Source organism: Sulfurimonas sp. NWX367, from assembly GCF_039667065.1.
Taxonomy (GTDB): Bacteria; Campylobacterota; Campylobacteria; order Campylobacterales; family Sulfurimonadaceae; genus Sulfurimonas; species Sulfurimonas hydrogeniphila.
The window spans coordinates 287,785-516,669 of sequence record NZ_JALCZM010000001.1; the positions used below are offsets into that span (position 1 = coordinate 287,785).

Here is a 228,885-nt window from a genome sequence, read left to right on the forward strand (position 1 = left end):
GCACATGCTTTGGGTGTGGCATATAAAGATATGATTATAAACGGGAAGCCGGCAGATACAAAAGAAGAAGCAATTTTCACCAAAACACTTGTCACAGATAAGCCTTTTGTACTGGTAACCTCTGCCACACATATGCCACGGGCTATGCTGCTTTTTCGCTCACTCGGTATGCATCCCATAGCTGCACCGACAAATTATTACAAAAGTGAGTTCAGAGGGTATCTGCAGGTTCCCAAACCTGTTTATTTTTATATTTCAAGTATAGCAATTCATGAGTACTTGGGGATACTCTGGGCAAAAAGGAGTTTTTTCTGAATTGGTATTTTAGTGCCTCAAGAGTGACAAGGAAATAGCAACAGTCGGCACTGAAGTACCGATTCCAAGAGAGTGTGCAGTTCTTCGGAATCCGTGCTTCAGTACGGGCAAGAGTGGCATGAAAGCAAAAAAAAACAGTCGGCACTCAAATTCGGAACCCGTACTTCAGTGCGGGCTTTGCGTCTTTCAAGATAAAAGAACTTATAAAAGTTTTTTCATCAACTCAATATGATAACTCTCCTGATAATTGATAAAATCAAAAAACCTGGCAAGCTCTTCATCTTTGATAGCATCACTTAACTCTTTGCACATAATTTTTGCAGCCTCTTCTTCGGCAATGCCGTCTTTGACAAACTCTTCCAAATCTTTGACGACATAGGTCATAGTGTGCAATTCTCTCGGAAGTGCTAAAATGCCTAATTTCGCCATCATGTTGCCAAATGATTTGAGATGAAAGTGTGACTCGTCAACCAAATCTTGAAAAACATTAAAATGCAGTACGTTTCTGGTTCTTGCCTGCATGTAGGCATAGACTAAGATAAGTTCATACTCTTTGTACGACTCTTCAAACAAAAAGAGTGTCAATGCGTCAATTTGCTCCTGAGAAAGGTTTTTGTCTCCCCATTTACGCTGCATATTAAATGCGGTAACCTCTTGATTGTTTTTCTCATCTTTTAAAATTTGAGAAAGATACTCTAAGAGATAGGCGTCATCCGTTTTGATGCGTTCACCTAAAATGTTTTGTGGATAAAATGGCTGAATCTCTTCTATTTGTTCTTTGAGAGCTGTAATGACTTCAAAAACTGTATTACGCTTATACAAGAGCATATCTCTGTCGTAATTATAATCCTCTCCTTTTTCCAAAGCCTCTTCGCCAAGCCATTTCATATGCCGAAAGGCAATTTGTGAAAAATCATACAAACGGGACTTGATTGTTTCATCGTTTATGGCAAATGAGGCAAAAAGTACAGCAAGCCAGAGTTCATGTTTTTTTTGGTATCTTTTATTCATTTTCTTTATCCTTCTGCACAGGTGCCGTCTCGCAGCTCTCTTTCATTTTAAACAGATGCAGTTCTTCATCTGCGCCGTTCTTTCTGTTTTTAAAATTTTGAAGTGATGCCAAAAAGGCACTAAAAACAATCTCTGCACAGATAAGTTGCTGTGCTGAGAGTTTTCCCAGTTTTTCATGTATTTTTTCGACAGCAGTATTTGCGTAGTCCAAATCATTCTCTTTTATCATCTGCGTAAACATCGATCCGATAACTACGGTATCCTGACATCCGTTCGTTGCAAATTTTACATCTTTTATGATGTTGTCATCAAGTTTTGTATAAAAGATGACATACTCTTTTGTTTTTTCATCCAGAGCCACACCCACTCCGTCGGCATCATCCAGTTTTCCGTAATTTTTCGGATTCATCAGGTGTTCCAGGACTTCAGGATTCAAGCCTTCTGGCATTTTTACATTTTCAAACATTTGTTTTCTCTTTTGAAATATTTATAATTTTTATAAGTGTAGCAAGAAAAGCATAAATTTACTCTTGAAATTCAATTTCTTCCATAACTTTTTCGGTAAAAAGGTAATCGCTCTTTTTGGCAATTTCATGACATTGGATGCAGGATTTGATCTTGCCTTCAAACCAGACATCTGTTCCTGTCTTGTCATAGACTCCGTACCACCAGTCACTGTTTTTTGTATCATACCCTTTATGCATTTTAACCATCACAACAAGACGTGCCAAATAGCTTCGTCTACTGTTTTTTTTATACAAAGGTTTTAAAATTACAGAGCCCTCGGGAAAGAACGACTGTTGTTCGATATACGGTTTTGTCGCAATCTCATTGGTATAAATATCGACTGCCGCATGGTGGTCATGTGAGTGCAGGAGTGCTTTGTTGATTTTATGCAGTTCTCTCCATTTAGGAAAAATAAAATCCTGCGATGCATCATTTTTAGTATACGCCGCAAAAATATTTGCAGTTATGAGCAGAAGGAGCAGGAGTAGATTATTCATCTTCCAAAGGTTCAAAAACATCTTTGGGTTCGCCGCAGTCCGGACATACCCAATCCTCAGGCAAATTTTCGAAGGGTGTGCCTGCAGGTATGCCATTCTCTTCATCACCCGCTTCAGGATCATAAATATAATCACATACGGTACATCTGTATTTTTGCATGAAATATCCTTCATATATAAAAATCAGTTATATCATATCATAAAAAGAGTCAATACAGAATTATGTCCTCTTAACAATGAGTTAATACGAAAGTGTTAGAATTAGCTATATTTTTTACAAGGTCTGGATGAACATGATACAAAAACTGGTTTTAGGTTTTCTTTTGCCTCTTTCGCTGCAAGCGATGAGTCTGCAGGAGACAATAGATGAGGCATTACAGCACAATAACTCTTTGAAAAAAATCTTTTTGGATAAAGAGGTTTCACAAAAAAGCAGGCGTATAAAGCAGGCACAGAACCTTGGTCGATTTGATGCTACCCTCAATTATGACCATTACAACAATGCACGAACACTGGTGCCGTTAACACCAATGCAAATCGTTTCTTCTCCAACAGGTGCCTATGAGATGCCGACAACAAATGATTTGGTCTCTACGGGTATCTCTTACAATGTGACGCTTTTTGACGGATTTGCCAAACAAAACAGCTATAAAATATCGGATTTAGCATATAAAAACAGTCTTTTTAAAATAAAACTTGCAAAAGCAGAGCTCATTTACAATGTAGAAAATATTTATCTCTCTCTTTTATCACTGCAGGAGCAGCTCAAAGCACAAAAAAAGTATATAGAGGCAAAAAAGAGTCTTTACATGTATATACAAAAAGCATATAAGCTTGGAGGAAAATCAAAACTTGACATGCTGGAGGCAAAAAATGCCTATGTGGAAGCAGTGGCAAATAAAAATAAGATAACCTCCAATATAGCAATTTTAAAAGCTTCTCTTTCGCAAATGATTGCCTCGGACAAATTTGACAAAGCAGAAGAGGTCAGTGTCACTTTTGAGGGCTTGCAAGAAGGCGAACCGGACCTTAAAAGCTTAAGCCGATTAAAAATTGCTGCACTAAAAAGCAATATAGCACAAAAAAGAGTCCGTACCGCAGAGGCACTGTACTATCCAAAGGTGGATTTCAGTGCATATTACGGCTACAGTATGGGGCCCAATGCAACGACAAATACTTTTGCTCAGACAGGTGTGACATATTTAAACAAAAATGACTTTAACAGTGAAAATGTATGGCAGATAGGTTTGCACCTGCAGTGGAATCTTTATGATTTCGGAGCAAAAAGTGCAGATGTGGCCAAAGAAAAGATTGCTCTGATGCAGTCAAAAATAGACAAAAGCATAACACGGTTGGAGTTGGAAAAAAATTTAAAAATTGCAAATTCCAAAATAGAAATCGCACAGGCAGACTATACAGCTTTGCAAAGTCAGTATGAACTTTTACAGGAGATAGAAAAAGCCCAGCAGATCAAGTATGAAAACAATGCCCTTTCTCTTGTGGATTTGTTGGATACACAGGCAAAAAAAGAGCTGGTCTATGCCCAAATGACAGAAGCAAAATACGGGTATCAAAAGGCGAAATACTATAAAGAATATCTTTTAGAAAAGGAAGTGAAGTAGATGAAAAAAACTGTATTAATTGTTTTTAGTGTTATTGTAATAGCAGGCGCAGGAATTTTTTTGAAAAAACAAAAAGAACATGTGGCTGCTTTGCCTGCAGCAAAAGAGTATAGTAAAAGTGTAGAGACTACTGTAGCAAAGGAGAAAAATATTTCTCGTACGAGAGAGTTTTTGGCAGAGGTGTTTTCTTTGAAGCAGGCAGATATTGCTTCAAAATTTACAGCAAATATCAAAAAAATATATGTGCATGAAAATGACAAAGTAAAAAAAGGGGAACTTTTGGTGACGCTTGATGATAAGGATATTTTAGCAAATCTTGCATCACTCAAAGCACAGAAAAAAGCATTTATGCTTGATTTAAAAAATGCTCAGGATATTTTGCAAAGAAATAAAAAGCTTTATGCAATCGAAGCTGTTTCCAAAGAGATACTTGATGCTTCGAATGCAAAGTATCAGACAAAACGTTCAGCTGTCAAATCGACGGAGGCAAAAATAACACAAACAAAGGTACAGTTGAATTACCTGAATCTTGTAGCCCCTTTTGACGGTGTTATCGGCTCTAAACTCCTGGATGAAGGGTCCATCGCTCCGGCAGGAAAACCTGTTGTCACGCTCAATACAGAGAAGCAAAAGCTGACTTTTTCTTTTTCCCAAAATCAGATACCAATAGCCAAAGGACAAAAGGTTTACCTGCAAAAAAGCTTGATAGGAAGAGTCAGCAAGGTTTATGATGATGCAAAAAATGCTCTGCTCGTTGCCGAAGTCACACTGCAAAAACGCATAGATTTTGCAAACAAATCTTTTGTTCATATCAACGTTGAAATTGCAAATGCAAAGGGATGCAGTGTTCCTTTAAATGCACTTTTGCATACACAAGAGGGTGTATATGTAATGCAATACAAAGAAGGCAAATTTTCAAAGCTTGCCGTTGACCTGCTTTTGGAAGACAACAGAGCGGCTGTCGTATCTCCATGTCCAAAGTATAGCGTGGCTCTGGGTTCTGAAGCAAAACTTTCTATGCTTCCAGCCTATGGAAAGATAATAATCGACAAGGCGCAGACGCATGAAAAATAGTTTTTCCATAGTGGATTTTTTACTTTCAAGACCCTATTTTATTATTTCATTTTTGGCACTGTTTTTATTTTTGGGCCTTGTCGGGTACAACAAAATAGACAGAAAACTTTTTCCGGATTCCAATTATCCAACTGTAGCAGTGGTAATTGTAGAACCGGGAGAATCAGCGAAAGGTTTGGCGGCAAATGTTTCCATTCCTGTGGAAGAGGAGCTGTATACACTGGACAAAATAAGAAGAGTCTACTCAACAACCATTGATGAAGTGAGTGTGATTTCTGCCGAGTTTGAGTATACAAAAAATATTGACAGTGCTACAAGTGATGTCTCCAATGCGCTTGATAAAATCAGGGCCAAACTGCCTGCATCCATTTTAAATCCCCAGATTATAAAAATAACAGAAGCAACTGCCCCGATAGTGACATATGCAGTCAGTGCAAAAGAGGGAAATGTCTCTTTGGAAGATATCAGGCAAATTGTGCAAACACAGATAAAGCATAAGCTTATTAAAGTACAGGGTGTTGCCAATGTGGATGTATTTGGCGGCTATGAAAAAGAGATAGAGGTTATCGTCGATAAAGAAAAACTTGAGCGCTACAATCTTGATATAGCCCTGGTTGTTGCCAAATTACGGGCAAATGATAATGACTTTGCTATTGGATTTATTACAGGAAAAGACAAAAGATATCTTTTGCGGGCCCAGGGAAAACGTGATACTGTAGCCAATCTGAAAAAAGTCAGTATTACCAAAGAGATACAACTGCAAGATATCGCAAAAGTCTATTTTGGACATTATGACAACAGTGCCGAATACTATGGAAATTCAAAAAATGCTATCGCCATTGCTGTACAGAGAACCGGTAATGCTGATGTAATAAGAACAATCGCACGAGTAGAAAAAGAGATACAAAAACTGCAAAACAAATATAAGAATCTCTCTTTTGTAATTACCGATACGCAAAAAGACACTATAGTGCAAAGTACAAACAATATGTTTGAATCTTTGCGCGATGCCATCATTATGTCGACGCTTGTTGTTTTTTTCTTTTTGGCATCTTTTCGTCAAGTTTTGGTTGTTTTGGTTACCATTCCACTTGTTTATGCTACCACTATAGCCCTTATGTGGATTATGGGTATAGAGTTTAATGTCGTGACGCTTACCGCCATTATATTGGCACTGGGACTTCTTTTGGATGATGCTGTAGTCGTGATGGAAAACATTGAAAGGCATTACAGAGAACTCCATGATGAGATACACAAAGCTGTCTATAACGGAACCAAAGAGATTATGTTTGCAGATTTGAGTGGAACGATCACAACGATGATAGCCCTCTCTCCTATGCTTTTTGTAGGAGGATATCCGCAGACAATTTTCCAACCGCTTGTAGCAACACTGCTTTTGGCACTGGCAGCTTCGTATGTTATATCTATAACGGCTGTGCCTCTGTTGTCACTGAAAATTCTTACCATCAAATCTCCTTTTGTTTTAAAGAGCGAAGCTTTTTTTGAAAAAATCACAGGAGGATTCAGCAGTGCAATCGCCGATTTTTTTGTGCGTGCCGTCTCTTTGGGTGCAAAGAAAAAAAGCATTGCATTGTTGTATGTGGCGGTACTTTTTCTGCTCTTTTTTACAAGTGTCAAAGGTGTTATGCCAACTGTCGGACAGGAACTGATGCCGCCTATGGATACAGGAGGAGTAAGAATCAGCATCACAGTGGATCCGAATCTGCCTATAGAAGCGAGTAAAAAAGTAGTAGAAGAGGCAAACAAAATCATAACAAAACAGGGAGAACTTTTGTATCTCTCAAGTGCCATTGGAAGCGAAGCGGGTGTTATGAGTATAGGAAGCGGCAGTTCTATAGACCACATCAGCATATCGGCAACCTATGTAGACAGATACAAAAGAAAAGAGAGTATCTGGCAGATAGAACGCAAACTGCGTGAAGCACTGAATAAAATAAAAAATGTAAACAGTGTGGATGTTGTAGATTATGGTGCAACAGCGATTGCGAGTCTTCGTGCAAATATTGATGTAACACTCTACAGCGATGATGTGACAAAACTGCAAAAGGCCGGTGACATTGTTGCAGATGCAATGCAACATACAGGCGGGGTCGTCAGTGTTTCAAGAACCTGGCTTGCGAGCAAAAGAGTCTATGAATTCAGTATAGACGAGAAAAAAGCCGCCTATTACGGTTTAAGCAACGAAGAGATAGCCAAACAACTCCAACTCTTTGTACGCGGGGCAAAAGCAGCCTCATTTTATCTGCAAAATAGTGCGGATTTTGGCATAAGAGTATGGGTAGACAAGAAAAAGAGAGAAAGTATTGAAGAAATTAAAGACTATCTTGTTACGACAAAAAGAGGAAAAATACCTTTGCGTGATATGGTAAAGATCACAATGGTGCAGGAGCCGTCTCTGATTACAAGAGAAGGATTGCAATATACTCTGAATGTGTACGGTTTTCGGGAAAAGGCGGCGATTTCTCATATAATGGCAAATTTTGACAAAGCCTTTGCAGGTAAAGTATTGCCCGATGGTGTAACAATGGAGCAGACGGGAGATATAAAACAGTTTAAAAACTCTGCAGGAAGAATGGTAGGGGCCATTGGTTTTGCAGTTATATTGATACTTTTTACCCTCATCGCCATGTTCAATTCTGTAAAAATTTCAATGATGATAGTCTTTTCGATACCGCTTACCATTATAGGGGCTTCGTGGATGATGCTTCTTATGCACTACCATACCTCTATGCCGGCAATGATGGGATTTATCCTCTTGAGTGGTATTATCGTCAACAATGCAATCCTTCTAATCCATTTTGCACTTGAAAAGATGAAAGAAGGATACAGCACTTTTGAAGCAATGGTTGAGAGCATCAAGATACGAACGCGGCCTGTTCTTATGACAGCGTTTGCAACTTCTGCGGGTATGCTGCCTGTCGCGCTTGGATCTGCCATTGGGTTGGAGCGTTTGGCACCGCTTGGAACGGTAGCAATTGGCGGTTTGATTGTAGGTACCTTTTTGACTCTGCTGTTTATACCGCTTGTATTTATCTGGAGCGTGAAACCGAAGGAAGTCTAGTATTTGATTTTTGCAAGATAAAGCCCGTTTGGAGGTGCCGGTTTGATTTTGTACTTTTGGGTGCAGTTGAGCTGTGCTTGTATTGCATCTTTAGTGAGTGTCAAAAGTGCACCGACCATCAGTCTGATCTGGCTGCGCAAAAATCCGTTGGCCTCAAAGTATAAAACAATGTAGTCTTTGTGCTGATAGGCAAAAGCTCTGTATATAATTCTTGTAGTAGATTTTACGTCACTGCCTGTTTTCATAAACTGTCTGAAATCATGCTCTCCGACAAAAAGAGCGATGTTTTGCTGTATCTGTTGCAGGTTTACATCCTCTAAAAAAGTAACAAAATCACTTTCAAAAGGATTTTTCTGTTTTGTTTTAATGATGTAACGGTAGCTTCTTTTTTTTGCACTGTATCGTGCATGAAAATCATCCTTTACATGTATGATTCTTTTTACATGTAAAGCATCACAGAGCATTTTATTGAGAACTTTTTTGAGTTTTTCCATATCATCCCAGTAGGGCGGTAAATCTATATGACAGACCTGCATAGTAGCATGGACGCCTTTGTCAGTTCGCCCGCTTGCCACGACTTTCTGCTCAATTCCCAGTTTTTTCAAAACATTTTCAAGCTCACCAAGGACTGTATCAGATGTCTCTTTTTGTGTTTGAGAACCAAAAAAATGAGTGCCGTTATAGGCTAAATGCAATGCTGCTCTCATGTGAATTAAAACTTATTGACGATAGTTTTTCTATAGATGGCATATGTTATTATCAGCCATGAAAGTGCAACAACAGGAATCGTATAGTATTGAAACATTTTTTCCAAACCTATTGTCATCCCATAAAATAAAACTATGCTTACAAAGAGATATAAATAGACTTTAGACTTCTGATGTCTTACCTGAACTATACCGATGCTTGCGATTAAAAAAAGTGTTATCATCGGAAAGAGACTCAGCAAGGTATCTTTAATGAAGATATGTTTTTTTCTCCCGGCATTCTCTTTTGAGAGCCAGTACTGCAAGGGTTGTTCATAGGTGGTCAAGTCTGCTTTGAGCGTATCGTTGATAAGCATCTCTTGGAAATTTATCTGAGAAAATTTTTCTTTTGAATAACTGTAACCCTCTCCATCCATTAACTGAAGACGTAAAATTCCCGAATCGTTAATAACTTTGGCTTTTTTTGCAGCAATGAGTATCTCTTCTTCCTGTTTTTTGTTAAACAAAAATACCTTGGAAAAGGTACCGTCTTCGTTTTTTGCTCCAATGTATAAAAGCCAGTCCCCAAAACTGTTTCCAAATTCACTAGCTGCAAGATTGAATTTTGCTTCACTCTTTTTATAGGAGAGGAAGTTTTTTGACAAAGTAGTCGTATGGGGTGCAACAACCAGGAAGTTAAATGCCAGCAGCAGACTTAATATGAAAGCAGGTTTGAAAAAGGTTCTGATGATAAAACCCGGTGCAATTCCAAGTGAAAAAATAACGATTATTTCATTGTCATTTGAAAGTTTAAACAAAGAAAGTGTTGCTGCGACAAAAAATGTAATAGGCAGCGTATAAAAAAGAATTTCAGGCAGTATGAAAAGATACAGTTTGCCCATTTCCAAAATAGTCAGTTGAATAACTGCCGTATAGGTAGAGAGTTTAATTAAAAATATTACTGATGCTATGACAAACAACGGCAAAAATATGGACATAAAAAGAGCAGAAAAGTTACTCAGTATATATTTTTTTAATCTCAGCATTAGTAGTTTGCCTCGATGTATCTGAGTATTTGAGAATCATACACATAGACTATGAAAGTTGCAAGTGCCAAAAAAGGCACAAAGGGGACGCGTTGTTCCTCTTTTGATTTGTTAAGAAGCAAGAGCATAACCGGCAAAGCCAAGAGGGCTGAGAGAAAAATGGCAACAAGACCAAGTTTGACTCCTAAAAGTGCGCCCATTGCAGCCGCTACCATAATGTCGCCTTCTCCCATAGCTTCTATAAAAGGTGTCCTGTCATAGTGCCTGTTCCAGGATGTTTTCGTTTTTAGTCCGGCTCTAAATACAGATGATGTTAAGTAATAAGAAAGAGTAAAACGCAGGAGTGTAAAACCACCGGCAAAAAGGAGGGCGTTTTCCAGGTTAAGAACAAAACCTTGAATACTCCATGCGCCGAGTATGGCAAAGAAAATAGCCAAGAGGTTGAGTGAATCGGGTACCATTTTGTATCTGAAATCTATAACCGAAAGCGCTAAAAGCATCAAAAAACTCAAAGCTATGAAAAATGCCGGCAGATTCAGTCCGAATTTATTGGCAAGAATGACAAAAATAAAACCTGAGAGAAGTTCTATAAGCGGGTACTGCACAGAAATATGTGATTTGCAGTAGGCACATTTTCCTGCTAGAAAAATCCATGAAAAAAGCGGAATGTTATGCCAGGGTTTGAGCTTTTCATTGCATGCAGGGCAGTGTGACGCATCAAAAACAACGCTTTCTCCCTTTGGTATGCGAAGAATGACAACATTTAAAAAAGAACCAAAAAGTATACCGAGTATAAAAGCTATGCCAAGTTCCATCATTTTAAACCACCAAATCGTCTTTCAATTTTTGTAAATTTTTGTAGAATTTTTTCTAATTCTTTACATGTAAAGTCCGGCCAGAGCGTATCTGTAAAAAAAAGCTCTGCATATGCCGACTGCCAAAGCAGAAAGTTTGAAAGCCGCTTGTCTCCTCCGGTACGAATGAGTATATCTACGGCTACTTTGCAGTCAAGTGCATTGTTAAGCATCTCCAGTGTGATATTTTCATCCTGTTTTTTTAAAGAATTTATTGCACGAAGAATCTCGTCCTGCGAACCGTAGTTCAGGGCAAGACTCTGCACCAACCCGTCACAATGCGCCGTTTTTTCTTCTACCGTTTGTATGGTTTTTTGCAGTGATTTTGAAAAAGCACGAATGTCACCGATAGCTTCAAATCTGACATTGTTTTGTAAGTAAGAGGGCAATTCGTCTTTGAGATATTTTTCCAAAAGTTTCATTAAAAACTCAACTTCGAGACGTGGTCTTTTCCAGTTTTCCGTTGAAAAGGCATAAAGTGTCAGGCGTTCTATATCTTCATCATTTGAACAATAGGTTGTGATTGCTTTGACGACTTTTGCACCTGCTTCATGCCCTTTGACTCTTTTTTTGCCCTGTTGCTCTGCCCATCGTCCATTTCCGTCCATTATGATGGCTATATGTCTGGCCTTGTTCATCATCTATTCTTGCAGCTCTTTTGCATTTTTGATTATTTCAAAAGATACATGCAGTTTGTCCGCTTTTGGTATGTGCACATTTTTTTGTGGTGTAATAAAGTCTATTTCATTTTCGTCACTGCCAAAGCTTGAGGCATTTTGTAAAACATTGAGACAGACTGCGTCAAGTTTTTTCTCCTGTAACATTTTTTTTGCATTTGTTTCGGCTTTTTCTTTCTCCATTTCTGCTTTAAAACCTATGACTGTAATGCCTTCTTTTTCAATTGTACTTAAAATGTCAATATTTTTTTTCAGACTCAGTTCCCACTTTTCACCCAAATCCTCTTTTTTAAGTTTTGCATTTTGAGGAAATTCAGGAACATAGTCACTCACCGCCGCTGCCATAAAGAGATAGGGCTTTTTTTGGATAAGATGAATATGCTCGTCACGTATGAGTGTCGCTTTTGAAAGCTTGCCTTTTTTTGCAATGCGTATGGAATCGACAAGATACTCAAGCATCTCCTGTGTGTCTTCTACGTCTATTTTATGCATATTGACAGGCAGGTCACGGTCAAATTTTGTGGCGATGAGATTAACATCTGCCCCTTTTAAATAGAGTGCCGTTGCCAAAGCCGATGCCATTTTTCCGCTTGAAAAGTTTGAGATGTAGCGCACTTCATCTATTTTTTCTATCGTGCCTCCGCCGGTTACTATCACCCGTCTGTGTTCCCAAAACTCCTCTTTTAAAAGTTCACGGCAGGTTTGATAAAAAATATCCAAAGGGTCGGCCATAGCGCCGTCTCCGACAGTCTTGCAGGCCAACTCTTTTGTCTGCGTCTCTAAAATAGTATAGTTTGCAATGCCGAGCATCTTCAAATTTGCCTGAGTGATTGGATTTTGGAGCATATTTGTATTTGCCGAGGGTGCCAAAATTTTCATACCGCTAAAAGCAAGCGCGCATTGCAGCAGCATATTGTCTGCAATGGCATTGGCAAGTTTGGCGATGGTGTTTGCCGTTGCAGGAGCAATGACCATGATGTCTGCCCATTGGGTGATTTTAATGTGGTTATGCTCATTTGCCCAGGACTCGTTTGTGTCATCAAGGACCTGATTTGAAGTGAGTGTTTCAAAAGTGAGCGGAGTTATAAATTTTTTTGCACTCTCACTCATAACAATCTTTACCTCTGCTCCGGCTTTAATGAATTCTCTGACGAGTTCGAGTGTTTTGTACACAGCAATAGAACCGGTTACACCAAGGAGAATTTTTTTATCTTTGATTAAATTTGTTGGAATATTCATTCAAAATCTCTTCATTATATTTTCTAGTATTTTATCTAAAAATACTTAGAAATACTAAAGGAACTTAATGATTAAGCTGTTTGGTTGTATACTTTAGTATGCAATACATGTAAAGGAGCTTTCATGAACCATAACGAACAGATGAAAAAGTATTACGAAAGGTGTGATATTGACCTTATCAAGGGGCATTTAAAAGAACTGCTGACTGCGGCAAAGAAAGAGATAAAGCAAATTCAGGTTGAAGAGATTGACTTGGAAAATATGGTTTTGATTGATGTGCGGGAATCTGACGAGTTTGCAAGCGGTGTCATCCCTGCTAAAACTGTTTTTACCATTCCTCGGGGGAAATTGGAATTCGCCGTTGATGACAAACTTGTTGATTTAAGTGATCATCAAATAGTCTGTTATTGTCTCAAAGGGGCTAGAGGTCTGATGGCTGCAAAAACCCTCAAAGATTTGGGTTTTAGCAATGTTGTCAATCTCGAAGGCGGTATTTCAAGTTGGGTAAATGCGCATAAACCGATAAAAAATTATCTCGGATATTTTATTCTTGAGACAAACTAAAGTTTTTTTATAAAAACGACTTTGAGGTAATTACCCTCTTGAAATTTTTCTGCCACGCGAAAATCTTTTGGAAGAGAGTAGCGTTTTAGCACTTTGTATTTTATTTTTACATCTTTGAAAGCTTTATCTATGAATCTGCCAAAAGTCATCATACTGAAATTGGCAGCATTGGTGGAAGCTACGATAATACCGCCTTTATTTGTTATTTGTATGACCTCTTTGAGCAGCTTTACATAGTCTCTGTTAGCGCTGAATGTATGTTTTTTTGAACGTGCAAAACTCGGTGGATCAACGACAACCATATCAAAAAGCAGTTTTTTTCTCACGGCATATTTAAAGTATAAAAAGACATCTTCAACAATGATATTTTGATTTTTCAAATCAATGTTGTTGATGGAAAACTGTTCTTGCGTTTTTGGTAAACTTCGTTTTGCCAGGTCAACGCTTGTCGTGCTTTTTGCACCGCCAAGGGCTGCAAATACTGAAAAAGCGCCCGTGTAGGAAAAAGTATTTAAAACGGTTTTTCCTTTTGCATATTTGTCACGAATGGCTTTTCTGACCTCTCTTTGGTCCAAAAAAACTCCCACCATTGCCCCATCATCCAAATAAACGGCAAAATTTGCCCCGTTTTCCTTTACATGTAAAGGCTGCGGTGCTTTTTGTCCAGATACAAAGTCACTTTTGTCATCGAGATACATGCCTTTTGTATTAAAGCGTTTTTTCTGATAGATTCCTTTAAAGTCGATACTCTGTTTAAAAGCTTCGAGTATACTCTCTTTGAATGTATAAATACCGATGCTGTACCATGTAAAGAGATAATAGCCTTCAAAATAATCAATACTCAAGCCGCCGATGCCATCGCCCTCACCGTTAAAAACCCGAAAGGCAGTTGTTTGCGTGTCGGCAAAGAAATCTTTTCTGTAGGAGAGTGCCTCTTTGATTTTTCTTTTGAAAAATTCGCTGTCTATGGTTTCATCTTCTTTTTGTGAAAGAACCCAGCCATGCCCTTTGTTCTGTAATCCGTAGTAGCCTTTTGCAATGAATCTCTTTTTTTTGTCATACAAGTGAAGCAGACTGCCTTCTTCTTCGAGTTTATGCCAATCTTCAAAATACTCTTTCATAAGCAGAGGATAACCGTTTTGTATCTGCTGTGTAAATTCAGGTTTGAGTATCAGGTCTATTTCATTGTGCATTTTTTTCTCTCAAGTTTGTCATATAGGTTCAGCATATTGGTATAGTCTTTATGCAGCGTTGTTTCTATTAAAAAGTCTGTATTATTGAGAATACCCAAAGATTTTACTACTTTTTCTTTGGAAAACACCTCATATAAAGCTTCTTTGTACTCTTCATAATCAAGTTGCATCTCCTGCATTCGAGCAAGTTCTACTACGAGATGACCGAGTTTGTTTGTCCCGTATTCCAATAACTCCAGTGCCTCGTCATACTCACCCAGGCGCAATAAAATCTGTGCTTTAAATTCAGCCATTGTAAAATTTTTCACAAAGATGACACCGATGTATTTTTCCATATTGAGTGAGTCTTCCAATGATTCAATCTCAAGCATAATTTCCTGCGGGTCATATTTTGTAAAATTGAGTACCATATCACGGATAAGTTTGCCGTTGTTTTTGTTGTTATATATCAAATCCTCTATGGGATAAACTTCTGAAATACCGGGAACAATGATTTGACAGGAGTAAAAATCGAGGTAATCATATTCTCTGATGTAAAATTCTTTCTCCATATCTTGAAGAATCTTTGTAAGATAGTTATATTCATCTTGCGTGGAGTTTCCTTTATACGAAAAAGGAGAATACCCAAAACTCTTTTTGGCACTCAAAAAAGGAAATCCGAGTTTGCCGTTGGAGTCTATAAAGTGTGATTCAAGGTTAAAACTGTCTGAGACAAGACTCATGTCAAAAGTAGGCACTTCAAAACTGTCAAGATTTTCAAGAGAACGTCCCTGCATAAGCTCGGTCATTGTGCGTTCAAGTGAGACTTCAAGAATAGGATGTGCTCCAAAAGAGACAAAAAGTGTAGCATTCTTCGGATCTATCAATGAAATGGCAGTGACGGGAAACTGTCCGCCCAAAGAAGCATCCAACACTTCGACCTTATAGCCGAGTTTTTGCAATGCCTGTACATCTTCATAGACTTTTGGAAAACTTGCAACAACGTCATCAGGAAATTTCGGCAAAGCATAGCCGTTTTTAATGATAGCGATTTTTGCATAGCGCTCAAAAATCTCACTCAGAGCCTGCACCTTTGCTTCCAAAGGGGTGTTTCCCGTCGCCAAACCGTTGCTCACGTAGAGATTGCTTAAAATATTAAGCGGAATGGCAACACGCTCCTGTGTGGATTGTTTGACAAAAGGAAGTGCGACAATTTTGTCTTCATAGTCGCTGTTGAAATCCACCAAATCTTCAGCTGAGAGATTGTTCTCAGGGTTGTACACTGCCATAAGTTCATCGCTGAGATACGCTTCATCAAAAGAAAAAACAACTTCATCAGGATAATATTTTCTCTTTGGCAAATGAAAATCTATAAAAAAGTTGTTTGTCTGCAGACGCTCAATATATTCACCCAAAGCACTTGCCACAGAAGCATCGCTGAGTACACCTTTACCGTTGGAATAAATATGTCCGGGTGCTTCTTTTGAGCTGAGATTCACCGAATAACAGTGAGTGAGGGGATTTTTGTGTTCTTGAAAAACCGTTTCGCATCCGACATCAGACAAAACAGCCTTCATCGAAGATATAGAGCTTTGAAGCGGAGCTTCTTTTGATAAAAAATTCATTAAATATTTTTTCCTGCATTGTTTTTATTGAGTAAAGTTGGCAATCATCATTCCTAATCTTTATTTGTTAGCATTTAAGCACAGTTAGTCTTGTAGTCTAAAAAAAGACTTTCTACTGGTATGTGCAACTGCTTATGTAAATTTCTTATCATCTCAATAGTGAGTTTTCTTTTTTTATTTAAAATTTCAGATACTCTAGATTTACTTCCAACAATAGAAACTAAGTCTTTTTGCTTTAAGCCTTCTTGCTCCATTCTAAACTTAATAGCTTCTATTGGGTCAGGTGCTTCAATTTTATAGTGTTTTTCTTCATAAGCCTCTACTAAAGTTGTTAAGACTTCTAGTTCATCCATCTCTGGTGTATTTGGTTTGGCACTCATTAAATTTTCAATTCTTTGCAGTGCTTCATTATAGTTTTGCTCATTTTTGATTGGTTTAATATTCATCTTATAAATCCTCCATTTTAACTTTATCGTATTGTTTATGTGTTCCAATAAATTTTACAAAAACAATTTTTGCATAATAGTTTATTGAAACTATCAATCTATACTTATTTCCAGCAATATTGAAAACAACTTTTTCATTTCCAATAATACTAGCACTTCGATACATCTCTTTTACTTCATTTGGATTATTCCAATCAAGTTTTAGAACTTCTTTATGCCAAGCTTCTAAAGGATTTTTAGAATCTGTGTATTTTGGCTGCTCGTAAAAATCTTTTAGTTTTTTCTTTGAAATTATTCTCATAGATGGATTGTAACACAGTTCCCGTTTATAGAACTTAAATTATATACAAGATAAAATTTTTAGTGGTTTGTTCGGAGTTCAGCTTCGTTTTGTTATATTTTACACCCTAGATATTTAATTATAGGGGGTGTAATTCGTAATTTTTTGGTGTATCTTTGCTTATTTGATGAGCTTTTTTTGTATCTCATTCTCCATAGTGTGACCACATTCTTAAAACTCTTACTATTTTATCAAGTTCTTTTACTTCATAAACCAACCTGTGCTATGATGGATAGGCTCATTCATACTTCACACAAAATTGAACTTCTCTGATTTGTTATCATTCTTTTAATAGTCAAACATTTCTACTAAAAGTTGAGCTATAATCTTTTGTGTTTTAGTATCTACTCTTCCTAATATTTTAACTATTCTTGACTTATCAATAGTTCTTATTTGATCTAACAATACTAAACCATTTTTAGCTTCAAATTTTATCTTTGGTCTAAATATAAAATCAAAACCTATACTCGTCATAGGTGCTACAATAACCGTTTTTAGCATACTCATTTCATCTGGAGATATAATAATACACGGTCTTGTTTTTTGTATTTCTGAGCCTACTGTTGGATTTAGTTTAACTAAAACTATATCAAATCTTTTAATATTTTTTACCATTCGTAATCTTCTAAATCACTGTCATTGAGCATATCATTTAAAATTGCTTCATCTTGAATATTTTTATTTTTTAATAAAACTTCTTGAATATTTTCTTGCCATTTTTCTCTATTTTTTATTTCTATAGGTTTAATCAACAAACCATCTTTAACAACTTCAAAATCAAGCTGTTTGTTTTCAAGATGTGCTTGAGCAATTATTGGTTTAGGGATTCTTATACCTTGTGAGTTTCCTATTTTTGTAAGCATTGTCATTTAATAACTCCAAATATATTTGATATGTAATTATATTGTAATAACACTGAAATTGTCAAGTCTTAGAGAGTGATTTTATGATAACGGTTGAAGATAACCATAAATTGCCGCTAGGTAATTTATTGGCTACTCTGTTTTGTTATAACTCTTTCTAAATCTATGTTGAAAAAGTCGTTATATTTGCTGTTTTCTTTTGTAAAGACCATTATATTAAACTTACTTCTAGTTATTCCAGCATAAACAATCTCTTCATTATCTTCTTCATCAATAATTAGAAATAATGTAGGAACTTCATATCCCTTAAAACTATGTATAGTAGATAGTTTCATCATGCCATTATTTAAATTAAATCCAATTTTTTTTCTTTTTCTAATATTATCTATTTCTTGTGGAAACTTTTTACTCATTTCTAATGTCTCAAAAGTCGTCAATGTTTTATCTGTATGATTCTTTCGTATATTATAGTCAATATTTTTTAGTAAATCTATATTTGAGCATAAAATCGCTACATCATTTGGATGAATGTCATAATCTCTAATTTCTTGGATTATAGTTGATGCTATTTCATTGATTTTATCGTTTTGATAACTTTTTATTTTGTATATATCTAATGACAATGAAGGTTCATTTTTAGTATCTTCATATGTGTCTATTTCATATTTATCTTTAAAAAATGTTGTTTGAAATCTTTTTGCTAAGTCTAATATTCTACCACCATTTCCTTGATGTCTTATAGACTTATTTAATGCTTCCCATCTACCAAATCCTTGAACTATTTTAGGTTTCTTTTCGCTATCCAATTCTCTTTCATATATATTTTGTTTCTCATCACCAAAGAGTACCATTTCTGAATTTTCTTCTAAAAAATATTTTCTAATTATTTTTATCCATTCTGGTTTATAGTCTTGAATTTCATCTATAAAAATAGATTTGTATTTAGGAATGTCATTTTTATACTGTTCAAAAAGTTTTGCATTTGAATAGTAATTGTCATCTAAAAATATTGATAATTGATTATGTGCTAAGTCTTCAGGTATTTCTATTTCAATACCTATATTATTGAATAATTGAGTTATAAGTTGATGATAGTTTGTAATATAAAAATATTTCCAGCTAAAGTCTTCTCTAACATCACTTATTTTGTCATGAATATAACTTCTTAATGTAATATTATATGTAAGGATTAACACTCTATTCTCATGTCTTTTATACGCATTGACTGCTCTTTTTGCTAATACAACTGTTTTCCCAGATCCTGCAACACCTTTTATTTTTTGGTGTATTGGTTTGCTAATAGATAATTTTTCTTGCTTTTTTGTATAGTCAATTTTTATACCTTGATTAATTGTATGAAAGGGAGGTTGTAAATAGCGTTGAAACTCTTTGTATATATGTTCTGTGAAAATCTTTGAATCAATTGATGGTAAATGTATTTTATTAATATTATCATTCCCTATTGAATGATAATTCAAATCTCTTTCAATTTTCAATTTCTTTCTTTTTTGATAATCTAATTGTTTCTCATATTTATCATAAGAAATAGTTTTATTCTTAAATGATTCATGTAAATCATATTCAATTTTTTTATATTCATTCATGACATTACTAAAAAAATCTGAAAGACTTCGTTTAGTCGCATGATGAAAATATACATATGAATTAATGCGTCCAAAAAATTGTTTATTTTTTAGTTTTGCTTCTAGCATTCCATCAATATGTAAATTAAATAGATTTGTTTTGTATCTAAAAACTTGTTGAAATGGAGATTTTAATAAAGCTCCATTTTCTGTAAGATGCCAGTGGTTATTTTTATCAATATTATATAAGTTTAGATTCCAATCTTTTACTTCAATAATTGCAACCCCAGCATCTTTTTGAACTAAAATAATGTCAGGCATATCACCATTTAAAAAAGGTTGAAAATATATTTCTACACTCTCAGGCAAGTGCTCGAGAAGATAGTTTAATAAGTACCATTCACCATCTGTAGGTGCTACTTTAAGTCTTTTAATATTTTCAATTGTAGGTAATATCTTTGCCATTATCTTCTCTATATATCAATTTTAGATTAAGTTGTTCTGTGGTTATAACGGGGGCGCGGGTGAATGACGGCGACATCTGAAAATTTATTTTCTGATGTTGTTGCTCATTCCTCCCGCTTATTATCTGGCGCTGTGCGACAGATGACTAGCGGGTGTTCAACCCGCGCCCCCGTTATCCGGTCACGCAGTGAGCGGATAACTATTTATCAACAAACAGTATATTCCAAAAACACTTAAATTAACAAATAACATACACTTTATATGATTGTTAATTTTTGATATTTATTGAAAAATATGCCAAAACATTATTTTTTTAGTTGATTTGAAAAAATACAATACCATTATTAAAAATAAAGTATATGTTTTATGCTGTATTTATAAATAACAGCTCATTTTGTATGTTATTTGTCATATATATCGCATAACATGCAAAATGTTACTGAAAGGGATGAGGCAAAGCCTCTTTGTATTTCGCAAGTTTTTCTTCAAATTTCATACTGGCATAGGCTGGGGAGGTTGAGGGGAGCAGGACTTTTTTGATTTTCAGATGTTTGTACTCTTTGTCAAAAATCTGTTGTGCTTTTTTGCCTGTAAACAATATGGTTTTGATGTTTGGATATTCTGCTAAAAGTTTTTCAAAATCATTGACTGTGATATTTTTCAGGTTGGTATCACTGGAATTGTTTGCATCTCTTTGCAGACTTGCAGCACTGTCAAAAAGGGCTATCTTGTGTTTTTTGCACAGGGCAGTTTTATCTTCTTTTGTCTGAACAGGTTCTTTGTAAATCGCAGCCAATATAGGCCAGAACTGATTCCGTGGATGGGCATAGTAAAACCCCTCTTCAAAAGATTTTATACTGGGAAATGAACCGAGTATAAGCACTTTTGAATCAGCAAATATAACAGGTTCAATGGTGTGAAAATGAAGTGACTGCAATGTTTCGTCTAACTGGTGAGATCAGCTGTTATATTTTCCAGTGTATGTTTTTCGGCTTTTTCTTCACAGTTGATACCTTTGTCTTCAAGAGATTTTATTATCATTAAGACATAAGCATCAAAGGGTTTGAGAAGTGAACTGCTTAAACCTGTTCCTGGCTCAATACTCTGGGGAATAATCGCAAGAAGCGTGACTTTTGGTAAAGTTTCTCCTTGCCTCTCAAGCAAATTAAGACACCCGAGTACTCCGGTTTCGTCATCATCTTCATTTGTGCTGAAACTGCGAAAGGTCTCCATAGGGAACTGATACATTGAACCTGGAGCATCCTCAATTCCGATGACATCAAGGACAATTATTTCTTGATATTCCATAAATATATTGAGCAGTTTTTTTCCTTCAACTCCGCCGTGAATAATATCCACCCTGGGTTGAAAAGTGTAGTTGGACTCCAGATATTTACTCGCATATAAAGCGATACCTTCATCTTTGTGTAATGTATTTCCGATACTTAAAATAGCAATTTGTTTTTTATTCATGTGGCATTCTAACAAAATTTTTTACTTACAAAATAAAGAAATTGAAATAAGTGAAGTTTTTTATGCAAATGTCTATTTCTTCCCAAAAAACTTATAATAAAAATCTTTTACAAGGCGCATTTTTGTCCGGCTGAGAACCAGATTACCGCTTTTAATTTTGCCGCTTGTTACTGTCGTTCCTGCTGCTATCATCACGTCATCTTCTATGGTTATTGGGGCTACTAGCTGAGAATCGCTGCCGATGAAGACGTTTTTGCCGATGACTGTTTTGTATTTTTTAACACCGTCATAGTTACATGTAATGGTTCCCGCACCTACGTTTGTGCCTTCGTCTATCTCAGCATCGCCCAAATAACTCAAATGTCCGGCTTTTACCCCTTTGAGGGTTGATTTTTTTACTTCTACAAAATTCCCGATGTGGGTGTTTTCTATGTTTGAAAGCGGTCTTAAATGCGCCATCGGTCCACAGTCGGAGTTTTTCATTATACTCTCTTCTACAACGCTGCCGGCCTTTATATGCGAGTTGATGATTTTGCTTTTTCCGGTAATGCGACAGCCGTTTTCTACGATGCACTCGCCTTCAAAAACAACATCTTCTTCTATATAAATCGTTGCAGGAAGCTGCATCGTCATACCTGCATTCATCCATTTGGTGCGAATTCTGTTTTGCATGATCTCTTCGGCATCTGCGAGGTCTTTTTTGGAATTGACCCCCTTAAACTGTTCTTCATCAACAAGCAGGGGAACAATGCTGGACTCATCCTCATTTGCCATGGCTATGATATCGGTAAGATAGTATTCTTGTTGCGCATTGTCATTGCTTAAATCAGGAATATACCGCTCTAAAATTACTTTTGAAAAGGCATAGACTCCGGCATTGACGGTGGTGACATTTAGCTCTGCATCATCAGCGTCTTTTTGTTCTACGATGTATTCAACATGATTGTTTCGTATAATGACGCGACCGTATCCGTCAGGGTTTTCAAGATCAAAAATACTCATGATGATGTCTGCTTCAAGTTCCAAAAATCCTTTGAGTGCATCGGCTGTAATGAGTGGCATATCTCCGTTAAGAACCAACACCTTGTCATATTTTGGTTCTACCTGCATCATGGCTCCGCCGGTTCCTGGAAAATTTTGAGTGTCTTGCTCGACAAAACGAATGTTTTCAAAATAATTTTGCATTGTTTCAATGACCGCTTCTTTTTGATGGGCAACCACTACGGTAATATCATCAGAAATTTTACGGGACTCTTTTATAATATGGTAGAGCATAGGTTTTCCGCTGATTGAATGTAAAACCTTTGCTTGCGATGATTTCATACGGCTGCCTTTGCCGGCTGCCAAAATTATTATGCTTATTTTCTCATTTTTCATGTCTGCTCTTTATCTGTTTTTTATGTATCAAAACTCAGTTATGTTTTCTTGGAACCGGTACTTCAGTGCCGGCCATTGCAATATTCTTGCCGCTCTCAGCCCGCACTAAAGTACGGGTCCCAAAAAGTTACTTTAAAGTGTAAATATAAATTAATTTTAATTACCGCAGTTTTAATGTGTAATGTTACCATTATTTAATTATAAAGTGTATAATTTCAAACTTATTTATGTTTGCTTACATGTAATAAGATATTTTATACTAAAGAAGATTTTCCCCTTGAAAAAAATTACACAAACACAACTCATCATCTATGTCAGCATATTTTTTATTCTTTTTGACAATTACAGCTTTTTTCACAATGTATTGCAGGTCTATCCGCTGAACTGGCACAATATAGGCTTTTTGATTTCCCTTGCGGTTATTCTAGTCTTTTTTATGATATTTCTACTGAGTCTGGTTTGTTATAAATACACACTCAAACCGATTTTGATTACACTTTTGCTGGTTTCATCGCTGACAAACTATTTTATGAACAGTTATCATGTGGTGATTGATGCAAGTATGATTCGAAATACTCTGCAGACAAATATGCACGAATCACTGGATCTGGTAACGCTTAAACAGGTTTTATACTTTGTCTTTTTAGGTCTTTTGCCTTCTTATTTCGTATATAAGGCAAAAATTGCGTATAGACCTTTTAAGCAGGAATTTTTCGCACGTTTAAAACTTATAGGGCTCTCTTTGGCGGTTATTGTCGCGTCATTCTTTTTGTTTAGCAAATTTTATACATCTTTTGTCAGAGAGCATAAGCCCCTGCGTTATACAATAAATCCGGCATACTGGATGTACTCCATCGGAAAGTATATCAATCTGACATTTAACAGCGGTCCGCTTGTTGTCAAACCGATAGGACTTGATGCCAAAATAGTCAATGACGACAATCGCAAAAAACTTGTTATTATGGTTGTGGGTGAAGCAGCGCGAGCGGATCATTTTAGTCTCAACGGCTATAAAAGAGAGACGAATCCTCTGCTTGCGCAAGATGACATCGTGGATTTTCCGAATTTTTACTCTTGTGGCACTTCTACTGCTGCATCTGTGCCGTGTATGTTTGCGAAATACGGCAAATCAGACTACAGCTACAAAAAAGGCATCAGTACCGAAAATGTGCTGGATGTTTTGAAACATACAAAAGATGTGGCAGTTCTCTGGAGGGATAACAACTCAGACTCCAAAGGCGTAGCACTGCGTGTGCCGTATGAAGATTATAAAATTCCCAAAAACAACACTGTGTGCGCAGACGGAGAGTGCAGAGATGTCGGCATGCTGGTCGGACTTGACAAATTTATACAAAAGAACAAAGGCAAAAATATTTTAATTGTGCTGCATCAGATGGGAAATCACGGTCCTGCCTATTATAAACGTTACCCAAAAGCGTTCGAGAAATTTACGCCTACATGTAAAACAAACCAGTTGGAAAACTGCACACAGCAAGAGATAACAAATGCCTATGACAATGCTATTTTGTATACCGATTATTTTTTAGACAAGACGATAAATTTTTTAAAAAAATATGAGAATAAATACGATACAGCTATGATATATATGAGCGACCACGGAGAGAGTCTGGGCGAGGGCGGTGTCTATCTGCACGGGCTTCCTTACTTTATGGCTCCTGATGCGCAGGTGCATATCGGTGCCTTGATGTGGTTTGGAAAAAATATGGCAAAAAGAGTGGATGAAGATGCCTTGCGAAAACGTAAAGATGAAAAATATACACAAGATGATCTTTTTCATACATTGCTGGGCATATTTGATGTACATACAAAAGAGTATAACAAAAAGCTGGATATTATAAAAGATGAACATTAACCAGCAACTCGTTGTTACTTTTATACTTCTGCTTTTTAGCATCATTTTTTTCGGGATAAGCGATGTAGATTTGCGCCTGCAAGATCAGTTTTTTGATTTTACGACGCATAAATGGGTTCTTTTTTGGGGTGAGCAGCCTTACAAGTTTATATTTTACGACGGTATTAAAAAACTTCTCATTGCCTTTGCTGTGAGTCTGTTGCTTGCACTTATCTTTTTTAGAAAAACAAAACTGGTCAATGACTACAAAAGAGGCATGATTATTGTCATACTTTCTGCTATATTTGTGCCGCTTATTGCAAGTTCTATAAAAGGAGAGACAAATATGCCCTGTCCCAAAGATGAAGTAAGATATGGCGGAGTGTATCCCAGAACGGCAGTCTGGCAAAATTATACTCACGAATTTAAACTGCATCATCACAAAAGCAAATGCTGGCCTGCCGGACATGCAAGCGGCGGATTTGCGCTTTTGAGCCTGATATTTTTATTTCACAAACGGAGAAACAAAATCATTGCCTCTGCAGTTGCTTTGACAATCGGGTGGAGTATGGGGCTGTATAAAATGGTTATCGGCGATCATTTTTTCAGCCATACGGTCATTACAATGATACTTGCATGGCTGATTATATTACTCATCGCAAAGATAGTCAATAAAATTTACTCTTTATAATAATTGTGCTATTATAATGTAATTATAAATTTTTCATAAGGTTTTTGGATGGATTTAGGTACGGTCATTGGTATTGTTTTGATTATGGCTCTTTTGCTCGGGGCCATGACAATGGGTGTTGGTGTCGGTGCATATATCGATATTCCTTCTGTTTTAATTGTTGTCGGCGGTAGTATCGGGGCTTTGATGATCTCCTTTAAACCGGCGCAAATGAAAAAATTTACCAAAGTTTTTATGAAAGCTATCAAACCTGCCGAAGAGGATGTGGGTGAGCTTATCAAAAAACTGGTAGAGTTTGCAACCAAGGCAAGAAAAGACGGTATTTTGGCATTGGAAAGTGATGTCAACAATGAAGAGAATGAGTTCTTGAAAAAAGGGCTCTCCATGGCAATTGACGGCAGTGAGCCTGATACGATTCGTGATTTGCTCGAAATTGATATGGAACAGACAAGTACCCGTCATAAGATTCATGCTTCTATATTTAACCAGTGGGCAGGGCTTGCCGGTGCGATGGGTATGATCGGAACGCTCATCGGACTTGTTGCCATGCTTTTAAATATGGCGGATCCTTCTGCTATCGGTCCATCAATGGCAGTTGCTTTGCTTACAACCATGTACGGTGCAATGATAGGTAACATATTTGGAACACCGATTTACAATATCCTGACTATCAGAAATGATGAAGAGACTATGCTTAAAGAGATGATTCTTGAGGGTATTATGTCTATTCAGTCCGGTGATGCGCCTAGAGTGCTTGAAGCAAAACTGCTTGCCTATCTGGCTCCTGCTGACCGTGTCAGTCAGTTTGAATAACGGACAGCACTGATGGGTAAAAAAAAGTGTCCTGAATGCGAGGAGTGCCTCCCTGCATGGCTCGCGGCGTTTGGAGACTTAATGTCTCTGCTTCTGTGTTTTTTCGTTTTGCTGCTTTCCATGTCAAGTATGGATGCAAAAAAGATTTCAGAAGCGATAGGTTCACTCTCAGGGGCGATGAGTGTCCTTGAGGGCGGTACGCAAACAGAAATTTCAAAAAAAAGAATGCTTGAAGCCACGCCTATAGACTCTCAGGACGAAACGAGTGAAGTGGTCAACAGAGTACAGCAGGCTGCAACTGATGCGAATGAGATGATGGAAAAAACACAGTCTCCTGCGATTACCGTAAAAGAGGCTCAGGACGGTTTTGTTATAAAACTGCCGGCAACACTGTTGTTCAAACCAGGCAGTGCAACGATAGAAAACCAGGACGCTTTGTTGTTTTTGAAGCGGATTACGCTTATTATTCAAGAGTTGCCAAATGATATGCTTGTGGATGTACAGGGACATACTGATGACAGAGATCCCGGACCGAACAGTCCTTATAAGGACAATTGGGAACTCTCAACTGCAAGAGCGTTGGCGGTTTTGCATGAGTTGATTTTAGACGGTGTTGATCCTGCACGTTTGAGTGCAACAGGTTTTGCACAGTATCAGCCCATAGCGACCAATGCAACAGCCACAGGAAGAGAAAAAAACAGAAGAGTTGAATTGCATTTTTATGGGAAAAAAAGTGAAGAAGCGCAAAATATCAACAATTCTATTTTAGATAAAACAGTCGAGAAAAAATGATAAGAGTTCTTTTTTTACTTTTGGCATTGAGTGCTTTGGGTTTTGGGGCAGAATCGCCTGTTGTGCCTACAATGAATCTCAGCCTTTCTGCTCCTGATACACCGCAACAGCTTGTTTCTTCTCTTAATGTACTCGTTGTTCTTACCTTGCTTTTTTTAGCTCCTTCGATGGTCCTTGTAATGACAACATTTACACGATTTGTCATTGTGTTCGGGTTTTTACGTCAGGCACTCGGTACCCAACAGGTTCCTCCGACGCAGCTTCTTGTCATGCTTGCAATGATTTTGACTTTTTTTGTGATGGAACCCATAGGAACAAAAGCCTATGAGCAGGGTATCAAGCCTTACATAGCCAAGGATATAGGGTATGAAGAGGCTTTTACCAAAACTACTCTGCCTTTTAAAAATTTTATGATTAGAAATACCAGAGAAAAAGATCTGGCGCTCTTTTTGCGTATACGAAAAATGGAAAATCCGAAAACTGTGGCAGATGTTCCTCTCTCAATTGTTATTCCTGCCTTTATCATCAGTGAATTAAAAACCGCTTTTGAGATAGGCTTTTTGCTCTTTTTGCCTTTTTTGGTCATAGATATGGTCGTGGCCTCTATTTTGATGTCTATGGGTATGATGATGCTGCCTCCTGTTATGATCTCTCTGCCTTTCAAAATACTTGTTTTTGTATTGATTGACGGCTGGAATTTACTGATAGGCAATTTGATTGCCTCCGTAAAATAAATATTTTCTAAGGATGTAAAATTGGATTGTAAATATTTTGGCGAATGTGGTGCCTGCAGAGTCTATGAAGATGGGTATGAAGTGCAACTCAATGAAAAAGTACAGATAAACAAAGAAAGATTTTCTCCTTACTTTGACGGAGATATTTCTGTGTATAAATCCCTGGATGAACATTATCGTGCACGAAGCGAGTTCAAAATATGGCACTCCGGCGATGAGATATCCTATGCGATGAACCATATTGACAAAAAAGGGGTTGTTCTGATAGAGGAATGCCCCCAGGTCAATGAATATATCGCTGAATTGATGCCAAAACTGCTCTCAGCCATACAAAAACATGAGATAGGCTTTAAGCTTTTCGGTGCAGATTTTTTAAGTGCAAGCTCGGGAGAAATAGTAGTTTCACTATTGTATCACAGGGCTTTGGATGAAGCATGGCAGAAAAAAGCAACAGAAATAGCAGAAGATTTGAATATATATATCATAGGCAGGTCACGCAAACAAAAAGTTGTGATAGGACAGGATTATGTCACAGAGACTTTACATGTAAACAAGGATGTCTATAAGTTTAAACATATTGAAAACAGTTTTACCCAGCCAAATCCGAGAGTAAACGAACAGATGATTGCCTGGGCAAGCGACAGGTTTTCAGATACGAAAAATGATCTGCTTGAGCTTTACTGCGGGGCAGGAAACTTTACTATACCTTTTGCAAAAAAATTCAATAAAGTACTGGCAACAGAAATATCCAAATCCTCCATCAATGCGGCAAAAGAAAATATGGTTTTAAACCAGGTAGAGAACATAGAATTTGTCCGTATGAGTGTTGAGGATTTTGTCGGAGCACTTGACGGCGTAAGAGAGTACAGAAGAATGAAAGATATTGATATCAACAGCTACAATATCAACTCTGTTTTTGTAGATCCTCCACGAAGCGGAATGGGCGAATACTCATGCAAATTTGTCTCAAGGTATGATCATATAGTCTATATTTCATGTAATCCGCTGACTCTCCTGGATGATTTGGAAATATTGTGCCAAACACATCAGGTGACAGACATGGCGCTTTTTGACCAGTTTCCCTACACACATCATGTTGAAATGGGTGTGAAACTTATTAAAAAAGATCTCAAATGAAAAAAATACTGATAATAAGCAGCGGACCGATAGGACAACACTTTATTCAACGGGTCGCAGAGACATATACGAGTGAAAATATATACTATATAGTACAGACAAAAGAGAAAAAATTCAAAGATGCAAGCCCTGCACGGTTTAAATTTTACGAGTTTGATCCTACGAGTTTTTACAAACTGGCAAATTTGCTAAAAATGGAATTTATCCAGGTTGTTATAGCGATGGACAACCAGATCGAAGTGGAAAATACGATTAAAAATATTCGTGTTGTCAAAAAGCAGTTGCGGGTTGTTGTCTTAAATCAGTGGAATATGACCAATGAAGATCCGAATGTTGTACTCATCAATGCAAACGAGATTTTGGCCTCCCGTTTGTTGGATTACCTGCCAAATGTTCCGGTTATAGCACAGAATGTCGGTATAGGCGAGGGCGAAATAATGGAAGTGCTTGTGCCTTTTGGCAGTTCTTTTGTTTATCGGCATATCGGAGTGATTGAGCAGAAGAACTGGCGTATAGTTGCCATATACAGAAACAGAAAGCTCATTATGCCTTCGCGCAGACGCATGATACAGCCGAATGACACTCTTTTGCTTGTTGGTGAGCCGGCAGTTCTGCGTTCTGTATACAAAGCGATCAAGCGTGAACTCGGACAGTTCCCCGAGCCTTTTGGAACAAATATTCTTTTATATATAGATATGAATATTGTAAATCACGCAAATATTCTTGGGCTTGTGCACCATGCAATGTATATACATGAAAAATTCAAGCATGACCTTGTTATAAAAATTGTAAACCCTTCAGATATTGATATTATTGAAAAAATCAAGGATTTAAGAGATCTGGATATTGTTGTCGAGATAGATTATGACAGTATTAATCTGCGATCTGCATTTTTGCATGACGTAAAGTCGTATCATGTCGGACTGGTGATTGTATCAAGAGAAATGTTTGCCGATTATCATGTGAGAAAATGTTTGTATGATGTACATGTACCGGTACTGAAACTCTCAGAAAAATCTTTTTCCAAGGTGAAAGATGTCGCTTTGATACTCTCAGACAACAGAGACCTGGAAAAAATATCTGCTACGATTTTTGATATAGCCGAGCAGCTGAATTTCAATATAGAACTTTATAATTATATCAACGAGCACCAGGATGAAAAAGAACAGGTCATTGAGCATTTTTATAATCTTTCAACGATTTTTTCCAAGTCAATCAAAGTCTTCAAAGAAAATGAAAACCCGATTCGGCTCCTGAAGCACAAAGAAAATTTTATACAGATTATTCCTTTTACAAACAAACTCACAACACGCCATATTTATGCTCTTTTTTCAACTGACAGTGAAAAACTCTATTTTAAACTGGATGATTTTCATCAAATTTTTATACCTGTACAGCTATAAACAGCGTTAATTTATTCCTTTTTTAGCAAAAGTTAAGTATTATCTAGCATATTATAATTTTGGATAGACAATGCAGGTAAACATCCCTTTAAAACAAACAGTTGACAACTCATATGACATTACTATAGATACGATTAAAAAAGTTCATTTTGATAAAAAAGTAGCTATTATTACCAACCCGAAAGTGGCCGGACTTCATCTGGCATACTTCCTTTCAAAAATATCAGCAAAAGAACTTTATATTATTACAGTACCTGACGGAGAAGAGTATAAAAACCAGGATTCTGTTGACTTGATATTGGAGTCTTTGTTTAACCACCGTTTTAACAGAAAATCAATGCTTATTGCTTTTGGAGGCGGCGTTATAGGAGATATGACAGGATATACGGCAAGTATATACCAGCGCGGTATTGATTTTGTGCAGGTACCTACAACACTGCTTTCTCAGGTAGATGCCAGTGTAGGCGGAAAAACAGGTATAAATAACAAGTACGGAAAAAATCTAATAGGTGCTTTTCATCAGCCCAAAGCTGTCTATATTGACCCTCATTTTTTATCGACACTTCCCAAACGGGAATTTGGAGCCGGTGTTGCCGAGATTATCAAAATGGCAGTAACCTTTAACAGAAATTTCTTTGAATTTTTAGAAACAGCAGATCTGCACGATAAAGAAGTTTTGCAAGAAGCCATCAAACAGGCTGTACAGACAAAAGCAGATGTTGTCGCCAAAGACGAAAAAGAGCATGGACTGAGAGCTGCCCTGAATTACGGGCATACATTTGGGCATGTCATTGAAAACGAAACAAAATACAAAACCTATTTGCATGGTGAAGCAGTAGCCATTGGTATGGTGATGGCGAACGAAGTTGCTGTGGCTATGAACCTGATGACGCCACAGGAGGCACAGAGGGTAAAAGAGCTTTTACAAAAGTATGATTTGCCGACTTCTTATACCATCGAAGATGTCAACAGTTTTTATGAAACATTCTTCCTGGATAAAAAAAGTCTGGATGCTTCTGTAACGTTTATCATCCCCGTAGGTATTGGTGGCGTAAAAATTACAGATGAAGTTGATAAAGAGTTGATTCTCAGTGTTCTTCGTACATTTGGAAACAACTGATGCTGTTAAAGTCTTTCATTTTTACTGTTAGTATACTTTTTTCTTCTTTGTTGCAGGCAGATATTTCTGTTGAACAAAATGCCACAGATACAACAAAAGAAGAAGCCCTTGCATTTGAACAGACAAAAGCATATGAACAGCAGATAAACACCATAGAGTCGGATATATCTGATGAAAACATGTGGATGAAAAGTTACTCTTCCTACCTGACATCTATGGATGTGAAGCATAATCTTGATGCCATTAAAAAAAGAATCAGGTATCTTGCAAAACATGCTAAAACAGATGCCGACAAAGATGAACTCATCGCCTTGATATCCAAAGAAAATATTTTGGCTTCACAGATTGAAAAATTAAAAGGCACCAACAGTTCTGCACCGTTTTCAGAACTGATAACGCCGCCAAATATCGACAAAGTACCGGAAATAAACAATCCTTTTGATATTCTTACCGGTCTGTCTATGATAAAAACACTCAATGCTAATCTTGAAGAGTACAAGAAAAAAAGAGAAAGTCTGATAGATTTGATCAGCAAATTAAAACAAGAGAAAAAGATTTATAAAAAAATTCTGCAGCTGCAGCCAAAAAACAAAAAATATGCTCAGATATACAGAAACAAACTTGCACAGCTCGAGATGTTTGAACAGGCACTTGATACTATGAATGTAACAATGAATGTCTATCAAAAACGCCTGGATATTGCAGAGATAAACATCAACAAAGGCATTGAAAAACAGGTTTACAGACTGATAAAAATAGGCATGGCAATACTGTTCGTATTTTTTATATTTTTTCTTTTAAAGCTGGTTGTCAAGAAATATATTACAGACAACGAACGTTTTTATATGGCAAACAAAATCATCACATTTACAAATTTCATCATTATAATTTTGATTCTGTTTTTTAACTATATTGAAAACGCTTCCTACCTTGTGACCATTTTAGGATTTGCTTCAGCAGGTATAGCCATTGCGATGAAAGACTGGTTCATGTCGATGCTGGGCTGGCTTGTTATCGTCTTTGGCGGAAGTATACATGTAGGGGACAGAATCCGTGTAGATATGGGAGGGATGAAATATGTCGGCGATGTTTTAGATATTTCGCTCCTTCGTATGACGATTTTGGAAGATATAACTTTGACATCCATCATGCACAACAGAAGAGCAGGCCGTATTATATTTATACCGAACAACTATATTTTTACCCAGATGATTGCAAACTATACACATAATTCTCTCAAGACGGTTTGGGATGGTGTAAAGATTACGATTACCTTTGACTCCAACCATAAGAAAGCTATGCATATAGTCAAAGAAATTACTAAGAAATTTTCTAAGGGTTATACGGATATTACAAGAAAACAGCTTAACAAACTCAGACAGCATTATAATTTGAAAAACACCAACGTAGAACCAAGAATCTACTCTTTTATAGAGTCAAACGGTATAGACATAGAAGCCTGGTATCTTACCAATGCCTATGCTACTTTAACACTCAGAAGTGTCATTTCAACGGAAATTTTGGATGCATTCAGGGAAGCGGATGATATTACGATAGCGTATCCTACCCAGAAGTTACATGTATCTATGCAGAGTGAATCACCGAGTGCACATAACGGAGAAATAGTCTAATGCAGAGTAAAAAAAATGTCCACGGGGCAAAAAAAGTATATTTTAAAACATTTGGCTGCCGGACAAATCTTTATGATTCTCAGGTTATGATGAGTTCATTAAAAGAGTATGAAATAACCCAAAATGAGGCAGAAGCCGATGTCATCGTTATAAACTCCTGCACGGTTACCAATGGTGCCGATACCCATGTGCGTTCCTATATTTCACAGGTAGAAAAAAACAATGGGGGAGCAAAGCTTTTTCTAACCGGCTGCGGTGCCCATACCAAGGGAGAATCTCTTTTAAAAGAGAACCGTATCCACGGAGTTTTCGGTCAGAGTGAAAAGCAGAAGATAGATGCACTCTTGGCAAAAGAAAAACCCTTTTACGAACCGGGTGATCTGAACCATATAGACGATATGGTTGTGGATGAGTTTGTCGGCAAAAGCAGAGCTTTTATAAAAATACAGGAGGGATGTAATTTTCGCTGTTCTTACTGTATCATTCCTTATGTACGCGGTGATGCCAGAAGCATGGATGAAAATAGAATTTTAGAGCAGGTCGCAAGACTTGCCCTGAACGGTTTCGGTGAATTTATCCTAACCGGTACGAATGTCGGCAGTTACGGGCAGGATACAAAAACATCTTTGGCAAAACTTATGAAAAAAATGTCTCAAATTCGTGGTGTCAGACGCATACGTCTTGGGAGTGTTGAACCTGTTCAGATTACAGATGAATTTAAAGAGATTTTGGATGAGCCGTGGATGGAAAAACATATGCACATTGCTTTGCAACACACCTCGCCAAAAATGTTAAAACTGATGAACAGAAGAAATGTTTACAAGCAGGATAAAGCATTGTTTGAACTCCTGGCAGAAAAGGGATACGCAATAGGCACCGATTTTATAACAGGGCATCCGGGGGAGAGTGAAGATTTATGGCGTGAAGCTATGCAAAATGCAAGAGATTTGCCTTTGACACACATTCATGCTTTTACCTATTCAAAGCGTGATGGCACACCTTCTGCCACTATGAAGCCGGAGGTAAACGGCAAAACAGCAAAAGAGAGACTGCACGAATTGCAAGAGTTGATTCAACAGAAAAATTTTGATTTCAGAAAGGCTTACAGGGGAGAGCTTGAGGTGCTGATAGAGTCTTGTAAAGAAGGATTCTATCACGGGCTTGATCAGCATTTTAATAAAATTGTTGTAGAGTCTCAAGAAGATCTGGTTGGAAACTGGATTACTGTTACCAACTATGAAGTAAAAAAGGACTTCAATTATGCCAGAATCTAAAACAAACAGAATTGCGATTTATGTATCGGCCTTTATTATTATAATACTGATTTTATTTGCTCTGCTTCGGGACAATGCTGATGCCATAACCCTGAAACAGGCCAAAGAACTGTTGCAAAACCATAATGTTGAAAAGGTTGTTGCTACGAAACAATATGTTTACCTAAAAACAAAAAAAGGATATTATAAAATCCCTTTTTCACAGGTAACACCTAATATGTTTGCTGATTATAAAGTTGAAGTTGACAATGAATCAAATATATTGCTTTATCTGTTACTGTTTATACTGGTTTTGGGACTTGGTTCTTTAGCTTTTAGAAAATGGCAAAAAAAATCATTCAGAGAAATTTTTACTGCAAATGAACTCAAAAATGATACAAATCTTTCTTCTTCTGAGGGAAATACTCACATTGAAGCGATAAAAAGTGATGTGAGTTTTGATGATATAGGCGGTATCAGCGATGTTAAAGTGGAACTTGAAGAGATTATAGATTTCATGAAAAATCCAAAGCGATACAAAAGTTTTGGTGCGCGTATGCCAAAAGGAGTGCTTTTAATAGGACCTCCCGGTGTTGGAAAAACGATGATAGCAAAAGCGGTTGCGCATGAAGCGGGTGTGCCTTTTTATTATCAGAGCGGGGCATCATTTGTGCAGATTTATGTCGGTATGGGGGCTAAACGTGTGCATGAACTTTTTGCAGCAGCGAAAAAAAATGCACCTTCTATTATATTTATAGATGAAATCGACGCCGTAGGAAAAAAGAGAGACGGCAACAGAAATGATGAAAGAGAAGCAACTCTGAATCAGCTTTTGACTGAAATGGACGGATTTGAAGGCTCAAGCGGAGTGATTGTTATTGCAGCGACTAACAAAATAGATGTTTTAGACTCGGCACTGCTGCGTGCAGGACGTTTTGACAGACGGATTTTTGTAGAACTTCCGACCAAACGAGAACGTGAAGCGATTTTGATGAAGTATCTGGAAAAAGTACCGCATGAGCTGGATGTCAAGACAATAGCAAATATGACTGTGGGATTTAACGGTGCCGCACTGGCAGCACTTGTGAATGAGGCGGCTTTGTTGGCTTTGAGACAGAATGATTTTCATGTTACTTTGGAACATTTTGAGCAGGTAAAAGACAAAGTGATGTTTGGAAAGAAAAAACTTCAAATGCTCAATGAAAGACAAAAAGCATTCCGGGCAACCTATCAGGCCGGAAAGGTAGTGCTGGCAACCTATTATGATATAGCTTTTGAAAAACTGATGCTTTCAAACGAAAAGCTGACACCTGCTACGGATGAGCCGTTTATAAAACAGGAACTTGAATCTCGGGTGAAAATGCTTTTAGCCGGAATAGCTGCCTGTGACATAAAGTACAATGAGCATGCAAGCAGTGCCAAAGATGATCTGGATGAAGCAAAAAAACTTGTGAAAAAAATGTGTGAAGAGTATGGTATGTGCTCGTCATTACTGCCGGATGAAAAAGAGCAGGAACTCCTGCTTAAAAGGCTTTACGAAGAGAGCCGTGTATTACTTGAATCTCTTTTGAAAGTGCTTGAAAAAATCGAATATGTTCTTTTGGAACGTGAAAGTATTAGTAAAACCGAAGTAAAAGAGTATTTAAATGAAGTTTTTTAGCGGATTTTCTTTAAAAAATGAAAAATACTTTTTTGACCCTTACATGTATAAAAGTGATTTTACCGTAAGCGGTTTCAGTTACGGAGCGATAAAAGCTTTTGAGTTTACATGTAAAGCTTTGGAAGAGGGGAAAAGAGTAGATACTTTACAGCTTTTTTCACCGGCTTTTTTTCAAAGTAAAAATGAAAAGTTTAAGAAACTGCAGCTGATGGCATACAGGAAAAATGAAAACGTCTATTTGCAACAGTTTATAAATGCCTGTTTTTTGCCATATGAGAGAAAAGAAGTAGAACGCAGTGTGACAGTATCCGAAGAGCTGGATGAACTTTTAAACTATGAATGGGATATACAGAAATTATATACACTGGCAGGTAAAGGGGTAACAATTGAAGTCTATTTAGGTGGAAAAGACCAGATAGTTGATACGAAGAGTGCCAAAGAATTTTTTCTGGATGTGGCAACGGTTACATACATAAAAGAGGCAAATCACTTTTTGCAGCTTTCATGAAATTTTACCGTATATAAATGCCTAAAACTCCGAGGGCAAATCCTCCCGTTGGTCTGAGCCTCTACGCTTTAGGCATTTATATACTAGCTCCGTGAAATAAAAGAGTGAATATTGATTATTAAAATAAAAAGGAAAAAAATATGAGTGAAATAAAAATAGGTGTAATAACTGCAAGTGACAGAGCAAGTAAAGGAATTTATGAGGATATAAGCGGAGTGGCTATTCAAGACACGATGAAAGAGTATTTAAAAAGTGAATTTGAAATAGTTTACAGATGTATTCCCGATGAGCAGGATGCGCTTGAAGCAACAATGAAAGAGTTGTGTGATGATGCAGGATGCTGCCTGGTTGTGACAACCGGCGGAACCGGTCCGGCACTTCGTGATGTGACACCCGAAGCGACTGAAAATGTATGTGAGAAGATGATGCCGGGTTTTGGTGAACTGATGCGTCAGGTAAGTTTGCAGTATGTTCCAACAGCTATACTTTCTCGTCAAACAGCAGGAATTAGAGGTAAAAGTTTAATTATTAATTTACCGGGAAAACCAAAATCAATCAGAGAGTGTCTTGATGCGGTTTTTCCTGCCGTTCCCTATTGTATAGATCTTATTGAAGGTCCGTTTATAGAAACAAACGAGGATGTTATAAAGGCATTTAGACCTAAATCAAAGTAAAGAATATATAAATTATTGTTTAATAATAATTATTATGTCGTATAAGTACAAGTAAAAACCTTCCTACTTCTGATACAATGGGTTAAATAAAATCCAATTGGTGATATATGAAGTATGAAGTATTTTTACCAGATATCAAACTCAGCAGCATAATTAAGTGCTATGTTGTTATATATGATTTTACTTTACTCTCTGATATGCTTTTTCTGCCAAATGGCGGGAACTTTATAGTTTTTAACAGAGGTATTACCGGCTACTCACTTCTTAATAATAAAAAATATCAGATTCCGGAAGGTTATTTTGCAAGTATAAAAACGGCTAAATCCCAAAAAAGCATTTTGGACTTAGAAAACATTCCGCAGGTTGAACCTGCTGTTATGATACTCGCTGAACTTTTGCCAATAGGTTTCTATAAGTTATTTAAAAAAGATGCTGCTTCTCTTTATAACCACTATCTTCCTCTTGAAACCACAGTGATCAATAAATACTTTTCCAAACTTTATATGCATAAAAGTATGGAGCAGGATATTTGTTATCTGGATGATGCTTTTTTACAAATGTATAATGACCAAAATAATTCTAGAGAATTTATAGAGGATATTTTGGAGAGAATTGAAGAGTATAATTATGAAGTGACTGTAGAAGAGTTGGCACAGGAGTTTGCCTGCAGCCGGCGTACTATAGAGCGTCAGTTTAAAAAATTCATTGGTCTTTCTCCCAAAAAATTTATTTTTGTCTGTAAGTTTTATCAGATTTTTATGGAATATATTTCTGATGGAAAGAAATTCAATGACACCCAGTACATATATAATGACAATGCACATTTAAACAAAGTCTTTCATAATATAGTCGGCCTGTCTCCCAGTCAGACTTTTGAAGAGATAAATAAAAAACACACACTCAATGTATATCAGTTAAAAGTTTCAGAAGTCTGATCAATGATTAAAAAACAATTTTAATGCCTACAGGACAGTGGTCTGAACCTTCTATATAATCCAAAATAAAAGCATCTTCAAGATTTTCCGCCAAGTCTTCAGATATGAAAAAATAATCAATGCGCCAGCCGACATTTTTTACTCTTGCATTGGAACGGTAGGACCACCAGCTGTATGCGTCTTCTTTGTCCCCATGCACATATCTGAATGTATCTATATATCCATGATCTAAAAATTTGTCTATCCATTCTCTTTCTATTGGGAGAAAACCGGATGTCTTGGCATTTGCTTTCGGATTTTTTAAATCTATTTCACGGTGTGCGGTGTTTACATCTCCACATACAATAATACTTTTTCCCTCATCTTTGAGCTTTTCACAATAGGCTAAAAAATCATCATAAAATTTCATCTTATAGGCAAGACGCTCTTCATCCTTCTGACCGTTTGGAAAATAAACATTAAAAAGAACGATATCTCCATAATGTGTCTCAATGATACGTCCTTCATGCTTTGTATCAATGTCATTACATGGTGAGGTATAATCACTCTTTAGCATACTAAAAGTGGCTGTTCCGCTGTACCCTTTTCGTTCTCCGGAATTAATGACAACTTCTGTGAACTCTTTTTCAAACAGATTGTCTGGAATTTGCTCTTTTTGTGCTTTTATCTCTTGCAGGCATAAAATATCTGTGTTTCTTTCATCTATCCATTTAAGCGCTTCTTTGTTAGCTACAGCACGTATTCCGTTAACATTCCATGATATTATTTCTATTGAATCTGACATATAAGACCTGTACTTTTTTTTCAAAATTATAGCACAAGTCTGAGAGTACAATAGAAAAAAGTTGATGTAAATCAATCTGACAAGAATACTCTAATGTTATAATATTTTTTTATAAAAGTAAAAGGGATTAAAATGTTAATAGAATCAAAAGATGTACAACAGGTATCAAATGCAATGATGAATATTTTGCATGAAGAAGAGATAGAAATAATTAATAATTTTCACGATGCGGTACTTGCCAAAGATATTAAAAAAATAGATGAACTTTTTCAGGTTGTTTTGTTTGATGTTGAGGACCACTTCACAACAGAAGAAGATATGATGGAAGAGAGTAACTTTTATGCAATGCAAATGCATAAGAGCGAACATGACACAATGAGAGGAAAAATAAAAGATTTGTTAGAAGAGTGGAATGAAAACAAAGACCCTCAGGCAATACAGACTTTTTTGGAAGAGGAATTCAAACACTGGATTGTTTTACATGTAGCACGATGGGATTCTGAGACTGCAATGCATATCGGTGATACAATGTAATGTAAATTTCCTAAACCAGGCAGTTTAGGAAATTTTTTTAAACAAAGTCTACTTTTGCCAAGTGATGGTTGAGACCAAGTTCAGCCGGAGTACAACCAAGTGCAAGTCCAACCATTTGCTGCATATGCAGTACAGGAAGTTCTACTTCACGACCGATTGCTTCACTTGCATGTGCAGTCTGCGTATCAAGTTTAAGGTGACAAAGCGGACATGGTGTTACCATCCAGTCGGCATTGCCATCCATCGCACCGGCAATAGCATTTCCTGTTAAAACTGCTGCAGTATGGGGTGCCTGCAATTCAACATGAAAACCACAGCATTTGTTTTTTTCATCATAATCGACAGTCTCCCCGCCACAGGCAATGATTAAGTCATCAAGTGAAGTAGGATTATAAGGGTTTTCAGCAGTTTTATGTGTTTCGTTTTGCAATTCTGAAGGGCGGATATTATGGCAACCGTAAAATGGTGCAATATTAAACTGACTTAGCGGTGTAACAACCATCTCTTTGAGTTTATCAAGTCCAAAATCATCAATAATTGCATATAAAAAGTGTGTAACATCAGAAGTACCTTTATACTCGAGACCTACTTCTGCAAGTTTTTCATTGACTTTTGCTTTGAGCTCTTCGTTGTTGTCAAGTCTGTGCTTTGTCATTGCAGTATTGAGCTGACAGGTATTACAGATAGTAACCATTGTAAGCCCGTGTTTTTCAGCATAGGCAATGTTTCTGGCATTTAAAACCAAAGATAAAAAGTCATCATAGTCTTGAAGATGGGATGCGCCACAACATGAAGCCTCAGTCAGTTCCACAAGTTCTATTCCCAGTTTTTCAGCAACTGCCATAGTTGACATCATTTGTTCAGGAGTACTTTGTTTTGCAGTACATCCTGTAAAAAGTGCGTATTTTAGTTTTTCCATTTATATTTCCTTACATTCTCACATTTATTGAACAAAGTCCAATAAATATTCAATCACTAAAGTTTTTTACTATTAGTAAAAAAGTAGCTTTTAGCTACACTCCTAAAACTTTACAGTTGATGAAGATTTTACAAGTTTTTGAATCTCATCAAGATTTTGGGATTTTGTGATACCCCACGGCGGAACAATTTTACCTTTTGTAAACATTTTAAATGCAACAGGTATATGTTTAACAATTGCCGGACCTTCAGAGTAGAGGACAAGTCCACCCTCATCAAGTACACCGTTTTTCATAATTGACTTTTTAAAGCCGACGGCATGACGAACTGCAACATTGTTTTTGGCAATACCTTCCTGGAAAGCCATTTGGTGCAGTTTTGTAATTTTACCAATAGGATTAATCTCTTTTGGACAGGCTTCGGCACATTCAAAACATTTTACACAGTCCCAGACACCCTGTTTTTCTTCATTGACATCTGCGAGTCTTGATGTTGAGTTGTCCCGTACATCGGCACTGAAGCGATATGCTGCTGCAAAAGCGGCAGGACCGAAGAAATCTTCATTGATTTCAACGGCAGGACAGGCATAATGACAGGCACCGCATTGGATACAAAGATCTGCTTCGTCAAGTTTTTCGGCATCTTCAGGTGATACAAGGTTTTCAGACTCCGGATCTTCATCAATATCTGCAACAAGGTATGGTGTGACAGCAGCGTGTTTTTCCCAGAAGTCACCTTTGTCTATAATCATGTCTTTGACAGCTCTTTTTTTACTCAACGGTTCAATAACAAGCTCATTGCCGAAAAGTTCTACCATATCATTCATGCTCTCTTTACAGGCAAGGGTCGATCTTCCGTTTACTTTTATGGCACAGGTTCCGCAGATACCGTGACGGCAGCTTCTTCTGTATGAAAAACTTCCGTCATGATCCCATTTTATTCTGTTTAGTATATCCAATACAACTTCTTCAGAAGTCACTTCCATATCGTAATTTTCATAATATGGAAGGTAGTCTTCATCAGCATTAAAGCGAAATACTTTGAAGTTTACTTTTTGCGTAGTTATTTTATGTTCTGTACTCATAAGTTATCCTTAGTAATTTCTTTCTTTGAGTTCATGTTTGCCAAGAACAACATCCATATAATCCAATGTAATGTTCCCATTCTCATCCATATATGCCATAGTGTGTTTTAGAAAGTTTTCATCATCACGTTTTTCAAAATCTTCTCTGTAGTGTGCACCGCGACTCTCTTCTCTGGCAATAGCACTCTCTACAATAAACAAAGAGTAGTCAAGCATATGCCCAAACTCCAAAGCTTCCTGCAGTTCGGTGTTAAATACTTTTGATTTGTCTTTTATACGTACATTTTTAAATCTTTTACGAAGTTCTTTTACTGTGTCAATTGCGATTTGCAAAGTCTCTTTGCTTCTAAATGCACCTGCATTTGCAGTCATACACTGTTGCAGCTCTTCTCTTAGGGCAGGCACGCTTTCATTTCCGTTATTATTGAGTAAAAATTCAATTTCTTTGAGTGCTGTCGCCGCATCCTCTTCACTTGCTTTGCGAAGTTCAATAGTATCTACATCCCGTACCATTGTTTTACCGACAAAACGACCAAAGAGAAGGGCTTCAAGCACAGAATTTGCACCCAGGCGGTTTGCACCGTGTACTGATACACAAGAGCATTCACCTGCGGCATAAAAACCTTCTATAAATTCTTCATTGTTTTTACGGGCATGTCCGTCAATGTCTACCGGAATACCACCCATAGAGTAGTGTGCTGTAGCAGAAATCAAGATAGGCTCTTTTATCATATCAAGGCCTAAAAATGTCATCGCAAGTTCACGAAGTTCAGGAAGTTTATTCATAATAAGTTCTTTCCCAAGATGTGTTACGTCAAGATATACAGCATCTTTTCTCGGTCCGACACCACGACCTTCTCTGATCTCATTTAAAATTGCACGCGCAACAACATCACGTGATGCAAGTTCAAGAGCGTTTGGAGCATATTTCTCCATAAATCGTTCGCCTTTGGAGTTATAAAGACGGCCACCCTCACCACGAGCTGCTTCAGAAATTAAAACACCGTTTCCGGAAAGTCCTGATGGGTGAAACTGAACAAATTCCATATCTTCAAGAGGAAGACCGTGACGGGCTACAATTGAGAGTCCGTCACCTGTATTTGCATGGGCATTTGAGTTGATTTTATAGGCACGGGCATACCCGCCTGTTGCAAACATGACAGTTTTTGCATTAAAAACAGCCATTTGCATATCACGAATATTATAGGCAACGACACCTGATACTTTGCCGTCTTTATAGATGATATCAGCTGCATACCATTCATCCCAAAATTTTACACCGACACGATACGCCTGTTCATATACTGTTTGTAAAAGTGTTAACCCTGTTCTGTCTTTTGCAAAACATGCACGAGGTGATGATTGTCCTCCAAAAGGGCGCTGTGCAATTCTGCCGTCAGGTTTTCTGCTAAAAGCAGCACCCATTCTCTCTGCCCATCTGATTGTTTCAGGTGCATTTTTACACATAAATTCTACGGCGTCCTGGTCTGCCAGATAGTCAGATCCTTTTACAGTGTCAAATTCATGAAGTTCAACACTGTCTTCATCACTAAATGCTGCGTTGATTCCACCTTGAGCTGCACCGGAGTGACTTCTCAAAGGATGTACCTTTGTTATAACAGCAACTTTTTTTCCTGCATTTTGCAATTCTCTTGCTGCTGCACATCCTGCAAGGCCTGCACCAACTATAATCGCATCGTAAGTATAAATAGGAATACTCATTAACCCATCCTTCAATAAAGAACTAAAATAATGCTGATTATAGCGTGAATAGTCTTAGGCTAGGTTAAATGCAGTATTTGTTTTTGTGAAGTTTGTGTTTGTTACTATTTGAGACATGTGACTCTTTACATCTCTCTTTGGGCTAAGTCTCTTAGTTGGAAAATTCTATTGTTTCCTGTTGTTTTTGCATATTCTAAAATTTCCTTTGCCTGTTTTATTGCCTCTTCAAGTGAAGTGTTGTTCGGTTTTATGACAAATCCGCCTGTTACAGTTATATGTATAGGACCGTGGCCAGGTGCATTAAATTTGAGTTCAGAAATACTCTCTCGTATTATTTCCATATCTTTGAAAAGCTGTTCTTTTGATGAGCGTGAAAGAACGACTGTAAATTGATTGTAGTCTGTTCTCGCGATGACATCTATGGGTTGCTCATGCAAAGAAACAGTGTAAGCAACTTTACGCAGTATTGCCTGTGTGACTTCCTGGGTAAAGGCCCTGTTGGATTTTGAAAAATTATCCACCTCAAGAACAGTAACAGCTGTAAAGTTGCTGTCTTTGAGTCCTTTTTTTGCTCCATAAGAGTTTACAAGACCTTTGTAGTTGTTTATTTCTGTTACAGGATCAAGCATGCTGGGGTTGTTCTGAACAACAGTTTTTCTGTTCATCCTCAGTGCAATAGCGTCAGCCTCGAGTGAAAAAATTTCATAATCGCTTTTAGTTTTATCAACCTGAAACAGGTACTCAATATCCTGTAAAATGGCCGTCAGCATTTTTCTGTACCAAAATGTTGCAAATAAAATAAGAAAGAAAGTGATAAGTACCAGGATTTTTATAATATCAAATTTTTGCTGATTATAGGTTAGACTTTTAAACAGCATAGTATCTATCTGCTGTATTATTTCATTCAGTGATCTGTCTAATTCTGCTTTTGCTTCTTTTGCAAGTTTTTTATTTTTTGATCCGACATAATATTTATGTGCCGCATTGTTAAATTTGTCAGTTAATACAGAAAGTCTTTGTAAGTCATCAAAATACTCTTTCTCATTTCTCAGTATATATCTGTCTGTAATGTTGTATTTATAAAGCATTTTCAGTTTGTCGATTTCTTGATGCAGCTGTGTGCTTTTTCCGTTAAACTGTATAAGTGCCAGTTCTATATCGTCCGTATCCAAGTGTGTGAGTGTTTGAATAATCTTTTTTTGATTGTTCAAATTATTGACTTTATCAAAAGAGAGTTGTTCTTCAAATGTAAGCAAAACAGCCAAAGACGCCAAAAAGAAGATAAAAAGCAGATAAAATTTTAAGTGTTCAAAAATTCTTTTAATAGAATATTTCATAGTATGTTTTTCCTAATAATGTTATAATGGCGTTATATTCTATATCGGCAGTAATTAATATATGCTTAATAAAAAGAAGTCTTATTGAATTTAGAAAATTATTTTATATCACAATTTAACAGTAAACACATTGGTGACGACGGTGCATTGATTGACAATATTGTCTATTCCAAAGATGCATTTTTTGAAAACGTGCATTTTAAACGCAGCTGGATGAGTTGTTTCCAAATTGCCCAAAAAGCAATGCTTGTAAATATTTCTGATGCGGTTGCAATGAATGCTGTGCCGAAATATGCACTGTTAAGTGTTGCAATGCCAAAGAATATGACAAAAGCAGAAATGAAAGATTTGGCTGACGGATTTAAATCAGTCGCAAAGCAGTACAATATAGAAATTATCGGCGGTGATACAATCAGTAATACAAAGCTTGATATCACTGTAACCGTTATTTCCAAAACAAAAAAGCCACTCTTGCGCACCAGAGTCAGAGAAAATTATCTTTTTGCTTTTACCGGGGAGCTTGGGCGCTCGGCAAAAGATTTGAAAAAACTGCAAAACCTGGGGAAAATCCACAGAAAATCAAAATTTGTTCATATCAGATTAAGAAATGATTTTGTCACCAAAAGTATAAATGTTTTAAAAGCGGGTATGGATATATCGGATGGTTTATGCAGTGATTTGGGTAAAATTGCATCACTGAACAAAACAGGCGTGCAGTTTATAAAAAAAATACCTAAGCATATTGCATGTAGCGGGGAAGAGTATGAAATGCTGATTGCTTTTGATGCAAGGGATCTCAAAAAAATCAAAATGTATGCCAGACAAACCAGAACAAAACTGACAGTTTTTGCAAAAGCTGTAAGAAACAAATATACAAACAGATGTAAAGCACATCATTTTTAAGGAACAGAGAAATATGGACAGATTTTATTCACTTGCACATGCAAGTATTGATTTTCACTTTAAACAGACTCCCCGTGATTTTGTAGTTGAGGAGATACCTTTATATGAATTTTCGGGAGAAGGGGAGCATTTAATACTGCAGGTAAGAAAGAAGAACCTCTCTACAAATGAAATGATAGGACAAATTGCCCGTTATCTGGGTATAAAAAACAAAGAAATAGGCTATGCCGGGCTTAAGGATAAAAATGCGATGACAGTGCAGTATATCTCTTTGCATAAAAAACATGAAGAGGCTTTGGAAAATTTCAATTTTGACGGAATAAAAATTCTTTCAAAAACATACCATAACAACAAGTTGAGAATAGGGCATCTAAAAGGCAATCGTTTTTATATTAAGCTGAAAAAGGTCAATCCTACAAGTGCTGAAAAAATTGATGAAGCATTAAAAAATATAGAAAAATTCGGGTTGCCGAATTTTTTCGGGTATCAAAGATTCGGAAATGACGGAGATAACCATATTCTGGGAGAAAAGTTGGCAAAAGGAGAGGCAAGAGAGCGTAATCCCAGAGTCAAACGTCTCCTTATAAATGCCTATCAGAGTCATCTGTTTAATCTTTGGCTCTCAAGAAGACTTGAGATCAATACGCTTGTGAACAGTTTTAAGGCTGAAGAGATCGAGAGTTTGTTAAACATGCCAAACGAAGAAGTCAAAAAGATGAAAGAGCAGAAGCATCCTTTTAAACTTATCAGCGGTGATGTTATGGAACACTATCCGCACGGAAGACTTTTTGACTTTGAAGGCGCAAAAGAAGATTTAGAAAGATTTAATGCACGCGACATCTCTGTTACAGGACTTTTGTGCGGGAAAAAAGTACGCCATGCCACAGAAATTGCAGGAGACATTGAAAAAGACTATGATGATGAAATCAATGCTGACGGAGCCAGGCGCTATGCCTGGGTCTTTCCAACGGAGATAGAAGGGCGTTTCAACAAACACGAAGCACAGTATGAAATGAACTTCACACTCCCTAAAGGTTCGTATGCCACAGTTTTAATAGAAGAAATTGCCAAAAGGAAAATAAATGAATAAGAGACATATCACATCAGCCGTATCCCAGCTGTTCGGTAAATTTGCAAATAAAGAATTTCCGCACTGGTTTCAAAAAATTGTAAACTATTCCTATGTAAAACTGATGGGACTCGATATGAGTGAATTCCATGACCCGGGTACCTATAAGAGTCTGAACGCGCTCTTTACAAGAAGACTCAAAGAGCCAAGAAAATTTTCTTTGAATGCAGAAGATTTTATTGCACCCTGTGATTCTTTGATTACGGAGTGCGGCAGACTTATTGACGATTATGCTTTACAAATCAAAGGCATGCGCTATAAAACTGATAATTTGCTTGGAAAAAATTTTACACAGGCAGAAAAAGATTATGTGCATAACGGAGAATTTGTAAATTTTTATCTTTCTCCAAAAGACTATCATCGGTATCATATTCCGATGAATCTGCAGGTACTTAAAGCTGTACACATTCCGGGAAAATTTTATCCTGTTAATATCCCTTCGTTGAAAAAACGTTTGAATCTTTTTATAGAAAATGAGAGAGTTGTGCTGCTGTGTAAGACACAAGAAGGAAAATATTTTTACATTATCCTTGTGAGTGCATTGAATGTCGGCGTTATGAAAATAAGTTTTGAGACGCGTATACAGACAAATGCAGATGTACAAGAGGAACAGGTGTATGAGTTTGAAAACCTTTATCTTGACAAAGGTGAAGATTTTGGCTGTTTTGAAATGGGCTCTACCATTGTCATATTGGCCGAAGAAGATATGCTAAAACTTTTAGTCAAAGAAAATGACAAAGTAAAGTTTGGAGATACAATAGCAAAATATAACTCCAAATAATATTTTTTATTTATGTTACAAATATACTCATGTATATCAATGTCTTTTGCTTTTCTTAAATTCTTGATTTAAATCAATCATTTATAATTTTTTCAATGCTATTATAAAAACGTTAGTAAATATGTTGAGAACATTGTAAAGTGTTTAACTACTTTTAAAAATAGTGAGGAGAAAATATGTCACTTTCAAGAAGAGAATTTCTTAAAAGTTCAGCGGCAGCTTCTGCAGCAGCAGCTATTGGTATGACTGTACCAGCAGAACTGAATGCAGCAGCAGCGAAAGCTGAAAATAATTGGAGATGGGACAAGGCAGCTTGTCGTTTCTGTGGTACCGGGTGCGGGATTATGCTTGCAACTACGGGAGATGGTAAAGATAGAAAAATTGTTGCGGTCAAAGGGGATCCTGCTGCGCCGGTTAATCGTGGTCTTAACTGTATTAAAGGTTACTTTAATGCGAAAATCATGTATGGTGCGGACAGACTGACACAGCCGCTTCTTCGTGTAAATGACAAAGGCGAATTTGACAAAAAAGGGAAATTCGCACCGGTTTCATGGAAACGAGCGTATGATGAGATGGAAAAAAACATCAGAAAAGCACTCAAAGAAAAAGGTCCTGAAGGGGTAGCTGTATTTGCTTCTGGACAGTATACAATTATGGAAGGATATGCTGCCCAAAAAATGATGAAAGGCGGATTCAGATCCAATGCGATTGACCCGAATGCCCGTCACTGTATGGCATCTGCTGTTGTCGGTTTTTACCAGACATTCGGTATAGATGAGCCATCAGGTTGTTATGATGATATTGAATTGACAGATACAATCGTAACCTGGGGTTCAAACATGGCGGAAATGCACCCGATTTTATGGTCTCGTGTAACAGACAGAAAACTTTCAGACCCTGAACGTGTAAAAGTGGTCAATATTCAGACCTATACACATCGCACCTGCGATTTGGGTGACTTTAACATTATTTTTAGACCAAACACTGACCTTGCATTATGGAACTATCTTGCTCGTGAGATTGTGTACAACCATCCAGAAGCCATTGACTGGGATTTCATCAAGAAAAACATTATCTTTGCAGCAGGTCCTGTAAATATCGGATACGGTTTCAGACGTGCAGGTGAAAAATCTGTTACTCCGGTAAGACCTGACGGCAGTGCCGGAAAATATGATGCAAAAGAGATGGAAATTTATAATAAAGAGATGAGTAAGGTTGTCTCAGAATTAGAAGGTCCTGCGTTAGAGCCATATGGTTATAAAGCCGGTGATACTATGAAAAACACTGCCGGTACTTTAAAACACTGGGAAATTTCTTTTGAAGAGTATAAAAAATCTTTAGAACCATATACATTGGAGTATACGGCAAAACTTTGTAAAGGTGATCCTGAAGAATCACTTGACAGCTTTAAGAAAAAGTTGCAGGATTTGGCAGCGCTTTACATTGAAAAAGACAGAAAAGTTGTCAGTTTCTGGACAATGGGTATGAATCAACATACACGTGGAACATGGGACAATACACTTTCATACAATGTTCACTTTATGTTAAACAAACAGGCACGTCCTGGCTCTGGAGCATTCTCATTAACTGGACAGCCTTCGGCTTGTGGTACTGCTCGTGAAGTCGGTACGTTTGCACACAGACTGCCTGCAGATATGATGGTAAAAAATCCAAAGCACAGAGCTATTACAGAGAAAGGCTGGCATATTCCTGCAGGAACACTGAATCCTGTCGGAAATCAGCATATTATGAAAATTCACAGAGATATTGAAGACGGTGTTGTAAAATTCGCATGGGTGAATGTGTGTAATGCATATCAAGACAGTGCCAATGCAAAACACTGGATTAAAGCGGCTCGTGAGATGGATAACTTCATCGTAACATCAGACGGGTATCCGGGTATATCTGCAATGGTATCTGATTTGATTTTGCCGTCTGCTATGATTTATGAAAAATGGGGTGCATACGGAAATGCAGAACGCCGTTCACAGCACTGGAGACAACAGGTTCTTCCTGTAGGTGATGCGATGAGTGACACCTGGCAGTGGGTAGAGCTTTCAAAAAGATTTACGGTAGATGATTTGTGGGGGCCTTATACACTGAGAAACGGTAAAAAACTTCCTGATGTAAGAGAAAAAGCCTATGCAATGGGGTATAAACCAGATACGACTATGTATGAAATTCTATATGCAAATGAAAGAGCGAAGAAAAACTATCCGTTGGCATTGGATCAGTTTCCTCAAAAAGGGTATGACAACTCAGAATGTCTTGGTGATGCAAGAAATGTTGTCGGAAGTGACGGTAAAGTTTTCAAAGGCTACGGCTTTATGATTCACCAGTACCTTTGGGAAGAGTATGCATCATTTGGTAGAGGTCACGGGCATGACTTGGCAGACTTTGTTACCTACCATAAAGTTCGTGGTCTTAAATGGCCAGTTGTTAATGGCAAAGAGACTGCATGGAGATTTAATGTAAAATTTGATCCGTATGCGGCAAAACATGCAAAAGAAAACGGAAGAGGCAGTGAATTTGCATTCTACGGTCCACTTGCCAAAGCATTACCACACGGTAATTTAACAGGTGTACAAGACAAAAAGAAAAAACCGTTAACAGACAAAGCAAAAATCTTTGCCCGTCCGTATATGGATCCGCCGGAAATGCCGGATGAAACATATGATTTATGGTTGTGTACAGGACGTGTACTTGAGCACTGGCACTCTGGAACAATGACGATGCGTGTGCCTGAGTTGTACCGTGCTGTTCCTGAAGCGCTTGTCTATATGAATCCTAAAGCCGCTGAGGAAAGAGGACTCAAAGACAATGATTTATGCTGGGTTGAATCTCGTCGTGGTAGAGTAAGAGCTCGTGTTGAGACGCGTGGACGTAACAGACCGCCAAAACCTTTGGTATTTGTTCCGTGGTTTGATGAGCGTGTGTTTATCAATAAAGTAACATTGGATCAAACCTGTCCTATGTCAAAACAGACAGACTTTAAAAAATGTGCTGTAAAAATTTATAAAGCATAGACAATAAAGAATTTACAATGAAAAAAGAAGCACTCAGCGACAGAAGAAAATTTATCTTAAATATGGCCAGAGGTGTTGGCTATGCTGCGATTGGCGGATTTTTATGGAGCGCGTATCTTGATGATGCGAAAGCTTCGCCGCTGATACTGCGTCCGCCTGCGGCTATAAAGGAAGAAGATTTTCTCAAAACCTGTATCAAATGCGGATTATGTGTTGAAGCATGCCCGTATGATACATTGATGCTGGCTAAACCCGGTGATCACAGACCTATAGGGACACCATACTTTATTCCAAGGGATATTCCCTGCTATATGTGTGAAGATATTCCTTGTGTTCCTGTCTGTCCGAGCGGTGCGCTGGATGAGTCGAGTGTAACTGTAAACGGTCATCTTGATATTAATACAGCAGATATGGGATTAGCGGTTATTGATGAAAACAGTTGTATTGCTTTTTGGGGTATTCAGTGTGATGCTTGCTACAGAGCCTGCCCTATTTTGGGTCAAGCGATAACTGTAGAGTATTCTAAAAATGAAAGAACCGGCAAACACGCATTTTTAAAACCTGTGGTGCATGCAGATGCCTGTACAGGCTGCGGAATGTGTGAACATGCCTGTGTGACAGAAAAACCGGCTATCTTTATACTGCCTCGTGAAGTGGCAATGGGGAAAGCCGGCAGTCACTACATCAAAGGCTGGGATAAAAAAGATGAGTCAAGACTAAAAGATGCTCATGCGATTCATACTACAACAAATGTAAGTAAAAGAAAAGCGGTTGACAAGCTTAACAGTGGTTTGGAAGGTTTGTTAGATGAGTAAACTATGGAATAACTATAGATATCTTATTTTAAGAAGATTTACACAAATTGGAATATTAATTCTATTTTTCGGTGCAAATGCCTGGGGATGGAAGATACTTGAAGGAAACCTCAGTTCATCCGAACTATTTGGAATTGTTCCGATGAGTGATCCTTATGCAGTGTTGCAGATGGTGGCAGCAGGTGCCGTTGTCGCAAGTGATTTACTTATAGGAGTGGCAGTTGTTGCACTGTTTTATTTTTTAATAGGCGGAAGAGCGTTCTGTTCTTGGGTTTGTCCTATTAATATGGTGACAGACAGTGCTAATTATTTAAGAAGAGTATTTGATATTGATAGAGCGCAAATAACAAAACAACCAATTACAAGAAATGTAAGATATTGGATTTTGGGTATTAGTTTAATAGTTTCGGCCTTTATGGGTATAGCAGCTTTTGAATTTGTATCGCCAATATCAATGATGCACAGAGGTCTTGTCTTTGGTATGGGCTTTGGCTGGGCAGCTATCGGTATGATATTTCTTTTTGATTTGTTTGTCCTTAAAAATGGTTGGTGTGGTCATATATGTCCACTCGGTGGATTTTATTCACTTTTAGGAAAGTTTAGTTTTATTAGAGTGCATCATCTGGAAGAAAACTGTACACTTTGTATGAAATGTAAAGTAGTTTGTCCTGAAAAACAAGTACTTCATATGATAGGCAAAGAATCACTTCCTGTACTCTCAGGAGAGTGTACAAATTGTGCCAGATGTATAGAAGTATGTGATGATGATGCTTTAAGGTTCTCAATAAGAGATTTTATTCAAAATAAAAAAATGGGAGAGTAAAATGAAAATTTTAACAAAGATTACGATCGGTTTTACAACTGCAGCTTTATTACTCGTTGGATGTAATAACAATGCACAGGTAAAACCTCAGGAAAAAACACAGGTAAAACCTATAATAGATGAAAGTCAGTTAGGATACAGAGGGACAACTGATCTTTTAAAAGAAGATGTTGTTCCGCCTAAAGTAGAATATCATTCGGCTGCACCGGGAACTTCAAAGAAGTTTAAGCGAGCTTATCAGGATGCTCCGCCGATGATTCCACATGATACAACTGGAATGTTGCCGATTACAAAAGACAACAATCAGTGTTTGATGTGTCATATGCCGGATATGGCGCCATCTATGGGTGCTACACCAATTCCTGTTTCACACTTTACAAATTTTAGACCGCATACCTCTGTCAAAGGTGATAAAATTTTGAAAAACGGAAAAGTGGTTAAAAATACTTCTTCTGAAACACAGGCAAATGTATCTATACAAGTTGACAAAGATGAAAAGCATCTGTATGCAGGAAGATTTAACTGTACACAGTGTCATGCTCCTCAAGCAACAAATATGCTGGTTGACCAAAACAGTTTTAGACCTGTTTATACAGATCCAAACGGTGCTTCCAAATCATCTTGGGATCAATCCAAGTGGATGAAAAATATTGATACTGCAAAGTAAATAAACAAATGGAAAGAAGAGAGCTTTTTAGCTTTCTCTCTTCCTCTGTAAAAGAGGCAGCAGAGAAAAATAAAAATGAAACAGTCATTATACGTCCACCGTATTTTAATGATGCTGATGCTTTTGTTACAGAGTGTCAAAACTGTGAAGCGCAGTGCGCTACTTTGTGTCAAGAGCAGATTATTATTATCGGAGAGGACAGAACACCTTACTTGGATTTTAGCAAAAGAGGCTGTACATATTGTGATGAGTGTGCAACAGCCTGTCCCAGTGATGTTCTTCTGGTTGAAAACAAAAGGAAAATTTTTGCTGATATTGTGATAAATCAGGATAAATGTTTGAGTTGGCAGGGTGTTATGTGTTTTTCATGTAAAGACCCCTGTCTGGAAGATGCCATAGATTTTAAGGTAATGTTTATGCCTGAAATCAATGGCAAATGCACAAGTTGCGGTTTTTGTATCAGCAGATGCCCGGCGGATGCTATTGATATTGAGAAGGTAAGTGAATGAAATATCTTGTTTTTCTACTAATGGTCATTTCAGGCATACATGCAAAAGGTTTAATACAGCCGGAGTATATTTATAAGGTTTCATCAGGACTTGTAACAGATGTTTTATATAAGAAACAAAAACTCTATTGTGCTACTGATGACGGAAAAATAGAAATTTTTAATACAAAAAGCAAAAAAAATATACAGGCAATCAAGTTAGACAAAATTAAAGATTTTATGGGAGATGCAATAGATTCTAAAATATTTTCTATTGATCTGATTAATGGCTCTTTGTTGATACTTTCTCAAGATAACGGAGGATACAGCAGAGTTCATATTTACAATTCTTCAGCTTTACATGTAATCATTTCAGGAGATGACAGACTCAACATTATCAAAGCAAAATTTATAGACAAAGAGAATATATTGATTGCATTAATTAGTAATGACATTATCTCTTATAATATTAAATCAAAAAAGAAAAACTGGACAACACAGGCTTCTATGTCCAAGTTTTCCAATTTTGCACTTAATAATGACAAAACATTAGTGGCTATTGCGGATGAAAGTGGAGATGTGCATCTTATTTCCACCAAGGAGGGCAAGCATGTAAAAACACTTCATGGAGACAATGTCGACAATATTTTCAGCATTGATTTTAAAGGTGAAGTGGTTTTAACAGGAGGACAGGACAGACGTGTAGGAGTGTATAATCTGAAAAACGGCGATGCCTACTATAAAATGTCACACTTTTTTGTATATGGAGTAGGACTCAGCCCAAGCGGGAAAACAGCTGCATACAGCAGTGATATAAACAACGATGTAGAACTTTTTGATACAACGACAAGAGAGGTTTTGGGAAAATACAAAGCTGATAAAATGATTGTCAACAGTATCTATTTTATCAACGAAAAAGAGTTTTTTATAAACAGCAGTTCGCCTAGAGTAGGGTATTATAAAATCAAATAAGGAGTAATAGATGATGGAGTTTACACAAAGTGAATTTTTAGTTGAAACTGAAGTTCCCCAAGATGAATTAATAATTTCAAGAACAGATTTATCAGGGAGAATCACCTATGCAAATGAAACATTTTGTGAAATAAGCGGATATTCTCAAAATGAAATCATCGGTAAACCCCACAGTATCGTGAGGCATCCTGATATGCCGGATGCAACATTTGAAGATTTGTGGAATACTATAAAAGCCGGAAAACAGTGGAAAGGCGTAGTAAAAAATCTCAGAAAAGATAGAGGTTTTTACTGGGTTGAGGCTCTTGTTTCGGGTGTCTATAAAAAAGGCGAGCTGGTTGAATACAAATCACTCAGAAGTCCCGTTTCTTATGCAACAAAGTTAAAATATCAAAGATTATATGATAAAATGAGAAGTGAAAAGAACGAAAGAATAAGAAAAATAATTTACAGTTAAATTGTAGTTGCACTAGTGCAATGAGCTTCCTGCTGAAGGAAACATAGCGTTAGCGTAGATGACAGAATTACTTCTGGCATCGTAATAAAAGAATGAAGGAGGTTTCCTTCATTTTATAAAATAAAATTAAGGAAAAGATAATATGAATGTTTCAAGTATAGTGGTACAGACAGTACCGAAGTTTTTAGATGAAGTGGTGCAGAGTTTAAAAGAGTGTGAGGTTTGTGATTATCATTTACATGATGAAAAAGGCCGTATTATCATCACTATAGAAGGTAAAGATGTCAGTGAAGAGCTTGGAAAACTGAAAGTGATAGAGGCTATTCCTCATGTGATTGCGGCTGATATGCAGATGGCATATTCAGAAGATGAACTCGATGCAAATATAAAAGTGATTAATGAATCAGATGCCGTGCCAAATCTACTCAAAGATGAAAATGTTGAGATTGACAGAGTCGTGTACCATGGGGATTTAAAGAAAAAAGATTCTCAGTTGCAAGAGTTTGCAAAAAGCCTGAGTAATCCTGACGGAGTTGAGTAATGGCAGTTATTTTTACAGCTACTATCAAACTGGATGATACCGGAAAATGGTTTATAGAACTTAAAGATGAAGCAGACGGTAGAAGTGAAATTTGCTTTGATATGGATGAGTTTGAAAAAAACATTGAAAAACTCGGTGATGACTATGGTGGATACATTGATGAAGTGAAATGGCAAAAAGATGACAATGTGCCTCCTTTTGTTATGGATGAAATCAGAGTTCTTATGGCAGAACACCGTGCAAAGATAGAAGAAGAGAGAGGGGAACCGATTACACCTGTTGCGCAGGAAAACAAGGAGTAAATCTAAAAACTTGATTTATATCAAGAATTACATAAGTTATATAAGTTATAATTTATGTGAATTTAAAAAAGGAAGAGAAATGAAAAAATTACTACTTTCAATGGCAGCATTGCCATTAGTAATCGGTGGATTAAGTGTAAGTGCAAGTGCAGACGGGATTAATATTTTAGACAATATTAAACTAAAAGGCCAAATTCGTCCTCGTTATGAGAGTGTTGATGACGGAAAAGCAACAACGACAAATGCGAGTGCATATACTGTACGTACAAAATTAACAGCAACAGCGAATCTCCTTGGTGTAGATGGTCTTTCTGCAAGTATTGGTATGATTTCTGTAAATAATTTAGGCTCGCATGAGTACAACTGGAATGGAACATCTTATACAGACGGAACAAAACCATATTCAGTGGTGATGGACCCTCAACAGGCAATGATTTCAAATGCTGAAATTAATTACAGTGTTGATAAAACAACAGTACATGTAGGGCGCAGTCAAATAAATCTTGACAACCAAAGATTTATCGGCACAGTCGGCTGGAGACAGTTCGAACGTTCTTATGATACAGTGTTTGTTGCAAATAATTCTATTAAGAATCTTTCAGTATTAGTTGCGTGGGTTTATGGTTTTCAGGGTGTAATCGCCGGACCGACTGCTGATACGAACAGTGTGCTCGTACATGCTGCATATAAAGTAATGCCGGAACTGAAAGTAACTGCATATGACTATATGATAGCCGGTGCACATGATACTTACGGTATTGCATTGACAGGAAAAGTAAAGACAGGTATGGCAAAACTCAGCTACCGTGCTGAATATGCTTTACAAAAAGATTCTACTATGGAAATCCATAACAGTAACGGAAAAGCAGATGCTTCTTACTATAATTTGGATTTGGGTGCAAATGTAAACGGTATTCTAGCCGGTGTTAATTATGAGTTTTTAAGTGGTACTACCGGAACAGACGGAAAAACAAACTTTAACCCTATGCTGGGAACAAATCATAAATTTAACGGTTGGGCGGATGTCTTTTATGTAGGAAACAGCGGACCACTCGGCGGTTTAAAAGATTTTAATGTCCGTTTAGGCTATACTGCAAAAGGTCTTGGCAAGTTGCTTGCAGTCTATCACACATTTACAGCGGATAAAACGATGGGTGGGCTCGATGACTTAGGTTCTGAGTTTGATGCAGTATATACAAATAAAATTCCTGGAGTAAATAACTTAACAGGTCTTTTAAAGTATGCTGATTATTCAAAAGGTACAGTTGCAGGATATACAAACGACATTCAAAAAATCTGGGTTGGTTTAGACTATAAATTTGCTACAAAATAAAAAGCAAATTTCATATTAACTCTAAGCGTTAAGTTTTTTAGAAACAAGGTTTCAGTCTAGTCTTTATAGGCACAAAGCCCGCACTAAAGTACGGGTTCCGAAAAAACTGATTAGGTTTTTCGGAACCTAGACTTTATTCTAGGCTGATTTGTTTAAAAGTTTATATATTCCTTACATCACACATTAAATCTGAAGTGCATAATATCACCGTCTTGAACAATATACTCTTTTCCTTCCAATCTCATTTTTCCGGCTTCTTTGGCTTTTGCTTCACCGCCGCAGGCTATAAAATCTTCATAGGCAATCACTTCGGCACGTATGAAACCTTTTTCAAAGTCGTTATGGATGGCTGCAGCTGCTTTTGGAGCAGTTGAATTTTTTCTGATTGTCCAGGAACGTACCTCTTTGACTCCTGCTGTAAAGTAGCTCATAAGACCGAGTTTGTCAAAGCCTTTATGTATGATTTGTTCAAGTCCAGATTCTTCTACACCCAAATCTGTTAAAAATTCCTGTGCTTCTTCATCTTCAAGACCTATAAGCTCTTCTTCAACTTTTGCACACAGTTTAATGAGTTCACAATTGTTCTTTTGCGCATGTTCACGAAGCGCTTTTACGTATTCGTTGTCTTCTAGCAATCCGTCTTCGTCTGTATTTGCACCGTACATAATCTCTTTGTCGGTTAAAAAACGCACTTCACGGTTAAGCTGGCGATACTCATCAGAGTCGGCTTTTTCAAAGTTGCGTGCTAAATTCCCTTCACCCAGAAACTCTAAAAGCTCTTCCGCCATTTCTAAAACAGTTTTTGCACTTTTATCAGCTTTTGCCTGCTTTTTAAGTCTCTCGATTCGATTTGCAAGCACTTCAATATCAGCCAAAATCAATTCACCTTCGATGATTTCAACGTCACGCAGAGGATCAATGCTTCCTTCATTATGTACAATATTTTCATCTTCAAAACATCTGACAATCTGTAAAATCACTTCTGTCTCGCGTATGTTTGAAAGAAATTTGTTTCCAAGACCTTCGCCTTTGCTGGCACCTTTTACAAGCCCTGCGATGTCAACAAAATCAATAGTAGAATATTGAATTCTTTCAGGATTGACTATTTTTGCAAGTTCATGCAGTCTTTTGTCAGGAACAGGCACAACAGCCTTGTTTGGCTCTATTGTACAAAATGGGTAGTTGGCTGCCTCCGCGTTTTGTGCCTTTGTTAGTGCATTAAAAGTTGTTGATTTACCGACGTTTGGAAGTCCGACTAAGCCTATTGCTAATCCCATGATAACCCTTTAGAAATATTTTTTGAAATTATATCTAAGTAAATTTAAAATTAAGAGTGGTACAATAGGTTAAAAGTTAAAGGATGAATAAATGAGTGTACTTTTAGAATTTTCAATGTTTCCGACATCTGATAACTGTCGAGATGGCAGTTCCGTATCAAAACAGGTGGCTAAGATAGTAGACGCTATAGATAAAAGCGGCGTAGCATACCAACTCACCCCGATGGGAACAGTTGTAGAAACAAAGACAATGCGTGAGGCTTTAGACATCATTGAACTTGCGTATGAGCAGGTAAGCGGTTGTGACAGAGTCTATTCTTCACTAAAATTTGATATACGTAAAAACACGAAAAACAGACTGACTTCAAAGATTAAGTCCATAGAAACACAACTAAAGAGAGAAGTCCAAAAATAATGGACTTCCAGCTTTAGCCTAATGTTTTTCTGACAATTTTTACAGCTTCTACCATATTTTTCAAAGAGGGCTTCACTTCTTCCCATTTACGTGTTTTAAGTCCACAGTCAGGATTTATCCATAACTGCTCTTTTGGAAGTACCTCTAAGAGAGAATGAATCTGTGTGACAATCTCTTCTACAGATGGAATTCTTGGCGAATGAATATCATAAACACCTGGACCTACTTCCTGTTTATAGCCGACTTTTGCAAAAATTTTCAGCAGTTCATTTCCGCTTCTCGCCGTTTCTATTGAGATAACGTCCGCATCCATAGCTTCTATGGTTGCAATAATGTCATTAAATTCACTGTAGCACATATGTGTATGAATCTGTGTCTCTTGTTTTGCACAGCTTACCGAAAGCTTGAAGTCTCTTACAGCCCAATCTTCATACTCTTGCACTTTTGCTTTTCTCAAAGGATATCCCTCTTTAAATGCAGCTTCGTCAACCTGAATTATTTGTATACCGGCTTTTTGCAAATCATCTACTTCGTCACTGATTCCAAGTGCAATTTGTTTGCTGACTTCACTACGCTCCATATCATCCCGCACAAATGACCAGTTTAAAATCGTGACAGGGCCTGTGAGCATACCTTTCATTATTTTTTTTGTTTTGCTCTGTGCATAGGTGATCCACTCTACTGTCATTGGTTTTGGACGGGATATATCACCATAAATAAAAGGCGGTTTCACACAGCGGCTTCCATAGCTCTGCACCCAGCCGTTTTGGGAAAAGCCATAACCCTGAAGCTGTTCTCCAAAGTATTCAACCATATCATTGCGCTCTGGTTCACCATGGACCAAAATTTCAAGTCCGCACTCTTCTTGGAAAGCTACACAGTCATCTATATATTTTTTCATCTCATTTTCATAGCTTTTTTCATCCAAATTGCCATTTTTATATTCCCGTCTGGCATGTCTTATTTCAGGTGTTTGCGGAAATGAACCGATAGTTGTTGTAGCAAGTGGCAAATATTGCAGTTTTTCTTTTTGAAGTTTTATTCTCTGTTCGTATTTTCCATCACGTTCATATTTGTCAATATTGTTGATTCTCTCTTGTACTTTTTCATCATGAATCAGTTTTGAAGTTCTTCTGGAAATGTTTGCTTCTTGGTTTTCTTTTAAAAACTGAAGCTCATTTGCACCTAATGCTTCTTGAGAGTGAAAAAATATTTTACTGATAAGCGCAATTTCATCAAGTTTTTCGATACCGTAACTTAGCCAATTTTTTATTTCAGGATTCATTTTCTCTTCATATTTCAGGCTAAAGGGTACATGCAGCAAAGAACAGGAAGAAGAAACCAGGATATTATTTTTGTTTACATGTAAAGCGATGCTATTAAGCAGATTGACACTCTTCTCAATATCGTTTTTCCAAATGTTTCTTCCGTCAACTACGCCTGCAATAAGCATTTTGTCAGATTTGGCAATGAGTTCAAGTGAATCAAAGTTTTCTTTGCCATATAAAAAATCAAGTCCAAGAGCCCAAACAGGAGTATGCAAAAGAATTTTTGTTGCTTCGCATGAGTGTTCAAAATATGTTACAACTGCAATTTTTATATTTTTAGAAACATTGGCAAGTTTGTCATAGGTCGGTTTTATAAGGCTCAGCACTGTTGTCTCAAGATCTTTTACAAATATAGGTTCATCAATTTGCAAAGTAACACTCTCATCAAGTTTGGCTATTTCTTGAAGAAGATCTTCATATACAGCCAAAATTTTAGAATACAATTCATAAGTATCACCACCGTCTGCTCTTTTTGAAAGCCCTAAAAATGTCAATGGTCCTATGATGTTAATTTTACATGTAAACCCCTGTTTTTTTGCTTCTTTATATTCTGATATGATTTTATCGGCATTTAATTCGTACTCATCTTCAAGTGATAATTCAGGAACGATGTAGTGGTAGTTTGTATTAAACCATTTTGTCATCTCCATCGCTAGGGCATCTTTGTTGCCTCTTGCCATTGCAAAATAGCGTTCTTCCCCCTGCAGATGTGTAAAGCGCTTTGGCACAGCATTTAATGTGACTGCCATATCAAGCATGTTGTCATAAAAGGAAAAATCATTTGTGCTGATATATTCTATACCTGCATTATTTTGATAGTTCCAGTGTCTTTGCTTCAATGTTTTTGCTACTTTTTCAACTTCACTAAAGCTGCTTTTTTTTGCCCAATAGCTCTCAAGGGCAAATTTCAGTTCTCTTTGTTCTCCGATTCTTGGAAATCCTACTACATACGTATTTTTTGACATAACAATATCCTTTGATTTAAGTCATTTCTGACAATATTTGTATTTGTTTTTATAAAGTTTTTTGATTAAATGATTAGGATATTGAAAGGGGAGGGTGAATACCGCTGCGGCGAAATGCGAAACATACCGTATAAAACGGGCATCTCGGAATATAGTGGTTGAGTAAAACCATCAATTTTGATTTAATGGTAAAGAAGAGATGGCAATGACACGGTTTTGAGCTGTGAAACAATGCTAATGCAGTTGCAAGAAACAGTTCTTTTAGTGACATTCTCTCTCCTTTTTTAAAATATACCGGAATTATAGCATATTTATTTTATACTTTTTAAAAACTCACTCATAAAACGGACACCTGCACCGGTTCCGCCATATACATTGACATCCCAGGGACTCTCAGTATAGGCGCTTCCGGCTATGTCAAAGTGCAGCCATTTGTCTTTGTTTTCTTCTTTGATGAAGTTGTCTAAAAAAAGTCCGGCTGTAATAGCTCCGCCATAAGGCTTGTTTGAAATATTACAGATATCGGCTATTTCACTTTTGAGCTGTTTTTTCAAATACTTGTTAAACGGCAGGGAAGCTGTCAACTCTCCGGCTCTGCCTGAAGCTTTGGAAATGTCATGTCTGAGTCTGTTGGAATGCCCCATAACACCTGTTGTATACTGTCCAAGAGCTACCATACAGGCACCCGTAAGCGTTGCAAAATCAAACAGATAATCTGCTTGAACTTTTTCCTGTGCGTAATCAAGCACATCCGCAAGCACCAGGCGACCCTCTGCATCTGTGTTTCTCACTTCTATCGTATCGCCTTTGCGAGAAGTTAAAACATCATCAGGTTTGTAGGCATTTCCGCCTATCATATTTTCAACGGCACCGACAAAAGCGTGTACTTCAATATTGAGTTTTAATTCACTGACTGCCTTAATGATACCCAGCACTGCACAGGCTCCGGCTTTGTCCATTTTCATTGTTACCATTGAGGTTGCAGGTTTCAGACTGAGTCCGCCACTGTCATAGGTCAGACCCTTTCCGACAAGAGATATAATTTTCTTCGGATTTTTTGGTTTGTATGCCAGGTGAATCAGTTTTGTATCATGACACGAAGCGCGACCGACTGCAAGCATTGCCTCACATCTTTCTTTTTTGAGTTCTTTATGTCCTAAAACAGTGCATTCAAGAGAATTTTCACGTGCCAGTTTCTTTGCCAGTTTTGCAAAAGTAGGCGGATTCAAATCATCAGGAGCAATATTTACTATATCACGCGTATAACAGGTTGCATCAGCAATTATTACAGCTTCTTCAAAAGCATCTTTTAGCTCTGCTATATCTTTACATGTAAGGTAAATATTTTTAAGTTTTTGTTTCTCATTTTTTGTTTTGTATTTGTTAAACTCATATCCGCCAAGGACCAAACCTTCTACAACAGCTTTTATATTGCTTTTTTCTACTGCAATGCTCGCAGATTTATAGTTTGATGTTTTTAAAGATTTTATTGCTGTAGCTGCCGCACTGCGAATATTGTCAGCGCTGCTCTCTTCAATGCCGCACACAAGTATGTTCTTTTCGTACAAAGAGCACAGAGTATCTTGTTTGGCTTTGAAACCTGACTTGTTAAGCAGTTTATAGTATCTGTGTGTGCCCAGATTTTGAGGCATGACGAATTCTACACTCACATTGTTTTTTGCATTATATGCTTTTTCGGTAATTAATTTTATATTCATAGTGTTCCATTTTGTAAATTTATTTTTCTATATCATAGCAAAATATTAGCCAATAAAGAATAAAATATTAATTTTATGATAGTATACACATATGATAAAAAAACAAATTTTAATACTAGAAGTGAATCAGCACAATTTTGATGTTTTAAATTCATTATTAGAGAAACATGAGTTTACATGTAAGGCAGTGCTGAATTTAAATGAATTTAATATTTTGAAAAAAAATATAGATGAATATAATCTTGTTTTGGTAAATACAAGTATTAATTATCTGGACTTAACTCAAACAATATTTGAAAGTAATTTTGACAGTTCTGTGAAAATTCCGACTGTTTTTATAGACAGTGCAGAACTATACAGTAAAGAGAAGCTTGATAAATGTTTCAAAGCCGGTGGATGTGATTATATAAAAAAACCTTTTGCCTCTTTGGAAATAATTGACAGAGTATCCTATCATTGTGAAGTATTTACAAAACTTCAGGAATATAGATTAAGAATGGATAAACTTGCTAATCTTGCAACCGTTGATCAACTTTCAAAATTAACATCAAAAATGCAAATGCAAGTTATTCTAAAATATCAAATAGACTATTATAACCGTTATCAAACAGATACAACTATAGTCTATTTTTCTCTTATTAATATTAATAAAATTATTGGTATGTTTGGTTTGTATCATGGAGAAAAACTTATATCACTTTTTGCAAAAGAATTGAAAAAGTTAATTCGTAAATCAGATGTGTTGGCAAGATGGGAAGGCTCAGATTTTATTCTTATATTGACAAATACCAGTGAAAAATTATCTGAAGTGTTTATTAAAAAAATGAGTGCAGCACTTTCTCGAGCAGAATCAATTGAAAAATCAAATCTTGAAATTGCATTTGGAATTACCAGTTTTATGGAAAATGATGAGATGAAAAATGTGATAGAAAGAGCCAAATATGCTCTTTATGAAGCAAAACAACAAAGATATGGAAAAATCTTTATTGCCTAGTTTCAATTAGTCAAAATGTAAAATATCTTTTGCCTGAATCATATCTTTGTCTCCGCGGCCTGAGAGGTTGACGATGATGAGTTTGTCTTTTATATCAGGCATCTTTTTCAAATAGGCGACTGCATGGGAACTTTCAAATGCCGGAATGATTCCCTCTTTTTGAGAAAGCCATACAAAAGCATCCAGGGCTTCCTGGTCTGTGACATTGTCATATGAAACTGATTTGTTGTCTTTGTGAAAAGCATGTTCAGGTCCAATGCCCGGGTAGTCAAGTCCCGCACTGATTGAATGCGCTTCAAGAACCTGTCCGTCTTCGTCTTGGAGCAGATAGCTCATCTGACCATGCAAAATACCTGGACGCCCTTTTTCCAAAGAACAGCCGTGTTTGTTTGTATCTAAGCCAAGTCCACCGGCTTCAATACCGATACATTGCACCTCTTTGTCATCTAAAAAGTGTTGAAACATACCGATGGCATTGCTGCCTCCTCCTATGCAGGCAAGCACATAATCGGGCAGTCTGTTCTCTTTTTGTAAAATCTGTGCTCTTGCCTCCCAGCCGATAATTGCCTGAAAGTCGCGTACCATCATAGGGTAGGGGTGTGGACCGGCGACTGTTCCTATGATGTAAAAGGTATCTCTTGCATTGGTGACCCAGTGACGGATGGCATCATTCATTGCATCTTTAAGTGTTCTGCTGCCACTCTCAACAGCATTGACCTTTGCACCAAGAAGTTTCATACGAAAAACATTCAGTTCTTGGCGCTCTACATCCTTTGCACCCATAAATATTTCACACTCCAAATCAAGCAGTGCTGCAATGGTTGCTGTTGCCACACCATGCTGTCCCGCACCGGTCTCAGCAATGACTTTTTTATAACCTAAGCGTTTTGCCATCAAACCCTGTGCAATAACATTGTTGACCTTATGAGCACCTGTATGATTTAAGTCTTCACGTTTGAGATAAACCTTTGCACCGATTTCTTTAGAAATATTTTCGGCATAAAAAAGAGGACTCGGGCGCCCTACATAATCTTTTAGATAGTAGTCGACCTCTTTCCAGAACTCTTCATCAAAACGAATAGCTTCATATTCAACTTTGAGTTGAAGAAGTGCCGGCATAAGTGTTTCAGGAACATAGCGACCACCGAAAATTCCAAAATGTCCGTTTTCGTCAGGATCATATTTTGAAGGGCTGGGAATATACATCATTAGTTAACCTCTATCACTGAATATACATCAGTTTTTTCTTGTAGTTTTTTTATGCCGTCAAGGAAGGCAAGTCCTATAATAAAACAACATTCGATACATATGGCACCTGTCTGGTTGACAAGTGTGGCAGCCGCATTTGCTGTACCGCCTGTAGCTATTAAATCATCTATTACGAGGACTCTTGCACCCTTTTCATTTCCAAAAGCATCTATATGAACTTCGATTTCATCCACTCCGTATTCGAGCGCATACTTTTCGCTAATGGTTGTGTAGGGAAGTTTTCCTTTTTTGCGAATAGGCACAAATCCAATTCCGAGCATTTGCGCTAAAGCCGCACCGAATATAAAACCTCTGGCATCAATACCGGCAATATATTCAAGATTATACTCTTTATATCTTTGGTAAAGATGATTCATCAAAACAGCATATGCCTCTTTGTTGTTGAGTAAAGTAGTGATATCTTTGAACACAATCCCCGGTTTTGGAAAATCTTGTATATCTCTGATTGAGTTTTCCAGGATTTTTTTTTCAGTTTTACTTAGTGTTATCATTTTCATCCTTATAAAAGTGCGTCAATACGACTTTCCAGTGCTTTAATCTTTGCATTGAGTCTGTCTACTTCCTGTCTGTGTTTTGCATTTCTTTGTTTTAAAACCTTTAACTCATTTCTGAGTTTTGTCAGTTCTTCGCTTAATATATCGACATTTCCAAGAGCACGCTGGAGTTGAATCTGGTACTTTCGAATTAAAATTTCTGCCTCCTGAAGCGTTAATTTCATTAAGTCATTGCTTCTTTGTTCCTTATTTGTAATGCTTTTGAAATAAAACATTTTTACAAATAAATAGATAGAGACAATAGAGAGTATTGTTAAAAGTGACCATTCTCCAAACATAGCTTTTCCTTGAATGTTATTTGTTAGAGTGTTTCTATTTTTGCTACTCTGGCAATGTGACGGCCACCTTCAAAGCTTCCAGCTATCCATGCATCAATGATAGATTCAGCAACACCTTTTCCGACAATTCTCTCACCAAAACATAAGATATTTGCATCATTGTGTCCGCGTGCTACGGTTGCAGTATAAGCATCATGGCACAGTGCAGCACGAATACCGTGATGCCTGTTGGCTGCCATACTCATACCGATTCCGCTCCCGCAGATTAAAATACCTTGGGAGTTTTCATCTTCCAAAACCGCCGTTGCAACCTTGTGCGCATAATCAGGGTAGTCCACTCTGTCTGCACTATATGGTCCAAAATCAATTACTTCATGTCCTTTGGATTGTAAAAGCTCTACTGTCCAGTTCTTCAGTTCTAAACCTGCATGGTCGGTACCTATATAAAATTTCATTTTCTCTCCTCTAAGATAGTAACAAATGTATAATTGCCTGCACCGGCATAAAAAGTACATATTGATTTAACGGGGTCATTAAAATAATAAGTACAATAACAATCCCGTATCTGTCATATTTGTAATAAAACTCTGCAATAGAATTTATTTTATATTTTAACGCAAGATGCATTAAAAAATGCCCACCGTCAAACTGGGGAATAGGCAGCAGGTTAAATACGCCTAAAACTATATTGATAATAAGCAGTTGGTATATAAATATATAGAAAAATATATAAAACAGAGAGTCGGCAGTTGTCGGTGTACTCATAGCAGTCAGAGTAATTGCTGCGACTGCACCCATAGTGAAATTATAGACAATACCTGCCAAGTCCACCTGCATAGCGGCATTATATCCACCTCTGTTTATGACAGTAAAGGTATTGATCGGAACAGGCTTTGCCCAACCGAACAAAATACCGCCGTCCGAGCCTAACAGCATTGGTAAAAAGTACATAGTAGCAGGCACTATGACAGTTCCGACAAGATCTATGTGTGAAATTGGGTTTACTGTTAAACGCCCTGCATTTTTGGCTGTCATGTCACCGTACATGTAAGCAACCCAGCCATGCATAATTTCGTGTCCGATAATTGCAACAGCAAGTGCTAAAACGGCAGCTGCTATTTTTAATAAATCAAGTGAGTCCATAATATTCTTTGTCTTCTTTTTCTCTTTCTTGTATTGCTTTTTTTAAGTGCTCCGGTTTTTCCAGGTCGGCAGGTGTTTTTCCTATTCTGTCCCATCGAATTTTATAATCTTTGTCAATTGAGAAATAGATAAACCAGGGGGTTCCTTCAATATTTTCATAAGGAACACTTCCCCAGAAACGGCTGTCATTGGAGTGGTCACGATTGTCACCCATCATAAAATAATGATTTTTTTCGACTTTGAGCGGGTTTACATAAAAAATCTGTATCGGAAAACGCCCGTTATTTACGATTTTCGGGTCATGATGAATACCGGGATGTTTTTTCATATAAGGATTTTTTACCCACAGTTTACCGTCAAAAATTGCTATTTCATAATCTTTATAATTCTTTTTAATCCATTCGTCACCTTCTTTAAAGTGTAGAAACAGGTTTTTATCAGCAACAAACAATTCGTCTCCGGGAAGAGCAACACAGCGTTTTACAAAATGCTGTTTAATATTTCCGGGGTATCTGAAAATGACGATATCACCGTGCTTTGGGGTATCTCCATCAACAATTTTCAACTCTTTGCTCCATGGAATAATGGGAATTTCCAAAAACGGAATATAGGGCATAGGAATACCGTACGCAAATTTTTTGGCAAAAAGGTGGTCTCCGATCAGAAGGGAGTCTTTCATGCTGCCGCTTGGAATACGAAAAGCCTGGGCAACAAAAAAGATAGTAAAAAGAACAATGACAACAGTCCCTGTCCAGGAGTTTGACCATTTATATGCTTTATGTAAGATTTTTTTCATTGAATTAATCTTTGTCTTGTGCATTGAGTTTTGCGGCTTTGAGAGTATTGCTCAAAAGCATTGCAATAGTCATCGGTCCGACACCGCCGGGAACAGGTGTGATGTATGAGCATTTTTTACTTACATTTTCAAAATCCACATCACCGACAAGTTTGCCGTTGTCTGCTCTGTTGATCCCTATATCTATGATGATGGCACCGTCTTTTACCATATCTTCTTTGATAAGATTAATAACGCCGACACCGACAAGAATAATATCTGCATTTAATGTATGTTTTTTTAAGTCATCTGTAAATATATGACATACTTCAACAGTAGCATCTGCGTTGAGCAAAAGAGCAGCCATAGGTTTTCCGACAATATTCGAAGCACCGACAACACAACAGTTCTTTCCTTTTACATCAATGTCATACTCTTGTAAAAGTTCCATTACACCAAGTGGTGTGCAGGGTACAAAACCGTCCAGATTTGTGACAAGGCGTCCTACATTGTAGGGATGAAAACCGTCAACATCTTTTGCAGGATCAACAAGTTCAAGAATTTTTGTTGTATCTATTTGCGGAGGCAGAGGAAGCTGCACAAGTATTCCGTCAATATTTGGGTTTTGATTCATCATTTTGATGGTATTTTCTATCGCATCTTGAGAAATGTCTTCTGGCATTTCATGGCTGACTGAGTAAAAACCGACTCTGTCACAGGCTTTTTTCTTCATGCTGACATATGCCTGGCTTGCAGGATCCTGCCCTACAAGTATTACGGCAAGTCCTGGAGTTCTGTCTGTTTGTGCTTTTAATTTGGCAACTTCATCTGCCACATTGTTTTCAATTTTTTTTGCAAGTGCTTTCCCATCAAGAATCTGCATTTAAACCTCTTAAATAAATTTTTTGATATTATACCCTTTTAAAATAATATTAGGCTAATGATGAAACATATCTTTTTTTTAATGATTCCCCTGTTTGTATACGCTTCAAGCACTTTTATAACACCGATGGAATATGCTTCACAACTTTATAAAAACCCAAGAGGCATAGGCTGTCAAAATTGTCACGGAGAGAACGGGGAAGGGAAAGTCATAGCTGACTATATGCATAAAAAAAAGAAAAAAAGTTTTGTCGGCCCAAGAATTAACAACATTGAGTTCGATAGTTTTTATAGAGTTTTAAACCAAAGGAAAAGAGGCATGCCGAGATATTTTTTAACGACAGAAGAAATTCAGGCATTGTATCTGTATCTGCACAAAAACGATAAAAAGAAAAAAGATGTTAAGTAAAATTACACAAGCGTACGAAAACAGGGACTTGGCTGCACTTGATGCTTTGGCTGTGCCAACATTTCGCCACATCAACAAAAAAAACAGTTTTAAATCAGTATTGATGCTTTCTTGTCATAATATTAAACATCTTTCTAAAATAGAAAGTCTTGAAGCAGAGTGCATTATGTTAAATCTGGAAGATGGTGTAAGCAAAGAAGACAAACCTTTTGCTCTCGCTTTGGCAGCTGTTTTTCTCTCTCAACTTAAAAAGAGTGACAAGAAACTGGTTGTTCGGGTGAATGCTTTGGATAAGGGTGGCTATGATGAAATTGCCTATCTTAATCAGTTTATGCCTGATGCTGTCCGTGTACCAAAAATTAAAAACAAAGAAGAAGTAAAAAATGTACTGGCTCTTTTGCATGATGACATAGACTTGCATCTTTCTATAGAAACAGCCCAGGCCTGGCATAATCTTTCTTCTTTGAAAATAAACAAAAGGGTAGGGGTGTTTTATCTTGGAATTTTAGATTTGTTTGCCGATATGGGGCTTTCACAGAGTTTGATTAATCTGCAAAATCCGACTGTGAAATATATGCTTGCACATTTTTTAGTTACAGCCAGAGCTATGAAAGTAAAACCTGTTTCCTTTGTGTTTCAGGAATTTGAAGATTTAAAAACTTTTGAACAATGGTTACTGCTTGAAAAAGAGATGGGATATGATGCAAAAGCCTGTATCTCACCGGGACAGGTGAAACTTGTACATAAAATATTTGTAGATACAGAAGAAGAGCTAAAAAGGGCAAAAATCATTGTGAAACTCTTTGAGATGCATCGTGATGAGGGTATTACCGGTTTTGTAGATGAAGAGTATGGGTTTATTGATGAGCCGATATATAAAGGTGCCTTGAAACTGTTGGCCGCACAAACAGCTTAAGTGCCTGGCTTAATATCCTGCTAGATTATAAAATACATTGTATCGTATCAGCGTTGTCTCTTTTGGTCTTGGGTATCTGCTGTAGGCATACTCTATAGTCTCTTTGGTTGTATCATCAAGAATATAGTAGCCACTCTTGGAAATAAAGCGAAAACCTGTCATATCTCCGTTTGGATGCAGGTAGAATTCTATTACATTACTTCTGTTTACATGTAAACCCCGTGGGATATTGACTCTTGCAACACGATTAAGGACCTGTTGGGTAATTCTACGCATAATCTCCTGATTATCTAAAATATACTGCTGTTGTCCTGGTGTAAGTTTGCCAAATTCATCGCCGTAGAGTTTTTTGATATTTTGAGAAATATTACTGTTGTTGTGTGTGGCTTTTTTCCTGACACTTTTTGTTTCCTGGGCAGATTTGTCTTCATAAAGCCAGGAGAGTTTTTTTGGCTTTTCCTCTGGCTTTTTTATTTTTTTTGGTTGGGCTTTTTTTTCTAAAGGAATATAGGATTTTTTTGTCGGAAGAGGTTTGACCTTTGGCTGTTTCACTGTTTTTTTGATGATTTTTTTTGTTTTTTTCGGCTTGTTTAATTTTGGTTTTCTGGGTGTTTTCTTTGGTTCATATTTTACAGTTTTTTGTTTTACTATTTTTTTAAGCTGGGAACCTTTTGGCATTGGCGGAACAATGGGCGAAGGTTTGGGCTTTTGTTTTGTTATTCCTGATTTTTTATGCTTCTTTGGCATCTCTTTGAGAGATATTTTAATTCTTTTTTCTTTGGGAACTGCTTTTTTTTCTGTATCCGGTGTAAAAGTCCACACTATCCACAAAAGCAAAAACAGAAGCAGATGTATCAGTAAAGCAACGAAAAAGGCAAAAGAAGATCTGTTCAAAAATAATCCATTATTTAATTTGTGAGATTATATCAAATCAATATTAATAGTGTTGCTGTCGTTTAGCAATACTTAGATATAATTATAAAAAAATAGAGATACAAGGTTGCAAATGAATACAGAGGCATCACAAAAAGCATTTGAAGAGGCACAGCGTTTAATCCCGGGTGGGGTTGATTCACCGGTAAGAGCATTTAAGAGTGTGGGTACAACACCTCTGTTTATCACTGAGGGCAAAGGCGCCTACTTGAAAGATGTAGACGGGAATGAGTATATTGATTATGTCCAAAGTTGGGGACCTTTACTTTTTGGACATCGTGATGAAGCTATAGAAGCTGCTGTTATTGATGCTGTAAAGCATGGTTTGAGCTTTGGCGCACCGACATTGGCAGAGACAGAACTTGCAAAGCTTGTTGTCGGCTTTTTTGACTCAATTGACAAAGTACGTTTTGTAAGCAGTGGAACAGAAGCTGTTATGAGTGCTATTCGTTTGGCACGCGGCTTTACAGGGCGTGATGATATTGTGAAGTTTACAGGATGCTATCACGGACACAGTGATGCTCTTTTGGTCGAAGCGGGAAGCGGTGCGGCGACTTTTGGGAATCCTTCAAGTCCCGGTGTTCCGGCTGATTTTACAAAGCATACCCTTTTGGCGGAATACAACAATATAGAGAGTGTCAAAAAATGTTTTGCGGACTCCGACAATATTGCCTGTGTGATTATAGAACCAATTGCAGGCAATATGGGACTTGTCCCGGCTGACAAAGAGTTTTTGCATGCACTCAGAAAGCTTTGTGACGAACACGGTACTCTGCTTTTGTTTGATGAAGTGATGAGCGGATTTCGCGCAAGTGTTCACGGTGCCGAGTCCATAACAGGGGTAAAACCTGACATAGTAACACTCGGAAAGGTGATAGGCGGCGGTATGCCGGTCGGTGCCTTTGGTGCGCGCGCAGAGATAATGGCAATGCTCTCACCTGAAGGTCCTGTGTACCAGGCCGGAACTTTAAGCGGCAATCCTGTGGCAATGGCAGCAGGATATACTGCTCTGATGAAACTCAAAAACAATGCAAGAGTGATTGATGTTTTAAACGAAAGAGCCAAAAGACTGGTTGAAGGGATGCAAAGGGCCGCTGCAAAGTACAATATACCTATGCAGATAGATACAAGAGGTTCAATGTTCGGTTTTTTCTTTAATGACAAACCTGTAAAAAACTTTAGTGATGCAGCAAAGAGTGATGCAGAACTTTTTGCAAAGTTTCATACCGGCATGCTTGAGCGCGGACACTACTTTGCCTGTTCTTTGTATGAAACAGGATTTATTTCCACGGCAATTACCGATGAAATGATAGAAAATACAATACAGGCGAGTGCCGAAGTATTTAAGGAAATAACAAATGTCTGATGACACGCAGGACAAGGTGAATAGCGAAGCCAGAGAGAATGCCCCGGGGCAACGCAAACCAAGAATAAAGCCTATTGTAGAGGCAGCAGACAGTCTCTCTTTGGGTATCTCCATGGTTGTGGCGGTACTGTTGGGTGTCGGTATTGGCTGGCTGTTAAAAAGATGGACAGGTATCGAGTGGCTTTTTTGGGTAGGTGTTTTCATTGGAGTTGCAGCAGCAATATTAAATATCTACAAAGCATATTCAAAACAATACAAAGAATTTGAAAAACTGGCAAAAGAAGACAGATATGCGATAAAAAAACAGCTTGAAGATGATGAGGATGAGGATTACGGTGAAAAAAACTATTAGTATTTTTTTTGTGGTACAGATTCTGATTTTTATCACATATTTTTATTCTCAAAAAATATTTCTCAATATCGAAATTGCATTCTTAAGTGCTTTTTTGATTATACTCGGTTCCTCTTTTTCTTATAGAAAAATGGTGCAGAACAAGGTTGATACTAAAGAATATGAAGACGAAAAAGATCTGCTTGACACAATAGATGATCCGCATGGACTTTACGAAGACGACAGTATAAATAATACTCCGGCAGAAGAGCTTGATTTAAAGCAGATTGTCAAAGAAGAAAAAGCAAAAATAAAGACTTTAAGTCTGAAAAATGCAAAACATGGCTTCAGAGGAAGTGTTTCCATTATACGAATCATACCCTATATACTGCTTATATTAGGATTTATAGCTTTGAAGAACAATGAAGTACTGGAGTTGGCATATTACCTTCCGTCTCTTTTGATCGGAATTGTAACCGGTGCTTTGGTCTCTAAAGAAGTTTTAGCTTAAGGGCAAAGATCAGTGTGTTATGATTGGAAGATGTATGGATATTGATTTTTTAGTAATTTCTACATAAAAATCATATTTATCAGCGAGCATTTTGATGTCTGGCAACATTTCACTGTCAATGTTGTCCGCTATAACGGAGATAGAAAAAAGACCATATTTTTTATCATGAAACTTGATATATTCTCCAACAATATAGGAAATTTTTGTTTCAATAACTCTGCTTTTTTGAGATGCTTTGTATATAAAATTTAATAATTTGATTAAATTGTTGGCATTGACAACAACATCAGGAATAGTCGGGTCATAGTTTTTAATAAAATTTATTTCGGAACTGATGGAATTTGAAGCAATGCACAAATCCGTAATCGTAAATATATTTGTGAGTTCACCGTCAGGTTTTTTTGTATTTATTTTGTAGGTTGGTGCCTGGTAGAGTTTGATACCTATACACTCTTCGTCTTCATAGCCGACCGTAATGGCAAAAAATTTATATCTGCCGTATTCCAGTTCCAAAAAGGTTGTTTTGAAGCCAAAGGTTATGTTGGCATAGGTTTGGGCAAGATTAAAAAGTTCACTGGGCTGGACAGATCCCAGTAGAAACTGAGCTTCTGTATTGAGAGAAATTATTTTTCCATTAGAACGGAATAAAATAAATGGATTATAATCGTTTTCTATCCATTTTTGTTCCAATGTCATATTCATCATTATTCTTCGATATAGTTTTTGAGTTTTCGTCCAACTTTAGGATGTTTGAGTTTTTTGATGGCACTTGATTCAATTTGACGAACACGCTCACGGGTTACACTGAGTTCTTTCCCAATCTCTTCGAGTGTTCTGTCACTCTCATCATCCATAATTCCGAAACGGAGTTTGATAACGGCTTTTTCTCTTTCGTTTAACTGCTCAAGAACCTGTTCAATCTGAATTCTCAAGTCATCTTTTAAAATTGCATCAGAAGGAGAAAGAGATGTTTTATCTTCTATAAAGTCTCCAAAACGGCCGTCATCCTCGCTGCCGATAGGAGCTTCAAGAGAGATAGGCTCTTTGGTGATTTTGATGACATTTTTGACTTTTTCAACTGATAAGCCGACTTCCTGTGCAATTGTATCAACATCCGGCTCTTTTCCGTTTTCCTGCAGGTGTTTACGCATAATTTTATTGATACGGTTAATCGTTTCAATCATATGAATAGGGATACGGATTGTTCTGGCTTGATCGGCAATAGCACGGGAAATAGCCTGACGAATCCACCATGTTGCGTAGGTTGAAAATTTGTATCCTTTTTGATATTCAAATTTGTCAACTGCTTTCATAAGACCGATATTTCCTTCCTGGATAAGGTCGAGGAAAGGCAAACCGCGATTGGTATAGCGCTTGGCAATGGAAACTACAAGACGCAGGTTTGATTTTGCCATTTTTGTTTTGGAAATTTCCGAGATATTTTTACCGCGTTTGATCTGCTCTAAAATATCAGCAAGTTTTTCCGGTTCCATATCAAAGCTGTTTTTTGAAGCCTCTTTTGTCTGTACCAGTTTTTTAATTTCCATATAGGTTGAAACCATTGTCGCCTCAGGCACCATATTGGCAATATCTTCTTTTGTCAGATCCTGAATCTTTTCCACTAAAATTTTATGATTTGCTTTTAATGTGGCATTAAAAAGAGGCAGTTTGTACTCTAAACGTTTCAACTCTTTATCGTACCCTTCATCACTTTTGAGTGTTGTTTCCATTGCTTTTACCAATTCATTTATCAGCTTTGAAGTAGGTCCGAGGTCAAGAAGTTTTTCTTTGAGTACAGATTTTTTATATGTTACAGTCAAGTAGTAATGCACAATTTCTTCTGTAAGTTCTCCGTCAAGATTTTCAGGTGCTTTTTCTGTGGCTTTTACCCAGTCTTTTTTCGCTTTTTCCAAAGCTTTGAAACTTGTAGATACTTTTTCAACTCTGCTTTTGTCTTTTACAGACAATGTTTTTTCTGCAGAGTCATCATCTGTATCATCATCTCCGTCATCTTTTTCGTCTTCAAAACTTTTAAAGAGTTCTTTGACGCGTCTTTCACGGTTAATAAGAGGTTCTTTGTAGTCTAGAATGAAATCTATCAAATAGGGAACAGAACATATGGCATCTATAATGATGCTTTCTCCGGCTTCTATTTTTTTAGAAATTTCAATCTCCTCTTCTTTTGTCAGAAGTGGAATTTGTCCCATTTCCCGAAGATACATACGAACAGGAGAATCTGAGCGGGACCATTCAAGAAGTTCATGCTCTTTTAAAATATCAAATTTGTCTGTCTCATTGTCTTCGAGCATTTTTCGCTGGGCGCTTCTGCGTGCTTCTGCTTCCTGGTCATTTAGTTTTTTAGCATGTTCGCTGGATGTATAAATACATTTTTTGTGTTTTTGGAGAAGTTTATAAATATTTTTTGCCTGAGCAGCTGTAGGCTGTTTGTCAAAAAATTCGATTAAAGATTCATAAGTGACACAATCTTTGGACTTGTGCTCTTCAAAAAAGGTCTCTAAAGCTTTGTTGAGTTCTTTTGCTGTCATATGGGAGGGTGCTCCAATTGAGTTAAGGTTTTTAAAAGGTGGATTATACCGAAATATTCTTAACAGATGCTTTTTTCTGAATAAAATTTTGTTGGAACGGACATTGCTTATTACATGTAAATCAATACAGGGGCAATAAATGCAAACAGGCTATTACAGTTCTGCTGCCGGGATGGTAACGCAGTTTAACAGACTTGATACCATTGCAAATAATTTGGCAAATGTGAATACAAACGGTTTTAAAGAAGATCAGCTTATTGTCGGTGATTTTATGCGGCTGTATAAAGAGGCCAGAGATGAGCTTCCAAATAGTGACAATTCCAAAGAGGGTGCGGCATTTCTCAACAGAACAATGACACGGGCACCGCAGATAGTAGACTCTTATACTGACTATTCTGTTGGAAATATGCAAAAAAGTTCAAATTCTTTGGATTTTGCACTTTCTCGAGAGGGATTGTTTTTTGCAGTAAAAACCCCCGAGGGCATACGCCTTACCCGTGACGGTGCTTTTACCCTCAATGATGAAGGAAAGCTCATTACCAAACAGGGGTATGAGGTACTTCCAAGTGATTATCAGAAGTCAAAAGAGGGAATCAGTTTTGGGACAATGGACAGTGTTATAGAAGTAGATAAAAATGGGCAGATTTTTACCAATGTTCCAAACAGCCTCTCTCTGGTGGAAAATAAAAAATTATTTATTGCCCAGCCTGAAAATATCAAAGATCTTATCAAAGAGGGAGACAATCTTTATAAACTTCCAAATACAGACTCTTTAACAAGTATTGAACAAAGTGGTGCAGTCAGACAGGGTTTTGTGGAAAAAAGCAATGTAAATGCAGTAAAAATGATGACACAGCTCATAGAAACAAACAGACTCGTAGGAATGTACCAAAAGGTAATGGACGCGCAAATGAATGACATGAACAGAGACGCAATAGAAAAACTTGCGAAAAAAGCATAGCATGACTTTTTTAAGAGCAACCAGTTGCGTGGGTTTCCTGCTGAAGGAAGCCCAGTGTTAACGCAGCTAAAAGGATTACTTCTTTTGGCGTACTGAAAGGGACAAACGGTTCCCTTCATTTTATAAAATAAAATTAAGGATAGAACAAAATGATGCAATCACTCTATACAGCTTCAACAGGAATGTTGGGGATGCAGACACAAATTGATACGACGGCCAATAATATTGCCAATGTAAACACTATTGGGTTTAAGAAATCCCGTGCAGAATTTGCTGACTTGATGTATCATGTGATGGAATATGCAGGAACATCAACCAGTGATACAACTAAAAGTCCTACCGGAATTGAGGTTGGTTTAGGTGTCCGTCCGACGGCAATAAATAAAATATTCTCCGAAGGATCTTTAAAGCAGACAGATAACAATCTGGATCTGGCTATTACGGGCAGAGGTTTTTTTAAAATGGAACTGCCTGACGGGACACAGGTTTACTCTAAAAACGGTTCTTTCAAAATAGATCAAAACGGAACGATTGTCAACAGTGACGGATACACACTGGTACCACAGATTGTAATTCCGCCTGATGCGACAAATATCAATATCGGTACCGACGGAACAGTGACAGTGATTCAGCCCGGACAGACGCAGGCAACACAGATAGGACAGATTCAAACAACAAATTTTATAAATCCGGCCGGTTTGCATGCCATGGGTGACAATCTCTATCTTGAAACAGACAGTTCGGGACAACCGGTTGAAGGGATTCCCGGTATTGATGGGCTCGGGACACTGAGACAGGGGTTTGTGGAACTCAGTAATGTTGAACTGGTAGTTGAACTGACAGATTTGATTACCGGTCAACGTGCCTATGATGCAAATTCAAAAATCATTACCACCAGTGACGAAATGCTTCAAACTACAAACAATCTCAAGCGATAACATAGCTGTGCAACTGCATTGATATTTATTAATATTAATGCAGTTCTTTTGTAAAATTATTTTTTAATTAACTTCATATAACATTTTAGATATAATCGCAAAATTATTTAGTAAAAACAATAGGATTTTAGATGCAAAAAGCAAACATAAATGGAAAAGTTTGGAAATTTGGAAAAGATATAGATACCGATTTGATTATTGCTGCAAGATATTTAAATACTTCAGTACCAGAAGAACTGGCAAAACATGTAATGGAAGATGCTGATCCTGAATTTGTAAATAAAATGTCTCCCGGGGATGTTATCGTCGCAGGCGAAAATTTTGGATGCGGAAGTTCTCGTGAACATGCACCGATTGCATTAAAAGCTGCCGGTGTTGCTGCCATCATTGCACCTACATTTGCCAGGATTTTTTACAGAAATGCATTTAATATGGGGCTGCCTATATTTGAACTTAAAGAAGCAGATGAGATTCAGGAGGGTGATGCAATCAGTATTGATATGAATGCAGGCACAATCACAAACCAAAGTACAGATAAAACATATAAGTTTACTCCGATCCCTGCTTTTATGCAGGAGCTGATAGATGCAGGCGGTTTAATGAACTTTGCAAAAAATGAAGTAGAAGGAAAAAAATAGATGAAATCATACAAAATAGCACTGATAAAAGGTGATGGAATTGGTCCTGAAATTATTGACGAGGCTGTAAAAGTTTTGGATGCAGTTGCATCATACAGCGGGTTTATTCTGAAATATGAAGATTTATTAATGGGCGGATGTGCGTATGACATTACAGGTGATCCGCTTCCTCAAGAGACAATTTCCGGAGCATTGAATTCCGATGCTGTTCTTTTTGGTGCTATCGGCGGTGAAAAATGGGACACTCTTCCACGTGAAAAGCGTCCTGAAAGCGGTCTTTTGCGTTTTAGAAAAGAGCTTGGTGTGTATGCCAATTTGCGTCCGGCAGTTGTATATGATGAACTCGTTAATGCTTCTTCATTAAAGCCGGAAGTTGTCCGGGGTGTTGACTTAATGGTGGTTCGCGAACTTATCGGCGGTATTTATTTTGGTGAGCCAAAAGGACGCGATGCAACCAAAGGCTGGAACACTATGGTGTATACACGCGATGAAATCGTGCGTATTGCCCATCAGGCATTTAAAATTGCAATGACTCGCAGCAAACGTGTATGCTCGATTGACAAAGCAAATGTTTTGGATGTTTCGCAGTTATGGAGAGAGACGGTCGAAGAAGTGGCAAAAGAGTATCCGGAAGTAGAACTTTCCCATATGTATGTGGACAATGCCGCTATGCAGCTTATCCGCGATCCAAAACAGTTTGATGTAATGCTTACAGGAAATATATTTGGTGACATATTAAGTGATGAGGCAAGTATGCTCTCGGGTTCCATAGGACTGCTGCCATCCGCTTCCATCGGTGCTAAAATCGGTGTATATGAACCTATTCACGGTTCAGCCCCTGATATTGCAGGGCAGGGGATTGCAAATCCTATAGCAACTATTTCTTCTGCATCAATGATGCTTCGATATGCACTTAATGAAGAAGAGGCTGCCAACAAAATTGACAATGCCATCAAAAAAACATTAAGCGAAGGCTACAGAACAGGCGACTTGGCTCAGTTTGATGCAAAAGAAGTCTGCTCAACAAGTGAAATGGGCTCAATTATTGCAAACTACATAGAAAAGTAGGCTGATTTCATATGCAGACTCTGACTTTGGCAAATATTTATGAACTGCAAGGTTTAAAAGAAGAGGCATTGGAAATTTATAAGGAAGTCTTAAAAAAAGACCCAAATAACAGTGATGCCAAAATTGCTATACGAAGACTCTCCGGTATGAGAAAAAAGTTTTTACATGTAAATGTTCAAATGAAAGAGTATTTTTTAAAGATGGATTCCGAAGTTGAGTTCAAAGAGTTTGAAAGGTGGTTATTAAAAGCATGGAACTAAAAGATGTCATATTGTCAACACTGGCTGAAATGGAAGATGAACTGCCGCAAGAGAGTGTAAAAGAAGTGCAACAGGAAACTTTTGCTGAGGAAACCGAAGAACGCCCGCAGCAAAAAGATGATGCGCATACATCCATGGAAAGTGAATTAATTTATTTGAACTCCATAAGAGAGAGGCTTTTGGTCCTTTTTGAAGGTTTTCAAGCGCCAAATAATGCAAATATTGAAGCCAAAGTAGACATGACACTTAACTTTTTAGAATATACTTTGGCAACAATAGACGCCCGTGTTGAAAAGCTGGAAAAAGGAAATCTGTAGATGAGTCAATATAGAGTTTTAATAGATGCAAATGATGAAAAAGGACTTGTACATAAAGTTTCAAGTATATTTTACAGTTATGATCTGAATATTCTGTCCAACAGTGAGTTTGTTGATAGGGAAAGCAACAAGTTTTTTATGCGTAGTGTTGTTGACGGGAATGTTGATAATACAGAACTGCTTAAAGCTTTACACGAAGTATTGCCTGAACACTCCGGCATAAAAATTGTAAAACCTGAGAAAAAAAACATCATAATAATGGCAACAAAAGAGATTCATGCACTTGGCGATATTCTGATCCGTCATGAAGCGGGTGAACTTGAGGCAAATATTGTAGCGGTTATTTCCAATTATGATAATTTGGAATCATTTGTAAAAAAGTTTGATATTCCTTATATCACGATTTCTCATCAGGGATTGGAGCGTCAGGAACATGAAAGTAAAATTATTGAGGCTATTCAAAGTTACAAAGAAGTTGATTTTATAGTTCTGGCAAAATATATGCGAATCCTGACACCAAGATTTGTTGAAACATTTGAAAATAAAATCATAAATATACACCATTCGTTTTTACCGGCATTCATAGGTGCAAATCCTTATAAACAAGCCTACGACAGAGGGGTGAAAATCATTGGAGCGACAGCACACTTTGTAAACAACAATCTTGACGAAGGGCCTATTATCGCACAGGAGACAATCCATGTAACACATGCCTACAGCTGGAAAGATATGCAGCGTGCCGGCAGAGATGTTGAAAAAGTAGTTCTTTCCAAAGCATTGAAACTGGCTCTCGAAGACAGAATTTTTACCTATGCAAACAGAACGGTAATTTTTTAATGGCATTCAACATAGTATTGGTACATCCGCAAATACCAAACAATACCGGAGCGATAGGCAGACTCTGTGTCAATGCAGGGGCTTCGCTGCACTTAATTAAACCTATAGGTTTTGATATAGATGAAAAAGCTGTTCGTCGGGCAGGTCTTGATTATTGGAATAAGCTTGATTTGAAAGTGTGGGAAAGTATTGATGAATTCTTTACATGTAACGATATAACTGATAATGCCTATTTTGCTACAACAAAAACGGACAAACCCTATTTTGATGCCAAATTCAAAGAAGGTGATTATATCTTTTTTGGCAGTGAGACAAAAGGAATACCGGAAGATCTGTTAAACAAATATAAAGCACAAAATATAACTATTCCTATGACAAAAGACGGGCGCAGTCTTAATCTTGCTATCAGCACGGGAATAATTCTTTATGATGCAATCCGTCAAAATTATTCTACCTTTACCGAGGAGTAAGCAATGAACAGTTTGGTTGATACGGTTATGACACTCTTGTTTGTCTTATTTATGGTTTTTATATTTGCCGGCTATCACAAAACAAAATCGCAAGAACGTGAAAAAGACAAAGATCTCAAATCCTAAAATAATTTTTCTGCCCATTTTTCTAAATGATTTTCAAACTTTTCAAACAAACTCTCTGCATTTTTTATAAGTAATGACATTTTTCATCCTTTATATAAATATGTACTAATAGTACAACAATTCAAAAAAAATATAAAAAATATTTCAAATTGCCAAATATTTTTTGACATTCTTTGATTTTTAGACTATACTGTTGCAAATCAATATAAAAAGGGTTCAAAATGAATAGTTTCTTGGATATAGTGGAAGAGATTAAAAGCATTATCTCTGATGAAGTTGCTCCGAAAAAAGTTTTTGACAAAGATGTTGCTGCGGTATTGGGTATTTCGCAGATGAATTTTGCAACAATGAAAAGACGTAACAAAATTCCATTTAACGAATTACTGGATTTTTGTGCCAAAAGAAGTATCTCTATAAACTGGCTTTTGTATGGACAGTCTCCTGAAAGTTTGGTTGAAGCAACAAATAAATTCTATATGGTCAAATACTTTTCCGACATCAATGCCAGTGCAGGAGGAGGAAGTGACATAGAGTCTGAAGAGATAGAAGAGCTTGAAATTCCTGAGCAGTTTGTATTTATGCTCGGTGGAGAAAAAGAGCTGCAAAATATAGAAGCTATTAATGTTTCGGGTGACTCAATGGAGCCTACTTTTAGTTATAATGATATTGTATTTATTAACAGAAGCAAGACAGATATCAATCGCGGCGGTATTTTTACCATAAGAACCGAAGCAGGACTTTTTATAAAACGTGTACAAAAGAGAATTGACGGAAAACTTGATATAATCTCTGACAATTCTGTCTATAGTACACAAACACTTGATGCAAATCAGGTTGAAGTTGTTGGCAGGGTTGTCAGCAGATTTGGTGATGTAGATTAAAGGATTTTTTTGAAGTATCTGTATTTATCTTTAGCGCTTGTCCTGATAAGTGGATGTTCGCAGACAACCTCACAGACTGCTTCTCATAAGAAGTTGCCAAAAGCAGAATATATCAAAGGTTTGAGCGGAATTTCCCAAGATGTTTCAGAGTATGCACATGCCATAAACAAGGGCTATATTTCGTCATTAGAAAAATTTGCCACAATGTATTTTCAGCCGTGGAATATTGACAGCATGGATATTCCGTTAGAAAATGCGATGTGGGCATATAAATTATTTGATGCAACAAACAGTTATGGGGAAAATTTACAGCCACTTGATGATAGTTTTTTTAAACAAATAAAAAATAATTCTAATTTTGAAGCCTATTCCAGTGTAAACAAACAGGCAATTACCCTGAGAAAGGTGAGTATCAGAGCTTTTCCTACCACCAGGCCGGTTTTGAGAGACCCGAATAAAGCAGGCGAGGGCTTTCCTTTTGACTACATGCAAAACTCTACCGTTGCCGCGAATAAGCCGCTTTTTGTTTCACACTATTCAAAAGACAGAGAGTGGGTATTTGTCAAGTCCAGCTTTGCTTACGGATGGGTACACGCACGAGACATTGTCTATATGGACAGGAAATGTGCAGAAATGTGGCAAAAGGCACAACAGGTATTTGTTTTACAGGACAATGTTCCTTTGTATACACCCAAAAAAGATTTTTTATTTAAATCCACTCTGGGAACAATGTTTCCAATCATCAGCCAAAATCAAAAAGAGTTTCACATTTTAACTATAGCAGCATACATGTTGAAAGAACCCTATTGTGTAAACACTTCAGTCAATAGGAAAATCGGACATAAGGGAATACTGAAATTTAATGCAAAAAACATCAATCTTGTAATGGGCGAACTCTTACATGTAAACTACGGATGGGGTGGCATATACAATCAGAGAGATTGTTCTTCTACGCTAAGAGATTTTTTTGCACCGTTTGGTATCTGGTTGCCAAGAAATTCTTATCAGCAAAGCAGAGTAGGCAAAGTCATATCTTTAGAAAATATCTCTGATGAGAAAAAAATAAAAATGATTCAACGATACGGAGTCCCTTTTGAAACTCTGTTGTACAGAAAAGGGCATATAGCTTTGTATGTTGGAACGAAAAACAACAAGATAGTTGTTTTTCAAAATCTCTGGGGCATAAAAACACTAAGGCATGGCGTTGAGGGAAGATATATCATTGGTAAAACAGTTTTTAGCACTCTTCAACTGGGAAGCAACTTGTCTGATTTTGATGAGAGTGCCTCTTTTTTAAAAAATCTCAAAAGTATGAATATTGTGACCCGTTAATTATGTTTTTATATCCAAAAGTGTTCCCATCATCTCATTTTGGGTTTTAATGACATTGACATTCACTGCTACACTCTCTTGGGCAATAATTTCATCAGGAATCTCTTTTGCCAAATCCGTTTGACTCTTTTTTGAACCGTTGTTGTCTGCTTCTCTTATGTTTACATGTAAAGAATTAGACTGAGTGGATATTTTTGCATCTTTTGGGACAAATCCTTCTGTATTGACATTTGCAATATTATTTGCAGTGACATTCAGGACATTTGTATTTGCCTGAATGGATGCAATATTATTTGAAATACTCATAAACGCCTCCTCATATGTTCTAATTATAGCATAAAGTTTTAGCGCATAGGAATACTGCCCTGGGGATTGTTTTGATTCATATTTTGACTCTGCATACTATTTGACATAGAAGTTGTTAAGTTGTTTGTTGACATATTACGGGAAGCTTCGCCTTGGTTGGAAGCCAGATTCATAGCATATTGAGATAACTGCAGGGTTGCAGTGTAGTTTTTGGATTGAATTTCTTGTGTTTGTACAATTCTGTCTGCCATTACACCAATTTTGTCTGCCATTTCACCAATTCTATCTGCCATAGTGCCAATATCATCGGAAAGTCTGAGTATTGTTTTTGACATTGTCTGTATAGTATTATTGTAGCTCTCATTTGTATTGTCAGCCTGATGTGCTGCAAGATAAGCTGTTGTTTTTGCCAATACTGTTATTTGTGTACTTAACTGTTCTACATCATCCAAGGCATTGAGTGCATCTTTTGTTGATTGAAATTCTTTTGTGCTGTTGTTTAGAAATGTTTCAAGTTTTGATTCAAAATTTACAACTTCTTTGGCATAAGCCTGTAAAGCTTCATCACTTTTTAGCAGAGTATCTGTTTTGTTCTTAAATGTGTCATGTATGTCATACGCATCTTCAATCGCGCTGTTTAAAAACTGTGTCGTATTGATATTGTCATTTCCAAAAAGCAGGGCAGTAGTGATAAGTGACAGGCTGATAATAGTTTTTTTCATGATTTCCCCTTTTGTTGATATCTGCAGTATTGTAAAAAAAATCTGTTAGCAGAGTGTAAGCAGCTAAGTGCCAAAATATAATAAATATTGAAGAACAGTTCTTCAATATTTATCTAAACCTAGTGCAGGTCAGCGTTGAGTTTAATTTCTCGAGTAGATCGTGATGCAGTGATTTCTCCGGTTAGAGAGTTTTGTCTGAAGTGAAGTCCATTGAAAAAAGAGAGTTGTTTTGCTTTGAAAATTTCCCCTTCAATAGCTATGCCTTTGTTTACTTCTCTGATTTTTTCAAGTTCAGTTGGGTAAATACCTACTTTTGTTCCTTCAAGAATTGCCAAACCGGCATCTATAATACAGCCATCCCCCAAAGGAATACCACAAACAGAGTTGGCTCCCAAAAGACAGTTTTTGCCGATACTGATTGGGTTTCCGTCAGTACCGCTTAGTACACCAAGAATTGAAGCACCGCCTCCGACATCAGAACCGTCACCAACAATCGCAGAAGAAGAAATACGACCTTCAACCATGCTTACACCGGTTGTTCCTGCATTAAAGTTGATGTATGAAGCCCCCGGCATTACAGTTGTCCCGGCTGCAAGCTGTGCACCGAAACGTACTTTGGAAGTGTCAAGTATACGTGTATTGTCTGCAGGAATAATGTGCTGTAAAAATCTTGGAAATTTGTCTACAAAATCAATATGCGGATACTCATTTGCAAGTTTGAGTTCAATTTCAAACTCTCGTAAATAATCAAGTTCTATCGGTTGTCCGTTAGACCATGCAACATTCGGCAATGCACCGAAGGCACCGTTAAGATTGATTTCGCGAAGTCCTACTTTTGCAAGAGAAATTGCATACAGTTTTAGATAGGTTGCTTCTACACTTTCGCAAGGCGCATCTTCAAATATAAAGCATACTTTGAATTCGCCTTCAAGACTTCCGTTGTTTACTATTTGAGAATAGAGTGCTGAAACTACTTGAATGTTTTTGTGTGCATCACCGTGTGCTTCGTCAGAATAAGGGGTAAAAGCATTGAGACAATCTTTTAAAAACTGTAAATTTATGTCACATACGACTTCATTTTGTGTAAAATCTACTGTAATTCCCTGATCTGCAAGTGCCTGGATGAAAATCGCGGCACTGCCAAAATTTTCATCCCAGTTGATTACCGGGTAGGTCGCCTGAAGAGACTTGTTGACATTTAACTGTCCCAAGTCTACTCGTGCTATACCAAAAGCCAAAGGATCTTTGTATCCGGTTGTGTTTGTTTTAATATTGTTTACCAATGCTTTAAATGCATCTGCTGTTTGAATAACGTCCATTGAATTCTCACTTAATTAATTTGATTTGCAATTATACTTAAAAACTACTAACGAAGTTTAGTATATAATTTAAATAATAAAATAAAAAGAGAATATTTTGAACACTTGGCTTGAACTACTAAAAAACGATGATTATCTTGGTATAAAAAAACATATAAAAAATGGCGGGAAACTTTCCCAAAAGAATGAGGCGGGAGAGTCTGTACTTGCCTGTGCATTACGTGCACAGTGCTCAGATGAGACAATAATGCTGCTCATAAACAACGGGGCAGACATTTTTGACTGCGATGATGAAGGTGTCAGTATTTTTGATATGGCAATTACCTATGATAAAATTGAAATAGTCAAACATCTGATAGAGCAGGGTAAAAAAGTAAATGAAACGACAAGAAAAAGCGGTTTTACCGCATTGATGGGTGCAGCATGTTACGGAAGAGTTGAAATTGCCAAACTTCTTTTAAAACATGGTGCCGACAAAAATGTACGGGACTTAAAAGGTTTCAGTGCCGTAGATTTTGCCAGAAAAATGAATAAAAAGAGCATACTCGAACTTTTTGACTATGATGAAACTGCGCCTAAAAATACCGGATATGCAAGGTAGTTTATTCAAAAAACTTCTTTTGTTTTGTGTTGTCGAGAGGTTTCCTTTTCTCTTTGGCAAGCCATTCCTGAAGCAAAGATTCAACAACTTTGCTCAGGCTCATTTTGTAGCGACTGCGTGAGTATTTCATCGCTTCATCCCATGTGTTTTTGTCAATTAACAAACTTCTTGTCACTTCGTCTTTTGGTTTCAAGGGTATCCTTGTTATGATGCTTGCAGAAGTTCTATAAAACTTCTGTAGCTGTCAACGATTTTTTGGTTTTTTGTATTTTGTATATAAAATTCTATGGCTTTTTTGCCGAGTCTGGGAATTTCATTTTTAACAGCCCAGCTGCTGACGGTGCCTTCGGGTACTTCAAGGACTTCGGCGAGTTGTTTTTGTGTGATTTGAAGCTCTTTGCAAATATCTTTGACAACATTTGATTTGTCTTTTTTGATTTTTTTGTTTGCAGGTTTTAATCTTTTTTGTTTTGGTTTTTTTTGCTGTATCTCAGTAACTGTAGTACAATTCGTATCCATCCAGGCAAGAACATTTGAAGCTTCTAAAACCCAGTCGCGGGAATTAAGCTGTTTGACAACATCTTCACAAAACTCTTTTGCATACATCTGTGCTGTTTCTTTATTGCTGAGTTGGTAGAGTATTGCAAAAGCAAGCTGCAAGGCACCTTTTGAGGTGTTTCCCCAGTCAAAACCGTTCTTGGCGTATTGGTATATATCGGTACGACTCGGGAGGTTCAGTTCTTTATATGTTACAAATTTATTGCCCAGTAAAGTCTTATGCCCTTTGAAGACATGGTTATTCATTATTAATGCCATAGTTTTATTTTCTCTTATATGTTAAAAGTGCAATGCTGTTCCTCTTTTTCTTTAAACTCATTTTTATGAGGTGTTAAGATAAACAACATATATAAGAGATAAAAGCAATAAAAGTACCAATAATCAAACTAACATGATAAAATTCTTTGATTTATAATTTTTTAAATGGTATATGTTTGCGTGAAAGTTCCTCTTGAAACATATCAAAATATTTTTTTACTTCTTCATTGTTTTCTCCGCTTAAAGAGAGTTCCACATTCGGTTTGTTCTGTATAAAAATTGGCAGGGAAGAAAGCTCAATGTTTTTTGGGAGTTTTTGCATAACATCAATGAGTGTATTTTCACTTGTTTCTGCCAGCAGTGTATATCTGTATTTTTTCCTTGCCTGTGAAAAATATTTTTTTATTATTTTACTGCTCATTGGATGGGACATCGAGGGGAAACCCGGCATAAAAAAGAACCTCCTGTCTAAAGCAAAACCGGACATATTGTTTACCGGATTTGGCAGAAGTTCTGCATTTGGCGGTATCTCCGCCATGTGTATACGATGGGGATATGCCTCGTCACCAAATTTTTTGATAATGTCTTGTTTGAATTTTTCATGTGTTACGGGCTTGGAATTTCTGAAAACTTCCGCGGCCACCTCCCGTGTCAAATCATCGGGAGTCGAACCGATGCCGCCAAAAGAGAACATCACTGCTTCTTTGTCGTCGAGTATCATTTTATAGGTGCGTTTCATCAGTCCGACATCGTCTTTGATGACAAAAGAGGCACAAAGTTCATGTCCGTATTTTGCAAGTTCATTCTTTAAAAAATCAAAATGCCTGTCAACGCGTCTTCCGTTAAGAATTTCTGTTCCAATAATAACTGCATAAAAGTTCATAGCATTACTTTTTTACATAATTATAGTATTATTTCATAAACAATTCATAAGGACAGAAAATGTCACATATAGAAAAATTAGAAGAACTGCTGACGAAAAGTGTTATTCCCGATATTACAGAAAGACTCGATGAGATTTTTGAAGAGATAGCCGGAAACAAAGAGGCAACACAGGATGCCAAAGAGGAAATAGAAGAACTCCGTGAATTCAAATCTGACCTCGAAGATGTTATAGAAGACATTAAAAACGGTGATATGGAAGAAGAAGAGGCAAAAGAGCTTGTAGCGGACATATTGGCTGCTCAAGAGTGTGAAGATGAAGAAGATTTTGGATTTAAAGAAGAGGAGGAAAATAAATGAGAATAATTCTTTTAGGCGCTCCGGGTGCAGGAAAAGGGACACAGGCGCAGTTTTTAACCAAGAAGTACAATATCCCGCAGATTTCTACAGGCGATATGCTTCGTGCCGCAATCAAAGCGGGAACTGAGATGGGAAAAATGGCAAAAGCGGCTATGGATGCGGGACAGCTCGTGACAGATGAGATTATTATAGGACTTGTCAAGGACAGAATTGCACAGGATGACTGTAAAAACGGCTATCTTTTAGACGGGTTTCCTCGTACACTGCCTCAAGCAGATGCAGTAACGAATGCAGGAATTGCGATTGATGCTGTGATAGAGATAGATGTACCGGATGAAGAGATAGTCAAACGTATGTCAGGAAGACGCGCGCATCTGGCAAGTGGGAGAACCTATCATGTTGTTTACAATCCGCCAAAAGTAGAAGGCAAGGATGATGAAACGGGTGAAGATTTGGTACAGCGTGATGATGACAAAGAAGAAGTGGTACAGGACAGACTGAAAGTCTACCATGAGCAGACAGAACCGCTCATAGACTACTACAAAGAACAGGCTGAAAAAAATCCGAATATCAAATATATCAGAGTTGACGGCACTGCTGATATTGCAGATGTTGAAAAAGCGATTGTTTCACAACTCGGTGAATAACCGTCTGCTATGATTCGGGTCGGTAGACCCGGATATTTTCACAGCCTTTGGCATCCCGCAAGTACTGTGCATGCAATTGGCTCATAATGCCTTTGTCACAGTACAGAAGATACTCTTTGTCCTGTGGAAGCTTGTCAAACTCTGTTTTTAGTTTGTGAAAAGGTATCTTGAGCGTGTTACATGTAAGCGCAATACACTCTTCTTCCGGACGAATATCTATCACCGTAAAATCACCGTTTTTCAAAGTATGAACAACTTCAACAGGTGCCAGATTTGTAATGTCATCTATTATTTCATCAATACTTAAATATTGTGCATTTTGCACTGCTGCATCAAGTATATCATAGTTAAATTTTTCTGCCACTTTTTCCATACGCTTGAAAGAACCGTGCGTAATTGGATTTTGAGAAATAACACCACAGTATTCGGGCATACTTTCAGCAAAATGGCGTGTGCCGATTTCATTGGCCATGTTCATAATTTCGGGCTTGTTCATTGTTGCGAGAGGACGCAAAATAAGCTTGTTCGTTACCTGGTCTATGAGCGCAAGGTTACGAAGTGTCTGACTTGATACCTGCGCAACACTCTCACCGGTCACAAGGGCATCAATCTCCATAGCATCGGCTACCTGTTCGGATGCTCTAAGCATTAAACGTTTGAGCATAACACCCATGTACGTCGGCGGTGTTGCTCTGAAAATTTCTGTAAGCACATCATCAAAGGCAACGGAGACAAATTTGACCTTGTGAGAAGATCCGAATTTGTTCCAAAGATAGAGGGCAACCTGTTTCACACCTATTTCATGCGCCATACCGCCAAGATTGAAGAAAATAAAATGTGTTTTTATGCCCCGTTTCATTGTCAGATACGAAGCCACGGTAGAGTCAAAACCACCGGACATCAAAGAGAGAATATCGCCCTGTGTGCCAATAGGAAATCCGCTGAGTCCTTTGTACTTTGTGGTAATGAGATTGAGCTGATTTTGGATGAGTTCCATTTGTATAATCACATCGGGATGTTTTAAAGAAACACTTTTTGCATTTGAGTTTGCCAAAAGATGCCCGCCTACTGTTCTTTCTATATCTATGGAACTGAAAGTATGTTTTCCGGTTCGCTTTACTCTGACAACAAATGTCTTGTCATCCAAAGAATCGGCAACAAGTTCGCATACTTTTGTTTTGATTTTCTCAATAGTATCCATGTCGTCAAACTGCAGCACTTCAAGAATCTGCTCAATGCCGGGAGTATCCAAAAGTTTTTGTCTTACCTCGGGCAAAACATCTTCGGGGGTTAAAACTTCCATTTTGTCAGAGAATTTTTTGACTTCGATTTTTGTGTCTATACGCTGTAAAATTGTGAGCAGGTTGTTGTAGAGCTGACCGACCATCTGGCGTTTTGCAGAGGGTCCTTTGATCATAATTTCGGGGAAAAGTTTTAAAATGAATTTTTGCACCGTTGAGGCCTTTAGATTTTTGATTGAATAAAGCTTTCCATTTCGTGAACTATCTCTTCAATACTTCGCTCACCGGAAATGACTTTTAAAATGCCTTTTTGCGTATAAAAATCTTTAATCTGCCCTAAAGGTTCCATATAGATTTTCATACGGTTGTTAAAGACTTCGTTGTTATCATCTTCACCTCTGGCGCGTCCAAGCACTCTTTGCCTGGCTGTCTCCTCGCTTACCTCTACCTCAATAACACTGGAAAGTTCAATATCTTTATGCTTTTGCAGGTAGGTATCAAGTGCAAGCATCTGCTCTACACTTCTTGGATAGCCGTCGATGATAATAATGTCAGTCGGAGAAGATTTTATAGCATTGATGATTGTCTCTATAACGATATTTATAGGAACAATTTCGCCTTTTGAGATATATCTGTGTATCTCTTTGCCCCGTTCACTCCCGCTGGCAACTTCGGCTCGCAGCATATCACCGGTAGAGTAGTGTGTGATATCAGGGTTGTGTTGTGCTATGAGTTCAGCATCTGTAGTTTTACCGGAGCCTGGAGCTCCGATAATAAGAAAGAGTTTTTTTGTATGCGACATAATATTATGCCTTTGTTTGTTCACGCAGGCGTATATGTAAGTCACGCAGTTGTGCATTGTCAACAGGACTTGGTGCTTTAGTTAACAAACAGGACGCTTTTTGTGTTTTAGGGAATGCAATAACATCACGAATGCTTGTTTTTTTCGTTAAAAGCATAATGAGTCTGTCAAATCCTAAAGCAAAACCACCGTGTGGAGGTGCACCGAATTTAAGAGCATCAAGCAGGAAACCGAATTTTTCCTGCGCCTCTTCTTCTTCGATTCCAAGCAGTTTAAAGACCTCTTCCTGTATCTCTTCTTTGTGTATACGAATAGATCCGCCACCAAGTTCTGTACCGTTTAAAACGATGTCATAAGCGATAGACTCTATCTCTTCTACATCATCTTTGTCTGTGTCTTTTGGCATGGTAAACGGATGGTGCAGCGCTTTTACGCGACCGTCTTCAACTTCAAACATTGGAAAATCGACAACCCATACAAATTCAAAAGCATTTTCGTCTATCAGATTCATTTTTTCATGCTCGGCAATGAAATTTCTGAATCTTCCCATGTAATCCCATACCGTTTTTTTGTCACCTGCACCAAAGAAAACAACATCACCGACTTCAAGTTCGGTTCTTTCAATGATAAGCGCTATGTCTGCTTCAGAGAAAAACTTGGTCAGAGGACCTTTAAGCCCGTCTTCTTTCATCTGGAAATATCCAAGACCATGCGCGCCAAACTTACGTACATACTCTTCAAAAGATTTCATTTCACGTTTTGAAAATATCAGATCAGCACCTGGAACTTTGAGCGCTTTAATACGGTTAACATGCGGTTTTTTTGCAATATTTGTAAATATTTCATTATCACATCGTTCAAAAATGTCAATGACATCTACCATTTTAAGGTCATAACGTAAATCCGGTTTGTCAGAGCCGTATAATTCCATAGCGTCTTTATATGTAATACGGTTAAAAGGAGGCTTGATTTCAACACCACAGGCATCAAACATTGCTACAAGCAGATCTTCGGCTATTTTCATAACATCTTCTTGATTACAAAAACTCATCTCAACATCTATCTGCGTAAATTCAGGCTGACGGTCTGCCCGCAAGTCTTCATCACGGAAACATTTTGCGATTTGAAAGTATCTGTCAAATCCGCCAACCATCAAGAGCTGTTTGAAAAGCTGTGGTGACTGTGGCAGGGCATAAAACTCACCATTGTGCACACGAGACGGTACCAAATAGTCTCTGGCGCCTTCGGGAGTCGATTTTGTCAAAATCGGTGTTTCAACTTCCAAAAATCCGTTTTTATCCAAAATATTTCTTGCCGCAATCGCTGCTTTTGAACGCAGGCGAAAAACTTCATACATATCAGGATCACGAAGTTCCAGGTAACGATATTTCAATCTTGTCTCTTCACCGACATTTTTATCGCCAATGACAAAAGGAGTAGGAGCAGATTTGTTTTCTATAATCAGTTCTTTTACAATAATTTCAATAGCGCCGGTTTTCAAACGGGGATTTGTCAAACCTTCTCCGCGAAGACGAACGGTTCCTTTGACTATTAAAACATATTCATCACGGACATTGTTTGCAACTTTATGCGCTTCTTTAGAGTCTTCAGGGTCACATGTAAGCTGAATAAGTCCTGTTTTATCACGCAAATCTATGAAAATAATTCCACCATGGTCACGATAATTATTCGCCCAGCCGGTAAGAACGACATCTTCTCCAACATTTGTTTCATTTAAATCTGTACAGTAATGAGTTCTCAAAATATAGAGTCCTATATAAATAATTTTCGCGATTATACCTAAATATAGTATAATTAACAAAATTATTACACAAATGAGCAATTTTGAAAACAAATACAATTAAAAAAGTCGGTGTTGTTTTACGACCGTCCACTCCTGAACTCAAAGAGAGCTATTTTAAGCTTGAAAAAATTTTTAACAAACATAACATAGAAGTAATTATAGACAGTATCAGCGGGGGCATGATAGGTGTAATGGGGATGGAATTTGAATATCTGTGTGAAAACTCCGATATTCTTGTAACGCTTGGAGGAGACGGAACACTTATATCGACTGTCAGACGCTCTTTTCGGTATGATGTGCCGATATTTGGCATTTATGCCGGTTCTCTCGGATTTTTGGCGGATATCAACCTCAACGAATTAGAAGAGTTTGTTGCCAATCTGGTTGCAGGCAACTACAGAGTGGATGAAAGATCTATTTTGGAAGCCCAGTTTATACAAAACAACAAAGAAGTTGTCCTTTATGCTTTTAATGACATTGTTATCACACGGGCTTCCGTTTCAAATATGATACATGTAGAGACCCTGGTTGATTCAAAAGCATTCAATACCTATTATGGTGACGGTGTGATAGTGGCTACTCCGACAGGCTCAACCGCATACAATCTTTCAGCAGGAGGTCCCGTTTTGTTTCCTCTGACAAATGTTTTTGCCCTGACTCCAATATGTCCGCATTCTTTGACACAAAGACCTGTGGTCTTACCGGGGAAATTCTCCATAGAGATGAAAACACCAAAAGACAAAGCATTGCTTATCATAGACGGACAGGACAAGCATGAACTCGAAATAGGGCAGAGCATACATATAAAACTGGCCAAAAAAAGAGTCAAGCTCATTCACAGAGACGAATTCAACTATTTTGATGTTTTAAAAGAAAAGCTGCATTGGGGTGACTAGTCTATATTGATACTCGATGAACTGTCAGAATTCTTTTTAATCATTCTTTTTATCTGTTCTGCTGTATAGCTCTTTTGATGAGGATTTTCATTGAGCAGATCAAATCTTATTTGTATGGTAAGTTTGCCGAGTGCTTCTCCCAACTGTTGGTCATCGTTGCTGAGTGTTCCGTCTTTGGAAAGTATGGAAATGACTTTGAGAAAGTTATTGTATTCGTTCAAAACGGCAGGTGAGGCAAAAATAGCAAGTCTGTGTGTCACAAATCGCAGTTTTGTTATCTCTTTGTCCGTCAGAAGAGACTGTTCTGACATGCTCTCCATCAAGTCCAAAAGTCTTTCGTAGGTTGCCGCTTTTAAATCAAGAAATTTGATATTCTGTTCTTTTTCTATTTCAACTTCTGTCTGCTTGTTCAGCAGGAGCGCGGTGATAAAAACTGTTGCAATAGTACCAAGAATGATGAGGACAATCTCCTGAGTAAAAGGAGTGCTGTCTGTCACTTTATATGCATAACGCAGATAGGCATAGCCGGCAATCAGCGTTATAAATGTCAGAAGAAGATAGAGAAGTTTTTTTGTATAATTGTTCATATAAGAATCTGCCTTTAAAAATAATACGCTAATTTTATCTAAATCAAATAAAGATATAATAAGAGCATGAAAACATTGACACACTATTTACTTGCTGTATTTCTTTTGCAAAGCTCTCTTTTGGCACACCAAAACCATGCTGTTGTTTTGCAGTACCATCGGTTTGATGAAAACAGATACCCCTCTACGAGTATATCTATGGAACTATTTACACAACAGATGCAATACCTGGCAGACAACAACTATACTGTCTGGCCGTTTTCTAAAACAGTAAAATATTTAATTGAAAAAAAAGAACTTCCGGATAAAACGGTTTCAATTACTATAGATGACGGATATCGCAGTGTGTATACAAAAGCCTATCCTTTGCTTAAAAAATACAAATTTCCTTTTACTGTATTTGTCAATTCTGTTCCTGTTGTGCATGAGTCTGTTCATTATTTGACCTGGGATGAAATGCGTGAGATGGGAAAATACGGTGCAGAGTATGCAAACCACACCTATTCCCATCAGTTTTTAGTGCGCGATGGCATAAAAGATCCAAAAAACTATAAAAAACATGTTACAAAAGAGATACAGATGTGTGAAGCAAAAATAGAAAAAGAACTGGGCAAGAAAGTCTGTACTGACCCTAAAATACTGGCGTATCCTTTTGGCGAATATGACAAACAACTGATGGAATTTGTCAAAAGTTTAGGCTATATCGGCGTAGCGCAAAACTCTGGTCCGATTTCAGACAAAAGCAACTTTATGGCTTTGACACGGTTTCCAATGTCGGGAGGTTTTGGAGAGATGAAGCAGTTTGCAGTGAAAATAAATACGCTTCCTTTGCCTTTAGAAGCTGTTTCAAGTGAGGAAACGCTGGTGACACAGGCGAACAATCCCCCTGTATTAACCTTAACACTGCAAAAGCCTTTAAAAGACTTACAGTGTTTTACCGCTGAGGGGGAAAAACTACACATGCAGTGGCTTGATGAAAAAACTGTGAAAGTACAATCAAAAGAACCCTTGCTCTATCCGCGAAACCATTATACGTGTACCGCCCATGCAAAAGGAGATGCCTGGTACTGGTACAGTCATTTGTGGGTTGTTTTGAAGTAAAACTACTTTGTAAATGCGGCACTCATATAACCGACTACCTGTGACTTGTCTCCGCTTGCATCTGCACTGGTTCTGTAATCAAGCAGTGTCGGTTTCAGACCGTTTTGTATTGCTGCTATCAGCATCGCTTCTACGCCTATAATCCCGCAGGCTTCACAGCCCTGATGTAACTCAGCAGGATTGAGATTGGCTACGGCATCAAGGCAAACGGTATCAAGAGTTTTTGCTTTTTCAATGTCATAATAATGGCTCAGATCCGTACTGATGACAACAACAGTATCTTCATCCTCTAACAAATATTCAATAACTTTTGCCAAATTGGACGGATTTTCATTTCCATAGACAAGTTCCACAACAGAAGCTTCCGGCAGATAGTTTTTTACAAAGGGCATCTGTACTTCTGTTGAGTGTTCTGCATGGGCGTCCGGCTGAAAATGTAAGCCGAATTTCTCTATCAATTCATTTGCAAGTTTTTTATCTATAGGCAGGTTTCCAAGCGGTGTTTCATAACTGTCATATTCCGCAACACTTGTACCGTTTAAATAGACACGGTGACTCGGTCCAATCACCACCACACGTTTTGCATGAGAATTTTTTAGTAATCTAAAGGCGATATTTGCCGTAAATGCAGAATAAACATAGCCTGCATGCGGCACAATAACAGCTCTTGGCTTTAATTCAAGGACTGACTCGTCTTTTATGGACTCATCTATTATTTTATTGTAATGAGTGAACATTTTTTGTATCTCTTTTTTGCTTGCGGGATAGAACTGCCCGGCAACTGCATCTTTTCTTATACTCATTTCCATACTCCTTCTATAACTCGTCCGCATTTTGGACAATGTCCCTCAATGAGAGAATTTTTTGTGACTGCATAGCCTGTTCTGTCTATAAGCAAAGTCCCGCAATCCGGACAGTAGGTATCGCCGTGGACGGGAACATTTCCCATATAAACATACAATAAACCTGCTTTTTTTGCTATATCACTGGCACGCTGCAGGGTTTGCAGTTTTGTATATTCGTGATCCTGCATTTTGTAATCAGGATGAAAGGCACTCAAATGCCAGGGCACATGTACGCCGAGCTCATTGGCTATAAATGATGCCATTGCTTCTAAATCTTCATCACTGTCATTATCGCCTTCTATTAAAAGTGTCGTCACTTCCACCCAGATACCTTCTTTGACCATACCTTTGAGTGTCTCTTTGACCGCTTCAAGTCCGCCTTTTAATACTTTTTTGTAATAGGCATCGTCCCAGCTTTTAAGGTCTACATTGGCAGCATCAAGCCACGAGGCCATATCTTTGACAACTTCCGGGGTTTCAAATCCGTTTGTGACAAAAATATTTTTCAGTCCTTTTTGCCTTGCAATGACGCCGATATCTTTGGCATACGGGTAAAATATAGTCGGTTCATTGTAGGTGTAGGCAATGGAAGAAGCACCGTTCTCCAAAGCCAGATCAACCATCTTTTCGGGAGAAATATAGACGCTTTCATCGACTGTATGCTCTTGTGAAATCTGCCAGTTCTGGCAGAACGGGCATTTGAAATTACAGCCGACTGTCCCAAAAGAGAGGGCTGTAGTCCCCGGTAAGAGATGGTAGAGCGGTTTTTTCTCGACAGGATCAACATTCAGTGCACTCGGATGCCCGTAAACAAGTGTTTTAAGTGCTCCGTTTTCATTTTTATTGACACCGCACACACCCACCTGCCCCTCTTTCATTTGGCAATAGTGTTGGCATAATATACATTTAATTTTTTCTTTTTCCGGTATTGTTTCATAATAATTCATATTAGTCTCCTTGAGTTAATCTTCTTTATACAGGAAGACTCAACTAAGGGATATCTTAGCAAAATTATTATAAAAAGTCAAATATTTTTTTCTTAAGAATATTTGAACTATTTTTGAGTATGCATTTCAACTTCTTTGGGTCAAAGTCGCAGTGGTATAATAGTTGTAAAAGGAAAAAATATGTTAAAAAACAAGAAATCTTCGATAAAAGGTGCCTTTTTCGGTGCACTGGCGGGCGATGCTTTGTGTCTGGGTTCGCATTATGAGTATGACGCACAGAAAATCTACAAAGCATACGGAAATAAATCGATAGAAAAATTTATGAGTCCGGGTGAAATGATGGGCGGACAGACACATGGAATAGGGTGGGGAGAACGTAATTATCACCCCGGAAAAAAAGCAGGCGGAACTACTGACTATGGCGATTACAATATAGTCATTTTAGAACATCTGGCAGCTACGGCTAATCCGCCAAGAGAATTTGATGTCGCTTCATTACTGCCACACTGGATGAATCGTTTGGAAAACGGATGGGGCTCATGGATTTGTACGATGACAAAAGAGACCTATGCGCAGGTGAAACAAGGTGTGCCTGTTGAGCGTTTGGGTGGAGGCTCCAACGCCACAGCCATCCGTCATGTAGCAGCCCATGCCTATTATGACAATGAAGAAACACTTGCCCGTGTTGCACGCCAGGCTATGTTTACACATCGTCATCCCGAAGCACTTGAGGGAGGTGAATTTTTTGCCAGAGTTACATATCGTGTCATTAACGGTTCAACTCCGCGTGATGCCATTGAAACAGTGGCAGTACAGATGGGCGGCTTTATAGAAAACAAGGTGGCGCAGGCCATAGTAAAACACAAAGAAGCAACAGATGAAAACAGCGAACTCTCAAAAGAGAAGTTCTGTGATGATCTGGCACTGACATCTATGGCAAAACTCTGGGATGTGGGAAGAAGTGAGCCTATTAAAGTAGGAAAAGCATCTCCCACACAGGGAACTTTACCGGGTTCGGTCTATTTTATACTTAAATATGCTGAAAACAAGAACGGACTTAACGAGGCTCTGGCTGCGAATGCTATGGTTGGCGGAGACAACGCTTCACGGGCAATTGCCATAGGCATGGTACTTGGTGCATACTTTGGCGTAGATGCAATTAATTCTCAATGGAGGGAAACTCTTGATCAATGGGAATATTGTGAAAAACTTTTAGAGACACTGCCTCTTTTAAAAGAGGTATAAAATTCAGTTATATTATGAATTTTGCTATACTTTCGCTTAAAAATTCCAGAAAAAGGATGAGTAATAGAACCTCAGAGCGAAATTACCAGAAAAAACCTTACAGTTATGATGACTTTGTTTTATGAAAAAGCCATAGAAGATACAATACTGGGACCTTATTTTATCCATGAACTCGGAGATGATATGCAAAGTGAAGAGTGGGTTGAGCATATTGATCTTTTGGCTGATTTTTGGTTGGCCAAGATGCTTGGTCAAAAAACCTATAAAGGAAACTTCATAGGTGCACATATTAAACTTCCCCAAATCAGCAGAGAAAGTTTTGACAGATGGTTGGAACTTTTCTCTTTAAGTGTTGATGAAGTCTATGTGTCTGAGATTGCCGAAGTTTTTAAGAAAAAAGGAACTCTGTTTTCGCAACAGTTTATAAATAATAAACTCAAGATTTAGAATCTATGATGAACATGAAAGTCCGATGTTCTTGTACTCTTCGGGTGTTTCCTGTGTAAAATGCTCAAATTCAGGTAATTCATCATAAGGTTTTCTTGCAATGTGCAAAAGTGTCTGTACCATTGAAAAATCACCTTTTTGGGCAAGGAGTATCGCCTCTTGCAGCATATAGTTTTTTAAAACATATTTTGGGTTGGCTTTGAGCATTGCTATATCATAAAGCTGTAAAAATCACTGTCGAGTAAAAGGTAGGGTGTTTGTAAAATCATATCATTAAGTTTCATAGAATAATATTACATGCAGAGGGCTAAAAAGAGGGCAGTACTCAGGATTTACTTTCTTATTTTTTGTACCAGCTAAGGAAAAGAATTATATAATATTTCCTTAAAAGAAGAAGGAAATAAATTTTGACAGATGAAAAAACTGCTATATACTTTAAAGTGACACCTGCGCAAAAAGAGACGATAGATTTAAGAGCACAGGAGAATGGTTTTGATGATGTTCGGGCATATTTAAAAGTTGTAGCGCTCAGAGCACAGACTTTCAGTATCTCGGATGCAGGCTTGTCTACAGAAGAGCCTGCAGTTGAACTTGGATTCAGTGTAAATAAACTGCAAAAAGAGATACTTGAGGAAAAAGCGCAAGAAAGCGGGGCAAAAGAGCTTGCGCAATATTTAATTTATGTTGCCCTGCACGGAGTAGTGACATCAGTTATCGAAATACGCTCAACCGGAAAGCTTGATTCGATGCTTGAGCGTATTATGGCAAGTAAAAGGAGATAAAAATATGCTGATTAAACCGCATGAGGTACAACAGGTAAGCAATGAAGTGATTAATATGCTTCATGACGAGGAAATTGAGATTATTAACAGTTTTTATGATGCAGTCGTGGCAAAAGATATAGAAAAAATTGATGAGCTTTTTAAAGTTGTTTTGTTTGATGTTGAAGACCATTTTCAGACAGAAGAAGAGATGATGAAACAAAATAATTATACCAATTACCAAGTTCACAAGAATGACCATGATACAATGAGAGAAAAGATTGCAAAGTTTTTTGAAAGATGGCTTGTTTTGAAAAGCCCCCTTGAACTGCAGGATTTTTTAGAAACTGATTTCAAAAAGTGGCTGGTTTTACATGTATCCAAATGGGATTCGGAGATGGCCTTGCATTTGGGACATGCAATGTAGTCTTATTTTTTCAGAGATAGACCTATAATTGTATCGAGCTCATCCTCATAAATAATCTCTTTTTCAAGAAGAAGAGATGCGAGCTTTTCGATAACATTCCAGTGTTCATCAATAAAGTTTTTAATATTTTCCTCACCCTCATTCATCCATCTTTCAAGTGCTTTGTCGATTTTTGTATGGTAGTGCTCTGTATCTTTACTGACACCGCTTCCTTTTTGTGCATCCATAATTCCGTTGATATTAATGTAGCCGACTTCTTTGTCCATTCCATAATGTGCTATTGCTTTATAGGCATCATGTGTAGCCTGTTGCAAATCATTTAACGCACCGGAATTCATTCCGTCACTGCTGCCAAAACGCTTAATCTGTGAAGTCCTGCCTGCCAGGGAGACCAATATTCTGTTTTTAAAATCTTTTACGGTCATATTGTCCTGAATTTCATTATAATCATGAGAAATAAAATGCTCATTGTTGTCCCGAGGCGTCAAGCTTATATGTTCTATATGGATATGAGGCATCAGTATCCTGGATGCAACAGCGCGTCCTGCTTCATAAATAGCTGTCTCTTCAAATATCTGTTCCGCAGAGAGATAGGTCTGTTTTTCGCCATACTTAATAGCATTGATTTGTTCAACCAAAATTTCCTGTGTTATAGCAGGCAAGCCATGTCTTAAGCAGTAAAATGAGGCTTCTTTGCTTAACAATTCAAGTTGTGAACCGGTGAATCCTGCAGTGTGCATAAGCAGTCTGCTCATATCAAAAGAACCGCTTGAAGGTTTGTTTTGTATGATTTTATTTAAAAAATACTCTCTGGCATCTTTGTCAAGATTGTTTACTTCGATATGAATTTCAATACGACCGGGTCTGATGATTGCACTGTCAATGTTTTCTTTATAGTTGGTTGCCGCTATAACAAAAATATTTTCACCTTTTGTATCAGAAAAACCATCTATTTCGGAGAGAAGCTTGTTTATTGGAACCTCTTTTCCGTTTTCTCCGCCGCGTTTGCCAATGGTATCTATTTCATCTATAAAGACAATAGCAGGTGCATACTCTTTTGCTTTGCTGAAAACCTGTTTTGTTTTTACAGGGTCAAGAAGTTCAAGCCCGGTTATAGCAATAAAAGGCAACTCGGCTTCTTTGGCAAAAGCTTTTGCCAGCATTGTCTTCCCTGTTCCCGGCGGTCCGTAAAGAAGCATACCTTTTGGCGGTGCAACATCAAAACTCTCTAAAAGCCTGGGCTCTTTAAAAAAGTTAATGACCTCCTGCAGTCTCTGTTTTGCTTTATAATGTCCTGCTATATCATCAAAAGAGACATTCGGTATGTCAAAAACCAATCCGTCTTCACTGAAGTCTTTGATCTTTGTCACCTGTTTAAATCTAATATTAAAAATCTTATAGCTTATAACGCCCCGCTTGCTGGTAATGCTGTCTTCTACATCAAGTGTAATGTTTTTTCTGAAAAGTTCTTTTACCAGTGTTTCATCTTCTATAAGAGGATTGACTGTTTCGTTGAGATAATTGAGGGAACTTTTTGAGAGGGAGACTTTAATTTTAACAAACTCACCGGTTTGTATGCCTGAGTCCATTATGTATGCGGTAATTCTGTCAAAAAAAGTGGTGCTGACTTTGTCTTTTATACGTCTTGCATCCAGTTCCGGAGCAAAGTTCAGTATTTGTATTTTTAAAAAATCATCGAAGTTCTCTTCAACTGAAAATTCAATGTTGTATTTTTCTTTGAATCCGTCTTTATATTGTAAAAATACTTTTTTTGCAATATTCGCATAGGCATCGTAGTTCAGTTTGTTAAAAAGACAGATATTCGCCTGCGAAAACCTGGAAACCAGTTCCGGCAAAATTGCTTCCTGCCAGCCACCGCTTCTGCTGTCCCTTTTTCTTTCACGTCTAATGGCTTCAAGAATCATAGATTCAGCCTGAATATAATCCTGTTTTACAAGGTCTTTAAAACGGTTGTCAAGATAAAGCTCTTTTCCGAGACTGGTAGTGATGATAAAAATTGCCTGTGTAAAATCAACCATATAGTTGGCGTTTTCTTCATTGTATATAATGTCTGGATCTTCACTGCAGGGAGCATCTGTAACCTTGTCCCATCCACAGCCGTCACGTAACTGGCCGCCTTCAAATATACCCAGAAGATTACTCTGAATTATGTTGTCACATTTTTCAAAAGCATCAAGCACTATAATCGCTTTGGGATTTCTGTGTACAAAGCCTGTCAGTTGACCGACACCGTAGCCTTTCCATCCGGCAGGATAGCCATAGAGTTCACCACCATTTTGTTGATGGTACTGTGTCATATCAAACTTCATGATTTTATATTTTGGCAGATGTTCACTCATAAGCTCAGCCAAAAAAGTTTTTCCGGTTGCAGGAGAACCCAAAAAGAGGTATGTAGCTTTCGGGGCTTTTTTATTTTCACTGATATCATTTTTCATACTGTTGACAACAGTATTTATAGCCTGTTCCTGTCCAAAAAGTTCTTTTGAAAGTTTTTCCTTTAAAGTTCTTGCAAGCTCTATATTGTTGACTGCTTGAGCAACTGGTTCTTTGTCTGCCTGCGCCAATTTTTTTGCATAGTTGTCTTCAATGATTTTTTCATGTTTTTCTACTGCTGCCTGTGCCAGTTCTGCTAAACTCGGTTTGTTCTTTTCTTCTTTGTCCATAGCTGCTTGGGCTAACTCTTTTAAATTTGGCATATTCTCATCTTTTTTTGATATAATATTTTTTAATTTGTGTATATTACTGAATTGTTGTTGAGCCTAAACATAAGATAAAAGGCAGTGGGTAAAAGAGAAAGGCAAATTAAAGCTATGGGCCAAAAGAGGCTCAAATAGCTTTAAATCACTGGGTCGCAGAGAGGTTTTTACTGTGCACCAAATTGGCGGGAGTCCATTTCAGCCATAAACGTTTCTAGAGAAAACGTAATATAGTTTGCAAGATCCTCAGGAGTTTTTTCAAGGTCATTGAGCGTTAAAGGTACAATCTGTATATGTGAATCAGTACCGTTTACAGCATACGTAAATTGAATATACGGGCCCTTTGCTTCATCATGTCCTTTGACGTTTTCTGTAACCAAAACACCAGGAATAAAATAGTCGACAGTCACATCAGGATTAACCTGAACCTTATCAACAAGTTCCACCACTTTTTTTAATTTTTCTACCTGTTCTTCTACCATAATAACACTCCTCGTAATTTGTATCAGCTCTGTAGCCGATTTTTATATTTTAACAGATAGCATGGTAGTAAAATAAAACAAACTGAAAATATAAGAATTAGATTAATTATTTTATTTAAGACTGCAAAAAGATTATCATTATCATTTGGGATAAAATTTAGCTATACTTTTATGATTAAAAATTAGGAGAGTATATGCTTTATGATACCGTAGACAGAGCTAAGGTAGAAGAGATGGTACATCGGTTTTATGCTGATGTACTCAAAGATGATATTTTAAGCCCTTATTTTACAAAAGCGCTGGGAAGTGATTTGAAGAGTGGAAAATGGCATGAACATTTAAATACATTAATTGGGTTTTGGCTACTGATGATGAATGCGGAAATTGGTTACAAGGGTGATCCCTTCCCTCCGCATGCATTTTTGGGGCAGATGTACAGAGAAACATTTGAACGCTGGCTGATGCTTTTTAAAAATGTTGTTGATACTATGTTTACTTCTGAAATTGCTCAAAGGTTTTACAAAAAAGCAGATATTTTAGCCGAACAGTTTATTGACAATTTGGATATAGATGAAGAAGAGGAAGAGTAGATGAGTGAACAAGCAAAAATATTAGAAGAAATGCAGCAACTGGTTATGCAAATTCTTAAAACAGGTACAGCCACTGTAGAAGAGGGCGACAGACTTGACGAACTTGAAGAACAAATGCTCAAACAAAAATGCTACAGGCCGACTGACACTCAAAACAGTGCAAATCAGGGTGAAGAGATTGCAGAACTGTTTTTTAGCAATGATATGACAGGTGCAATAAACAAAATGATAGAGTATGACATTACGCCAGAAGATTTTTTCGGATTTGCTGCCTATCATTATGAGGATGAGCCTCGCGTAGGAATGTTTACAAAATCATTTATTGATAATGTAAACACAACTTATAAATCTAAATCTTAAACAACGAAGTTAAAATAGATAAACTCTATTTTAACTTTGAAGCAATGTCTTTGACAGCATCACTTGCATGATTGAATGCAAGTGCAATACTTCCCTGATCCGTAACAACATCACCAATAGTATAAAGACCTTTTACATTTGTCTCAAAAGTTTTTTCATCATACACCGGAACATCCCATTCCCCTGTTTTAACACCTGAATTTACAAGGATGTCTTTTGGAGTAGTACCGCCAAGTGCATAGACTGCTCTGTCATATTCACCGGTAGTTCCATCTGTAAAGTTTACTTTGATTGCTCTTTCTGTACCTGGTTCAACACTTGCAACATCTACACCGAGTTTATTGATAAGTTTGCCATTGTTAAGGTACTTCATGCACATTTCTGTATTGGTCGGATTCATTCTTTTTATTTCAGCCTGTCTGTAATTGAGTGTTACAACACAGTCTTCCATACCTTCCATTTCAATCAAACCATAGGCATACTCACCGGCGGTATCTCCACCGCCGACTATCATTACATGTTCACCGTTTTGAACTTTGGAAAGGTTGAAGTTAAGTACACTTTTGAGTTCTTTGGGAAATTTGTATTTTGGTTTGTTGGGTTTACCCATGCGGCCAACAGAAAGAATAACATTTTTTGCTTTCATATTTTCAAGAGCTTCGGCTATGCCGTCTGTAGCATAAACAATTGAAAAAAGTCCATCTTCCTCTTTTTCAATTCTAATGATTTCATGGTTGTATTCAAATTTGTCCAATACGCCGGCTTCACTTAACTTATCATTCATTTGTTGAATATAATCTTCTTTTGAACACTCTTCAAAAGTAACATTGCCAGTAAATTCAAACTTGATTCCCATCCAGTCTTTATCTACTCTTTTGCCTTTTTTGTAAAACTTATGAATCATATCATTATGATGCGGTGCTTTGTCTATAACCATAACATTTTCGATACCGGCCAGTTTTGCTTCTATAGCAGCTGCCATTCCTCCAGGACCTGCACCTATTATTGCCAGGTCTACTGTCTTTGGATTATTTTGCGCCATTTATTTCCCCTTTTTGTCGTAAAATTCAGGCCGTAGTATAGTAAATTTCAGGAAAATACTCTTGTTAATATCTGTTTATGTTATTTTTTTAATATGTTTTTAAAATTTCTCTGTTTATATACCGGTTTGATCTGCTCTAGAGGGGTGTTCGGAAACAATTTTGCGTACATCCTCATGCTCGTCACTGCTTAACCTTTCAAGTATATCAAGCGGTGCAATCGGATTTTTCGCAACCGCTGCCCGAACATTTTCATCTTCGTCTTTGCTTAGTTTATTTAAGATTTCAGGTGTTGTGCTTGGGTTCACTGCAATAGAAATTTTGACAAATACATCCTCATCATTACTGAGCGTATCCAAAATATCAACAGGGGTGTTTGCATTGCCGGCTACCCAGGACACAACTTCTCTGTCTTTGCTTAGGGCTATGAGCGTTTCGACTTTTGTATTTGGGTGTTCTGCAACAAATTCACGAACAAACGGACTTTCGTCTTTGCTTAGTTTGTCTAATGTTTCAGGTGAAGTATTGATATGTGCAGCAACTCTTGCGCGTACAAACTGGTTTTCATCTTCACTTAATTTATCCAGTGCTTCTGTGGATGTCTCCGGGTTGTTTGCCAGTGCTCTGCGAACACTCTCGTCACTGCTTTGTATCGATTCTAATTCTTCTTGTGTTATCATTTTTGCTGTTACCTTCATAATAATATGGTTTTTGATTTCGTGAATTGTAGCTATATGTCTCTTAAATGCTTAGTCAAAAGAAAACGGAAACTTTTTTTCTAAGTTATTCATCAAGTCTGTCTCTCTTTGTGATGTGACATTCTTTTTCAAATACTCCCAGAATTCTTTTGCTGCACTGACAACCCGGAGCCATTCTTCATCCTGCAGTATCTCCTGAGGATTTTCATCCGGTTCCATATAAAAGGCTGCAAGTTGATGAAACTTTTTTGCATGATCAGCCTCTTGTTTGGAAACATTTGCATGCAGGACAGCTTTTTCGTAAGCATCGTCGAGTGCTAATATGTCAAAATAGGCACTTATGCATTCATCAAAGGAAGAAGACCATACTTCATCATCGGGCCATTTGGCTGTTTGGGGGTAGACCCATGCCATTTCCTGGAGTTTGAGATTTGAAAATTCAAAGATTGTAGTTATCCAGTAGAGCCGCCATCTTTGTTTCAGTTCGACATCACTGATGTCATCCTGCAGATTTTTCATGAGCATAGTACTCTCCTTTGGTATGTTTTATAAGTTGAATCTTACCCTTTCTTGTCTTAAGCCTAAAGAGGTTAAAATTCAGTAAATACACAAGGATGAAAAATGAGCATGACAGGAATGATATTTCAGTTTAACAGTAATGACGGCAAGGGATTGCTTATGTTGTCTGACGGTGAGACAAAAGAGTTTGACACTACCCAATGGGTAGAGAAAAGTAACATACCCTCTGTAGGATTGAAAATCTCATATGATGAAAGTGGTGGTAAAATCAGGGTGAAGCCATACAATGAAGAAAAAAAAGAATCTTCCGCCTATTCAAATGCTGATGAGTGTATTCTTCACTTTAAAGAAGAGGGATTTAAAGTTGTCAAGGACACTGCAGGTGAAATGACGCGAACAATTACACTGAGAAAGTATGAAATGGGTGACTTTGCAGAAGTTATAATCAAGTCTGTGAACGATAAAGTTTCCGTAACCCATATGATAAACGGGAAAAAAACCAACTGATTTTTTTTATTTTTTATTAAGTATCCAATGGTATTATAATCACAAAAAGGAGACAATAATGAGCGAAACAACAACGGAAAAAGTGGACTTTGACAACATGAGTGTCATCCAAAAGATTAATGCTGTAGATAAAATTATAGATGAAAAAATCAGAGAATTCTTACATGCAGATGGCGGGGATCTGGATTTTATAGATCTCAAAGAGACAAACGGTCTGACTGATATTTATATCTCATATGTCGGGGCCTGCGGATCTTGTGCAAGTTCAGGAGGAACACTGACTTCCATTCAGAGAATTTTAAACGGTCAACTCGAAACCGACAATATCAGAGTATATGCAGTTTAGCATACAAAAGGAAAAAAATTGATTGCACAAGAAGAACTTTCGATGGTAGCAGTACCGAGCATGAATGACACACACCTGGAGGAAAGTCTTCTTATAAACAAACTTGAGACAGCTGCAGGCAGCAACGATATAGAATCAACGCTTGCAACGCTCAAGGAGCTTCTTGCACATACTTCCATACATTTTTCAGAAGAAGAAAGTATGATGCAGGAAACAAAATTTCCATCATATAACTCACATAAAGCAGAACATGACAGACATTTAAGCGAGCTTGCGCATATCATTAAGTATTTTGAAGAAAAAAGAGATACGAATGCGATTATGGCTTACATAAAGGGGAATTTAGAATCTTGGATGCTAGATCATGTTAAAACGATGGATGCGCTGATGGCAGAGTATTTTCAATCAGCTAATTCTTAATACTTTAAAACAGCGGCATCAACCGGCTGTTTTTAATCTTCGTAGGTTGGAGAAGTGTAGTCAAATCCAAATTTCATCTTTTGGCTTATATCTTCATCTATCTGGTCTATAATTTCTTCGGTTACCTTTTCAATATTTTCGATAAACCTGTTTTTTTCTCTTACATTCTTAAATGAGTGAATGGTATAAGATTTTTCCTGTGTAAATGTCTCTAAAAACTTTTCTAAAACATCATCCCAGACTAAAATAACTTCTTTGCTTAGTTGGTTTTCTTTTCCATCTTCTGGAAGCGTAAAATTAAAAACTATATTTTCTTCATATGTAATGACTTCATATTTTTTATTTGCTGTCAATTTGTATCCTTTTTAAAATTGACAGTGTACCTTTGTACTTTTTGATTGCACTTAAAATTAAAAACACTTATAATTTTTTAGCTAACGGGAATATAGGTCTGATACATTTCCCACCATCGGGCCAAGTCTCTTGCTTCTTGAGAGAAAGGATTATTTACTATTCTTTCAAAAAAAGTGGCAGTATCGAGACTTTTAAGCTCCTTTACAAGTTTACTGACACACTCTAAAATGACATCCGGCACTTCTTTATCTTGAGAAATTAATACATAAGCATAAAGCTCACAGGTATAATGTTTCTAGGTCTTGTGCCCAAAGACTAAGCTCAACCTGAGAAAGCTGTTGGCTGATACGGCCGACTTCTTCTCCTTCTTTGAAGGCAATAATGGTTGGAAGCGCACCCACTCCATACTCTTTTGCTGCTTTTTGATGTTTGTCGGCATTTATTTTTAAAAACCTTACTGTCGATCCAAAACCAAGTGCCGCATCTTCATAGTCTTCATACATTGCCATACACGGACCACAGGCAGTAGAATAAAAATCAACCAATACCGCAATACTGTTTTCTTTGATGTGCAGCATGCAGTTCTCATCATCTACTTCAACAACAAAAGGATTGTCGAGTTCTGAGTGGCATTGTTTACAGATAACGGTTTCTTCTTTGGATTCACCTTTGCTACTGTTAAGAGTGTTGCACTCTGAACATACTATTTTAATAATTTCCACAATTTTCCTTCTTTTATCATATCTTTTTGTTTTGATTATATTAAAACTTAAATAAGAAACACTTAAGTTTTAAACGAAGGAAATAATCTTAAAATATGGATTTTTTATGGCAGTTTCAAGTGTGCTGATTTCATCAAGTACAACCAATACTTCATGATTTTCGATTTTTATTTTGATACATTCCTGATGATTTTCGTTACGGGCTGTATCAAGTGCTTTTCCTTCAAAAACAGAACCTGATTTCATGGTTAATTTAACAGGGTAGTGGTACATACATGCTATTTCAATATAGTCGTATTGTTGACAGCTAATCATTTTTGTAACAACAACTCTTCAACATGTTGTCTTGAATCAACAATAGCCATAATATAAACAGTGTCATTTTCAATTTTATACATAATCCTCCAATGCTGCACAATCAGCTCTCTATAAATAGGTATAATGTTGGTTTTTGTAACGGTCGAAGATAGCCGATAAATTTCTGCCAGGTAATTTATTGGCTACTCTTTTTTGTTAGTATTGAACTTCTTATCAGTTTTTGTAGTAGTAACTCTTCTACATTTTGCCGTGAATCAAAAACAGCCATTATATAAATAGTATCACTATCAACTTTATACATAATCCGCCAAGGGGAAGCAATAAGTTCTCGATACATTGTAATGCCTTCTTTTTGAAGTTCAGGTACAACTCTGCCTCTTAATGGAAAAAAGTTACTAGAGTTAGCTTTAGTTTTTATTTTTTGATAAATTTCTTTTGCAATACTAGGAGAATTTTCTTTCATATATTCAACAATATTTAAGAGGTCTTCTTTCGCATTTGAAGTCCATTGAACTTTATATGTTTTATTCATCTATTAAGAAGTTCCTCAACAGATTTAAACACATCTTCTTCTGAGTGAAGATTTCCCTCTTTTATATCTTCCTCAGCAAATGAAAGAAGTTTAAGTATTGAGATGGCATTTCGCATATCTTCATAACTTTTTGGATCGCAAATTACAGCTTTCGCTTCGCCATTTTGAGTAATAATCATTGGTCGGTGTGTTTCGTTAATATGTTTGAGAACGTCAGCCGCTCTACTTTTTAAATATGTAATAGGTTTTATATCTTCAACAATTTGCATAAAATCTCCTTCAGTCTTTTTATTGTACCAAATTAAGACTTAATATGCAAGTGCTATACTAATGGTTGAAGATAGCCAATGAGTTTCCGTTAGGGAATTTATTGGCTACTCTGTTTTGTTAACTTACTTGCAAATGTGCAGTTTCTTCTTTGAGCCTTTCAGCAATCCAAACTTTAATGATAGACTGTCTAGTTACACCTATCTTTTTTGCTTCTTTGTCTAAAGAGTCTATAACCCATTGTGGGAAATCTACATTAACTTTTTTTGTATCTGTTTTAAGAGCATTAGGTCTGGTAGCTTGTGAAAAATCAAGATATTCACTTATGTCTTCACCATTATCAAACTTCTCATCAAACTCTTTAGCAGTTATTGTTTTCATAATTCTTCTCCTCATTTTTCCTACATCTTCGAACACTAATAATTCTATTTGTGTCTTCTCTTATAGTAAATATTACAACAAAACATTTTGTGAGTATTTTTGAGATGAGTGCATAGCGAATTTCATTATCAACAATGTTAGCAGGAACAACAAGTGCATCCTCATCTTGCCAAAGCTTTTGAGCTTCTACAAAATCTATGCCATGTTTCTCTTTATTGATTTGACTTTTCGTATCATCATACTCAAATTTCACATAAATCCTTTTTTTGTATTTTAAGTATAAAAAGTATACTTTAATTATACCATGTTTGTCAAGTCTTGAAAGTTTTTGTGGAGAGTTAACGGCGAAGCTGAGTGGCACGTTTAGGGCTCAGCTTTGTTTTGTTAGCATTTAAGCACAGTTAGTCTTGTAGTCTAAAAAAAGACTTTCTACTGGTATGTGCAATTGCTTATGTAAATTTCTTATCATCTCAATAGTGAGTTTTCTTTTTTTATTTAAAATTTCAGATACTCTAGATTTACTTCCAACAATAGAAACTAAGTCTTTTTGTTTTAAGCCTTCTTGCTCCATTCTAAACTTAATAGCTTCTATTGGGTCAGGTGCTTCGATTTTATAGTGTTTTTCTTCATAAGCCTCTACTAAAGTTGTTAAGACTTCTAGTTCATCCATCTCTGGTGTATTTGGTTTGGCACTCATTAAATTTTCAATTCTTTGCAGTGCTTCATTATAGTTTTGCTCATTTTTGATTGGTTTAATATTCATCTTATAAATCCTCCATTTTAACTTTATCGTATTGTTTATGTGTTCCAATAAATTTTACAAAAACAATTTTTGCATAATAGTTTATTGAAACTATCAATCTATACTTATTTCCAGCAATATTGAAAACAACTTTTTCATTTCCAATAATACTAGCACTTCGATACATCTCTTTTACTTCATTTGGATTATTCCAATCAAGTTTTAGAACTTCTTTATGCCAAGCTTCTAAAGGATTTTTAGAGTCTGTGTATTTTGGCTGCTCGTAAAAATCTTTTAGTTTTTTCTTTGAAATTATTCTCATAGACGAATTATAACATAGTTCCCATTTTTAGAACTTAAATTATGTAAGATGAAATTTTTGAGGATGCTAACGACTGACTTGAGAAATATTTGAGCCGCTAGGGTCAAATATTTCTCTCCTAGGTTTTGTTGTACTTTTTAGTCTAGTAAATCCATACTGTTTTGAATACTTTCATCAATAAACTTAAAAAGCTTATCTTTATCATTAATGGCTTTTAAGTATTCACTTCTATGTTCATTTTCAATAAGTGGAGGAACTATATTATTTTGTATAGCTTGAAAAGCCATAATTAACCTTCCAACTCTTCCATTACCATCGGCAAATGGATGCACTCTTTCAAATAAAATATGAAACTCTGCAATATCTTCTAAACTCATATTATTACTATTAAATCTATAAAGTAAATTTTCAATATCATTTGATATTTTATTAGGTGCTGATAGTTTTATATCTACACCTTTTATATATCTTTCATCTAATCTGTATGCTCCAATAGGTTTAGAAATAAATTGAGGTGCTACATGTAGAGCATCTTCAAACATAATTGCATGTATATCTTTTATAAAACTACTGTCAATAATATTTTCTTTGTTAGTAGCTTCACGAACTATTACATCATAGGCTTTAGCAAAACCTAATATTACAAGCTGTTCATGTAGAGGTTTATCTCCTGCCGTGTTCCCATGTTCAAGTAACTCTTTTGTTTCACCAAATGAAAGGGTTGTTCCTTCCATCGCATTTGAGTGATGAGTGATAGAGATACGAAGTTGTCTAAAAAGTTCTTCTCTTTGTTTTAATGATAATTCATTTAACTTTTTCATTTACCACTTTCCTTATAAATTAGACAAGATAGAAAAATAATCTAATTGAGTATTTTAGCATTATTTGATATATACTTCTATCATTTTACTTTTTGCCATAAAATTTGTAGCATAACTTAGTAATTCATATGTCAACGGCGGAGTTAAATTCAGCAGTTTTTCGTAAGAAATATTACGAATTGTAACCTTAAAGCAACTCTATCTACTATGAATGTTTCATTGATTTTTTAGACTGAAACTTATATAAATCTGAATCTACTAATCCCTCCTCCTTTTTTTCTTTAAGTCTATAGGAATCGCCAAGTATATTGATCACATGAGAATGATGTAATAGCCTGTCAAGTATGGCAGTTGTGACAACTTTATCATTAGCAAATATTCCACTCCACTGACTAAAAACAAGATTAGAAGTAACAATGGTAGAGCCTCTTTCGTAGCGTTTTGAGATAACCTGAAAGAAATGATGTGCATCTTCTTTACTCATAGGGAAATAACCTATCTCATCAATTACAAGTAGTGATGGAGCCATTACAGCCTGCTTGATAAAAGAGTCATACCGTTTCTCTTTTTTTGCATGACTCATCTGAATAATCAGATCACTTGCCGTAATAAACCTTGCTTTGATGCGTTTTTGTACTGCTGCATATGCCAGTGCAATAGCAAGATGTGTTTTTCCGACACCAGATTGCCCAAGTAGAATAATATTCTCTTTTCGTTTTACAAACTCAAGTGTAGCCACATCACATATTTTTTTACTATGTTTTGTTATGTCGTCGTGTTTTTGATGTCCTTAAAGTTTCAACGGGAGTTAGTTGAGTTTTTAAGGGTTTTTCACTTACTGTGTTTAGTGAATTTCTTGGCGTTTACTGAGAAGACTTTACTCTTTCTTCTCTCCGTTTAAGCTTGTGAACTCTCTCTTTGAAGTTTGTTTTTCTTTGAAACAAACTCACTCTAAGCAAGGTGCTTACGATAGACACATAACGGTCGAAGATAGCCGATAAATTGCCGCTAGGTAATTTATTGGCTACTCTGTTTTGTTATACTTTGTTGATGATTTTCAAGAAGTCTTTTTCCATGAACTACTGCCACAAACAAAATACTATCTTCATTCAATTTATAGATAAGTCTATAACTATAAACAAAAATTTCTCGAATTTTTGTGTCATTAAATTCAGGAACTTTTCGCCCTAGTTCTGAAAATCCTTGTAATATCTCTGCTTTTTCAAAAAACTTTGAAACTACAGATTTAGCATAGGTTGGGGAATCTTTTTCTATGTAAGTTGCAATTGACTCAATATCCTCAAGAGCTTCTTCTGACCACTCTAGTGTGAAAGCCATTTATCCATTCTTTGTTTTGCATCTTGATGCGATGAAACTTCACCATTCTCAGCACGACTAATGCCATTTTTAATTTTTTCTACAACATAAAGGTGATACTGAATATCTTCATAAGTACAGTTGTCAGGAAGATTTTGAATCATCTCTTGTGCTTCTTGTTTTACGGCTACCATGTACTCTCCTTTTTTGTTTGTATTATAACATATCTTCTTTTTTAGTATAACGGCTAAAGATAGCGAATAAATTGCCGCTAGGTAATTTATTCGTTACTCTGTTTTGTTATAAACTTTCTAGTATAAAATAACCGATCTTCTTCTTTTCTGTAATAAGATTTTATAAAATTAATTTCATTAAAATTAAATGTTTTACATAGTTTTTTCATTGCTTCATTATTTGGTGCAGTTGTCAAAGAACAATTAAATTTTTTCTTATCTAGTTCATTACAAAGTTGATGAAATAATTTTTTTCCTATTTCTTGTTGCCTAAATTGATAGTCAATAAAAATTTTATGTAAAAAATATTCACTAATATTCTTTGTTGGAAATGCAAGAATAACACCAATTATATTCTTTTTTTCTTCTGCACAATAAACAATTGCATATTCTACCCATAATCTCCATACATGCTCCCCATCTGGTACAAAATCCGCATGTGCATTCTCTCCCCATGCTTCTCTATCTAATTTTGATATTTTTAAAAAATCTTTAATTTTTGCTTTTCGTATAATCATATATTCTATCCTGCATCGAATTTTTTAGATTTGATTAGTATTCTATCAAATTGTTTCTCAAGAATTCCAATTGAAATTTCATTTTGGGTAATAGTTACAGTTTGCAGTTTCTCTTCTTGCTCTACTATTATTGCCATATTTAGATCTTTTATTGATGTGAAATCTGAATAATGATTAATATTTTCTATATCTTTTTTGAAGCAATAAAATACTTGAATTTTATTATTTTGTTGCTCTGTCATAATTTTTTTCATTTGTGACAATTCATGTTCATTATTAAATAAAAAAATTCTTATTATTTTAATTCCTCTTTGTGCTTGTGAAAAATTTAGCTCTTTATATCGTTCCATTTCTGGGTCATGATTCCAATAGTCTTCGCTAATTAGAGCACTTAACCCTTTGAAAGTTTGTCCTGGTTGCATTGATTTTAATGCTAAATAGTTGGCTTGAAAAATATTATTAATATAAAAATTATTTCCTTCTACTGCTTGTTTTAATGTATTCACAGCTTCTCCATAACTAATTAAAGCAATTTGTGCATACGGATTATTTTCTTGTATTTTTAATTGATTTGTCATCAAAATTGCTGAGTGTATATTCTTTTGCTCTTCAGCAGATAATTCCAATACAGGATATAACTTTTCTATGCTGTCCTTCAAATTTGTAAATGATATAGATAATTCAATAAGGATTGTTCCTATAGCCAATAAAACAGAAGCAATAATATCCATTGAATTTTGCCAATTGTAGATTTTCCCAAGGTAAAACATCCCTATTGTAGAAAAAAAACCTACAATTCCTACAATAATTTGTATTAGAGCAGTTTTTGAAATCACATAATATCCTTTTGTTTATAACGACTGTCGTGAGCAATAATTTTCCGCTAGGGAAAATTATTAGCCTCCTCGTTTTTGTTATGTCGTCGTGTTCTTTATGTCCTTAAAGTTTCAACGGAATTCCGTTGAGTTTGTAAGGGTTTTTGATGCACTACGTTTAGTAAGTTTGTTGGCGTTTACTGAGAAGGCTTTTCAGTTTCTTCTCTGCGTTTAAGCTTGCAAACTTTCTTTTTTAAATCTCAACTTCTTTACAATTTTCTCATCATAAGCAAAGTGCTTACGATAGACACATAACGGTTGAGGAGAGCAATAGTTTACCCGCTAGGGTCAACTATTGGCTCCTGCGTTTTGTTAGACTACTTCTTTAGCTGTTATATGTTGTGTAATTGTTCTTTCCATATTATCTGTAAATTCAATAAGAATTTTTGTTGATTTCTTATATATATCCATAAGCTTCTTTGTTTTTATCTCAAATTTTGCAATATACATAGCTGATGCTAAAATATGAAAGTTAAGACAAGTAAGAACCATATATAAAGAGAACTGATATTGCTCAATAAAGTTTGCTTTTTCTAAACCATCAACATTTGCTATTACTCTTGTCATTATATTATTTAATATATCCTCTGGGTCATTGTGAGCCTGAGAGCACAAGGCCATATAAACTGTTCTATAACTAACTTCATGGTCTATATCACGAAATCTTTCAAATATATTAGGCCATCTAGTAGTATTAGAATCATAATCTATATTAGCTAAGGACAGTGATTGTTGAAGCATTTCTTCATATTTATCCAATGCTTTATTTTTTCCTTCAATTTTTTTTCTATGAAATTCTTTAGACTCTGAATCGTAACTCGAATTATCTATGCTTTTTTCCCAATTAACATTTTGCTTTCTTTCTGCTTGAATATAATCTTTGAAATATGCTATTAATTTATCCATAGAATTATCTAAGCTAACATAATGTAAGTTTACAGAACTTTCAATAGCCGTTCTGCATAATGCTTCACTAGATTGGAGTTGTCCGATAATAAATAAACTTAATACTCCACAAAGATGATCATAACTTCTTTTGTACATATCATGCATGGTTGACCAAGGTACATTTTCTTCAAGTTTACCTATATTCTTTTCGACCATTTTATTTAACACACTGTTTGATTCTTCAAGATATAAAATTGCATTATGCAGTGGTTTATTCATATCTATATCTGTTGAGATAACTCTTTTGTCAAAAAAATCTTTTACTAATGCATGCATCAAATTTATTCCTTAATAAAGTTTGTGTTGTAGTCTAACTATTTAATAGGAGACATTATATACACATAAACCTTAAAAAACAAAAATAGTGAGACATGATAATTGTCTTTCTATTTTTAAAAATATGACAGTTTGCAATAAAAATTAGTTTAAAACAAAAAAAGAGCTACTATTGTAAAAATTCTAAATGTACCTTTTACTGAAAAATAGTCTAATAGTTGGACAAAATGTCTTTCTAATAAAGATAAACTGTAGAGAAAGGACATAATGTCTGTCTAGTTCTAAAGGAGTTATTATGCAAATGAAGAAAAAACTACTTGATTTGGTTCGTGAAAAAATTAGATTTAAGCATTACAGTATTAAAACAGAGCAGTCTTATACTGGCTGGATAAAACAGTATATATTTTTTCATAAAAAAAAGCATCCCGTTGAAATGGGCAAGAATGAGATAGAAGAATTTTTAACTTATTTGGCAGTTAAGAGAAAAGTAAGTCCTACTACACAGAATCAAGCTTTTTCTGCACTTTTATTTTTATATACTCAAGTTTTAGATATAGACTTGTCAAATGAAAATATTCAGGCTTTACGAGCACAAGAAAGAAAACATATACCAGTTGTTTTAACCAAAGATGAAGTACAGAAAATTTTAGAAAATCTGACAGGGATATATCAACTTATAGTATATCTTATGTATGGCTGTGGCTTACGAATGAGCGAAGCATTAAATATAAGGATTAAGGATATAGATTTTGGATTTGATAAACTTTATATATGGGATTCTAAAAGTTTAAAAGATAGAACAGTTCCTCTTCCTCAAGTAATAAAGCAAAGACTTTTTGCACAAATTGACTATGTTAAAGGCATACATGCTAAAGATATAAAGGATGGATACGGTTCTGTATATATGCCTCATGCTTATGAAAGAAAATCTCCAAAAGCAAAGTTTGAAACAAAGTGGCAATATATTTTCCCTATGACTAAAGTCTCAAAAGACCCTCGGAGTGATACGATTAGAAGGCACCATATTCATCCAAAAACATTAGGCAGAAATATAAAAGCAGCAGCACAAAAAGCAAACATAAATAAACGTGTGACTTCACATATATTTCGACATAGTTATGCGACTCATTTACTGCAAGCAGGCATAGACTTAAGAAGTATTCAAGAGCTTTTAGGGCATAAATCTGTAGAAACACTTAAGTGGTTACACCACACTTTCGCTTTAGCGACGGTGGTATCGGCATTTAGTGCCAGACACGTAGTTTCTGAGATGAACAAAGCAAAACTCATAAGTCCTTTGGACTTTTAAAAAGGCAAAAGAATGATAGAAAGATTTTACTTGAAAGATTATTTGAGTTTTAAAGAAGCGGAGCTTAATTTGCAATCGGGTCTGGTTGTGTTTACCGGTCCCAGTGGGAGCGGGAAGTCTATACTTATGGAGTCTATACTTTCATCGCTCGGGGGTGCGTCTTGTGATGCTTCTGTTTGTGAAGCAAGTGTTACCTGGACGATTGACGAAGAGGAGTGCGGCATTGAAAATGATGATATCAACGTGTTTAAACACATCAAAAAAGAAAAATCACGTTACTTTATTAACAACCAAAGCCTTTCTCGCAAAGCTATCAGTCGGGTTGCATCTCAGTATCTCCGTCATTTGAGTTTAAAAGACTTCAGCGATTTTGAAAATGAAAACCTGCTTGACATTTTAGATAAAAGGGCAGAGAGCAAATCCCAAAAAATTGCGAAGATAAAAGAGTCCTATAAAAAAAGCTTTTTAGAATATCAAGAAGTAAAAAAAGCATTACATGTAATAGAAGAAGAAGAGAGAAAAATTGTTGAGTTAAAAGAGTTTGCAGCGTATGAGATAAAAAAAATAGAAGACATAAACCCTGTTATAGGCGAAGATGAAGAACTGTTGCAAATTAAAAAAGCGCTTTCAAAAAAAGAGAAAGTTTTAGGCAGTATAGAGTCGGCAAATGAGATTTTCAATTACGAGCATTTGGTTTCATCCGCCCTGGATGCTTTGGATGAATCGAGCAGTTTTTTTGATGATGCCATGAATGAGTTGCGAAGTATCTTGGAGAGTTCGCAGGAGCGTTTTAGCGCATTGGATGATGTTGACGTGGAGGAGGTGCTGAACCGTATAGAGGCCTTAAGCGGACTCAAACGCAGGTACGGAAGCATAGAAGAAGCACTGGAGTATAAAAAGCAAAAAGAGCTTGAACTTGTAAAATATGAAAATATTGAAAGTGCAAAAAACGATTTGCATACAAGGTATGAAAAGCTCTCTGCAGAAGTTAAAGAGCTTGCCGATGCATTGAGTTCCTGCCGTGAAAAAGCTTTGCCGGGTTTTGTCAAAGACTTAAATCGCTACTTGCATAATTTGTATTTAAGAGATGCAAAGATCCACATGCGCACAACACCATACAGCCTTTACGGACAGGACAAGCTGGAGATTGAACTCAATGACACGGAACTTTCCAAAATAAGTACGGGTGAGTTTAACAGGCTCCGTCTGGCAGTTTTGGCTTTAAAGTCAGAGTTTATGAGCAACAACGGCGGGGTGTTAATGCTGGATGAAATAGATGCGAATCTAAGCGGTGAGGAGTCTATGAGCGTGGCAAAAGTTCTCAAACAGCTCTCTGAACATTTTCAGATATTTGTGATTTCTCATCAGCCGCAACTGACTTCTATGGGAAATCAGCACTTTTTGGTCTATAAAGATGGTAAAATATCAAAAACAAAAGAGCTGAACATGAACGAACGAGTCGATGAAATAGCCAGAATCATCAGTGGAGAAACTGTTTCGAGTGAAGCCAAAAAGTTTGCAAAAGAGCTGTTGGAGGCAAACAGATGTGTTTCGTGATCTCAATTGTAGGACTGTTTTTGGCATACAGTTTTTACAATGCAGGCAATACACTCCTCGCAGGCGGTTCTGTTTTGGTTTCTGTGTTTTTTATATTTTTAATGATACGAAATATATTACATGTAAAGAAGAGAAGAGAAAAGAAAAATGATAATTGACACACATATACATTTGGATGATGACCGGTATGATGAAGATTTGGATGCGGTATTGGAGCGTGCCAGAGAGGGTGGGGTGAAGCGTTTTATCATTCCCGGAGCGGATCTTGGCAGTTTGAAAAAAGCCATAAGCATTGCAGAACGATATGAAGATGTCTATTTTGCCATAGGAGTGCATCCGTATGACATCGAGGGTTTTGATATATCCTATTTTGAAAAGTACGTGGAACATGAAAAATGTGTGGCAATCGGTGAATGCGGGCTGGATTACTTTCGTCTTGAAGGCAGTGATGCAGAAAAAGCACAGGAAAAAGAGGCGCAGGCAAAGGTTTTTGCAGCACAGATAGAGTTTGCCAAAAAACACAAAAAGCCTTTAATAGTCCATATCCGCAACGCTTCGCATGATGCAAAAATGCTGCTGCTGGAGCATAATGCAGGTGAAGTGGGTGGTGTGCTGCACTGTTTTAATGCCGACGATGAGCTTTTAAGTTTGGCAAATGAAAACTTCTACTTTGGCATAGGCGGTGTTTTGACTTTTAAAAATGCCAAAAAGCTTGTCAATATTTTACCACGTATACCAAAAGAGAAACTTCTTATAGAAACAGACGGTCCGTATTTGACGCCTACACCACACAGAGGAGAGAGAAACGAACCGCTTTATACAACTCTTGTGGCACAAAAAATGTCAGAAATCTTAGAGATTCCAAAAGAGGAAATAGAAAATTTGACCACAGAAAATGCCCTGAAACTCTTTCATATTTCTTAATATCATAGTGGTTACAACTTTTTTTAATAGAATTTTGGCTAAAATAGCATAAATTAAAATTAAAAAGTTGTCTATGATTAAATATATATTAACCCTGTGTTTCCCGTTTCTTCTTTTGGCGAATTTGACGTATGAATCAAACTACAACAAAGAACTGGCATTGTTGGACTCATTTGATATAGAACCGTCATTTTTGTATGACCCTGTAATGAACAGAATGAAAGCAAAAACATTGTCAAGAGACAAACATTTTTTCAAGGCGATGGAAGATGCCTATCTGTTTATTCCTGCCATTAAGAGTACACTCTCAAAATACAATGTTCCTCAGGAGTTTCTCTATCTTGCCATGGCTGAATCAAATTTTCACACAAAGGCCTATTCTAATAAACGAGCAGCCGGACTGTGGCAGTTTATGCCCGCAACAGGCAAACTTTTTCATCTGAAAATTGACGAGTATGTAGATGAGAGACGCGATTTGATCAAATCAACCGAAGCGGCGGCAAAATACCTTTCGGCACTGCATAAGCGGTTTGGAAAATGGTATTTGGCTGCCATTGCCTATAACTGTGGCGGCGGTGCGTTAAGCAAGGCAATCAGAAAGGCAAAAACAGACAAACTTTCTGTTTTGCTCAATCCTAAAAAACACTATATCCCGAGAGAGAGCCGCTACTATATCCGCAAAATTGTTGCCCTTGCCCTGATAGGCAGTGACGAGCAGTATATGCTGCACAGTGAGTATGAGTACCTTTTAAATCGTGCAAACGCCTACTCGATTGCAACCGTGAAACTGCCCCGCGGAGAGTCTTTGGCACGACTCTCAAAACTTATTCATATTCCCTTAAAAGATTTGAAAAAGCTCAACAGGCATTTAAAATATGATTTTGTTCCGCCATATGCAGATGGATACGATGTATATATACCGTATATCAAACTCGCAGAATACAAGCAAAAGTATTTTCAGGAACCCATACAGAATATCTACAAGATACATGTAGTCAGACGGGGAGAAAACCTTTCCCGTATTGGCAAAAAATACGGTGTTTCGTACAAGGTGATTAAAGATTTCAACAAACTGCGCACAAACCGTTTACGAATCAAACAAAAGCTTGTCATTCCCATAGCCAAAAACACTAAACACAAAAAATTTCAAAGTACGCATTATTATATGGTAAAAAAAGGTGATTCTTTAGGCTCCATCGCAAGAGCCCATAAAATCAGCATTAAAAACATACGGGCACAAAACAACATCAAAGGATCTTTGATTCGGGTCGGCGAAAGGTTGAAGCTGTATGAATAAAATATTTTTTTTATCGGTGCTTGGTATTACTTTGTTTACAAGCGGATGCAGCACAAGAGGACCGAGCAGCTACATACATCATAAATACTCAAGCCCTACATACAGTCAGAAAAAATATTCACATCCGACGATGCGTCCTTATGTGGTACACGGAAAACGGTACTATCCGACTGTCGTAAGTGTCGGAGACAGATTCCGAGGCAATGCAAGCTGGTACGGACCGAATTTTCACGGAAAGTTTACATCTAACGGTGAAAGATACAATATGTGGGATATGACAGCTGCACATAAAACACTGCCGATGAATACCATTGTAAGAGTGACCAACAGAAGAAACGGAAAAAGTACAGTGGTTCGCATCAATGACAGAGGGCCTTTTGTCTCGACAAGAATCATAGACCTCTCAAAAGCGGCAGCCTCAAAAATCGACATGATAGGCACGGGAACTGCTCCTGTAACACTTGAAGTGCTTGGTTTTGCAGGAAAAGGCAAAAACAAGATACCAAATAAAAAACAGTTGAAAAAATCACCTAAGAGTGTGGAATTAAGCAGTTTTGCATTGCAGATTGCCTCTTTTTCAAATATAAACGGCGCAATAAGGACACAGGAAAAGTATAATAATACAGACGGATATACAACTGTCATCAAAGATATGCAGACACCAAACGGCAGAATGTTCAAAGTCTGGCTCAAAGGCTTTAAAAGTGAACAAGAAGCAAGAGACTACAAGGCAAACGGCATATTCAAAGGTGCATTTATAGTGAGAGAGGATTAAAAATGATTACAAAAACAAGAACAACCAAAGAGACAGATATAACAGTATCACTCGATATCAACGGTACAGGCAAAAGTAATATTAATACAGGTGTCGGCTTTTTAGACCATATGCTTGAGAGTTTTTCCAAACACTCTCTCATTGATTTGGACGTTACATGTAAAGGGGATACGCATATAGATGACCATCACAGTGTTGAGGATGTGGGCATTGTTTTAGGCTCTGTGCTTGCTCAGACTCTTTACCCTGTAAAAAATATGGAGCGTTTTGGGAGTGCAAACATTGTGATGGATGAGGCCTGTGTCTCCTGCGATTTGGATCTGAGCAATCGTCCTTTTTTGGTCTATGAACTCAGTGTCAGTGGAAAAGTAGGGCAGTTTGATACAGAGCTTGTTGAAGAGTTTTTTCGTGCCTTTGCCTTAAATGCAAGAATAAGCATGCACATTATAGAGTGCCGCGGGAAAAACAAACACCACATTATAGAAGCGGCATTTAAGGCGGTCGCTGTTGCACTCAGACGGGCAACGGCAAAGAATGAGAGAGTCGGCATCCCAAGTACAAAAGATGTTTTATGATTAAACTGATAGTATTGGATGTTGACGGTTGTTTAACTGATGGTAAACTTATATACTCGGCAGAGGGATTTGAAAGCAAAAATTTTAATGTAAAAGACGGACTTGGCATAACAACCTGGATAAAAACGGGAAATCAGGTTGCCATTATAACAGGAAGAAACTCCTCTATCGTTGAAAAAAGAGCCAAAGAACTGGGAGTGCAGCATTTGTACCAGGGTATACGGGACAAAGAGAGTATTCTAAGAAAAATCATTGCTGAACTCGGTCTGGAGTTTTATGAGGTTGGCGTAATCGGCGATGATCTGAATGACTATAATATGCTGCGTCTTGCCGGGAGAAGTTTTACTCCGAGTGACGGGCATGATGCAATTAAAGAACTTGTCAATACAACACTCTCAAAAAGCGGCGGCAATGGTGCGGTAAGAGAGATGATAGATATTTTAGTGAAAGAAAATGACCAAAAAGAAGCATTTTTATCTGTCTGGGTGTAAGGAGTAAAAAATCAATATCAATATATTTTTAACCTTTGTCATTACGCTTTTGCTGATGATATTTTTCATGTTCAAACCTATGGATGTAAAAATACACCATTTTACAGATGTGCCACTCTTTGAATTGAGTGATTTTACGATGTATGAACTTGATACTCACGGATTGGCGACAATTTTACTTGGAAACACCGGAACAAGATACGCTGAGAGATATGAGATAAAAGATATGGACTATACCGACAATTCGAAAAAATATATTGCAAATATGGTCTCTGACCTGGGTGTATATAAAAATGAAATCGTCAAGCTGAGCGGTCATGTTGTCTATGTGCGAGAAGACGGACTGACATTTAAAAGCCAAGAAGCACTTTACAATAAAAAAACAGCAGATGTAGTCAGCAATACAAAATACACTGCCTACCTGAATGACAATGTAGTCATCGGCGACTATATAAAATACAATAATATTACAAAAAAGATTTATTCTAAAAATGTTATTGCTACATATCAATTAAAAGAGGAAAAATAGATGAAATATCTACTTGTACTAACACTTTTTTTACAGACTCTACTCTTTTCACAAGAGCTTAAAATCAAAGCAGATGAGTTTAGAGGCGACCAGAAAAAAGGTATTTCAGTTTTTACCGGACATGTCAGAATTAAAAAAGTCAATGATGAACTTAACGCCTCCAAGGTTACAGTATATACGGACAAAAACAACAAGCCCACAAAATTTGTAGCTGTCGGAAATGCTTCTTTTGTAATAAAAACAGTAGAGGGAGCAAACTACAGAGGTGTTGCACAAAAAGTCGTCTACCTGCCTTTAAAAAAAGAGTATCACTTTTTTGGAAATGTACATCTGCAGCAACTCAACGAGAAAAAAGAGATTTTCGGTGATGAAGTTATTTTGCAGGCGATAAGCGGGAAAGCCTATGCCAAAGGTGTTGCAAAAGAGCCTGTCATTATGATATTTGATATAAAAGACGAAAAGGAAAAAAAATGATAGACATTGTTGAGGCAAAGTTTATAACATCGGCTCCGAATGTCAATGCAGCTCCGGAATCCGAAGAACAGAACGAAGTAGTTTTTATGGCACGCTCAAATGTTGGAAAAAGTTCGCTGCTCAACGCTTTGACAAATCACAAAGGGTTGGCTAAAGTCTCTTCAACTCCCGGAAAAACAAAGCTTATAAATTATTTTGATGTTACTTTTTTAAACAGAGAATCTTCTGAAAAACTTGTGGCAAAGTTTGTAGACCTGCCTGGTTTTGGCTACGCAAAAGTAGCAAAATCTCTCAAGCATGATTGGGAAAAAAATCTGACAGACTATATAGCCAACAGGGAAGAGATAAAGATTTTTATACACCTTATAGATTGCAGACATCCCCATTTGGAAATAGATACGGCAGTGAGTGATTTTCTTTTTAGCACGGCAAGAGAAAACCAATATATACTGCAAATATTTACAAAAATTGACAAATTAAATCAAAAAGAGCAAAGTGCACTTCGAAAAGAGTTTCCAAATGCTTTAATGGTTTCAAGTGCGAAAAAAAGAGGAATCAATAAAATTGTTCAAGTCATTTATGGAATACTGCAAGAGAAGACAGATGAAGATTGACTACACCAAGGCGAAACTCTCAGATATTGAAAAAATGAGAGATCTGGTACAGCCTGAAGTGCAGAGCGGTATCATTTTAGAAAGAAGCGAGGATGAAATCTCAACAAATATCCGTTCGTATACTTTGGCTTTTATAGCTGATGAACTTGTCGGTTTTGCGGCACTCCACATCCACACAAGATATCTTGGCGAAATACGCTCTTTGGTTGTAAAAGAGGGGTTTCGGGGACAGAAAATAGGAGAAAACCTGGTTGAGTGCGCTGTTGATGAGGGCAGAGCACTCGGTCTTCAAAAAGTACTGAGTCTCACCTACAAGCAATCTTTTTTTGAAAGACTGGGATTTGTGGAAATTCCAAAAGAGTCCCTTCCCGAACATAAAATTTGGGCCGATTGTATTAAATGTAAACACTTTCCGATATGCAACGAAGTATCTCTCATCAAAAACCTGTAATCTCACTCTTTTATATAGTGCTTTTTGTACTGTATGACAGTCTGGGCACTATTTATCCGTTTTTGCCGCCAATGCTGACACTTCTGTATGTACTTTTTGCCCGTGCACTTGACAATGACGACACACTCTCTGTTTTTGTTGTTGTGCTGTGTCTTGTTGTTTTTGAAGCCAACTACGGATATATGCTTTTGAGTGCAGTTGTCTATTTTTATGTATTGTATAAATTTATTATGCCTCAAATCACCAAAAATTCCAACTGTTTGGTTTGTATTCGAGCACTGACAGCCATCCTTGTCTATCTTGGTTATTTTCTTTTTCTGACACTGTTGTCAAATATTTTTTTATTGCCACAGCCAAATATAAATTACTATATAATTTACTATATAGTAATTGAATTCTTTTTAATAGGTCTCTTATGAAAATAAAATTTATTATTTTTGTGTTTGTATCAATCTGGCTGGCACTTATAGTGCGCGTTTTCTATCTGGCCGTTGAATCAAACAGTTACTACAGCAGGCTTTCATTGCAAAACACCATCAAACATGAGCAGATAGCACCTGTCAGAGGTGAGATAGTAGACAGATACAATCGACCTGTAGCTATTAACAAACTTGGATTTAAAATCCAAATTGCACCTCATTTGCTCTTGAAAAAACATAAAAACGAATTTAATGACACCGTTTCTTTTTTAAAGAAAGCACTGCCTGATTTAGACAAAGAAAAAATTATTAAAAACTACAGAAAAAAAGACTCATACTATAACCACAACTTCATAGATGTTGTCCATTTCATACCATATGAAAAAATGATGCCGGTATATTCTATGCTGAACCTGCGAAAAAACATTAAAATTCTTCCGGCACCCAAAAGATACTATCCGTATAAAAATATTGCTGCACATATGATAGGCTATGTTTCTCGTGCAAACCAAAAAGATATTGACAAAGACCCTCTGCTTGACCTCATAGGCTATACCGGAAAAACAGGTCTTGAAAAATACTATAATTCTTACCTGCAGGGTACACCTGGAGTAAAAGAGATAAAAGTCAATGCCAACAATCGGGAAGTGGAGGAGTTAAGTTATAAAAGTCCTGATGAGGAGAGAAAACTGAAACTTACGCTTGATATGGAGCTGCAAAAGTACATCTCAAAGCTTTTTGAAGGCAAGATAGGTGCTGTAATTGTTATGAATGTTGACGGTTCCATTTTAGCTGCGGGCAGTTATCCAAATTATGACTTAAATATTTTTGTTTCCGGAATGTCCTATAAAATGTATGATGAACTCTCATCAAGTCTTGATCACCCTTTTACAAATAAAATGACACACGGTTTGTATCCGCCAGGTTCGACCATTAAACCTCTTTTGGGGCTTTTATATATCACTACGGACTTGAATGAGCACTGGAGTGTTGACTGCCGCTCAAACCTGAAGTTAGGCGGAAGAACGTTTAGATGCTGGAAGAAAAAAGGGCACAGACACACCAACATCACAAAAGCAATACGGGAGAGTTGTGATGATTTTTTCTATAAAGGAAGCCTGGTACTGGGCAATAAAAAAATGAGTGCCGGCTTAAAACGCTATGGTTTTGGTAAAAAAACAGGTATAGATTTGCCCAATGAATTTATAGGTGTTGTTCCCTCCCGTGAATGGAAGCTACGAAAATACCATAAAATATGGAATATAGGCGAAACGGCAAATATGGCAATCGGGCAGGGTGATTTTCTTGTAACGCCTATACAGATTGCCAGAGAAACAGCGCTTATGGCAACCGGAAAGCTGCCTACTCCACATTTTGTTTCTTTGATTGGAGATAAAAAGTATAAAAGCAGCTACAAAAATGTGTTGAACAAAGTGGAATTGAAAAAACTTCCTGTTATCCAAAAGGCGATGTATCAGGTATGTAATTCTCCTCACGGAACGGCCACGAATTATTTGCATGTAAAAGTAAAAATAGCAGGCAAAACAGGGACGGCACAGGTCATAGGCATAAAACAGGATATTTTGAAAAGAAAGAAGGAACATGAACTCTCTTACTATAAGAGATCACATGCCTGGTTTACAACTTATGGACCGTATAAACATCCTCAGTATGTTGTAACTGTTATGGTAGAACACGGCGGACACGGCGGACATGCAGCGGGTTCTATTGTTTCTGACATATACAACAGGCTTTTAGAACTTGGGTATATCAAGAAAAAATAATTTTATGCAAAAGAATTTTGAATAAACAGTGCTAAAATTATAAGCAAAAAAATGCCTCCGGCTTTGTTGTACAGCTTGTTTGCCAAAACAAACAAAAGCGCTATGGAGGCTGCAGCAAGAATAAGCATGTCAAATTTTGTAGCTGCCAGATTTACACTCAGCGGATTCAAAAGAGCCGCACCTCCTAAAACCATAGAAAAATTGGCTACATTTGAACCTATGATATTTCCTATACTCATCTCGGCATTGCCTTTTTTTACGGCGACAAGAGAGACGACAAGTTCAGGCAGAGAAGTACCCAAAGAGATTAAAAACAGACCGATAATCCACTCACTTACATGTAAACTTCTTGCTATATTTGTACCGCTCTCTACAACAAAGTTAGCGCCTCCGATTGTTAAAACAAAACCAACACCCAACAGTAGAGCACTTTTTAGCCAATTAAATTTTTCTTTGACCAAATCTTCATCTATCTCGCCTTCAAGCTCTTCTTTGTTGCTTGAAAACAAAAATATGATATATGAAACCATCATAAGTAAAAACAAAGCACCGTCAATGCGGCTGATCTTTCCGTCGAGCGTCATAATAAAAAAGATTACCAGAGGTACAATAACCCAGGCACTGTCTTTTGAGAAGAGATCCCTGTCCGGATTCATGGATTTCGCAATCATAAAAACAATACCCAGTACCAAAGTGATATTAAAAATGACACTTCCTACGACATTGGCAACGGCCATATCGCTTTTTCCGTGTGCCGATGCCACCATAGAAGCTGCCATTTCCGGCAAAGAGGTGCCAAAAGCCACCAAAGTCGCACCGATGACAAAGTGTGAAATGTTAAAGTGCAGTGCAATCCGTTCTGACTCTTTAATGATAAAATCAGCCCCGTAAATCAAAGCGGCCATTGCCGAAATAAATATAATATAATCCATTGTTAAGTACCTATCCCTGTGTTCTTACTATCAAACTTTTCGGAAGATGAAACTCATTAATGAGCCGTTCTTCTTCTTCTCGCATTTGACCATTATCTGTTTCATGATCATATCCAAGGAGATGTAAAAGTCCGTGTATAAAAAGGAGTGTAAATTCATCTTCTTGTGTATGCTTGAACTCTGCAGCTTTTTCACGTACAAAATCATAAGAAACAACTATGCTTCCAAGTGGACTCATAGGCATCTCTTCATAGGGAAAACTGAGCACATCGGTTGGTTTGTCTATGTTTCTATACTCTTTGTTTATTTGCCGTATCTCATCATTTGCAGTAATGACAAGTTCTATGTCTTTATCTGTCATACTTAAAGCAATTTTTTGCAGCAGCGTGTTGTTTACTTCAAAAGAAGTTTTGTTGTCAATATCTATCATAAGTGGAATTATAGCAGATGAGAAAACATCTGCCAAGAAAGAGGAGAAATTCAGCCTGTAATATTAAGATTGCTTCCTACACCGGTTTTTTGTGCAGTCATTTGTTTGGATTGCTCCTGAGCAGCCTGAATGATTTTTTCTATCTGCTGCGCCTGTACATCCTGCGCTTTTTTCATAATATCTGTTTGTCCCAGCCCTGATGAAGTTTGTGTTGAAGATGATACTTCCATAACTTCCTCCTTGTTTGAAATACTAAAGTATATAACACTTATGGTAAAATTGTACCATGAAAAAAGAAAATAACACAAATAAAAAAGCTGTTTGCATAATGAGCGGAGGAATGGATTCTACATTAAGCGCCTATATGATGAAGAATCAAGGCTATGAAGTTATAGCAGTTCATTTTAATTATGACCAAAGAACACAGGCAAAAGAGCTTGCATGTTTTGAAAATATATGTCAAAGTTTACATGTAAAGCAAAAGTATATTTTAGATTTGGATTTTTTCAAACAACTTGGTGCTTCTGCACTGACAGACATAAACATAGAAGTACCTACAGGCGGAGTAGAAGAGGGTGTTCCTGTAACGTATGTACCGTTTAGAAACGGCATATTTCTCTCTATGGCCGCAGCAATAGCTGAAAAAGAGGGTGCGGAGGTTATCAGTATAGGAGTTGTTGAAGAGGACAGCAGCGGGTATCCGGATTGCAGGGAAGAATATATACAGGCTATGCAAAAAGCAATCAATCTAGGCACAAAAGATGACACAAAGATAGAAATAAAAATGCCACTGGTGCATCTCAAAAAATCGCAGATCGTAGAAGAAGCCCTAAAACTGAATGTTCCTTTGGAACTGACATGGAGTTGCTATAAAAACGAAGACAAGGCCTGCGGTGTGTGCGACAGCTGCAGACTCCGTTTAAACGGCTTTGAAAAAGCAGGCGTGAGCGACCCGATTCCCTATGCATAAAACGGTTACATGTAAAGAGCTTACGGCACAGCTTGTATATGCTCCAAAACTTAAGCACAGTTACATACAGATAAAGCATGATTCAAGTATTATTATAAAAACGCCATACAGGCAAAAAAAGTATGCGATAGAGTTTTTTCAGGATAAAGAGTCCTGGATTCGAAAACAGTTACATAAAAATTCTCTGCGCAAGCCTTTACATGTAAACCTGGAGGATGAAGTGCTGCTGTTTGGTGAAATCTACAGTATAGACAGTGATGAAGCGCATTACCTGCGAAAAAAACTGCAGCGCTTGCAAACATCAGACAAGACAAAAGTTCTGTCTGCATATGATAATTTTTATACATATACAGCCAAAGAGTATCTGCCTCAGAGAGTAGACTATTTTGCCCAGATAATGCAACAGGAATACAAAACTTTAAAATTCAGAAAGATGAAAAGCCGGTGGGGAAGCTGTAGCTCTGCAAAAATCATTACATTCAACACCCAACTGATAAAAGTACATAAAGAGCTGATAGATTATGTAATAGTCCACGAACTTGCACATCTTGTCCATATGAACCACTCAAAAGATTTTCATGACCTGGTTGGAAAATACCTGCCTCACGCAAAAGTACTCAGAAAAAAACTGAAAAACATTTCTCTATCTTTGTAAATATTCCTGATGATACTTGCTTGAAGGCGACCAGAGCATCCATCCGTTTGTTCCTATATCCTCTGCAGCTTTGATTTGTGCCTGTATCTCTTCTCTCTTATACGCTTTTCTTGAAGATGTATAATCTTTAAAATACTGCAGCCATGGGCGGACTCTATTGCTTGGAATTCTGTCTTGAATCTTTTTTATACTTCGATATACAACCTCATAGGGGTGTTTCGCCGGATACTTAAAATAAAAAGAGCCGCTTGAAAAGCCTGAAGGGTAGAGCATCGGGCATAAGTAGTCTGCGTAATTTGCCAATGATGTAACAGTCTGTCCTATGCCGTTGTCATCTTTTGCCCAGCAAATATTTCCATAGGTGTCAACAGAGATAAAAACACCGTATTTTTTTAATCTTCTCTGTGCCTCTTTCAAAAAACTCTCTATTGCTTTTATCCGGTTTGGTTGCGTGCATTGTCTACAAAACTGCAATCCTTTTTTTGCAGGAAAACGGATATAGTCAAAATTGATTTCATCATAGCCGGCCTTTGCAGCTTCTTCGGCAATAGATATGGCATAATTGTGCGCACGTTTGTCAAAAGGGTCCACCCAGGCCATATTGTCATGATTTCTCCATATTTTTTTATTTTTTTTGATGGCGTAGTCAATATTGTGAGAAGCCTGCAGTTCATCTTTAAAGGTTACAATTCTGGCAATGGTATAGATATGCCGCTCTTTCATAGTTTTTATAAATTTTTTAATATCTCTGTTCGTACGCTGCTTGTAGGCACCATACTCATTGGCCTGCTTGAAGCCGGTCCAAAACTGGGTAGAACCGTATTCGTTTTTAACATCTACCACCACGGCATTTGCCTCGGTTGTCTCTATGAGATGGAGTATTTTTTTTAACGTACCGGAGTTGTTGCTGGCACCCCAGAAGGTTAAGTAGAGTGCTTTTACCTGAATGGGTTCAAGTTTCAATGTTGTTGTGTTTGTATCAGATGTAAACGTATAAGGTCTGTATCCATAGGCTTTGATATGGTATCTGTTTTCTTTTGAAGCTATAAAGAACGAACCGTTTTCGTCACTTTTGACACTGTTTTTTGAGTCACTGATGAAAGCAGATGCTATAGGTCGCAAAGTGTGTATATCTACAATAGTTCCACCAAAAGAGGCAAAAAGCAGGGATGAAAACAAAAATAATAAAAATAGCAGTTTTTTCAAGAAAATCCCTTTAGGTAATTTTTTTTGCAATCTTACTATAGATTAAGCAAACAGAGGACAATTGCGCTTTGTTTGCAGACAGCGATTTTAATGTGATATTAAATTTAGTTAAAGTACAATGTACTAAACACAACATCATTATAGAATATATTAATAAATGTTTGAGTGCCACAATCTAGAGCAAGTCAAAAAATTTATAAAGGTTCCTGCAATGTTAACGGAAATAAAAGTTTTATCAGAACAGACAAAAGAGATACGTGTACTTTATGTAGAAGATGAAAGAACTGTTAGAGAACAAACTATAATGATATTTGATATACTGTTTCAAAGTGTAGATGTTGCAGTTGATGGTGAAGACGGTTGGCAAAAATATCAAAACTCTCAGTATGATATTGTGTTTACAGATATCAGCATGCCAAAAATGGATGGATTGAAGTTAACCAAACTCATTAAAGAAAACAATCCTATGCAAAAAGTTGTAATCATCTCCGCATATAACATCACAGACTATCTGCTTAAAGCCATAGAACTTGGCGTAGACGGTTTTCTTTTAAAGCCTATAAAAATGGATAAAACGGTATTGCTTATTAGAAAATTAGCTGAAAGTATTCTAGCCGGCAGAATGATGCAGGGTTACAGAAAAAAGCTTGAAGAAGAGATAAATACAAAAACACAAGTTATACATCAGCAGGCAGTAACCGATAAATTAACCGGTTTGCAAAATCGTTTTGCTTTAAACAAAGCATTAAAAAACACAGAAACCGATACAGTGCTTATTTTGCTAAATATCGATAACTTTGACAGCATTAATGTAGTATATGGTTATGAAATCGGTGATAAGAGTATTGTTTTTTTAGCAAAATTATTGACAAAAAACAGACCTCCTCATTCGAGTCTATTCTACTTGGGAAATGACGAATTTGCTCTTACATGTAAACTGAACGAGAATGCACTTATGGCATATGCAAAAAAATTACAAAACATTATAGCCGAATCTGTTATAAAACTGTATGACATTGATATTAAATTTACTGTAACCATGGCTATTGCCAAAGGAGATGACAAGCTCCTGAAACATGCATACATTGCACTAAAAGAAGCAAAAAAACAAGGAAGAAATATCATTAAAATATATTCTCAGGACCTGCTGATTGAAAAACTTCAAGCTCAAATACAAAAATATTCTCCGATTATAAGAGATGCAATTAAAAATGACTGTGTTGTTCCTTACTTTCAGCCTATTGTTGACAATAAAACGCATAAAGTTTACAAATATGAGTGTCTTGCAAGAATAGTAAATGCCGAAAAAACCTATTCTCCATTTGAATTTATTAATATAGCTGAAATTATAGGACTTATTCCCGAAATTACAAAAATTATGATAGACAAATCATTTCAGATTTTTAAACATAATAAATTTGATTTTTCAATTAATATTACGGAAATAGATTTACATAACAACTATTTAAAAGAGTATTTTTTAAAAAAACTTTTACAATACAATATTGAACCTTCCCGTGTTATCTTAGAAGTGCTCGAAGGTATTAGTGCTACAGGAGCTCAAAATTCTTTGGAACAGTTAATGGAATTGAAAAATATCGGTTTTAGTATTGCCATAGATGATTTTGGTGCCCAAAATTCTAATTTTGAAAGGGTGCACGCTATGAATATAGATTTTATAAAAATTGATGGCAGTTTTGTAAAAAATATTGATACAAATGCAAAAAGTTACTCTATTGTTAAAACTATGACTGATTTTGCCAAAAGTATCGGTGCAAAGGTTATAGCAGAGTATGTTCATTCGCAAGAGGTTGCCTATACTGTAGAAACACTGGGAATTGAATATTCGCAAGGCTATTATTTTTATGAACCTAAACCGCACTTATCTACTGAAGATACTGCAAAGGACACAAATCATGAAAACATATAATTATCTTATAAGTGAAGATAATTTGCCTGAAATCTTTAGTGAAGATTATGAAGAAATTATACAGGGCAACGCTATTCTTATACAGGTTTTTTCAGGACAAAACAAACGAAGATTTGAAGAAATTTTGAGATTTTTATCATCAAAATTTAAAAATGCCAAAATTATAGCTTCCTCCACCGATGGAGAAATTTTTGAAAATAAAATTTTTCAATTCACAACAGTTGTTTCTGTGTCAATATTTGAAACAACCTGTTTGCATCTGGCATATACACAAATAGATTCTGATTTTGATAACGGTGTAAAACTTGCAAAAGAGCTTGTAACACCAAGAACAAAACTACTCATTGTCTTTGCTGACGGTTTATTGTGTAATGGAGAAGAGTTTTTAAACGGTATCTATTGTGTTGCACCGCATGTAAAAATTGCCGGTGGGCTTTCCGGTGATAATGCAAAATTTGACAACTGCTACATTGGCTTGCAAAATAAACTGTATGATAAAGGTGCAGTAGCGGTTGCATTGGATTCTGACATGTTACATGTAACGAGTTTATATCATTTTGGCTGGAACAAAGTAGGGCGTCAACATGTTATTACCAAGTCAGAAAAAAACAGAGTTTACACGATAGATAATATGACAGCAGTTGATTTTTATAAAAAATATTTAGGTTCAGACGTAACTGACAATTTGCCTGTTACCGGAATAGAATTTCCTCTGATTACAACAAAAAACGGGGTTGATGTTGCAAGAGCTATCACGACCAAGCATACAGACGGCAGCTTAAGCTTTGCCGGAAATTTATTAGAAGGAATGAAAATATATTTTGGTGTCGGAGATGCTGAAAAAATAGTAATGAACCCAGTCAAAGTTTCCAATATCAATGTTGAGACTTTTTTTATATACTCCTGTATGGCTCGTCGCCGTTTTATGTCTGGCTTAACAGAAGATGAAATTATGCCCTTTGCAGATTTGGCACCGACAAGCGGATTCTTTACTTATGGCGAGTTTTATACAGAAAAAAAACCGGAGCTGTTAAATGAAACATTAACCGCTATAGCTTTATCTGAGTCCAATGTTATATCTGAAACTAATCATCAAATAAATTTTCTTGATAAAAAAGATGAAGATTTCAGATCAAAAAAGAAAACCTATGCTGCTTTAATGCATATATTGGATGTTACAACAAAAGAGTTGCAAGAAGAAAACAATAAACTTCAAATATTAAAAAAAGAGTTAGAAGCAAAAAACAACACCCTTGCTCATATACAAGAGATATCGCATATAGGCAGTTGGGAATTAGATCTAAAAACCAATAAAATCACATGGTCAAAAGAGAGTTTTAAAATTTTCAACAGAGATATTTCTCTTGGGGAACCTAGTTACCTTGAGTTTGTAAATATGGTTTTAGAAGAAGACAGAGCTCAGCTAATGCAGGCACAAAAAGCATTAAATGATGGCTCTGTTCACAGCATGGAAATACGACTCAAAAGAGAAGACGGAAAAATAATTACACTTTTTGAAAGTGCAAAAATGGTATTTGAGAATAATAAACCGATAAAAATCATAGGAACATCTTTAGACTTGACTGATATAAAAGTAAAAGATAATATTATTTCTCAACAGTCAAAACTTGCACAGATGGGTGAAATGATAAATATGATAGCGCATCAATGGAGACAGCCTTTGAATGCAATTAGTGCATCTGCAATTCAGCTTAGTATGCAAAATGATATGAATATTATAACAAGCGAGAAAATAAGTGAAACAACTCTTTTTATAGAAAACATGGCGCAAGAAATGTCAAATACCATTAATGATTTTATGAATTTCACAAAACCTGTCAATGAAAAAGAATTGATAAAAATAGAACAGGTTATAAGTGATATTTTACATTTAATGGGGGCACAGCTTAAAAATCACAATATTAATTTTTTAACAGATGTAGAGGAGGGATTAGCACTTTTCACCTACAGAAAAGATTTAGAGCATGTTTTAATTAATTTTATTTCAAATGCCCGAGATGCTTTTGAAGAACATGAAAATAAACATAAAAAGATTATATTCAAAGCATTTAGGGAGAATAATACATGCACTGTAAAAGTCATAGATAATGCAGGAGGCATAAAACCTGCTATAATAGAGAGAATTTTTGAACCTTATTTTACAACAAAAGAGCAGGGTAAAGGAACAGGTCTGGGGCTTTATATGAGTAAAAAAATAATCAAAGAAAATCTTAATGGTGATATATATGTACACAGTTTACAAGACGGATCTGAATTTACGATTATATTAGGATGCGAAAGTGAATGATAATCTAAAAATTTACACTAGCTTAAATATACTCTGTGTTGAAGATGATACAAATGTTATGGATATTTACACAACGCTCTTTTCTATGCTTTTTAAAAATGTATATACAGCATATAACGGTGCTGAGGGCTTGAATGTGTTTCAAAAGAAACAAGTTGACATCGTATTGACAGATTACTCTATGCCCGTAATGAACGGTTTGCAAATGAGTGAAAAAATAAGAGAATGTGATGCCGGTATCCCCATTATTTTATTGACTGCCTTAGAAAGTTTGGAAATGTTACGCACTGCAATTGATCTTCGTATTACAAGTTTTATAAAAAAACCGATTTCCTCACAGTCAATTTTTTCTACTTTGGAGTTTGTCGCAAAATCGGTATTGGCAGACAGACTGCTGATGCAGGCACAACAGCAAAAACTCTGTTACTCTAATTATCAGGAAACTTTAACCTATCAAAAAGAGACAACAATTATAAAAAATGACCTGCAGGAAAATAAAAATTTTTTACACTTTACATGTGAAGTTTTTTATCAACCAAAAGATATTTTAAGCGGGGACAGTTATATTATAAGAAAGATTTCAGATGATGGATATTTTATGTTTTTGGTTGACGGTATGGGAAAAGGAATATCGGCAGCTGTTACAGCCATGCTGTGCAGTGCATCTGCGAACAACATAATAAATCAAATGATAAAAAACAAAAATTTTTCTTTAACACAACTCATAAAACAGCTTTTGGAGTTTATCGCGCCGAATTTACTTGAAGAAGAGGTTATCTGTGCAACTTTTCTCTATTTTAGCAGTAAAGAGAGACTGGAATATGCTATGTTTTCCATGCCTGCGATTTTATGTATAAAAGATGACAGTAATGATGTTGCAAAAATAAAATCGAACAATCCTCCTTTGGCAAGCTATACAAAAAGTATAAATACTACAATCCTTGATATAAAAAAAATATCCAAGATACTTGTTTTCAGTGACGGACTCAATGAAAACTCCGTCAGAAATTCTTCGGAATTTTACGGGAAGTACCTTGGAAAAGATTTTAAAGAAGCTAAAGACATCAATGAACTTGAAGCAAAAAGAAAAAAACAGGTTTTTGATCAGGAGGATGATATAACTTATATATTTATACAAAGAGAGGAGTTATCGAACATTTAGAAAATATCCGAGACTCACATCACTCCACTCTTTAGAAAGGTTCAGGTATGCTTTTATAGAGGCATACACTTCGGCAAAATCATTGTTTTTGCTGCTGAGATCATGGATGACTTCCTGAAGTGCTTTTTTCCCGGCTTCGGTTACATCATCCGGAAACTGTGCAAGCGTTACATGTAAACTTTTGAGTTTTTGCAAAGCGTAGATATTCTCATGATGAAATTTCGTTGCCATATTTGCATTCATTTCACTTGCAGCCACTTCAATCATAGACTGATGTTCACTGGCAAGCTTGTTCCATGTATGTTTATTGAATGTTAATTCAAGAACAGAACCCGGTTCATGCCAACCGGAATAATAATAAGGAGCAACTTTATAAAACCCCATTTTAATGTCAAGGGCAGGGCCCACCCACTCTGTTGCATCAATGACACCACGCTCTAAAGAAGTATAAATTTCTCCCGCAGGCAACAAAACAGGATTGACCCCCATGCGTGAAAAAACCTCTCCGCCAAGACCGGGAATTCGCATTTTAAGTCCCTGCATATCAGCCAAAGAGTTTATAGGTTTTCGAAACCATCCGCCCATTTGAATATTTGTGTTTCCGCCTAAAAACGGATAGAGATTGTGTTTTGCATAATGTTCTCTCCATAAATTCATACCGTCACCATAGAGCATCCATGAGTTTACTTCTTCAGCGGTAAAACCAAAAGGAATACCACTGTAAAGAGAAAAAGCAGAATTTTTTCCTTTCCAGTAATAGGGACCGGAGTGAAAAGCATCTATCTGCCCGCTGGAACAGGCATCAAAGACAGCCAAAGCAGGAACAAGAACATTTTTAGGATAAATTTTTATCTCCAAACTGCCACCGCTGATGGCATGAAGACGCTGTGCAAACTCTTCAACACCGGTTCCCATTATAGGGAAATGTGCAGGCCAGCTTGTTGCCAGCTTGATAACTGTTTTTTTGTTTTTATTAAAATGAATATTTTTTACAGCATCATTGTGTTTTTTAGGATGTTTTGAATAGTCTATTGCGACATGGTTCCCTTCATTACAGCCACCGAGGGCTATGGCTGCAGAAGTGAGTGTTGCGGTACTTAGAAAATCTCTGCGATTCATCTATTTATATTGCATTGTAAAGTATATGTTTACATCTTGCCATGTTTTACCCTGATGAAGAGTATAACATGCCTTGTTGATTGATTTCAAAGACTGCAACATCATAAAATCTGCCAAATCTATTGTCCCTTTTGCATTAACTGTGTTGTTTGCAATACTGTAGCTCATAGGAATATTTAAGGTTTTATTATTCATGTTCAATTGCAATATAAGAGTATTTTTTGTAACATCAATAATTTTTGCTTTAATGCGCTTCACATCTTGAACATTAAAAAACTGTGCAACCAGTTTTGCGTCTCTGCCTTTGTTGCCGCTGTTGACACTTGATGTTTCTATCTCCGCTGTTGCATTTCTTAAAAGAGTAGTAACTGTATCCGCTTTTTGTGTTTTGACTCTGATTTTGTCAAAAACGCCGCTTACACCTTTTTTCGCATATGTTTTGAATGCGGTAAACTTTACTGTCGTGTTTTGCACTTCAAGTGCATAAAGTGAAGCCCCGGCTAAAAGTAACGCTAATATGATTTTTTTCATTTTTTATCCTTTGTAGTTAACTCTTATAATATACCATTATTTTTTAAAAATCCAAAGTCAGTTGAGTTTGCCTTATTAAAGGTTTTTCCAGTATTGATTTATCTACACCGACTATCAGGGCAAAATGAAAATTGTTTGCCTGTAAAATATTTTTGATTTCATTTTTATTTTTATAAAAAAATAAATTTTTCTGTTTCAGAAGATCAGCATCGAGCCTTTGTTTACATGTAGAGGGAATAATATAAATAATTTTGGCCCAGCTTGCCTGTTTTTGCAAAAAAAGTATTTCATTCTCTATCAAAGAGGTGCTTTTTTCAAATATCAATACTTTGTCACTGGTTCCAAACTCTTTTATCTCAAAACTTTTATTTGTAAAAACTGCTTCAAAATGATCAATCGGCGTAAATTTTCTTAGTCTGAAATTAATTTTCAGCACTTTAAAAAGATAAAGCAGTTGCTCAAGATAGGGCATAAAGAATGGTGAGATAAGTTGTCTTTCATAAAAAACATTGTCATAAATGAAAGATGTTTCAAAAAGTGTCTGTTCAATGATATTGATACTTTGTGCCTTACTTTTTGGCAACTCTTTGATTTTTGTAAATAAATCCGAAGAAGTAAGAGTAGGGCTAAAAAGAAGAGTGGAACCGTTTTCTATATTTGACAACTCTTTAAAGATGCTTTTTATATCCCCGTGCAAAGCGATGAAACTCGGTTCTGTAACAACCTGTAAAGCAATTTTGAGAACAATCTCATCACAGGCATATACTGATATTTCTTTAGCGATAAGTTCAAAACGCAAAAGTCGTTTGATTGCGTCTTCCAAATCTTTCACTTTTATCCAGGCTATCTCACTGTCTGTTATCTGCGTAGGCTTGTCAAACACTACACCGTAGGCACCGTTAAAAACAGCATCTTCTATGGAACCTTCATCAAAAGCTATAAAAAGATCACCTCTCTTCACCGCTTTTGCATCAAAAACAATATTGTTAAAATTACTTACAAAGGGAGTATTTACCAGTTCTCCGTGTATAAGTGCTAAAGTATTTTCCAGTCTCATCCAACAGGTGTGCCTGCTTTTTTAGGTTTTTCCGGTCTGATTAGACAAAGACCGTCTTCATCTTTTGCAGCAAGAAGCATTCCTTCACTTATCATTCCCATTAACTTGGCAGGTTTGAGGTTGGCTACAACACACACTTGAGTATTTATCAAATTATCAGGAGAATAAAACTCTTTTATACCGGCAACAACCTGTCTCAAATTCTCTTCGCCTAAATCAATCTGTAATTTTAAAAGTTTTTTACTTTTTGGTACTTCCTCAGCTTCTACAACAGTTCCGACTTTCAGAGATGTTTCAAAAAATTGACCAATTTCAATAAGGTTGTCATTTTCTTTTTTCGTCTCTTTTGTTTGTTTTTTGGAGCTTTGTTCTTTTTTTGTTGCTGTCACAGGTTCTGCCTTTGGCACTTCTTGCATCAAAGGTTCTTCAATTCTAGGAAAAAGAGGCGGCACCTTTTTAATATTAAATAATTTCAACAGTTTTTTCTCTAGTATAAGCTCTTTGTAACTTGCTGTATTTATTTCAAAAGAGAGTGCATCCGCTATGATATTTGTTGTATTTGGCATAACAGGGTGAAGCATTACAGCCGCTTTTGCCAGTATATTTGCAACAACAGCTACAGTAGCGAGTGCTTCGTCTTTTTGTCCGTTTTTCATTTTTACCCATGGTTCATACTCTTGTATAACACCGTTTCCTATTGCAAAAAGTTTCCACAGTTCTTCAAGATACCTGTGTGGTTGCAGATTTTCTAAAAATGTATCAAGAGAATCCAAAATCAGATTCATTTGCTCAATCTCTTTAGAATGGTATTTTTCTACATCTACGCTGTCTATTTGAAAATCAGAATATTTTCCACTCATACCTATGATACGATTGAGCAGGTTTCCAAGATCATTTGAAAGTTCAGAGTTTATACGGTCTATAAAAGCACGTTGTGAAAAATCACCGTCTTGGCCAAAAGGAACTTCTCTAAGCATAAAGTAACGGAGATTTTCTACACCATAGGCATCCGCAACTTCTTTTGGAGAAACAACATTTCCTTTTGATTTGCTCATTTTTTCACCGTCTCGTGTCCACCAGCCATGCGCACCGATATGCTTAGGAAGAGGGAGATCCAGACTCATTAAAAATGCAGGCCAGTAAATAGCATGAAAACGAAGAATATCTTTTCCGACAAAATGAACATCAGCCGGCCAATAATTCATAAGTTTTTCATCCGAACCATAACCAAGAGCTGTGATATAGTTTAAAAGTGCGTCAAGCCAAACATACATAACATGTTTGTCATCTCCGATACTTTTAGGCATTTTCACCCCCCAGCTAAATGATGTGCGTGTTACAGAAAGGTCACGCAGACCGCCTTTTACAAAATTTACAACTTCATTTGCACGCGAGCGGGGCATAATAAAATCAGGATGACTTGCATAATGTTCCAGCAGCTTATCTTCATAGTTTGAAAGTCTGAAAAAATAGCTCTCTTCCTTTACCACACTTGTTGTTCTTCCGCAGTCAGGGCAAAATTCACTGTCTATAAGCTGTGTTTCGGGAAAAAATGTTTCACAACTTACACAATAATGGCCTTCATAGAAGTCCTTGTAAATATCACCTTTTGCATACATCACTTCAAAAGCTTTTTGTACACCTTTTTTGTGTTCTTCATCAGTTGTTCGTATAAACTTATCATAACTTATACCAAACTCATCCCAAAGATTCTTAAAAGTCGCACTGATTTCGTCTGCAAACTCCTGTGTAGGTTTTCCTGCTTTTTTTGCAGACTCTTCTATCTTTTGTCCGTGCTCATCTGTTCCTGTCAAAAAGAAAGTATCTTCACCTTTGAGTCTCTCATAGCGTGCCAGAGTATCTGCAATGAAAGTCGTGTAAGCATGCCCGATGTGAGCCTCTCCGTTGACATAGTATATAGGTGTTGTTATGTATTTACTCAATGTATGTTCCTGTTAAATATTTAATGTATTTTATCTAAAATGTTTACTATTGCCAATAGTATTAAAATTCAAAACCGCCTGTTTCGCCTTTTGACATGCTGTTATAAACGGCTTTTATATATTCATTTCGCAGCTCACAGCCAAAATAGTGTTCACACACACTGCAGCTTTTATGATTTTTTTGCTCTTGACACTCCTGAACTTTTTGTATCATTTCATCAAGATGCAGTTCAAATTTGTCTTTAGGCTTTTTATGCGTTTCTTGCATATACTTCTTTCACTCGGTCTATTTCATATTTTGAACCAAAAAAACATGGTGAAGTGTCATGAATATGTGCATGACCAAGAGTTAAAATTTCATCTTTTCCGTCAACGGCCTCTCCTCCTGAAGTTTTAAACACAAAAGCAAAAGGAAACACTTCAAACAAACGGCGAAGTTTTCCTTCTGGTTTATCACTTGTAGCAGGATAGCTGAAAAGTCCGCCGCCTTTGAGCAGAATCTGATGCAGGTCAGGTACCATACCGCCGGAGTATCGCAGACGGTATCCCTCTGCAAAAAAACCGTCTATCATGGCTTTGTGGTATTTTTTCCAGTTTTGCTGCGTTCCTCCCGGAGCCATCAGTTTGCCTTTTTCGTTGAGTCGTATCTCTTTGACAAACTCAAATTCACCGGCCTGCAGCAGATAAAGCTTTGTTTTGTTTTGTGAAAAGACCATTTCAACGCGCGGACCATAAACAACATAGCAGGCAGCAACCATTTTTTGTGTTCCAAACGCACCCTCATAAATGCCAAAAATCGATCCTACGCTCAAATTTACATCTATTAATGATGAACCGTCAAGCGGGTCGTAGGCAATAAAATATTTGCCGTTTTCATGTAAAACCTCTTCATGCTCTTTTTCTTCACTGGCAACCGTATGGATAGAAGTAACTTTGGAAAATTCTTCTTCAATAATCATGTCACATTTTATGTCAAGTTCAAGCTGTGTTTCGCCAGAACTGTTTTCGAGCTGTGAGTATCCTATGTCTTTTGTATCAATTGCTTCTTTAATTCTTTTGGCACTTTTTTGAATTGCATCAAATATATCTCTCATTTTTTTTCCTTTTTAAACTTTTTTTGCATTTTTTTGTATCCATGTTATCACTTCATCTGTGTCATTTAAATCTAAAACATCAACATCTTTTGGCAAAGTGTATTTTTCAATATCTATACTTTCATCAACAGCAAGCGCATTCATATAAGGAAAGTAATCTTCATCTATACTGTTTCTAAATATGCTTATTCTTGGCAGGGGCAGATTTTTCAGCCCTTCAACGAGTAAAATATCAAAATCACGAAACATGCGTATCATTTCATCCAAATCGGCATGACGGTGTGAAAAGTAGGTTGTTCTGTTTGGAGAAGTCACAATGACTTCTGCCCCGGTATCACTGAATTTGTAACTGTCTTTACCAACAACATCAAATCTAGCCTTGTCTTTTGGGTCATGCTTTATGATAGCTACTTCCAAATGATGTTCATGTATGAGTTTTCTGGCAACTTTGAGTATCAATGTTGTTTTACCGCTGTTAGAGGGTCCGGTAAATGCAACTGCTAATCTTTTTTTCAATATATAAGTCCTTGTGACTTTTCTTTAAAAATTTTAGGCCATTATACAAAAGAAGAGTTTAATAAGATATAATTCCAAAAAAGAATAGGGCCAAAAAATGAAATTTTTACTACCAATACTCTTATTACTGATAACTTTTTGGGGGTGCGCGCAAAAAAATGCATTTGAAAGATTTCATTTAAAAAATTCTCAAGAGTTGGCCGAAGACAATCTGCAAAGCAGCAAAGTTGTCAATACAAAAGCTGACGTAGTCGCAATTGTAACTGCTGTGTATTTAAACAAAACAGATCCGAAAATTTACAAAGATTATGAATATTTCTATCTCTATCTTTATAAAAAAAACAAAAAGAGCAAAGTAGAATTTTATCTCAACGAAAAACCTGCAATCCTTGTAGAATCATTACCTGTCCAAAATGAATTTACAGCACTTACATCATTTCATGCAAAATGGAACAAGTACTACCTTGTCGGATTTGCAAAGCAGAACAAAGAGACTTTGCATTTAAAAATCCAATTAGGACAAAACAGTACAATTCTGACTTTTAAACGTTGAAGAGGACACCTTTAATAAAGTATGGACTGTAAAATTACAATAAGAACCTGCAGTGCTATAATAATGATAAGCGGTGCGAAATCCAGACCATTTAAATCTGTTCGCATAAATCTTCTTACGAACGCGTATGCCGGGTTTGTTACTCTGTGAAGAAACTGCACAACAGGGTTATATGGATCGGGATTCACAAAACTCAGCAGCGCTGTAATAATAATCACCCAGATATAGACATTTACAAGTCCTATGAAAATTCCGCCGATCCCCTGTATAATTTCAACTAATGCACTCATTTGATAATCTCCTTCAGATAGTTTTTCAGATATTTATATACTTTTTCTATAGCAGGCCCATGTTCGGCATTTGTAAGAAGTATACGCAACGGTTGTAAAAAGTTTTCATCTTTGAGCCCTGTTTTATCCATGATATAGTTTTTAAAATCATTATACTCTTCAAAGTAGGGCGCATTTTTTATCGCTTTTGCCATTGACTCCATTTCTTCTGCAAATCCGTGGGCAGTAACTCTTTTTGCAAAAATAGAAGCAATTTTTTCTTTCAACTCTTTTGTAGTCCCCGCTTCTTCAAGATAAATACGTGTAAGTTCTCCGATTTCCGGGTCGGCAAATCCTACATAACGAGACAACTCTGTTGCATCCAGGTTTTTTAAATGCTCTTTGTTGATCTGTTTCAGCCTATCCTGATCAAAACGAACAGGATTATCTGCAAGTTTGTCCAGGTCAAACCATTCTGTCGCTTCTTTGAGTGTAAAAATCTCTTTTGGAGGATTGCTGCCGATTGATATTAAATAATTTGAAATAGCTTCGGGCAAATATCCTTCTTCCAAAAGCTGTTTTACACTGACACTGTTCTGTATACCGTGCAGGTGGGCATATTCAATCTCTTTGTTATATTGGAGCTGGTTTCTTACATGTACCTGTTTTGGTGTATTGTTGAGATATTTTTCATCGCAAATAATCATTGAAACATCACTCAGCATATCATCTACCGCACAGGCAAAATCATAGGCAGGCGTTTTATCGTGATTCATGATCACAAAACTGTCAACAGCATCAGGTTCAAAACTGATTGCACCTTTAAGCCGGTCTTTTACAATGACTGGTGTATCAGGACGTACTATTCTTACAGTAAAAGGGGCTGTATTGTCAATGACAAGTTCGGCAGGAAGATTTCTGCATGCATCATCATAATGGTACTCCTTTTGCGCTTTTTCTGCCTCACTGCGCTTTTTTTGCAACCATTCATCGGAACAAAAACAGGAAAAAGCTTTTTTCTCATGCAAAAGTTGCAGAGCCATAGCCGAATGAAAACGAAGGTTTTGGCTTTGATACACCACGTGAGAATATTCAATTCCAAAAAGCCCTAAAATATCCAGGGTTTCCTGGTCTTTATTGTGCATAACTTTTTCTTTGTCTATATCTTCTATTCTTACAATGAAATCTTCATTTTTTTGTTTTGATACAATGTAGTTTAAGAGTGCAATTCTTAAATCATTTATATGCATGTCTCCAATAGGGCTGGACGCAAATCTTAGCATTAACATTCCTAGATAAATTTTTTGTAATTCTAACAAACTTTTGATTAATTATAAGCTATGATTTGTTAAAATGTACTCCTTCAATGCCATTAAGTGAAGCAGTTTCTCAAGACCCGTACTTTCGCGTGCGGGCTTTGTATTTTTAAAAGACTAAAAAGACTCAATGGCTGATAATAAAAGGTTTAAAAACAATGAATAATAAAAAAAAAGATTTTTTACGTACAATAGTTGAAAATGATTTAAAATCAGGAAAATACAAAGAGATAGTAACAAGGTTTCCGCCCGAGCCCAACGGTTTTCCGCATATCGGACATGCCAAGTCCATATCTATAAATTTTGGTATTGCCCGTGACTATAACGGTCACTGCAACCTGCGAATGGATGACACCAATCCGACAAAAGAAGATACAAAGTATGTAGAAGCTCTTGAAGATGCCGTCAGATGGCTTGGATTTGACTGGGGTGAGAATCTTTATTTTACCTCTGATTATTTTTCTCAGATATATGATTATGCGGTGCAGCTTATTAAAATGGGCAAAGCCTATGTCGACAGTCTGAGCGAAGATGAAATACGCCAATACCGCGGCACTGTTACACAGCCCGGAAAGCGCAGTAAATATGCAAGCAGAAGTGTTGAAGAAAATCTCGATCTTTTCCAAAGAATGAAAAAGGGCGAATTTAAAGACGGTGAGCATGTTTTACGGGCTAAGATAGATATGGGTGCAGCCAATATGAAAATGAGAGACCCGCTTTTATACCGTATAAGACATGCACATCACTTTAGAGCAGGGGATACATGGTCAATCTACCCGATGTATGATTTTGCACACTGTTTGTCTGATTATATAGAGGGAGTCACACACTCAATTTGTACCTTGGAGTTTGAAAACAATCGTGATATTTACGACTGGGTACTCGATACGCTTGAACTGAAACCGCCCCGTCCCTATCAGTATGAATTTGCAAGACTCAATATCAACTATACGGTTATGAGCAAAAGAAAACTTTTGGAACTGGTTGAGGGAGGCTATGTAAGCGGATGGGACGATCCTCGTCTGCCTACAATTGCAGGGTACAGAAGGAGAGGATACACACCGAAGTCCATTTTAAATTTTTGTGAGCAAATCGGTATAGCAAAAGCAAACTCTGTGGTTGATGTTGCACAGCTTGAATTTTCTATACGCGATGATTTAAACACAAAAGTTCCCCGTGTCATGTGCGTAATGGACCCTTTGAAGGTCACAATTGAAAACTATGAAGGTTCTGAGGAGATTGAGGCACCGTACTATCCGCATGATGTTCCAAAAGAGGGTTCAAGAAAGATTCCTTTTTCAAAAGAACTTTATATCGAACGGGCAGACTTTGAAGAGAATCCTCCAAAAGGCTACTTCCGTCTTACTCCTGAGCAGCCTGTGAGACTAAGACACGGCTATATCATTACATGTAAAGAGATCATTAAAGATGCCGATGGAAATATTACAGAAATAAAAGCAGAGTATTATCCTGATTCCAAAAGCGGTACGAAAGATACAAGCGGCATCAAAGTAAAAAGTGCCATTCAATGGGTGAGCGCAGCAGAGGCAAAAAAAATAGAGATCCGTCTGTACGACAGACTGTTTAAAACTGAAGCACCGGAGGGGATTGAAGATTTAAATCCAAACTCTTTGAAAATCATTAAAAATGCGCTGATTGAACCTGCTGTGATACTTGAAAAACCGGATGAGAGGTTTCAGTTTGAGAGACAAGGCTATTTTTATGCTGATCCGGTTGATTACAGCGATGCGCACCCTGTATTTAACAAAATTGTCGGACTGAAAGACTCCTGGACGAAAAAAGAAAAACCAAAACAGCAGGCAACACAACAAAAAGCCAAACAGGTACAAATAGACGGTGAAGTAACACCTATGACAGAGGAGCAAAAAAAAGTATTTGAAAAATATACAGATACATTGAAACTCAACAATGAGGTTGCAAATACGCTGGCTCGTGATGCCTTTCTCTGTGACTTTTTTGAAGAGGCACTCTGTACATGTAACGCGCCTGTCACACTCTCAAATATTGTAGTCAATGAAGTAGCCAGAGTGCTTAAAAACACAGATGCAGAGACGCTGAAATTCGGCCCCGTGCATATAGCACAACTGGCAAAAATGATTGAAGAAGATATTATCTCAAGTAAAATTGCCAAACAGGTGTTTGAGGATATGTCAAAGAGTGGAGAAAACCCGACGCAGATAGTTCAAGCAAAAGGGCTGGTGCAGATCAGTGATCCGGCTCAAATTTTACCTGTTATTGATGAAGTTATTGCAAACAATCCTGATAATGTGGCAAAATACAAAGCAGGGAATAACAAGCTGTTTGGTTTCTTTGTAGGACAGGTATTGAAAAAGACAGGGGGTAAAGCAAATCCTAAAATTGTCAATGAGCTTGTAAAACAAAAATTGGCGATTTGATATTAGAATTGGCGATATTTTTTCACAACCTCCTGGCCTTAGTTATTAAAGGCACAAAGCCCGCACTCTTTCTTTAGCATTGAAAGTACGGGTTCCGAATGATTTTTGAATAGGCGAGTGTATTATTGTATTTGACAGTTGTATAGATGATATTTTATGATTGGGAAAAAGGAAGAAAAGTTGGTGACCCCGAGGAGAATCGAACTCCTGTAACATGGATGAAAACCATGGATCCTAACCGCTAGACGACGGGGCCAACATGCTCAACTTTTGTTGAGCCGAAATTATATATACAATATCCTTAAAAAAAGATAAAATCTATATATTTCGTTAATTATTCATAAAAGCTGCGAAGTGCTCTGATAATGACGGCATTTTTAGAAATACTTTCTGCTTTTGCATTCTCGTTTACAGTTTCGTATAAATCCAAAGGAAGAGAGATTGAAAATGTTTTTGTCTCTACTTTTTTCTTTTTAGCCACCATAGAAACAACATTACCTAAAAGCTCTATAATTTTTTTCGTGTCAATAGGCTTTTGAATAAAACTGTTTACACCCACTTCAATTGATGCAGAAATTTTTTCCATATCGTTACTTGCAGAGATCACTATAATGATTTGACTTGGATTAATTTCGCGAATTTTACGAGAAAGTTCTATCCCGTCCATTCCTTCCATAATAATGTCAACAAAAACTACGTCCGGTTTCATCTGCTCATATACTTTTAATGCCGTATCACCGTCGAAACATGATTCCACTTTTGCAAAAAAGTTTTTAAACGTAGAACTCAAAAGTTCGTTCGTTACTTTTTCATCTTCTACAACCATAGCTGTAAGTTTTTTTGTCTGTTCTGTTAATTGAATTAAATCTAAATTACCCATTGTTTTTTCCTATATTTTAATTTGTTATATTATACACTACAAATAGTTAATAACGCTAACATTTATCAACAAATTCAAGAATTTGTCTTAAATTGCTCAAGCCACTCTGTATCAGAAACACTATTTTTTTCTTTTTGTGTCAACAAAGCATCAATTGTATCTATAAGAGTTTTTTCATCCATAAATTGTAATAAATCAGGATTAATAGAAGTAGGGCGTATGCCATCATAGCTGTTGAGAAGGTTTTGTATATCTTTGATAAGTTGTTCTTTTCTTTCCATTGTGTATCTGTTCCTGGAGTTTATTCGAGTGTTTATTCTCTATAGAGTCTTTGAAATAGTTCATATTAAACAATATGTGTATTGGTTAACATAATGTAAATTCTCTTGAAAAATCATCTGCTCTCTTGAGAGTGGTTTTCAGGCATAAGATAAGCCGAGTTTTGTAGTGATAGCATTAATCTACTGCACATCTTGCGTTGTGCCTCTAGCGAAACAATAGCATTGTAAGACGCTAACCATTTGTTTCTTGCTGCCATGTTGGGTTTACAAGCTCTCTATATCGCTATAGAGACTGGTGGTCTCTTACACCGCCTTTTCACCTTTACTACCAAAAGGCAGAAGTTTGTTTTCTGTTGCACTTTCCCTCGTATTACTACGGCCATTAGTTAAATGGAACACTGTCTTACAGCAGCTCGGACTTTCCTCTTGAATACAGGTTCAAGTTACTATCTCTTATGCCTGATGGAATTATACATAAAAATTCTAAACAAAGGCTAGAGCATGAACATCTGTTCATACTAATATGGAGCAATAAGAACAATTGTTCACTTGTATTTAAGAAGATATTAACAACTGTTCATATATAATTGCATATACAAGAACAATTGTTCACTTTTAGAAGTAAAGGAGCTTTAAATGCCTGAAAACAGGGATATAAAGAAAAAAAACACAACAAAAGAGAAAATACTTACAGCCGCAACCGCCCTCTTTTCACACTACGGATACAAAGGAGCCAGTGTGCGTAAAATTGCTGCTGAAGTTGGAATAAGAGAGAGTGCTTTATACAATCACTACAAGAGCAAGGAGGAGATATTTCTTGAAGTTGCTAAAAATATCTTCTCTTCGCCCTTTTCGTTTTCAGAAGACGAAGTGAAAGAATTGGCATTTAGGGGGAAACCGTTTTTACAAAAATATACCATGCAGTATAAAATGCTGACATTTGACAAAAAAAACGAAAACATGTTCAGGCTGCTCATGATTGAGCTTATGCAAAATAAAAGCCTCAGAGAACAGTTTATGAGCCAATACCATGATAAAAACATTGCCTTGCTCTCAGAAGGATTTTTCATTATGATGCAAAACTCTTTAATTCGCTCTTGCGATCCAATGCTTATTGCTTATGAGTTTATCAGCACCCTCTTTTATATCAGGCTTCAGGTTACATTACTGAGATTTGATGCCTGTTCGACAAATTCACTTGCGACACAATTTGAAAAACATGTAGATTTTTTTTGGGAAAGCATCAAAATATGATATTATAGAATATTAGATACTAATTAATATCAAATACTTGTTTTAAAAAAAGCAGTTCCTGATAAAGAACTGCTTTTTTATGCTAAAGGTTAAAAGTTATTTTGTTCCCATCGCATCTAAAGCATAGGCTTTTCCAAGCGCATATGCTTTTTTGTTTGCCTCATGAACTTTTGGCGGAACTTTTGAAAGCATTGTTTCAATCAAAGACTCTTCCGGAAGTACACCGGTCATTGTGTTTGTAATTGCCAAAGCAACAACAGATTGGGTAATTACATTCCCGACCTCTTCTTTTGCAATCGTAATGATAGGAATTTCAATAATATCCCACAGTTTTCTGTCTTCTTCTGTCGGGTGTACAAGATTTGGATCAACAACTATCTTGTTTCCGGGTCTTACACCATTTTTGAACTGGTGATAAGAAACATCTGCAACAGAAAGCATAAAATCAATTTCACCTTCATTTGCATACGGATAACGAATCTCTTCATCATCAAGTGTAATATCAACAACAGTTGCACCACCACGAACCTGAGAAGTATAAGTAGCTGTTTTTAGTCCATATCCACCGTTTTTAATTTTACAGGCAGCCATAATTTCACCGGCAAGGAGAACACCCTGTCCGCCTACACCAGTAAATCTTAAAGTATGTCTCATCTATAACCCCTTATATTTTTTTCTCAAAATCATCTTGAGTGATTTTAGGACGTTGCCCTTGTGCTGCTTTTTGAATTTCAGCATACATATCGCAATACTCTTCTTGTTCAACTTCTCTTAAAACACCGGTTGGAAAAATGTTAAGCTGTTCTTCTTCAGAGAGTGCTTCCCATTTTTTCAGCGGAAGTGTAATTTCATCAATCCATTTCAGGTTATCCATTGCAGAAACCATTTTGTTTTTACGGCCAAGGTTGATGTGACAGTTGGAAAAGATATCCATAAATGAGAAACCTTTATGAGAAAAACCTTTTACAAGAATTTTTTCAAGTTTCTTAGGGTCCGTCATAGACTCACGCGCTACAAAAGACGCCCCTGCTCCGATTGCCAGTTTACAGGCATCAAAAGTCGGATCAATGTTACCGTTCTTTTGAGAAACAGTCCACATACCGCGAGGAGTTGTCGGGGAAGTCTGTGAATTTGTAAGACCATAAATAAAGTTATTGATCAGAATAAAATTCAAATCAATATTTCTTCTACAGCCGTGAATAGTGTGGTTTCCTCCGATTGCAAGTCCGTCACCGTCACCTGCAACAACGATGACATGTGCATGCGGCTTGGCAAGTTTGATTCCTGTAGCATACGCAACAGTTCTACCGTGTGTTGTATGCACAGTATTACAGTCGATATATGAAGAAAAACGACCAGAACACCCTATTCCGGATACGATACAAACATCTTTCATATCCCATCCCATTTTTTCAATTGCACGGATAGTCGCTTTTAAAATAACACCATCACCACAACCCCAACACCACAGTGTCGGCATCTTGTTTACACGTAAATATTTATCATAATTAAATGCCATTAAATCATCTCCTTAACTTTTGCTACCATTTCTGCCGGTGCGATCGGACGACCGTTTGCTTTGAGTAAAGTAGTAAAATCATTACGTTTAATAACGCGTTCAATTTCTTTTGAGTACTGACCCATATTGAGTTCAGTCACCATAATTCTGTTTTCAAATTTCTTTCCAATCTCTTCTAATCTTTTAATAGGAGACGGCCACAACATAATTGGTCTGAACAGTCCTGCTTTGATACCTTCTGAGCGAAGTTTTTTAACAGCTTCATAAGCACCAAGAGCAATTGAACCATAGGCAATGATACAAACATCAGCATCTTCCAAATCAACTTCTTCATAATCAGGAAGGTCATCAAGTCCGCCATTTTCCAAGTGTACTGTATTTATCTTACCGACTAAACGCTCAATGTTAAATTCACACTGCTCTGCATCTTCGGTAGGAAAACCTTCGTCTCCGTGATGCAAACCTGTGATGTGGTATTTATACCCTTCAAACATAGGGTTAAGTACCGCAGGTTTGTTCATTTCAGCTTTATATGGCTTGTAATCTTCCGGATTGCCATGAAATCTTTCGCGGTCTACAATAGCAGCGTCAATTTCTTCAATATCCGGCAAATCAGCTTTTCCGTGCATGTGCCCGATTGTTTCATCAAGAAGCATAAAAACAGGAGTCATATATTTTTCAGCCAGGTTAAATGCACGTACTGTTTGTGTATAACATTCAGTTAATGAACCTGCACATAAAGTGATAGACGCATAGTCACCGTGTGTAGGATACTGTGCCTGACCGATATCTGCCTGAGAAACACGAGTAGGAAGACCTGTAGAAGGACCGCCACGCATTACATTGATGATAACCAATGGAATTTCAGCAATAAAAGCGAGACCAATCTGCTCCGCTTTTAAAGAGATACCAGGACCAGATGTAGCTGTAAAAGATTTAACACCTGTCATTGATGCACCGATAGCAGCTGAAATACCCCCGATTTCATCTTCCATCTGAATACAGACACCACCGACCTTTGGCAATAAATCAGAAGATTCATGCATTACTTCAGATGATGGAGTAATAGGGTATCCTCCAAAAAATCTTGCTCCTGCTTCTACTGCAGCTTTTGCAGCTAATTCATTACCTGTCGAGATAACTTCTCTCATTATTTAGCTCCTTTTTGTTTCACAGACATATAATTGTTTGCAACAATTTCCGCTTGTCTTTTTTTCGCTTCATCAGTTAGTTTTGCAAAACTTTTTCCTGCAGCTTTCAATTCTTTTCTGTCTGCTACATAAATAGCAAAATCCGGACATGTAAGTTCACATTCATTACACCCGATACAATCTTCCGGATAATCAATTGATATCATTGCACCCAGTGTTGATGTTGGGTCATATACCATTCCTAATACACCGGAAGGACACACAGACACACAAATGTCACACGCTTTACAATTGTTCGTGTTTACCCATACTGGTTCATTTCCTGGGTTTTCAGTTTTAAAAGTTCCCATTTATTCTCCTGTTGTTAAGTACAAATTAACTATGTATATTAGTTTGCATATATTAGTTTGCATATTAAGAGTATAGCAAATCATTATCAACTTGATTATAAAAGTTGATGTTTATTGCTAAAAAGAGCATATAACGTTTAGTATTTACACACTTATATTGAAATTTTAAAAAATAAAATTAAAGTATAAATTATAAAAACCATATACCGTTTAGTATCTACACACAAGCAGTGAGATTTTAAAAGATTAAAAAGAGATATAAATTATAAAAAAAGAGGAAAAAAACTTTCTGGAAAATTAATATTTTCAGAAAGTTTTTGTGAAAGAGTATAAAAATAAATTATTTTTTTGCTAAAACTTCAGCAACAGCTTTTCCGATTTCTGCTGGAGAAACAACAACTTTAACACCGGCAGCTTCAAGAGCTTCCATTTTTTCTTTTGCAGTACCTGCACTACCGGAAATAATCGCACCGGCATGACCCATACGTTTTCCTTTAGGAGCTGTTTGCCCTGCTATAAAAGCGACAACAGGCTTTGTTATCTGCTCTTTTATCAGTTTTGCCGCCTGAATCTCAAGGTCTCCGCCGATTTCACCAATCATTACAATTGCCTCTGTTTCAGGATCAGCTTCAAACATTGGCAGAATCTGCTTGTATGAAAGTCCGATAATCGGATCCCCGCCGATACCAACAGCAGTAGAAATACCAAATCCTTCTTTTACAACCTGGTTGGCACCTTCGTAAGTAAGTGTTCCGGATTTGGAAATGAGTCCGACATTGCCTTTTTTGAAAATCATTCCAGGCATAATTCCGATTTTACACTCCTCGGCAGTGATAATACCAGGACAGTTTGGCCCTATTGTTTTCATATTGTGTTTAGTAGCATATTGCTTGGCAAACATCATATCTTTGACCGGAGCCCCTTCTGTAATGATTACAGCAAGTTCAATTCCTGCATCGGCAGCTTCCATTACAGCATCTGCAACAAACGCAGGCGGAACAAAAACCATAGAAACAGTTGCACCGGTTGCATCAACCGCATCTTTGACCGTATTGAAAACCGGTTTACCCAAATGTGTTTCACCACCTTTGTTTGGTGTTACACCACCGACAATATTTGTACCGTAATCAATACACTGTTCTGCATGAAAAGTACCCTCTTTCCCGGTAAAACCCTGAACGATTACTTTTGTATCTTTGTTTACTAAAATTGACATATCTTATAACTCTCCTTTTGCTGCAGCAACAGCTTTTGCAGCACCGTCTGCCAAGTCTGTCGCTGGAATTACATTTGGTATATTTGCATTTTTAAGAATCTCTGCTGCTTCTGGAGCATTTGTACCATCAAGACGAACAATAACCGGTACATGAACATCTACAAGTTTTGTAGCTTCAAGTATACCGTTTGCGATACGGTCACATCTGACTATACCGCCAAAAATATTTACAAAAATGGCTTTAACATTTGGATTTTTCAAAATTATTTCAAAACCTTTTGCAACCGTTTCTGCATTTGCACTTCCCCCGACATCAAGGAAATTCGCAGGTGTTCCGCCCATATAGTTAATAGTATCCATTGTTCCCATAGCAAGCCCTGCACCGTTTACCATACAACCGATTTCACCGTCAAGCGCAATATAAGAAAGACCATACTGGGCAGCTTCACGCTCATCCGGATCTTCTTCTGAAATATCTCTCATTGCTTCAAGTTCAGGATGACGCCCAAGTGCCGAATCATCAAATCCCATTTTGCCGTCAAGTGCAATAAAGTCTCCAGAACCGGTTTTTACAAGCGGATTGATTTCGATCATCTCTGCATCTTTGTCCATATAAAGCTTATAGAGTTTAGAAGCAAAATCAATCATTTTACGCTGCTCGTTTTTATCTGTAATCCCAAGACCGAAAACCAATTCACGACCATGAAACCCTTGAAATCCGATAGAAGGATCAACAGTAACTTTAATGATTTTTTCCGGAGTTTTTTCTGCTACAGTTTCTATGTCCATCCCGCCTTCGGTAGAAGCCATGATAATCGGCATTTCCTGTGCGCGGTCAAGTACTACAGAGAGATAAAGCTCGTCTTTAATGTCAGCACCGTCTTCTATATATACTTTTTGTACAAGTTTTCCTTCAGGCCCTGTTTGGTGTGTCACCAAAGTCATACCAAGAATTTCCTGGGCATACTGTTTTACTTCATCAAGACTTTTAGCCAGTTTTACACCACCGCCTAGTCCACGACCACCTGCATGTATTTGTGCTTTTACAACCCAGACAGGCCCACCTAACTCTTTTGCATTTTCTACAGCCTCTTCCACCGAGTTTGCAATTTTACCTTTTGGTGTCGGAACACCATACTCAGCAAAAATTTCTTTTGCCTGATATTCATGTATATTCATTTATTCTCCTTGTTTAAAATTGAAAGACGCTTGTTTTTAAGCCTTATACGACTCGGAATTTAGTTCCTCGCTTGCATTGGCTTTTAAGCCTTATACGACTCGGAATTTAGTTCCTCGCTTGCATTGGCTTTTAAGCCTTAGGTGCAATCATCTCTTCCGGTTTTACATATTCGTCAAACTGTTCAGGTGTCAAAAGCCCGAGTTCAACAGCTGTCTCTTTCAATGTTGAATTGTTTGCATGCGCAGTTTTTGCAATTTTAGCTGCATTTTCATATCCGATATATGGGTTCAAAGCTGTTACAAGCATCAATGAATCATGTAAATAATGATCTATTTTTGCCTCAACAGGTTTGATTCCCACAGCGGCATTATCATTAAATGATATGATTGAGTCACTTAAAAGACGCACAGACTGTAAAAAATTATATGCTATAACAGGTTTAAAAACATTTAATTCAAAATTTCCCTGACTTGCTGCAAATCCTATTGTTGCATCATTTCCCATAACCTGACAGGTAACCATTGTTACCGCTTCACTTTGTGTAGGATTTACTTTTCCCGGCATAATAGAACTTCCAGGCTCATTTGCAGGAATTTCAATTTCACCAAGGCCGCAACGGGGACCTGATGCCAACCATCGCACATCATTTGCTATTTTCATCATATCAGCAGCAAGTGCTTTGAGCGCACCGTGAGCAAAAACAAGTGCATCATGGGAAGTGAGTGCGTGAAATTTGTTTGGTGCTGTCACAAATTCATGCCCTGTCAATTCACTGAGCTTTTTAGCAACTCTTTCACCAAGTTCGGGATGAGCGTTAAGCCCTGTTCCGACTGCGGTACCGCCAAGTGCCAACTCTCTGACTGCTTCAAGAGAGTCTTTTGCCATCTTTTCACATTTGCTCAGCATTTCAACCCAACCGCTTATTTCCTGTCCAAGAGTCAAAGGAGTAGCATCCTGCAGGTGTGTGCGGCCTATTTTCACTATATGGGCAAACGCTTCACTTTTTGCCTGTAAAGTAGCTTTAAGTTTGGCAATAGCAGGAAGAAGATTCTCTTCAACAGCGATAACAGCCGCTACATGTAAAGCAGTCGGATATGTATCATTTGAAGACTGTGACTTGTTAACATCATCATTCGGATGTACCAGTTTCTCTTTTCTAAAATCTCCGCCAAGTATTTCTGTAGCACGATTTGCAAGCACTTCATTGTTGTTCATATTTGACTGCGTACCTGAACCGGTCTGCCATACAACAAGCGGATAGTTTCCGTCAAGTTTTCCTGCCAGCATGTCATCAGCAGCCTGCGCAATTGCATCTGCTTTTTTTGCATCGAGTTTTCCCAGGTCTTTATTGACAAGTGCCACAGCTTTTTTCAGGTATGAAAATGCACGGGTAATCTCATACGGCATTTTTTCTTCACCGATTTTAAAGTTTTGAATACTTCTTTGTGTCTGCGCACCCCAATAAGCATCTTGAGGTACTTCGATTTCACCCATGGTGTCTTTTTCTATACGGCTCTTCATTCTTTATTTCCCTTCAAAAAAATTATTTTCTTTTAATGTATCTATCAAATCCTGAACTGATTTACAGGATTTTGCAAACATTGCTTTTTCTTTTTCATCGAGTGTCACTTCAATGATTTTTTCAGCACCCTTTGCACCAAGCATTACAGGAACCCCCGAAACTACATCACTGTAACCGTATTCACCTTCAAGGCATACCGCACAAGGGTGAATCTGTTTTGTATCTTTTAAAATTGCATCCACCATAATCGCTGTTGATTTTGCAGGCGCATAATAAGCTGAACCTGTTTTTAGGTATCCCACAATTTCAGCACCGCCGTGGCGGGTTCTGTCAACAATTTCGGCAATTTCATCATTCGTCAGCACATCAGAAAGCGGTACACCCGCTACAGTCGAGTAGCGAGGAAGCGGCACCATATCATCTCCGTGTCCGCCCATAACCGAAGCACGAATCTGCCCTCCGCCGTAACCAAGCTTTTCCTGTATAAATGCTGCCATTCTTGAACTGTCCAGGATTCCAGCCATTCCGATAACACGGCTTCTGTCAAATCCACTCTCTTTAAGTGCTACATATGTCATCGCATCAAGCGGATTTGAAACCATGATAACAACTGCATTTGGAGAGTATTTTGCAATACCTTTTATAACTTCTTTTGTAATTTTTGCATTTATCATCAATAAGTCATCACGACTCATACCTGGAAGTCTTGGACTGCCGGCAGTTACAACAACAACATCACAGTCAACCAGATCCGACATCTCTTCAGCAACTTTAACCACGGTATGACTTCTTACAGCAGAAGCTGCCTGAGACATATCGAGAGCCTTTCCTTTTGCTACATCTATTTTATTGTCACGAAGAATAATTTCATGACACGATCCAAGCATTGCCAGAGAATATGCTACTGTTGCACCAACATTACCAGCACCTACTATCCCTACTCTTTTTCCTTGACTCATATATGCTCCTTAATATTAAATAGTATGATGACCAGTACAGTACACTTAAACAATATGTGCGAACACATAACATTTAAGTATATTCAGACATCGAAAGTTTAGATGAAACGGCATTCATCTTTTGTATATAGCACCTGTTAAAATAAGAGTTACATAAAAAAGAGGAATATCGTGCGTAAGTATACCTTACGCACGATATAATTCAACTTAGATTGAATCAATTATTGCATTCAATGTTGCAGACGGACGCATTGCTTTTTCAGCTTTGGCATCATCCGGGTGGAAATACCCACCGATATCTTTCGGAGAACCTTCCGCAGCAGCAAGCTCGGAAAGAATTTTTTCTTCATTTTTGATAAGTGTTTCGGCAATCGGCGTAAACTTCTCTGCCAAAGCAGTGTCAGCAGTCTGTGTACTGAGTGCCTCAGCCCAGTAGCGTGCTACCCAGTAATGAGACGCTTTGTTATCAGGCTCACCGCATTTTCTGCTCGGCGCTTTATCATTGTCAAGGTAACCTTCGTTTGCTTTGTCAAGACCTTCTGTCAATGCACCGATTTTGCTGTCTTCACTTTTTTGGTACATCATTCTAAGTGACTCAGCCAATGCTAAAAACTCACCTAATGAATCCCATCTGAGGTGACCGCACTCTAAGAACTGATCCACATGTTTAGGAGCAGATCCGCCGGCACCTGTTTCAAACAGACCGCCACCGGCTAACAATGGAACAATTGAAAGCATTTTTGCAGATGTTCCAAGCTCTAAAATCGGGTACATATCTGTCAAGTGGTCACGAAGAACATTACCGGTTACAGAGATTGTGTCTTTGCCTGCTCTTACTCTTTCGTTTGTGAATCTTGTAGCAGAAGCAACATCCATGATTTTAATATCCAAACCTGTCGTGTCATGGTCATTTAAGTATTTGTTTACTTTTTTAATCATCTGCGCATCATGTGCACGATCTTCATCCAACCAGAATACGGCAGGATTTCCTGTAATTCTTGCACGTTCAACCGCCAAACGCACCCAGTCTTGAATCGGAATATCTTTCACACGGGACATTCTCCAGATATCGCCTTTTTCACACTCAAATTTCATAAGTTCTGTACCGTCTTCAGCAGTTACGGTAACCGTACCGCTCTCTTCAAGCTCAAAAGTTGTCGGGTGAGAACCATATTCTTCTGCTTTTTGTGCCATAAGTCCGACATTTGCAACATTACCCATAGTAGTTACATCATATTGGCCGTTTTTCACACAGTCAGCTACCATCTCTTGGTGAAACATTGCATAGGTACTGTCAGGAATAACAGCAACACACTCATCAGCCGCACCTGTTCTGTCCCACTGCTTACCGCCTTCACGTACAACAACAGGCATAGACGCATCAATAATTACATCATTTGAAGCATTGAAGTTTGTTGTCCCTTTATCAGAGTCAACCATAGCAATTCTCGGTGCATCAGCATCAACTACTGCCTGGAAAGCAGCTTTGATTTCTGCTTCTTTTGGGTGACCGGCAATTTTTTTCTCCAAATCACTCATACCAAGATTTGGATTAACACCTAATTCAGCGAATAAATCTGCGTATTTGTCAAAAACTTCTTTGAAGAAAACCTGGAATGCATGACCAAACATAATCGGATCAGAGATTTTCATCATTGTGGCTTTGAGGTGAATAGACCATATAACACCTTTCTCTTTTGCCTCATCAATACTTTTTTGGATAAATGCTCTTAACTTTTTCACTGACATAAATGTACCGTCAAGAATTTCTTTCTCAAGAGCATCAATAGTTTTTAACTCTTTGCCGTTTAATGCAATTGTCACTTTTTGCGCTTTGTCCATAGTTACTGACTGTTCATTTGCATAAAAATCACCGTCACCGTTCATGTGAGCAACATAAGCTTTTGAGTTTTCAGCAAAAGGCTTCAGTCTGTGTGGATGTTTTTGTGCATATTTTTTAACTGCATGTGCTGCACGTCTGTCAGAGTTTCCTTCACGAAGGACAGGATTGACTGCAGAACCGAGACAAGTACTGTATTTAGCCTGGATAGCTTCCTCTTGGGCATTTGCAGGATTTTCCGGGTAGTTCGGAATATCATACCCTTGAGACTGAAGTTCCGCAATACAATCTTTTAATTGACCAACTGAAGCAGAAATATTTGGAAGCTTAATAATGTTCGCTTCCGGTTTTTGCACAAGTTCACCAAGCTTAGACAACTCGTCTTCTCCAAGACCCATTGCTGCTAAAACTCTCCCTGCAAGTGAAATATCACTAGTTACAACTTCTACACCTGCTTCTTTTGTAAAAGCATTTACGATTGGCAATAAAGAATATGTTGCTAAAGCCGGAGCTTCATCAATTTTTGACCAAATAATTTTTGACATGTTCTGTCCTTCTGAGTTAATATTTATTCATAAATTATATATTTATGAACTTTACGAATTAAATAATAACACTTAAGAGAAACAAACAGGGCATTGACAGGAAAAAGTTCACATTATCTTTCTTTTTTGTTTCATTTTGTAGCACGCTTTATGTTGCGTAAATGTGTAGAATAGTTACATGTAAAGTCATGTGTTCCGTTTTTGGATTTCATAAAATAGAGATACTTGGTTTTTTTCGGAAATACCGCAGCCCGTATGGCATCAATACTTACATTGCAAACAGGAGCAGTTGGGAGCCCTGCATGTCTGTATGTATTGTATGTTGTAGTATCATTTTTAATTCGGTAGGGTGTGACCTTTTGGTGCGAATACTTTCCGTAGTTAAGCGTTCCGTCCATTTGCAGTTTCATTCCTTTGTTTATTCTGTTGTATATAACAGAACTCACCAAAGGCATCTCTTTTACACTGGCTGATTCTTTTTGAATTATTGAAGCTATTGCTACATATCGAAACCATTTCTTTTCATTATAATTGCCGAAAAACTTTAGAGAGAGTTCTTTCATTTTTCTGTGTGAGCTGTTTAGTAACACTTTTATAAGCTCTTTTTCCGTAATACCCAAAGGAAGTCTGTAGGTATCAGGAATAAAAACGCCCTCTTTTATTGGAGCATGCTTGTCGAATTCATTTTGTAATTTTTGTCTGTTGAGATGCAAATTACTTGCCAGTTGATTTAAAAATATATAGGTAGTCTCTCCCGGAATAAGTGTAACATTTTGCAAAGCTGCCTTGGATCTTGTCAGTTTATATAAAAAATCCGCTTTGGTATTAGCCCTTGTCTGTAAATTTATCCATCCGCTTTGAGGGGAGCCAATCATCCGTAAAAGAAAAGAATCGATTTTACAGACATCATAATTTTTAGACTGCAATTGTGTTATAATTTTGTTAATAGAGCCTGCAGGAATATAGAGGACTTTGGGCGTATAAATAGGTTTATTAAGGTAATACATGAAAGATAATGCAATCACAAAGATTATTGCGAAAACATACGCGAGTATAGCTGTTTTTTTTACTTTCATGTTTCTTCTTCTTGTTGGTTTGTTTATAGTTTTACAAAATGGATTATATCTTGATAATGTTTCTATATCAAATATTCATGCAAAAAATGTTTATATCAAATGGGATGACAGACTTACTGTTTCTGTTAAAACCTTAAAAATTGACAGACAAAAAAACAAAACTGCGAACAATGTCAGTTTTAAAGAATTCAGTAAATATCTTAAAATTGTTACGCAAACAACACACTGGTTTCGCTCTCTTGTTGTCAGTAACATAGTATTTGGAAATGCCACAGGCTCTTTTAAATACACGAATAGTGATCAGGGCTTTTTTGTTTTTCAATCTCCCGATTTTGATTTTGAATCGAAGATTTATGCAAAAACAGATCTGCTTACAGTCTCAATAAAAAAGTTTCAAGACAAAAAAAGGGCTGTCATTATAAAAGGCAGTGTTATTTTTGATACAGAGGCACAAAAAGTATACACAAAAATTGACCTTGATATTCATAATGATGCAAACCTTACTGTTTATGCAATTGCAGATGCGAAACAACTCATCTACAATGTTGTCAGCAACAAACACATAACTGATATTTCCCACCTTATAAAAATCGCACATTTGCCAAAAGAAGTAATATACTGGGCATATACTGCCATTAAAATGCAATATCTTGATATTCAAAAATTTCATGGTTTTATTGATTATAATAATTTGCAAAATGCTTATAAAAACATATATATACAGGCAGTTGCACAAAAACTCATCTATACATACAATCCAAAACTTGAGGCTGTAAAAAGCAAGCAGACAAACCTTGAATTTAAAAAGGGTGTTTTATATATAAAACCTCAAAATGCTTTGACGTATGGCATGCATTTAGGAAAAAGCTGGCTTAAAATTGACTTCAATAAAAAAGAAGAACTTTTAACACTGCATTTGCTGTTTGAGGGTATGCTTAACAAAGACATGTTACATGTATTGAACACCTACAAAATAAAACTGCCTTTTTTACAAAGAAAAGGAACAGTCAATACAGATTTAACGATAGAGGTCAACCTGCATACAATTGATGTAGATGCCAAAGGAGACTTTTATACCAAAAAAGCAAACTTTGACTACCTTGGACTGAATATAGATATTTTCAATACACATATACATCTTGATAATTATGATGTGCTGATAGATAAAATGCAGGCAAAATACAAAGAGATTGCTGCGGCGAATGTATATGTAAGCTTTAATGCAAAGAAATCAGAAGGAACAATAAATTTAAACTTTCACAAAATAGAGACACAGGGTCTCTCTCTTGATACACAAAAAGGACCTTTGCATGTAGCCTACCGTATTAATCCAAAGCAGGACACAATAGATATAGATTCTTCAAAATGGCAATACAAAAACAAAATTATTACGTTAGAGAAACTCTCAGTAGATTTTGATCTGAAAAAACTGCAGGCAAATATACCCGCAACGTATTTTAATATCTGGAAAATGACAAATGGATATGTCAATGGAACAATAGACCTCAAAGCATCTAAAACAAATCTTGATGTAGATCTCTTAAAGCTACAGTACAGCGGTATAGAACTCACACAAACAGTAACACCGTTACACATACAATACGACAAGGTTTTATCTGTCTCTTCACAGGAAGATATATTTTTCAATGTTAACGGATCGCAATACAAAGCAAGCAATTTTTATATAAATTTTGATAAACAAAGTATATATTTAAAACATACATTTTTACAAATCAGTGATTATATCAGTACAAAAGTCTATGCTTATTATGATTTTGATTCAAAAAAAGCACATATAAGTTTAAATGACTTTGTATTGAAAAACCCAAAAACAGATGCCATACTCTATAAAAACAATAAAATAATGCTAGGCGGATATATTGACGGCGAAAATATTACAATAGATTCACGAGAACTTGATGCTTCTTTTGTTTCCAATGAAAAACAATGGAAATTAACACTTAATGCTCTTGAGATTCTTGCAAAAAAATCACTTTTTTTACAAAAATATAAACTCAATGAAGGAAAAATCAGTTTTTATAAAAAAAGCGATGCCCCCTATACTCAGTTTAGCGCAACTTTACACTATCCTTATCATTTACTGGTCAACAAAAACAAGGAAATCAGCACCTACACTGTAAGAGGAGAAATTACAAAAAAACAAAAAATTTATCTCAACGTAAACAAGAAAATGCACATTAAAATAGATAAAGATGTTGCAATCAAAATACATGATGCCGGTCTGAATATAGATGCTATTGTCAAACTTGCAAAACAAATAGCAACACAGTCAAATGCAAAAACAGGCAACTTTAAGCTTTCCGCAGATGCGATAGATTCCTATCTTTATCTTGGCAACAACCGATACGCTGTTTCAGATACAATGCATCTGCAATATTACAATAATATCCTAACAGCACAACTGATTCACAAAAAAGGAAACGCAGGATTTAAGCTTGAAAACAATACTTTTCATCTTTATGGAGAAAACTTTAATGATAAATTCATGGAAAAACTCTTTGCTCCGTCTAAATTCAGTGGTGGGAGTCTGGACTTTTCTATGAATGGAACACTTGAAGACTACAAGGGTGTTTTTTACATGCATGATACTGTAATGATTGACTATAAACTTCTCAATAATGTCCTGGCTTTTGTCAATACAATACCCTCTCTTGTTACTTTTTCACTGCCTGGTTACAGTAAAAAAGGTTTACATGTAAAGAATGCCTATGTAAAATTTCATGCAAAAAAAGGTGTCTTTGATATTTCAGATATTTATCTTGAATCCAAAGAATTGACAATACTCGGAAAAGGGAGTGCGGATATCAACAAGAACAGTATCAATTTGGTTTTAAATTTAAAAACAGATCTGGGAAGTAATCTCTCAAAAGTACCACTTGTCGGTTATATTATTTTTGATGGAAAAAGTATATCAACCACACTCAAAGTTACAGGGAAGCTCAGCGATCCTACTATAAGTACCATGGTTGCCAAAGATATTATTGTAGCACCGCTCAATATTATCAAGAGAACACTTACCTTTCCTTTTAAAGTGCTTCAAAAACTCTTTTAGGAGTTTTACTACTCATTTCGAAGAACAGTCAGTATATCTACTTCACTTGCCTTTTTGGCAGGATAATAAGAGGAAGCTACAACGATACCAAAAGCACCTGCGACAATAAAAATGAAATCATGAAGTGTCAAGTCCAGGGGAAGTCTCGAAGTAGGATAAACATCTTTTGGCAAAGAGACAATATCAAAAGTACTGAGTAGCCATATACCACTCAGTCCAAAGACAATACCGGCTAAAATACCGGTAATTCCTATAACAATTCCCAAATACAAAAATACTTTTTTAATTTCAGATGTCGTTGCACCCAAAGAGAGCAAAAGTGCTATTTCCCCTCTTCTGTTCATTACAGTCATTAAAAGAGAAGATATGATATTGATAGAAGCAATAAGAATAATAAGCATCAGGACAATAAAAAGAGAAGTTTTTTCCATCTCCAAAGCAGCAAAAAAATTCATATTGTCTTCCCACCAGCCTTTTACTGTTACACTGATTGGCAGCACTTTTTTTATTTTTTTTATATCTTTTCGTGGATCTTTGGAATATATATGAATACCGTCATATTCATTTGCGGCCATATGTTCTATGGTCTGCATAGCCTCCAGTGTTGTGTAGGAGTATGCTTTATCATAAGCAGAAAGTCCTGAATCAAAAAACGACTTGATTTGAAAGCGCTTTATTTTTGGAGTAACAGAGAGTCCGCCCGGTTCCACATTTGTAAAAATATACATCAGTTTATCATTTACATGTAAATTAAATTCTTCTTTAAGAGTTTTTCCTACAACAACATCAAATTTTTTAAAAGTATGCCCGGTAATTGCTTTTGCAAGTACCGAATTGACTTTCACTTCATCCTCAAAGTTTACGCCAAAGAGATACCCGCCTTCAAGTCTTGAACCGCTTCTGGCCATCACAGAAGACTGAATGTAAGGGCTAAACTGCAAATAAGGAAATTTCTCTTCCAAATCCATAAGCAGATTGCTGTTTACAGCACCGTAAAACTTTGGAATGATGGTTAAAGGGTAGTTCATAACAGTCAGTTTGTCTTTAAACTCTTTGTCAAAACCATTCATAAGTGCCATGGCAATAAGAAGTACCATGACACCGAGCGTAATTCCTATAAAGGCTAAAAGTGCAGATATAAAGATAAAAGGCTGCTCCTTGTCAAAGCGTAAAAATCTTTTCACAAGGTAAGAAACTATTGATTTTTTCAAGAAGCAAAAACACCTTTTTTCGGACCGCTTTTTCCACAGCACTGCTTGTACTTTTTTCCGCTTCCGCACGGACAGGGATCATTTCTTGCTATTTTTTTACTCACAACAAAATCATCTTCGGCATCAATATCCACATTGTCATGATGGTTCAGCCGCATCAATGCTTCTTGTGCTTTTTTCTCTTCTTCAAGCTGTTTGGAAATTCTGGCAGCTTCTTCTTCCGGAGATTCCATCTGGAACTGTATAATCTGCAAGGTTTTGATTGTATTGAATTTAATATCATTAATTAATTCGCCAAAAAGACCAAAACTCTCTTTTTTGTACTCAACAAGAGGATCTTTTTGATTATATGCACGCAAACGAATACCGGTTTTCATATTGTCCATTGCATAAAGATGTTCTCTCCAGGCATTATCCAACTCTTTGAGATAAAACTCTTTTTCTATATCCTGTCTTGTCTGCTCATCCAACACGCCCATCTTTTCATCATAAGCCGTTTTTAACAGTTCTGTAACTTTGGCATACAACTCTTCGTATTCAAGCTCTTTTAACTGCTCGATATCCAAATCAAAATTCATCTCTTCCTTAAGAAGCTGAGAGAGTTTTTCAAGATTAAAATCTTCTTTGTCTGCACCGGCAAATATATCCGAGCGAGCTAAAAGATTTACAACATATTCTTCTCTGATTTCATCGATTTTACCAGCAATATCATAATCATCACTTAAAAGTTGATTTCTGAATTTATAAACGATTTTTCTTTGCTCATTTGCAACATCATCATATTCAACAATTTGCTTACGCCCTTCATAGTGCATATTTTCAACTTTTTTCTGTGCTTTTTCAACTGCACGGGTGACCATTCTAGATTCTATATATTCGCCGTCTTCAACACCGAGTCTTTCCATGATGGACTTGATTTTATCACTGCCGAATATTCGCAAAAGATTGTCTTCAAGTGAAAGATAAAACTGTGTTGTTCCGGGATCACCCTGACGCCCGGAACGTCCGCGCAGCTGGTTGTCAATACGGCGGTTTTCATGTCTCTCGGTTCCGATGATATACAAACCACCGAGCTCTTTTACTTCATCACTTACCTTAATGTCAACACCGCGTCCTGCCATATTTGTCGCAATGGTTACAGCACCCTTTGCTCCGGCATGTTTAATAATTTCACTCTCTTGTGCATGGTTTTTTGCATTTAAAACAGTATGTGCAATTTTTTCCTTCTTCAGTATTTCATGCAAAACTTCAGATTTTTCAATAGAAGCCGTCCCTATTAAAATAGGTTGTCCTGATTTGCTTAGTTTTTTAATGGTCTCAATAACAGCTGTAAATTTCTCTTCTTCTGTTTTATATATTAAATCATTCAAATCTTTTCTTGCAATCGGAATATTTGTAGGAATGGAAACAACATCCAAATTATAAATCTGTGCAAATTCTGTTGCCTCTGTTTCGGCAGTACCTGTCATTCCCGCAAGTTTGTCATACATTCTGAAGTAGTTTTGAAAAGTAATATCTGCAAGTGTTTGTGTTTCTTCTTTTATTTCCACACCCTCTTTGGCTTCAAGTGCCTGATGCAGTCCTTCTGAAAAACGACGTCCTTCGCTTAATCGGCCCGTAAATTCGTCAACAATAACCACTTCCCCGTCATTGACAACATAATCAACATCTTTTTCAAAAAGGTAATTTGCCTTTAAAGCCTGGTCAAGCATATGCGGCAAAGAAGCATTCTCTGCACTGTAAAGATTTTCAACACCAAAAAGTTCTTCCGCTTTTGTGATACCCTCTTCTGTAATCAATATCACTTTGTCTTTTTCATCAACAGTAAAATGTTCCTCTTTATTCAATTCCAAAGCAACTCTGTTTGCTTTGAGATAATCCTGCATATTTCTGTTTGTGGGCCCTGAAATTATCAAAGGCGTTCTCGCCTCATCAATTAAAATAGAATCCACTTCATCGACAATTACGAAATTGTGTCCACGCTGGACCATCTGGTCTTTTGAATAACTCATATTGTCACGCAAATAGTCAAAGCCGAACTCATTGTTTGTACCGTAGGTAATATCCGCATCATAAGCAGCTTTTTTCTCTGCAGGATCATGCATGTCTTCGAGAATCGTGCCTACACTGTAGCCCAGAAAATTGTACAGCACACCCATCTCTTTTGCATCACGGGAAGCCAGATAATCATTCACTGTTACCAAATGAACGCCCTTGCCTGTCATTGCATTGAGAGTAATGGCAAGTGTAGCCACAAGAGTTTTTCCTTCACCGGTTTTCATTTCGGCAATTCTACCCTCATGTAAAACCATACCGCCTATAAGCTGAACATCAAAATGACGCATATTCAAAACACGTTTTGCAGCTTCTCTTGTTATGGCAAAAGAATCATACAACACATCATCCAGAGTTTTCTCGCCGCTCTGTACACTTTGTTTCAAATCTTCAAAAGCATTTTTGAGTGCATCATCACTTAAAACTTCATATTTGCTTTCAAGTTCATTAATCTTTTTAACTTTTTTAGTATATTTTTTTAATTCTCGGTCATTTGCAGTACCAAATACCTTACCCATGAATGCTTGTAGCATTTGCAACCTTATTATCGTTACTATATAATTTACTATATAGTAATCGCTGAAATTGTTCTTATTTTATCACATTAAATCTAATAAATAGTATAAATGAATAATTTGCTATAATTTCTTTTTAAAGGAGAAAAATGAAAAGAATAATTTTAGCTGCATTGTTGATAACATCTGGCTATGCAAGTATAAAAAATATAAACAGTTTTGAAGCAGATTTTTTACAAAGAATAGTAGATGACAAAGGTGTGAAGATAACATATACGGGGCATGTAACAGCTTCTAAACCTCGTTATGCTCTTTGGCAGTATACAAAACCTGTGCAAAAAAGTGTTTATATTCTACAAAATAAAATTGTAGTTATTGAACCGGAGTTAGAACAGGTCATCATTAAACATCTTAATGGAGATTTTGATCTTTTTAAAATTATTCACAATGCAAAAGAGATCGCAAAAGGGAGTTATTTAGCGAATTTTCAGAATAAAGAATACATCATAAAAACAGAAAATTCCATCATTAAATCTATTTCATACAAAGATGAACTTGAAAATGATATAAAGATTGTATTTAAAAACCAAGAAGTAAATAAAAAAATATCGCAAGATAAATATGTACCGGATATTCCGGATGAATATGATATAGTCAGTGAGTAATATGTAACAAAAACGGATTTAGTCCGTTTTTGCATACAGCTAGTTAAGCTTGGCAAAAATGGATTTAGTCCATTTATTGCACTGTGAATTTAGTTCAGCTTGGCAAAAATGGATTTAGTCCATTTATTGCACTGTGAATTTAGTTCAACTTGTAATCTTTGATTAGGTTGAAGTTTAGATATTTATAGATATCGTCTTCTTTGCCTTCTATTTTTTTCGTTAACTCCAAGTACTCTTCTTTTGTCGGAATTTTTCCAAGAAGTGAACATACCGCTGCAAGTTCAGCAGAACCAAGATAAACCTGTGCTTCTTTTCCTAAACGGTTGTCAAAGTTACGTGTTGATGTTGAAAACACTACTGCACCATCTGATACACGTGCCTGATTCCCCATACATAATGAACATCCCGGAACTTCTGTTCTTGCACCTGCAGCACCAAAGATTGCATAGTAGCCATCTTCTACAAGTTGTTTCTCATCCATTTTTGTCGGAGGGCAAACCCATAAACGGGTAGGAACAGCACCTTCGCCTTTTAATACTTCACCAAGTGCACGGTAGTGGCCGATATTTGTCATACATGAACCGACAAATACTTCATCAATTTTATGCGGACGTTTAGGGTCAGCTAAAATCTCTGAAAGTGTAGCAACATCATCCGGATCATTCGGGCATGCCAAAATAGGCTCTGTGATTTGATCCAAATCAATCTCAAGTACTGCCGCATATTCTGCATCTTCATCCGCTTTCATCAGTTCAGGTTTTTCCAACCACTCTTCCATTTTCACAATACGACGTGCCAATGTACGATGGTCTTCATATCCTGCATCAATCATAGAATTTAAAAGTGTAATATTAGATTTTAAGTACTCAATAATTGGTTCTTTGTCTAACTGAACTGTACATGCTGCAGCAGAACGTTCTGCTGATGCATCTGACAACTCAAATGCCTGTTCGGCTTTCAGATCAGGCAAGCCCTGAATTTCCAAAATACGCCCGGCAAAAATATTTTTCTTTCCTTTTTTCTCAACTGTCAAAAGACCTTCTTTTATAGCCTGATGAGGAATAGCATTAACCAAGTCACGTAATGTGATTCCCGGTTGCATTTTTCCTTTAAATTTTACAAGAACTGATTCTGGCATAGTCAAAGGCATAGAACCTGTAACTGCTGCAAATGCAACGATTCCGGAACCGCCTGGAAAAGAGATACCGATAGGAAAACGAGTATGTGAATCTGCACCCGTACCTACAGTATCCGGAAGAACCATTCTGTTTAGCCATGAGTGGATAATGCCGTCACCAGGACGAAGAGCAACACCTGAACGGTTTGCAATAAAGTCAGGTAATGTATGGAACATCTTAATATCTGACGGTTTTGGATACGCAGATGTATGACAGAAAGTCTGTAATACCAAATCAGCATTGAACCCAAGCGCAGCAAGTTCTTTGATCTCATCTCTTGTCATAGGACCTGTTGTGTCTTGAGAACCGACTGTACTCATTTCAGGCTCACAATACATACCCGGACGAACACCATCCATTCCACATGCTTTACCAACCATTTTTTGTGCTAAAGTATACCCTTTACCAGTATCTTCAGGCTGATCAGGTGTTAAGAAAATATCAGCCGGAGCTTTTCCTAAAACACTGCGTGCTTTGTTTGTAAGCCCACGACCGATAATAAGTGGAATACGACCGCCTGCACGTACTTCATCAGTAATAGTATTTGGTTTTAATGTAAATGTAGCGATGCATTTACCGTCTTTATGTGCTTCACCTTTATACGGATAGATGTCAATAACATCACCTGTTTCCATTTGGGAAACATCAAGTTCGATTGGAAGTGCTCCCGAGTCTTCTGCTGTTGCAAAGAAAATAGGTGCGATTGTTCCGCCAAGAACTACACCGCCGGTACGTTTGTTTGGAACACCCGGAATATCCTCTCCCATGTGCCACTGTACAGAGTTGATACCTGATTTACGGCTTGAACCGGTACCTACAACATCACCAACATAAGCAACAGGATGACCAAGCTCTTTCAGTCTGTTAATAGTTCCGATTGGATCTTCCATTTTTGCAGCAAGCATAGAGTTTGCGTGCAAAGGAATGTCTGAACGTGTAAATGCTTCAGAAGCAGGAGACAAATCATCAGTGTTTGTTTCACCAGGAACTTTAAATACGGTAACAGTTAATTTTTCAGGAAGTTCAGGTTTTTTTGTAAACCAGTCAGCGTCTGCCCATGCATTTAAAACGTGAGTTGCTGCAGTCACACCTTTTTTGTGCAACTCTTCAACATCATTGAACGCATCATATACCAATAATGTACTGGAAAGTGCTTCAATAGCTGCTGCAACAACTTTTACATTTTTTGACGTTAAAGCATCAATTAATGGTTTCACATTGTATCCGCCAAGCATCATACCAAGCATTTGGACAGCTTTTTCAGGTGGAATAGCTGCCACATGATGTTCTTCACTTGCCAATTCGTTTAAAAATGCTGCTTTGACATAGGCTGCATCATCTACACCCGGAGATACACGATTTTCTAAAAGATCCAGCATCTCTTCAACATATTCACCTGTTTTAATAAACTCGATAACTTCTACTGTCTGTTCAGCAGTAAGAGGTAATGGAGGGACACCAAGTGCCGCTCTTTCTTCTACATGTGCTTTATAGTCTTCTCTAAATCCCATAATACTTCCTATTGTAAATTTAATTTGGGGACATTATAGCTAAAAGAAAAGTAATCATATCGACAGTGTTACGAATCTATACATCTATATTATGTAAAATTACTTTATTGTATAGAAAAGTAACACTAGAGTCTGCGTTTTGCAATTTCAGTGCAGATGATTTCTCTGTCACTGCCCATATAGTTGTTTTTGAGCCATAACAGATAAGAATCAGGCAGTTCATTGTAAAGCATTCCTTTGTATTGCCCAAAAGAAATTCTGGCGCTGGTTTGCGGAGCACAAACAGCTTCCTCAACCAAAGCTTCTACATGTAACATATCAAGAAGCTTTACAAATTCCCGATATTCAAGTTTTTTTCCAATACTGAATGTGTAGGCAGTAAAATCAAAGTACCCTTTTCTTTGCGCAACAAATGCTTCTATTTCCTGTATCTGTTCAACACGTAATTTTTCCAGATTCTTTACATGTACACAAAAAGAATCTTTTTGTTTCATAAATATAAAATGCGGTTTTGGCATTACAATATCTCTCTGACACCCTTGGCATTTGGAGAAGAGAGAACTCCTTCATTTTCAAGCTGTTCTATCACTCTTGCAGAACGGTTATATCCAATCTGTAGTTTTCTTTGCAGATAAGAAATAGATGTTTTTCTGTCAGTTAAAACTACATTTTTCGCCTCTTCGTACAAAGGATCAAGTTCTTCATAGCTTTCATTAGAGCCTGAAGCAGAACCACCTTCGGCATTCGTCTCTTCTATCAAAAAGCTTTTGTCATAATTTGGTTCTCGCTGCGCTTTAATAAAATCTACTATCTTCTCTATCTCTTCTTCTGTAGCCCACGGAGCATGCAGGCGTACCAAAGCCGGCGAACCCGGAGGCGTAAAGAGCATATCTCCACGCCCCAGAAGTGATTCTGCACCCATTTGGTCTAAAATGATTTTTGAATCAATCTTTTGTCCTACTCTGTAGGATATGCGTGAAGGCAGGTTGGCTTTAATAAGTCCCGTAACAACATCTACAGACGGTCTTTGTGTCGCGATGATAAGATGAATTCCACAGGCACGTGATTTTTGTGCAAGTCTTGCAATGGAGAGTTCAACATCTTTGCCGCTTGTCATCATCAAGTCAGCCAATTCATCAATAATTACCACTATATAAGGGAAATGTTCACCACCCTCCTTTTTTACTTTTTCATTATAATTTTCAATATTTTTGGTACGACTCTCAGCCATGAGTTCGTAACGCCGTTCCATTTCACCGACCATATTATTAAGTGAGACAATAGCCTGTTTTGGCTTTGTAATGACAGGAGTAAGCAGATGCGGGATATCATTATATATGGAAAACTCAAGCATTTTCGGGTCAATCATCAAAAGACGCAGCTGATCAGGAGAATTTTTATATAAAAGTGAGAGTATCATAGCATTGATCCCGACACTTTTCCCGCTTCCTGTTGTACCTGCTATAAGCAAATGCGGCAACTTTTTTAAATCAGTAATAAAAGGCTTGCCGACAATGTCTTTTCCAAGCGCTATAGTAAGTGGTGAGGCCGAGTCTTTAAAGAGTTTGTCATCTAAAAGCTCACGCAGATAAATCGTATCGACTGTTTCATTGGGAATCTCTATTCCTACAACATCTTTTCCCGGGATAGGTGCCTGAATACGAATAGTCTCCGCTGAAAGCGCCATCGCCAAATCATCTTGGAGGTTAAGTATTTTACTCACTTTCACATTGGCTGCCGGTTTAAACTCAAAGGTAGAAACTACAGGACCTGCATAGGTACGCACAACATCTCCGTCAATTTTAAAATGTGCCAGCTTTTCAATAAGATAGCGTATCTTGTCATCAAGCTCTTTTTCATCCACATTATGTGTTGTTTTATTCGGCTTTTGCAAAAAATCTACAGAAGGCAGCTTAAAGTTTTTGGGTTTTTCTACCTTCCCTTTTTCAATATTAGCCAGGAGTTTTGCATTTTCTTCAAGCTCATCAACGATAACAGTATTTTTATGCTCTTTTACATCCGCGGCAATATCTAAAATAGTTTTTTTTGTCTCACTTGTTTCTTCTGCCGGTACATGCTTTTTTTCTTTTCTTAGATATGCCGGTTTGTCTATTTCTTCGTCTTGGGTTTGTTCAACATGCTCTGTCTCTTTGTTCTCTTCTTTTTGCATGATTTCATCTTGTTGCAAGGTCTCACTCTGTTCCTTTTCAACAAAAGTTGCTGCATTCTTCGGTTTGTTGGATTTGAGTGAAGATATGACTACATGTAAGATCTCCGAACTGCTTTTATCAAAAAGAATCACCATGGCAACCGCCGTAATAATAAACCAAAATACCCATAATCCGAAAACACCTATATAGGGAGATAAAAAGTCTACAAAATCTGCACCGAATTTTCCTCTGTATTCATTTGTTATGAGCAGGGCCTGTGCGATAAGAGAAGAGCATAAAAGCAAAAAAGAAGCAACACCCAGTTCTAACTTTCTAAAACCAAAAGATGTATCTTTATACAGAAAATACAAAGGAAACAGCAGCACAAAGAGATATACAAACGATATATAACCAAAATAAAGCTGATTGTAAGAAGAAAAAGTAGCACCATAACTGCCCATAAGCCCAGTTGGACCAAAAAGAGTTGAAAAACCGAGATAAATTAATACACCAAAAATGATAATAAACAGAGTATCTTTCAAGCTAGAAAACCTTTATAGTAAGAAGGGATAAATAATATATAAAAGTATATCCTATAAATAATTTACCAGACTTAATTGCGAAATTTTTCCCACAGTTGAGAGCATCGCCTGATAGTTTAAGTTAAGTTGAGACAAACGCAAAGAGGCCTCTGCAATGTCTGTATCTATTACTTCAGAGCGCAGGGTCATTGTACTGACTTCCAGCAGACTTGTTCTTTCGAGTGAAGTGTTTAAGGTATTTGACTGTGCACCAACAACCGAATGGCTTCTGGAGACATGTGACTGCAGTTTGTCTATTGCTGCAAGCGCATTTTCTATTCCTTGATTTCGCATATTTCCGCTGGAACTGTCCGGATAAAGTTTATGATCTTCTACAGCACTAATGGCTTCATCAAGATTTTTAAAAAAATCTGTTTTTGGATCAACAATAGTTAAAGCGTTGTTTGCATTAAAGGTCATAACAGAAGCATCTGCTGTAAAATTATCACTGTTAGCATCATAAAGTGCTATTGTCGATTGTGTCTGAGTAGCAGTCAAGTCAGTGAATTTCAACTTTCCGTCATAGGTTAAAGAAGTGTTTCCCTGTGTGTTTGAAGCTATTATTGCATTATCATAGTCATTTGCTGCAGTTCCGGCAGGTAGGTTATTGGTAACAATCATATTGACAACATCCATCAGTTGCTGATAGGTTACATTATCTGCAGCTGTTGCTGTTCTTGGAGTCTGCATATTAAAAATATCATAAGTATTTCCACCAATTGTAAAAGTTGAACCTGCGGAATCTAAATTTATTGTTGCGGTATAAGGATTACCGTTAATATCATTTCCTTCCAGATTCAATACGGTTGCATCAAGCGTACCGGGTGTTCCCTGAGACAAATCAGCTACTTCTGAAATTTTTGCAGATGGAGAGGCAAAGGCATTTGTCTCTTTTAGAATCTGAGGGACATTTGATGTGAGTTCTGCGCCGCTTTTGGAAAATTGTGTTCTGTCATACACTATCCCTTCTATATTGCTGGCTGCACCGGCAGCCGGTATGAAACCTGACTGGATAAACTCTTTGACATAGAGGCTTGATGTAGCAGTTCCGTCTTTTATTTTTGCATAATCTTTTTCACCGACATCCAGCAAATCTATATCATTTACGAGTGCATCATTGTTTTGGGTATCACCGTTTTCATCTGTCGTCAAATCAAAATCAACCGCCCCCACCATATGAAAATCCAGTTTGCTTGAACCTTTCTGTTTGTCTTGGACAACAATCTGTCCATTTGCATTTAAACTTACATTAACAACATTTATACTGCCGTTGTTTCCGTATGCTTTGCCTATTTCATCCAGTAAATCGCTTACTTTTGCCGTATCGTCAAACTCTTTTCTGACTTTAAAGGCGGTGCCGTCACTTCTGGTCCCTCTGATATAAAAATAATTTTTGTTGACTGTAGTTGTATCATCATCTATATCACCCATCAAATCTCTAATACTGCTGTCTGTAGTAATTATTCCACCGTTAATCAAATCATTGTTGATTACATTTGTTGTGATTTCTCTTTTTGTATTTTGTTCTTCGCCTAAAAAAAGTTCTGTTCCGGTGAGATTATACTTTTGTGTGGAATTTGAACCAAGCACAGAGTTCATTCCTGCATCATTCCCCTGATATATTCCGTTTGCATCTATCGGTTTTGTATTGACAGCAGAACCAGAAAATAAAAACTGCCCGTTAATCGAAGTGTTTGCCAGGTTTTTAAAATGTTTTTCCAAACCCCGAAGCTCTCCGGCTATGGCATCAAGAGAGTCCGGGCTGTGTGTGCCGTTTGCGGCATTTATAAGCAGAGTCTTCATTCTGTCAAGTGAAGTTTCAAACTCATTGAGAACAACATCTGTCTGATTTGAAATTTTATACCCGCTTTCTGTACTCTTTTTCACCTGCCCTATTGTAACGAGCTCATTGTCAAGCCGCATAGTTTCTGTAAATGTTCTTACATCATCTTTGGCATATTGAATTTTCAATCCTGAGGCAATCTGCTTATTTACATCAAAAAGTTCATTGTTTATTTTTAAATTATTTGTAGCATACAGACTGTTGTAATACATACTTGATGTTACACGCATAATATCTCTCCGTTTTCAAAATATTGTTTGGTTTCTGGCAATTATTGGCAAAGTATAGCAATAAAAGTTCCATTTAATGGTATTATCGGCCAAATATTATTTACTTTTAAGTAAATTCCTACTATCATTCCAACTTCAACAGCTGATTTGCCAGAGTGATGGAACGGTATACATAGCGGATTCAAAATCCGCCGCCTCACGGCTTAGGGGTTCAAATCCCCTCTCTGGTACCACTTTTTACAGTTGTTAGTTCTCAAAATGAGAGATACTTATGTTATTTCTAAAAATAATTCTTCTACTCATCTCTTTTTCAACTATTTTCGCTGCCAACACTCTTCGAAGCAATTATTATATAAAAAATGACTTTATTATGCTTTCAGATATTGTACCTGTAAGTAAAAAAAATGACAGAAAACTTTTTGATATAGACAAAAACAGACATTCAAAACGCATACAAAAAAAAGAACTTTTAAAAATACTTCACAAAAGCGGCTTTGACAACTTTACTTCAAAACACAGTTACATACAGTTCACAAAAAAAAGCCCTATCAATACAACGTATATAAAAAACAGTATAAAAAAGCACTATAGAGAAAAATATAAAAATATAAAAATATCTACAATAACGCTCTTTCCCACACATTATATGGAAGAACTCCCAAAACGCTACACTGTTCATTTTAGCACCAAAGCACACTTGTCCAACAAGGGCATTTTATATATAAAAACAGATGATAATAAAAAAATATTTTTTAAATATAAAATTTTAGCCACTGTTTCCATTTTGTTTGCCAGAAAAAACATCAAAAAAGATAATGAACTCACCAATATAAATACACAAAAAAAGAGTATAATACTAGATAAATTCAAAGCGATGCCTTTAGAGGGTTTACATGTAAAGCACTACCAAAGTAAGCACAACATTAAAGCAGGTAATATCATAACAAAAAGAGATGTTGTCGGTTTGTTTTTAGTCAAACGCGGCTCGAGTGTCAGTGTTAATTTTAACAACAATGCAATACATATCTATTTTTCTGCAAAAGCACTTCAAAACGGAAGACTTGGAGACACTGTCAGTGTTATAAAGAGAAATGGAAAAAAAATAAGAGTTGTTATAACCGGAAAGAACAAAGCAGAGGTACAATGAAAAAAAGAAAAATAGTAGTTGCAAGCAGTGGGGCCAGTGGTGTGAACCTTGGTCTGAAAATCATTCAGCTTCTTCCTAAATCTGTTGAAAAACATTTTATCATGACAGAAAATTCAGAAAAAGTACTTGTACATGAAATGAGTAATGTCACTGCCCATAATAATAAAAACATTGCAGCCTCTGTTGCATCAGGCTCTTTTGGGGTTGATGCTATGATTATCGCACCGTGTTCTATGAATACACTGGCAAAAATAGCCTGTGGAATTTCGGACAACTTGATTACACGGTGCGCTGCAGTTGTAATCAAAGAACAGAAAAAGCTTATTTTAGCACCGAGAGAGATGCCTTTTTCTGCCATTAATTTAGAGAATATGCATAAACTTGCAAGCCTTGGTATCATTATTGCGCCGCCTGTTATGGCATATTATTCAAAGCAGCAGACACTTGATGAAATGGAAAATTTTCTCATTGGCAAATGGTTTGATTTACTGGAAATTGAAAACAGTTTATATAAAAGGTGGCAAATTGAAGAGTCGTAAAATCGCTTTATACCCGGGAACATTTGATCCGATAACAAATGGACATTTTGATATTATCGAACGTGCAAAAAATTTATTTGATGAAGTGATTGTCGCTGTTGCTCAGTCAAAAGACAAAAATCCCATGTTTAGCCTCGAACAAAGAATAAAAATGGTCGAAATTGCCGTCAAAGACATCAAAGATGTCCGTGTTACAGGTTTTAACAACCTTACTATAGATCTGGCACACGAACATGATGCAAGGGTGCTTATACGAGGGCTTCGTGCTGTAAGTGACTTTGAATACGAGTTGCAACTCGGCTATCTCAACAACTCCCTTGATGAAAACATAGAAACGGTCTATTTGATGCCAAAACTCAAACATGCTTTTATCAGTTCTTCTATTGTCAGGAATCTTTTAAAGTTTAACGGAAAAACAGATCACCTCTTACCAAAAGAAGTACAGCAGGTTATAGGGAGTCTGCGCTGATGTATATTGCAATAGAAGGTATTGATACAGCCGGGAAAAGTACACAGATAGAAGCACTGAAAAAGTACTTTCCTGATGCAGTCATTACAAAAGAACCCGGTGGAACTGCTATAGGACAAGAAATTCGCAGACTTGTTTTGAGTGCAAAAACAAAAAGCAAAAGAGCAGAGTTTCTTCTTTTTCTTGCAGACAGAGCAGAACATATAAAAGAGGTAATAGAACCAAATCTGCACAAAATGATTATTTCAGACAGAAGTGCTGTAAGTGGTGTCGCCTATGCACTCACCCAGGGAAGTATCAGTAAAAAAGATTTGATCAGTTTGAATGATTTCGCAACAAAAAAAATATATCCCCAGGCAATTTTTTTACTGCGTCTGACAAAACAGGAACTCAAATACAGACTTTCGCAAAAAAAACTTGACGGCATTGAACTCAGAGGCAGTGAATATTTGTTAAAGATTCAAGAGAGTATCAAAGAAGCAAGTCTTCTTCTGGGTGTGCCGTTGATTGAAATTGATGCCACAAAAAACAGAGATGAAATTACAAAAGAAATATTAGATAATATTAAAAATGAAACAATGCTAAAAGGATAAAGAATTATGATTAAATCACTAAGAGGTATGAATGATATACTTGATGAAAACGAATCAAAACGATTTACTTATTTTTTGGATGTGGCACAAAACATTGCCAGAAGATATGGTTTTCACTATATAGAAACACCACTTTTAGAAGAGACGGCACTTTTTAAACGCAGTGTCGGAGAGAGCAGTGACATTGTCGGTAAAGAGATGTACCAGTTTACGGACAAGGGAGGCAATGATGTATGTCTGCGCCCTGAGGGAACAGCCGGTGTTGTACGGGCTTTTATTCAAAAAAAATTAGACAAAGCAGGCGGAATTCACAGATTTTTTTATCATGGTCCTATGTTTCGTTATGAAAGACCACAGAAAGGACGTTTGAGAGAGTTTCATCAGTTTGGAGTTGAAAGTTTCGGTATTGAGAGTGTGTATGAAGATGCAAATATGATCATGATGGTCAGTGACATACTCAAAGAACTTGGTATCGGCTATAGACTACAGATCAATTCACTCGGTGACAACAACTGCATGCCTGAGTACCGTGACACCCTTGTCTCTTTTATAGAAAGTATTGAAGATGAAATTTGTGAAGACTGTAAACGAAGAAAAAGTACGAACCCCATCCGTGTTCTTGACTGTAAAAATGAAAAGTGTCAATCTTTGTACGAAAATGCTCCAAAACTTTTACATTCACTGTGCGAAAACTGTGACAATGACTTTGAAAAACTGAAAAAAATACTTGATGCAAATGACATCAGCTATGAAGTAGATACGAATCTTGTACGAGGACTTGACTACTACTCCAAAACCGCTTTTGAATTTGTCAGTGACAATATAGGCAGTCAAAGTGCTATTGCCGGTGGTGGAAGATATGACAGACTTGTAGAGTTTTTAGACGGTCGCCCTACCCCTGCTGTAGGTTTTGCGATGGGTATTGAAAGACTGTTGGAACTCATACAAATGCCACAGGAATTAAGAGAAGGCTATTATCTTGGTGCTATGGACGAAGAAGCCATCGATACAATAATCACGCTGACGCATAAAAAAAGGGCTACAGACAAAGCAGTTTGCGATTATAAGGCGAAAAACCTCAAAAATCATCTCAAAAGTGCGGATAAAATGAATGCAAAATACTGCTGCGTTATTGGTACAAATGAAATGAGCAACGGAACAATTTGGGTTAAAGATTTAGAAAATAAAATTGAAAAGACAATTCCGCTCAAAGAATTTTAGATGGAGTGGGTTCATGGTTTATGGCACTTTTTAGACGAATTTGTAGAATATTTTGCCGTGCTCATCATAATAGCAGTCATCGCTCTTTACATATACGACAGATATGTGCAAAGACAGCATGCTCTTCTTGTAAACTACCCGATTATAGGAAGATTTCGTTATTTTTTTGAGGCCCTCCGTGAACCACTGCGTCAATATTTTGCAGAAGAATCTTTTTATGACTCCAAAGACAAGGTTGACTGGGTGTATACAGCAGCCAAGAACAAACCAAACTACCAGTCATTTTCCGTAAGCCAGCCCTTTTCAGGATCAAGATTTATCTTAAAACATGCTACAAGTGTTTTAAACGATGAGGAAGTTGATCAAAACATGCAGGTAGTTTTTGGAAAGAACAGAAAATACCCTTTTGTATCGCAAACACCGATTATCCGTTCTGCTATGAGTGACGGTGCCCTGTCTCCCGAAGCAGTAAGAGCCTTTAGCTTAGCGGGAAGAGATTCCAACCTGACAATCAATACAGGAGAAGGTTCACTTACTTCCAACCATCTTTTTACCCTCAAAATAGATCCGAACAATTCAAAATATCTTGAAGTTGTCAAAAGTACCCCTTTTGCAGAACTTGCTTTTAAAATCGGAGATTTTTTCTTTAATAAAAAAGTAGCGCTGAAATGGTACAGAGATATTTTACTGAATGAAAAAACCCAAAATACCTATATTTATGATACCTCCAGCCACCTTCTTTTTCGTGTGAACTGGGAAGCAGCCATAGAATATTTTCCGCGGGAAGTTCCAAAGGAGCTGCCGGATATGATTTTTCAAATCAGTTCTGGTTTGTATGGTGTCAGAGACAAAAACGGAAATTTTGATAAAGAAAAATATAAAAAAATAATGAAATTTTGCAAAATGACTGAAATTAAAATAGCTCAGGGAGCAAAACAGACAGGCGGAAAACTCGCAGGTTCAAAAGTAACAGCGGACATAGCCTACTACCGTGGTGTTGAAGAGGGAAAAGACATCATTTCTCCCAACAGGTTCCCTTATGCAGATACAATAGAGGATCTTTTAAATTTTATTGAAAAACTGCAAAGACTCTCAGAAAAACCGGTTGGATTCAAAATAGTCATTTCAGACATAGCCTCTGTAGAAACACTGGTACAAAAACTTGCCAAAAGAAAAAATTATGGTGAATTTATACCAGATTTCATCACAGTGGACAGCGGTGAGGGTGGCAGCGCAACTGCTCCGCTTGAGCTAATGGAATCAGTAGGCCTCACAACAAACAACTCACTTTATATTCTGGATATGCTCTTAAAAAAATATAATATCAGAGAAGATGTCAAAATCATTGCCAGTGGAAAAATTCTAACACCCGATGATGCTGTCATCACCTTGTGTATGGGGGCTGATGCTGTAGGCATTGCACGCGCATTTATGATGAGTGGCGGGTGTATCCGGGCAAAAATGTGTTCTGGTTTTGGAACACATGTCTGCCCGGTCGGCATGGCAACACAGGATCCAAAAAAAAGAGCCTCCTATCTTGTAATAAAAAAAGGCATACAAATTGGACACTATCATAAAAATCTTCTTAAAAGTATGAAGACTGTCATGGCAGTAATGGGTATAAAAAGTATTAAAGACTTAAACAAAAGCCTCCTTACCTATAAAAACAGAAGTGGTGAAATATATTTTGATATTGACAAATATTTTCAGCAAAAATTTAAAATTTAAAATTTAGGATAAATGATGAATAATTTCGGCCTTGATATCTGGGCAAACAAAAACTTTATTATAGAAGACGGTGAAATCAAACTTAATTACAAATCTATGCCTTCTCTGCTTGATATAGTCAACAATATACGGGCAAAAGATGTTAAAGGACCTCTCCTTTTACGATTTCCTCATTTGGTCAAAAGACAGATTAAAACACTCTACAACTATTTTGAAAAAGCTATTGAAGAAAACAGCTATAAAGGAAAGTTTAAAGCTGTTTTTCCGCTCAAAGTAAACCAGTTTCCGGCAGCTGTTGAGGCAATTACATCACAGGGTGCAAAGTACAACTACGGACTTGAAGCCGGAAGCAAGGCTGAACTTATTTTGGCAATGAGCAAAGTGCTTGACGGAGCCAACATTACTGTCAACGGCTTCAAAGACGAAGAGATGCTTACGCTGGGATTTATAGCAGCACACAGTGGTCAAAATATCACCATCACCATAGAAGGGCTCAATGAACTTGAAACCATTATTGATGTAGCTTCCAAATCCAATTTAAAAGTTCCAAATATCGGCATACGTGTCAGGCTGCACAGTGCAGGCAGCGGCATATGGGCAAAAAGCGGCGGAATGGATGCAAAATTCGGACTGACTTCAACAGAAATCATTGAGGCAATAAAACTCCTCAAAGATGCGAATTTGCTTGAGAAACTGACAATGATTCATTTTCATATCGGCTCACAGATAGCAGACATTGCTCCGCTGAAAAAAGCACTCCGTGAAGCCGGAAATATCTATGCGGAACTGAAAAAAATGGGTGCTGATGCACTTTCAAGTATCAACATCGGCGGCGGTTTGGCTGTAGAATATGACCAACATGAAAAATCACATGCACGTAACTACTCAATAGATGAATTTTCAAGTTCTGTTGTTTTTTTACTTGGTGAAATCATGGACAGCAAAAATGTTGCACATCCGGATATATTTACGGAATCAGGACGTTTTATAGTTGCTTCACATGCTGTATTGATTACACCTGTTTTAGAACTTTTCACTCAGGATTATCAGGAAAAACTTTTAAATTTTAAAGAGTCAAATCCGCCTTTGGTTGAAGAACTGATAGAATTGAACAGACTTCTTAACAATGCCAACTGTATAGAATATCTTCATGATGCGCTTGATCATATGGAATCACTTTTCACGCTTTTTGATTTAGGCTATATTGATCTTCAAGACCGTTCAAACGCAGAAATTCTGGTGCATAATATTATAAAAAAAGCACTCTATCTTAAATCAGCCAATCCGACCAATGAACTCGAACAGCTCCAGATCAAGCTCCAGGAACGCTATCTCATTAATGCTTCTGTTTTTCAGAGTCTGCCTGATTACTGGGGACTGGGACAGCATTTTCCTGTGATGCCCATTCATCATTTAAACACAACCCCGCTCAGAGCAGCCTCTCTTTGGGATATTACCTGTGACAGTGACGGAGAAATAGGCTTTGATCCGGACAAACCTTTATATCTCCATGATGTTAATATTGATGAAGAAGATTATTTTTTAGCTTTTTTCAATATTGGTGCCTATCAGGAGACACTGGGAATGAACCATAATCTTTTTACACACCCCAGTGAATATACAATTTCAATCAATGACTCCGGATACAATATAACAAATGCAGTAGAATCAAAAAGTATTTTGGAGATACTTGAATCAATAGGATATGACAAACATGAAATATTAAATCAAGTTAAAAACAAACTCTCAAATGCCAGCTTTATTACAGAAAAAGAAAAAAATGATACACTGCTACAGCTAGAAAGATTTTTATATCAAAATGGCTATTTAAGAACAACAAATTAAGGATGAGCATGGGAATATTTGCCGATATCAAGGAAGACTTTTCAAATGCGTACAGAAATGATCCTGCATTAAATTCAAAAATTGATTTTTTATTTAATTACCCTGGTGTATGGGCAGTTGCATGGTACAGAATAGCGCACAAACTTTATACAAACAACTTTACCCGTACAGCAAGGACAATCATGGGAATAACCCAAATACTTACAAATATTGACATCCACCCTGCCGCGAGTATTGGTAAGCGCGTCTTTATTGACCACGGTTTTGGAGTTGTAATCGGAGAGACTGCCATCATTGAAGATGATGTGCTCATATATCAGGGTGTAACACTCGGTGGTGTTTCTTTAACTCACGGCAAACGACATCCGACTATCAAAAAGGGAGCGGTAATCGGAGCCGGCGCAAAGATACTGGGAAACATCACAATAGGCGAATATGCAAAAATCGGTGCCAACTCGGTTGTCGTCAAAGAAGTTCCTGATTGTTCCACAGCAGTCGGTTTGCCTGCACATATCATTGAAAAAGGGAGATGTAAAGATCCTTTTATGCACAATATGCTCCCTGATATAAACAAAGAGATGTTTGAATACCTTCTCAAGCGTGTGGCTATACTTGAACATATTTTAGTAAAAGAAAATAAAGATCTTCTAGATCAAGACCTTGAACTTGAACATATATATGAATCTTTTATAAAATCAATGAAAAATTAATTTTTCGCTCTTTTCTCAACAAATATACATCTTTTTTTTAGTATAATTTATCAAATATATTATAAAAAAGGGTTCAAATGCTAGCAAAACGCATAGATAAACTATCTGAATCAATTACAATAGCAATTACAGCGCTTGCACAAGAGTTAAAAGCAGAGGGTAAAGACATTCTCAGTTTTTCAGCCGGAGAACCGGATTTTGATACACCCAGAGTTATCAAAGACGCGGCTATAGATGCAATCAACAACGGTTTTACAAAATATACCGCAGTAGATGGGATTCCGGCCATCAAAGAAGCAGTCGCTGCCAAACTCAAAAGAGATAACGGTTTAACATATGACCCTAACCAGATTATCATTAACAATGGCGCAAAACATTCCTTGTTTAATCTTTTTTCTGTAACAATTGAAAAAGGCGATGAGGTTATTATTCCTGCGCCATACTGGGTAACCTACCCTGAACTTGTGAAATATTTTGACGGGACTGTCGTAGAAATTCAGACAAGTGATGCGACTGCCTTTAAAATCACTCCCCAACAGCTCAAAAAAGCATTGACACCAAATACAAAAATGCTGATTCTTACAACACCGTCAAATCCTACCGGTGCAGTTTATTCCAAAGAAGAACTCACTGCTTTGGCAAAAGTGCTTGAAGGGACGGATGTTCTCGTAGCCAGCGATGAAATGTATGAAAAACTGATATATGACGGGGATTTTACTTCAGCAGCAGCAGTCAGTGAAAACATGTTTAAAAGAACAATCACCATCAATGGTTTAAGCAAGTCAGTTGCCATGACAGGCTGGCGTTTCGGATATATGGCATCACACCATACCGAAATTATCAAAGCAACAAAAAAACTGCAGTCACAAAGCACATCCAATGTCAATACCATGACACAGTATGCTGCTATTGCAGGACTTGACGGCAGTGCAGATGAAGATATAGAAATGATGCGAAAAGAGTTTATCAAGCGTCGTGATGAAGCTGTAGAACTTTTTAATAAAATCAACGGACTCAGTGTTTTAAAACCGGATGGTGCTTTTTATCTTTTTGTCAATATTCAAGAAGTCAGTAATGATTCACTAGGCTTTGCAAAAGAACTTTTAGCAGCCAAAGGTGTAGCCGTTGTTCCTGGTGTTGGTTTTGGAAGCGAAGGGTATTTCAGATTCAGTTTTGCTACGGGAATTGCAACTATCAGAGAAGGTATTAAAAGAATTGATGAGTTTGTGCAGGAACTCAAAGCAAAGTAGGCAAAAACCTACTTTAGCTCAGATAAAGCCTTTATGACTTCTTCTAAATTATCCAATGGAATATGAACTTTCCATTCCGGATTTTGGGCATCACCTGAGAGTGAAATTCCTATACTAGCTACAGTACCGCTTCCCTCACCATATGGTTCCTCAAGTTTTGTTACCGATATAACACCGTTTTTTGTTCCGCTTAACGGGATTGTTTTTGACATACTAACTCCTTGTTGTGTTTTTACTTGATAAGTCTAGCAAGTTTTGCCTGAAGTTTAAGCCATTGTCTGTGCCCCATCAAAGGAAAACCTGCATATGTCTTTCCGGGTTCTTTTACAGAGTTTGTTATTCCGCTTCGTGCAGCAAAAGTTGAAAAAGGGGCAACCTCCAGGTGACCGGCTGCGGCAGCCTGCCCGCCCATAACAACATTTCTGCCAAGTTTTGTTGAACCTGCAAGACCAGACTGAGAAACCATAACACAATACTCACCGATTTCACAGTTATGTCCAATCTGCACAAGATTGTCAATGCGTGTTCCTTTTTTTATCAAAGTAGAGCCAAAAACAGCTCTGTCAATACTGGTATTGCTTCCAATTTCAACATCATCTTCTACAACTACATTCCCATTTTGATAAATCTTTTTATGCTCACCTTTTTCATTTGTCGCAAATCCGAATCCGTCAGAACCTATAACTGTGTTTGCATGGATTATACAGTCATTGCCGATTTGACAGTCTCTGTATATTGTCACACTTGGATAAATAACTGTATTGTTTCCTATAACACTTTTTGCACCTATATAAACATGTGCCAAAACTATACAATTATCACCGATTACCGCACCATTTGCTATTTCAGCCTTGGGAGAAATTTTTGAATTTTTCCCAATCTGCGGGAGAGGAAGTCTCTCATCTTCTACGGGCGGCGCAAAATATTTTGAGAGTATGGCCATGGACCAATAAGGGTTTTTTGTTACCAAAGGAATACAGTTTGCAGGGAGTTTTGAAGCTAATTTTTCAGAAATTATAACTGCTGCAGCTTTTGTATTTTCGAGATCTTTTACATATTTTGAGTTGGACACAAAAGAGACTTCATTCTCTTTTGCATCTTTAAGAGTATTTATTCCTACAATATCAATATCATTGTCGACAATACTACACTCTAATGTTGAAGCTATTTTACTCAGCTTCATCTTTTTATCTCTCTAAAGCAACAGCGCCGCTTCTGACTATCTCTTTTGGATTATATTTTTTAATCGCCTGTAGATAGTGATCGACTCTTTTGGGCTCGTCAGCAACCATGGTTATAATGACATCATTACCAACATTGACTATTTTTCCATTGTAAGCATTACAGATAGCGCTGATATCACTTATGTTTTCTGTAATAGGAAATTTGACCAGTGCCATCTCTTTTTCAACCAAATCTGCATGTTCATAAACCCGTAAAACAGGAATGAGTTTGTGCAACTGTTTTGTTATCTGCTCAATCACACGCACCGAACCTGATGTGACAATTGTCAAACGGGAATATTTACTCTCAGGAATTGGGGCAACAGTCAAGGATGTAATGTTGTAGCCACGTCCGGAAAAAAGATCGGTAATTCGGGACAATACACTCGCTTCATTCACAACGATAACGGAAACTACTCTTCTTTCTGTATTGTCAGTCATTATTTACTCTCCTTTTTCTCTAATAACATCATATTAAACAGGCTTCCGCCTGATGGAACCATTGGCATAACATTTTCAAACCGTTCAACTTTAACATCAATAAATGCAACAATATTCTTTTCTACAGCCTCTTTTAAAGCGGCATCAAATTCCTCTTTTGTAGTAACTCTGTACCCTATTCCGCCAAAAGCTTCCGCAAGTTTCACAAAATCCGGCTGTACAGAAAGATCTGTTTCACTGTGGCGTTTGTCATAAAAGAGTGTCTGCCATTGGCGAACCATACCCAAAAAATTATTATTCAGAATAATATTGATTACCGGTAGTTTTTTCTCAACGGCTGTCATCAACTCCTGACAATTCATCAAAATAGAGCCGTCTCCGGTAAAGTTGATACTTGTTTTTTCAGGAACAGCCGCTTTGACACCCATAGCCGCCGGAAAACCAAAGCCCATAGTTCCGAGTCCACCGGAACTTATAAACTGACGGGGTCTCGTAAACGGATAAAACTGTGCCGCCCACATTTGATGCTGTCCGACATCTGTTGAAATATTTGCATCATCACCTAGAAGCTCACCTACACGTTTTACTACCCACTGTGGCTTGATATTTTCTGTATCTTCATGAAATGTCAGTGGATGCAACTCTGCAAAATTTTCTATCGTTTCTCTCCACTGTTCATAGTTGTCACTGTTTACCATGGAGGTGAGTTTAAGCATCTCATTGACAACATTTTTCACATCACCTACTATAGGATAGTTTGCATTAACAAGCTTTGAAATACTTGCAGGATCTATATCTACATGTATAACCGCAGCATTTTTTGCAAATTCACTTAATTTTCCGGTAACACGGTCATCAAATCTGGCACCGAGGGCAATGACCAGATCTGTTTCGCTCATCGCCATATTTGCCGCATAGGAACCATGCATTCCTAGCATCCCTATAAGCAGGTCATCATCATAAGACAATGTTCCTCTGGCCATAAATGTCTCAACAGCAGGAATGCCTGTTGTATGTACCAAATCTCTTACCTCATAGGCTGCATTTGAATTAATGATACCGCCGCCGAGGTAAAACAAAGGACGTTTTGCATTTGCTATCGCCTCCATAGCTTTTTTGATTTGACGGGGATTGCCTTTGACATGCGGTTTATATGTTTCTAAATCCAGCTCCACATCATAATCAAATTCTGCAACCTGTGCAGTCACATCTTTGGGTATATCAACATGAACCGGGCCTGGACGGCCTGTTCGTGCTATATAAAAAGCCTCTTTTAGTATACGCGGCAGATCTTTTGCATCTGTAACAAGATAATTGTGTTTTGTACAGGAACGGCTTATTCCAACCGCATCAATCTCTTGAAAGGCATCTGTTCCGATTAAACTCATTGGAACCTGTCCTGAAATAACCACCAAAGGAATAGAATCCATGTATGCATCTGCTAAACCTGTTACAGCGTTTGTGAACCCAGGACCGCTTGTTATCATAGATACACCGACTTTTCCGCTGGCTTTTGAATAACCCTCTGCAGCATGAACCGCTGCCTGCTCGTGACGAGTTAATATATGTTGAAATTTGTCTTGTTTGTAGATTTCGTCATAGACATTCATAATTGCTCCGCCAGGGTAGCCAAAAACTGTATCTACGCCTTCTGCAATTAAAGCTTCAATGACCATCTGTGCGCCACTAATTTGCATGAAAAGTCTCCTCTGTATAATATATAATTTTAAAAATTCGCTAATTATACTTCAGGAGAGCTATAATTGAGGTTAAAGCATTAATCTAAAATTGATTTTACAATCATTGAAGGCCGCCACATAGAGAGCGAACCTTTTTTTAACTGTTCTATATCCAATTTTGTATCTTTGTATCTTTTTTTAAATATTTCAAATAATATTTCTATTTGGTCGTCAATGCCAAAATTTAAAATATAATTTTTAATGCCGTTTTCTATCTCTTTGCGATCTCTTTTTTCTCTTATGGCTGTTTCGAGTTGATTTATATACGTCCAGGCAAATATAGTTGCCAAGGCTGTCGTTTTTGAACTGATATCAAAATATTTATGTAAAATGTTTTTTACCCCGTTTACATCACCGACAGCTGCAAAACTGTTTGCTTTGATTAGATCAGCATCCCATTCATTCTGAAGCTTTTCTCCTGCTTTGGTTTCCTGGAGCTCTTCATATTCTGCCATCATATTATATGCCGTTTGATAATCACCACTCTCTACAGCATCATAAAATTTCTGCTTGTTTTGTATCTCTTTTAACATAAGCTCAACTTCATCTTTAAAATCTGTAAACGTACTGAGCAGATTCATCAGTTTCATAGCAGCTATATTTTCACCTTCATATACTAGTTTTTGGATTTTCATATAGATAGTGTCGGCATATTTTATCATCGAGTCATACTCCGGAAACTCCTTTAAAAAAGGGTTCTGATGAACAAGAGCAGATGCCAGTTTAAAATCTTTTTTGCCAAGAGCATTTCTGAATCTTTTATAGATTGCACCCTTTGTTAAAACATCCTGAATAAAAGTTGTTTTATTGCTGATACCTCTATAGGGAGCCAAAATCTCTTTGGCACGTTCCATCTGATTTGGCTGCAAAGCATATTTCAGTGCCTGAAACAAATCTTTTTTCCATCTCTCTTCTAAAAGTTTATATATTTTTGATTCTTTGTAAACCGGATATTGGTTTGCCAGGCTGTATGCCAGTGCCAGTTTTCCGTTTTTTGCGAGTTGTACAAATTTATCATACTCAGCATAATCACTTACAAGTTTTTGTATAACTCTGTTTTTGCTGGGAATCTTCATGAAATTTTTGAGCATTAACAGTGCCTGTTCTTTTTTCCCGTTTTGGAAAGCTTTTTTTGCCTTTTCCAATGTGTTTTCCCATAGGTTTGAAACTAAATTATATATATCCGTATAACGTAAAATAGGATTCTTTTTTACCTCTTCTTCAATTGCGTCTATGTCCTGTTTCATTAAAAGATTTTTTAATGTATCAATTTTTTCAAATATGTCATAATACATCAGGAATCCATCTTCTGTTCCAACAATAAGATGATTATGCTCATCATCAAAAGCCAAACTGACAATAGGCGAAGTAATCTTTATAAATCTCGGTGCTATCAACTCATATGTATTTAAATCATATACTAAAATATATCCTAACTTCGTACTTAAAAACAGAAATTTTTCATCACCGCTGATTACAAGCTGAGTAACATCATCATGAATACCTTCTAATCTTTGAATAACCTTACCACTGTATATATTCCAGATAATCGCTTTTGAATTTTTATCAATACTCACCAGTTTGTTTCTGCCAAAAAATTTTAGTTTCATAACTGGTGCAGAGTGGGCTTTTAACTTTTCTTTCGGAGTCATTGTTACCAGATTAAACAGTGTGATTTTTCTGTCATAACTCGCTATGGCTACCCAGTTTCCGTTTTTTGAAAAAGAGACATCATTAATGGTATCGGCATGATGGGGAAGTGTAAACACAATCTTTCCGCTTTTAACATCCAATGCAAAAGTTTTGCCGTCTTCTCCGCATGAGAACATATACCTGGAGAGCGGGTCTATACCGACACAGGAAACTTCCCCCTGGTGTCTGGTAACTCTGGCAATAGCTTTTTTTGTTTGGGCATTATAGAGTCTTGACTCTTTTGCATCTGCTGACATTGTTGCGAAATAATTGCCGTCATAGCTGTAATCCACCACATTATTTTTATAATATTTGTGTTCAATATTAACTTTAAATCCGCTTTGCACTTTCAGGCTGTCTTTGTCGTAAAACCTTACAGTAGTTTTAGCGTCTATAACAACAAGACGCTTGTCTTTTAAAATTTTTATCAAGATTACAGGATATACAATACTTTGACTTTTAACAGTTTTCATTTTCAGTCTCTCAAATAACCCTCTTTTACAAGAGCCTCTTTAATTTCTTCCTGATGCTGCTTTCCTTTTGTCTCCATATGCACGGTCACATTAGCATCTCCGTAATCCAGCGATACGGACGTTCTGTCATAAGAAATATGCACAATATTTGCATTTAACTCTTGGAGTATCTGCGTAAAACGCATTAAAGAACCCGGCTTGTCAACCAATGTGACGGTAATTTTCATTTTGCGATGAGACTTCAGAAGACCCTTTTCTATAATGACAGAAAGGAGCGTAACATCCATATTTCCCCCACTCAGAACAACTGCAACATTTTTGTCTTTTAGATAATCCAGTTTATGATGCAGTAGTGCCGCAACACCGACAGATCCGGCTCCTTCAACCACCAGTTTTTGTTTCTCAAGTAAAAACAAAATGGCACTTGCTATCTCCTCATCATCTACACTTATTATCTCGTCCACACACTCAAGGGCATGTTTGAGAGTAACCACAGAAGTGTCGCGTACTGCTATCCCGTCGGCTATCGTTCTTACGCTTGTAGAATCAACAGCTCTTTTTAAATCATAGGAATTTTTAAATGCAGGTGCACCTTTGGCACTCACACCAATTACTTTTACAGCGGGGTTGACAGCTTTGAGAGCACTGGCCATACCGGCAATAAGTCCACCGCCGCCGACAGGAATGAGGACAGCGTCAAGTTCTTGGCATTTTTCAAGAATTTCCAAGGCTACAGTACCCTGTCCTGCCATCACCTCTTCATCTTCAAAAGGATGCACAAAAGTCAAATGATTTTTTTCGCCATACTCCTTTGCATAGGCATAGGCTTCATCATAGTTTGTGCCAGCAAGAATCACCTCTGCACCGAAATGTTTTACTCCGTCTATCTTTGTAAGCGGTGTCGATTCCGGCATTACTATCACTGCTTTTGTATCAAAAGCGGCAGCGGAGTAGGCCACCCCCTGGGCATGATTGCCGGCACTTGCTGCGACAACACCGCATTCTCTTTGCTGTGGTGTCAAAGTGGCTATTTTATTATATGCACCGCGAAGTTTAAATGCTCCTGTTATTTGCAGGTTCTCTTTTTTCAAATATACCTTGCATCCGGAAATTTCACTCAGATATGGAGCATATGAAAAAGGAGTGTTGACAACAACTTCTTCTATACGTTTATGCGCATCTTTTATTTTTTGTAAAGGAATCAAAATCAGCCCTGTAGATTTCGATGATCAACCATAGTGCACTGGTTTTGTACAACTTTCATTCCTGCATCCTGTGCTTTTTTAGCGGCTTCATTGTTTACTATACCTTTTTGTGCCCAAAAAACTTTTACATCACCACGTTTTATACAGGCATCTGCAATGGCATCAAGTGCTGCGGGTTTTCTGAAAATATCAACCATGTCAACTGCAAAAGGAATTTCAGCCAAAGAGTTATAAACTTTTTCTTCAAGAATCGTCTCCCCTTTTGGATAAACAGGAATTATTTTATACCCCTGATCCTGAAGATATTTGGCAACCCTGTGACTGTCTTTGCTCTCATCAGGAGAAAGCCCCAAAACTGCAATCGTTTTAACACTCTCAAAAATCTCTTTTACTTCATCCATATTTGAATTAACTGTAGGAAATTCGCACTCCATTTTCACACCTTTTTTATATTTAATCATTTCTCATCAAATCGCCTAAATTGCCCTGTTTTAGGTAATTTCAAGGATTTTCTATGTTATCATACCTTTGCAAAAAAGTCCAATTTACTCATATCATTTGGACTATTTTTGGACTCAAATCAATCAAGTAACCAATTATGAAAACACTTTTAAAACGTATTCCTACCAACACAGCAGGGGTTTTTTATAAGGAAATTGTATCGAAAAATAATAAAATAATAGATAAAATCTTTTTAATCCGATATACCGATGCAAATAATAAACAAAGATTAAAAACTATAGGGAAAAAATCAGATGGGATTACAGAAGCTTGTTGTAAAGCAAAACTGAGCGAAATTAAAACTTGGTGAGGATCTACCCCATATTGCAAAAAGAAAATCCAAACTCACTTTTGATGACTTAGCAGAAAAATATTTTGCTGATAAAACGCACACAACCAAAGAAGCAAACAAAGAGAAAGCAAGATATATAAATCATATCCAAAAAGATATCGGACACATGCTTCCAAAAAATATCTCTTCTGATCAACTCTTAAAAATGCAGACAAACTTCAAAAAGAGATTCTCTCCAAGAACAACTAACCATCTCATCTTTTTAATTGGAACAATTTTTAAGTATGCCACGCAAAGGAAACTGTTGGGATAACGCGGTGGCAGAGAGCTTTTTTCATACACTCAAAACGGAACTCATTTATCATGAGATTTTTGAGACAAAAGCACAAGCCAATCAAGCTATATTTGAGTATATTGAGGTTTATTATAGCCAACAAAGAATGCACTCTGCAAATGGGAATCTGTCACCTGTAGAGTTTGAAGAAAAAATGATGTTACAAGTTGAAACAGCAGCTTAGAATCTTTATGGATAAGTATGAAATAGGGTTGACACATCACAGGTGAGGATGAAATTAAATTTCTGGAGATGCTGTCTTGATTTTTAGGGGCATTATATTTTTGTTTTTGCAAAAGAGTCAAGTTTTTTTCTTTTTCCGTAGTATATAAAAGTATTTTTTATCGGTAAAAAGAGACGGTACTTTGTTTCTGTCTTGAAAAGTTATATCGACAACCAAAATAATTCCACAATCAATATACTGAGCTAAATATGTGTGTATATATTTTTGTACTTTGGGAGCTAAGTTTTCAATATTAAAAATAATTCTAATATCTCTGTCTTGATACTGTTTTTTTGTTTGAAGTAATTCATAAAAATTGAGCAGATAAATTAAAAATAAGAAGGTGAACAAAGTCAATAGCAGCATCACTATCAAATTCTATTGTAATGATGTGATTTAATTTTTGAGGGATGTCTTTTTCTATTTTTGCAAAAAAATTATGATAAAAAAGTAATTGTTGTTCTGGGTTGGTAATATTTAATAGCGATTTTGTTATTATCATATCATATCTCCCATATTGGAATCTTTATAAAGCACAGTATCTTGATTAATTCAATTAACTAAACGATTCTAAGTATAGTTATAAATCATAAGTCTTCATATGCTAAAAGATACTCTAAATGCTTGTAATAAGGTGTCGCTAAAAACTCTTTTAGCAAATCTTTAGATGGATTTATCAGTTTAATCATATCAATAAGTGCAGATTTTAGTTTGTGCAAATCTTTATGAATTACTATCCATAAGATATCTCCATCCACACCTCTATAATCGTGTGATATTTTATCTCTAAGACCTGCTATATCACTCCAAGAAAGTTCACATTTTACTGAATCTTTCAAAGATCTATCTATTTTTTTAGATTCTTCACCAATAGCTATAAAAAGTGATATGGTGGCATTGAGTTCTTTTTGCTCATTTGCCCATATAAAGTCTATTGGATTTTCAAAATCTTTTGTGTATAACCATGCTTTTTCACAACACTCAAGCATAGTCAAAATATGAATCAAGTTTTTTTCATCATACATAGATAAAATCTTTTTTTGCATAATGTTTTATTATCGGATTCATAAAATCTAAAGAAACAAAATCTACTTTTTCTACATTAAGCTCTGAGGCAATCGTATCTTGAATTTTTAAAAATTCAATACCACTCTTTAATTCAAAATTTCTGTCTCTTGTATAAAATATATCTATATCACTTGTAGATTTAGCTTCATCTCTTGCATAACTACCATAGAGTCCCAATGTATTTATACCATAAAGCTTTTTAAACTCATTTTTTTTATTTTTGAGGTATTGTAAAATAGTCGCTTTATTCATTGTTAACTCCAAAATATATTATTTTATAGATTATAACATACAACTCATATGCACTGACATAATTTTAGCATATTGTCATGACATAGGCTTAGTTTCAAACCTTATCAAATCATATCATTTCATTTGGACTTTTGTGGGACTTGGTAAAAATGCAAGGCTTTATTTTAGGCTATTAATACCCTATTTCTTGGGACTTTAAAAGAATTAGTTGTGGAGAGATTCACACTCCATTTTCGTCCTTTTTTAAATTTTGTCAGTAAACTACTCTAAAACGCATCCCCGCCAATACAACAGACGTTTTTAATAAAGAGATTATATCGAAAAAGTATATAGTTGTGAATAAAGTCTTTTTGAAAGTTCTCAAACAAACTTAATATTCATTTAAAGCATTTATTTTCATCAATATACGGTCAGAATCTTCAAACTTCAAATTGACTAAAAAAACTGCTTTATCCTTTTGTTTATAGACTCTGAAGACATCAACACTGCCAAGACAGTCTGCATTAAATTTATCGGCTTCTGATAACGGATAAGCAGGTTTTTGTAATGATTCCAGTCTGTAAAGTTTTTTATTTTTGACTATATAGGTCACATAAGGGTTTACTCTTCTGTGAAGGGAGTGTGTTGTTTGCAAAAAGAGGACATCTTCATTTTTGTCATTATGCACGATACTGTTTTGCTGATAAAGCATTAAAGACAAGTCTAGGAAAAGTACTCTCTTTTTTAGACTCAGAGAATTAAATCCGTTGACCTGTTTTTCATAAAATGTATTACTTTTGTTTACAGAAGCATTGACTCTGTACAAATAAACCATCATAATAGATAAAATAGTTATAGATATCATCATTTCTATCAATGTAAAAGCTTTTTTCATCGTATTCTTAACCGTAACAGTGATGAGGAGTAGTTCTTGGTTTTCAATGTACTTCTTCCTGTTTCGTAGATAGTTCCTGCACTGTTTTTTTTATTTGGATCGTTATCTTCTTCCTCGTTTGCGGATTCATCAAACATGCTTGTGTCAATATTCTGCAGTGTTTGATACACTATTTCTATATCTGTATGTTTGAGTTCTCTTCTAAAATCATCATCCAAATCAAAGTCTGAAACCAACTCTTCTAAAGATATCTTTTCATTTTCAAAGCCATATTTTGTTCCTACAAGCAATGAAAGATATTGCGTAGCCGTTTCCTGATTTTTCACCTGAGAAAATATATGTGTATTGTTGGCATTTATTTGCAGTAACGCCATAATTACCACTGAAATAATCATCACTGCTACCATTACCTCTATCAATGTAAAAGCTCTCCTGTGAAGATTACATGTAGCAGTACAAAACATTTTATAATCCGATACGGATTGCTTCATCCAGCGAAGTTTCTCCATTTAAAACCATGTTGGAGAGTTGAAAAGAGATACTTTGCAAACCGTCAGCTTCCAGTGCTTCTTTGATACTGTGCTCATCCGCTGTAGTTTTTAAAAGATCTTTTACCTTGTCATTCATAATCAAAAGTTCTCCTATCGATCTTCTGCCTGTGTAGCCACTGTAGTTACATGCAGGGCATCCTTTTGCTTTAAAAATTTTGCTCTCTTTTGGGATATTGTAGTCATCGGCAAAATTTTCAGCTATGACATCTTCTTCTTTGCACTCAGGGCATAATATGCGGACCAGCCTTTGCGCCAAAATACCTAAAATAGAAGAGGATATTAAAAACGGTGCAATTCCCATATCAACCAATCTTGATATCGTAGCAGATGCAGAATTTGTGTGAATTGTAGAAAAAACCAGATGCCCTGTCAGTGCTGCACGCACCGCAATAGATGCTGTCTCTTCATCTCTGATTTCTCCTATCATTATGACATCAGGATCCTGGCGTAAAATTGAACGCAGAGCACTTGCAAAGGTGAGTCCTACTTTTTCATTCACTTGAATCTGCGATATGCTTTCTGATTTATACTCCACAGGATCTTCAACGGTTATAAGATTTTTTTCGGGAGATTCCACTTCTCGCAGGAAAGAGTGCAAAGATGTTGTTTTACCACTCCCTGTCGGTCCGGTCACTAAAATAATTCCGTGTGAAAGGCGTAACAGACTTTTGATCTTTTCAATCATATCCTGATGAAATCCAAGCTCTGTTATCTGCGGTATTTGTGAACTTTGCATTAAAATACGCATAACAACTCTTTCTCCATAAAAAGTAGGCAGTACCGAAACCCTGATATCCAATATCTCGCCTGCAATTTTTATCTGTGTTCTTCCGTCTTGGGGAATACGTTTTTCCGAAATATCCAAATTTGAAATAACTTTAATACGGCTGATGATAAGACTGACAACTTTTTTGTCCAAATCTGCATTTTTACTCAGCATTCCGTCTATACGAAATCGGACTTCACCACTCTTCTCTTTGACCTCTATATGGATATCCGAAGCTCTTTTTTTGACAGCCTGATAAAAAAGTGCATTGACAAACTTGATAATGGGTGCTGATTCTTCACTCGTTAAAATGTCACTCGACGTTCTTAAAAAATCGGTCAGAGAGATGTCTTCTTGTTCATTCTCTTCTGAAGAATCTTCCTGCATTGTCTCTATTGCTTTGTCTGTTCGAAGTTCCAAAAAACGGTTATAAAGCCTGTCATACGAGTCTTCATCAAGCATCTTGAGAGGATATTTGATTTCTAGTTTTGTATAATAGTTACTCGCTTCAACCAAATATCTTTCACAGACACATGCAATGACTTCTTCTCCTGTTTTACTAAAAAGAAGATAGTTTTTAACACTGATCTCCGTTGGTATACCCTCAGGTTCACATACCTGTAAATGTAAATCATGAAGCACTTCTGTATTGAGCATTAATAGACACCTTTGACATGCACTGCAGGTTCTGTATTCTTTTGTATCTTTTCATTTTTTTTACTCGTTATCTTTTTAAAGATTTTTTCATTATACTCTTTTTGCACACTTGAAAGAACACCCAGGTCTCTTTGCAGTTTTGAAAGTTCTTCACTTTTGTCTATGACATAAGGAGTCAGAATGACTACTAAGTTATCCTGTTCTTTAATTGTTTCAGTAGATGAAAAAAGATACTCTCCTATCATTGGAATATCACCCAGCAGAGGAACTTTTGTTTTTGTTTTTCTGTCAAGGGATTTTACAAGACCGCCGATGATAATGCTTTCGCCGCTTCTTAAAATTGCCTGTGTCTTCACCTCTTGCTTTGACGTAACAGGCTGTCCCGCTGCATCAGAGCTTAAAATATTTTCCAAAGACGCTTCAACATCCAAAGTTACCTTGTCGTTTGAGGATACTCTGGGTTTGATTCGTAATGTCAGACCGATATTTTCTCTTTTATAGTTGTTTGTCACCCCCGAAACAGCATTTGTTGTTGCACCGGATATTATAGAGATGGTTTTACCGACATAGATGGAAGATTGTTTATTGTTGACACAGAGAATTGAAGGATTTGATATTGTTTTTGATGCGCCGTGACTTTGTAAAAAATCAAGTGTTGCCCCAAGGGCCAATGCGCTTTTTGCGCCAGAGCCAATAGCACCGAGATAATTGATAATCTGTGTTGATGCCAGATTTTGCAAATTAGCATCACCAAAATTTGCACTCATTGCATAAAGTCCGGATGCTGAAACATCTCCTGCTGCAAAACCATATTTCATTCCTAAACTTTCGGCATTGTTTTTATTGATATTAATAATTCTTGCCTGAACATATACCTGGTATTTTTCCTTGTCCAGTGCATCAATAATAACCTTGATTCCTTTGAGTATCTCAGGATCAGCAACTGCGATGATGGCATTGATCTCTTCGCTCGAAGAAATATTCGGTTTTGTGGTAAGCCCTTGATATGTTTTATCAGAAATAATCTCTTTTAGGGTTTTGATAACATTCTTTGCATCAGAGTTTTTAAGACTGTAAATTTCAACTGACCGGCTAATGTTTGACTCTACATCAAGTTTTTTCGCCAAATCTTCAATTTTTGCTACATTCTTTTTATTTCCGATAACAATCAAACCGTTTATATTTTCATCAAAAATGATATTGACTTTGTCCGAAACGACTTTAGGATTAAATATTGACTTGCTTATATCCAACAAACGAGCCTGAAGTTTTCCGGCATCTGCATGTTTTATATATACCAGTTTTACAATAGAGTTGTTTGTTATTTGAATATCTCTGATTATTTTTTTAATGGTTTCTATATTTTTTGGATAATCAGTTATCAAGATCGTATTGCTCTCTTTTAATGTCATCAGTTTTGCAGTTTTTGAAATAAGATAACGAATCTTTGCCGCTATAATATCTACATTTTCACCCTCTACTTTAACAGCCTGGGTTACCATTAAAGATCCGGATACTTTTTGGTTTGGTTTGACAACATCCGCATTAGATCTTGCAACCTCAGAAGAGCGGACAATTTCATAATAAGACCCATTACGTGCCAAAGAGTAGCCTTTTGACTGTAAAACAGAAACCAGCATCCCCATCAATTCATCATCATAGATAGGTGCAGAACTTACAAGATTCACACTTCCGTTTATTTTATAATTCATTAAAATATTTTTATGTGTAATTTTTGCTACCAGTTTTACAAAATCATCAATGGCCAAATTTGAAAAGTTAACATTCACCTGTTCTCTTGCCTGAAGAGAGAATGTTAAAAGTAGTATCAATCCTATGTGCTTAATGAATTTCATATATCAATTCCTTTTCTGTGTTATTTCTTAAAACAACCAAGCTTATTTCGCTTAATTTGTTTACATTTTTATATATATTCATCACTGCTTTATATGATGTCAAATCAATATTGTTTGCTTTAATGACAATATCACCTTTTTGCAACCCGAGTGCTGCAAATTTTGAATTTTTATTTATTTTCATTATCTTAAAACCTTTAATTTTTCCATCTTCCATGACTTCCTTTATGGCAATTTGTTTCCAAATCTTTTGAGGATTTTTTTCAAAAAACTTTATATCCTGCCTTGATATATTTGTCACACCATTATCTGTTTCATTATGCGTGACCCGGTTTATACTTACATCTTTAATTTTTTGTTTGACAAAATACAGTATATAGTTTTTGCCGTCTTTTGTAAAAACAACATTATCGTTATTGATTTCTTTCAAAGTATAGCCATTATACGTTTCACCCACTCCGATAATTGAAGTTTTTTTCAAATTCGATTTCATTGCCACTATGGCATATCCATAATTTTTAGAACCATAAAGACCGATCAGAGTCATGTCGGTAATACTTCTGTGCGCACCCGTTTCATTTGTTTTTTTATACCCCTTGGTATTTGTATGCAAAGGAGTAAGCATATTTGTAAAATTTACTCTTTGATATGCCGGACGATAATTCTTTTTTATCTTTACATCTATACCATTGCTTGGCAAATACCATAACAGCACGAGCGCAAGCAGTTTGGAAAGAGCTATTAAAATCAACAATTTTGTAATGATTTGCAACATCTTAGAATTAGAGACTTTGTTCATAAATGAAGCCTCCGTTTTTATCTTTTTTCAAATTTCGCAGTGTTGTACGATAATGAGTCAACATTTTTTTTGAAGGTTTTATCAAAACCTGCAAAGTTCTCTTGACAAGGTCGATATCAATATCAGCCTCTCCAAACTCACCACTGCATTTTCCCGTTACATGTAAAGGATCAAATACAGTATAGACAAGATACAGACTCTTTACATGTAAAGGTATAAATCCTGATGCCATATCGGATAAGACCAAACCTTCAACCTCTACACTGTTATACAAAAGAAAAAGATTCAGTTTTATCTTTTGTATTTTTGCAGTTTCGAGTGTTTTAACATATAAAACAGCATTTTTTATTTCAAGCGTAAAACCTTCATCACTGAGAGTCTCATCATTCAGAACAATACCTTTTTTTTGCAGTTGCTCTTCAGCAAAATAGTATATATTTACTTTGGGAGAAAAATAGATAAATGCCATCATAAAAAACAGGACATACAACAGGAATAAAACCAGTTTTTTTACCATTTTATCTTCACCTCCAGCGTTGATTTGCTCGCGCTGATTCTTTTTATTTTCAGCATTGTTATGTTAAATGTTGTATTGAGAATTTTACCCATTAAAAAATTCAAAGCTTTTATATCCATGTTTTGAGAACTGATGTGTATTCCTGAGTTTGTTATTTCTTTTTTTATCTTGGAACTCTTTAAAACAGGATTTGACAATATATGTAGAATCTCCTTTTTCTCTTTTTCTTTGTTGGCAAATGCTTTTTTTAAAGCACTCGTGTCTAAAGAAACTTTCAGTGTTTTTTCATAGAGAATTTTTTCCTGATGGAGCTCTTTTTTTGCATCTATGAGCTTCAAAACAAAAAACAGTAAAAGCAAAAGTAAAAAGATGCCAACGTAAAGAGGATTTAAGCGGTTCATAAAGTTATCTCCAAAGTCAGTACTGAATTTTTTAATTGGGTTTTAGCATGAATACCTTTACGTTTCAATGCTTCTATAATTTTTTTACTCTGTGTAACACCTTTTATAATCACTGTTAACACTTTGGAATCAAATCCTATGTAAGAAATTTTTTCATTTTTTGCAAGATGCATTTTGAGAAAATATCCTATATATTCTCTCAGTTTCATCTGTTTTTCGTATATTTTATTCAGTTCTGCATGAATAGCCTGATTTTGCATCATGGTAGGCTTTAAATTATATTTTGCAAATACGGCACTCCTTTGATCTTCAAGCGTGGCTGCCTTATCCATAGTAATAAGCCATTCTCCGAAAACTATACCTGTGATAAACAACAGAACAAAACCAATCTTATAAAAACTGGACTTTTTGAGAATATGATTAAACTGCTGTAAAACTATAGCATGACCGGATGGTTTAAAATCATCCGGTTTAAGGATACCTGCTTCTTTTATCCAAAAATCCGGTACAAGAATCACTATACCGTTTTTCACTACAAGCGCCTGTTTTTCATTTACTCTACAGGCCCCTTCCAAGGAAGAAAATTCACTCTGTGCAAAATAGATATTGACAACATTTGAAGGAGATATTTCTTTTTGTGCCATCAGCTCCAGAATCATTTTATCTTCATAGGCAAAAACTATATACTCGTCATTTTCTTTATAGGCATAGTAGCTGTAGTGACCTTCAGGCAGAATATCTTCAAAAATGGAAGGAAGCAGTTTTTTTACTTCTCTTATATATTTCACAGGTAAAGAAATTTTCTTTACCCAGTATAAAGACGGAGATAAAACAACATTTATTTTTTCTTCAGTCTGCACTGGTTCCATGAAAGGATCCAACAAAATTGTTTTGTAATTATTTTTAAATTTTGTAAACAAAGTTTGATCCTTTTTTGCTTTTTATATTGTATTCAAATTTTATTTCAGCATTTTGTTTGCCCTGTGTGACCAAAAGCGTCACTGTTATAATTTTTTGCAAATCACAACTTGCATTAAATTTTCTTTTCAAGTCTTCTTTCTCTTCTGCCGTCAATTTGTCACAGTCCACAAAAAAATTATCATCTTCTGCAGCAGTGTTTTCCTGCTCATAATAGTTCCCTGACATTATATTAAAAACATCCCTGTTTACAAAGTTTAAATCAATCACATAAGAAGAATTTTTATAATTTCCAAAAGTAAAGATTTTATGCAGATTTATATCTTCAACGCTGTTATCATGATAGGTTTTTTTATAATACTCATTTAACTCTTTTATCTGTTCGTCAGAACTTATATAGTCTCTAAAAAGATAAGGATTCTCATCAAACAGAGCACTGTTATACATTCCGTCTTCTTTTATACCGCCTGTTAGATCTTCAAGGAGATAAAGATACTCACTGTTGATCATTTTTGCATTCAAATAACCGATAAGTGCATTCTTCAGTGCACTCTCTCCTTCAGCTGTGTTCTTTTTAAGTGCATTAAAATTAAATTTAGATCGGGCACTCTCCAGCTTTACCTCTACCATTATATCCGTACTTAACGGGACAACTGTGCTGTATTGCAATAAAAATGCACGAAAAGTCTGTGTGTCGTTTATATCATCAAGTTCGGGAGTCTCTTTTAAAATTTTCAGCATATCATCCAAAACAGCAGTAGTTTGCAGTAAAAATTTCTCAGAGGAAAGATTCTCTTTTGCACTGTTGATATGTCCGAGTGAGACCCCTATTGTAACTGTAATTGCCATAATGAAAAACATCGTTATCAAGAGGGCTATTGCATTTTTTTTTAACATTTACTGAATACTCATAGAAAAAATTGGCAACAGCATAGCAGAAACTATAAATCCGATAGATCCACCGACAAAGAGCATAAGAGCAGGTTCAAGCAAAGTTAACAGCAGAGAAATTTTGTCACGATTCTCTTCAAAATAGAGTTCTGAAACATTATGCAAAATTGTTTCAAGTTCTGACGTCTCTTCTCCCAAAGCTATAGACTGGATAAAAGCATAATCAATCTTTATATCTGATTCATTGAGTGCATTTGAAAGCAGTTTTCCTTCTACCACTTTCTTTGAAGCAGTTGTAAACAGCTCTTTGAGCACAAGATTGTTTAAAATATTTGTCCCGAGATTTATAGTACGCACAAAAGGGACACCCGAGCGGACCAGCAAAGATGCCATATAAGAGAAACGTGCCAATTCGCTTTTTTGTATAATCTCTCCGAAATACGGAAGTTTTAACAGCAGTTTATCGACCCCGTACGCAAAAGAGCGGCTTTTCTTGCGTGCAGATATAAATATGACAATACCGGCAAACAGTGATGCCAAAATGATTTTAAAATTATTTTGAAAAAATGTTCCTGCTGCAATGACTACTTTTGTAGGTGTAGGCAGTTCCTGATGCATATTGACAAATATTCCTGTAATCTGCGGCACCACAAAGGTCAGCATAAAAGCAATCATAAGCAAAGAGACAATTATCATAAAAGAAGGGTAGGCAAAAGCACTTTTTATCTCTTTTTTAATGCGTTCCTGTTCTTTTAAAAATTTTGAAAGTTCCAAAAGCACTTCATCCAAAACGCCCCCGTTTTCACTGACTTTTATCGAGTACTTGAAAAATTCCGGAAGCACCACTACCTTTTGCGCTTCAAGTGCTGAGTAAAAATCTTTTCCCTCATTCAGATGTGTACTCACTGTAGATAAAAAGAGTTTCATCTTTTTGTTGTTTTCATAATGTGTCTGCACAATTTTCAGTGCAGACACTATACTGATACCGGAACGGATATACATGGCAAGTTCACGAGAAAGCCCGGACAACTCTTTTGTACTTATTCGGTATTTTCTTGAAAAATGTACGGAGTCAAAAAATGACGGAGCTTCTTCACTGATTTTTTGATAAATAATCTTTTTGGCTTTAATCTTATTCTTTGCCTCTGCCAAATCAGAAGCTTCAATCTTGTCAGATACTTTTTTACCAAACTCGTCAATTCCGCTGTACTTAAATATCATTGTATTATCTTTGTCATTAAATCTTGTTTTGCATTTACTGCTTCTTCTACACTGCTGTACACTTGCGGAGGTTCAAAATAGGGTGTAAAATCATATACATTGTTTTTATACTCTACCAGTACCTGATCACCGACTCCGTCACCATCCACTTCATATGAAAAGCAGACATTTTCTTCAATATTCTCCTGATTAAAATAGCCTGTATTCTCTTTTTGCATCGCACCAAGATCAAAGTCATAGCGATAAACTTGTACACTCTCATCAAGGAAATTTTTTATCCTTATATCCTGCTTTTTTCCATCTATCAGTACAAAACAATTCTTGCAGTTATCCAAACAAACAAACTTTGCACTCTCTTTATGCGGATAAGATTGTAAAAACTCTTTTAAATTTTTAAGTGACAAATTTGTACTTTTTTCACTGAGCTTTTTAAAACTGCCTATGACCAAAGTATAAACAACTCCCATTATCACTATGACTATCATAAGTTCAATGAGAGTAAAGGCTTTTTTCAAAAACAGTATCTCTTATTTACACTGACTGAGTTTTATGTCTGCAGCTTCTTTTGTTCCGCCCTCTTTTGCATCTGCACCAAGAGAGACCAGTTCCACTTTGCCGTCATTGTTCATATAGATAAAATTTCTTCCCCATGAATCTTTTGGAATCTCATTGTCTTTAAAATACCCACTCGGTGAGTAGTTGGGATATTTTTGCGGATCCGGGTTTTTTACAAGGGCTTCAAGCCCTTCATCTGTAGTAGGATACCTGCTGTTGTCAATTTTAAACATATCAAGGGCACCATTGTAAATACTCTTCATTTGTACACACACCAGTTTTCTTTTTGCCTCTTCGCCTTTTCCAGTAAGACTTGGCATTATCATGGCTGCCAAAAGTCCCAGGATGACGATAACTATCATTAATTCTATGAGCGTAAAACCACTCTTTGATCTGTTTTTCATGCTTTATTACCTTGTTCTTTTTAATTATTTATTATAGCAAAAAAATGTATTGACTTTTTGCCCTCTTTGACACTGTTGCTCTTTTATCGTAAAAACGTTTCCGTTTTTTCAAAATAGCGTTCAATATTGTCAAAACTGTGGCTTCCGCCCTCTTCTATCATCAGTGTTGCTTTATCAAACTTATCTGCCGCTTCTTTGTAGTTGAGTGTTTCATCTCCCTTTTGGAGCAAAAGCATAAAGTTCTCCTGTTTTGGTTCTTGTACTTCATACTTTTTGAGCATTTGCAGATGAGATTCTCTCCATTCAAAACAACTGCCGTCATAAAAACTCTGCATAAAACCAAGTGTTTTTTGCAGTGTACTATACGGATAGGTTGAAGGATTTATCAGTACTGCTTTAAGATTATATTTATGTGCAAGATATGTTGCATAGTACCCTCCCAAAGACGAACCCATCAGACTGACTTTTTCTTGTGAATTTTTTATAATTTCTTCCAGTGTCTGTATAGCCAATTCAGGGATATATGACAATGATGGCGCCATAAATTTTTCATTTTTGTTTATAAAATATTCTCTAAAAAGTTTTGCTTTATACCCTTCTCCGCTGCTTGCAAAACCGTGTATATAAATAATCATACTTTGTTACTCTCTTTTATAATTTTTTGCATCTCTTCTCTTCCCATTGCATAAGCTTTGCCAATATCCCGAAATGAAAAAACTTTGATATCCAACAGTTTTTCATTACACAGGTACATGTAACAAAGCTCTTTTTTGCTGACATATTTTGACTGCCATGCTGTATGTATATTCTTTTTAATCCACCCCAGTATGGTTTTTGGCACTTTTTTATATTTTGGAAAAAGATTTATTCCAATGATAGGATAATTGTACTGCTGCAGCCTCTCAACCGGGAAATTGTCTACAAGCCCGCCGTCTACGACAAGTGTTTTGTTGACATACACTGGAGCGAACAAGGGTGCAATAGAGCAGGATGCCAAAACTGCTTCTTTAAGAATTTTGCCACTGTCATAATAAATCGCTTGCTCCTTTTCTACATCACATGCCGTTACATGTAACGGTATCTCAAGTGTTTCAAAACTTTCTTTGTCTATAAGTTTGTCAACAACTGCCGCATTATGATCAAGTTTAAAAAGATAGCCGTTACCCAAAGAGATCTTAAAAACAGAGCGGAACTCTTTTGATTGTATCACCTCAAAAATGTATGCGGCACTCTTGCCGCAGGCAAGGGATGCTCCGATCAGAGCACCTGCGCTTGTACCGCTGACAGCTTTAATCTTGACACCGTTCTCCTGCAGTACGGAAACTATGCCCAAATGGTATGCTCCGCGACCTGCACCTCCGGACAAACAAAGAGTTATTTCTCGCGGAAACTGACAATTTTCCATTCACCCTCCAATGTTTCTAAAATCGCAGTACAGCTCTCAACCCAGTCACCGCAATTTAAATACCTGATGCCTTTTATATAATGCATCTCCGCTTTGTGTATATGGCCGCAAATTGCACCATCATAGTTATTGTGTTTTGCATGTTGCACCAAAACAGCTCCATAATCCAATAAAGCCTCTGCTTTTGAAAAGCGTGTTCCCAGATGTATATCCGAAATAAATATAGACCGTACAGCAACAGTAGTAGTTTCGTGCATTTTCAAATACAACCTTTGTTATCTCTCTGTGCAAGTATAATCATTTTATATTACAAAATGGTCACAAGAGAGCCAAAATCTTTTTTTCAACGCAGATCCGTAAAATTTTGCTATAATATTTTCATCTAAAAAGAAGAGAGGTTTAATACCATGGAAATTCGAATATATTTTTGCGCAGTTTTATACAACGAGGATTCTGAAATAATTCAGATATCAGATATTAAACAGCAGGCAAGCAAAGAAGATAAAAACCCGGATGTGATTTCACAGATTCAAAACTCCAAGACAACACTGTCTGCCTTGTATAAAGAAGGATGGAGATTAATAGAAGTTGTTCCTTCCCATGAAACAAACGGGTACAGACTTTTCTTGGAAAAAGAGTAATAATATCTCTTTTTTTGAGATATATCAAATACCCAGTTTGTAGAGTTTCTTTCTCTCACTTGAACCTGCGATATTGAGCTGTTTTCTGTATTTTGCTATCGTACGTCTGACCATTTTTACTTTGAATTTTTCTTCTATCAGGGCTAAAAGCTTCATGTCACTCAAAGGCTTTTCATGGTTTTCATTCTTAATAAGTTCAATGAGAAACTCTTTGATGGCAGCATTACTGACATCTTCATCAATGGCGGTTGTAAAAAACTCTTTCATAGCCAAAACACCTCTGTCACATGCTATATATTTGTTTGCAATGGCTCGCGAAATAGTTGAGGGATTGTGTCCAAATTCATCAGCCAGAGTTTTGAGTGTCAATGGCATGATTTGTCCGCCTGTAAAAAAATCATACTGGTATTCGACGATCATCAAACCTACTTTGTAAAGTGTTGCTTTTCTCATATCAAGCGCATCCACCAAACTTTTTGCCTCTTTGATTTTTTGTCTTACAAATTCATGCTCAACGCCATAAGAAGTGTCTATGTTTATCACAGGATAGTAGGCATCATTGAGTTTGACTTCTATCTGCTGTTCATCATTAAAATATATCATCAAATCAGGAATGATCTGCGCGGAATCTTCCTGATATTCGATATTTGGCGGATTTTTGAATGTTGACAATACATGCATAACCTCGTTAAAAGACTCTTCTTTGGAGTAGGCATGAATATTTTGCATGTCATTAATGATTTTTACGGCCAGACTATATGCCTGGTCACTGATTTCACTGTTGTCTAGTTGAAACAAAAATGACTCAGCCAAATCTTTAGCACCTATGCCTACGGGTTCTACATGTAAAAAGCGCAGACGAATCTTTTCAAAAGTTTCTCTGTCTATACTGTTTTTTTGGCAAAATTCTTCTGTGTTACCGTCGTAATAGCCATATTCGTCCAAATTTTCGATGACAAACAAAGCTACTTTTTGTGAAACAGGTGTAGGAAACAGCGGCGCACCTATTTGCTCATCTAAAACATCATAAAGTGTTCGACTTTGAATAGTCAGCGCTTCTATCTGCTCTGTTCTGGAATTGCTCACTCCGCGGGAAATTATTTTTCTTGGAATCTTTTTTTCAAAATCTTCTTCAAAGCCTGATTTCACTTCTATAACAGGATTGGCTTCGACAAAAGGAGTCATAGCTTCACCCAAATCAGAAAGACTTGAATGCAATATGGGAAGCCAGTTACGCAGGGTATTTGAGAGCTTGTGTTTTGTTTCAACTCCCTGTGTTTGTCTTAATGCTCCCATATTTTCATGAATTCCTAAAGTTTGAAGCTTTCACCGAGGTAATGTGTACGGACATCTTCATTTTGTCCGATTTCATCACTGGTTCCCTGCGCAAGAAGCTCTCCCGATTTTATAACATAGACTCTGTCACAAACATCCAGTGTTTCACGCACATTATGGTCTGTTATCAATACACCTATGTCATATGATACAAGCTGATGTATCACTTTTTGTATATCCATAACGGCAATAGGATCAACTCCGGCAAAAGGTTCATCCAGCAACAAAAACTTTGGTTTGTTTACAAGCGCACGGGCAATTTCAACACGGCGACGTTCCCCGCCGCTGAGACTGATTCCCTTTCTGTATCGTATAGGCTCAATATTGAACATATCAAGCAGTTCCACAATGCGTGCTTCTTGTTCTGCTTTACCTTTTATACCGACTTCAGCCGCTATCATTAAATTGTCTTCAACACTCAAATCTTTAAAAATCGAAGCTTCCTGCGGTAAATAACCTATACCTTTGAGTGCTCTTTCATGTAAGGGCATCCCGATAAGATCTTCTCCGTCAAAATAGACTTTCCCCTCTGTTACTTCTACCAAACCGCAAATCATATAAAAAGTGGTTGTCTTTCCTGCTCCGTTCGGTCCAAGCAGTCCTACAACCTCACCGCTGTTGACTTCAAGACTTATACTTTTTACTATTTCCAAATCTTTAATTTTCTTTTTTAAGTCTGTTGCTTTTAATGTGTGCATATTGTATACTCTCTTGCATCATCTGAAATTTTTTCTATCTCTATTGTCACTGTTTCAATGCCGGCAGAGACTAAAATATCCACCAATTCATCACTTCCCCACTCTATAAAATGCAGACCCGGTTTTTCCAACTCTTCAAGCATTCCCAAAGAGATAAAATGATCAAGCCCGTGATTGTAAATATCATAATGAAATAGTTTTTCCCCATAACATTGCTGCAGTGAAAAAGTAGGTGATGTCACATCTTCACTCAATCCGAGTTTTTTTGCTATATTTTTTACCAAAGTCGTTTTGCCTGCAGCCAAATCGCCTTTTAAAATAATAACACCTTCTTGTAGTTGACTCATAATTCTGTCTGCCAAAGAGTCTAACTCTTCCAGTCTATATGTATATGTTTTTTTCATAACTTGTTTGATGTTTCTATGATTTGTTTTAATTTTACTTTCGGTCTTGCTTTTGCAAGGGCTTCTCTTGCCATTTCCAGTCCATCTTGTATATCTCGGGCCAAATCTCCTACCATCAACGATGCTGCAGTATTTATAAGCACTATATCACGCTGGGCATCTGTTGCTTTTTCATCAAAAACAGCTCGTAAAATATTTGCATTTTTGAGTGCATCGCCACCCATTATGGCTTCTAGCGGTGCTTTTTTAATACCATACTCCTGCGGATCAATAATAAACTCTCGTGTCTTGCCGTCTTGCAGTAAAGCCGCATAGGTCACATCACTGATGCTTATTTCATCCATCCCTTCATTTGAGCTGACAACCAAAGCCGATGTAGCTCCGTTTATCTGAAGTGCTTCTGCCATTTTTGGTACAAAAGCTTTGTCAAATACACCCAGCATTGATTTTTTCACACCGGCAGGGTTTGTCAAAGGTCCGAGTATATTAAATATGGTTTTATCAGGGATGCTTTTACGTACCGGTACGATGAATTTCATGGCCGGATGATGATTTTGTGCAAACATAAAAGTAAAACCTGTCTCTTCAAGAAGTTTTGCACTCTGCTCAATACTCAAGTCAAGCCGAACACCCAGTGCTTCAAACATATCGGCACTGCCGCTTTTTGAAGTGATAGAACGACTTCCGTGCTTTGCAACGGTTGCCCCGCAAGAAGCAGCAAGCAGCGCTACAGTTGAGGAGATGTTGAAACTGCCTATTTTGTCACCGCCTGTTCCGACAATATCAAGCGCATTTTCTCTGAGTTCATCAGAAACAGGCAAAGCAACGGCAAAACTGCGCATAACCTGTGCAGCAGCGGCAATCACTTCCACAGGAGTACTTGCATCAAGTCGTATACTGAGTAAAAACTCACGCATCTGTGCATCACTCATTTCATGTTGAAAAAGTGAAGTAAATTTGACTAAAGCTTCCTCATATGTCATGAAATCTCCTTTATATACTGATCTTGCAGAGATTTTGGCGTTGATTTTGTTGTAGGAATTTGCAGCACTTCATACTTTTTTGATTCATTAAGATAGTTTACAGTAATAATGCTGCCGACTTCCACATTTTTACTCGCCTTTGCAACCACACCGTTTATCTCTACTACTCCGTTACTAATCATATCCTGTGCAACAGAACGTCTTTTTGTAATATTTACCGAATTTAAAAATTTATCTATTCTCATTTTTTATCTTTATTGTTTTTTTACTCATTTATAGTTTGTTTATTGTAGACAAATCAAACTGAAAATAATGTAAGAGAAGAAAGAAGTTGGAACATTTTTTGCATTATTAATTATTTCGCATCAGTTTTTCAAAATCTTCGCTTAACAGCGGTTTGGAAAAAAGATATCCCTGATACAAATCACACTCTATTTTTTCCAAAAAGTCTCTTTGTTCCTGTGTTTCAACACCTTCGGCTACTGTTGTGAGATGCAGATTTTTTGAAATATCAATAATACTCTTCACTAAAGATGCCTGTTGCCTGTTGTCAAGTTCTGCTATAAAAGACTGATCTATTTTTAACTCAGTTACGGGAATATCACGGATATAGCTTAATGATGAATAACCCGTACCAAAATCATCTATAGAAAAATGGATATTATGTTTTTTGAGCGCATTGATTGTGACAATCAGTCTTTTTAAGTCCTGAGATGTACTCGTTTCAGTAATTTCAAAAATCAGTTTTGTATGAAAGCCGGCCACATTGTACTGACGAAGAAGACGTTCAACTATAGCAATAAAATCTTTGTTTAAAAGCTGCCTTACACTAATGTTAATCGACATTTGATGCAGATGCATTCCGATACTTTCCCATCTTTGCAGAGTTTTTATAGCTTCTTCCAAAATATATTCTCCTAATTCTATAATATAACCGGTACTCTCAGCAACGCCGATAAACACTTCAGGACTCACCTGACCGAGTGTGGCACTTTTCCACCTTGCAAGCACTTCACAGCCGATAATTTTATTTTTACAGCTTATTTGGGGTTGGTATTGCAGATATATTTCATTTTTTTCTATGGCAAAATGCAGCAGTCTTTCTACATGTAATTTATTTTCTATAATTTTACACAGTGCATCATTAAATATGACAACATCATCTCTGCCCGCACTTTTAACTTCATACATTGCAATGTCTGCTTCTTTTAAAAAATCATGGGCATTGAGTTTTGGGTTGTTTATGACACTCACCCCTATACTTGCACTAATGTGAAGCGTGCTGTCTTCTATAAAATAGGTCTCTTTTATTGTGTGTAGAATTTTATTTGAAAATTCTTTTGCCTGCGCAAGACATTTCTCTTTCGTCTCAAGTGCATCGCTTAAAATACAAAATTCATCTCCACCCAATCTGGCAACGATGTTACTGTATTTGTCAGCCAACTGTGTCAAACGCTCTGAAACTTCAACAAGAAGTTTATCTCCGATATCATGTCCAAGGGTATCGTTGATTGTTTTAAAATAATCCAAATCTATTAAAAGCAAATAGGTATATCTGTTTTTGTTCTCCCTAACAGAACTGTCCAGATACTCTATAAAATAACGTCTGTTTCCAAGTCCTGTCAAATAATCATGATATGCCTGAAACCTGCTTTTTAACAAATAGGCATGTGTATTTTTTGCAGCATATAAAAGAACCATACTCAACACAACAGTGAAAAATGCAAGAATATACGAATAAAGTTCTCCAATTGCTATGAAGTAGACAACAAGCGGAAGCATTAAAAACGAAACTGTTGCTACTACCAGCTTTTTCTGTGAAGCTAAAATAGTTGCCGCGACTACCGCACTGCCGAGTTGTGTTGCAATAGCTATATAATGTGCACTGATAGCATCTTTTGAGATATAGTATAAAAACATTATTGTCCATAAGGAAAAATATATAAACATAAAATATTTTACTTTTTCAAGCCATCTGTCTTTTTGTGATATAGTCATCTTTCTCGAATAATTTCTATACAGCTTCCATCCCCAGACTGAAAGCAGTAAAAAAAGAACAAACCAAAGTATTTCGACAATAATTGAAGAGTAAAGATATCCCATGACTATATATCCGGGACCTGTTCCTAAAAACAATAAAATAACAACAAGTATCTGCTTATGCATAAAATTATAAAAACTAATATTATCATTCGTTGTCAAAACATATCTCTCTTTGCAGGTTTCTTATCATTTTATCTAATAAAAGTGTATAATTCAAGAATGCTAACCTTTACACATCAAACTATGACACAAATCACAAAAGTATTACAAAATTACATCAATACAATGCAGGGAAAAGAGATAATTTCATTTCAAATACTTAATCCTGACATTGCGACTTCGTTGTATAACGGCACACGCATTACATGTAACGGACAAGAGTATATTTACCGTGGCTATAAAAGCTGGATTGATTTGGCACATTTGCTTAAATGCAGAATGCTGACACCGAAAATTGCTGATGAACACACCGTAATTATGCGTTATGAAAAACTTGATGAAGACAGCACCTTTCATAAAAACATCACAGACAAAGAAGAAAAATACGGAGAAAATTCCATTTTCGGAAAAATTCACAAAAATGAAGAGGCTTCTTTTATTTACAGTTACACACAGGCATTAAAAAATGTACACCTGAACAAAAGAAAACGTATTTTGAATCTCGGGGTCAACAGTGGAGACGAGTTTGAAGTTATCGCCTCTTTGGCAGACAACTTTGCAGAGCTTGACCTTGTCGGCATCGACTACTGCGAGTCTGCCGTAGACGCGGCAAAAAAGAAGTTTAAAAACTTTGCCAACATCTCTTTACATGTAGCCGATATCAACAGTCTCAATGCACTTGATTTGGGAAAATTTGACCTCATCATCAGTATAGGCACACTGCAAAGCTCAAATTTGGAGTTTAACAAAACACTCATGTCCATAGTCCAAAACCATCTCAAAAAAGAGGGAGCTATGATACTCGGTTTTCCAAACTGCCGCTGGATAGACGGGGAAATGATTTATGGGGCCAGAGTCAAAAACTATGCTTTTTCAGAAATGGGACTGCTTTACAAGGATGTCATCTTTGCAAAAAAATACCTGCAGCAAAAAAAGTTTCGCGTCACTGTTACGGGCAAAGACTATATATTTGTAACGGCTACATCCATTCGTAAAGATTAAGAAGCAAATCCTGATGCAAAGGTATCTTTTGCAACCACTATCTGTTTTTGCCGCTCTTTGCGTTTTGTATCTTTTTCTACAAAAATTTTCTTGCGTGTTTTAGGGTCCAGTTCAGTATAATACATTACAGCAGAATAGGTACCTGGAGTCGGAGTAAAGACCTGTGCCTGTTCAGGATTCATTTGCAACTCTTCTGTGGTAAAACGCTTCAACTCGTGCATGTCTTTCTCCTCACATCCCGGATGGGCTGCAATGAGATAATAGGTCAAAAACTGTTTCTTTCCAGACTCTTTGTTGAGTTTGTCGTAGAGTTTTTTAAAATCTATAAGCGTCTGTTTTCCCGGTTTTCCCATGAGTTCAAGTACATGCTGCTGCGTATGTTCCGGAGCTACTTTCATCTGTCCTGATATATGATGTTCTACCATCTCTTTGAGGTAACTGTATCCGTGCTGTTTATCCTCTGTAATCAAATCATATCGGACACCCGAAGCCACAAACGCTTTTCTCACACCCTCCACCTGACGAACCTGGCGTAAAAGATTTATGTTGCGGGAGTGGTCAACCTTCATCGACTTGCATAAATGGCTTGCATCAACACAACGCTGATGGTCACAGGTACCGAGTTTGAGCTTTTTATTGCACTCATATCCGTACATATTTGCCGTAGGTCCGCCGACATCGGAAATAATGCCTTTATAATCTTTGTATTTGTTAAAATCTTTTGCTTCAGACAAAATATTTTTCTCAGACCGTGTTCTTATCGTCCGCCCCTGATGCACACCGATAGCACAAAAGTTGCACTCTCCCCAACAGCCGTGATGCGTCATGATGGAAAACTTAATCGTCTCCAGACATTTCACTTTCCCTTCTTTGGCATAGTAAGGGTGCAGCTCTCTTGTAAAAGGCAGGTTGGAGTTTGCATCCATCTCCTCTTCATTCAGGTAGTCACAGGGAGGGTTTTGAATGAGGTACCGGCTGTCTACCGGCTGACAGAGTCCTTTTGCCGCTATAGGGTCATTATTGTCATAAAAGAGATCAAAAAGGTCTATATATTTCTCTTTGTCATCCAAACACTCTTGGTGCGAAGGGAGCTGAATAAACTCATAAACCGGCTCTTTGGATATATAACAGATACCCCGTATATCTCTGTAATCCCTCTTTTCATCTATGGCACGGGTTAACTGTTCCAGTGCAATTTCCCCCATACCGTAAATCATCACATCCGCCTTAGAATCAAACAAAACAGGCTTTTTGAGTTTGTTGGACCAGTAATCATAATGACTTACACGTCGCAAAGAGGCTTCAATACCTCCCAAAACGATAGGCACAGTATTTTTAAAATAACGCCGTATCAGATTTGTATAAACCAAAACTGCTCTGTCTGGTCTTTTGTTGTTTTTTCCGCCCGGAGTATAATCATCGGAATTTCGAAACTTTTTGGTGGCTGTATAGTTTGAAACCATACTGTCGACGCTGCCACCACTGACACCCCAGTACAAACGAGGCTCACCCAAACGCATAATATCATCAGGTCTGTCAATGTCCGGCTGTCCTATCATTCCGACTCTGTATCCCATTCTCTCAAGCATACGCCCGACCATAGCAACACCGATAAAAGGAGAGTCTATATAGGCATCCCCGCTGACTAAAATAACATCACAATAATCCCAGCCTTTGGCATCCATTTCCGCCCGTGTTGTCGGCAGAAAATCTTTTTCGCTGAAAGTGACGGTATCTCTTTTTGGATTGTTGTGTTTGTTTTTATGTCGTCTGCTCAAAATATATAGCCCTTTAAAATCTGAAGTATTATACTAATAATACACTATTTACACAAAAGAAAAGATTATTGAATGTTAACATTGAGCTAATGTGCTTTAGTATATACTTTGCCTATGGCAAAAATATTATTATTAGAAGATGATGAAGTATTATCTGAAACCTTAATTGAACTGTTGGAAAATGAAGCATTTGAAGTGTTACATGTAAAGGACGGGGAAGCAGCTCTGGATGCGACTTTTGAAAACAAATTCACTCTGATGCTTTTGGATGTCAATGTCCCCTTGCTTAACGGTTTTGAGTTTTTAAAAAGTTTACGCCAAAGCGGAGATATGACACCGGCTGTTTTCCTTACTTCTTTAAGTGATGTCGCCTCTTTGGCAAACGGCTTTGATGTCGGTGCGGATGACTACATCAAAAAGCCCTTTGATTTTGATGAACTCCTCATACGCATACATGCTCTTTTGAAAAAAGCCTATCATACCTATCAGAATGAATTACGGGTCAATGACTTTCGCTTTGTAATCGACAAAGACGAACTTTACAATCAATCAAAATTCATACCGCTTTCTCCTTATGAACTGCAGATTACAAAGCTGTTTTTTCAAAACCTCAACAAAACAGTCCAAAAAGAGCTTATACTCGAAGCACTCAACGGGAACAAAGAGATGAGCGAGGGAGCCTTGCGTGTACACATTAACAAACTTCGCAAAATCGGTCTCCCAATTACAACGATAAAAGGGATAGGATACCGTCTTGCATCATCATGAAAAACTGGCATTTTTAAAATTTTTTCTTATTTACTTTATCAGCACTGCCCTGCTTATTTTAATTGCCGGATATTTTTATTTTCAACAGACAAAAAACCATTTTTTAAAAGAAGAGGAATTTTCACTTATTGAGTACGCCAGACATATTAAAATGGGTACTTCAATAGATGAATACAACAAAGATTTTCATCATGCTTTTGTCAAAGTACCCAAACATGTTGATATTAGAAATTTCACTATAGGAGAAAAAGAATTTTCCAAACTGCTGCCTATGAACAGGCGTGGAAAATATCTACAAGTATTTAAGTCAAAACACAGCTTTGATCAAAGATTATCCAACTTCAAAAAAAAAGTTCTGTCCATACAGTTTTTATTGCTTCTTATTTTTGCATATATTAGCTACAAGCTTGCAAAAAATGCTTTAAAGCCTTTACGCGAAAGTATCATAACTCTTGATAAATTTGCAAAAGATTTAATTCATGACTTAAATACGCCTGTCACCTCTATGCAACTCAATATGAAACTCATCGAAAAAATTCCGCAATTACAAAATACAAAAGCACTAATAAGGTTAAAAAAGAGTATCAACAATATTTCAGAACTCCATGAAAACCTAACAATACTGCTTCAGGAAGAAACTTTTCAGATACAAAATCAAAATATATGCCCTATTATTCAAGAAGTTGTTGAAATCCAAAAAGCCCTTTATCCCAATATCACTTTTCACATTCAATGCAACATACTCAAAGCAAAAATAAATACACAGGCTATGAAACAAATTCTGCAAAACATTATTTCAAATGCCTGTAAATACAACAGTTCCAATGGATATATAAAGATTTATAACAATAAGAATGCTTTATATATAGAAGACAACGGCAAAGGAATCAAAGAACCGGAAAAAATATTTGAACGCTCCTACAGTGATGAAAACAGCAGTGGTCTTGGGCTTGATATCGTAAAAAGACTGGCATATGCTATGGATATAAAAATAGTTGTGCAAAAAAACGAGCCTGCAGGTACACGCTTTGTTTTAACTCTGCCTTAAGAACTTGTATATCCTAAAACATACTCCAGTTCATATATGTTATTGACAATATACTCAAAATCACTGTAATTTTCCTCATCTGAGACTATCAGCAGTTCATCACCGATTTGCAGATTCATTCTTGCATCAGGCATCAAGTATATGTTATCCCCTCTTTTGAGCAGCAAAAAAACTACATGTAACATCTCATTTCTGTCAGCACGGGATCTTCTTAAATCTGCAAGGCTTATATTTTCACCTTTTTCAAGCCTTAATGTCAGTGCATACGCATTTGCATCATTCAGTACAGTTTCAAAGTACATTGGATTCATCCCTGTGATATTATTAAGCATATAGACAATGATTCTTGCCCATTCATCATCTTTTTTGCGTGCTTCTTGTATAAACAGGTCGGCCAGAGGTCTTGCTATATAGCTGTATGTTGCATCAGCCAGTATCTTCTCTACAATATATATTTTATTGATTTTAGATGCCTGAAATATATTTAAATCGTCTAAGGAATTTTCACGGGCCATTGTAAATATTTTCGGATTCAACTGTTTCGCCTTGTTTAAAATAGTAAGGTTCAGCAAATCATTTTGTGTTGCGGCTATGATGCAGGCACTCTCTTTGACACCGAGTTCAATCAGTCTGTGTATATCTTCATCATCCCCGAAAATGGTTGTATTTTTCTCTTCTATGTAGCGCTGTGAATCAAAATCTTCAATCACATACTCTATACCGGCCTTTTGCAATCCTTCTTGAATCGCTTTGCCCATTCTTCCTTTACCGTATATAATGTATTTTCCAAGAGGAAACTGGTCTCTTTTTTTCAGTTTGAGTATGTGTCCGTACATCCACATCTCCAAAAGCCAGATATAGGGTGCTGTTATACCATAGTAGATACGTTTTGATATAATATCAAAAGGATTTTTCACATGTTTCAAATTCATACTTCGAAAGTGTTCAAGCTGAGCCTTTGAAGTTGCCTTGACAATAATATCAATTTTTTTATTGAGCAGTTTGCTGATGGTGGCTATTTTTGAATTTACCATATCATCTTCAAAAAGAGAGATTATACCTGCACAGTTTTTTTGATGGATTCCTGCAATTTTAAGCATTTTTTGATTTGTTGCATCGCCTACAAATCCAGGAACATTTGGATAAAAATTTTCCAATATCAACTCATCTATCTTCTCTTCGTCTTTATCTAAAACAACGAGCCTGTAGTCATGTCCGTTGAGTCTGTCAATAATACTTTTTGTTATCCCGTTATATCCGAGAATAATATAAAAGGGTTTGTTTATATTTCTTACATGATTTCTGAACGAGTTCCTGTTTAATGCTTTTTTCAGTGCCTCATCCTGTATCAGAGAAACTATCGCTCCTATCCCGTAAAACCATCCTATCACTGTAAAATAGATAGAAAAACTCACCCACATCCGCTGTTCGTAGTTGAAAGTATACGGAGCCTCTCCAAAACCGATAGTACTTGCCATATAGGTCACAAAATAAAAGGCATCAAAAAAAGTCATCTGATAAGGGTCGCCGTTGTTGTCTGTCCCCTGAATCAGCACTAACCCGAGTATGGATATGGCAAAAGTAATGATAATGACCAAAAAAGGTGTCCTTAACCTTTTAAGAACAATCCATACAATCTGTTCATTCATATCTTGCTATCTTTTGGATTTGAGTGTATCGCCGACAAAAAGTATAACCGAGACTATATTTGCCAGGAGTGCTCCGCCTGAGAGCGAGACAATCGCTGTTGCGGCCTCTATATTCACATCACCAATTACATATATTGCAAAAGCCCAGACAGTCGCAGATGCGATAAGCTGAATATCTGCTACAATACTTGTTGCCAGTAAAACCGCCCCCAGCTGTGTTCTGTCCCCAAGTTTGAGTACTGTGGCTATCAGGTTGACAATAATCGCGGCAAAAAGCTCGTAAGAACTGTGCTGTTCAAGTACTGTAGGCTCTCCGTAAAAAAAACCGAAATTGACCGTCATGGCCAAGATAAAAAATGACCCGGATATAATTTTATGCATATTCATTGCTTTATTCTCCAAAATAAAAAAGACACCTAAGCGTGCTTCTAAAATTCTACTCTTATTAAAATTAATTGTATATTTAATCACTCTACATTTTACATTAAAGAAATACTCTGTATAATAAAATAACAAATAAAGATAAAAGATGAACTATGACAGATATTACCTACCCTTATGAAAATATGCAGGACTACACACTGCCAAGTTTGCTAAAACGGTCAGTTGAGCTGTACGGACCGAAAAAAGTATTGTCTAAAGTTGACCAGGACCCTATGAGCTATGAAGAGTTACATGAAAATGTACATGCCATGATCAAACTTTTAAAGAAAAACGGTGTCAGAAAAGGCGATAAAGTTGCCCTGCTGAGTGAAAATATGCCTAACTGGGCTGTTGCATATTTTTCTGTTACCTATTTTGGCGGTGTCATCGTTCCCATACTTCCTGATTTTCATCCCTCTGATGTCCAGCACATTATCAGACACTCTGAGGCAAAAGCTGTTTTTGTATCACAAAAGCATCTTCAAACCATAGAAGAGCTGGATAATTCCAATATGAAGTTTGTTATAAAACTTGATGATTTAACACTCATAGATGAGTTGACAAATCACAGTTACATCGCAAAACTGACACAGAAAATGGCTTCCAAAGAACTTCCAAGACCAAAAGAAGATGATATGGCGGCACTTTTGTATACGTCAGGCACGACAGGGCACTCAAAAGGGGTGATGCTCTCACACAAAAACCTTGTTACCAATGCAATGAGTGCCTATAAAAACGTAACTATTTTACCCGAAGATACTTTTCTTTCCATTTTACCTTTGGCACATACTCTCGAGTGTACTGTCGGTATGATACTGCCGATTTTACATGGTGCAGACATTGTATATCTCGACAAAGCACCTACACCCAACGTTCTTATCAAGGCATTCGCCAGCGTCAGACCGACTATGATGCTCAGTGTGCCTCTAATCATAGAAAAAATATACAAAAATAAAATATTGCCAAAATTTACCGGTTCGTTTATTATAAAAACACTCTACTCCATTCCTTTTATACGCAAACTGCTCAATAAAATTGCCGGAAAAAAACTAATCGAAACATTCGGAGGCCGGATCAAATTTTTCGGCATAGGCGGTGCAGCACTCTCTCCCTATGTGGAAAAATTTTTGGCAGAAGCCAACTTTCCATACATTGTAGGCTATGGACTCACCGAAACATCTCCACTTATAGCGGGAGGAAGAATCGGCTACCCGATCAAGATAGGCTCTACCGGCTTGCCGATGGTCGGAGTCGAAGTGCAGATAAAAGATCCCAACCCGCAAAACGGTGAAGGGGAGATTATAACCAGATCACCCAGTGTAATGATAGGCTATTACAAAGATGAAGAGCAGACAAAAGAGGTTATCAAAGACGGCTGGTTTTATACCGGAGACTTGGGTTACATAGATGAAGACGGGTATCTCTTTATCAGCGGAAGAAGTAAAAATGTCATTATCGGTCCCGGTGGAGAAAACATATATCCAGAACAGATAGAGGCTATCATCAATCAACATGAGGCGGTTCTTGATTCCCTTGTGATGGAAAAAGACGGAAAACTCGTTGCAAGAGTACACCTGGACTATGAACTTATAGATAAAATGTTTAATGCTCATAATATGCCGGAAAATGAAGTCAGAGAAAAAATTGCAGATTACCTGGAAAATATGAGAATAGAGGTCAATGCACAGTTGGCCTCATTTTCAAAAATTCAGAAATTTATAGAACAGATTGAGCCTTTTGTAAAAACACCGACAAAAAAGATAAAAAGATATCTTTATACAGAATAGACAATAACGCAAAAGGAAAATATCATAGAAAATTTTAAAAAGGTTCTGCACAAAGATGAATCGGTTTTGGTACGGGCAGAAATATCAAAAACGTTTTATTTGCCTATGATAAAACTCTATGCCCTGGGATCTCTTCTGCTGTTTATAGGATATGAGTACGAAATAGGTGTGATTGGTATTGTTTTAATGATTCGCACTTTTTTTGTCCATCTGGATGAAATAAAAGAAAAAAAATCCTACAACTGTCTGCTCACACAAAAAAGGCTTATTATTCTCAAGGGCCGGGTACAAAAAGAGATTTTTCCGATTAACCTTGAAGAGATCAGAACTATCTATATTAAGCCTTTCAGTAAAAGATTTGGCAAAATAATTGATGTTGGAACACTGGAAGTAATCACGACATCCGGCGGCAGGTATGTTATAAGCAATATAAAACAGCCCTACCTCTATCACCGCGCCATCATCGGTGATATTGTCAGTGCAACGCACTATTCAAACAAGTCTAAAAAGAGTTAAAACTGAGGCTGCACAAAAGGCACTACCTGCTTTTTACGGCTCAGTACGCCATCGAGCCATGCTTTATGGTCTTGGAGTTTAATGTCAAATGCTTTTTCTATTTTTGACTCATCATCACTCACAACCAAAAGTTTTGAGCCCTCTTTCATAATGTCTGTCAAAAGAATCAAAACAGTATGCAGTCCGCCCTCTTCTTTCATCTTTTTCATATCTTCAAGCAGTTCCTCTTCACGAGGTTCCAAGACTGAAATATCGACCATTTCAAGCTGCCCGATACCGACTTTTGTGCCGTTCATATTAAACTCTTTATAATCCCGTGTATTTAAATCACGGGCACTTGCACCGTCAACAGCAGATTTTACTATAAACATCTCCATCGCCAGTTTTTTATAGTCTGTTACTCCGGCAATTTCTGCTAGTTCTTTGACCGCTTTGGTATCGACTTTGGTACATGTAGGAGATTTAAATATAACCGTATCACTTAAAATTGCCATCATCATTAAACCTGCAATCTCTTTTGGTACTTCCACACCGTAACATCTGTACATTTCATAAATTACCGTGTTAGAACACCCAATCGGTCGAATCCATGCTTCAAGAGGCGTATCCGTAGTCAAATCACCCAGTTTATGGTGGTCGGCAATACCTATTATAGTTGCTTCGTCAATATCGTCCTGAAAATGTGCTTTGTCGGTAGAATCAACTATAAAAACTCTCTCACCTGCCACTGATGTTTTGAGCATTGGCAGAGTACCGCCGAATTTATCTAAAATAAACTCGGTCTCAGCAGTTATTTCACCCTGACGGGCAGGAATATACTCTTCCTTTTCAACTTGGTTTTTTAAATAAGATAATGAGATAGCACCAACAATAGAGTCACTATCGGGATTTTTGTGTCCAAAAACATATACTGACATTTTAAGCCTTTATTTTTTTGCGAATTATACTATATTTTATGTAACTTTAACTCTTTTTCAAGATATTCACCGGTGTAAGAGCCTGTTTTTTTATGGTTCTTTGCCAACACTTCCGGAGAACCTTCCGCTATTATGAGTCCCCCGCCGCTGCCGCCTTCAGGACCCATATCTAAAATATAATCGGCATTTTTTATCATATCAAGATTATGCTCGATGATGAGCATAGAGTTGCCGAGTTCGACAAACTTATGCAGTACATTTGTCAATCTGTCAACGTCGGCAAAATGCAAACCTGTTGTCGGTTCATCCAGAATATAAAGTGTTTTTCCTGTATCTTTACGGCTGAGCTCTTTTGAGAGTTTGATTCTCTGCGCTTCTCCGCCTGAGAGCGTTACGGCATTTTGACCCAAAGTTATATAGCCAAGTCCTACATCTACAAGTGTTTTCATTTTTTGGTGTATCTTAGGAATAGGTTTAAAAAACTCAAAAGCCTCATCCACACTCATGGCAAGCACATCGGCGATGGTTTTGCCTTTGTAAAATACTTCCAAAGTCTGCTGGTTATAGCGTTTTCCGCCACAGGCATCGCATTTGACCATAATATCGGGCAAAAAGTGCATTTCTATCTTGTTTTCACCCTCACCCTGACACTTCTCACAGCGTCCGCCTTTGACATTAAAAGAAAATCTTGATGCCGTATATCCGCGAATCTGACTCTCTTTTGTCTGGGCAAATAGGTTGCGGATTTCATCCATCACACCGGTATAGGTTGCCGGATTACTCCTCGGTGTGCGTCCTATCGGGCTTTGATCAAGATATATCACTTTATCAACATGCTCTAATCCGTTTATTTCTACACCTGCTACTTTATTGACTTTTCTGGCATGATTTAACAACTCTCTTGCCGTCGGAAGAAGTGTCTGAAGCATCAGAGAACTTTTTCCGCTGCCGCTGACTCCTGTGATGCAGACAAAGTTGTTGAGCGGAATTTTCGCACTCAGGTTTTCAATATTGTTAATAGTGACATTTTTGATTTCTATCCATTTTTCCTGCGGACGTCTGTAAAAATACTCAATTTTTTTACGTCCGTAGAGGTAGTCAGCCGTAAGTGTTTTTGCTTTTTTCAGTTTCTCGAGTGTACCGCTGAAAACAACTTCTCCGCCGAATTTTCCCGCACCGCTTCCTATGTCTACTATAAAGTCTGCATTTTCTATGGTCTCTCTGTCATGCTCAACCACGATAACGGTGTTTCCTTTTTCCTGCAGGCTTCTGAGTGTTCGGATAAGTTTCAAGGTGTCTCTTTCATGAAGTCCTATACTCGGCTCATCCAACACATACATGACACCTGTAAGTCCCGAACCGATTTGTGAAGCTATTCGTATGCGTTGTGCTTCTCCTCCGCTTATGGTTCTGGCATCACGACCCAAAGTAATGTAGCCAAGTCCTACATCATAAAGAAAGAAAAGTCGTTCTTTGATTTCGTTTAAAATAGGCTCTGCTATCATTCTTGACTGTCTGTCGAAATAGGAAAAGTTCTCATCATTGGCAAAAAATTCATAGGTTTTGGCAATCGGCATTTCGAGAAGCTGTGCTATTTTTGTATCAGCCACTTTCACTGCCAAAGATTCGCGTTTGAGCCTGTGCCCGCCACAGACATCACAGACCTTTTCACTCATATAGTCTGCAAGTTCTTTTTCGTCTTTAAGCATATCATAGGCTATACGGATAATACCCGGGAATATTCTTTTTACTTTATGGTTTTTCCACAAAAACTCTACTTCATCTATATTACCGTGTAAAATCGCTTTTTGCTGGTGCAATGGCAATTCAGAATACGGTACGGTAACGTCAATGTCATTATGTGCACAAAAACCCTTTAAAAAGGTAAAATAGTAACCTTTGTTAAAACCGTAAACAATTTTAACAGCACCTTTTTCAATACTCAGATCACTGTCAATAATCTTGTCAATATCAAGTGCATAACGTATGCCAAGACCGTCACATTCAGAACAGGCGCCTTTTGGAGAGTTAAAAGAGAAGCTCAAAGGTTCAAGCGGTTCAAAGCTTATTTTACAGTCAAAACAGGCGTTATGTTCCGAATAGTGAATATGCTGAGGGCAGCCGAGTTCTTCATAGTTGAGTATTTCCACTTCCAGTTCGCCGTAGCTTTCTTTGAGCGCTTTTTCCACATCTGATGCGATTCGTTCTTTGTTCTCTTCTTTGACAATCACTCTGTCAACAACTACTTTAATCGTATGCTTTTTTGTTTTTGAGAGTTCTATCTCTTCATCCAGACGTACCATAACACCGTCAATCTGAGCACGGACATAGCCTTTATGCACAAGTGACTCAATCAGATCTGCGTAGGCACCTTTGTTCTCTCTTACAAGCGGTGCCATCAGGACAAGTTTTGCTCCTTCAGGCAGCTTTGCAACTTCGCCAATTATATCCGAAGCCGACATTTGAGAAATCTTTTTGCCGCATTTATGACAGTACTGAATACCGACACGGGCATACAGCAGTCGAAAATAATCATATATTTCCGTAATTGTTCCGACAGTTGAACGCGGATTTTTTGAGGTTGTTTTCTGATCTATGGCTATAGCAGGTGTGAGCCCCTCTATTTTATCAACATCAGGCTTGCCTACACGGTCTAAAAACTGTCTTGCATACGAAGAGAGTGACTCCATGTAGCGGCGCTGACCCTCTGCATAAAGCGTATCAAAAGCCAGAGTAGACTTCCCGCTCCCACTTAAACCCGTCATCACAATCAATTCATTTTTAGGAATTGTCAAATTGATATTTTTTAAATTGTTTTCTCGCGCGCCGGTGATTTTAATTACATCTTTTTTTTTCATTTATACCTCAAAAAATTCTATAGAGCAAATATATTACAATAATCAGATAAAGAACAGTTAAGAGTTTTTTTTGCAGAGATACATTTAAGATATGATGCTTTAAATGTATGCCTGCATACACACCTGCCAATGATGCCAACCCTATAATGATTCCACTTGTATAATCCACATGCCCGTGCAGTGTATGCGATATCAACCCCGAAACAGATGAAAAAACAACAAAGAACAGTCCTGCTGACGTAGCTTTTTTCAAAGGTACATGTAAAAACCCAACAAGGATAGGGACAAGAATCAGACTCCCGCCTACCCCTATGGACATGCTTATTGCCCCTATGACAAAACCTGTGACAAAAAGCACTGCCTTGTTTACTTTCTTTTCGTATTTATAGTCATGTGTTTTCATAAAAAGGCGAATAAGTGCAAATGCAGCAAATGCCAAAAAGACCATTTCCAAGGTCTGGTCACTGAAACTTGCCGTAATATTACCGCTTAAAAGGGCACCGGTAAAACCGCCAAGTCCAATAATAACAACCATCAGGACATCAAGTGTTCCTTTTTTATTATTCAGATAGCTGCCGTAAACAGAGCTGAAAACCATCTGAATAACCGAAATGCCTATGGCAATTTTTGTTTCATACCCAAGCAATAGCAGCAGTGGCACCAGAATTGTTCCACCGCCTATTCCAAAAAGCCCGGACAGCAAACCGACAAAAGTACCAAGCAAGATTAATTCAATCATTATTATCCATAACTTTTTTGGAATTATACCCCAATATAAATAATAGTTTAATTTTACTTTGTGTTTCATTCAAGTATAATCTATGAATTATAAGAAAGGTAGATAATGCTAGAGAGCTTAAAAGAAGCAGCAGAAAACTTTTGCATACATCAAATCGGCGCTTCATGCGAAATAAAAGATGCCCCGACAAACAAGAGAACACTTATTGCTTACATAGATGTACAAACTCAAGACCAGAAGCGCTACAGGGTCTATATAGCTTCTGACAATGATTTTATGCAGAAAGTTTCAAAACTGTTTTTAGAAGAAGAAAAAAGTGATGAAGAGACGCTCAAAGAGATGACACTTGAAACTGCCAATCTTATTATAGGAAGCGCCAAAGTCATTGCTGAAGAACTTGGAATCTCATATACAATGGGAACGCCTCATTTTGCAAAAGTCGGAGAATTTGACTTTAGCTTTGATGAGCGCAAAGTCGTTCATATAGACAATGCCGAACTCATTATTGCCATTAAGGAATTAGATGCCTGATACAAAAAAATTTGACCTGCAAGAAGAACTTTCATGGATGGACTACTCCGGTATTTTAGACATGGAAGTTGAATTTATTGCTGATCTGGGAGAGACCGAGTTGAGTGTTGCAGAAGTTTTAAAGCTTGAAAAAGGATCTATTATCGATTTAAAAAAACCGGCAGGAGAGAGTGTTGAGTCTTATGTCAACGGACGTATTATAGGAAAAGGAGAAGTGATGGTTTACGAAAAAAACCTCGCTATCCGTATCAATGAAGTGCTGGATTCAAGTGCTGTACTCTACTACCTGTCAAAAGAGAGATTATGATTAAAATTTTATTACTTTTTATTCTGCCGTTTTCCCTGTATGCTTCAAAAATTTTAAGCTATAATATTTATGAAAGAACTGACAGAGCCGATGTCATGATTACTTTTGATACACCTTACACCGGGCAGATAAAGCAGAGTATCAGTAAATCAAAAATCATCATAAAACTTGAAGATGCCACGATAGAATCACCAAAAATAAAAAAAGTCTCTTCCCAGTATTTACACTCATTGACTATCACACCTCTTAACAGTGAAACCCTGATTGTTGCTTCTATATCTCCATCAACAAAACTTATTGCTTCAAAAACATCTGACGGCTACGGATTGAGATTGCGCTTTACAAACAAAACAGCTGTAAAATCATCAACTTTTAAAAAAGCATCATCCTCTTCTGTAAATTCACTCAGTGCACTGCCGACAAAAAAAGATGATACAATGTCTTCAAGTTATTATATTGTAGTTGCTATTTTAATCCTTGGAATTCTTATACTTTTATATATCAAGAAAAAAATGAAACCTCTCCCTGCTAATACGGAAACATCAAATAACAACTGGCTCTTTAAAGACACAAAAAAATCCCCTTTACAAAATGACAACACTGATATGACAGAACAAAATGTCAGTATACGGTTTCAAAAAGCCATAGATGAGAAGAACAGTGTTGTTATGCTTGACTTTGGCAATCAAAGCTACCTGGTTCTGATGGGTAACGGCAATATACTTCTGGACAAATTTACAGATAACAAGCCGGCATCCCAAAAGGAGTTTGATGAGATTTTACAAAGCAGACATGAAGATTTAGAAAAATTTTTAGGTAAATCGCAAACATCACAAAAGCAGGAACCTCTTCAGGCATACAAAGAAAGAGCTGCAAACATAGCCTATGAAATGCAGTAAAAAACTAATTTACGTTTGGTTTTTGACTCTCTCTTTTAAAACGTTCTTTCAGTAGTTTTTTAATTGTATTGACCTGAGATATACTTAACAAATAGCTCTCATTCATCAATTTATTGATATGAAACACTTCTGTTACAGTAATTCCGTAAGGATCTTTTTTTTCTTTCACAACTTTCCCGTCATTAAAACTGTACAGATAAAGATTCTTACGGGTTGTCTGTATGTAGTACGTCACTACAATCTCATCAGAATGTTTCTTTTCCAATGCAACAACTACCCGTTGTTCTTGCGAATATTCACCCTCTTTTAACTGCAGTATGTTTTTCATATCTTTTACAGTCAAAAAACCGACATAAAATTTATTGTATAAATCATGATATCTTTGTACTTTTTCAGTCATCAAGAAATTCATA

At 36.8% G+C, this 228,885-nt stretch carries 249 protein-coding genes, 2 tRNA genes, 1 other RNA gene and 1 pseudogene (2 of these 253 cut by a window edge); 110 read left to right on the forward strand and 143 right to left on the reverse strand.

Annotated features, from left to right (window positions below):
- Window positions 1-315, forward strand: the 3' portion of a protein-coding gene (locus MNY28_RS01425; RefSeq protein ID WP_346388687.1) for an ElyC/SanA/YdcF family protein. 435 nt of this gene lie to the left of the window's left edge; only the last 315 of its 750 coding nucleotides appear in the window; its start codon lies off the left edge, out of view; its stop codon occupies window positions 313-315.
- A gap of 201 nt (window positions 316-516) precedes the next feature.
- On the opposite strand, the gene MNY28_RS01430 is transcribed toward MNY28_RS01425, so the two are convergent.
- The 4 genes from MNY28_RS01430 to rd are packed head-to-tail and all read right to left on the reverse strand — an operon-like array spanning window position 517 to window position 2,490.
- On the reverse strand, window positions 517-1,326 hold the full coding sequence (locus MNY28_RS01430; RefSeq protein ID WP_346388688.1) for an iron-binding protein: 810 nt from the start codon (window positions 1,324-1,326) through the stop codon (window positions 517-519).
- Entirely contained in the window at window positions 1,319-1,792 is a 474-nt protein-coding gene (locus MNY28_RS01435) for an iron-sulfur cluster assembly scaffold protein (protein ID WP_151900443.1), read from the reverse strand. The genes MNY28_RS01430 and MNY28_RS01435 overlap by 8 nt, the downstream gene beginning before the upstream one ends.
- 58 nt (window positions 1,793-1,850) lie before the next feature.
- Window positions 1,851-2,330, reverse strand: a complete 480-nt coding sequence (locus MNY28_RS01440; RefSeq protein ID WP_346388689.1) for a cytochrome P460 family protein — start codon at window positions 2,328-2,330, stop codon at window positions 1,851-1,853.
- Window positions 2,323-2,490 (reverse strand): rubredoxin, encoded by a 168-nt coding sequence (rd, locus tag MNY28_RS01445; RefSeq protein WP_346388690.1) that lies wholly within the window; start codon window positions 2,488-2,490, stop codon window positions 2,323-2,325. The genes MNY28_RS01440 and rd overlap by 8 nt, the downstream gene beginning before the upstream one ends.
- Before the next feature lie 127 nt (window positions 2,491-2,617).
- On the opposite strand from rd, the gene MNY28_RS01450 reads away from it, so the two are divergent.
- Genes MNY28_RS01450 through MNY28_RS01460 form a run of 3 tightly spaced genes read left to right on the forward strand, consistent with a single transcriptional unit; the run spans window position 2,618 to window position 8,108 of the window.
- On the forward strand, window positions 2,618-3,952 hold the full coding sequence (locus tag MNY28_RS01450; RefSeq protein WP_151900441.1) for a TolC family protein: 1,335 nt from the start codon (window positions 2,618-2,620) through the stop codon (window positions 3,950-3,952).
- A complete protein-coding gene (locus MNY28_RS01455) occupies window positions 3,953-5,026 on the forward strand; it encodes an efflux RND transporter periplasmic adaptor subunit (protein WP_346388691.1) in 1,074 nt (357 codons plus the stop codon). It abuts the gene before it with no gap.
- Window positions 5,016-8,108: an efflux RND transporter permease subunit gene (locus MNY28_RS01460; protein ID WP_346388692.1), complete on the forward strand. Its 3,093-nt coding sequence runs from the start codon at window positions 5,016-5,018 to the stop codon at window positions 8,106-8,108. Before MNY28_RS01455 ends, MNY28_RS01460 begins: the two co-directional genes overlap by 11 nt.
- On the opposite strand, the gene truA is transcribed toward MNY28_RS01460, so the two are convergent.
- Genes truA through coaBC form a run of 5 tightly spaced genes read right to left on the reverse strand, consistent with a single transcriptional unit; the run spans window position 8,105 to window position 12,610 of the window.
- Entirely contained in the window at window positions 8,105-8,815 is a 711-nt protein-coding gene (gene truA, locus MNY28_RS01465; protein WP_346388693.1) for a tRNA pseudouridine(38-40) synthase TruA, read from the reverse strand. The two genes, MNY28_RS01460 and truA, sit on opposite strands and share 4 nt — an antisense overlap.
- A gap of 5 nt (window positions 8,816-8,820) precedes the next feature.
- Window positions 8,821-9,840, reverse strand: a complete 1,020-nt coding sequence (locus MNY28_RS01470; RefSeq protein ID WP_151900437.1) for an LptF/LptG family permease — start codon at window positions 9,838-9,840, stop codon at window positions 8,821-8,823.
- The gene (locus tag MNY28_RS01475) at window positions 9,840-10,655 is read right to left on the reverse strand and encodes an A24 family peptidase (protein ID WP_151901523.1); all 816 of its coding nucleotides are present in this window, start codon (window positions 10,653-10,655) and stop codon (window positions 9,840-9,842) included. The genes MNY28_RS01470 and MNY28_RS01475 overlap by 1 nt, the downstream gene beginning before the upstream one ends.
- Window positions 10,655-11,332, reverse strand: a complete 678-nt coding sequence (locus MNY28_RS01480) for a di-trans,poly-cis-decaprenylcistransferase (protein ID WP_346389030.1) — start codon at window positions 11,330-11,332, stop codon at window positions 10,655-10,657. Before MNY28_RS01480 ends, MNY28_RS01475 begins: the two co-directional genes overlap by 1 nt.
- A 3-nt stretch (window positions 11,333-11,335) precedes the next feature.
- The gene (gene coaBC / locus MNY28_RS01485; RefSeq protein WP_346388694.1) at window positions 11,336-12,610 is read right to left on the reverse strand and encodes a bifunctional phosphopantothenoylcysteine decarboxylase/phosphopantothenate--cysteine ligase CoaBC; all 1,275 of its coding nucleotides are present in this window, start codon (window positions 12,608-12,610) and stop codon (window positions 11,336-11,338) included.
- Between the two features lie 123 nt (window positions 12,611-12,733).
- Here coaBC and MNY28_RS01490 point away from each other — a divergent pair, with 123 nt between their 5' ends.
- Window positions 12,734-13,174: a rhodanese-like domain-containing protein gene (locus tag MNY28_RS01490; protein ID WP_346388695.1), complete on the forward strand. Its 441-nt coding sequence runs from the start codon at window positions 12,734-12,736 to the stop codon at window positions 13,172-13,174.
- Here the strand turns inward: MNY28_RS01490 and MNY28_RS01495 are convergent.
- From MNY28_RS01495 to glmU, 10 genes are all read right to left on the reverse strand, one after another.
- Window positions 13,171-14,367, reverse strand: coding sequence for a class I SAM-dependent rRNA methyltransferase (locus MNY28_RS01495; protein ID WP_346388696.1), 1,197 nt, complete (start codon window positions 14,365-14,367; stop codon window positions 13,171-13,173). The genes MNY28_RS01490 and MNY28_RS01495 overlap by 4 nt on opposite strands.
- Entirely contained in the window at window positions 14,352-15,971 is a 1,620-nt protein-coding gene (locus MNY28_RS01500; RefSeq protein WP_346388697.1) for a YcaO-like family protein, read from the reverse strand. Before MNY28_RS01500 ends, MNY28_RS01495 begins: the two co-directional genes overlap by 16 nt.
- Before the next feature lie 74 nt (window positions 15,972-16,045).
- Window positions 16,046-16,417: a helix-turn-helix domain-containing protein gene (locus MNY28_RS01505; protein ID WP_151900325.1), complete on the reverse strand. Its 372-nt coding sequence runs from the start codon at window positions 16,415-16,417 to the stop codon at window positions 16,046-16,048.
- 1 nt (window position 16,418) lies between these two features.
- Window positions 16,419-16,718 (reverse strand): type II toxin-antitoxin system HigB family toxin, encoded by a 300-nt coding sequence (locus MNY28_RS01510; RefSeq protein WP_346388698.1) that lies wholly within the window; start codon window positions 16,716-16,718, stop codon window positions 16,419-16,421.
- Between the two features lie 327 nt (window positions 16,719-17,045).
- A complete protein-coding gene (locus tag MNY28_RS01515; RefSeq protein WP_346388699.1) occupies window positions 17,046-17,372 on the reverse strand; it encodes a type II toxin-antitoxin system PemK/MazF family toxin in 327 nt (108 codons plus the stop codon).
- On the reverse strand, window positions 17,366-17,626 hold the full coding sequence (locus tag MNY28_RS01520) for an AbrB/MazE/SpoVT family DNA-binding domain-containing protein (protein WP_346388700.1): 261 nt from the start codon (window positions 17,624-17,626) through the stop codon (window positions 17,366-17,368). The genes MNY28_RS01515 and MNY28_RS01520 overlap by 7 nt, the downstream gene beginning before the upstream one ends.
- A 119-nt stretch (window positions 17,627-17,745) precedes the next feature.
- Window positions 17,746-19,668 carry an NERD domain-containing protein gene (locus MNY28_RS01525; RefSeq protein WP_346388701.1) on the reverse strand — a complete coding sequence of 641 codons (1,923 nt, stop codon included), beginning with the start codon at window positions 19,666-19,668 and terminating at the stop codon, window positions 17,746-17,748.
- Window positions 19,669-20,104: 436 nt separating this feature from the next.
- Window positions 20,105-20,605: a DNA-deoxyinosine glycosylase gene (locus MNY28_RS01530; RefSeq protein ID WP_346388702.1), complete on the reverse strand. Its 501-nt coding sequence runs from the start codon at window positions 20,603-20,605 to the stop codon at window positions 20,105-20,107.
- A gap of 8 nt (window positions 20,606-20,613) precedes the next feature.
- Window positions 20,614-21,141: a hydrogenase maturation protease gene (locus MNY28_RS01535; RefSeq protein WP_346388703.1), complete on the reverse strand. Its 528-nt coding sequence runs from the start codon at window positions 21,139-21,141 to the stop codon at window positions 20,614-20,616.
- Between the two features lie 72 nt (window positions 21,142-21,213).
- A complete protein-coding gene (glmU, locus tag MNY28_RS01540; protein ID WP_346388704.1) occupies window positions 21,214-22,518 on the reverse strand; it encodes a bifunctional UDP-N-acetylglucosamine diphosphorylase/glucosamine-1-phosphate N-acetyltransferase GlmU in 1,305 nt (434 codons plus the stop codon).
- A 277-nt stretch (window positions 22,519-22,795) separates the two neighbouring features.
- Between glmU and MNY28_RS01545 the strand changes: the two genes are divergently transcribed.
- From MNY28_RS01545 to MNY28_RS01610, 14 genes are all read left to right on the forward strand, one after another.
- Window positions 22,796-24,391 carry a phosphoethanolamine--lipid A transferase gene (locus tag MNY28_RS01545; protein WP_346388705.1) on the forward strand — a complete coding sequence of 532 codons (1,596 nt, stop codon included), beginning with the start codon at window positions 22,796-22,798 and terminating at the stop codon, window positions 24,389-24,391.
- Window positions 24,381-25,061, forward strand: coding sequence for a phosphatase PAP2 family protein (locus MNY28_RS01550; protein WP_151900419.1), 681 nt, complete (start codon window positions 24,381-24,383; stop codon window positions 25,059-25,061). Before MNY28_RS01545 ends, MNY28_RS01550 begins: the two co-directional genes overlap by 11 nt.
- A gap of 48 nt (window positions 25,062-25,109) precedes the next feature.
- Complete coding sequence (locus MNY28_RS01555) at window positions 25,110-25,874, forward strand: motility protein A (protein ID WP_151900418.1); 765 nt, start codon at window positions 25,110-25,112, stop codon at window positions 25,872-25,874.
- 12 nt (window positions 25,875-25,886) lie between these two features.
- Complete coding sequence (locus MNY28_RS01560; RefSeq protein ID WP_151900417.1) at window positions 25,887-26,666, forward strand: flagellar motor protein MotB; 780 nt, start codon at window positions 25,887-25,889, stop codon at window positions 26,664-26,666.
- The gene (gene fliP / locus MNY28_RS01565) at window positions 26,663-27,400 is read left to right on the forward strand and encodes a flagellar type III secretion system pore protein FliP (protein WP_151900416.1); all 738 of its coding nucleotides are present in this window, start codon (window positions 26,663-26,665) and stop codon (window positions 27,398-27,400) included. The genes MNY28_RS01560 and fliP overlap by 4 nt, the downstream gene beginning before the upstream one ends.
- A gap of 21 nt (window positions 27,401-27,421) precedes the next feature.
- The gene (trmA, locus tag MNY28_RS01570) at window positions 27,422-28,537 is read left to right on the forward strand and encodes a tRNA (uridine(54)-C5)-methyltransferase TrmA (protein ID WP_346388706.1); all 1,116 of its coding nucleotides are present in this window, start codon (window positions 27,422-27,424) and stop codon (window positions 28,535-28,537) included.
- Entirely contained in the window at window positions 28,534-29,940 is a 1,407-nt protein-coding gene (locus MNY28_RS01575; protein ID WP_346388707.1) for a TrkA C-terminal domain-containing protein, read from the forward strand. Before trmA ends, MNY28_RS01575 begins: the two co-directional genes overlap by 4 nt.
- Before the next feature lie 70 nt (window positions 29,941-30,010).
- Entirely contained in the window at window positions 30,011-31,060 is a 1,050-nt protein-coding gene (gene aroB, locus MNY28_RS01580) for a 3-dehydroquinate synthase (protein ID WP_346388708.1), read from the forward strand.
- The gene (locus tag MNY28_RS01585) at window positions 31,060-32,691 is read left to right on the forward strand and encodes a mechanosensitive ion channel domain-containing protein (RefSeq protein WP_346388709.1); all 1,632 of its coding nucleotides are present in this window, start codon (window positions 31,060-31,062) and stop codon (window positions 32,689-32,691) included. Before aroB ends, MNY28_RS01585 begins: the two co-directional genes overlap by 1 nt.
- Window positions 32,691-33,965, forward strand: coding sequence for a tRNA (N(6)-L-threonylcarbamoyladenosine(37)-C(2))-methylthiotransferase MtaB (mtaB, locus tag MNY28_RS01590; protein ID WP_346388710.1), 1,275 nt, complete (start codon window positions 32,691-32,693; stop codon window positions 33,963-33,965). Before MNY28_RS01585 ends, mtaB begins: the two co-directional genes overlap by 1 nt.
- The gene (locus tag MNY28_RS01595) at window positions 33,952-35,604 is read left to right on the forward strand and encodes an AAA family ATPase (RefSeq protein WP_151900410.1); all 1,653 of its coding nucleotides are present in this window, start codon (window positions 33,952-33,954) and stop codon (window positions 35,602-35,604) included. The genes mtaB and MNY28_RS01595 overlap by 14 nt, the downstream gene beginning before the upstream one ends.
- A complete protein-coding gene (gene bioV / locus MNY28_RS01600) occupies window positions 35,591-36,112 on the forward strand; it encodes a pimelyl-ACP methyl ester esterase BioV (protein ID WP_346388711.1) in 522 nt (173 codons plus the stop codon). Before MNY28_RS01595 ends, bioV begins: the two co-directional genes overlap by 14 nt.
- Window positions 36,113-36,252: 140 nt before the next feature.
- The gene (gene mog / locus MNY28_RS01605) at window positions 36,253-36,786 is read left to right on the forward strand and encodes a molybdopterin adenylyltransferase (RefSeq protein WP_346388712.1); all 534 of its coding nucleotides are present in this window, start codon (window positions 36,253-36,255) and stop codon (window positions 36,784-36,786) included.
- A gap of 107 nt (window positions 36,787-36,893) precedes the next feature.
- On the forward strand, window positions 36,894-37,721 hold the full coding sequence (locus tag MNY28_RS01610) for a helix-turn-helix domain-containing protein (protein WP_346388713.1): 828 nt from the start codon (window positions 36,894-36,896) through the stop codon (window positions 37,719-37,721).
- A gap of 7 nt (window positions 37,722-37,728) precedes the next feature.
- On the opposite strand, the gene MNY28_RS01615 is transcribed toward MNY28_RS01610, so the two are convergent.
- Window positions 37,729-38,505 (reverse strand): exodeoxyribonuclease III, encoded by a 777-nt coding sequence (locus MNY28_RS01615; RefSeq protein WP_346388714.1) that lies wholly within the window; start codon window positions 38,503-38,505, stop codon window positions 37,729-37,731.
- Window positions 38,506-38,637: 132 nt separating this feature from the next.
- On the opposite strand from MNY28_RS01615, the gene MNY28_RS01620 reads away from it, so the two are divergent.
- A complete protein-coding gene (locus tag MNY28_RS01620; protein WP_151900405.1) occupies window positions 38,638-39,039 on the forward strand; it encodes a hemerythrin family protein in 402 nt (133 codons plus the stop codon).
- Between the two features lie 37 nt (window positions 39,040-39,076).
- On the opposite strand, the gene MNY28_RS01625 is transcribed toward MNY28_RS01620, so the two are convergent.
- The 4 genes from MNY28_RS01625 to MNY28_RS01640 all read right to left on the reverse strand — a co-directional run bounded on the left by MNY28_RS01625 (window position 39,077) and on the right by MNY28_RS01640 (window position 44,100).
- Window positions 39,077-39,958: a CoB--CoM heterodisulfide reductase iron-sulfur subunit B family protein gene (locus MNY28_RS01625; protein WP_151900404.1), complete on the reverse strand. Its 882-nt coding sequence runs from the start codon at window positions 39,956-39,958 to the stop codon at window positions 39,077-39,079.
- 102 nt (window positions 39,959-40,060) lie between these two features.
- Window positions 40,061-41,041: a succinate dehydrogenase iron-sulfur subunit gene (gene sdhB, locus MNY28_RS01630; protein WP_346388715.1), complete on the reverse strand. Its 981-nt coding sequence runs from the start codon at window positions 41,039-41,041 to the stop codon at window positions 40,061-40,063.
- A 9-nt stretch (window positions 41,042-41,050) separates the two neighbouring features.
- Window positions 41,051-42,763 carry a succinate dehydrogenase flavoprotein subunit gene (gene sdhA, locus MNY28_RS01635; protein ID WP_346388716.1) on the reverse strand — a complete coding sequence of 571 codons (1,713 nt, stop codon included), beginning with the start codon at window positions 42,761-42,763 and terminating at the stop codon, window positions 41,051-41,053.
- 125 nt (window positions 42,764-42,888) lie between these two features.
- Window positions 42,889-44,100 (reverse strand): GGDEF domain-containing protein, encoded by a 1,212-nt coding sequence (locus MNY28_RS01640; RefSeq protein ID WP_346388717.1) that lies wholly within the window; start codon window positions 44,098-44,100, stop codon window positions 42,889-42,891.
- An 84-nt stretch (window positions 44,101-44,184) separates the two neighbouring features.
- Between MNY28_RS01640 and MNY28_RS01645 the strand changes: the two genes are divergently transcribed.
- The 13 genes from MNY28_RS01645 to MNY28_RS01705 all read left to right on the forward strand — a co-directional run bounded on the left by MNY28_RS01645 (window position 44,185) and on the right by MNY28_RS01705 (window position 56,336).
- A complete protein-coding gene (locus MNY28_RS01645; protein ID WP_151900400.1) occupies window positions 44,185-45,003 on the forward strand; it encodes a thiamine-phosphate kinase in 819 nt (272 codons plus the stop codon).
- A gap of 13 nt (window positions 45,004-45,016) precedes the next feature.
- Complete coding sequence (gene truD / locus MNY28_RS01650; RefSeq protein WP_151900399.1) at window positions 45,017-46,093, forward strand: tRNA pseudouridine(13) synthase TruD; 1,077 nt, start codon at window positions 45,017-45,019, stop codon at window positions 46,091-46,093.
- The gene (locus tag MNY28_RS01655) at window positions 46,086-46,913 is read left to right on the forward strand and encodes a phosphatidylserine decarboxylase (RefSeq protein ID WP_151900398.1); all 828 of its coding nucleotides are present in this window, start codon (window positions 46,086-46,088) and stop codon (window positions 46,911-46,913) included. Before truD ends, MNY28_RS01655 begins: the two co-directional genes overlap by 8 nt.
- 176 nt (window positions 46,914-47,089) lie before the next feature.
- Window positions 47,090-49,939 carry a nitrate reductase catalytic subunit NapA gene (napA, locus tag MNY28_RS01660; protein ID WP_346388718.1) on the forward strand — a complete coding sequence of 950 codons (2,850 nt, stop codon included), beginning with the start codon at window positions 47,090-47,092 and terminating at the stop codon, window positions 49,937-49,939.
- Window positions 49,940-49,956: 17 nt separating this feature from the next.
- On the forward strand, window positions 49,957-50,754 hold the full coding sequence (napG, locus tag MNY28_RS01665) for a ferredoxin-type protein NapG (RefSeq protein WP_151900396.1): 798 nt from the start codon (window positions 49,957-49,959) through the stop codon (window positions 50,752-50,754).
- Window positions 50,747-51,577, forward strand: a complete 831-nt coding sequence (gene napH / locus MNY28_RS01670) for a quinol dehydrogenase ferredoxin subunit NapH (RefSeq protein WP_151900395.1) — start codon at window positions 50,747-50,749, stop codon at window positions 51,575-51,577. The genes napG and napH overlap by 8 nt, the downstream gene beginning before the upstream one ends.
- A 1-nt stretch (window position 51,578) precedes the next feature.
- Entirely contained in the window at window positions 51,579-52,244 is a 666-nt protein-coding gene (locus MNY28_RS01675) for a nitrate reductase cytochrome c-type subunit (RefSeq protein WP_346388719.1), read from the forward strand.
- Between the two features lie 8 nt (window positions 52,245-52,252).
- On the forward strand, window positions 52,253-52,753 hold the full coding sequence (locus MNY28_RS01680; RefSeq protein WP_346388720.1) for a ferredoxin-type protein NapF: 501 nt from the start codon (window positions 52,253-52,255) through the stop codon (window positions 52,751-52,753).
- Window positions 52,750-53,703 (forward strand): WD40 repeat domain-containing protein, encoded by a 954-nt coding sequence (locus tag MNY28_RS01685; RefSeq protein WP_346388721.1) that lies wholly within the window; start codon window positions 52,750-52,752, stop codon window positions 53,701-53,703. The genes MNY28_RS01680 and MNY28_RS01685 overlap by 4 nt, the downstream gene beginning before the upstream one ends.
- A 13-nt stretch (window positions 53,704-53,716) precedes the next feature.
- Complete coding sequence (locus MNY28_RS01690) at window positions 53,717-54,160, forward strand: PAS domain-containing protein (RefSeq protein ID WP_151901521.1); 444 nt, start codon at window positions 53,717-53,719, stop codon at window positions 54,158-54,160.
- Window positions 54,161-54,302: 142 nt separating this feature from the next.
- Complete coding sequence (locus MNY28_RS01695; protein WP_151900391.1) at window positions 54,303-54,701, forward strand: chaperone NapD; 399 nt, start codon at window positions 54,303-54,305, stop codon at window positions 54,699-54,701.
- Window positions 54,701-55,003: a hypothetical protein gene (locus MNY28_RS01700; protein WP_346388722.1), complete on the forward strand. Its 303-nt coding sequence runs from the start codon at window positions 54,701-54,703 to the stop codon at window positions 55,001-55,003. Before MNY28_RS01695 ends, MNY28_RS01700 begins: the two co-directional genes overlap by 1 nt.
- 79 nt (window positions 55,004-55,082) lie before the next feature.
- Complete coding sequence (locus MNY28_RS01705; protein ID WP_151900389.1) at window positions 55,083-56,336, forward strand: hypothetical protein; 1,254 nt, start codon at window positions 55,083-55,085, stop codon at window positions 56,334-56,336.
- Between the two features lie 176 nt (window positions 56,337-56,512).
- Here the strand turns inward: MNY28_RS01705 and ychF are convergent, their stop codons facing one another.
- Window positions 56,513-57,613 carry a redox-regulated ATPase YchF gene (ychF, locus tag MNY28_RS01710; RefSeq protein ID WP_346388723.1) on the reverse strand — a complete coding sequence of 367 codons (1,101 nt, stop codon included), beginning with the start codon at window positions 57,611-57,613 and terminating at the stop codon, window positions 56,513-56,515.
- 91 nt (window positions 57,614-57,704) lie between these two features.
- Between ychF and MNY28_RS01715 the strand changes: the two genes are divergently transcribed.
- Complete coding sequence (locus MNY28_RS01715; RefSeq protein WP_151900387.1) at window positions 57,705-58,028, forward strand: MTH1187 family thiamine-binding protein; 324 nt, start codon at window positions 57,705-57,707, stop codon at window positions 58,026-58,028.
- Between the two features lie 13 nt (window positions 58,029-58,041).
- On the opposite strand, the gene metE is transcribed toward MNY28_RS01715, so the two are convergent.
- The 3 genes from metE to MNY28_RS01730 form a co-directional block, all read right to left on the reverse strand.
- Complete coding sequence (gene metE / locus MNY28_RS01720) at window positions 58,042-60,321, reverse strand: 5-methyltetrahydropteroyltriglutamate--homocysteine S-methyltransferase (protein ID WP_346388724.1); 2,280 nt, start codon at window positions 60,319-60,321, stop codon at window positions 58,042-58,044.
- A 73-nt stretch (window positions 60,322-60,394) separates the two neighbouring features.
- Window positions 60,395-60,592: a hypothetical protein gene (locus MNY28_RS01725; RefSeq protein WP_151900385.1), complete on the reverse strand. Its 198-nt coding sequence runs from the start codon at window positions 60,590-60,592 to the stop codon at window positions 60,395-60,397.
- Window positions 60,593-60,632: 40 nt separating this feature from the next.
- Window positions 60,633-62,039, reverse strand: coding sequence for a leucyl aminopeptidase (locus MNY28_RS01730; protein WP_346388725.1), 1,407 nt, complete (start codon window positions 62,037-62,039; stop codon window positions 60,633-60,635).
- 91 nt (window positions 62,040-62,130) lie between these two features.
- On the opposite strand from MNY28_RS01730, the gene MNY28_RS01735 reads away from it, so the two are divergent.
- Window positions 62,131-63,033 (forward strand): diguanylate cyclase, encoded by a 903-nt coding sequence (locus MNY28_RS01735; RefSeq protein ID WP_346388726.1) that lies wholly within the window; start codon window positions 62,131-62,133, stop codon window positions 63,031-63,033.
- A 6-nt stretch (window positions 63,034-63,039) separates the two neighbouring features.
- On the opposite strand, the gene trpB is transcribed toward MNY28_RS01735, so the two are convergent.
- From trpB to folD, 7 genes are read right to left on the reverse strand one after another with little or no spacing between them, the layout of a single operon-like run.
- Window positions 63,040-64,239 (reverse strand): tryptophan synthase subunit beta, encoded by a 1,200-nt coding sequence (trpB, locus tag MNY28_RS01740; RefSeq protein WP_151901520.1) that lies wholly within the window; start codon window positions 64,237-64,239, stop codon window positions 63,040-63,042.
- Window positions 64,240-64,241: 2 nt separating this feature from the next.
- Window positions 64,242-64,790, reverse strand: a complete 549-nt coding sequence (locus MNY28_RS01745) for an adenine phosphoribosyltransferase (RefSeq protein WP_346389031.1) — start codon at window positions 64,788-64,790, stop codon at window positions 64,242-64,244.
- Between the two features lie 11 nt (window positions 64,791-64,801).
- On the reverse strand, window positions 64,802-65,134 hold the full coding sequence (locus MNY28_RS01750; RefSeq protein WP_151900383.1) for a hypothetical protein: 333 nt from the start codon (window positions 65,132-65,134) through the stop codon (window positions 64,802-64,804).
- Window positions 65,135-65,157: 23 nt separating this feature from the next.
- Window positions 65,158-65,589: a ribose 5-phosphate isomerase B gene (gene rpiB, locus MNY28_RS01755; RefSeq protein WP_151900382.1), complete on the reverse strand. Its 432-nt coding sequence runs from the start codon at window positions 65,587-65,589 to the stop codon at window positions 65,158-65,160.
- A gap of 10 nt (window positions 65,590-65,599) precedes the next feature.
- Window positions 65,600-66,277, reverse strand: a complete 678-nt coding sequence (locus MNY28_RS01760; RefSeq protein ID WP_346388727.1) for a site-2 protease family protein — start codon at window positions 66,275-66,277, stop codon at window positions 65,600-65,602.
- On the reverse strand, window positions 66,264-67,073 hold the full coding sequence (gene lepB, locus MNY28_RS01765) for a signal peptidase I (protein WP_151900380.1): 810 nt from the start codon (window positions 67,071-67,073) through the stop codon (window positions 66,264-66,266). The genes MNY28_RS01760 and lepB overlap by 14 nt, the downstream gene beginning before the upstream one ends.
- A gap of 4 nt (window positions 67,074-67,077) precedes the next feature.
- Entirely contained in the window at window positions 67,078-67,935 is an 858-nt protein-coding gene (folD, locus tag MNY28_RS01770) for a bifunctional methylenetetrahydrofolate dehydrogenase/methenyltetrahydrofolate cyclohydrolase FolD (RefSeq protein WP_151900379.1), read from the reverse strand.
- 60 nt (window positions 67,936-67,995) lie between these two features.
- On the opposite strand from folD, the gene MNY28_RS01775 reads away from it, so the two are divergent.
- Window positions 67,996-68,343 carry a cytochrome c gene (locus MNY28_RS01775; RefSeq protein ID WP_346388728.1) on the forward strand — a complete coding sequence of 116 codons (348 nt, stop codon included), beginning with the start codon at window positions 67,996-67,998 and terminating at the stop codon, window positions 68,341-68,343.
- Window positions 68,333-69,259, forward strand: a complete 927-nt coding sequence (locus MNY28_RS01780) for an aldolase/citrate lyase family protein (protein WP_346388729.1) — start codon at window positions 68,333-68,335, stop codon at window positions 69,257-69,259. The genes MNY28_RS01775 and MNY28_RS01780 overlap by 11 nt, the downstream gene beginning before the upstream one ends.
- Window positions 69,260-69,268: 9 nt before the next feature.
- Here the strand turns inward: MNY28_RS01780 and MNY28_RS01785 are convergent, their stop codons facing one another.
- Window positions 69,269-70,153, reverse strand: a complete 885-nt coding sequence (locus tag MNY28_RS01785) for a hypothetical protein (protein ID WP_346388730.1) — start codon at window positions 70,151-70,153, stop codon at window positions 69,269-69,271.
- A gap of 112 nt (window positions 70,154-70,265) precedes the next feature.
- On the opposite strand from MNY28_RS01785, the gene hemL reads away from it, so the two are divergent.
- The 3 genes from hemL to MNY28_RS01800 are packed head-to-tail and all read left to right on the forward strand — an operon-like array spanning window position 70,266 to window position 72,400.
- The gene (gene hemL, locus MNY28_RS01790) at window positions 70,266-71,558 is read left to right on the forward strand and encodes a glutamate-1-semialdehyde 2,1-aminomutase (protein WP_346388731.1); all 1,293 of its coding nucleotides are present in this window, start codon (window positions 70,266-70,268) and stop codon (window positions 71,556-71,558) included.
- A complete protein-coding gene (locus MNY28_RS01795; RefSeq protein WP_346388732.1) occupies window positions 71,551-71,910 on the forward strand; it encodes an AtpZ/AtpI family protein in 360 nt (119 codons plus the stop codon). The genes hemL and MNY28_RS01795 overlap by 8 nt, the downstream gene beginning before the upstream one ends.
- A complete protein-coding gene (locus MNY28_RS01800; RefSeq protein ID WP_188109948.1) occupies window positions 71,894-72,400 on the forward strand; it encodes a hypothetical protein in 507 nt (168 codons plus the stop codon). Before MNY28_RS01795 ends, MNY28_RS01800 begins: the two co-directional genes overlap by 17 nt.
- Window positions 72,401-72,409: 9 nt before the next feature.
- Here the strand turns inward: MNY28_RS01800 and MNY28_RS01805 are convergent, their stop codons facing one another.
- Window positions 72,410-73,105, reverse strand: a complete 696-nt coding sequence (locus MNY28_RS01805; protein ID WP_346388733.1) for a hypothetical protein — start codon at window positions 73,103-73,105, stop codon at window positions 72,410-72,412.
- The gene (gene rpoD, locus MNY28_RS01810; RefSeq protein WP_151900373.1) at window positions 73,105-74,946 is read right to left on the reverse strand and encodes an RNA polymerase sigma factor RpoD; all 1,842 of its coding nucleotides are present in this window, start codon (window positions 74,944-74,946) and stop codon (window positions 73,105-73,107) included. The genes MNY28_RS01805 and rpoD overlap by 1 nt, the downstream gene beginning before the upstream one ends.
- Before the next feature lie 139 nt (window positions 74,947-75,085).
- Between rpoD and MNY28_RS01815 the strand changes: the two genes are divergently transcribed.
- From MNY28_RS01815 to MNY28_RS01865, 11 genes are all read left to right on the forward strand, one after another.
- Entirely contained in the window at window positions 75,086-75,907 is an 822-nt protein-coding gene (locus tag MNY28_RS01815; RefSeq protein ID WP_346388734.1) for a flagellar hook-basal body protein, read from the forward strand.
- Between the two features lie 149 nt (window positions 75,908-76,056).
- Window positions 76,057-76,845, forward strand: a complete 789-nt coding sequence (gene flgG / locus MNY28_RS01820; protein ID WP_151900371.1) for a flagellar basal-body rod protein FlgG — start codon at window positions 76,057-76,059, stop codon at window positions 76,843-76,845.
- Between the two features lie 131 nt (window positions 76,846-76,976).
- Window positions 76,977-77,483, forward strand: coding sequence for a 3-isopropylmalate dehydratase small subunit (locus MNY28_RS01825; protein WP_151900370.1), 507 nt, complete (start codon window positions 76,977-76,979; stop codon window positions 77,481-77,483).
- Window positions 77,484-78,551 (forward strand): 3-isopropylmalate dehydrogenase, encoded by a 1,068-nt coding sequence (leuB, locus tag MNY28_RS01830; protein WP_151900369.1) that lies wholly within the window; start codon window positions 77,484-77,486, stop codon window positions 78,549-78,551. It abuts the gene before it with no gap.
- 11 nt (window positions 78,552-78,562) lie between these two features.
- Window positions 78,563-78,811 carry a tetratricopeptide repeat protein gene (locus MNY28_RS01835; RefSeq protein WP_151900368.1) on the forward strand — a complete coding sequence of 83 codons (249 nt, stop codon included), beginning with the start codon at window positions 78,563-78,565 and terminating at the stop codon, window positions 78,809-78,811.
- Complete coding sequence (locus MNY28_RS01840) at window positions 78,802-79,128, forward strand: hypothetical protein (protein ID WP_346388735.1); 327 nt, start codon at window positions 78,802-78,804, stop codon at window positions 79,126-79,128. Before MNY28_RS01835 ends, MNY28_RS01840 begins: the two co-directional genes overlap by 10 nt.
- Window positions 79,129-79,965, forward strand: a complete 837-nt coding sequence (purU, locus tag MNY28_RS01845) for a formyltetrahydrofolate deformylase (protein WP_346388736.1) — start codon at window positions 79,129-79,131, stop codon at window positions 79,963-79,965.
- Window positions 79,965-80,435: a tRNA (cytidine(34)-2'-O)-methyltransferase gene (locus MNY28_RS01850; protein ID WP_151900365.1), complete on the forward strand. Its 471-nt coding sequence runs from the start codon at window positions 79,965-79,967 to the stop codon at window positions 80,433-80,435. The genes purU and MNY28_RS01850 overlap by 1 nt, the downstream gene beginning before the upstream one ends.
- Window positions 80,436-80,438: 3 nt before the next feature.
- Window positions 80,439-80,561 carry a hypothetical protein gene (locus MNY28_RS01855; RefSeq protein ID WP_269138909.1) on the forward strand — a complete coding sequence of 41 codons (123 nt, stop codon included), beginning with the start codon at window positions 80,439-80,441 and terminating at the stop codon, window positions 80,559-80,561.
- A 221-nt stretch (window positions 80,562-80,782) separates the two neighbouring features.
- Entirely contained in the window at window positions 80,783-81,442 is a 660-nt protein-coding gene (locus tag MNY28_RS01860; RefSeq protein ID WP_151900364.1) for a LexA family transcriptional regulator, read from the forward strand.
- Window positions 81,443-81,451: 9 nt separating this feature from the next.
- Window positions 81,452-82,774: an SH3 domain-containing protein gene (locus MNY28_RS01865; RefSeq protein WP_346388737.1), complete on the forward strand. Its 1,323-nt coding sequence runs from the start codon at window positions 81,452-81,454 to the stop codon at window positions 82,772-82,774.
- Here MNY28_RS01865 and MNY28_RS01870 read toward each other — a convergent pair whose 3' ends face one another.
- The 3 genes from MNY28_RS01870 to MNY28_RS01880 all read right to left on the reverse strand — a co-directional run bounded on the left by MNY28_RS01870 (window position 82,775) and on the right by MNY28_RS01880 (window position 85,121).
- Window positions 82,775-83,080 carry a flagellar basal body protein gene (locus MNY28_RS01870; protein ID WP_346388738.1) on the reverse strand — a complete coding sequence of 102 codons (306 nt, stop codon included), beginning with the start codon at window positions 83,078-83,080 and terminating at the stop codon, window positions 82,775-82,777.
- 38 nt (window positions 83,081-83,118) lie between these two features.
- Window positions 83,119-83,802: a hypothetical protein gene (locus MNY28_RS01875; protein WP_346388739.1), complete on the reverse strand. Its 684-nt coding sequence runs from the start codon at window positions 83,800-83,802 to the stop codon at window positions 83,119-83,121.
- A gap of 119 nt (window positions 83,803-83,921) precedes the next feature.
- Complete coding sequence (locus tag MNY28_RS01880) at window positions 83,922-85,121, reverse strand: tetrahydrodipicolinate N-succinyltransferase N-terminal domain-containing protein (protein WP_346388740.1); 1,200 nt, start codon at window positions 85,119-85,121, stop codon at window positions 83,922-83,924.
- A 97-nt stretch (window positions 85,122-85,218) separates the two neighbouring features.
- Here MNY28_RS01880 and MNY28_RS01885 point away from each other — a divergent pair, with 97 nt between their 5' ends.
- Window positions 85,219-85,722, forward strand: a complete 504-nt coding sequence (locus MNY28_RS01885; protein WP_151900359.1) for an ankyrin repeat domain-containing protein — start codon at window positions 85,219-85,221, stop codon at window positions 85,720-85,722.
- 1 nt (window position 85,723) lies between these two features.
- On the opposite strand, the gene MNY28_RS01890 is transcribed toward MNY28_RS01885, so the two are convergent.
- The 3 genes from MNY28_RS01890 to MNY28_RS01900 all read right to left on the reverse strand — a co-directional run bounded on the left by MNY28_RS01890 (window position 85,724) and on the right by MNY28_RS01900 (window position 87,421).
- The gene (locus tag MNY28_RS01890) at window positions 85,724-85,915 is read right to left on the reverse strand and encodes a hypothetical protein (protein WP_151900358.1); all 192 of its coding nucleotides are present in this window, start codon (window positions 85,913-85,915) and stop codon (window positions 85,724-85,726) included.
- Window positions 85,916-85,926: 11 nt separating this feature from the next.
- On the reverse strand, window positions 85,927-86,526 hold the full coding sequence (locus MNY28_RS01895) for a DUF6166 domain-containing protein (RefSeq protein WP_346388741.1): 600 nt from the start codon (window positions 86,524-86,526) through the stop codon (window positions 85,927-85,929).
- A gap of 163 nt (window positions 86,527-86,689) precedes the next feature.
- Entirely contained in the window at window positions 86,690-87,421 is a 732-nt protein-coding gene (locus MNY28_RS01900; RefSeq protein WP_346388742.1) for a molybdopterin-binding protein, read from the reverse strand.
- 59 nt (window positions 87,422-87,480) lie between these two features.
- On the opposite strand from MNY28_RS01900, the gene MNY28_RS01905 reads away from it, so the two are divergent.
- Together MNY28_RS01905 and adk are read left to right on the forward strand one after the other, a co-directional pair.
- Window positions 87,481-87,780, forward strand: coding sequence for a hypothetical protein (locus tag MNY28_RS01905; protein ID WP_151900355.1), 300 nt, complete (start codon window positions 87,481-87,483; stop codon window positions 87,778-87,780).
- A complete protein-coding gene (gene adk, locus MNY28_RS01910; RefSeq protein ID WP_346388743.1) occupies window positions 87,777-88,427 on the forward strand; it encodes an adenylate kinase in 651 nt (216 codons plus the stop codon). Before MNY28_RS01905 ends, adk begins: the two co-directional genes overlap by 4 nt.
- A 7-nt stretch (window positions 88,428-88,434) precedes the next feature.
- On the opposite strand, the gene thiI is transcribed toward adk, so the two are convergent.
- From thiI to aspS, 3 genes are read right to left on the reverse strand one after another with little or no spacing between them, the layout of a single operon-like run.
- Window positions 88,435-89,880: a tRNA uracil 4-sulfurtransferase ThiI gene (gene thiI / locus MNY28_RS01915; protein ID WP_346388744.1), complete on the reverse strand. Its 1,446-nt coding sequence runs from the start codon at window positions 89,878-89,880 to the stop codon at window positions 88,435-88,437.
- Between the two features lie 11 nt (window positions 89,881-89,891).
- Entirely contained in the window at window positions 89,892-90,470 is a 579-nt protein-coding gene (locus MNY28_RS01920; protein WP_346388745.1) for an adenylate kinase, read from the reverse strand.
- 4 nt (window positions 90,471-90,474) lie between these two features.
- Window positions 90,475-92,232, reverse strand: a complete 1,758-nt coding sequence (gene aspS / locus MNY28_RS01925) for an aspartate--tRNA ligase (RefSeq protein ID WP_346388746.1) — start codon at window positions 92,230-92,232, stop codon at window positions 90,475-90,477.
- Between the two features lie 83 nt (window positions 92,233-92,315).
- On the opposite strand from aspS, the gene MNY28_RS01930 reads away from it, so the two are divergent.
- Window positions 92,316-93,170 (forward strand): NAD(+)/NADH kinase, encoded by an 855-nt coding sequence (locus MNY28_RS01930; RefSeq protein WP_346388747.1) that lies wholly within the window; start codon window positions 92,316-92,318, stop codon window positions 93,168-93,170.
- On the opposite strand, the gene MNY28_RS01935 is transcribed toward MNY28_RS01930, so the two are convergent.
- Entirely contained in the window at window positions 93,167-93,757 is a 591-nt protein-coding gene (locus MNY28_RS01935) for a hypothetical protein (RefSeq protein WP_151900349.1), read from the reverse strand. The genes MNY28_RS01930 and MNY28_RS01935 overlap by 4 nt on opposite strands.
- A gap of 66 nt (window positions 93,758-93,823) precedes the next feature.
- Between MNY28_RS01935 and MNY28_RS01940 the strand changes: the two genes are divergently transcribed.
- Window positions 93,824-94,858, forward strand: a complete 1,035-nt coding sequence (locus tag MNY28_RS01940) for a polysaccharide deacetylase family protein (protein WP_346388748.1) — start codon at window positions 93,824-93,826, stop codon at window positions 94,856-94,858.
- A gap of 2 nt (window positions 94,859-94,860) precedes the next feature.
- On the opposite strand, the gene amrB is transcribed toward MNY28_RS01940, so the two are convergent.
- Both amrB and amrS read right to left on the reverse strand, forming a co-directional pair.
- Complete coding sequence (amrB, locus tag MNY28_RS01945) at window positions 94,861-95,661, reverse strand: AmmeMemoRadiSam system protein B (protein WP_151900347.1); 801 nt, start codon at window positions 95,659-95,661, stop codon at window positions 94,861-94,863.
- Window positions 95,658-96,650, reverse strand: coding sequence for an AmmeMemoRadiSam system radical SAM enzyme (amrS, locus tag MNY28_RS01950; protein WP_346388749.1), 993 nt, complete (start codon window positions 96,648-96,650; stop codon window positions 95,658-95,660). Before amrS ends, amrB begins: the two co-directional genes overlap by 4 nt.
- 180 nt (window positions 96,651-96,830) lie before the next feature.
- Here amrS and MNY28_RS01955 point away from each other — a divergent pair, with 180 nt between their 5' ends.
- Together MNY28_RS01955 and MNY28_RS01960 are read left to right on the forward strand one after the other, a co-directional pair.
- A complete protein-coding gene (locus MNY28_RS01955) occupies window positions 96,831-97,895 on the forward strand; it encodes an ADP-ribosylglycohydrolase family protein (RefSeq protein ID WP_346388750.1) in 1,065 nt (354 codons plus the stop codon).
- Between the two features lie 105 nt (window positions 97,896-98,000).
- Window positions 98,001-98,342, forward strand: a complete 342-nt coding sequence (locus MNY28_RS01960; RefSeq protein ID WP_151900344.1) for a group III truncated hemoglobin — start codon at window positions 98,001-98,003, stop codon at window positions 98,340-98,342.
- Window positions 98,343-98,345: 3 nt separating this feature from the next.
- Here MNY28_RS01960 and MNY28_RS01965 read toward each other — a convergent pair whose 3' ends face one another.
- Complete coding sequence (locus MNY28_RS01965; protein WP_188110064.1) at window positions 98,346-98,549, reverse strand: hypothetical protein; 204 nt, start codon at window positions 98,547-98,549, stop codon at window positions 98,346-98,348.
- Window positions 98,550-98,749: 200 nt separating this feature from the next.
- On the opposite strand from MNY28_RS01965, the gene MNY28_RS01970 reads away from it, so the two are divergent.
- Entirely contained in the window at window positions 98,750-99,124 is a 375-nt protein-coding gene (locus MNY28_RS01970; protein WP_151900343.1) for a hypothetical protein, read from the forward strand.
- A gap of 4 nt (window positions 99,125-99,128) precedes the next feature.
- On the forward strand, window positions 99,129-99,530 hold the full coding sequence (locus MNY28_RS01975; protein ID WP_151900342.1) for a hemerythrin family protein: 402 nt from the start codon (window positions 99,129-99,131) through the stop codon (window positions 99,528-99,530).
- A 2-nt stretch (window positions 99,531-99,532) separates the two neighbouring features.
- On the opposite strand, the gene MNY28_RS01980 is transcribed toward MNY28_RS01975, so the two are convergent.
- Window positions 99,533-102,247, reverse strand: a complete 2,715-nt coding sequence (locus tag MNY28_RS01980) for an AAA family ATPase (RefSeq protein WP_346388751.1) — start codon at window positions 102,245-102,247, stop codon at window positions 99,533-99,535.
- Between the two features lie 167 nt (window positions 102,248-102,414).
- Complete coding sequence (locus tag MNY28_RS01985; RefSeq protein ID WP_151900340.1) at window positions 102,415-102,729, reverse strand: hypothetical protein; 315 nt, start codon at window positions 102,727-102,729, stop codon at window positions 102,415-102,417.
- Window positions 102,730-102,923: 194 nt separating this feature from the next.
- On the opposite strand from MNY28_RS01985, the gene MNY28_RS01990 reads away from it, so the two are divergent.
- Together MNY28_RS01990 and MNY28_RS01995 are read left to right on the forward strand one after the other, a co-directional pair.
- Entirely contained in the window at window positions 102,924-103,319 is a 396-nt protein-coding gene (locus MNY28_RS01990) for a group III truncated hemoglobin (protein ID WP_346388752.1), read from the forward strand.
- Window positions 103,320-103,679, forward strand: a complete 360-nt coding sequence (locus MNY28_RS01995) for a hypothetical protein (protein WP_151900338.1) — start codon at window positions 103,320-103,322, stop codon at window positions 103,677-103,679.
- Window positions 103,680-103,704: 25 nt separating this feature from the next.
- On the opposite strand, the gene MNY28_RS02000 is transcribed toward MNY28_RS01995, so the two are convergent.
- The 3 genes from MNY28_RS02000 to MNY28_RS02010 form a co-directional block, all read right to left on the reverse strand.
- The gene (locus tag MNY28_RS02000) at window positions 103,705-104,721 is read right to left on the reverse strand and encodes an NAD(P)-binding domain-containing protein (protein WP_346388753.1); all 1,017 of its coding nucleotides are present in this window, start codon (window positions 104,719-104,721) and stop codon (window positions 103,705-103,707) included.
- Window positions 104,722-104,835: 114 nt separating this feature from the next.
- Window positions 104,836-105,399, reverse strand: coding sequence for a hypothetical protein (locus tag MNY28_RS02005; protein WP_346388754.1), 564 nt, complete (start codon window positions 105,397-105,399; stop codon window positions 104,836-104,838).
- A gap of 69 nt (window positions 105,400-105,468) precedes the next feature.
- Complete coding sequence (locus tag MNY28_RS02010) at window positions 105,469-105,942, reverse strand: hypothetical protein (RefSeq protein ID WP_346388755.1); 474 nt, start codon at window positions 105,940-105,942, stop codon at window positions 105,469-105,471.
- Window positions 105,943-106,038: 96 nt separating this feature from the next.
- Between MNY28_RS02010 and MNY28_RS02015 the strand changes: the two genes are divergently transcribed.
- From MNY28_RS02015 to MNY28_RS02025, 3 genes are read left to right on the forward strand one after another with little or no spacing between them, the layout of a single operon-like run.
- A complete protein-coding gene (locus MNY28_RS02015) occupies window positions 106,039-106,443 on the forward strand; it encodes a hypothetical protein (RefSeq protein WP_151900334.1) in 405 nt (134 codons plus the stop codon).
- A gap of 58 nt (window positions 106,444-106,501) precedes the next feature.
- Window positions 106,502-106,789, forward strand: coding sequence for a NifU family protein (locus tag MNY28_RS02020; RefSeq protein WP_151900333.1), 288 nt, complete (start codon window positions 106,502-106,504; stop codon window positions 106,787-106,789).
- Between the two features lie 42 nt (window positions 106,790-106,831).
- Window positions 106,832-107,209, forward strand: coding sequence for a hemerythrin family protein (locus MNY28_RS02025; protein ID WP_346388756.1), 378 nt, complete (start codon window positions 106,832-106,834; stop codon window positions 107,207-107,209).
- 32 nt (window positions 107,210-107,241) lie between these two features.
- On the opposite strand, the gene MNY28_RS02030 is transcribed toward MNY28_RS02025, so the two are convergent.
- The 16 genes from MNY28_RS02030 to MNY28_RS02105 all read right to left on the reverse strand — a co-directional run bounded on the left by MNY28_RS02030 (window position 107,242) and on the right by MNY28_RS02105 (window position 115,835).
- Window positions 107,242-107,562: a hypothetical protein gene (locus MNY28_RS02030; RefSeq protein ID WP_346388757.1), complete on the reverse strand. Its 321-nt coding sequence runs from the start codon at window positions 107,560-107,562 to the stop codon at window positions 107,242-107,244.
- A 279-nt stretch (window positions 107,563-107,841) separates the two neighbouring features.
- The gene (locus MNY28_RS02035; protein WP_346388758.1) at window positions 107,842-108,285 is read right to left on the reverse strand and encodes a thioredoxin domain-containing protein; all 444 of its coding nucleotides are present in this window, start codon (window positions 108,283-108,285) and stop codon (window positions 107,842-107,844) included.
- Between the two features lie 69 nt (window positions 108,286-108,354).
- Window positions 108,355-108,600 (reverse strand): Rho-binding antiterminator, encoded by a 246-nt coding sequence (locus MNY28_RS02040; RefSeq protein ID WP_346388759.1) that lies wholly within the window; start codon window positions 108,598-108,600, stop codon window positions 108,355-108,357.
- Window positions 108,601-108,778: 178 nt separating this feature from the next.
- Window positions 108,779-109,135, reverse strand: a complete 357-nt coding sequence (locus MNY28_RS02045) for a type II toxin-antitoxin system RelE/ParE family toxin (protein ID WP_346388760.1) — start codon at window positions 109,133-109,135, stop codon at window positions 108,779-108,781.
- Window positions 109,132-109,404, reverse strand: a complete 273-nt coding sequence (locus tag MNY28_RS02050; protein WP_151900327.1) for a type II toxin-antitoxin system Phd/YefM family antitoxin — start codon at window positions 109,402-109,404, stop codon at window positions 109,132-109,134. The genes MNY28_RS02045 and MNY28_RS02050 overlap by 4 nt, the downstream gene beginning before the upstream one ends.
- 118 nt (window positions 109,405-109,522) lie before the next feature.
- The gene (locus MNY28_RS02055; RefSeq protein WP_346389032.1) at window positions 109,523-109,774 is read right to left on the reverse strand and encodes a CopG family antitoxin; all 252 of its coding nucleotides are present in this window, start codon (window positions 109,772-109,774) and stop codon (window positions 109,523-109,525) included.
- Window positions 109,764-110,036 (reverse strand): BrnT family toxin, encoded by a 273-nt coding sequence (locus MNY28_RS02060; RefSeq protein ID WP_151900326.1) that lies wholly within the window; start codon window positions 110,034-110,036, stop codon window positions 109,764-109,766. Before MNY28_RS02060 ends, MNY28_RS02055 begins: the two co-directional genes overlap by 11 nt.
- Window positions 110,037-110,174: 138 nt before the next feature.
- Window positions 110,175-110,546, reverse strand: a complete 372-nt coding sequence (locus tag MNY28_RS02065; RefSeq protein ID WP_151900325.1) for a helix-turn-helix domain-containing protein — start codon at window positions 110,544-110,546, stop codon at window positions 110,175-110,177.
- A 1-nt stretch (window position 110,547) separates the two neighbouring features.
- Entirely contained in the window at window positions 110,548-110,847 is a 300-nt protein-coding gene (locus MNY28_RS02070; RefSeq protein ID WP_346388698.1) for a type II toxin-antitoxin system HigB family toxin, read from the reverse strand.
- A 137-nt stretch (window positions 110,848-110,984) separates the two neighbouring features.
- Window positions 110,985-111,668: a Fic family protein gene (locus MNY28_RS02075; RefSeq protein WP_346388761.1), complete on the reverse strand. Its 684-nt coding sequence runs from the start codon at window positions 111,666-111,668 to the stop codon at window positions 110,985-110,987.
- A 205-nt stretch (window positions 111,669-111,873) separates the two neighbouring features.
- Window positions 111,874-112,437, reverse strand: coding sequence for an IS21-like element helper ATPase IstB (gene istB / locus MNY28_RS02080; protein WP_346389033.1), 564 nt, complete (start codon window positions 112,435-112,437; stop codon window positions 111,874-111,876).
- Window positions 112,438-112,685: 248 nt separating this feature from the next.
- Window positions 112,686-113,006: a type II toxin-antitoxin system RelE/ParE family toxin gene (locus MNY28_RS02085; protein ID WP_346388762.1), complete on the reverse strand. Its 321-nt coding sequence runs from the start codon at window positions 113,004-113,006 to the stop codon at window positions 112,686-112,688.
- Entirely contained in the window at window positions 112,991-113,179 is a 189-nt protein-coding gene (locus MNY28_RS02090) for a hypothetical protein (protein WP_151900322.1), read from the reverse strand. Before MNY28_RS02090 ends, MNY28_RS02085 begins: the two co-directional genes overlap by 16 nt.
- Window positions 113,180-113,265: 86 nt before the next feature.
- Window positions 113,266-113,736, reverse strand: coding sequence for a GNAT family N-acetyltransferase (locus MNY28_RS02095; RefSeq protein WP_346388763.1), 471 nt, complete (start codon window positions 113,734-113,736; stop codon window positions 113,266-113,268).
- Window positions 113,737-113,741: 5 nt separating this feature from the next.
- The gene (locus MNY28_RS02100; protein ID WP_346388764.1) at window positions 113,742-114,572 is read right to left on the reverse strand and encodes a hypothetical protein; all 831 of its coding nucleotides are present in this window, start codon (window positions 114,570-114,572) and stop codon (window positions 113,742-113,744) included.
- Window positions 114,573-114,923: 351 nt separating this feature from the next.
- Window positions 114,924-115,835, reverse strand: a complete 912-nt coding sequence (locus MNY28_RS02105; protein ID WP_346388765.1) for a DUF5677 domain-containing protein — start codon at window positions 115,833-115,835, stop codon at window positions 114,924-114,926.
- A gap of 295 nt (window positions 115,836-116,130) precedes the next feature.
- Here MNY28_RS02105 and MNY28_RS02110 point away from each other — a divergent pair, with 295 nt between their 5' ends.
- From MNY28_RS02110 to mrdA, 14 genes are all read left to right on the forward strand, one after another.
- Window positions 116,131-117,144, forward strand: a complete 1,014-nt coding sequence (locus tag MNY28_RS02110) for an integron integrase (RefSeq protein ID WP_346388766.1) — start codon at window positions 116,131-116,133, stop codon at window positions 117,142-117,144.
- A gap of 12 nt (window positions 117,145-117,156) precedes the next feature.
- Window positions 117,157-118,701 carry an AAA family ATPase gene (locus tag MNY28_RS02115; protein ID WP_346388767.1) on the forward strand — a complete coding sequence of 515 codons (1,545 nt, stop codon included), beginning with the start codon at window positions 117,157-117,159 and terminating at the stop codon, window positions 118,699-118,701.
- On the forward strand, window positions 118,689-118,859 hold the full coding sequence (locus MNY28_RS02120) for a hypothetical protein (protein WP_188110063.1): 171 nt from the start codon (window positions 118,689-118,691) through the stop codon (window positions 118,857-118,859). The genes MNY28_RS02115 and MNY28_RS02120 overlap by 13 nt, the downstream gene beginning before the upstream one ends.
- On the forward strand, window positions 118,849-119,625 hold the full coding sequence (locus MNY28_RS02125; RefSeq protein ID WP_346388768.1) for a TatD family hydrolase: 777 nt from the start codon (window positions 118,849-118,851) through the stop codon (window positions 119,623-119,625). The genes MNY28_RS02120 and MNY28_RS02125 overlap by 11 nt, the downstream gene beginning before the upstream one ends.
- Window positions 119,626-119,698: 73 nt before the next feature.
- Complete coding sequence (locus MNY28_RS02130; protein ID WP_230973323.1) at window positions 119,699-120,922, forward strand: lytic transglycosylase domain-containing protein; 1,224 nt, start codon at window positions 119,699-119,701, stop codon at window positions 120,920-120,922.
- On the forward strand, window positions 120,915-121,697 hold the full coding sequence (locus MNY28_RS02135; RefSeq protein WP_346388769.1) for a septal ring lytic transglycosylase RlpA family protein: 783 nt from the start codon (window positions 120,915-120,917) through the stop codon (window positions 121,695-121,697). The genes MNY28_RS02130 and MNY28_RS02135 overlap by 8 nt, the downstream gene beginning before the upstream one ends.
- A 2-nt stretch (window positions 121,698-121,699) precedes the next feature.
- The gene (gene hisB, locus MNY28_RS02140; protein ID WP_346388770.1) at window positions 121,700-122,272 is read left to right on the forward strand and encodes an imidazoleglycerol-phosphate dehydratase HisB; all 573 of its coding nucleotides are present in this window, start codon (window positions 121,700-121,702) and stop codon (window positions 122,270-122,272) included.
- Complete coding sequence (locus MNY28_RS02145) at window positions 122,269-122,763, forward strand: HAD family hydrolase (protein ID WP_151900304.1); 495 nt, start codon at window positions 122,269-122,271, stop codon at window positions 122,761-122,763. Before hisB ends, MNY28_RS02145 begins: the two co-directional genes overlap by 4 nt.
- Window positions 122,764-122,818: 55 nt before the next feature.
- Window positions 122,819-123,292 carry an LPS export ABC transporter periplasmic protein LptC gene (gene lptC, locus MNY28_RS02150; RefSeq protein ID WP_230973322.1) on the forward strand — a complete coding sequence of 158 codons (474 nt, stop codon included), beginning with the start codon at window positions 122,819-122,821 and terminating at the stop codon, window positions 123,290-123,292.
- The gene (gene lptA / locus MNY28_RS02155) at window positions 123,293-123,766 is read left to right on the forward strand and encodes a lipopolysaccharide transport periplasmic protein LptA (protein WP_346388771.1); all 474 of its coding nucleotides are present in this window, start codon (window positions 123,293-123,295) and stop codon (window positions 123,764-123,766) included. It begins immediately after the preceding gene.
- Entirely contained in the window at window positions 123,763-124,380 is a 618-nt protein-coding gene (yihA, locus tag MNY28_RS02160; protein WP_151900301.1) for a ribosome biogenesis GTP-binding protein YihA/YsxC, read from the forward strand. The genes lptA and yihA overlap by 4 nt, the downstream gene beginning before the upstream one ends.
- Window positions 124,370-124,831, forward strand: coding sequence for an N-acetyltransferase (locus MNY28_RS02165; RefSeq protein ID WP_346388772.1), 462 nt, complete (start codon window positions 124,370-124,372; stop codon window positions 124,829-124,831). Before yihA ends, MNY28_RS02165 begins: the two co-directional genes overlap by 11 nt.
- Window positions 124,798-125,250, forward strand: coding sequence for a hypothetical protein (locus tag MNY28_RS02170; RefSeq protein WP_346388773.1), 453 nt, complete (start codon window positions 124,798-124,800; stop codon window positions 125,248-125,250). Before MNY28_RS02165 ends, MNY28_RS02170 begins: the two co-directional genes overlap by 34 nt.
- Window positions 125,247-127,034, forward strand: a complete 1,788-nt coding sequence (mrdA, locus tag MNY28_RS02175; protein ID WP_346388774.1) for a penicillin-binding protein 2 — start codon at window positions 125,247-125,249, stop codon at window positions 127,032-127,034. The genes MNY28_RS02170 and mrdA overlap by 4 nt, the downstream gene beginning before the upstream one ends.
- A gap of 2 nt (window positions 127,035-127,036) precedes the next feature.
- On the opposite strand, the gene MNY28_RS02180 is transcribed toward mrdA, so the two are convergent.
- The 3 genes from MNY28_RS02180 to MNY28_RS02190 are packed head-to-tail and all read right to left on the reverse strand — an operon-like array spanning window position 127,037 to window position 128,626.
- A complete protein-coding gene (locus tag MNY28_RS02180) occupies window positions 127,037-127,966 on the reverse strand; it encodes a calcium/sodium antiporter (protein ID WP_151900297.1) in 930 nt (309 codons plus the stop codon).
- Window positions 127,967-127,976: 10 nt separating this feature from the next.
- The gene (ybeY, locus tag MNY28_RS02185; RefSeq protein WP_346389034.1) at window positions 127,977-128,396 is read right to left on the reverse strand and encodes an rRNA maturation RNase YbeY; all 420 of its coding nucleotides are present in this window, start codon (window positions 128,394-128,396) and stop codon (window positions 127,977-127,979) included.
- Window positions 128,397-128,446: 50 nt separating this feature from the next.
- Window positions 128,447-128,626, reverse strand: coding sequence for a hypothetical protein (locus MNY28_RS02190; RefSeq protein WP_151900295.1), 180 nt, complete (start codon window positions 128,624-128,626; stop codon window positions 128,447-128,449).
- A 56-nt stretch (window positions 128,627-128,682) separates the two neighbouring features.
- Between MNY28_RS02190 and queC the strand changes: the two genes are divergently transcribed.
- Complete coding sequence (queC, locus tag MNY28_RS02195) at window positions 128,683-129,366, forward strand: 7-cyano-7-deazaguanine synthase QueC (protein WP_151900294.1); 684 nt, start codon at window positions 128,683-128,685, stop codon at window positions 129,364-129,366.
- Window positions 129,359-130,021 carry a SprT family zinc-dependent metalloprotease gene (locus MNY28_RS02200; protein ID WP_151900293.1) on the forward strand — a complete coding sequence of 221 codons (663 nt, stop codon included), beginning with the start codon at window positions 129,359-129,361 and terminating at the stop codon, window positions 130,019-130,021. The genes queC and MNY28_RS02200 overlap by 8 nt, the downstream gene beginning before the upstream one ends.
- On the opposite strand, the gene MNY28_RS02205 is transcribed toward MNY28_RS02200, so the two are convergent.
- Window positions 130,010-131,227 carry a putative glycoside hydrolase gene (locus MNY28_RS02205; RefSeq protein ID WP_346388775.1) on the reverse strand — a complete coding sequence of 406 codons (1,218 nt, stop codon included), beginning with the start codon at window positions 131,225-131,227 and terminating at the stop codon, window positions 130,010-130,012. The two genes, MNY28_RS02200 and MNY28_RS02205, sit on opposite strands and share 12 nt — an antisense overlap.
- A gap of 211 nt (window positions 131,228-131,438) precedes the next feature.
- Between MNY28_RS02205 and MNY28_RS02210 the strand changes: the two genes are divergently transcribed.
- Genes MNY28_RS02210 through MNY28_RS02220 form a run of 3 tightly spaced genes read left to right on the forward strand, consistent with a single transcriptional unit; the run spans window position 131,439 to window position 136,627 of the window.
- A complete protein-coding gene (locus tag MNY28_RS02210) occupies window positions 131,439-133,157 on the forward strand; it encodes an EAL domain-containing protein (RefSeq protein ID WP_346388776.1) in 1,719 nt (572 codons plus the stop codon).
- Entirely contained in the window at window positions 133,144-135,465 is a 2,322-nt protein-coding gene (locus tag MNY28_RS02215) for an FIST N-terminal domain-containing protein (RefSeq protein WP_346388777.1), read from the forward strand. The genes MNY28_RS02210 and MNY28_RS02215 overlap by 14 nt, the downstream gene beginning before the upstream one ends.
- The gene (locus tag MNY28_RS02220; protein ID WP_346388778.1) at window positions 135,458-136,627 is read left to right on the forward strand and encodes a fused response regulator/phosphatase; all 1,170 of its coding nucleotides are present in this window, start codon (window positions 135,458-135,460) and stop codon (window positions 136,625-136,627) included. Before MNY28_RS02215 ends, MNY28_RS02220 begins: the two co-directional genes overlap by 8 nt.
- Here MNY28_RS02220 and MNY28_RS02225 read toward each other — a convergent pair.
- The 7 genes from MNY28_RS02225 to mobB all read right to left on the reverse strand — a co-directional run bounded on the left by MNY28_RS02225 (window position 136,613) and on the right by mobB (window position 142,887).
- A complete protein-coding gene (locus MNY28_RS02225; RefSeq protein WP_346388779.1) occupies window positions 136,613-137,746 on the reverse strand; it encodes a substrate-binding domain-containing protein in 1,134 nt (377 codons plus the stop codon). The two genes, MNY28_RS02220 and MNY28_RS02225, sit on opposite strands and share 15 nt — an antisense overlap.
- Window positions 137,747-138,277, reverse strand: a complete 531-nt coding sequence (locus MNY28_RS02230) for a YceI family protein (RefSeq protein WP_346388780.1) — start codon at window positions 138,275-138,277, stop codon at window positions 137,747-137,749. It lies immediately after the preceding gene.
- Between the two features lie 43 nt (window positions 138,278-138,320).
- Window positions 138,321-139,334 carry a hypothetical protein gene (locus tag MNY28_RS02235; protein ID WP_346388781.1) on the reverse strand — a complete coding sequence of 338 codons (1,014 nt, stop codon included), beginning with the start codon at window positions 139,332-139,334 and terminating at the stop codon, window positions 138,321-138,323.
- Window positions 139,331-141,277 carry a methionine--tRNA ligase gene (gene metG / locus MNY28_RS02240; RefSeq protein WP_151900286.1) on the reverse strand — a complete coding sequence of 649 codons (1,947 nt, stop codon included), beginning with the start codon at window positions 141,275-141,277 and terminating at the stop codon, window positions 139,331-139,333. The genes MNY28_RS02235 and metG overlap by 4 nt, the downstream gene beginning before the upstream one ends.
- A gap of 61 nt (window positions 141,278-141,338) precedes the next feature.
- Entirely contained in the window at window positions 141,339-141,545 is a 207-nt protein-coding gene (locus MNY28_RS02245) for a hypothetical protein (RefSeq protein ID WP_151900285.1), read from the reverse strand.
- The gene (locus MNY28_RS02250; protein WP_346388782.1) at window positions 141,529-142,371 is read right to left on the reverse strand and encodes a class 1 fructose-bisphosphatase; all 843 of its coding nucleotides are present in this window, start codon (window positions 142,369-142,371) and stop codon (window positions 141,529-141,531) included. The genes MNY28_RS02245 and MNY28_RS02250 overlap by 17 nt, the downstream gene beginning before the upstream one ends.
- A gap of 12 nt (window positions 142,372-142,383) precedes the next feature.
- On the reverse strand, window positions 142,384-142,887 hold the full coding sequence (gene mobB, locus MNY28_RS02255) for a molybdopterin-guanine dinucleotide biosynthesis protein B (RefSeq protein WP_151900283.1): 504 nt from the start codon (window positions 142,885-142,887) through the stop codon (window positions 142,384-142,386).
- Between the two features lie 97 nt (window positions 142,888-142,984).
- On the opposite strand from mobB, the gene MNY28_RS02260 reads away from it, so the two are divergent.
- Complete coding sequence (locus tag MNY28_RS02260; protein ID WP_346388783.1) at window positions 142,985-143,440, forward strand: hypothetical protein; 456 nt, start codon at window positions 142,985-142,987, stop codon at window positions 143,438-143,440.
- Window positions 143,441-143,451: 11 nt separating this feature from the next.
- On the opposite strand, the gene MNY28_RS02265 is transcribed toward MNY28_RS02260, so the two are convergent.
- Both MNY28_RS02265 and gltX read right to left on the reverse strand, forming a co-directional pair.
- Window positions 143,452-143,730, reverse strand: a complete 279-nt coding sequence (locus MNY28_RS02265; RefSeq protein WP_346388784.1) for a YggT family protein — start codon at window positions 143,728-143,730, stop codon at window positions 143,452-143,454.
- Window positions 143,727-144,992 (reverse strand): glutamate--tRNA ligase, encoded by a 1,266-nt coding sequence (gene gltX, locus MNY28_RS02270; protein ID WP_346388785.1) that lies wholly within the window; start codon window positions 144,990-144,992, stop codon window positions 143,727-143,729. The genes MNY28_RS02265 and gltX overlap by 4 nt, the downstream gene beginning before the upstream one ends.
- A gap of 191 nt (window positions 144,993-145,183) precedes the next feature.
- On the opposite strand from gltX, the gene MNY28_RS02275 reads away from it, so the two are divergent.
- Window positions 145,184-147,442: a glutamine--tRNA ligase/YqeY domain fusion protein gene (locus tag MNY28_RS02275; protein ID WP_346388786.1), complete on the forward strand. Its 2,259-nt coding sequence runs from the start codon at window positions 145,184-145,186 to the stop codon at window positions 147,440-147,442.
- A 181-nt stretch (window positions 147,443-147,623) separates the two neighbouring features.
- On the opposite strand, the gene MNY28_RS02280 is transcribed toward MNY28_RS02275, so the two are convergent.
- From MNY28_RS02280 to rnpB, 4 genes are all read right to left on the reverse strand, one after another.
- Window positions 147,624-147,698: transfer RNA gene (locus tag MNY28_RS02280), tRNA-Glu, on the reverse strand.
- 78 nt (window positions 147,699-147,776) lie between these two features.
- The gene (locus MNY28_RS02285) at window positions 147,777-148,322 is read right to left on the reverse strand and encodes a response regulator (protein WP_151900278.1); all 546 of its coding nucleotides are present in this window, start codon (window positions 148,320-148,322) and stop codon (window positions 147,777-147,779) included.
- Window positions 148,323-148,396: 74 nt separating this feature from the next.
- The gene (locus MNY28_RS02290; RefSeq protein WP_151900277.1) at window positions 148,397-148,603 is read right to left on the reverse strand and encodes a hypothetical protein; all 207 of its coding nucleotides are present in this window, start codon (window positions 148,601-148,603) and stop codon (window positions 148,397-148,399) included.
- 135 nt (window positions 148,604-148,738) lie between these two features.
- Window positions 148,739-149,065, reverse strand: an RNA gene (gene rnpB, locus MNY28_RS02295) — RNase P RNA component class A.
- 174 nt (window positions 149,066-149,239) lie between these two features.
- Between rnpB and MNY28_RS02300 the strand changes: the two genes are divergently transcribed.
- Window positions 149,240-149,857, forward strand: a complete 618-nt coding sequence (locus MNY28_RS02300; RefSeq protein ID WP_346388787.1) for a TetR/AcrR family transcriptional regulator — start codon at window positions 149,240-149,242, stop codon at window positions 149,855-149,857.
- A 96-nt stretch (window positions 149,858-149,953) separates the two neighbouring features.
- On the opposite strand, the gene MNY28_RS02305 is transcribed toward MNY28_RS02300, so the two are convergent.
- The 10 genes from MNY28_RS02305 to mltG form a co-directional block, all read right to left on the reverse strand.
- Window positions 149,954-150,511 carry a 2-oxoacid:acceptor oxidoreductase family protein gene (locus MNY28_RS02305; protein ID WP_151900275.1) on the reverse strand — a complete coding sequence of 186 codons (558 nt, stop codon included), beginning with the start codon at window positions 150,509-150,511 and terminating at the stop codon, window positions 149,954-149,956.
- Between the two features lie 10 nt (window positions 150,512-150,521).
- Window positions 150,522-151,376, reverse strand: a complete 855-nt coding sequence (locus MNY28_RS02310) for a 2-oxoglutarate ferredoxin oxidoreductase subunit beta (protein WP_151900274.1) — start codon at window positions 151,374-151,376, stop codon at window positions 150,522-150,524.
- Window positions 151,376-152,530 (reverse strand): 2-oxoglutarate synthase subunit alpha, encoded by a 1,155-nt coding sequence (locus MNY28_RS02315; RefSeq protein WP_151900273.1) that lies wholly within the window; start codon window positions 152,528-152,530, stop codon window positions 151,376-151,378. Before MNY28_RS02315 ends, MNY28_RS02310 begins: the two co-directional genes overlap by 1 nt.
- Window positions 152,527-152,877 carry a 4Fe-4S dicluster domain-containing protein gene (locus tag MNY28_RS02320; protein WP_151900272.1) on the reverse strand — a complete coding sequence of 117 codons (351 nt, stop codon included), beginning with the start codon at window positions 152,875-152,877 and terminating at the stop codon, window positions 152,527-152,529. Before MNY28_RS02320 ends, MNY28_RS02315 begins: the two co-directional genes overlap by 4 nt.
- Window positions 152,878-153,217: 340 nt before the next feature.
- Complete coding sequence (sucD, locus tag MNY28_RS02325; RefSeq protein WP_151900271.1) at window positions 153,218-154,093, reverse strand: succinate--CoA ligase subunit alpha; 876 nt, start codon at window positions 154,091-154,093, stop codon at window positions 153,218-153,220.
- A gap of 3 nt (window positions 154,094-154,096) precedes the next feature.
- Window positions 154,097-155,272: an ADP-forming succinate--CoA ligase subunit beta gene (gene sucC, locus MNY28_RS02330; protein WP_151900270.1), complete on the reverse strand. Its 1,176-nt coding sequence runs from the start codon at window positions 155,270-155,272 to the stop codon at window positions 154,097-154,099.
- Window positions 155,273-155,402: 130 nt separating this feature from the next.
- Entirely contained in the window at window positions 155,403-156,794 is a 1,392-nt protein-coding gene (gene fumC / locus MNY28_RS02335) for a class II fumarate hydratase (protein WP_151900269.1), read from the reverse strand.
- A 3-nt stretch (window positions 156,795-156,797) separates the two neighbouring features.
- A complete protein-coding gene (mdh, locus tag MNY28_RS02340) occupies window positions 156,798-157,754 on the reverse strand; it encodes a malate dehydrogenase (protein WP_151900268.1) in 957 nt (318 codons plus the stop codon).
- A gap of 207 nt (window positions 157,755-157,961) precedes the next feature.
- The gene (locus tag MNY28_RS02345) at window positions 157,962-160,139 is read right to left on the reverse strand and encodes an NADP-dependent isocitrate dehydrogenase (protein ID WP_346388788.1); all 2,178 of its coding nucleotides are present in this window, start codon (window positions 160,137-160,139) and stop codon (window positions 157,962-157,964) included.
- A 131-nt stretch (window positions 160,140-160,270) separates the two neighbouring features.
- A complete protein-coding gene (mltG, locus tag MNY28_RS02350) occupies window positions 160,271-161,146 on the reverse strand; it encodes an endolytic transglycosylase MltG (RefSeq protein WP_346388789.1) in 876 nt (291 codons plus the stop codon).
- Between mltG and MNY28_RS02355 the strand changes: the two genes are divergently transcribed.
- A complete protein-coding gene (locus tag MNY28_RS02355) occupies window positions 161,145-164,288 on the forward strand; it encodes an AsmA-like C-terminal domain-containing protein (protein WP_346388790.1) in 3,144 nt (1,047 codons plus the stop codon). The two genes, mltG and MNY28_RS02355, sit on opposite strands and share 2 nt — an antisense overlap.
- An 8-nt stretch (window positions 164,289-164,296) precedes the next feature.
- Here MNY28_RS02355 and MNY28_RS02360 read toward each other — a convergent pair whose 3' ends face one another.
- Together MNY28_RS02360 and secA are read right to left on the reverse strand one after the other, a co-directional pair.
- Window positions 164,297-165,499, reverse strand: coding sequence for an ABC transporter permease (locus MNY28_RS02360; protein ID WP_151900264.1), 1,203 nt, complete (start codon window positions 165,497-165,499; stop codon window positions 164,297-164,299).
- Window positions 165,496-168,087: a preprotein translocase subunit SecA gene (gene secA / locus MNY28_RS02365; protein WP_346388791.1), complete on the reverse strand. Its 2,592-nt coding sequence runs from the start codon at window positions 168,085-168,087 to the stop codon at window positions 165,496-165,498. The genes MNY28_RS02360 and secA overlap by 4 nt, the downstream gene beginning before the upstream one ends.
- Before the next feature lie 131 nt (window positions 168,088-168,218).
- Between secA and lolA the strand changes: the two genes are divergently transcribed.
- Complete coding sequence (gene lolA / locus MNY28_RS02370; RefSeq protein WP_346388792.1) at window positions 168,219-168,734, forward strand: LolA-like outer membrane lipoprotein chaperone; 516 nt, start codon at window positions 168,219-168,221, stop codon at window positions 168,732-168,734.
- 139 nt (window positions 168,735-168,873) lie between these two features.
- Here lolA and acnB read toward each other — a convergent pair whose 3' ends face one another.
- From acnB to MNY28_RS02390, 4 genes are all read right to left on the reverse strand, one after another.
- Window positions 168,874-171,423: a bifunctional aconitate hydratase 2/2-methylisocitrate dehydratase gene (acnB, locus tag MNY28_RS02375; RefSeq protein ID WP_151900261.1), complete on the reverse strand. Its 2,550-nt coding sequence runs from the start codon at window positions 171,421-171,423 to the stop codon at window positions 168,874-168,876.
- Between the two features lie 125 nt (window positions 171,424-171,548).
- Entirely contained in the window at window positions 171,549-171,917 is a 369-nt protein-coding gene (locus MNY28_RS02380; RefSeq protein ID WP_346388793.1) for a DUF3820 family protein, read from the reverse strand.
- Between the two features lie 23 nt (window positions 171,918-171,940).
- The gene (locus MNY28_RS02385) at window positions 171,941-174,115 is read right to left on the reverse strand and encodes a DNA translocase FtsK (protein ID WP_346388794.1); all 2,175 of its coding nucleotides are present in this window, start codon (window positions 174,113-174,115) and stop codon (window positions 171,941-171,943) included.
- Window positions 174,116-174,166: 51 nt separating this feature from the next.
- On the reverse strand, window positions 174,167-176,227 hold the full coding sequence (locus MNY28_RS02390) for a flagellar biosynthesis protein FlgL (RefSeq protein ID WP_346388795.1): 2,061 nt from the start codon (window positions 176,225-176,227) through the stop codon (window positions 174,167-174,169).
- A 149-nt stretch (window positions 176,228-176,376) separates the two neighbouring features.
- On the opposite strand from MNY28_RS02390, the gene MNY28_RS02395 reads away from it, so the two are divergent.
- The 10 genes from MNY28_RS02395 (at window position 176,377) to MNY28_RS02440 (ending at window position 185,729) form a co-directional block, all read left to right on the forward strand.
- Window positions 176,377-176,460, forward strand: a tRNA-Leu gene (locus MNY28_RS02395).
- 137 nt (window positions 176,461-176,597) lie between these two features.
- The gene (flgA, locus tag MNY28_RS02400; RefSeq protein ID WP_346388796.1) at window positions 176,598-177,374 is read left to right on the forward strand and encodes a flagellar basal body P-ring formation chaperone FlgA; all 777 of its coding nucleotides are present in this window, start codon (window positions 176,598-176,600) and stop codon (window positions 177,372-177,374) included.
- Complete coding sequence (locus MNY28_RS02405; RefSeq protein ID WP_346388797.1) at window positions 177,371-177,913, forward strand: UbiX family flavin prenyltransferase; 543 nt, start codon at window positions 177,371-177,373, stop codon at window positions 177,911-177,913. Before flgA ends, MNY28_RS02405 begins: the two co-directional genes overlap by 4 nt.
- Window positions 177,900-178,382, forward strand: a complete 483-nt coding sequence (coaD, locus tag MNY28_RS02410; protein ID WP_230973320.1) for a pantetheine-phosphate adenylyltransferase — start codon at window positions 177,900-177,902, stop codon at window positions 178,380-178,382. The genes MNY28_RS02405 and coaD overlap by 14 nt, the downstream gene beginning before the upstream one ends.
- The gene (tmk, locus tag MNY28_RS02415; protein WP_151900254.1) at window positions 178,382-178,975 is read left to right on the forward strand and encodes a dTMP kinase; all 594 of its coding nucleotides are present in this window, start codon (window positions 178,382-178,384) and stop codon (window positions 178,973-178,975) included. Before coaD ends, tmk begins: the two co-directional genes overlap by 1 nt.
- 6 nt (window positions 178,976-178,981) lie before the next feature.
- Window positions 178,982-180,196, forward strand: coding sequence for a histidine--tRNA ligase (gene hisS, locus MNY28_RS02420; RefSeq protein ID WP_151900253.1), 1,215 nt, complete (start codon window positions 178,982-178,984; stop codon window positions 180,194-180,196).
- Window positions 180,197-181,924 carry an FMN-binding glutamate synthase family protein gene (locus MNY28_RS02425; protein ID WP_151900252.1) on the forward strand — a complete coding sequence of 576 codons (1,728 nt, stop codon included), beginning with the start codon at window positions 180,197-180,199 and terminating at the stop codon, window positions 181,922-181,924. It abuts the gene before it with no gap.
- A gap of 15 nt (window positions 181,925-181,939) precedes the next feature.
- Entirely contained in the window at window positions 181,940-183,769 is a 1,830-nt protein-coding gene (gene speA / locus MNY28_RS02430; RefSeq protein ID WP_346388798.1) for a biosynthetic arginine decarboxylase, read from the forward strand.
- 8 nt (window positions 183,770-183,777) lie between these two features.
- Window positions 183,778-184,479, forward strand: a complete 702-nt coding sequence (gene cysE / locus MNY28_RS02435) for a serine O-acetyltransferase (RefSeq protein WP_346388799.1) — start codon at window positions 183,778-183,780, stop codon at window positions 184,477-184,479.
- Window positions 184,480-184,556: 77 nt separating this feature from the next.
- Window positions 184,557-185,729: a pyridoxal phosphate-dependent aminotransferase gene (locus MNY28_RS02440; protein WP_346388800.1), complete on the forward strand. Its 1,173-nt coding sequence runs from the start codon at window positions 184,557-184,559 to the stop codon at window positions 185,727-185,729.
- Window positions 185,730-185,737: 8 nt separating this feature from the next.
- On the opposite strand, the gene MNY28_RS02445 is transcribed toward MNY28_RS02440, so the two are convergent.
- The 7 genes from MNY28_RS02445 to MNY28_RS02475 form a co-directional block, all read right to left on the reverse strand.
- Window positions 185,738-185,941, reverse strand: a complete 204-nt coding sequence (locus MNY28_RS02445) for a hypothetical protein (protein ID WP_193149839.1) — start codon at window positions 185,939-185,941, stop codon at window positions 185,738-185,740.
- A gap of 20 nt (window positions 185,942-185,961) precedes the next feature.
- Window positions 185,962-186,912, reverse strand: a complete 951-nt coding sequence (gene lpxD, locus MNY28_RS02450) for a UDP-3-O-(3-hydroxymyristoyl)glucosamine N-acyltransferase (RefSeq protein ID WP_346388801.1) — start codon at window positions 186,910-186,912, stop codon at window positions 185,962-185,964.
- A gap of 4 nt (window positions 186,913-186,916) precedes the next feature.
- Window positions 186,917-187,393: an acetolactate synthase small subunit gene (gene ilvN / locus MNY28_RS02455; RefSeq protein ID WP_151900246.1), complete on the reverse strand. Its 477-nt coding sequence runs from the start codon at window positions 187,391-187,393 to the stop codon at window positions 186,917-186,919.
- Window positions 187,393-189,090: an acetolactate synthase large subunit gene (locus MNY28_RS02460; RefSeq protein WP_346388802.1), complete on the reverse strand. Its 1,698-nt coding sequence runs from the start codon at window positions 189,088-189,090 to the stop codon at window positions 187,393-187,395. The genes ilvN and MNY28_RS02460 overlap by 1 nt, the downstream gene beginning before the upstream one ends.
- 80 nt (window positions 189,091-189,170) lie before the next feature.
- Window positions 189,171-191,297 carry a WD40 repeat domain-containing protein gene (locus MNY28_RS02465; RefSeq protein ID WP_346388803.1) on the reverse strand — a complete coding sequence of 709 codons (2,127 nt, stop codon included), beginning with the start codon at window positions 191,295-191,297 and terminating at the stop codon, window positions 189,171-189,173.
- Window positions 191,298-191,299: 2 nt separating this feature from the next.
- Window positions 191,300-192,502, reverse strand: coding sequence for a threonine ammonia-lyase (gene ilvA, locus MNY28_RS02470; RefSeq protein WP_346388804.1), 1,203 nt, complete (start codon window positions 192,500-192,502; stop codon window positions 191,300-191,302).
- Between the two features lie 2 nt (window positions 192,503-192,504).
- On the reverse strand, window positions 192,505-192,936 hold the full coding sequence (locus tag MNY28_RS02475) for a CoA-binding protein (protein WP_346389035.1): 432 nt from the start codon (window positions 192,934-192,936) through the stop codon (window positions 192,505-192,507).
- Between the two features lie 164 nt (window positions 192,937-193,100).
- Between MNY28_RS02475 and MNY28_RS02480 the strand changes: the two genes are divergently transcribed.
- Complete coding sequence (locus MNY28_RS02480; RefSeq protein ID WP_151900242.1) at window positions 193,101-193,313, forward strand: hypothetical protein; 213 nt, start codon at window positions 193,101-193,103, stop codon at window positions 193,311-193,313.
- 263 nt (window positions 193,314-193,576) lie between these two features.
- A pseudogene (locus MNY28_RS02485) lies at window positions 193,577-193,813 on the forward strand (IS3 family transposase); the annotation flags it as partial.
- A 346-nt stretch (window positions 193,814-194,159) separates the two neighbouring features.
- Here the strand turns inward: MNY28_RS02485 and MNY28_RS02490 are convergent.
- From MNY28_RS02490 to MNY28_RS02575, 18 genes are all read right to left on the reverse strand, one after another.
- Window positions 194,160-194,354 (reverse strand): hypothetical protein, encoded by a 195-nt coding sequence (locus MNY28_RS02490; protein WP_151900240.1) that lies wholly within the window; start codon window positions 194,352-194,354, stop codon window positions 194,160-194,162.
- An 85-nt stretch (window positions 194,355-194,439) separates the two neighbouring features.
- Complete coding sequence (locus MNY28_RS02495; protein WP_151900239.1) at window positions 194,440-194,898, reverse strand: HepT-like ribonuclease domain-containing protein; 459 nt, start codon at window positions 194,896-194,898, stop codon at window positions 194,440-194,442.
- Window positions 194,870-195,172 (reverse strand): nucleotidyltransferase domain-containing protein, encoded by a 303-nt coding sequence (locus MNY28_RS02500; protein ID WP_151900238.1) that lies wholly within the window; start codon window positions 195,170-195,172, stop codon window positions 194,870-194,872. Before MNY28_RS02500 ends, MNY28_RS02495 begins: the two co-directional genes overlap by 29 nt.
- 370 nt (window positions 195,173-195,542) lie before the next feature.
- The gene (locus MNY28_RS02505; protein ID WP_151900237.1) at window positions 195,543-196,046 is read right to left on the reverse strand and encodes a prepilin-type N-terminal cleavage/methylation domain-containing protein; all 504 of its coding nucleotides are present in this window, start codon (window positions 196,044-196,046) and stop codon (window positions 195,543-195,545) included.
- Window positions 196,043-196,537, reverse strand: a complete 495-nt coding sequence (locus tag MNY28_RS02510; protein WP_346388805.1) for a prepilin-type N-terminal cleavage/methylation domain-containing protein — start codon at window positions 196,535-196,537, stop codon at window positions 196,043-196,045. Before MNY28_RS02510 ends, MNY28_RS02505 begins: the two co-directional genes overlap by 4 nt.
- Window positions 196,512-198,020 (reverse strand): GspE/PulE family protein, encoded by a 1,509-nt coding sequence (locus MNY28_RS02515; protein WP_346388806.1) that lies wholly within the window; start codon window positions 198,018-198,020, stop codon window positions 196,512-196,514. Before MNY28_RS02515 ends, MNY28_RS02510 begins: the two co-directional genes overlap by 26 nt.
- Entirely contained in the window at window positions 198,020-199,876 is a 1,857-nt protein-coding gene (locus MNY28_RS02520) for a secretin N-terminal domain-containing protein (protein ID WP_346388807.1), read from the reverse strand. The genes MNY28_RS02515 and MNY28_RS02520 overlap by 1 nt, the downstream gene beginning before the upstream one ends.
- On the reverse strand, window positions 199,863-200,675 hold the full coding sequence (locus MNY28_RS02525) for a hypothetical protein (protein ID WP_346388808.1): 813 nt from the start codon (window positions 200,673-200,675) through the stop codon (window positions 199,863-199,865). The genes MNY28_RS02520 and MNY28_RS02525 overlap by 14 nt, the downstream gene beginning before the upstream one ends.
- Entirely contained in the window at window positions 200,659-201,192 is a 534-nt protein-coding gene (locus MNY28_RS02530; protein ID WP_346388809.1) for a hypothetical protein, read from the reverse strand. Before MNY28_RS02530 ends, MNY28_RS02525 begins: the two co-directional genes overlap by 17 nt.
- Window positions 201,186-201,593 carry a hypothetical protein gene (locus MNY28_RS02535; RefSeq protein ID WP_346388810.1) on the reverse strand — a complete coding sequence of 136 codons (408 nt, stop codon included), beginning with the start codon at window positions 201,591-201,593 and terminating at the stop codon, window positions 201,186-201,188. Before MNY28_RS02535 ends, MNY28_RS02530 begins: the two co-directional genes overlap by 7 nt.
- Window positions 201,590-202,513: a hypothetical protein gene (locus tag MNY28_RS02540; protein WP_346388811.1), complete on the reverse strand. Its 924-nt coding sequence runs from the start codon at window positions 202,511-202,513 to the stop codon at window positions 201,590-201,592. Before MNY28_RS02540 ends, MNY28_RS02535 begins: the two co-directional genes overlap by 4 nt.
- Window positions 202,497-203,408 carry a hypothetical protein gene (locus tag MNY28_RS02545; RefSeq protein ID WP_346388812.1) on the reverse strand — a complete coding sequence of 304 codons (912 nt, stop codon included), beginning with the start codon at window positions 203,406-203,408 and terminating at the stop codon, window positions 202,497-202,499. Before MNY28_RS02545 ends, MNY28_RS02540 begins: the two co-directional genes overlap by 17 nt.
- Entirely contained in the window at window positions 203,409-204,623 is a 1,215-nt protein-coding gene (locus tag MNY28_RS02550) for a type II secretion system F family protein (protein ID WP_346388813.1), read from the reverse strand.
- Window positions 204,620-205,138, reverse strand: coding sequence for a type II secretion system protein (locus tag MNY28_RS02555; RefSeq protein WP_346388814.1), 519 nt, complete (start codon window positions 205,136-205,138; stop codon window positions 204,620-204,622). Before MNY28_RS02555 ends, MNY28_RS02550 begins: the two co-directional genes overlap by 4 nt.
- Window positions 205,139-205,150: 12 nt before the next feature.
- The gene (gene gspG, locus MNY28_RS02560; protein WP_151900226.1) at window positions 205,151-205,582 is read right to left on the reverse strand and encodes a type II secretion system major pseudopilin GspG; all 432 of its coding nucleotides are present in this window, start codon (window positions 205,580-205,582) and stop codon (window positions 205,151-205,153) included.
- A gap of 83 nt (window positions 205,583-205,665) precedes the next feature.
- Window positions 205,666-206,217 carry a YqiA/YcfP family alpha/beta fold hydrolase gene (locus tag MNY28_RS02565; RefSeq protein ID WP_151900225.1) on the reverse strand — a complete coding sequence of 184 codons (552 nt, stop codon included), beginning with the start codon at window positions 206,215-206,217 and terminating at the stop codon, window positions 205,666-205,668.
- Window positions 206,214-206,987 carry a patatin-like phospholipase family protein gene (locus MNY28_RS02570; protein ID WP_346388815.1) on the reverse strand — a complete coding sequence of 258 codons (774 nt, stop codon included), beginning with the start codon at window positions 206,985-206,987 and terminating at the stop codon, window positions 206,214-206,216. Before MNY28_RS02570 ends, MNY28_RS02565 begins: the two co-directional genes overlap by 4 nt.
- Window positions 206,957-207,244 carry a hypothetical protein gene (locus MNY28_RS02575; RefSeq protein WP_346388816.1) on the reverse strand — a complete coding sequence of 96 codons (288 nt, stop codon included), beginning with the start codon at window positions 207,242-207,244 and terminating at the stop codon, window positions 206,957-206,959. Before MNY28_RS02575 ends, MNY28_RS02570 begins: the two co-directional genes overlap by 31 nt.
- Before the next feature lie 150 nt (window positions 207,245-207,394).
- Between MNY28_RS02575 and MNY28_RS02580 the strand changes: the two genes are divergently transcribed.
- Window positions 207,395-207,628 carry a hypothetical protein gene (locus MNY28_RS02580; RefSeq protein ID WP_151900223.1) on the forward strand — a complete coding sequence of 78 codons (234 nt, stop codon included), beginning with the start codon at window positions 207,395-207,397 and terminating at the stop codon, window positions 207,626-207,628.
- 24 nt (window positions 207,629-207,652) lie between these two features.
- On the opposite strand, the gene MNY28_RS02585 is transcribed toward MNY28_RS02580, so the two are convergent.
- The 6 genes from MNY28_RS02585 to MNY28_RS02610 form a co-directional block, all read right to left on the reverse strand.
- Window positions 207,653-208,924 (reverse strand): RNA polymerase factor sigma-54, encoded by a 1,272-nt coding sequence (locus MNY28_RS02585; RefSeq protein WP_151900222.1) that lies wholly within the window; start codon window positions 208,922-208,924, stop codon window positions 207,653-207,655.
- A 14-nt stretch (window positions 208,925-208,938) separates the two neighbouring features.
- Window positions 208,939-209,661 carry an LPS export ABC transporter ATP-binding protein gene (gene lptB / locus MNY28_RS02590; RefSeq protein WP_346388817.1) on the reverse strand — a complete coding sequence of 241 codons (723 nt, stop codon included), beginning with the start codon at window positions 209,659-209,661 and terminating at the stop codon, window positions 208,939-208,941.
- Window positions 209,649-210,065 (reverse strand): tRNA (adenosine(37)-N6)-threonylcarbamoyltransferase complex ATPase subunit type 1 TsaE, encoded by a 417-nt coding sequence (tsaE, locus tag MNY28_RS02595; RefSeq protein ID WP_151900220.1) that lies wholly within the window; start codon window positions 210,063-210,065, stop codon window positions 209,649-209,651. The genes lptB and tsaE overlap by 13 nt, the downstream gene beginning before the upstream one ends.
- The gene (gene trpD / locus MNY28_RS02600) at window positions 210,062-211,048 is read right to left on the reverse strand and encodes an anthranilate phosphoribosyltransferase (RefSeq protein ID WP_151900219.1); all 987 of its coding nucleotides are present in this window, start codon (window positions 211,046-211,048) and stop codon (window positions 210,062-210,064) included. The genes tsaE and trpD overlap by 4 nt, the downstream gene beginning before the upstream one ends.
- Window positions 211,045-211,293 carry an RNA-binding S4 domain-containing protein gene (locus MNY28_RS02605; RefSeq protein WP_151900218.1) on the reverse strand — a complete coding sequence of 83 codons (249 nt, stop codon included), beginning with the start codon at window positions 211,291-211,293 and terminating at the stop codon, window positions 211,045-211,047. Before MNY28_RS02605 ends, trpD begins: the two co-directional genes overlap by 4 nt.
- Before the next feature lie 106 nt (window positions 211,294-211,399).
- Window positions 211,400-213,214: an EAL domain-containing protein gene (locus tag MNY28_RS02610; RefSeq protein WP_346388818.1), complete on the reverse strand. Its 1,815-nt coding sequence runs from the start codon at window positions 213,212-213,214 to the stop codon at window positions 211,400-211,402.
- 96 nt (window positions 213,215-213,310) lie between these two features.
- On the opposite strand from MNY28_RS02610, the gene MNY28_RS02615 reads away from it, so the two are divergent.
- Window positions 213,311-214,252 carry a class I SAM-dependent methyltransferase gene (locus MNY28_RS02615; RefSeq protein ID WP_151900217.1) on the forward strand — a complete coding sequence of 314 codons (942 nt, stop codon included), beginning with the start codon at window positions 213,311-213,313 and terminating at the stop codon, window positions 214,250-214,252.
- On the opposite strand, the gene MNY28_RS02620 is transcribed toward MNY28_RS02615, so the two are convergent.
- Window positions 214,249-215,937 carry a YgiQ family radical SAM protein gene (locus MNY28_RS02620; RefSeq protein WP_151901510.1) on the reverse strand — a complete coding sequence of 563 codons (1,689 nt, stop codon included), beginning with the start codon at window positions 215,935-215,937 and terminating at the stop codon, window positions 214,249-214,251. The two genes, MNY28_RS02615 and MNY28_RS02620, sit on opposite strands and share 4 nt — an antisense overlap.
- Window positions 215,938-216,144: 207 nt before the next feature.
- Here MNY28_RS02620 and MNY28_RS02625 point away from each other — a divergent pair, with 207 nt between their 5' ends.
- Together MNY28_RS02625 and MNY28_RS02630 are read left to right on the forward strand one after the other, a co-directional pair.
- Window positions 216,145-216,798 (forward strand): response regulator transcription factor, encoded by a 654-nt coding sequence (locus tag MNY28_RS02625; protein WP_346388819.1) that lies wholly within the window; start codon window positions 216,145-216,147, stop codon window positions 216,796-216,798.
- Window positions 216,785-217,846 carry a HAMP domain-containing sensor histidine kinase gene (locus MNY28_RS02630; RefSeq protein WP_346388820.1) on the forward strand — a complete coding sequence of 354 codons (1,062 nt, stop codon included), beginning with the start codon at window positions 216,785-216,787 and terminating at the stop codon, window positions 217,844-217,846. Before MNY28_RS02625 ends, MNY28_RS02630 begins: the two co-directional genes overlap by 14 nt.
- Here MNY28_RS02630 and MNY28_RS02635 read toward each other — a convergent pair.
- Together MNY28_RS02635 and MNY28_RS02640 are read right to left on the reverse strand one after the other, a co-directional pair.
- Window positions 217,843-219,495, reverse strand: coding sequence for an NAD-binding protein (locus tag MNY28_RS02635; protein ID WP_151900214.1), 1,653 nt, complete (start codon window positions 219,493-219,495; stop codon window positions 217,843-217,845). The genes MNY28_RS02630 and MNY28_RS02635 overlap by 4 nt on opposite strands.
- 6 nt (window positions 219,496-219,501) lie before the next feature.
- Window positions 219,502-219,882, reverse strand: coding sequence for a DUF6394 family protein (locus MNY28_RS02640; RefSeq protein ID WP_151900213.1), 381 nt, complete (start codon window positions 219,880-219,882; stop codon window positions 219,502-219,504).
- Window positions 219,883-220,031: 149 nt separating this feature from the next.
- Here MNY28_RS02640 and MNY28_RS02645 point away from each other — a divergent pair, with 149 nt between their 5' ends.
- Window positions 220,032-221,705, forward strand: coding sequence for an AMP-binding protein (locus tag MNY28_RS02645; RefSeq protein WP_346388821.1), 1,674 nt, complete (start codon window positions 220,032-220,034; stop codon window positions 221,703-221,705).
- A gap of 105 nt (window positions 221,706-221,810) precedes the next feature.
- Entirely contained in the window at window positions 221,811-222,221 is a 411-nt protein-coding gene (locus MNY28_RS02650) for a hypothetical protein (protein WP_230973317.1), read from the forward strand.
- On the opposite strand, the gene MNY28_RS02655 is transcribed toward MNY28_RS02650, so the two are convergent.
- From MNY28_RS02655 to MNY28_RS02665, 3 genes are read right to left on the reverse strand one after another with little or no spacing between them, the layout of a single operon-like run.
- A complete protein-coding gene (locus MNY28_RS02655) occupies window positions 222,218-223,138 on the reverse strand; it encodes a manganese-dependent inorganic pyrophosphatase (RefSeq protein ID WP_151900211.1) in 921 nt (306 codons plus the stop codon). The two genes, MNY28_RS02650 and MNY28_RS02655, sit on opposite strands and share 4 nt — an antisense overlap.
- Before the next feature lie 29 nt (window positions 223,139-223,167).
- On the reverse strand, window positions 223,168-225,996 hold the full coding sequence (uvrA, locus tag MNY28_RS02660) for an excinuclease ABC subunit UvrA (RefSeq protein WP_346388822.1): 2,829 nt from the start codon (window positions 225,994-225,996) through the stop codon (window positions 223,168-223,170).
- Between the two features lie 7 nt (window positions 225,997-226,003).
- Window positions 226,004-226,735 (reverse strand): sulfite exporter TauE/SafE family protein, encoded by a 732-nt coding sequence (locus MNY28_RS02665; RefSeq protein ID WP_346388823.1) that lies wholly within the window; start codon window positions 226,733-226,735, stop codon window positions 226,004-226,006.
- A 105-nt stretch (window positions 226,736-226,840) separates the two neighbouring features.
- Here MNY28_RS02665 and MNY28_RS02670 point away from each other — a divergent pair, with 105 nt between their 5' ends.
- The 3 genes from MNY28_RS02670 to MNY28_RS02680 are packed head-to-tail and all read left to right on the forward strand — an operon-like array spanning window position 226,841 to window position 228,472.
- Window positions 226,841-227,266 (forward strand): chemotaxis protein CheX, encoded by a 426-nt coding sequence (locus MNY28_RS02670; RefSeq protein WP_346388824.1) that lies wholly within the window; start codon window positions 226,841-226,843, stop codon window positions 227,264-227,266.
- Window positions 227,259-227,573, forward strand: coding sequence for a flagellar motor switch protein FliN (fliN, locus tag MNY28_RS02675; RefSeq protein ID WP_151900200.1), 315 nt, complete (start codon window positions 227,259-227,261; stop codon window positions 227,571-227,573). Before MNY28_RS02670 ends, fliN begins: the two co-directional genes overlap by 8 nt.
- Window positions 227,570-228,472: a hypothetical protein gene (locus tag MNY28_RS02680; protein ID WP_346388825.1), complete on the forward strand. Its 903-nt coding sequence runs from the start codon at window positions 227,570-227,572 to the stop codon at window positions 228,470-228,472. The genes fliN and MNY28_RS02680 overlap by 4 nt, the downstream gene beginning before the upstream one ends.
- Before the next feature lie 4 nt (window positions 228,473-228,476).
- Here MNY28_RS02680 and MNY28_RS02685 read toward each other — a convergent pair whose 3' ends face one another.
- Window positions 228,477-228,885 carry the final stretch of a hypothetical protein gene (locus MNY28_RS02685; protein ID WP_151900198.1) on the reverse strand. 746 nt of this gene lie beyond the right edge of the window, so only the last 409 of its 1,155 coding nucleotides appear in the window; its start codon lies off the right edge, out of view; its stop codon occupies window positions 228,477-228,479.

Excerpts from the sequence above, each read along its gene's own strand:
- MNY28_RS01430 (WP_346388688.1), bottom strand. The coding sequence starts at position 1,326 with ATGAATAAAAGATACCAAAAAAAACATGAACTCTGGCTTGCTGTACTT.
- MNY28_RS01435 (WP_151900443.1), bottom strand. The coding sequence starts at position 1,792 with ATGTTTGAAAATGTAAAAATGCCAGAAGGCTTGAATCCTGAAGTCCTG.
- MNY28_RS01440 (WP_346388689.1), bottom strand. The coding sequence starts at position 2,330 with ATGAATAATCTACTCCTGCTCCTTCTGCTCATAACTGCAAATATTTTT.
- rd (WP_346388690.1), bottom strand. The coding sequence starts at position 2,490 with ATGCAAAAATACAGATGTACCGTATGTGATTATATTTATGATCCTGAA.
- MNY28_RS01450 (WP_151900441.1), top strand. The coding sequence starts at position 2,618 with ATGAACATGATACAAAAACTGGTTTTAGGTTTTCTTTTGCCTCTTTCG.
- MNY28_RS01455 (WP_346388691.1), top strand. The coding sequence starts at position 3,953 with ATGAAAAAAACTGTATTAATTGTTTTTAGTGTTATTGTAATAGCAGGC.
- MNY28_RS01460 (WP_346388692.1), top strand. The coding sequence starts at position 5,016 with ATGAAAAATAGTTTTTCCATAGTGGATTTTTTACTTTCAAGACCCTAT.
- truA (WP_346388693.1), bottom strand. The coding sequence starts at position 8,815 with ATGAGAGCAGCATTGCATTTAGCCTATAACGGCACTCATTTTTTTGGT.
- MNY28_RS01470 (WP_151900437.1), bottom strand. The coding sequence starts at position 9,840 with ATGCTGAGATTAAAAAAATATATACTGAGTAACTTTTCTGCTCTTTTT.
- MNY28_RS01475 (WP_151901523.1), bottom strand. The coding sequence starts at position 10,655 with ATGGAACTTGGCATAGCTTTTATACTCGGTATACTTTTTGGTTCTTTT.
- MNY28_RS01480 (WP_346389030.1), bottom strand. The coding sequence starts at position 11,332 with ATGAACAAGGCCAGACATATAGCCATCATAATGGACGGAAATGGACGA.
- coaBC (WP_346388694.1), bottom strand. The coding sequence starts at position 12,610 with ATGAATATTCCAACAAATTTAATCAAAGATAAAAAAATTCTCCTTGGT.
- MNY28_RS01490 (WP_346388695.1), top strand. The coding sequence starts at position 12,734 with ATGAACCATAACGAACAGATGAAAAAGTATTACGAAAGGTGTGATATT.
- MNY28_RS01495 (WP_346388696.1), bottom strand. The coding sequence starts at position 14,367 with ATGCACAATGAAATAGACCTGATACTCAAACCTGAATTTACACAGCAG.
- MNY28_RS01500 (WP_346388697.1), bottom strand. The coding sequence starts at position 15,971 with ATGAATTTTTTATCAAAAGAAGCTCCGCTTCAAAGCTCTATATCTTCG.
- MNY28_RS01505 (WP_151900325.1), bottom strand. The coding sequence starts at position 16,417 with ATGAATATTAAACCAATCAAAAATGAGCAAAACTATAATGAAGCACTG.
- MNY28_RS01510 (WP_346388698.1), bottom strand. The coding sequence starts at position 16,718 with ATGAGAATAATTTCAAAGAAAAAACTAAAAGATTTTTACGAGCAGCCA.
- MNY28_RS01515 (WP_346388699.1), bottom strand. The coding sequence starts at position 17,372 with ATGGTAAAAAATATTAAAAGATTTGATATAGTTTTAGTTAAACTAAAT.
- MNY28_RS01520 (WP_346388700.1), bottom strand. The coding sequence starts at position 17,626 with ATGACAATGCTTACAAAAATAGGAAACTCACAAGGTATAAGAATCCCT.
- MNY28_RS01525 (WP_346388701.1), bottom strand. The coding sequence starts at position 19,668 with ATGGCAAAGATATTACCTACAATTGAAAATATTAAAAGACTTAAAGTA.
- MNY28_RS01535 (WP_346388703.1), bottom strand. The coding sequence starts at position 21,141 with ATGAATAAAAAACAAATTGCTATTTTAAGTATCGGAAATACATTACAC.
- glmU (WP_346388704.1), bottom strand. The coding sequence starts at position 22,518 with ATGAAAAATGAGAAAATAAGCATAATAATTTTGGCAGCCGGCAAAGGC.
- MNY28_RS01550 (WP_151900419.1), top strand. The coding sequence starts at position 24,381 with ATGAACATTAACCAGCAACTCGTTGTTACTTTTATACTTCTGCTTTTT.
- MNY28_RS01555 (WP_151900418.1), top strand. The coding sequence starts at position 25,110 with ATGGATTTAGGTACGGTCATTGGTATTGTTTTGATTATGGCTCTTTTG.
- MNY28_RS01560 (WP_151900417.1), top strand. The coding sequence starts at position 25,887 with ATGGGTAAAAAAAAGTGTCCTGAATGCGAGGAGTGCCTCCCTGCATGG.
- fliP (WP_151900416.1), top strand. The coding sequence starts at position 26,663 with ATGATAAGAGTTCTTTTTTTACTTTTGGCATTGAGTGCTTTGGGTTTT.
- MNY28_RS01575 (WP_346388707.1), top strand. The coding sequence starts at position 28,534 with ATGAAAAAAATACTGATAATAAGCAGCGGACCGATAGGACAACACTTT.
- aroB (WP_346388708.1), top strand. The coding sequence starts at position 30,011 with ATGCAGGTAAACATCCCTTTAAAACAAACAGTTGACAACTCATATGAC.
- MNY28_RS01585 (WP_346388709.1), top strand. The coding sequence starts at position 31,060 with ATGCTGTTAAAGTCTTTCATTTTTACTGTTAGTATACTTTTTTCTTCT.
- mtaB (WP_346388710.1), top strand. The coding sequence starts at position 32,691 with ATGCAGAGTAAAAAAAATGTCCACGGGGCAAAAAAAGTATATTTTAAA.
- MNY28_RS01595 (WP_151900410.1), top strand. The coding sequence starts at position 33,952 with ATGCCAGAATCTAAAACAAACAGAATTGCGATTTATGTATCGGCCTTT.
- bioV (WP_346388711.1), top strand. The coding sequence starts at position 35,591 with ATGAAGTTTTTTAGCGGATTTTCTTTAAAAAATGAAAAATACTTTTTT.
- mog (WP_346388712.1), top strand. The coding sequence starts at position 36,253 with ATGAGTGAAATAAAAATAGGTGTAATAACTGCAAGTGACAGAGCAAGT.
- MNY28_RS01610 (WP_346388713.1), top strand. The coding sequence starts at position 36,894 with ATGAAGTATGAAGTATTTTTACCAGATATCAAACTCAGCAGCATAATT.
- MNY28_RS01615 (WP_346388714.1), bottom strand. The coding sequence starts at position 38,505 with ATGTCAGATTCAATAGAAATAATATCATGGAATGTTAACGGAATACGT.
- MNY28_RS01620 (WP_151900405.1), top strand. The coding sequence starts at position 38,638 with ATGTTAATAGAATCAAAAGATGTACAACAGGTATCAAATGCAATGATG.
- MNY28_RS01625 (WP_151900404.1), bottom strand. The coding sequence starts at position 39,958 with ATGGAAAAACTAAAATACGCACTTTTTACAGGATGTACTGCAAAACAA.
- sdhB (WP_346388715.1), bottom strand. The coding sequence starts at position 41,041 with ATGAGTACAGAACATAAAATAACTACGCAAAAAGTAAACTTCAAAGTA.
- sdhA (WP_346388716.1), bottom strand. The coding sequence starts at position 42,763 with ATGAGTATTCCTATTTATACTTACGATGCGATTATAGTTGGTGCAGGC.
- MNY28_RS01640 (WP_346388717.1), bottom strand. The coding sequence starts at position 44,100 with ATGAAATATTCTATTAAAAGAATTTTTGAACACTTAAAATTTTATCTG.
- truD (WP_151900399.1), top strand. The coding sequence starts at position 45,017 with ATGGACAGATTTTATTCACTTGCACATGCAAGTATTGATTTTCACTTT.
- MNY28_RS01655 (WP_151900398.1), top strand. The coding sequence starts at position 46,086 with ATGAATAAGAGACATATCACATCAGCCGTATCCCAGCTGTTCGGTAAA.
- napA (WP_346388718.1), top strand. The coding sequence starts at position 47,090 with ATGTCACTTTCAAGAAGAGAATTTCTTAAAAGTTCAGCGGCAGCTTCT.
- napG (WP_151900396.1), top strand. The coding sequence starts at position 49,957 with ATGAAAAAAGAAGCACTCAGCGACAGAAGAAAATTTATCTTAAATATG.
- napH (WP_151900395.1), top strand. The coding sequence starts at position 50,747 with ATGAGTAAACTATGGAATAACTATAGATATCTTATTTTAAGAAGATTT.
- MNY28_RS01675 (WP_346388719.1), top strand. The coding sequence starts at position 51,579 with ATGAAAATTTTAACAAAGATTACGATCGGTTTTACAACTGCAGCTTTA.
- MNY28_RS01680 (WP_346388720.1), top strand. The coding sequence starts at position 52,253 with ATGGAAAGAAGAGAGCTTTTTAGCTTTCTCTCTTCCTCTGTAAAAGAG.
- MNY28_RS01685 (WP_346388721.1), top strand. The coding sequence starts at position 52,750 with ATGAAATATCTTGTTTTTCTACTAATGGTCATTTCAGGCATACATGCA.
- MNY28_RS01690 (WP_151901521.1), top strand. The coding sequence starts at position 53,717 with ATGGAGTTTACACAAAGTGAATTTTTAGTTGAAACTGAAGTTCCCCAA.
- MNY28_RS01695 (WP_151900391.1), top strand. The coding sequence starts at position 54,303 with ATGAATGTTTCAAGTATAGTGGTACAGACAGTACCGAAGTTTTTAGAT.
- MNY28_RS01700 (WP_346388722.1), top strand. The coding sequence starts at position 54,701 with ATGGCAGTTATTTTTACAGCTACTATCAAACTGGATGATACCGGAAAA.
- MNY28_RS01705 (WP_151900389.1), top strand. The coding sequence starts at position 55,083 with ATGAAAAAATTACTACTTTCAATGGCAGCATTGCCATTAGTAATCGGT.
- ychF (WP_346388723.1), bottom strand. The coding sequence starts at position 57,613 with ATGGGATTAGCAATAGGCTTAGTCGGACTTCCAAACGTCGGTAAATCA.
- MNY28_RS01715 (WP_151900387.1), top strand. The coding sequence starts at position 57,705 with ATGAGTGTACTTTTAGAATTTTCAATGTTTCCGACATCTGATAACTGT.
- metE (WP_346388724.1), bottom strand. The coding sequence starts at position 60,321 with ATGTCAAAAAATACGTATGTAGTAGGATTTCCAAGAATCGGAGAACAA.
- MNY28_RS01725 (WP_151900385.1), bottom strand. The coding sequence starts at position 60,592 with ATGTCACTAAAAGAACTGTTTCTTGCAACTGCATTAGCATTGTTTCAC.
- MNY28_RS01730 (WP_346388725.1), bottom strand. The coding sequence starts at position 62,039 with ATGAATATAAAATTAATTACCGAAAAAGCATATAATGCAAAAAACAAT.
- MNY28_RS01735 (WP_346388726.1), top strand. The coding sequence starts at position 62,131 with ATGATAAAAAAACAAATTTTAATACTAGAAGTGAATCAGCACAATTTT.
- trpB (WP_151901520.1), bottom strand. The coding sequence starts at position 64,239 with ATGTATATTCCCAGCCCTTCAAAATATGATCCTGACGAAAACGGACAT.
- MNY28_RS01750 (WP_151900383.1), bottom strand. The coding sequence starts at position 65,134 with ATGTTTGGAGAATGGTCACTTTTAACAATACTCTCTATTGTCTCTATC.
- rpiB (WP_151900382.1), bottom strand. The coding sequence starts at position 65,589 with ATGAAATTTTATATAGGTACCGACCATGCAGGTTTAGAACTGAAGAAC.
- MNY28_RS01760 (WP_346388727.1), bottom strand. The coding sequence starts at position 66,277 with ATGGACTCACTTGATTTATTAAAAATAGCAGCTGCCGTTTTAGCACTT.
- lepB (WP_151900380.1), bottom strand. The coding sequence starts at position 67,073 with ATGAAAAAAATCTTACATAAAGCATATAAATGGTCAAACTCCTGGACA.
- folD (WP_151900379.1), bottom strand. The coding sequence starts at position 67,935 with ATGCAGATTCTTGATGGGAAAGCACTTGCAAAAAAAATTGAAAACAAT.
- MNY28_RS01775 (WP_346388728.1), top strand. The coding sequence starts at position 67,996 with ATGAAACATATCTTTTTTTTAATGATTCCCCTGTTTGTATACGCTTCA.
- MNY28_RS01780 (WP_346388729.1), top strand. The coding sequence starts at position 68,333 with ATGTTAAGTAAAATTACACAAGCGTACGAAAACAGGGACTTGGCTGCA.
- hemL (WP_346388731.1), top strand. The coding sequence starts at position 70,266 with ATGAATACAGAGGCATCACAAAAAGCATTTGAAGAGGCACAGCGTTTA.
- MNY28_RS01795 (WP_346388732.1), top strand. The coding sequence starts at position 71,551 with ATGTCTGATGACACGCAGGACAAGGTGAATAGCGAAGCCAGAGAGAAT.
- MNY28_RS01805 (WP_346388733.1), bottom strand. The coding sequence starts at position 73,105 with ATGATGAATATGACATTGGAACAAAAATGGATAGAAAACGATTATAAT.
- rpoD (WP_151900373.1), bottom strand. The coding sequence starts at position 74,946 with ATGACAGCAAAAGAACTCAACAAAGCTTTAGAGACCTTTTTTGAAGAG.
- MNY28_RS01815 (WP_346388734.1), top strand. The coding sequence starts at position 75,086 with ATGCAAACAGGCTATTACAGTTCTGCTGCCGGGATGGTAACGCAGTTT.
- flgG (WP_151900371.1), top strand. The coding sequence starts at position 76,057 with ATGATGCAATCACTCTATACAGCTTCAACAGGAATGTTGGGGATGCAG.
- MNY28_RS01825 (WP_151900370.1), top strand. The coding sequence starts at position 76,977 with ATGCAAAAAGCAAACATAAATGGAAAAGTTTGGAAATTTGGAAAAGAT.
- leuB (WP_151900369.1), top strand. The coding sequence starts at position 77,484 with ATGAAATCATACAAAATAGCACTGATAAAAGGTGATGGAATTGGTCCT.
- MNY28_RS01835 (WP_151900368.1), top strand. The coding sequence starts at position 78,563 with ATGCAGACTCTGACTTTGGCAAATATTTATGAACTGCAAGGTTTAAAA.
- MNY28_RS01840 (WP_346388735.1), top strand. The coding sequence starts at position 78,802 with ATGGAACTAAAAGATGTCATATTGTCAACACTGGCTGAAATGGAAGAT.
- purU (WP_346388736.1), top strand. The coding sequence starts at position 79,129 with ATGAGTCAATATAGAGTTTTAATAGATGCAAATGATGAAAAAGGACTT.
- MNY28_RS01850 (WP_151900365.1), top strand. The coding sequence starts at position 79,965 with ATGGCATTCAACATAGTATTGGTACATCCGCAAATACCAAACAATACC.
- MNY28_RS01855 (WP_269138909.1), top strand. The coding sequence starts at position 80,439 with ATGAACAGTTTGGTTGATACGGTTATGACACTCTTGTTTGTCTTATTT.
- MNY28_RS01860 (WP_151900364.1), top strand. The coding sequence starts at position 80,783 with ATGAATAGTTTCTTGGATATAGTGGAAGAGATTAAAAGCATTATCTCT.
- MNY28_RS01870 (WP_346388738.1), bottom strand. The coding sequence starts at position 83,080 with ATGAGTATTTCAAATAATATTGCATCCATTCAGGCAAATACAAATGTC.
- MNY28_RS01875 (WP_346388739.1), bottom strand. The coding sequence starts at position 83,802 with ATGAAAAAAACTATTATCAGCCTGTCACTTATCACTACTGCCCTGCTT.
- MNY28_RS01880 (WP_346388740.1), bottom strand. The coding sequence starts at position 85,121 with ATGGACGTTATTCAAACAGCAGATGCATTTAAAGCATTGGTAAACAAT.
- MNY28_RS01895 (WP_346388741.1), bottom strand. The coding sequence starts at position 86,526 with ATGAATAACCATGTCTTCAAAGGGCATAAGACTTTACTGGGCAATAAA.
- MNY28_RS01900 (WP_346388742.1), bottom strand. The coding sequence starts at position 87,421 with ATGAACTTTTATGCAGTTATTATTGGAACAGAAATTCTTAACGGAAGA.
- MNY28_RS01905 (WP_151900355.1), top strand. The coding sequence starts at position 87,481 with ATGTCACATATAGAAAAATTAGAAGAACTGCTGACGAAAAGTGTTATT.
- adk (WP_346388743.1), top strand. The coding sequence starts at position 87,777 with ATGAGAATAATTCTTTTAGGCGCTCCGGGTGCAGGAAAAGGGACACAG.
- MNY28_RS01920 (WP_346388745.1), bottom strand. The coding sequence starts at position 90,470 with ATGTCGCATACAAAAAAACTCTTTCTTATTATCGGAGCTCCAGGCTCC.
- MNY28_RS01935 (WP_151900349.1), bottom strand. The coding sequence starts at position 93,757 with ATGAACAATTATACAAAAAAACTTCTCTATCTTCTTCTGACATTTATA.
- MNY28_RS01940 (WP_346388748.1), top strand. The coding sequence starts at position 93,824 with ATGAAAACATTGACACACTATTTACTTGCTGTATTTCTTTTGCAAAGC.
- amrB (WP_151900347.1), bottom strand. The coding sequence starts at position 95,661 with ATGAGTATAAGAAAAGATGCAGTTGCCGGGCAGTTCTATCCCGCAAGC.
- amrS (WP_346388749.1), bottom strand. The coding sequence starts at position 96,650 with ATGAATTATTATGAAACAATACCGGAAAAAGAAAAAATTAAATGTATA.
- MNY28_RS01955 (WP_346388750.1), top strand. The coding sequence starts at position 96,831 with ATGTTAAAAAACAAGAAATCTTCGATAAAAGGTGCCTTTTTCGGTGCA.
- MNY28_RS01960 (WP_151900344.1), top strand. The coding sequence starts at position 98,001 with ATGATGACTTTGTTTTATGAAAAAGCCATAGAAGATACAATACTGGGA.
- MNY28_RS01965 (WP_188110064.1), bottom strand. The coding sequence starts at position 98,549 with ATGCTCAAAGCCAACCCAAAATATGTTTTAAAAAACTATATGCTGCAA.
- MNY28_RS01975 (WP_151900342.1), top strand. The coding sequence starts at position 99,129 with ATGCTGATTAAACCGCATGAGGTACAACAGGTAAGCAATGAAGTGATT.
- MNY28_RS01980 (WP_346388751.1), bottom strand. The coding sequence starts at position 102,247 with ATGCCAAATTTAAAAGAGTTAGCCCAAGCAGCTATGGACAAAGAAGAA.
- MNY28_RS01985 (WP_151900340.1), bottom strand. The coding sequence starts at position 102,729 with ATGGTAGAAGAACAGGTAGAAAAATTAAAAAAAGTGGTGGAACTTGTT.
- MNY28_RS01990 (WP_346388752.1), top strand. The coding sequence starts at position 102,924 with ATGCTTTATGATACCGTAGACAGAGCTAAGGTAGAAGAGATGGTACAT.
- MNY28_RS01995 (WP_151900338.1), top strand. The coding sequence starts at position 103,320 with ATGAGTGAACAAGCAAAAATATTAGAAGAAATGCAGCAACTGGTTATG.
- MNY28_RS02000 (WP_346388753.1), bottom strand. The coding sequence starts at position 104,721 with ATGGCGCAAAATAATCCAAAGACAGTAGACCTGGCAATAATAGGTGCA.
- MNY28_RS02005 (WP_346388754.1), bottom strand. The coding sequence starts at position 105,399 with ATGATAACACAAGAAGAATTAGAATCGATACAAAGCAGTGACGAGAGT.
- MNY28_RS02010 (WP_346388755.1), bottom strand. The coding sequence starts at position 105,942 with ATGCTCATGAAAAATCTGCAGGATGACATCAGTGATGTCGAACTGAAA.
- MNY28_RS02015 (WP_151900334.1), top strand. The coding sequence starts at position 106,039 with ATGAGCATGACAGGAATGATATTTCAGTTTAACAGTAATGACGGCAAG.
- MNY28_RS02020 (WP_151900333.1), top strand. The coding sequence starts at position 106,502 with ATGAGCGAAACAACAACGGAAAAAGTGGACTTTGACAACATGAGTGTC.
- MNY28_RS02025 (WP_346388756.1), top strand. The coding sequence starts at position 106,832 with ATGGTAGCAGTACCGAGCATGAATGACACACACCTGGAGGAAAGTCTT.
- MNY28_RS02040 (WP_346388759.1), bottom strand. The coding sequence starts at position 108,600 with ATGATTAGCTGTCAACAATACGACTATATTGAAATAGCATGTATGTAC.
- MNY28_RS02045 (WP_346388760.1), bottom strand. The coding sequence starts at position 109,135 with ATGAATAAAACATATAAAGTTCAATGGACTTCAAATGCGAAAGAAGAC.
- MNY28_RS02050 (WP_151900327.1), bottom strand. The coding sequence starts at position 109,404 with ATGCAAATTGTTGAAGATATAAAACCTATTACATATTTAAAAAGTAGA.
- MNY28_RS02065 (WP_151900325.1), bottom strand. The coding sequence starts at position 110,546 with ATGAATATTAAACCAATCAAAAATGAGCAAAACTATAATGAAGCACTG.
- MNY28_RS02070 (WP_346388698.1), bottom strand. The coding sequence starts at position 110,847 with ATGAGAATAATTTCAAAGAAAAAACTAAAAGATTTTTACGAGCAGCCA.
- MNY28_RS02075 (WP_346388761.1), bottom strand. The coding sequence starts at position 111,668 with ATGAAAAAGTTAAATGAATTATCATTAAAACAAAGAGAAGAACTTTTT.
- MNY28_RS02085 (WP_346388762.1), bottom strand. The coding sequence starts at position 113,006 with ATGGCTTTCACACTAGAGTGGTCAGAAGAAGCTCTTGAGGATATTGAG.
- MNY28_RS02090 (WP_151900322.1), bottom strand. The coding sequence starts at position 113,179 with ATGGTAGCCGTAAAACAAGAAGCACAAGAGATGATTCAAAATCTTCCT.
- MNY28_RS02095 (WP_346388763.1), bottom strand. The coding sequence starts at position 113,736 with ATGATTATACGAAAAGCAAAAATTAAAGATTTTTTAAAAATATCAAAA.
- MNY28_RS02105 (WP_346388765.1), bottom strand. The coding sequence starts at position 115,835 with ATGCATGCATTAGTAAAAGATTTTTTTGACAAAAGAGTTATCTCAACA.
- MNY28_RS02110 (WP_346388766.1), top strand. The coding sequence starts at position 116,131 with ATGCAAATGAAGAAAAAACTACTTGATTTGGTTCGTGAAAAAATTAGA.
- MNY28_RS02115 (WP_346388767.1), top strand. The coding sequence starts at position 117,157 with ATGATAGAAAGATTTTACTTGAAAGATTATTTGAGTTTTAAAGAAGCG.
- MNY28_RS02120 (WP_188110063.1), top strand. The coding sequence starts at position 118,689 with ATGTGTTTCGTGATCTCAATTGTAGGACTGTTTTTGGCATACAGTTTT.
- MNY28_RS02125 (WP_346388768.1), top strand. The coding sequence starts at position 118,849 with ATGATAATTGACACACATATACATTTGGATGATGACCGGTATGATGAA.
- MNY28_RS02130 (WP_230973323.1), top strand. The coding sequence starts at position 119,699 with ATGATTAAATATATATTAACCCTGTGTTTCCCGTTTCTTCTTTTGGCG.
- MNY28_RS02135 (WP_346388769.1), top strand. The coding sequence starts at position 120,915 with ATGAATAAAATATTTTTTTTATCGGTGCTTGGTATTACTTTGTTTACA.
- hisB (WP_346388770.1), top strand. The coding sequence starts at position 121,700 with ATGATTACAAAAACAAGAACAACCAAAGAGACAGATATAACAGTATCA.
- MNY28_RS02145 (WP_151900304.1), top strand. The coding sequence starts at position 122,269 with ATGATTAAACTGATAGTATTGGATGTTGACGGTTGTTTAACTGATGGT.
- lptC (WP_230973322.1), top strand. The coding sequence starts at position 122,819 with ATGATATTTTTCATGTTCAAACCTATGGATGTAAAAATACACCATTTT.
- lptA (WP_346388771.1), top strand. The coding sequence starts at position 123,293 with ATGAAATATCTACTTGTACTAACACTTTTTTTACAGACTCTACTCTTT.
- yihA (WP_151900301.1), top strand. The coding sequence starts at position 123,763 with ATGATAGACATTGTTGAGGCAAAGTTTATAACATCGGCTCCGAATGTC.
- MNY28_RS02165 (WP_346388772.1), top strand. The coding sequence starts at position 124,370 with ATGAAGATTGACTACACCAAGGCGAAACTCTCAGATATTGAAAAAATG.
- MNY28_RS02170 (WP_346388773.1), top strand. The coding sequence starts at position 124,798 with ATGCAACGAAGTATCTCTCATCAAAAACCTGTAATCTCACTCTTTTAT.
- mrdA (WP_346388774.1), top strand. The coding sequence starts at position 125,247 with ATGAAAATAAAATTTATTATTTTTGTGTTTGTATCAATCTGGCTGGCA.
- MNY28_RS02180 (WP_151900297.1), bottom strand. The coding sequence starts at position 127,966 with ATGGATTATATTATATTTATTTCGGCAATGGCCGCTTTGATTTACGGG.
- ybeY (WP_346389034.1), bottom strand. The coding sequence starts at position 128,396 with ATGATAGATATTGACAACAAAACTTCTTTTGAAGTAAACAACACGCTG.
- MNY28_RS02190 (WP_151900295.1), bottom strand. The coding sequence starts at position 128,626 with ATGGAAGTATCATCTTCAACACAAACTTCATCAGGGCTGGGACAAACA.
- queC (WP_151900294.1), top strand. The coding sequence starts at position 128,683 with ATGAAAAAAGAAAATAACACAAATAAAAAAGCTGTTTGCATAATGAGC.
- MNY28_RS02200 (WP_151900293.1), top strand. The coding sequence starts at position 129,359 with ATGCATAAAACGGTTACATGTAAAGAGCTTACGGCACAGCTTGTATAT.
- MNY28_RS02210 (WP_346388776.1), top strand. The coding sequence starts at position 131,439 with ATGTTAACGGAAATAAAAGTTTTATCAGAACAGACAAAAGAGATACGT.
- MNY28_RS02215 (WP_346388777.1), top strand. The coding sequence starts at position 133,144 with ATGAAAACATATAATTATCTTATAAGTGAAGATAATTTGCCTGAAATC.
- MNY28_RS02225 (WP_346388779.1), bottom strand. The coding sequence starts at position 137,746 with ATGAATCGCAGAGATTTTCTAAGTACCGCAACACTCACTTCTGCAGCC.
- MNY28_RS02230 (WP_346388780.1), bottom strand. The coding sequence starts at position 138,277 with ATGAAAAAAATCATATTAGCGTTACTTTTAGCCGGGGCTTCACTTTAT.
- MNY28_RS02235 (WP_346388781.1), bottom strand. The coding sequence starts at position 139,334 with ATGAGACTGGAAAATACTTTAGCACTTATACACGGAGAACTGGTAAAT.
- MNY28_RS02245 (WP_151900285.1), bottom strand. The coding sequence starts at position 141,545 with ATGCAAGAAACGCATAAAAAGCCTAAAGACAAATTTGAACTGCATCTT.
- MNY28_RS02250 (WP_346388782.1), bottom strand. The coding sequence starts at position 142,371 with ATGAGAGATATATTTGATGCAATTCAAAAAAGTGCCAAAAGAATTAAA.
- MNY28_RS02260 (WP_346388783.1), top strand. The coding sequence starts at position 142,985 with ATGAAATTTTTACTACCAATACTCTTATTACTGATAACTTTTTGGGGG.
- MNY28_RS02265 (WP_346388784.1), bottom strand. The coding sequence starts at position 143,730 with ATGAGTGCATTAGTTGAAATTATACAGGGGATCGGCGGAATTTTCATA.
- gltX (WP_346388785.1), bottom strand. The coding sequence starts at position 144,992 with ATGCTAAGATTTGCGTCCAGCCCTATTGGAGACATGCATATAAATGAT.
- MNY28_RS02275 (WP_346388786.1), top strand. The coding sequence starts at position 145,184 with ATGAATAATAAAAAAAAAGATTTTTTACGTACAATAGTTGAAAATGAT.
- MNY28_RS02285 (WP_151900278.1), bottom strand. The coding sequence starts at position 148,322 with ATGGGTAATTTAGATTTAATTCAATTAACAGAACAGACAAAAAAACTT.
- MNY28_RS02290 (WP_151900277.1), bottom strand. The coding sequence starts at position 148,603 with ATGGAAAGAAAAGAACAACTTATCAAAGATATACAAAACCTTCTCAAC.
- MNY28_RS02300 (WP_346388787.1), top strand. The coding sequence starts at position 149,240 with ATGCCTGAAAACAGGGATATAAAGAAAAAAAACACAACAAAAGAGAAA.
- MNY28_RS02305 (WP_151900275.1), bottom strand. The coding sequence starts at position 150,511 with ATGAGACATACTTTAAGATTTACTGGTGTAGGCGGACAGGGTGTTCTC.
- MNY28_RS02310 (WP_151900274.1), bottom strand. The coding sequence starts at position 151,376 with ATGGCATTTAATTATGATAAATATTTACGTGTAAACAAGATGCCGACA.
- MNY28_RS02320 (WP_151900272.1), bottom strand. The coding sequence starts at position 152,877 with ATGGGAACTTTTAAAACTGAAAACCCAGGAAATGAACCAGTATGGGTA.
- sucD (WP_151900271.1), bottom strand. The coding sequence starts at position 154,093 with ATGTCAATTTTAGTAAACAAAGATACAAAAGTAATCGTTCAGGGTTTT.
- sucC (WP_151900270.1), bottom strand. The coding sequence starts at position 155,272 with ATGAATATACATGAATATCAGGCAAAAGAAATTTTTGCTGAGTATGGT.
- fumC (WP_151900269.1), bottom strand. The coding sequence starts at position 156,794 with ATGAAGAGCCGTATAGAAAAAGACACCATGGGTGAAATCGAAGTACCT.
- mdh (WP_151900268.1), bottom strand. The coding sequence starts at position 157,754 with ATGAGTCAAGGAAAAAGAGTAGGGATAGTAGGTGCTGGTAATGTTGGT.
- MNY28_RS02345 (WP_346388788.1), bottom strand. The coding sequence starts at position 160,139 with ATGTCAAAAATTATTTGGTCAAAAATTGATGAAGCTCCGGCTTTAGCA.
- MNY28_RS02355 (WP_346388790.1), top strand. The coding sequence starts at position 161,145 with ATGAAAGATAATGCAATCACAAAGATTATTGCGAAAACATACGCGAGT.
- mltG (WP_346388789.1), bottom strand. The coding sequence starts at position 161,146 with ATGTATTACCTTAATAAACCTATTTATACGCCCAAAGTCCTCTATATT.
- secA (WP_346388791.1), bottom strand. The coding sequence starts at position 168,087 with ATGCTACAAGCATTCATGGGTAAGGTATTTGGTACTGCAAATGACCGA.
- lolA (WP_346388792.1), top strand. The coding sequence starts at position 168,219 with ATGAAAAGAATAATTTTAGCTGCATTGTTGATAACATCTGGCTATGCA.
- acnB (WP_151900261.1), bottom strand. The coding sequence starts at position 171,423 with ATGGGATTTAGAGAAGACTATAAAGCACATGTAGAAGAAAGAGCGGCA.
- MNY28_RS02380 (WP_346388793.1), bottom strand. The coding sequence starts at position 171,917 with ATGAAACAAAAAGATTCTTTTTGTGTACATGTAAAGAATCTGGAAAAA.
- MNY28_RS02390 (WP_346388795.1), bottom strand. The coding sequence starts at position 176,227 with ATGCGTGTAACATCAAGTATGTATTACAACAGTCTGTATGCTACAAAT.
- flgA (WP_346388796.1), top strand. The coding sequence starts at position 176,598 with ATGCTTTCAGATATTGTACCTGTAAGTAAAAAAAATGACAGAAAACTT.
- MNY28_RS02405 (WP_346388797.1), top strand. The coding sequence starts at position 177,371 with ATGAAAAAAAGAAAAATAGTAGTTGCAAGCAGTGGGGCCAGTGGTGTG.
- tmk (WP_151900254.1), top strand. The coding sequence starts at position 178,382 with ATGTATATTGCAATAGAAGGTATTGATACAGCCGGGAAAAGTACACAG.
- hisS (WP_151900253.1), top strand. The coding sequence starts at position 178,982 with ATGATTAAATCACTAAGAGGTATGAATGATATACTTGATGAAAACGAA.
- MNY28_RS02425 (WP_151900252.1), top strand. The coding sequence starts at position 180,197 with ATGGAGTGGGTTCATGGTTTATGGCACTTTTTAGACGAATTTGTAGAA.
- speA (WP_346388798.1), top strand. The coding sequence starts at position 181,940 with ATGAATAATTTCGGCCTTGATATCTGGGCAAACAAAAACTTTATTATA.
- cysE (WP_346388799.1), top strand. The coding sequence starts at position 183,778 with ATGGGAATATTTGCCGATATCAAGGAAGACTTTTCAAATGCGTACAGA.
- MNY28_RS02440 (WP_346388800.1), top strand. The coding sequence starts at position 184,557 with ATGCTAGCAAAACGCATAGATAAACTATCTGAATCAATTACAATAGCA.
- MNY28_RS02445 (WP_193149839.1), bottom strand. The coding sequence starts at position 185,941 with ATGTCAAAAACAATCCCGTTAAGCGGAACAAAAAACGGTGTTATATCG.
- lpxD (WP_346388801.1), bottom strand. The coding sequence starts at position 186,912 with ATGAAGCTGAGTAAAATAGCTTCAACATTAGAGTGTAGTATTGTCGAC.
- ilvN (WP_151900246.1), bottom strand. The coding sequence starts at position 187,393 with ATGACTGACAATACAGAAAGAAGAGTAGTTTCCGTTATCGTTGTGAAT.
- MNY28_RS02460 (WP_346388802.1), bottom strand. The coding sequence starts at position 189,090 with ATGCAAATTAGTGGCGCACAGATGGTCATTGAAGCTTTAATTGCAGAA.
- MNY28_RS02465 (WP_346388803.1), bottom strand. The coding sequence starts at position 191,297 with ATGAAAACTGTTAAAAGTCAAAGTATTGTATATCCTGTAATCTTGATA.
- MNY28_RS02475 (WP_346389035.1), bottom strand. The coding sequence starts at position 192,936 with ATGGAGTGCGAATTTCCTACAGTTAATTCAAATATGGATGAAGTAAAA.
- MNY28_RS02480 (WP_151900242.1), top strand. The coding sequence starts at position 193,101 with ATGAAAACACTTTTAAAACGTATTCCTACCAACACAGCAGGGGTTTTT.
- MNY28_RS02490 (WP_151900240.1), bottom strand. The coding sequence starts at position 194,354 with ATGATAATAACAAAATCGCTATTAAATATTACCAACCCAGAACAACAA.
- MNY28_RS02495 (WP_151900239.1), bottom strand. The coding sequence starts at position 194,898 with ATGCAAAAAAAGATTTTATCTATGTATGATGAAAAAAACTTGATTCAT.
- MNY28_RS02500 (WP_151900238.1), bottom strand. The coding sequence starts at position 195,172 with ATGAATAAAGCGACTATTTTACAATACCTCAAAAATAAAAAAAATGAG.
- MNY28_RS02505 (WP_151900237.1), bottom strand. The coding sequence starts at position 196,046 with ATGAAAAAAGCTTTTACATTGATAGAAATGATGATATCTATAACTATT.
- MNY28_RS02510 (WP_346388805.1), bottom strand. The coding sequence starts at position 196,537 with ATGAAGCAATCCGTATCGGATTATAAAATGTTTTGTACTGCTACATGT.
- MNY28_RS02515 (WP_346388806.1), bottom strand. The coding sequence starts at position 198,020 with ATGCTCAATACAGAAGTGCTTCATGATTTACATTTACAGGTATGTGAA.
- MNY28_RS02520 (WP_346388807.1), bottom strand. The coding sequence starts at position 199,876 with ATGAAATTCATTAAGCACATAGGATTGATACTACTTTTAACATTCTCT.
- MNY28_RS02525 (WP_346388808.1), bottom strand. The coding sequence starts at position 200,675 with ATGAACAAAGTCTCTAATTCTAAGATGTTGCAAATCATTACAAAATTG.
- MNY28_RS02530 (WP_346388809.1), bottom strand. The coding sequence starts at position 201,192 with ATGGTAAAAAAACTGGTTTTATTCCTGTTGTATGTCCTGTTTTTTATG.
- MNY28_RS02535 (WP_346388810.1), bottom strand. The coding sequence starts at position 201,593 with ATGAACCGCTTAAATCCTCTTTACGTTGGCATCTTTTTACTTTTGCTT.
- MNY28_RS02545 (WP_346388812.1), bottom strand. The coding sequence starts at position 203,408 with ATGTTAAAAAAAAATGCAATAGCCCTCTTGATAACGATGTTTTTCATT.
- MNY28_RS02550 (WP_346388813.1), bottom strand. The coding sequence starts at position 204,623 with ATGATATTTAAGTACAGCGGAATTGACGAGTTTGGTAAAAAAGTATCT.
- gspG (WP_151900226.1), bottom strand. The coding sequence starts at position 205,582 with ATGAAAAACAGATCAAAGAGTGGTTTTACGCTCATAGAATTAATGATA.
- MNY28_RS02565 (WP_151900225.1), bottom strand. The coding sequence starts at position 206,217 with ATGATTATTTATATACACGGTTTTGCAAGCAGCGGAGAAGGGTATAAA.
- MNY28_RS02570 (WP_346388815.1), bottom strand. The coding sequence starts at position 206,987 with ATGGAAAATTGTCAGTTTCCGCGAGAAATAACTCTTTGTTTGTCCGGA.
- MNY28_RS02575 (WP_346388816.1), bottom strand. The coding sequence starts at position 207,244 with ATGCACGAAACTACTACTGTTGCTGTACGGTCTATATTTATTTCGGAT.
- MNY28_RS02580 (WP_151900223.1), top strand. The coding sequence starts at position 207,395 with ATGGAAATTCGAATATATTTTTGCGCAGTTTTATACAACGAGGATTCT.
- MNY28_RS02585 (WP_151900222.1), bottom strand. The coding sequence starts at position 208,924 with ATGGGAGCATTAAGACAAACACAGGGAGTTGAAACAAAACACAAGCTC.
- lptB (WP_346388817.1), bottom strand. The coding sequence starts at position 209,661 with ATGCACACATTAAAAGCAACAGACTTAAAAAAGAAAATTAAAGATTTG.
- tsaE (WP_151900220.1), bottom strand. The coding sequence starts at position 210,065 with ATGAAAAAAACATATACATATAGACTGGAAGAGTTAGACTCTTTGGCA.
- trpD (WP_151900219.1), bottom strand. The coding sequence starts at position 211,048 with ATGACATATGAGGAAGCTTTAGTCAAATTTACTTCACTTTTTCAACAT.
- MNY28_RS02605 (WP_151900218.1), bottom strand. The coding sequence starts at position 211,293 with ATGAGAATAGATAAATTTTTAAATTCGGTAAATATTACAAAAAGACGT.
- MNY28_RS02610 (WP_346388818.1), bottom strand. The coding sequence starts at position 213,214 with ATGCATAAGCAGATACTTGTTGTTATTTTATTGTTTTTAGGAACAGGT.
- MNY28_RS02615 (WP_151900217.1), top strand. The coding sequence starts at position 213,311 with ATGCTAACCTTTACACATCAAACTATGACACAAATCACAAAAGTATTA.
- MNY28_RS02620 (WP_151901510.1), bottom strand. The coding sequence starts at position 215,937 with ATGGATGCCAAAGGCTGGGATTATTGTGATGTTATTTTAGTCAGCGGG.
- MNY28_RS02625 (WP_346388819.1), top strand. The coding sequence starts at position 216,145 with ATGGCAAAAATATTATTATTAGAAGATGATGAAGTATTATCTGAAACC.
- MNY28_RS02635 (WP_151900214.1), bottom strand. The coding sequence starts at position 219,495 with ATGAATGAACAGATTGTATGGATTGTTCTTAAAAGGTTAAGGACACCT.
- MNY28_RS02640 (WP_151900213.1), bottom strand. The coding sequence starts at position 219,882 with ATGAATATGCATAAAATTATATCCGGGTCATTTTTTATCTTGGCCATG.
- MNY28_RS02645 (WP_346388821.1), top strand. The coding sequence starts at position 220,032 with ATGACAGATATTACCTACCCTTATGAAAATATGCAGGACTACACACTG.
- MNY28_RS02650 (WP_230973317.1), top strand. The coding sequence starts at position 221,811 with ATGATAAAACTCTATGCCCTGGGATCTCTTCTGCTGTTTATAGGATAT.
- MNY28_RS02655 (WP_151900211.1), bottom strand. The coding sequence starts at position 223,138 with ATGTCAGTATATGTTTTTGGACACAAAAATCCCGATAGTGACTCTATT.
- uvrA (WP_346388822.1), bottom strand. The coding sequence starts at position 225,996 with ATGAAAAAAAAAGATGTAATTAAAATCACCGGCGCGCGAGAAAACAAT.
- MNY28_RS02665 (WP_346388823.1), bottom strand. The coding sequence starts at position 226,735 with ATGATTGAATTAATCTTGCTTGGTACTTTTGTCGGTTTGCTGTCCGGG.
- MNY28_RS02670 (WP_346388824.1), top strand. The coding sequence starts at position 226,841 with ATGCTAGAGAGCTTAAAAGAAGCAGCAGAAAACTTTTGCATACATCAA.
- fliN (WP_151900200.1), top strand. The coding sequence starts at position 227,259 with ATGCCTGATACAAAAAAATTTGACCTGCAAGAAGAACTTTCATGGATG.
- MNY28_RS02680 (WP_346388825.1), top strand. The coding sequence starts at position 227,570 with ATGATTAAAATTTTATTACTTTTTATTCTGCCGTTTTCCCTGTATGCT.